We start from the raw sequence: 226,547 nt of genomic DNA, 5'->3' as shown, positions 1-226,547 counted from the left end.
GGTTCCGCTACCGTGGCCTGTCTGACGGCGGTTGGCCTGGTGATGCCGGTTATCGAGCAACTGAACTATAACGGCGCTCAGATGGCGGCTTTGTCGATTTGTATCGCGGGTGGCTCTATCGTGGTGAGCCACGTGAACGACGCGGGCTTCTGGCTGTTCGGTAAGTTTACCGGCGCAACCGAAGCGCAGACGCTGAAGACCTGGACGATGATGGAAACCATCCTCGGCACCACCGGGGCGATTGTCGGGATGATTGCATTCAGCCTGCTGTCTTAATCTCTCGTCTTACCTCCCGCTTAAAACACCCGGCAATGGCCGGGTGTTTTGCTTTCCGGGTTAAGCTTCTCTCTTCCCGTGACGCTATGACTCCCTATTAAACAGGGAGTGTCTGCATGAAAACGTTCCTCTTCTTACTGCTATTGCCGTTACTAACCGGCTGCGCGACGCTGGTGGGTAACAACGATGCCACGGTGTATATCGACAGTACGCCAAAGCGCGCCGCCTTTACGATTTTTGATGACAATGGCGGTGTCGCCGCACAGGGTGTTACGCCGGAGTCCGTGACGCTTAAAAAGACGGACGGCAGCTACTTCGGAAAGAAAAACTACACGTTGACGCTCAAGCATGAAGGGTATTACTCAACGTCGCTGCCGCTGGAAACCCGCTTAAGTCATTGGTATCTCTTCGGCAATATCATCTTCTTCGGCGTGCCGGGGTGGCTGATTGTCGATCCCTTCTTTGGCGGCATGTATACTCTGAAGCAGGAAAACCTTCACCTCTTGCTGCGGGCATGCGAGCCGGGGCCGTATCGGTATATGTGTTCGTGAGGGGAATATGCCAATTTCCGGGATTGCCCCTCACCCCGACCCTCTCCCCGGAGGGGCGAGGGGGAAATAAGAGACCTGGGCAGAACTCAATCGCTCCTCATTCCTCGAGGCTGGGGAAATGTAAGAGGTTAGGAGCAGGACTCGATTCGTCCCCTCTCCCTTTTAGGAAGAGGGTTAGGGAGAGGGTTTGTCTTACCCCCGCATCCAGGCGCGAATTCCATCCAGGAACATCTGGGTGGAAATCATCACCAGCACCAGCCCCATCAGGCGCTCCAGGGCGTTAACCCCTTTCTCACCTAACAGACGCAGGAACAGCGAAGATTGCAGCAGAATCGCCACGGTACCGCCCCAGGCCAGCATTAGTGCGGCGACTAAATGCCCCATCTGATTTGGATACTGGTGCGAAAGCAGCATCAGCGTCGCCAGCAGAGAAGGCCCGGCAACCAGCGGAATCGCCAGCGGCACGATAAACGGTTCTTCACCCGCAGGCAGGCCGGACGAACTGCCTTCCTGGCCTGGGAAAATCATCTTAATGGCAATCAGGAACAGAATGATGCCGCCTGAAATCGACACGGTTTCAGCGCGTAAATTCAGGAAACCAAGAATTTTTTCCCCGGCAAACAGGAAGATAAGCATCAGCAGCAGAGCAATAAGCAGTTCGCGGATCATAATGGCCCGGCGACGCTTTGGCTCCGTGTGTTTTAGAACCGACATAAAGATCGGCAGGTTACCCAGCGGGTCCATAATCAGGATCAGGAGTACCGCGGCGGATATGATTTCAGTCATCTGTTTTCCCCAAAATCTGGCAAGTTGTTTCTGGTAATAAGCTTTGTTTCTGACACGGTGGATATCATTGATTAATTTCACTTGCGACTTTGGCTGCATTTTGTAAGGTGGAGTGATGTTCTGGCCCACGGCCAGCGCTTACACACGCAATCATCTCTGCAGGATTAAGTCGCTATGAAAAATGTTGGTTTTATTGGCTGGCGCGGTATGGTCGGCTCTGTACTCATGCAACGCATGGTGGAAGAGCGCGATTTTGACGCCATTCGTCCGGTTTTCTTCTCCACTTCCCAGCTTGGGCAGGCAGCCCCTACGTTTGCCGGCACCACCGGCGGTACACTGCAGGACGCATTTGATCTGGAAGCGCTGAAGGCGCTGGATATCATCGTGACCTGCCAGGGCGGCGATTATACCAACGAAATCTATCCAAAGCTCCGTGAAAGCGGCTGGCAAGGTTATTGGATCGACGCAGCTTCTTCTCTACGCATGAAAGATGACGCGATTATCATCCTCGACCCGGTAAACCAGCACGTTATTCAGGAAGGCCTGAACAACGGCGTGAAAACCTTTGTCGGCGGTAACTGCACCGTTAGCCTGATGCTGATGTCCCTCGGCGGCCTGTTTGCCAACGACCTGGTTGACTGGGTTTCCGTGGCGACTTATCAGGCGGCATCCGGCGGTGGCGCGCGCCATATGCGCGAGCTGCTGAACCAGATGGGCCAGCTGTACGGCGAAGTTTCTACCGAACTGGCAAATCCAGCTTCCGCTATTCTTGATATCGAACGTAAGGTCACCGAACTTGGCCGCAGCGGCAAACTGCCGGTGGATAACTTCGGCGTGCCGCTCGCCGGGAGCCTGATCCCGTGGATCGACAAGCAGCTCGACAACGGTCAGAGCCGTGAAGAATGGAAGGGCCAGGCGGAAACTAACAAAATTCTTGCGACCTCGTCCGTTATTCCTGTTGATGGCCTGTGCGTGCGCGTAGGCGCGCTGCGCTGCCACAGCCAGGCGTTCACTATTAAGCTGAAGAAAGACGTGTCTATTCCTACCGTGGAAGAGCTGCTGGCCGCGCACAACCCGTGGGCGAAAGTGGTGCCAAACGACCGTGATATCACCATGCGTGAACTGACGCCTGCCGCGGTAACCGGCACGCTGTCGACGCCGGTTGGCCGTCTGCGCAAGCTGAACATGGGGCCGGAGTATCTCTCCGCCTTCACCGTCGGCGACCAGCTGCTGTGGGGCGCCGCCGAACCGCTGCGCAGAATGCTGCGGTCACTCGCATAATTACACTTATTTACCTGAGGGGCTTTGTGGCCCCTCTTTTTTTGCCTGTCATTTAAGGTACAACGAAAGTCATTAATTAATTTCACGAGGAGTTAATAAAGCGTTGGCTATGCTTAAGTCAGCACGCGCAAGCGTTTTGGCGAGTATTGGGCGAACCGGCTTACAGGAGTTAAACGCCGTTCGTCAGGTCAATGATAAGTGTCGTACCCGCACGCAGGCGTAGGGCGGGTCATCGGTGACACATAAAAAAGGAAAATGCCATGTCTGTTCTGCCGGAAAGAGACGTGATTAATGCGCTAATTGCGGGTCATTTTGCCGATCCGTTTTCCCTGCTGGGGATGCACCAAACCGACGCCGGGCTTGAAGTTCGGGCGCTGTTGCCTGACGCCACCGAAGTGTGGGTGATAGAGCCTAAGACCGGGCGTAAAGTCGCCCAGCTCGACAGCCTCGATTCCCGCGGCTTCTTCTGCGGGCTGATTCCTCGCCGTAAAAACGCTTTTCGCTACCAGCTTGCGGTTGTCTGGCACGGCCAGGAAAACCTGATCGACGATCCCTACCGTTTTGGCCCTTTGATTCAGGAGCTGGATAGCTGGCTGCTCTCAGAAGGCACGCATTTACGCCCTTACGAAACGCTGGGCGCGCACGCCGACACAATGGATGGCGTGACCGGAACGCGTTTCTCGCTGTGGGCTCCTAACGCCCGTCGCGTCTCCGTGGTAGGGCAGTTTAACTATTGGGATGGCCGCCGCCATCCGATGCGGCTGCGGCGCGAAAGCGGCATTTGGGAGCTGTTTATCCCCGGGGCGCATAACGGCCAGCTTTATAAATTTGAACTGCTGGATGCCGAAGGGCGGCTGCGTATTAAAGCCGACCCGTATGCTTTTGAAGCGCAAATGCGCCCGGAAACGGCCTCGCTGATTTGCGGCCTGCCGGAGAAAACTACGCTCAGCCCCGAGCGGCAAAAAGCGAACGGCTTTGACCAGCCCATCTCCATCTATGAGGTGCACCTCGGCTCATGGCGTCGCCACACCGACAATAATTTCTGGCTCAGCTACCGCGAACTGGCGGATCAGCTCATTCCCTACGTCAAAGAGATGGGCTTTACCCATCTTGAGCTGCTGCCGGTTAACGAGCATCCATTTGACGGCAGCTGGGGATATCAGCCGCAGGGGCTTTACGCGCCGACGCGCCGTTTCGGCACCCGCGATGATTTTCTTTACCTGATCAGAACCGCCCACGAAGCCGGGCTGAACGTTTTGCTGGACTGGGTACCGGGCCACTTTCCGACGGATGACGCCGGGCTGGCGAAGTTCGACGGCACCGCGCTGTATGAGCACGGCAATCCGCAAGAAGGCTACCACCAGGACTGGAACACGCTGATTTACAACTATGGCCGCCGGGAAGTCAGCAACTATCTGGTGGGCAACGCGCTCTACTGGATTGAGCGGTTTGGCATTGATGGCCTGCGTGTGGATGCCGTAGCGTCGATGATTTATCGTGACTATAGCCGGGAAAGCGGCCAGTGGGTGCCGAATGAGTACGGCGGGCGTGAGAACCTGGAAGCGATTGAGTTTCTGCGTAGCACCAACCGCATCATCGGCGAGCAAACGCCGGGCGCGGTGACGATGGCGGAAGAGTCCACTGATTTTGCCGGTGTCTCTCGTCCACCGAGTATGGGCGGGCTAGGGTTCTGGTTTAAGTGGAATCTCGGCTGGATGCACGACACGCTCGATTACATGAAGCTCGACCCGGTTTACCGCCAGTACCACCACGACAAAATGACCTTCGGCATGCTGTACAACGGCACCGAAAACTTTGTGCTGCCGCTGTCCCACGATGAAGTCGTGCACGGCAAAAAATCGATTCTCGATCGTATGCCGGGGGATGCCTGGCAGAAGTTCGCCAATCTTCGCGCTTACTACGGCTGGATGTGGGCATTTCCGGGCAAAAAGCTGTTGTTTATGGGCAACGAATTTGCCCAGGGGCGAGAGTGGAACCACGACAGCAGCCTGGACTGGCACCTGCTGCAGGGCGGTGACAACTGGCACCACGGCGTGCAGCGCCTCGTGCGCGACCTGAATCATACCTATCGGCGTCACGCGGCCTTGCATCAGCTGGATTTCGACGGCTACGGCTTTGAATGGCTGGTGGTGGAAGATAAGGCCAATTCGGTCTTTATTTTCGTGCGGCGTGATGCCGAGGGCAATGAGGTGATTGTCGCCAGTAACTTTACGCCGGTGCCGCGCTACCACTATCGCTTCGGCATCAACCAGCCTGGGTGCTGGCGTGAAGAGCTGAATACCGACTCCATGCACTATCACGGCAGCAACGCCGGTAACAGCGGCACGGTGCGTAGCGAGGCGGTGCCGAGCCACGGGCGCGACCATTCGCTGTGTATTACGCTGCCGCCGCTGTCCACGCTCTGGTTGATCCGCGAGGGGGACGCATGACGCAGCTTACTCAAGGCAGCCCGGCTCCTTTTGGGGCGTATTTCGACGGCAAAGGCGTTAACTTCACGCTCTATTCCGTGCATGCGGAAAAGGTCGAGCTGTGCCTGTTCGACGAGCACGGACACGAGCGCCGCTACGACATGCCTTCGCGCTCCGGAGATATCTGGCACGGCTATTTGCCGGATGGCAAGCCGGGGCAGCTGTACGGCTACCGGGTTCATGGCCCCTGGGCGCCTGAGCAGGGCCACCGCTTCAATCCGGCGAAGCTGCTGCTCGATCCCTGCGCTCGCGTGGTCGTGGGCGGGGCAGAAGATCACCCGCATTTTCACTGCGGCTACGATGAACCCAACCTCGAAGACAGTGCCCCGCACATGGCGAAGTGCGTGGTGGTCAGAGAGAGATTTGACTGGGAAGACGACCGGCCGCTCCGAACGCCGTGGGGCAACACGGTTATCTATGAAGCCCACGTTCGCGGGCTGACGCTGCTCCACCCCGGCATCCCGGAAGATCTGCGTGGGACATATGCGGCGCTGGGCCATCCGGTGATGATCGACTACTTCAAGCGCCTGGGCATCACGGCGCTTGAGCTGCTGCCCGTGGCGCATTTTGTTACCGAACCTCGCATTTCGCAGCTTGGGCTGAGTAACTATTGGGGCTACAACCCTCGCGCTTTCTATGCCGTTGAAAGCTACTACGCGAGAGATCAAAATCCTCACAACGCCGCGAATGAACTGCGAGGTGCCATCAAAGCGCTGCATCAGGCCGGGATAGAAGTGATCCTCGACATTGTGCTGAACCACAGCGCGGAGTTGGACAAGGACGGCCCAACCCTGTCGCTGAGCGGAATCGACAACCGTAGCTATTATTGGTTAATGGACAACGGCGATTACCAGAACTGGACCGGCTGCGGGAATACCCTGAATCTCAGCACACCGGGCGTGGTTGCCCAGATGATCGACTGCCTGCGCTACTGGGTAGACAGTTTTCACGTGGACGGTTTCCGGTTCGATCTGGCTTCGGTGATGGGGCGCACGCCCGAATTTCGGCAGGACGCCCCGCTGTTTGAGGCGATCAAAAACGATCCTCACCTGTCGCAGGTGAAGCTGATTGCGGAGCCCTGGGATATCGGCCAGGGCGGTTATCAGGTCGGTAATTTCCCTCCGCTGTTTGCCGAATGGAACGATCATTTCAGGGACGGGATGCGCCGCTTCTGGCTCCAGCAGGATCTCTCTTTGGGCGGCTTCGCCTGCCGCTTTGCCGGCTCGAGCGACGTTTATCGCCACGGCGAAAGGCTGCCTTCCACCAGCATTAATTTAATCACCGCTCATGATGGTTTTACGCTGCGGGATTGCGTAAGTTTTAACCAGAAGCATAACGAAGCCAACGGCGAAGATAACCGAGACGGCACCAACAGCAATTTTAGCAACAACTATGGGTTTGAAGGGCTTGAAGCCAGCCTGATTATCAAGGAACGGCGGCGCGACAGCGTGCATGCGCTGCTCACCACGCTGCTGCTCTCGCAGGGCACACCGATGCTGCTGGCCGGGGATGAACACGGCCACAGCCAGCACGGAAACAACAACGCCTACTGCCAGGACAACGTGCTGACCTGGCTTGACTGGGAGCAGGGTAACGACGGGTTAACAGCCTTTACGGCGGCGCTCCTCCAGCTTCGACAGACTATCCCGGCGCTGACCGCCAACCGCTGGTGGGAAGAGGGTGATGGTAACGTCCGCTGGTTGAATAAAGACGCGCAGCCCCTGAACGTCGATGAATGGCAAAACGGCGTACACCGCCTGCAAATCCAGCTGTCCGACCGCTGGCTTATCGCAATTAACGCGACCGAAGAAGTTGCGGACATCGTTCTACCTGAGGGGGAATGGCACGCCGTTCCTCCGTTTGCCGGAGAGGACAACCCGGTCGTGATGGTTGTATGGCATGGTCCCGCGCACGGAGTTTGCGTGTTCCACAAGTCATGAAAAAGGAGTTCGTTATGGTCAGGTTTGAGAAAAACGATCCGCTGATGCTGGCCCGCCAGTTGCCCATCAAATCCGTTGCGTTAATTCTGGCTGGTGGCCGCGGGACTCGACTGAAGGATCTCACGTCGACCCGCGCCAAGCCTGCGGTCCATTTTGGCGGCAAGTTCCGCATTATTGATTTTGCGCTATCCAACTGCATTAACTCCGGTATTCGCCGCATTGGGGTGATCACTCAATATCAATCGCACACCCTGGTGCAGCATATTCAGCGCGGCTGGTCTTTCTTCAGCGAAGAGATGAACGAGTTTGTGGATTTGCTGCCCGCTCAGCAGCGCGTACACGGTGAGAATTGGTATCGGGGCACGGCCGACGCCGTGACCCAGAACCTCGACATTATTCGCCGTTACGACGCCGAGTATGTGGTGATCCTGGCCGGAGACCACATCTACAAGCAGGACTACTCGCGCATGCTGATCGATCACGTCGAGAAGGGCGCGCGCTGCACCGTGGCCTGTATGCCGGTGCCGGTACATGAAGCATCAGCGTTTGGCGTTATGGCGGTGGACGCTGACGAAAAAATTATCGATTTCGTGGAGAAGCCGGAAAATCCGCCGACGATGCCCAACGACAGCAGTAAGTCTCTGGCCAGCATGGGTATTTACGTTTTTGATGCGGATTACCTGTTCAAGCTGCTGGAAGAAGATGACCAGGATGAAAACTCCAGTCACGACTTTGGCAAAGACATTATCCCGAAAATCACTCGCGCGGGAGAAGCCTACGCCCACCCGTTCCCGCTCTCCTGCGTACAGTCCGACCCTAATGCTGAACCTTACTGGCGCGATGTGGGCACGCTGGAAGCCTACTGGAAAGCGAACCTTGACCTGGCCTCGGTGATGCCGGAACTGGATATGTATGACCAGGCCTGGCCGATCCGCACCCATATGGAGCCGCTGCCGCCCGCTAAATTCGTTCAGGATCGCTCCGGTAGCCACGGCATGACGCTGAACTCGCTGGTATCCGGCGGCTGCATTATTTCGGGTTCAGTTGTCGTGCAGTCGGTGCTGTTTCCTCGCGTGCGTATCAACTCGTTCTGCAACATCGATTCATCCGTCCTGCTGCCGGACGTTATTGTCGGACGCTCCTGCCGATTACGCCGCTGCATTATCGACCGCGCCTGCGTGATCCCCGAAGGGATGGTGGTCGGCGAAAATGCCGAAGAGGATGCGCGCCGTTTTTATCGCTCTGAAGAGGGCATTGTACTGGTCACGCGTGAGATGCTGGCGAAGCTGCAGGGCTGAAACGCGTAGAAGATTGGCCTGCGCACGGTGATGCCGTGCGCGGTTATTTTATCGTTCGGCGTTGCCTGATGATTAAGACACAGCGCCGCGACTTTGCATATGGGAGCGATAATGCAGGTCTTACATGTCTGTTCCGAGATGTTTCCTTTGCTGAAAACGGGCGGCCTTGCGGATGTGCTGGGCGCTTTGCCTGCGGCACAAATTGCCGGTGGCGTTGATACGCGCGTCCTGCTGCCCGCCTTTCCTGACGTGCGGCGAGGAATCGAAGATATTCAGGTGGTTACCCACCGACAGACGTTCGCAGGCCCAATGCGCCTGCTCTACGGCCACTACAACGGCGTTGGTATTTACCTGATTGATGCCCCCCATCTTTATGAACGCCCGGGCAGCCCCTATCACGACACGAACCAGTTTGCTTACCAGGACAATGTGCTGCGCTTTGCGCTGCTTGGCTGGGTTGGGGCGGAAATGGCCTGTGGCCTGGATCCTTTCTGGCATCCCGATGTGGTGCATGCCCACGACTGGCACGCCGGGCTGACTCCGGCCTACCTCGAGGTTCGCGGGCGGCCGGCGAAGTCGGTATTCACCGTACACAATCTCGCCTACCAGGGAATGTTCTATGCTCATCACTTAAGTGAAATTGATTTGCCGTGGTGGGTCTACGACATGAACGGGCTGGAATTTCACGGCCAGATTTCGTACCTGAAGGCCGGGCTTTACTATGCCGACCACATTACCGCCGTCAGTCCAACCTATGCGCGGGAGATTACCGACCCGCACTTTGCCTATGGCATGGAAGGGCTGCTGCGCCAGCGCCAGCGTGAAGGGCGTCTGTCGGGCATTTTAAACGGCGTGGACGACAAGATTTGGAACCCGGAAAGCGACCTGCTACTGGCCTCGCGGTATAACCGCGATTCGCTGGAGGAGAAAGCCGAAAACAAACGCCAGCTGCAGGTGGCGATGGGGCTGAAGGTGAACGACAAAGTCCCGCTGTTCGCGGTGGTCAGTCGGTTAACCAATCAAAAAGGGCTGGATCTGGTGCTAGAGGCGCTGCCTGGGTTACTGGAGCAGGGCGGGCAGCTGGCGCTGCTGGGGGCCGGGGATTCCGTGCTGCAGGAAGGATTTCTGGCGGCGGCGGCCGAGCATCCCGGCCAGGTCGGCGTCCAGATTGGCTATCACGAGGCATTTTCCCACCGCATCATGGGCGGTGCCGACGTGATTTTAGTCCCGAGCCGCTTTGAGCCCTGCGGCTTAACGCAGCTCTACGGCCTGAAATATGGCACCTTGCCGCTGGTGCGGCGAACCGGTGGTCTGGCCGACACCGTGTCCGATACTTCTCTTGAGAATCTGGCCGACGGTGTGGCTACCGGTTTTGTGTTTGAAGACAGTAATGCCTGGTCGCTGCTCCGCGCGATCCGGCGTGCTTTCGTGCTGTGGTCCCGCCCGTCGCTGTGGCGTTATGTGCAGCGGCAGGCAATGAATATGGATTTTAGCTGGCAGGTAGCGGCGCAGGCATACCGCGACCTTTATCAACGCTTGATGTAATTACCCATACACCAGGAATCACTGATATGAACGCACCCTTTTCCTATGCATCACCCACGCTGAGCGTCGAAGCGCTTAAACACTCGATTGCCTATAAGCTGATGTTTACGGTGGGGAAAGACCCTGCCATCGCCAATAAACACGAGTGGCTTAACGCGACGCTCTTTGCCGTTCGCGACAGGCTGGTGGAGCGCTGGCTGCGTTCCAACCGCGCTCAGCTTTCCCAGGAAGTCCGCCAGGTGTACTACCTGTCGATGGAGTTTCTGATCGGGCGCACGCTGTCGAACGCGCTGCTGTCCCTCGGCATCTATGAAGATGTGAAAAATGCCCTCGAAGAGATGGGCCTCGACCTCGAAGAGTTGATTGACGAGGAGAACGACCCCGGCCTTGGCAACGGCGGTTTGGGGCGTCTCGCCGCCTGTTTCCTCGATTCGCTGGCGACCCTGGGGCTGCCGGGGCGCGGCTACGGAATTCGCTACGACTACGGGATGTTCAAGCAGAACATCGTCGATGGCCGCCAGAAAGAGTCGCCAGATTATTGGCTTGAGTACGGCAATCCGTGGGAGTTTAAGCGCCACAATACGCGCTACAAGGTACGTTTCGGTGGGCGTATTCAGCAGGAGGGGAAAAAGGCTCGCTGGGTCGAAACCGAAGAGATCCTGGCGGTCGCCTATGACCAGATAATTCCGGGCTACGACACCGACGCGACCAACACGCTGCGGCTGTGGAACGCCCAGGCGAGCAGCGAGATCAACCTCGGTAAGTTTAACCAGGGCGATTATTTCGCGGCGGTGGAAGACAAAAACCACTCAGAAAACGTGTCCCGCGTGCTTTATCCCGATGACTCAACCTATTCGGGGCGCGAGCTGCGTCTGCGGCAGGAATACTTCCTGGTCTCGTCCACCATGCAGGACATCCTGAGCCGCCATTATCAGCTGCATAAAACCTACGCCAACCTTGCGGATAAAATTGCGATTCACCTGAATGACACCCACCCGGTGCTGTCGATTCCAGAGCTGATGCGGCTGCTGATTGACGAGCATAAGTTTGAATGGGAAGAAGCGTTCGAAGTGACCTGCCAGGTCTTCTCGTACACCAACCACACGCTGATGAGCGAGGCGCTGGAAACCTGGCCGGTAGACATGCTCGGCAAGATCCTGCCGCGCCATCTGCAGATAATCTTTGAGATTAACGACTACTTCCTCAAAACCCTGCAGGAGCAGTACCCGAACGACACGGGGCTGCTGGGCAGGGCATCAATTATCGACGAATCCAACGGCAGACGAGTGCGAATGGCCTGGCTCGCGGTGGTGGTCAGCCATAAGGTGAACGGCGTGTCTGAACTGCACTCCAACCTGATGGTGCAGTCCCTGTTTGCCGACTTCGCCAGTATCTTCCCGATGCGCTTTAGCAACAAAACGAACGGCGTAACGCCGCGTCGCTGGCTGGCGCTTGCCAACCCGGCGCTGTCTGAAGTGCTGGATGATAATATCGGGCAGACATGGCGGACGGACTTAAGCCAGCTGAACGACCTGAAGCAGCACATTGACTACCCGACGGTGCATCAGGCGGTGCGTAAGGCCAAACTGGCGAATAAAAAACGGCTGGCGACGTACATTGGGCAGCAGCTCAACGTGGTGGTGAGCCCGGATGCTTTGTTCGACGTGCAGATTAAGCGTATTCATGAATATAAGCGCCAGCTAATGAACGTCCTGCATGTAATCGCCCGCTATAACCGCATCAAGGCCGATCCGGAGGCGGAATGGGTGCCACGCGTGAATATTTTCGCGGGTAAAGCGGCGTCGGCCTATTACATGGCGAAGCATATTATCCATCTTATCAATGATGTAGCTGAGGTGATCAACAATGACCTGCAGGTTAAAGATAAGCTGAAGGTGGTGTTTATCCCGAACTACAGCGTCAGTCTCGCCCAGTTGATTATTCCGGCGGCAGATCTCTCCGAGCAAATTTCGCTGGCGGGAACCGAAGCTTCCGGCACCAGTAACATGAAGTTCGCGCTCAACGGGGCGCTGACCATCGGGACGCTGGATGGCGCCAACGTCGAGATGCTCGACCACGTTGGTAAAGACAACATCTTTATCTTCGGTAATACCGCAGAAGAGGTGGAGGCTCTCCGCAGCAAAGGCTACAACCCTCGGGAATACTACGAGAAGGATGAAGAGCTGCGTCAGGTACTGACGCAAATCGCGACGGGGGCATTCAGCCCCGGAGAGCCGGGACGTTATCGGGATTTAGTCGACTCGCTGATTAACTTTGGCGATCACTATCAGGTGCTGGCGGATTACCGCAGCTATGTGGACTGCCAGGACAAGGTGGATGAGGTCTACCAGCAGCCGGAGGAGTGGACTATCCGCACTATGCACAACATCGCCAATATGGGCTATTTCTCGTCTGACAGGACAATTCAGGAGTACGCCGATGAGATTTGGCATATTAAGCCGGTGAGATTATAGTTTGCCCCTCACCCTAACCCTCTCCCCACGGGGGAGAGGGGATCCGAACGGTAGTATGCATTTCCCCCTCTCCCTTTTAGGGAGAGGGCCGGGGTGAGGGTAAAACTCAGCACAGCTCCAGCTGCACATTATTCTCTTTAATCACCTGCATCACGCCCGCAGGCGGCACCACGTCGGTATACACGGTATCCACCAGGCTAATGCTGCCCAGATTCACCATCGCATTACGGCCAAACTTCGAATGGTCCACGACCAGCAACACGCTGCGAGAGTTTTCGATAATCGCGCGCTTGGTGCGAACCTCGTGGTAATCAAACTCAAGCAGCGAACCGTCGCTATCGATACCGCTGATGCCGAGAATGCCGAAGTCGAGGCGGAACTGGGAAATAAAGTCCAGCGTGGCCTCGCCGATAATACCGCCATCGCGGCTGCGCAGCTCTCCGCCGGCCAGGATGATACGGAAATCCTCTTTTGCCATCAGAGTGTTCGCCACGTTGAGGTTGTTGGTCACAATGCGCAGATTGCTATGATTAAGCAGCGCATGTGCCACGGCTTCAGGCGTGGTGCCGATGTCGATAAACAGCGTGGCGCCGTTAGGAATTTGGCTGGCAACCTTCTGCGCAATCCGCTCTTTTTCTGCGGTTTGCGTTGCTTTTCGGTCGTGCCACGGGGTATTGACCGAGCTGGAAGGCAGAGCTGCCCCGCCGTGATGGCGCAGAATCATATTCTGATCGGCCAGGTCGTTTAAATCCCGGCGGATGGTTTGCGGGCTGACGGCAAACTGTTCCACCAACTCTTCGGTACTGACGTATCCCTGCTGCTTAACCAGCTCAATAATCGCGTCATGACGTTGTGTCTGCTTCACAAGCTACTCCAGCATTGTTATGTTCGTTTTCGCGCATTCAGGGTATCTACCAGCGCCATCGCCAGGCCAACCAGCATGCCGGTCAGGTGCGCTGGAATGACAGCTGACTGAGTAAAGACCTCAATAACCAACCAAATCACCGCAAACGCCAGCAGCCCGCGCTGCATCTGAATGCCGCTGTCGGGATCTCGCTCTCCGCGCAGCCAGACATAACCCATCAGCGCAAACACCGTGCCTGACAGGCCGCCAAACAGCGGGCCGGTAAATTTTGCCTGCATAAAACCGCTCAGCAGGGTGGAAATAAGCGTCAGCGTCAGCAGTTTGCCGGTGCCGAGGCGTTTTTCCAGCGCGCCGCCTAAATACCACCACCATAGTAGGTTAAAGAGGATATGCAGCAAGGAGAAATGCAGTAATCCGTGTGTGAAATAACGCCAAAACTCAAAGCGCTGCTCGGGTACGAGCGGCCAGCCAAGCACGGAGATCACCGGGCCGAAGCCCACGATATTGAGCAGGACAAACAGCGCGATGCACACGCCGATGACGATAAGCGTCAGCGGGCCGGCGCGCTCTTTGATGGTGGCAAAAAAAGGATAGCGTTTATAGCTGAAACCCACGCCGCTGTGGCCGGTGCTCCAGCTGGCCGCCTGGTAGCGCGGGTCGCCAGGGTTCGCGACGAACTTTTCCAGCTCGGCTCGGACATACTGTTCCTGACTTTCATCGGCCAGCCAGACATCGCTTTGCGTATGCTGCTGAATAGTAAGAATAACGCCCTGAGTTGCCATGTAGTCGACAAAAGCCTGCGCCACGCGCGGGTTGGCGAAAGAGGTAATCATGATCATGAAAGTTTAACCAACTTCGTCTATTTACCCGTCATACTTCGAGCCGTAGGGGCATCGCTTCCTACGGCTCAAATTATCCAGGGTAAAGCTTTTATTAAGGCAAGCAGTATACCTGCAGGGAGCGACAAGGGCTGAACTTTACGCGCCGTGAGCGACTTCAGCCGGGAAATGGCGGTGCCAGGCGTCAAAGCCGCCGTCGACGCTGTAGACCTGATCATAGCCTTGCTGCAGCAAATATTGGGCGGCGCCTTTGCTGCTGTTGCCGTGGTAGCACATCACCATGACCGGCGTGTCGAAGTCGTTCTGCTGCATAAAATTCACCAGCGTGTCGTTGGTGAGGTGGTAAGCCCCCGGCGTGTGTCCCATGGCAAAGCTCTGCGGATCGCGGATATCCACCAATACCGCCTGCTGCTGCTGGAGTTTCTGGTGTGCTTCTTCCACACCAATACATTCAAATTGATCCATGGTTTTACTCGTCGAGAAAGAAAGGAAACAAGGGGCATGTTAAGGCATCGCGCCCCGCTGGCGCTGATATTAACGCCAATATGTTATCCATATCACGTAGAAATGTTTTTATTTCGTTACCAAAGCGGGCGAACACTTGCTATCATGAGCGATATCGAACATTTTTGAGCTTTAACGAAAGTGCGTGAGGGCAACATGGAAACCAAAGATCTGATTGTTATTGGCGGTGGAATCAACGGCGCCGGTATTGCGGCGGACGCCGCTGGCCGCGGGTTATCCGTGTTGATGCTGGAGGGACAGGATCTGGCCTGCGCGACCTCTTCCGCCAGCTCTAAGCTGATTCACGGCGGCCTGCGCTACCTGGAACATTACGAGTTTCGTCTGGTGAGTGAGGCGCTGGCGGAGCGTGAAGTACTGTTGAAAATGGCGCCGCACATTGCCTTCCCGATGCGCTTTCGTTTACCGCACCGGCCGCACCTTCGTCCGGCGTGGATGATTCGGACTGGCCTGTTCATGTACGATCATCTGGGGAAACGCACCAGTTTGCCGGCCTCTACCGGCTTGCGTTTTGGCGCAGATTCAGTGCTGAAGCCTGAGATCGTGCGCGGTTTCGAATATTCCGACTGCTGGGTGGATGATGCTCGCCTGGTGCTGGCTAACGCCCAGATGGTGACCCGCAAGGGCGGAGAGGTGAAAACACGCACTCGTGCCACCAAAGCAACCCGCGAAAACGGGCTGTGGGTTGTCGAAGCGCAGGATATTGATACTGGTGAAACCTTTACCTGGCGCGCAAAAGGCCTGGTGAACGCCACCGGCCCGTGGGTGAAAACCTTCTTTGACGAAGGGCTGCATCTGCCGTCGCCTTATGGCATCCGCCTGATCAAAGGCAGTCACATTGTGGTGCCTCGCGTGCATACCCAGAAGCAGGCCTATATCCTGCAAAACGAAGATAAGCGTATTGTGTTCGTGATCCCGTGGATGGACGAGTTCTCCATCATCGGCACCACCGACGTGGAATACCACGGCGATCCGAAAGCGGTGCAGATTGATGACAAAGAAGTGAGCTATCTGCTGAACGTTTACAACACGCATTTCAAAAAGACGCTGACCAAAGACGATATCGTCTGGACCTATTCTGGCGTGCGTCCGTTGTGTGATGACGAGTCTGATTCTCCGCAGGCGGTGACCCGTGATTACACGCTGGATATTCATGACGAAAATGGTCAGGCCCCGCTGCTGTCGGTCTTCGGCGGTAAGCTGACGACCTACCGTAAGCTGGCTGAACATGCGCTGGATAAGCTGGAGCGTTACTACCCGAATATTGGTCCGGCCTGGACCAAAGAGTGCCGCCTGCCTGGCGGTGATATCGGCGGCGATCGTGATGATTATGCGGCCAAACTGCGCCGTCGCTACGGTTTCCTGACCGAAAGCCTCGCCCGCCACCTGGCGCGAACCTATGGCAGCAACAGCGATCTGGTGTTGGGCGATGCTAAAACCCTGGGCGATCTGGGCGAAGATTTTGGCCATGAGTTTTATGAAGCCGAGCTTCGCTATCTGGTTGAGCATGAATGGGTCAGATGCGCGGAAGATGCGCTGTGGCGCCGCACTAAACTGGGCATGTGGCTCAACGAAGAGCAGCAGGCGCGGGTGGCGCAGTGGCTGGTAAAGCAGGCGGCTAAAGCAGGACTGTCGCTGGCGTCTTAACAGGGATATCTCTTCCCTTTCGCTGTTTCCGACAGTTCAACCGCCCCTCTCCCCAAAGGGGCGAGGGGGAAAACAGGCGGGAGGAAACAGTGTTTATTCCCTCTCCCTTCCAGGGAGAGGGTTAGAGTGAGGGTAAAAACTGAAATAAATCAGGACCGGAAGTGAACGGAATCTAAGCCAGCCTCTGCATAGACAATATTTCCAGCTAAACCCCATACCCCATCATCTTCAGTAATTTCTGCGCATGCTGTACCGCGTCCTGGCGGTGCGCCACGCCCAGCTTCTGATACAGATTCCTAATGTGCGTTTTGATGGTCGTCGCCGCAACGTCCAGCTCTCCGGCAATCTGCTCGTTGCTATAGCCGGAATAAATCAGCCCCAAGACCTGCCACTCTCGCTGCGTCAGCGGGCTGGTGCGGATAAGCTCCGGCACTTCCGGGTGATTCAGCAGGCGGTTCACAAAGCTTTCATCAAAGTGAGCAAACTTATGGCGATGGTGCTGGTTTATCTCACGCAGGATGCGTTGAGCGCGGTGCTGATCCAGTTCCGGCAGTGTGTTGAGCTGAATAAGCTGGCGCAACTGCTGCGCCATTGCTTCCCCTTCGATCACGAAGTGGCTGATGAATCCGGTGCGGTTTGCCAGTGCCAGAGCTTCCAGCAGCACGCGCTGGGCATCACTTTTACGCCCTGACTGCCAGTAAAGCTGGTTGAGCAGCAGCAGGTTACGGTTAAGGTCGCTCATCAGGCGCAGGCTGCGGGCGTTTTCGTTAAGTTCTTCCAGCACCATTTCCGCCGGATCGTACTCACCCAGCAGGATTTGTACGCGGGCGATATTCCGCCACTGACTTTGCAGGAAGTGGTTATTGGCAAATTCAGGCTTCGGCGTCTGGCGCAGCCAGTTGGCCGCCGACTTTTTATCGCCAATCATTTGCCAGTAGATCACCCGTACCTTGTCGGCGTTGGAGACCCAGTCACTATGCCAGGGACCGTTCCCAAGCAAATTTTCAAGGCGGTTAAGGTGATTACGAGCATTATCCAGGTCACCGCGCGCCAGCGAGCACTGCACCAGCAGCGCCAGGCACTGGAGCTGTTGCTGCGGCTGGAAGCTGGAAAGCACCTCCATCCCGCTGCGGGCTGCCGCTTCGGCTTCATCCAACCTCGCCCATGCCCAAAGCAGCTGGGCGCGGATACGCTGTAGAAACTCGTGCAGAGGCAATTGTTCGAGGTGCTGCTCGCGGATCAGCACAAAGGCTTTTTCCTGGGTTTCCCAGGCGGCCTGTAAGAACCCCTGAGCCAGCAGGATTTCGCTTTGCTGAATCAGGCTCCACAGCGCGTAGTGCCACACATCGTGGCGGCGGGCCATTTGCTCGGTCTGCTGCATAACGGAAAGCGACTTCGTCAGATCGCCTTTGCAGTGCAGCACTTCGCCGTGAACCGAGGTGGCTACGATACGGCTGTAAAAATTGGCCAGCGGCAGCATTTCCAGCGCGACCATGGCCAGGCGCTCGGCTTCCGCCGGATCGCCCGCGTTGATGGCAACCTGGGCCCTCAGGGCGTTAAATTCACCGTGCAGCGTGTCGTCGATAACCAAGTCCATTTCCTGCTCGGCTCTTGCCAGCAGGGTATTCACTTCGCCGTAGCGGTGCTGGCTTTGCATCAGCCAGGCCTGCAGCAGCACAAGTTTTGGGTTTTCCAGCAGGCTTTCCCACGGCAGCGCCTTCAGTGACTCTTCCAGCAACGTCAGCTCGCTGTGGTTAAACAGCGCCCACGCGTGGCCCAGCAGAATATCGCGCAGCATATTGGCGTCGCCAGCCGCCAGCGCGTGGTGAATGGCTTCGCTTGGGAAGCCTTGCGCCATCCAGCTTTCGGCTGCTGCCCGGTGGATATCCGGCAGCTCTGCGGCCAGCTCCCACTGGCAGCGCTGGCGAAGGAAGCTGCCAAACAGCGGGTGGAAGCAGAACCATTCGCCGGAATCGTCCATGCGCTGCAGGAACAGGCCCTGGCGTTCGACCTCTTCCAGACGCATCTGGCCATTTTCTTCGCCTGTCACCTGGCTTATCAGCGTGTCATTCATTGAGCGCAGGATGGAGCTTCTCAGCAGGAAGTTGCGGGTATCGGCATCCACGTTATTCAGGACTTCATCCACCAGATAATCTGAAAGATGGCTGGCGTTAATGCCCGACAGGCGCCGCGCAGAATGTTGAGCCGGCGTGTTGCTTTGCCGGGCGGACAGGGCAATTAACTGTAGCGCAGTGACCCAGCCCGCCACGTCATCACACAGGCGGCTACTGTCCGCTTGTTCAATCGGCGTTGCCAGGCGGTTGTCGAAAAACTGTTTGGCTTCCTGATGCGTAAAGGCGAGCTGCTGGCTACCAATTTCCAGGAGCTGATCGCGCACGCGGAGGTTGGCAATGCCAAGCTGCGGGAGATTGCGCGAGAGAATCACCAGCGTCAGGTTTTCCGGCTGGTGACGAATGAAAAAGCGCATGGCTTCGTGGATCACCGGGTTGGCAATCAGGTGGTAATCATCAATCACCAGATAGAGCGGTTTATCCCATCCCGCCAGCTCGATAAATAACTGTGAAAAGAGCGAAGACAGGCTGGCATATTGCCGCTTTTGCGCCATGGTTTCGCTGCTGACGCAGTGGCCGCCGGTGGCGTGCTGCACGGCAGCAATCAGGTAACTGGCAAAGCGTTCCTGCTGGTTATCCCCTTCGTCGAGGGAATACCAGCCCAGCTCTTTTCGCCCGGCCGCCCACTGTGAGACCAGGGTAGTTTTACCATAACCGGCAGGGCTGGCGATCAGCGCTAAGCGATAGTTGGCGGCAGTCGAAAGCTTCACCAACAGGCGGTCGCGAACCACAGTGTTTTCCAGCCGAACAGGGCGACTTAATTTGGATGGGATTAACATAGTTGATCACTTCACTGTGTATAAATTTCCCCAACGTATTCAGCGCCGCAAGGCGGTCTTGCCGCGCTGCAGAAGGAATCATGGAGGGAAATGTTCAAGGATGCGATTTTTTTTACGCTTCGTAATTAATGCTTACGGATAAAGTCGGCCAGAATGTCCTTTATTGCAAGGTTGTTGAACTTTCTGTGCTCGGTAAGTTGCACCCTGTCACAGTTCCATTTTTTTCATGAATATGATTGCTCACTCCTTGCGCCAGCGAGACTGAAACCCGTTACATCGCTGTAGCGAGTGGCAGAGATCACATTTTTCGCTCATCCTCGCTACTCCTCCCCGCGTAATCCGCGTCGGGAGGAGGAAGTCCACCAGGCTGCCCGGCACACTAGCGGGTAATGATTTTCGAACATTACAGGACCGATTTTCTATGTCACAGCCGATCTTCAGTAAAGAACAGTTCCAGTCCGCTCTGACGCGCCAGTGGCAGCGTTACGGCCTACATGATGCCAGTGAAATGACCCAACATCAGTGGTGGCACGCGGTTAGCGGCGCGCTTGCCGAGCTTTTAGCGGCTCAGCCTGCAGCCAAGCCTGGAGCCAAACAGCGCCATGTAAACTACATCTCAATGGAGTTTTTGATTGGCCGCCTGACGGGGAATAACCTGCTTAACCTGGGCTGGTTCACTGAGGTGAGTGAGGTACTGAAGGGTTACCAGATTAACCTCACCGATTTACTGGAAGAAGAGACGGATCCGGCCTTAGGCAATGGCGGGTTGGGCAGGCTTGCTGCCTGTTTCCTGGACTCAATGGCCACGGTCGGGCAATCGGCCATCGGCTATGGCCTGAACTATGAGTATGGCCTGTTCCGCCAGTCCTTTAAGGACGGCAAACAGATGGAAGCCCCGGATGACTGGCAGCGCGGGAGCTATCCCTGGTTCCGTCACAACAGCGCGTTGGATGTGCAGGTGGGCATTGGCGGGAAACTCGTGAAGGACGGTAAGCATTCGCGCTGGGAGCCAGCCTTTGTTTTCCAGGGTGAGGCGTGGGACTTACCGGTGCTGGGCTATCGAAATGGCGTGGCACAGCCGCTGCGCCTGTGGCAGGCAAAGCACGCTCATCCGTTTGATCTGACAAAATTTAATGACGGTGAGTTTCTTAAAGCCGAGCAGCAGGGCATTGACGCTGAAAAGCTCACCAAGGTGCTCTACCCGAATGACAATCACCTGAACGGCAAAAAGCTGCGCCTGATACAGCAATATTTCCAGTGCGCCTGTTCGGTGGCTGATATCCTGCGCCGCCATCATCTGGCAGGCCGCAGGCTCGCCGAGCTGCCGGACTACGAAGTAATTCAGCTGAACGATACCCACCCAACGATCGCGATCCCTGAGCTGCTTCGCGTGCTGATTGACGAGCATCAGCTTAGCTGGGACGACGCGTGGGCGATCACCAGTAAGACCTTCGCCTATACCAACCACACCCTGATGCCTGAAGCTCTGGAGTGCTGGGATGAGAAGCTGGTGAAAGCGCTGTTGCCGCGCCACATGCAAATCATCAATGAGATCAACAAGCGCTTTAAGCTGCTGGTCGATAAAACCTGGCCGGGGGATGAAGCCGTCTGTGCGAAGCTTGCCGTGGTGCATAGCAAGCAGGTGCGCATGGCAAATCTGTGCGTGGTCGGAGGCTTTGCGGTGAACGGCGTGGCGGCGCTGCACTCCGAGCTGGTGGTGAAAGATCTGTTCCCGGAATACCACCAGCTGTGGCCGAATAAATTCCATAACGTGACGAACGGCATCACGCCACGCCGCTGGATCAAGCAGTGCAACCCGGCGCTTGCCGCGCTGTTCGACAAGACGTTGAAGAAAGAGTGGGCGAATAACCTCGACGTGCTGGAAGGACTGGAAAAGCGCGCCGATGACGCCAAATTCCGCCAGACCTGGCGCGAAATCAAGCATCAGAACAAAGTAAAACTGGCTGCATTTGTGAAGGCTCGTACCGGCATTGTGATCAACCCGGATGCGTTGTTCGACGTGCAAATCAAACGTCTGCACGAATACAAACGTCAGCACCTGAACCTGTTGCATATCCTGGCGCAGTACAAAGAGATCCGCGAGAACCCGAAGGCAGACCGCGTGCCGCGCGTTTACCTGTTTGGCGCGAAGGCGGCCCCGGGCTATTACCTGGCCAAAAATATTATCTTTGCGATCAACAAGGTGGCCGAGGCGATCAACAACGATCCGCTGGTGGGAGACAAACTGAAGGTTGTCTTCCTGCCGGACTACTGCGTATCTGCGGCGGAGGTAATGATCCCGGCGGCTGATATTTCCGAGCAGATTTCGACTGCGGGTAAAGAGGCATCCGGCACCGGTAACATGAAGCTGGCCCTGAATGGCGCACTGACGGTGGGGACGCTGGACGGCGCCAACGTTGAAATCGCAGAGAAGGTGGGTGAAGAGAATATCTTTATTTTCGGCCACACCGTCGAACAGGTTAAGGCTCTGAAAGCCAAAGGCTATGATCCGGTGAAATGGCGCAAAAAAGATAAAGTGCTGGATGCCGTGCTTAAAGAACTGGAACAGGGCAAATACAGCGCAGGAGATAAACACGCTTTTGATCAGATGCTGCACAGCATCGGCAAAGAGGGCGGCGATCCTTACCTGTTGATGGCGGACTTCACCGCGTATGTCGAAGCACAGAAGCTTGCCGACAAACTTTACCTGGACCAGGAAGCCTGGACGCGCGCGGCCATTTTGAACAGCGCCCGCTGCGGTATGTTCAGCTCCGATCGCTCTATCCGCGATTACCAACAACGTATCTGGCAGGCAAAACGCTAAGGGAGCGCCATGGAGAGCAAACGTCTTGATAGCGCCGCTCTGGCGGCGGGTATCAGCCCGAACTACATCAACGCCCACGGCAAACCGCAGGCTATTCCTGCACAGACAAAACTGCGTCTGCTCGAGGCCATGAACCGCACCGCTGTTGCAAAAAAGTCGACCGATCCTGTGCCAGCGGTTCAGGTTTTCACTGCCGGGCAGCGGATGCAGCTGACGCTGGAAGGTGAGGGTGAATTTAGCTGGGTGCTGACCACTGAAGAAGGCCACACCCACCACGGACAAGTTTCTGGCGGTAAGAAACTAACGCTGCCGACGAAGCTACCCGAGGGCTACCATTCGCTGGTGGTCAGTCGGCAAAAGCAGAGCTGGACGAGCAGAATTATCGTCGCCCCGCCGCGCTGCTATGAGCCGGACGCGTTACTGCAGGGCAAAAAGCTGTGGGGCGCGTGCGTGCAGCTTTACACGCTGCGCTCGGCGGCTAACTGGGGCATCGGCGACTTTGGCGATTTGAAGCAGATGCTGGGGGATGTGGCGAAGCGGGGCGGGGCGTTTATCGGCCTCAACCCGATTCATTCGCTTTACCCGGCTAACCCGGAGAGCGCCAGCCCGTATAGCCCATCGTCACGCCGCTGGTTGAATGTCATCTATATCGACGTCAATGCGGTAGAAGATTTCCAGAACAGCAAAGCGGCGCAGGCGTGGTGGAAAAAATCCGCCGTGCAGAAACAGCTTCAGAATGCGAGAGATGCTGAGTGGGTGGATTATTCCGCCGTTACGGCCCTTAAGGTTGCGGCGCTGCGTTTAGCGTGGCAACAGTTCTCGCTGCGTAAACCCAGCGATGAGCAAGTCATCGCTTTTGGCCGGTTCGTTGCGGAAGGGGGAGAGGGGCTGTTCTACCAGGCCGCCTACGATGCGCTTCACGCCAGCCAGGTTAACGAAGATCCTCTGCGCTGGGGCTGGCCGGTGTGGCCGGAAGGCTATCGCGACGCCCATAGCCCGGAAGTGAAGCAGTTCTGCGAGCAGCATCGTGATGAGGTTAACTTCTGGCTTTGGCTGCAGTATCTCGCCTGGCGTCAGTTTAAGGCCTGCTGGGATGCCAGCCAGCATGACGAGATGCCGATTGGCCTTTATCGCGACCTGGCGGTGGGCGTGGCGGAAGGCGGCTCTGAAACCTGGTGCGACCGTGAGCTGTACTGCCTGAAAGCCTCCGTTGGCGCGCCGCCGGATATCCTCGGCCCCTTAGGGCAAAATTGGGGGCTGCCGCCGATGGATCCCCACGTCATGGCCGCTCGCGGGTATCAGCCGTTTATCGAACTGCTGCGAGCCAATATGACCCACTGCGGCGCGCTGCGCATTGACCACGTTATGTCGATGCTGCGGCTGTGGTGGATCCCCTACGGCGAGACGGCGGATAAAGGTGCCTATGTGCAGTACCCGGTGGACGATTTGCTTTCGATTCTGGCCCTGGAAAGCCAGCGCCATCGCTGTATGGTGATTGGTGAAGATCTGGGTACCGTGCCGGTTGAAATTGTCGGCAAGCTTCGCGACAGCGGCGTTTACTCTTACAAAGTGCTGTACTTCGAGCACGACGGAGAGAAGCAATTCCGGGCTCCGGCCACATGGCCTAAGCAGTCGATGGCGGTTGCCACAACGCACGACTTGCCCACGCTGCGTGGCTACTGGAATAGCGGCGATTTAACGCTAGGCAAAACGCTGGGACTTTATCCTGATGAAGAGGTGCTGGCGGGGCTGTATGAAGACCGCGAAAGGGCTAAACAGGGATTGCTTGACGGGCTACATAAGTACGGCTGCCTGCCGAAGCGGGCGGGGCATAAGGCCGCGTTAATGACGATGACCGACACGCTCAACCGCGGCATGCAGCGTTATATCGCCGACAGCCATAGCGCGCTGCTGGGGCTGCAGCCAGAGGACTGGCTGGATATGGCCGAGCCGGTGAATATTCCTGGCACCAGCGATCAGTATAAGAACTGGCGGCGCAAGCTAACCGTCTCTCTGGAAGCGATGTTTGCCGATGAACGGGTGAATAAGTTGCTGAAGGATTTGGATAAGCGGCGTAAGAAGCAGTGATTTGGTGACTCTCACCCTGGCCCTCTCCCTGGGAGGGAGAGGGAACCGAACGGTGAAACGTGGGATATTTCTTTCCTCCCTCTCCCCTTTGGGGAGAGGGTCGGGGTGAGGGGCTTATCTAATTAATAGTAAGAGTGCTCACCGCGCTGGTGTTCGGTCAGGTCACGCACGCCTTTCAGCTCAGGGAACTCAGCCAGAAGCTGTTTCTCGATCCCTTCTTTCAGCGTCACATCTACCATTGAACAACCGTTACAGCCGCCGCCAAACTGCAGAATGGCGAAGCCTTCGTCGGTAATTTCCATCAGCGTGACGCGACCGCCGTGGCCTGCCAGCTGTGGGTTAACGGTCGCCTGCAGCATATACTCAACGCGCTCCATCAGCGGCGCGTCGTCAGAAACCTTACGCATTTTTGCGTTAGGCGCTTTCAGCGTCAGCTGGGAACCGAGCTGGTCGGTGACGAAGTCGATTTCGGCATCTTCCAGATAAGGTGCGCTCAGCTCATCAACATAAGCCGTTAACTGCTCGAACGGCAGCGCCGTGTCGGTCGCTTCAACCGCATCCGGCGGACAATAAGACACACCACACTCCGCATTCGGGGTGCCAGGATTGATTACGAATACGCGGATTTGCGTCCCTTCTTCCTGATTTGCCAGCAGCTTGGCAAAGTGGGATTGTGCAGCATCGGAAATACGGATCATAACGATTGCTCAATAGTTGACTATTTTAGTCGGTTATAATACGCCCATCGTCGAGGGTCTACAAGGTTCGACACAGGCACCATACCTGGACAGTCGCCGCGCCCTGCCTTTTCAGCAATCGCGCTATCTCCGCAACAGTACTACCCGTCGTCACGACATCATCCACAATCGCCATATGGCGACCCGCGACGGGAATTTCAACCCTAAAGATGCCTTTCAAATTCCTCTTTCTTTCCTTTGCCGTCAACGTATGTTGGGCTGGCGATGAGCGTATGCGTTTGATTGCAGAGGGATAATGCTCCAGACCCAACCAGTGTGAGAGTGGAGTAGCAATAAGTGCGCTTTGGTTATAACCGCGCCGCCACGCTCGGGTATGGTGCAGTGGCACACTCAAAATAGCATCGGGCAATTGAAGGCTGCCCTCTCGCCTGGCTGCCAGAATACGCAGCAGCAAAAGGCGGGCTAAGGCCGGCGCGAGCGAGGGCGTTCCGGTAAATTTCAGGTGATGAATCAGCGTGCTTAACGGCGGCAGGTAGTCTGTCACATAGGCCATTGTGTCCCACTCTGGTGCTCTTTGCAGACAGCGTCCGCAGGGCAAATGCCCGCTCAACGCCGGTAAACCACACTGCAAACAACAGGCCAGGGGCTGAAGCAGCGAAGTGGTGCAGCAGGAGCAAATACCCCATGTCGGACGGGCAAGCGGTAACCGGCATAGCCAACAGCGGCCAGGGATTGTTAGCATAGCGTTCTCCTTGCTGATGAAAATGAGAACGGTAACTGATGAGTGAGCTGTGGTGGCAAACAAAAGGTGAAGGAAAACGCGATCTTGTGCTGCTGCACGGATGGGGACTGAATGCGGAGGTTTGGCACAACATAGAATCCGAACTCGGCTCGCAATTTCGGCTGCATCTGGTCGACTTGCCGGGGTATGGCCGGAGCAAGGGATTTGGTGCCTTAACGCTGGAGGAAATGGCCGACATTGTGCTGGCTAAAGCGCCTGAATGTGCCACATGGCTTGGCTGGAGCCTCGGTGGGCTGGTAGCAAGCCAGGCTGCGCTCGCCAGGCCTGAACGCGTGAGCGCGCTGGTGACGGTGGCTTCCTCACCCTGTTTTACCGCCGCAGAAGACTGGCCGGGCATTAAACCGGACGTGCTGGCCGGGTTCCAGCAGCAGCTAAGCGAAGATTTTCAGCGTACCGTGGAGCGTTTTCTGGCGCTTCAAACCCTGGGCACGGAAACCGCGCGGCAGGATGCTCGCCTGCTGAAAACCGTTGTTCTGGAGCAGCCGATGCCGGACGTGGCCGTGCTTAATGGCGGGCTTGAGATCCTAAGAACCGCCGATCTGCGCCAGGAGTTTTCGCATTCTGCAATACCACATTTACGTCTGTATGGCCGACTGGACGGGCTTGTGCCCCGGAAAGTAGTTCCCCTGCTGGACGTCCTGTGGCCGCAGTCCAGCTCGGTTATCTTCGACAAGGCCGCCCACGCGCCGTTTATCTCTCATCCGGCCGAATTCTGTCAGGCTCTGCTGGCCTGGGGGCAACAACGGCATAGCTGACGGGCAGTAAAAAGGCGGGATAGCTCGCCTTTCATCAGATTAACTTACCGCAGCGCCCAAAGTTCCCGGGCGCACTTTTTCCCTTCCGGACAGCTTTTGCAGCTTCCCGTCAGGCAACTGCTCGGGTCTTCGCTGATGCGCATGGCTTTGCCCATTGCCTCCAGTCGATCGAGCATGGCGGCTACCAACGGCAGAGGCGTGGCAAGCTGCTGGCTTATCTGCTTCGCTTCCAGGCGGCCCTGAAGCGCCAGGGCGTTACGGATATCAATCAGGCTTGCCATCATTGCTCCTTAGTGACAGTCGCCGGTGCTGCTCTGGCAGCAGGACGACGGCGTTTTTCTGGTGGCCAGTAGTGAGACATCAACGCGGCTACGAGCCCGGCGCAGGCCGCCAAGTAACAGCACATTGAACAATATCACCGCCAGGATGCAAACCAGGCTGAACTGAGGATGCTCGCTGAAGGTGACGCTCTGGTAGTAAAGCGTGGAGAGTGAATAGGCAATGTTCAGCCCCCACAGCACGGAAAACGTCATCCAGCCCCGGCTCGATTCACGGGCGATGGCGCCCATCACCGAGATGCACGGAATATAGAGCAGAACGAAAATCAGATAGCTGTAGGCGGCGGCTTCGCTACCAAACTTGCTGCTCATCACGCCCATCGGCCCGGAGGACATTTCGCCGTCGCCTTTGCTGGCTTCAATGGGGTTCGCCAGCACGCTCAGGCTGAAAGTGTTTTTTAGCCCCTGCCAGGTTTCATCGGCGGCAGCGCCCAGCTCATCAAGCAGGTTAAAGCTTGCGGCATCAAACTCATCATTATGGATATCTTCGGCGGTATAGAGGGTATTCAGCGTGCCGACCACCACTTCTTTGGCCATCGCGCCGGTAAACAGCCCGACGGTGGCCTGCCAGTTGTCATCGTGGACACCAATTGGCTTCAGCAGAGGGGTTAACACGCGGCTGACAGAGGCAAGGGCGGAATCGTTGATGCTATCTACCGTCTTGCCGCTAAAGGAGAAGCTGTTCAGGGCGCCGATGAAAATACTGACGATCACGATGACCTTCCCGGCGCGCAGCACAAAGCCTTTCAGGCGCTGCCAGGTTTGTAAAATCAGGCTCTTGAGATGTGGGACGTGGTAAACCGGCAGCTCCATGACGAACGGCGAAGCTTCGCCGCGCATGATGGTGTGCTTCAGCATCAGGCCGGTGAGAATAGCCATCACGATGCCGAGAATATACAGCGAGAACACCACCAGCGCGCCCTGCTGGCCAAAGAATGCGGCGGCAAACACCGCGAAAATCGCCAGGCGCGCACCGCAGGACATAAACGGCGCCATCATGATGGTCATCAGCCTTTCGCGCGGCGCATCAAGCGTGCGGGCGCCCATGACCGAAGGCACGTTGCAGCCGAAGCCGACAATCAGCGGTACGAAGGATTTACCCGGTAACCCAAGCGACTGCATCAGGCGATCCATCACAAAGGCCGCGCGAGCCATATAGCCGGAATCTTCCAGGAAAGACAGGAACAGGTACATCATGCCGATTTGTGGCACCAGCGGCAGCACGGTATTGATCCCGCCGCCGATCCCCTGAGCGAGGAAAATCGTCAGCCATTCAGGGAAGTGCAGCGTATAACCGAGCCACTGGATGCCGTGAATGAATATCGCCACCGAGCCGCCATCAAAAATGGGCTGCAGCGCGCCGCCAATGTTAATCGCCAGCAGGAACATCAGGTACATCACCAGCATGAAGATCGGCAGGCCGAGGTAACGATTGAGGATGATTTTATCCATCGCTACTGTCAGCCGATTGGGTTCGGCGGTCAGGCTATTGCTAACCGCGTCGCAAATGGAGGCGATGCTTTGGTAACGGGCATCTGCGATCAGCAGCGCGGGGTCCTCAACGGTCTCTGCCAGGCGCGCGCGCGCCGCGTCAAGTTTGTCTGTGGCATTGCCCGCATAAGCGAGGCTGTAGATATCCCCTTCCAGCATCTGCAGCGCCAGCCAACGGCGCTGCGTCACCGGCATTTCCTGCGGCATATCCTCGGCCAGTTTTTTTGCCTCTTGCAGCAAAATCTGCGGATAGTGAACCAGCTCGTTTTTCTCGTTGGGCTGCTTGCGGTCAATGGCGAGCTTCAGGCTTTCAATACCGCGCCCGCGAGTAGACACCAGCGGCACGACAGGGCAACCAAGGCGGGCAGCCAGCGCATCGATATCGATGCGGATCGCCTGCTTCTCGGCGATGTCCAGCATGTTCAGAGCCACCACGCACGGGATGCCCAGCTCCAGCAACTGGAGCGTCAGGTAGAGGTTACGCTCAAGGTTAGACGCATCCACTACGTTGATTAACAGATCGGCATCGCCGCTCAGGATGTAGTGACAGGCGATTTGCTCATCAAGCGAAGTTTGCGACGAAATGGTGGTGAGTGAGTAGGTACCGGGTAAATCAACCAGCGTGACCTGGTGCTCAAGGGTGGAAAACTGACCTTCTTTGCGTTCTACGGTGACACCTGCCCAGTTCCCCACGCGCTGACGAGCCCCCGTCAGCTGGTTGAATAACGTGGTTTTACCCGAGTTAGGATTGCCGATTAAACCTATGGTTAAGTTTTTCATTTTATTCGTGAACTTCGTTGAATGTGCAAAAAACGCGAACGTTTCCCCGCCGTTACGCCACGGCTTCGATATTGACCAGCGCGAGGTCTTTTTTGCGTAGCACCAGGCTTACGCGGCGCGTTTCGATATGAATAGGGTCGCCGAGAGGCGCCACGCGGACGACGTTGAATGAGGAGCCCGGCAGCATGCCGAGAGACAATAATTTTTGGCGATAAGCCGGACTGATTTCACTGGCGAAGCCGGTAATTTTCCACGCGCTATTCGGTATGAATTGCATAAGGCCTACTTAGAGCTGGGCTCTGCATTGACGCTGACTGAATGATCGTTTTATTCACGAGCGATGCGTGTAATAAAAACGAATTAAGCTATCGGAAGAAAGAGAAGAAATATCGTTCAATGCAATGATAATGAGAATGGTTACCGTCGACAATATTTATTTTTCTGGGTGAATTTAACCAAAATAGGTATTTTTCTGGCTGGTTTGGTGGGCTCGTTTTTAAAGAGCTAAAGAAGGTGGTTTCTTAATTATATGAAAAATAGAGTAATAACTTCGCTTTGGTGAGCGATGGATGTTATTTCACTATTACCGATGTTACAGGGATGATAATTGCTGGTTTCATGGTGGAGTAAATATTGAAAATTGATTTAGATCAAGGAGACGTTATTTTTCTGCTTTTTGTAGGCGACGGGAGAAATAAGACCTCTCCCCGAAGGGAGAGGTCAGGTAATTAACGCTTCTTGCCCATTGCTGCGGCCAGAGCATCCATCATCGCGCTATTTCCACCGCCGGCGTTTTCGCGCCCGCGCGGTTTTTGCTGCGCTGCTGGTCTGCCTTTTTGCTCGCGAGGCGCGTTGCTACCGCCATTACCGCGACGGCTGCCACCTTCGCCAGGCTGCTCGTCAAGACGCATGGTCAGGGCGATGCGTTTGCGCTGCAGGTCAACTTCCAGCACTTTGACCTTCACGATATCGCCCGCTTTCACCACTTTGTGCGGATCGTCGATGAATTTGTCCGACAGGGATGAGATATGCACCAGGCCGTCCTGATGCACACCGATGTCGACAAATGCGCCGAAGTTGGTGACGTTGGTCACCGCGCCTTCCAGCACCATGCCCGGTGTCAGGTCATTCATGGTTTCAACGCCTTCGGCAAACTGTGCGGTCTTAAACTCAGGGCGCGGGTCGCGGCCCGGTTTTTCCAGCTCTTTGATAATGTCCGTCACGGTAGGGACGCCGAAACGCTCATCGGTAAACTGGCTGGCTTTCAGATCGCGCAGTTCGCTGCTGTTGCCCATCAGGTCCTGCAGCGCCTGCTGAGTGGCGGCCAGAATACGTTCGACCACCGGATAGGCTTCCGGGTGAACGGTGGAGGCATCCAGCGGGTTATCGCCGTGGTTGATACGCAGGAAGCCCGCACACTGCTCAAAAGCTTTTGGCCCCAGGCGGCTGACTTTCAGCAACTGCTGGCGGTTCTGGAAGCGGCCATTTTCGTCGCGCCAGTTGACGATGTTCTGCGCCATCATGCGGGTCAGGCCTGCCACGCGGGTCAGCAGCGGCACGGAGGCCGTGTTGAGATCTACCCCAACGGCGTTCACGCAGTCTTCGACGACCGCATCCAGTTTTTTCGCCAGCTGAGTCTGGCTGACATCGTGCTGGTACTGGCCCACGCCGATAGATTTCGGGTCGATTTTCACCAGCTCGGCAAGTGGATCCTGCAGACGACGGGCAATGGAGACCGCACCGCGAATGGACACGTCCAGATCCGGGAATTCCAGCGCCGCCAGCTCGGAAGCGGAGTAAACGGAAGCGCCTGCCTCGCTGACAATCACCTTCTGGGCGGTGACTTTCGGGAACTGCTTTTGCACATCCAGGAAGAAACGCTCGGTTTCACGGGATGCGGTACCGTTGCCGATGGCGACCAGCTCGACGTTATGTTTCTCACAAAGCGCAGCCACGGCCACGGCGGCTTTTGCAGCCTGACCGGTATGCGGGTAAATAGTATCGGTTGCTACCAGCTTGCCGGTGGCGTCAACCACCGCGACTTTTACCCCGGTACGCAGGCCCGGATCGAGGCCCATGGTGGCGCGCAGGCCAGCCGGGGCCGCCATCAGCAGATCGTGAAGATTGCGGGCGAAAACGTTAATGGCTTCGTCTTCGGCGCGTTCGCGCACGGTGCCCATCAGCTCGGTTTCAAGGTGCATTAATACCTTGATGCGCCAGGTCCAGCTCACCACGGCCTTACGCCAGCTGTCTGCCGGGGCATTGTTCAGGCGCAGATTCAGATGAGAGATGATCAACTGTTCGCAGTAGCTCTCGCGCGGCGGCTCATCAAACTGCGGATCGGCATTCAGCGACAGCTGTAAAATACCTTCGTTACGCCCGCGGAACATCGCCAGCGCACGGTGAGAGGGAACGGTGGCAATGGCTTCGTGGTGGGCGAAGTAGTCGCGGAACTTCGCGCCTTCTTCCTCTTTACCGCTTACCACGGTAGAAACCAGGTGCGCATTTTTCCACAAATAGTCGCGTACTTTTGCCAGTAGCGCGGCATCTTCGGCGAAGCGTTCCATCAGGATGTAGCGCGCCCCGTCCAGCGCGGCTTTGGTGTCGGCGACGCTTTTGTCGGCATCCACAAAGCGAGCGGCTTCCTGCTCCGGGTCGTGTGAAGGTTCGTTCCACAGCAAATCCGCCAGCGGCTCAAGGCCGGCTTCGATGGCGATTTGCCCGCGGGTACGGCGCTTGGGTTTATACGGCAGGTAAAGGTCTTCGAGTTCGGTTTTGCTCAGCGTGCCGTTGATGGCCCCGGCAAGTTCGTCGCTCAGTTTCCCCTGCTCGGAAATAGACTTGAGGATGGCCTGACGGCGCTCTTCCAGCTCGCGCAGGTAGCTAAGACGAGTCTCCAGTTGACGCAGTTGCGTGTCATCCAGACCGCCGGTGACTTCCTTACGATAACGTGCAATAAACGGCACGGTATTCCCTTCATCCAGCAGGCGAACGGCAGCTTCCACCTGTTCGTTTCTGGCCTGAAGCTCACCCGCAATAATGCGGCAAAGCGAATCATTCATCATGGCTTTTCATCTGTGTAGTACGGAAAATTCAGCAAACAGTTATACGGATCGGGGCGCGAAAATGCCAGCCGCCGACCCAGCGATATTGGGTTTCAGACAGTTCTGTGCGCATTACTCGGGTTTAGGGTACTCAATTTCATTGACGTACCACTGCGCCTCTCCCGCTGGCGTTTGTACCACGGCCAAATCGCCAACTTCTTTTTTGAGCAGCGCTCGCGCCATCGGTGAATCAATAGAAATGTAGTCCTTGCGGCCAAAAATCTCGTCGTAGCCGACGATGCGAAAACGCAGCAGGTCGCCGTCATCGTTTTCGATTTCGACCCACGCGCCGAAGAAGACTTTGCCTTCCTGCTGCGGTGAGTAATCGACGATTTTCAGGCGCTCGAGGGATTTGGTGATGTAGCGAACCCGGCGGTCAATTTCACGCAGGCGTTTTTTGTTGTACTGATAGTCGGCATTTTCGCTGCGATCGCCGAGGCTGGCGGCCCAGGTCACTTTTTTGGTCACTTCGGGGCGCTCTTCACGCCACAGATAATCCAGCTCTTTTTTGAGCTTTTCGTAGCCTTCGCGGGTGATTAACGGCGTTTTCATCTTTCTGCCCTGCAGCCTGTAAAATCAGAGTGTGATTTAAACCGATGCTCAATGAAGAATGCAACCGGTGCATTTTGGGAAGCAAGTCACCAAATTTTGATTTAAAACGTTGATAACCGACTGTTTAATATGCTTTGTAACAATTTCGACTAGAATGTATACCAGAATTGACTGGTTGTATTAGCGCAGTTTTTTAAGAATACACACTCAACTGTTCGAGCCTTTGGGAGTACAAACGATGCAAGAGAACTATAAAATTCTGGTGGTCGATGACGACATGCGTCTGCGCGCGCTGTTAGAGCGTTATCTCACCGAGCAGGGCTTCCAGGTTCGCAGCGTCGCCAACGCCGAACAAATGGATCGCCTGCTGACCCGTGAATCCTTCCATCTGATGGTGCTGGATCTCATGCTGCCGGGCGAGGATGGTCTTTCTATCTGCCGCCGTCTGCGCAGCCAGAGTAACCCAATGCCGATCATCATGGTGACCGCGAAGGGCGAAGAAGTTGACCGTATCGTCGGCCTGGAAATCGGCGCGGATGACTATATTCCTAAGCCGTTTAACCCGCGTGAACTGCTGGCCCGTATTCGTGCGGTCCTGCGCCGTCAGGCGAACGAACTGCCGGGTGCGCCTTCTCAGGAAGAGGCGGTTATCGCTTTCGGTAAGTTCAAGCTGAATCTCGGCACTCGTGAAATGTTCCGCGAAGATGAGCCTATGCCGTTGACTAGCGGTGAATTTGCGGTGCTGAAAGCGCTGGTCAGTCACCCGCGCGAGCCGCTTTCCCGCGACAAACTGATGAACCTGGCCCGTGGTCGCGAATACTCCGCGATGGAGCGCTCCATTGACGTGCAAATCTCCCGCCTGCGCCGCATGGTGGAAGAGGACCCGGCGCATCCGCGTTATATCCAGACCGTTTGGGGTCTTGGCTACGTCTTTGTCCCGGACGGCGCTAAGGCATGAGGCGAGTTCGCTTCTCCCCCAGAAGCTCGTTTGCCCGTACGCTGTTGCTGATCGTCACCTTGCTGTTCGTCAGCCTGGTGACGACTTATCTTGTCGTTCTGAACTTCGCGATTTTGCCGAGCCTGCAGCAGTTTAATAAGGTGCTGGCGTACGAAGTCAGAATGCTAATGACCGACAAACTGCAGCTTGAAGACGGCACCCAACTTGTGGTGCCGCCTGCGTTTCGTCGTGAGATTTACCGCGAGCTGGGCATTTCACTTTACTCCAACGAGGCGGCGGAAGACGCTGGCCTGCGCTGGGCGCAGCACTACGAGTTTCTGAGCCAGCAAATGGCGCAGCAGCTTGGCGGCCCGACCGAAGTGCGCGTTGAGGTGAACAAAAGCTCCCCGGTTGTCTGGCTGAAAACCTGGCTGTCGCCGAATATCTGGGTCCGCGTTCCGCTGACTGAAATCCATCAGGGCGATTTCTCCCCGCTGTTCCGCTACACGCTGGCTATCATGCTGTTGGCGATAGGCGGCGCATGGCTGTTTATTCGAATACAGAACCGACCGCTGGTCGACCTGGAGCACGCTGCGCTGCAGGTCGGTAAAGGGATTATTCCTCCTCCTCTGCGCGAATATGGCGCTTCGGAAGTGCGGTCGGTGACGCGGGCGTTTAACCATATGGCCGCGGGCGTTAAACAGCTGGCCGACGACCGCACGCTGCTGATGGCGGGCGTCAGCCATGACCTGCGCACGCCGCTGACGCGTATTCGTCTGGCGACCGAAATGATGGGGCAGGAGGATGGCTATCTGGCCGAGTCGATTAACAAAGATATCGAAGAGTGTAATGCGATTATCGAACAGTTTATCGACTACCTGCGCACCGGGCAGGAGATGCCGCTGGAGATGGCGGATCTCAATAGCGTACTCGGGGAAGTGATTGCGGCAGAGAGCGGCTACGAGCGCGAAATCGATACCGACCTGCAGGCCGGCGAAATCCGCCTGAATATCCATCCGCTCTCTATCAAGCGTGCGGTGGCGAATATGGTGGTAAACGCGGCGCGCTACGGCAATGGCTGGATCAAAGTCAGCAGCGGCAGCGAGTTAAACCGCGCCTGGTTCCAGGTGGAAGATGATGGTCCGGGCATTGAGCCAGACCAGCTTCAGCATCTGTTTCAGCCGTTTGTGCGCGGCGACAGTGCCCGCAGTACCAGCGGCACAGGGCTGGGCTTAGCTATCGTGCAGCGCATCATCGACAACCATAACGGGATGTTGGATCTCGGGAAAAGCGAGCGGGGAGGGCTGCGTATCAGGGCTTATCTCCCATTGCCGATAACCCGAGTGGTAACTCACCGGGAAAGCTAGGCGACCTGTAGCCCAATAAAAAACGAACCCCGAAGGGTTCGTTTTTTTTCGCCTAATGCTTCAGATTTACAGCTTCGGACCGGCTTCGACCAGGGCTGCCCCGGCAGGAGTATCGGTGTATTTCTCGAAGTTTTCGACAAACAGTTTCGCCAGCTGCTCCGCTTTTTCCTGCCACTGTTCCGGGGACGCGTAGGTATTACGCGGGTCCAGAATCTGGGTATCAACGCCCGCGAGAGAGGTTGGAATGGCGAGGTTAAACATCGGCAGCGTAAAGGTTTCTGCGTCGTCCAGCGAGCCGTCGAGAATGGCATCGATGATCGCGCGTGTGTCTTTGATCGAGATGCGTTTGCCGGTGCCGTTCCAGCCGGTATTCACCAGGTATGCCTGCGCGCCGGATGCCTGCATGCGTTTTACCAGCACTTCCGCATACTGCGTTGGGTGCAGCGACAGGAACGCCGCGCCGAAGCAGGCGGAGAAGGTTGGCGTTGGCTCAGTCACGCCGCGCTCGGTGCCCGCCAGTTTGGCGGTAAAACCGGACAGGAAGTGGTACTGAGTCTGGTTCGCGGTGAGGCGGGAAACCGGCGGCAGTACGCCGAAGGCATCCGCAGTCAGGAAGATAACTTTGGTCGCGTGGCCCGCTTTCGACACCGGCTTAACGATGTTGTCGATGTGATAAATCGGGTAAGAAACGCGGGTGTTTTCCGTTTTGGACGCATCGTCGAAGTCGATTGTGCCATCGGCACGGACGGTGACGTTCTCCAGTAGCGCATCGCGGCGGATCGCGTGATAGATATCCGGCTCAGCCTCTTCTGAAAGGCGAATGGTTTTGGCGTAGCAGCCGCCTTCAAAGTTGAATACGCCGTCGTCGTCCCAGCCGTGCTCATCGTCGCCAATCAGGCGGCGTTTCGGGTCGGTAGAAAGCGTTGTTTTACCGGTGCCGGACAGGCCGAAGAACACCGCCACATCCCCTTTTTCACCGACGTTTGCCGAGCAGTGCATGGAAGCGATACCCTTCAGCGGCAGCAGGTAGTTCATGATAGAGAACATCCCTTTCTTCATCTCGCCGCCGTACCAGGTGCCGCCGATAAGCTGCATGCGTTCAGTCAGGTTAAAGGCCACGAAGTTTTCAGAGTTCAGGCCCTGTTCTTTCCAGTTTGGATTGGTACATTTAGCCCCGTTCATCACCACAAAATCAGGCTCAAACGTCTCCAGCTCTTCGTCCGTTGGGCGAATAAACATGTTTTTCACGAAGTGGGCCTGCCAGGCAACCTCAGTGATAAAACGCACTGACAGACGGGTATCGGCGTTGGCCCCGCAGAAAGCGTCAATAATAAACAGGCGCTTGCCTGACAGTTGATGAGTGACGAGCCCTTTGAGCTGGTGCCAGGTTTCTTCGGAAAGCGGTTTGTTATCGTTTTTGCCTTTACCGTTGTCGGCCCACCATAAGGTGTCGCGGGTGGTGTCATCGCGGACGATGTATTTATCTTTTGGAGAGCGGCCGGTGAAGATCCCGGTATCTACGGAGACAGCGCCTAAGTTAGTGACCACACCGCGCTCAAAACCCTGCAGGTTAGGGTCGAGTTCTTCGCGGTAAAGGGTGTCGTAATCGGGGTTATAGACGACTTCGCTGACGTCATGAATGCCATAAGCCTTGAGATCTTGCGGGGTTATGCCTTTAACTCGCATTTCACTGCTCCTTAGCCAATTTATACTGCCGAATATTGTAGGGTTGTTTAGGGGGTGTTAACCGCGACCACTATCATAAATTTACGCGCCTGCTTAAATTTAACAGGGGAAATGCACAGGGGATGCCGCAACGGGGGCAGAGTATGGCAGGAATTCGCTGGCTTTCGGGGAAAATATGGCGGATATGTTAATAATTAGGATAAAAACGGAGAACTTTGTGAATGAACGCGCTCTCATACGCAACGCAATGAAACAAGAGCGTCATTTGCAAGTCGCAGCAAGCCGTTACACTAAGTCCAAAATGAGCTAATAAGGGATGACAACCATGTTCATGTCTGAACCGTTACCTAAGGCGACCCGCTGGGGAATTTTGCTGGTGGGGTTTCTTTTAGGCGTGGTGCTGTATCTCACCGAAGGAGACAGGGTGAGTAGCATCTGGCTGCGAGGGGATAATCAGGCCCTGTACCTGCGCTCCCTGTCCGTAGTGCTGGCGGCGACGCTGGCGCTTATCACTGTGCGTTTCAATGGCCTGCGATTTTGGGGCCTGGCGCTACTCCCCTTGCCGATTGTGGCGTTGATGAGCGGCTGGGTGAACTGGACGACTCAGGGGCTGGAAAGCTGGAACCGGCACGATATTGTGCTGGGGTATCTCTGTTCGCTGGCGGCGATGCTGTTTCTGACCTTGCCCTGGCTACAGGGACGGCTGCATTCGAATCGCGGTTGGGGAAGCTGGCAGGTATTCTACGGCCAGCTCTGGCGGAACGGTATTACTCTGCTGCTGACCGGGCTGCTGGTGCTCTTTTTCTGGGGTGTGCTGGCGCTTTGGGCCGGGTTATTCAAGCTGGTGGATATCACTTTCTTTGATCGCCTGTTTTTCAGTTCGTCGGCGTTTGCCTGGATTGCTACCTGTACGGCAGCGGCGCTGGCGGTAACGCTTTGCCGTGACCAGGTTCGGGCTATTAACGCGGTAAAACATTTCTTCAGCGTTTTTGCGACGGGGCTTTTACCGCTGCTTTCGCTGATTTCTCTGATGTTTTTGGCGACGCTGCCGGTGGTAGGCCTGGGGTCTATTTCACTGCACTTTTCCTGTAATGCACTGCTCAACACGCTGACGCTGATGGTGATGGGCACTGCCGCAGTGGCTTATCACCCGGAAAGAGAAGCTAGACCTTATCCTGCTCTGCTTGATGGCGCGATAAAGCTGACGTTATTGCTGTCGCCGGTTTATGCCTTGCTGGCAAGCTATGCGCTGTGGTTGCGCGTTTCGTCATACGGCTGGACGCCGACAAGGGTATATGCGGCGCTGATAACTTTCACCGTGCTGGTGTGGGCCTTTGGCTATGTTGTCACGCTCGTTCGCCAGCGTCGGGAGCCTGTTCTACAGCCAGGAGTCATTAACCGCGCGGTGCTTTTGCTGGCGCTGGCCTTGCTGGTCGCGGTGAATTCCCCGCTTCTGGACCCTTACCGGATCAGCGTTAATAACCAAATGGCGCGTTACCACAGCGGCATCCTGAAGCCCGAGAAGGTGAGTATGACCATGCTGCAATACGCCGGGCGGCGGGGCTACGATGCGCTCAGCGAGCTGCAAAAAGACCCGGTGTTTACTGCCAGCCCTGATCGCAGAAGACAATTGGCAATGCTGTTGAGCAACGGCAAGACGGGCGGTGTGACGGTGGCGAAGCTGACGGTTGAGTCTCTACGTCAGCGTATCGTGCTGGCGGATAAAAACCGCGTGCCGGAAAACGCGTGGTGGCAGGCCATGGTAAAAGATGAAAGTTACCAGGCTCGCGAGTGTCTGGATGACGAGGATAAGTGTTTGCTGGTTGGGATGGATTTGAACGGCGACGGGCAGGATGAATGGCTGCTGTGCCAGCCGGAAATGAGCTACTGCAAAGTGTACGGCAAGGTCGACGGGAGCTGGAAGGATATCGGCCAGGCCCGGGATCTGGATAAAAATCAGATGATGTCGGCGCTGAAGCAAGCCGCTTCTGAAGGAAAGCTGACGGCGGCACCGAAGGTCTGGCAGGACGTGATGGTGCAGGGGCAGCGGGTTAAAATTGACTATTACCGCTGAAAGAAACGCCTCCGATTGGAGGCGTTTTGCAAACTTAGTGAACCTGCGGATCCGCCGGAGAGGCATTGTTGCGGATCGCGGCGATGTCCATGGAGTCAAACACATAGCGGCTGCCACAGTAATCACAGTTCATGTCGATTTCGCCGTCTTCGGCCAGAATGCTGTCGACTTCTTCGTCCGGCAGCGTGCGCAGCGCGTCAGCACAGCGCTCGCGTGAGCAGGTGCATTTGAACTCTACGTCCTGCGGATCGTACAGCGTGACTTCTTCTTCGTGATACAGGCGCCATAGCACATCGTTCGCCGGCAGCGTCAGCAACTCTTCGGCCTTGATGGTTTCGGTCAGGGTCGCAAGATGGTTGAAGTCGTCGGTTTCCGCGTTTTGCGCCGGCAGAACCTGCAGCAGCATACCGCCCGCCGCCGCTTTGCCGTCTACTTCACCGGTACGAATAAACAGGCGAGTTGGCAACTGCTCGGAACGCATGAAGTAATCTTCCAGGCAGGCGGCCAGCGTATCCCCTTCCAGACCGACCACGCCCTGATAGCGCTCGCCTTCGCTTGGGGAGATGGTGATCACCAGATAACCGTTGCCCACCAGATCTTTTAATGCAGCATCCGCCGGGATATCACCCTGTACGCGAGCCACACCGCGCATTTGCTGTTTGTTATTGCCGTTAATCACGGCCAGCGTCATCGGGCCATCGCCCTGAAGCTGAACGGTGATATCGCCGTCAAACTTCAGCGTGGCGGTCAGCAGGCTGGTGGCGACCAGCAGTTCGCCCAGAATTTTTTTGACCGGCTGCGGGTAATCATGGTTTTCCATGATCTGCTGCCAGGTTTCGGAAACCGTCACCAGCTCGCCACGTACGGCGTGGTTTTCAAACAGATAGCGGTGTAGTTGGTCGTGTTGAGTCATCGTCATCTCTCTTACTGGTCGGCGAATTTACGCTTCGCCACCGTGTTTAAATTTCATCAAATCTCGCCGCTCTTTTTTATCCGGGCGACGATCGGGATGCGGCATGGTCAGCGCGTTCATTTTGCGCGCCAGCGCCACTTTTTCCCGTTTAGCGATGCTTTCCGCCGTCTCTTCATAAAGCTGAGTGGCTTCCGCGGCTGGCCTGCGTTGTTCGGTGATACCCAGTACGGTTACGGTGCGCTCGTCGTTTCCCTGACGTAGCGTGAGAACCGCATGAAGCTCAACCAGTTTACTCGGCTTACTGCGCTGGCCGTTGTAGTGCACTTTCCCGCCTTCAACCATTTCCCGCGCCACCGCACGGGTTTTGTAAAAGCGCGCGGCCCACAGCCATTTATCCAGGCGTACGCCCTCGGCGGTTTTTTCTTTCATTACGCCTCCTTAAGCGGAAAGCGACGGGATCAGGCTACGGTAATCGCTCAGGCCAGGGTGGCGCTCAAACGTTTTTTCCGCTTCACCTGAATCCGGGTTGAGGACGCCAAAGCAGTAGCGAATCCCAAACGTTGCGGCTGCATCAAGAATCGCTTCGCTGTCGTCGATAAAGACGGTTCTGGCCGCATCGAATCCGGTATGCCCGGCCACCGCCTGCCATAAACGCTGATCTTCTTTCGGATAACCAAATGTGTGGGTGGAAAGTAATAAATCAAGGTGCTGGTTCAAACCCGTGTGCTCAAGCTTCACCGCCAGGTTATGCGGGTGCGCGTTGGTGAGCAGAATGCGGCGCTTGCCGCTGGCCTTCGCCGCTTCAAGAAACGGCACGGTATCTTCACGCAGCGCGGCTTTTGGCCCTTGTTCGGTGGTCATGCCACAAATATCCAGCCCGAGGCGTTCGCTCCAGTAATCGAGACAGTACCAGTTTAGCGTATGCTGCACGGCGTGGTACTCGCGGGAAAGCAATTCATAGGCGTCCTGCAGCGGAATACCGCGCTGAAGGCTAAGGGTTTCCGGCACCAGCTTTTTCCAGAAATGGTTGTCGAAGGCCAGGTCCAACAGGGTCCCGTCCATATCCAGCAGCAGGGTGTCCACGTCCTGCCAGGCAATAGCACCAGACATAGCTTTAGTCTCGATTGAGGGAAAATAGCGTACCACGGTAGCACAACCCGGTACGCAAAGTTTACCCGTAGCGGCTACTTCAGCGGCGTGGGCGGAGTCAGTGTGGGGTTGAAGCAGCTATCATAATAGCGCTGAATTTCAGCCAGCCGCGTACTGGCACGGCGATAGCGAGTCACTGCCAGAACGCTGTTTATTGCAGCGCAGGCCAGCATCGCAATCAGCATCAGAGAAATACCGATGTAGCTCCAGAGACTATGAGTGTCTGAGATCCGATGCAGGGTGACGTGCTGGGTACCGTTGGCATCCGTAAAGATGCCGGTAATGATCCCTTCGGCGTGGAACGGAGTGTGCAGCAGCATTTCCGCCAGTCGCTGAAATTCGGTCCATTGCTCCTGAGGCGGGAAGTCATACAGCGACATTGGCGGCAGCGGCTGGTCCACGAAATCACCACCTTCATCGTTGATGATGATGTAGCCACCAGGGGCAGGGCTATTTAGTGACTGTGCGGCTCGCGCCGTTTCACGAATAAAGAAGGGAGCGGTTGAGGTGGTCACCAGGTTATCCAGCGACTCGGCACTAACTGGCCGCAGCAAAACATTCACCCCGGTCAGTTTTCCTGAATCCGCGCGTTTGATCAGGGAATCCCAGTCTTTGGTGTTGCCCAGGTTTACTAGCGCATTCTTCAGACGGACGCACTCTTCTTCTGCGGTACACAGTGCCTGAGTTTTTTTCACAATCCCGGCAAAATCATCCAGCAGAACCATGCCTGATTTCTGAATGGCGTCTGCGAGCTGTGGGTTTACCTTGCTGTCAGCTTCTCCCCCTTGAGGATGGATTTGGCCGCTGACGGCTTTAGTCAGGGCAACCGCCTTGTCCATGATCTCGGACTCCGGCAAGGGCAGAGGGCGGGCGGTATTCCATATAATCTGCGAGCAATCGAATGGCGTGAATGGGAAGTTCTGGCGCGAGTGATAACCGCCTGGGGTTTGAATATTACACATCCCCGTGCCATTCACTCTCAGCGTATCGCCTACCTGCAGCTTGTATTTGGCTAACTCCTCAACGCTGGTGGCTTCGATGGACTGAGCGCCCTTCAACCATGAGGCGCTAAGTTTGATCGGCATTTCCAGCGGCACCCAAATAGTCATCATCAACAGGACTAGCAGCGCACCTGAGGCAATCAGGAGGTTACGCACCCAGTGCTGTAGCGGGAAGTTACGCACTTCATCATGCAGTGAAAGGAATCGTCCCTGACGCACCACATGGCGATCAAGGTAGATATCAATGTCGGTTTTCTGCCCCAGATCCTGAGCCACAAAAGGCTGCCAGTGCGGCGGATACACCAGATCGATAATGCCCAGGGAGATGTTGTTCATCTGTTCCTGATCGGACTCGCCGAACAGCCCCCAGCGTTTTGGGGTGCCGCGCAGGCAGTGGATCTCGCGCAATGCCGTTTTCGCTGGCGGGGCAAACAGGCCCCACAACCCAGCGACAATCAGCAGGACGGCGCCGCCAATCAGCCAGGGCAGGAACACCGACGGCGTCACGAGACTCAGGAACAGCATGATAAAAGCGATGCAAATAAGCGCGGCTTCGCGCACGCCATCGGGGCGGCTCAGGGAATACTCTTCCTGAGTTTCCTGGCGAATGTTTAGCAGCTCGATTTGCTCGCTTTCTTCGCCGCGAATGGAGGCCTGAGTACCTGAGTAGCCTTCCAGGGCGTACTGCTGCACATCCAGCGTATCGTTTTGCAGCGTATTGCCATTGAGCGAAATCACCAGCGGGATGCTGCTCGTCCGAATCAGCTCTACGTCGTTATCGTTGGTGATGAACTGTTCCCAGAGCGGCGGCAGATGAACTTCAACAGAATCAAGATAATAACGCCATTTATTGGCGTCATCGGCAGAGAGGCCGTAGCGAGTGATCGACCGGGTCAGGGAGAAAACCGTGCTGCTTTGCGCGATGAGCGTTAGTCTTGGCGGTGGATTGCTTGCGCCGGAGGGACCAATCAGCTCCTGGGAACGGGAATAACGCTCGAGGTAATTTTCGACGGCAACGCGCTCTTCTGGGGTTAGTTTACGCGTGGTGGCACCGGAGAAGGAACGATCGTGCGAAACCTGGGCACGTAGCTTCAGGCTCCGCCAAATCAGCCATCCGGCTATCAGTGCGCAGGCCAGCATAGCAGCTAACAGAAATAATAAGGTGCTCATGCTTTCCCCATCAAACAATCGTCTTTTTCATCAAACTCGGCAAAAGATCGGCCTTTCAAATGGTTAAGAAGTCAGAAATCATTATCGGCAGGTAAAGCTGCAAACTTGAGCTATTTTTAAGGCGACCGGCCTACAGTAACACAATGTTAGCAAAGCGACTTCGTCCGAAATACAAGTAAATTCCTATTCAATAGTCCCTGCCTTGACAGCGGGTCAGATTACGTGTTTTAGCGCGCCAAACGTTACAAAAATGTAAATAATAGCCAATGCTCGTTGCACGATATGTGCGGCATGCCGCACAATAACTTACCTCTTTCACTGTTGATCCCGGCCACATGAGCAAATCACTAATAAAACCAACGATTTTAAATGTCGAAACCGTGGCGCGTTCACGGCTGTTTAATGTCGAAACGGTGGATCTGGAATTTAGCAATGGCGTTCGCCGCGTCTACGAACGCATGAAACCGTCTTCCCGTGAGGCGGTAATGATAGTGCCTGTTGTTGATGACCACTTGATCTTAATCCGTGAATACGCGGTTGGCACAGAATCCTATGAACTTGGGTTCTCTAAAGGGCTGATCGACCCGGGCGAAACGGTATTTGAGGCCGCAAACCGCGAGCTGAAAGAAGAAGTGGGCTTTGGCGCGAACCAGCTAACGTTTCTGAAAAAGCTGACGATGGCACCGTCCTATTTCTCCAGCAAAATGAACATTGTTATTGCGGAAGATCTGTATCCCGAATCCCTGGAAGGGGATGAGCCGGAAGAACTGCCGCAGGTAAGGTGGCCGCTGGCGAAAATGATGGATTTGCTCAATGAAGATGACTTCAGCGAGGCACGTAACGTCAGCGCGTTGTTCCTTGTCCGGGAATGGTTAAAAGAGCAGGGCAGGCTGTAAATCTGACCGCTAAAGAATGAAAAAGGGCCGCTAAGCGGCCCTTTGCTATTTTGGCTTGGGTTAGAACAGCTCGTGCTCTTCCCCGTTATCGATAAGCGTCGTGCCTACTTCATGCACGGCTTGCTGCGTGGGCTGCGTACCTTCGATGAAATACTCTTCACGACTGTTGCCGCCGTTGGCTAACTGCCCGGTACTGCGGTCAATATTGACGGTGACGATACCCGGTGGTGGCGTCATCGGCTCTTCTGGCACACCCGCCAGCGCGATTTTCATGAAATCATCCCAGGCGGGCTGGGCGCTCTTTGCGCCGCCTTCGTAGCCGGAGATCTGATCTTTAATCGCGCCTGAAGCCGTGGTGCGGCCAAGGTCGCGGCGATGGTCGTCAAAGCCAATCCAGACCGACGTGACCACGCCCGGGCCGTAGCCGGAGAACCAGGCATCTTTCGAACTGTTTGTCGTCCCGGTTTTGCCGCCGATATCCTTACGTTTCAAATCACGGCCTGCTCGCCAGCCGGTTCCTTGCCAGCCTGGTTCACCATAAATGTTGCTGTTAAGCGCACTTTTGATCAGGAACGCTAGCGGCGTGTTGATCACGTGTGGCGCATACTCCTCGCCCTGTGCTTTCGCCACCAGAGCGCTGTTAGCTTGCTCCAGCTGAGGCATCGGTACGCTGCTGTTTTGTGGCGTTTGCGAAACGGCAACGTCTTCTACGTCCTGGTTTTCCAGTACCGTTGATTTTGGCGTATCGCCGTAGATAACAGGAATATCGCAGCTGGCACAGGCGACCTTAGGCTTGGTCTCAAATACGGTATTACCCGTGTCGTCGACGATTTTGGTGATGTAGTAAGGGTCAACCAGGAAGCCGCCGTTTGCCATGACGGAGTAACCGCGAGCAACCTGCATTGGCGTAAAGGAGGCTGAGCCCAGCGCCAGCGATTCGGTATGAACAATGTTCGCTGCCGGGAAGCCAAAACGCTGCAGGTATTCTGCGGCATAATCGACGCCCATAGCCCGCATTGCTCTTACCATTACTACGTTCTTGGATTCACCCAGCCCCTGACGCAAACGGATTGGCCCGGCATATTGAGCAGGAGAGTTCTTCGGCCGCCAGTCGGAACCCGCCCCGGCATCCCAGCGTGAAATAGGCACGTCATTAAGAATACTCGCCAGCGTCAGGCCCTTGTCCATGGCTGCGGTATACAGGAAAGGCTTGATGTTTGAACCGACCTGACGCAGCGCCTGGGTCGCGCGGTTGAACTTACTTTGGTTAAAGTCAAAGCCGCCGACCAGCGCCAGTACGGCCCCATCATGTGGATTGAGCGAAACCAGCGCCGAGTTAACGTCGGGCACCTGGCTAAGCCACCAGGCATCATCCACCTTACGAACCCAAATCTGCTGACCTGCCTGTACTACGTCGGTCACTTTGCGTGGCGTAGCGCCTTGCGCGGTGTCAGAGCGGTACGGACGCGCCCAGCGCATGCCTTCCATACCCAGCGAAACAGAGCTGCCATCGGCCAGCATCGCCGTTGCTTCATCAGGCACGGCGCGGGTGATAACCGCCGGGAAGAGTGGGCCATAAACCGGGAGGCTTTTCAGTGAATCGGTGATTTTTTTCTTATCCCAGGCGCTTTCTCCCACTTTCCACAGCACATTGGACGGGCCGCGGTAGCCATGTCGCATGTCGTAGGCCATGACGTTGTTGCGAACGGCATCCTGGGCACCCTGCTGAATTTTACGGCTCAGCGTGGTGTAAACCTTGTAGCCATCTTCGTAGGCTTTGTCGCCGTAGCGGGCGACCATGTCCTGACGCACCAGCTCTGAAAGGTATGGCGCGGAGAAGGCGATTTCAGGCGTGTGATAGCTGGCGTCAATCGGCTGACTGCGCGCTTCATCGTACTGGCTTTGGCTGATGTAACCTTCGCTCAGCATGCGCGACAACACCACGTTACGGCGTGCCGTTGAACGATCCATAGAGTACAGCGGGTTAAACGTTGACGGCGCTTTAGGCAGCCCGGCAATCACCGCTATCTCGCTCAGGGTTAGCTGATCGACCGTTTTGCCGAAGTAAACCTGAGCGGCAGCGCCGACGCCATAGGCGCGGTAACCGAGGTAGATTTTGTTCAGGTAGAGCTCAAGGATCTCGTCTTTGTTCAGCATTTGTTCAATGCGAACCGCAAGAAACGCTTCCTTAATTTTACGCATCAGGGTGCGTTCCGGACTAAGGAAGAAGTTACGCGCCAGCTGCTGCGTGATAGTACTTGCGCCCTGAGAAGCATGGCCTGAGAACAGCGCCACGCTTGCAGCACGGAAGATGCCCACCGGGTCAACGCCGTGGTGCTCGTAAAAGCGGCTGTCTTCTGTTGCGATAAACGCTTTAACCATCACCGGAGGGATCTGGTTCAGGGTTAGCGGAATACGGCGTTTTTCGCCATACTGAGCGATCAGCTCGCCGTCAGCGCTGTAAACCTGCATTGGAATCTGCAGTCGCACATCTCTCAACGTCGCCACGTCGGGCAGCTGGGGCTCAATGTATTTGTATAAACCGTAAATCGAGCCAGCTCCCAGCAGAACGCAACAGACTGCAAGGATTAATAAATACTTTACGAACTTCACCTTAAATTTCCCATCAGGTTTCAATTGGGCAGTTTCTAAACAACCGCGCGGTAGTATAAAGGCAAGCCAGGAGCTTTGATATACCCGTTACTGTTTCGGGGGCAAGGCTGTTTATCATCCGGATAAGGAGATCGAAACCATGATGTTTCCTGGTTGGCGGATTGGCCTGGATATTCAGGCGGAGGGCATACGTGCCGCAGCCGTACAATGGCACCGGCAAGGGTGGCAGTTGCGCCATTGGTGGTATTTAGCTTTCCCGAAACAAACACTTGCGGACGGCATGTTACCCGAACCTGACACACTGCGCGAGGTACTTGCCGCATGGCGTAAAGAAATCCCCGTACGTCATCATTTGCGGGTTGGTTTTCCAGCACAGAGGGTTTTGCAACGTCAGGTTCCCAGACCTCCACAGCGGTTACAGGAATCGGCCCAAGAGAAGTATATCTCGGGTGCGACGGCTCGCCAGTTGCAAATGCCCTCGGAACAACTCTGCTACGACTACCTGGAGGATGATTCGTCATTTTCCGTGACGGCGGCTAAACAGGCTGATATTGCTGCGCTGCAGGCTATTTTTGCCAGCATGAATCTCTTTCCCCGGACGATAACGCCGGGAGACAAAATTCTGAGCGCCTTGCCCCAGGATTGCTATCCAGCGCATTGTCGTTTTCTGGTTCATGAAGAACCGGGGTACTGGCTGTGGGCATCAGTCAATAACCGCGAACGCTCCGGCTGGCTGGATAAGCGGCAGGCAGTGGATTTCCTTGCCCTTTGTCAGCAGTTGGAGGCCAGCGTCGGCGAAATCGCCTTCAGTCACGCTGATGTTGAGGGTCCCTGGCCTGCCGGAGCAGAAAGGTTAAATGCATGGCAACCCCTTGTCCGCCAGCAGCCGCCATTGCCGCGTCACGGTGGGCTTTATACGCTCGCATTGGGGCTGGCTTTGGGGGCCGAACGTTAATGATGCCGCTGATAAACCTCCTGCCGTGGCGGCCGTTAAGACGCCGTCATCGGCTAAAACGCTGGGGCAGCTTTCTAATATGTGGCGTGTTTTTGATTATGGGACTGATGCTGCTCTGGACTCAGTCTCTCGCCATGAAAGTGCGCTGGCAACAGGCCCAGACAACCCAATATGAGGTGCAGGAATCCGCCCTGAAGGCACTGTTATCACGTCAGCTAACAGAGTTGAAAGATTACCAGCAGCGGTTGGCGATATTGCAGGCGGAAGCGATGCGGAAAGGCAACATTTCCCGTTGGGAAGGCGTGCTGAATATGCTGGCCTCACGGCTGCCCGAAAACAGCTGGTTGCAGAGGGTTAGTTGGCAAAACGAAAGCGCAACCATCTCTGGCGTGGCGGGAGATGCTCGAGAGCTGGAGCGGGTTGAGGCAGCTCTGGTCGATTTACCAGGAGCGTTTAAGGTCAAGCCCGGTGAACTGCGGGATGAAAAACACAAAGGTCTGGTCTTTACCTTCAGCTTAAACCCACAAGGTGGTGAGCATGTTGAATAACCTGGATCGCCTTATTGACGGGCATGTTGCATATCGGGTGTTGAGCCTGCTGGCGTGTCTGTTATTAACCGCTTTAGCCTGCTTATGGCTGCTGGTTTGGCCCCTGCGACAAGAATTGCAGGCAAAGGAACAGCATAACCATCAGCGCTGGCAGCATGTGCTCTCGCAGCAGCGGAAAATTGCAGTTTTGCCGAAACACGAGCCGCTGCCTGATGCAGTGCCTCTGGAGACGTTTTCCGCCATGGCTGCGGTAAAACGGTCTGGAGGGCGGTTGGTGAAGTGGCAGCCCGATCCACGACATTCGATGCTGGAAATCCTGCTGCCCTGGCCCAAAGTGCCGCCTTTTTTTAGGGAATTGGCCGGCTATGCCAACCTGAAGCTGCCGGGTTTTGTCTTGAGTGAAGCCGGGGAACAGGTACGGGCTGTGGTCACTCTGGAGTCTACCGATGAAAGCCGCTAGTTGGATGCTACTGGTCGCGCTCAGTTCGCCTTTGCTGTCGTCGCCGCGTAATCCTTTTCTTTTACCCGTATCACCCTGTGAAGCGCTGCTTAAGCGGCTTGATGGCTGGCAGTTACGCGGCGTGTTTTACCCGATGGGCTCTGCAGAAAGCATTGCCTTAATGCAATTCTCAGGGAAACGCTGGCAAAGGGTAAAAGAAGGTTTATTTCTGGAGCCAGGTGTGCAGGTGACCACGCTTCTTGAGCGGCAAATGAGGGTTACGCTCACCGGCACCTGCGAAGGGCGTTACTACCACTGGAAAATAGAGGGAGGAATCAATGATAAGGCATATCGTGGCAGGCGTACTGATGCTGATGCCCCTGACGGCATGGACGAATAGTCGCGTCACTCTGACGCTAGATGAAACGCCTGTCGTACAGGTTTTGCAGGCGCTGGCCGAGCAGCAAAACTTTAACGTGATGATTGCACCTGAGGTGACGGGGAATCTCTCGCTACGTTTGGCCGATGTGTCGTGGGAGCAGGCTTTCCAGCAGGTACTCAGATTAGCAAATCTGACTTCGTCGAAGACGGGCAATATTCTTCAAATCCAGCTGAAACAGGATCCGGCGCAACGACGTGCTCAGCAGGAGGCCGCCCGTAAGCAAAAAGCGCTCGAGCAGCCGTTGGTACAAGCGGTTTATACGCCGCGCTACGCGGAAGTCGCCGACCTTGCTGCGGGAATAAAAGCGAATGAAGAAAAACTGCTTGGGCCCAGGGGCAGCATTACCGTTGATAAGCGCACAAACCGTTTGGTGGTGCGCGACAGTCAGCAGGCGCAAAAGCGCATTGCGGCCTGGATTAATGATATGGATGTTTCGATGGGGCAGGTCGAGCTGTCCGCACATATTGTCACCATTAACCAGGACAAACTACGGGAGCTCGGCGTGAAGTGGAGCTCCCCGGCAGGTGATACGGAGGCAGGGCTATACCAGACCACAGCAGTCTCAAGTGAGTTAGCGGTGAAAGCGGCAACCACGACAGTGGGGTTTAATATTGGCCGAATCAACGGCCGCATGCTTGAGCTGGAGCTCAGCGCGCTTGAACAGCAACAGCAGTTGGAAATCATCGCCAGCCCACGCCTGCTGGTGGCACACCAACAGTCTGCCAGCATCAAACAGGGCACGGAAATTCCCTATCAAGTCTCTAATGGCAGAAATGAAGCCACGTCGGTGGAGTTTAAGGAGGCGGTGTTGGGTATGGAAGTCATGCCGACGATAAGTCACCACGAAACCATTCGCCTGCAGCTTCGCATCAGCCAAAATATGCCAGGGCGCAGCATCCAGCACGCGGATGGAGAAGCTTTGGCCATTGATAAGCAAGAGATTGAAACGCAGGTTGAGGTGAAGGATGGTGAGACGCTGGCGTTAGGCGGAATCTTCCAGCAACAGAAAAACCACACCCAGGATAGCGTTCCTTTACTAGGAAATATTCCTTTTATCGGTCAATTGTTCCGGCACGACGGGAAAAAGCACCAACGTCGGGAATTAGTCGTGTTCATCACGCCCAGGTTGATTGCGTTGCCTTAGCGCTTTTCCTCTTCTGCCTGCGGGTTTTTCTGCCAATCAGCGCCCAGGTGTTTGACGGCAGAGAGGAATTAGCTTACAAGGTGTACCGTTTCGGGAGGCTGGGTATTAAGAGCCTGCGACCGGTAAAGCTGGCGCACGCTTTTCGTCCCGAGCCGGGCGCCAGGTGATTTATTCGGTTGCCAAACCCCCTTGAGTGTTGAGATAATTTTTAGTCTGATTCTCGAACTCACGCTTATGAGGTTTCAGTTCATGTCCCGCCGCAGCAAGTTGTTACCGGGCGGGTTTATCATCAACGAATTGTCTTAGTAGTACCGAAAAAATGGCAGAGAAACGCAATATCTTTCTGGTTGGGCCTATGGGTGCCGGCAAAAGCACTATTGGGCGTCAGTTAGCTCAGCAACTCAATATGGAATTTTTCGATTCTGATCAAGAGATTGAGAAACGTACCGGAGCTGATGTGGGCTGGGTATTCGACGTTGAAGGCGAAGAAGGCTTCCGCGATCGCGAAGAAAAAATTATCAACGAACTCACTGAAAAACAGGGCATCGTACTGGCTACCGGTGGCGGTTCTGTGAAATCTCGTGAAACCCGCAATCGTCTTTCCGCCCGTGGCGTAGTGGTTTACCTTGAAACCACCATTGAGAAACAGCTTGCACGTACTCAGCGCGATAAAAAACGTCCGCTGCTGCAGGTTGAGACTCCACCTCGTGAAGTGCTTGAGGCACTGGCAGGTGAACGCAATCCTCTGTATGAAGAGATTGCTGATGTAACGATTCGCACCGATGATCAAAGCGCCAAAGTGGTCGCAAACCAGATCATCCATATGCTGGAAAGCAACTGATTCTGGCTTAATCAAGAAACGCCTGCGGGCAAAGCAACAATAAGGTGGGCTCCGCGTAATGGAGAGGCTGACAGTCACTCTCGGGGAACGTAGTTACCCTATTACCATTGCCGCCGGGTTATTCAATGACCCGGCTTCCTTTTGGCCGCTGAAGGCTGGCGACCAGACCATGCTGGTTACCAATGAAACCCTTGCACCGCTCTATCTGGACAAGGTTCGTGCTCTTCTGGAACAGGCAGGCGTTAAAGTGGATACCGTCATTCTTCCGGATGGCGAGCAGTTTAAAAGCCTCGCGGTGCTTGATACCGTCTTTACGGCGCTGTTGGAAAAACCTCACGGTCGCGACACCACCTTGATTGCTTTAGGCGGTGGCGTTGTGGGCGATTTAACCGGTTTTGCCGCAGCGAGCTATCAGCGCGGGGTGCGTTTTATCCAGGTCCCTACCACACTGCTTTCGCAGGTGGACTCCTCCGTTGGCGGCAAAACGGCCGTTAACCATCCCCTCGGTAAAAACATGATTGGTGCGTTTTACCAGCCCGCTTCGGTGGTGGTGGATCTCGACTGTCTGTCGACTTTGCCTGCACGGGAGCTGGCTTCGGGCCTGGCGGAAGTCATTAAATACGGCATCATTCTGGACAGCGAGTTCTTTGACTGGCTGGAAGAAAACATCGATGCATTGTTAAAGCTGGACGGCAAGGCAATGGCGTATTGCATTCGTCGTTGTTGTGAGCTGAAAGCCGAAGTTGTTGCCGCAGACGAGCGAGAAAGCGGCTTACGTGCTTTACTGAATCTGGGTCATACGTTTGGCCATGCCATTGAAGCTGAAATGGGCTATGGCAACTGGCTGCATGGCGAAGCTGTGGCGGCCGGGATGGTGATGGCGGCGCGTACCGCTCAGCGCCTGGGTCAATTCAGTGAGGCAGAAGTTCAGCGCGTGATAGCGCTGCTGGTACGAGCCGGGTTACCGGTTAACGGGCCGCAGGAAATGTCCCCTGACGCGTATATGCCCCACATGATGCGTGATAAAAAAGTATTAGCCGGCGAGCTTCGTTTGATTCTGCCGCTGGCGATAGGGAAGAGTGAAGTGCGCGGTGGAGTACCGCACGATGTCGTTCTATCAGCCATTGCTGATTGCCAGCAGGCTTAAAACTAGAATTTTTATAGTATTTAACTTCGGGCGTGATGCAGAGATGAGCATACGCCTTTGAGTGGGGTGTTAAATGGATGAGTTTAAACCAGAAGACGAGCTGAAACCCGATCCAAGCGATCGTCGTCCTGGGCGTTCCCGCAAACCTGACGAGTTCGACAAAGAACCGCAGATCAACGTTGATGACGTCGATCTTGATGCGGACGATCGTCGTCCTTCACGTTCACGCCGTGAGCGTGAAGAAGAGGTTGAGGAAGAGTACGAAGGTGATGACGGCCTCGCCGCAGAACCTCGTCCGGCGCGTGGGCGTAAAAAGGCAGCAAAACAGAAAGCGCCTGCTTCTCGTCAGCACATCATGATGGGCGTCGGGATTCTGGTACTGTTGCTGCTTATCATCGGTATCGGTTCAGCCCTGAAAGCCCCTTCATCCTCCCCAGATAGTGCCGAGCAAAAACCGGGCGCGGAGAAGAATATCGATCTCTCCGGTTCGAACGGTGCGGCACCTGCCGACCAGGCAAACGCTGCTCAGCCACAGGCAGGGAATACCCCAGTTGCTGGCCAGCAGAATCCGCAGGATGTTTCCCTGCCGCCTATTTCTTCTACGCCAACCCAGGCTCAGACGCAGCCGCAGCCGGAAGGGCAGCAGCGCGTTGAGGTTCCTGGAAACCTGAATAACGCCCTGACTCAGCCTCAGCAGCAGGGGCAGATTGACAACGTGGTGAGCAATTCCACGCTGCCAACTGAACCGGCTACCGTCGCGCCAATCGCTGGCAGCAAAACCGAGCCACGTAAGCTGGCTGGTACCCAGGAGCCAACCCGTACCGTTGAATCACGCCCTGAGCGCAAAAAAACGGTGATTGAGCCTGTGCGTAAAACCGAGCCTAAACCGCAGGTGAAAGCTGAAAGTAAACCAGTGGCCACGGCGAAACGTAGCGAACCTGCGCCGGTGGTTTCTGCTCCAGTCACCGCACCATCAACCAGCGCAGCCACTTCAACTCCGGCACCGAAAGCGACAGCATCTACTGCGCCGAAAGCGGCACCGCAAGCAGCAGCGACGGCAAGCACTGGCGGTACGGTAACGGGTGATGCGAGCGCGATTAAGAGTGCGCCAGGCAGCCACTACACGCTACAGCTGAGCTCTTCTTCAAACTCCGCAAACCTGAATGCGTGGGCGAAAAAAGAGAACCTGCAGCACTATATGGTTTACCAGACTCAGCGTAACGGCCAGCCATGGTTCGTGCTGGTGAGCGGTGTTTATGCCACGAAAGACGATGCAAAACGCGCGGTGACAAGCCTGCCGGCCGACGTTCAGGCTAAGAATCCGTGGGCAAAACCTATTCATCAGGTGCAGTCTGACCTCAAGTGAAAATAAGCGCAGTCGCTGTCGGAGCCTTTCCACAGCTGGATAAGGTGTAAATAGTAAGACAGCATGAAAAAAAATCGCGCTTTTCTGAAATGGGCAGGGGGAAAATTCCCCCTGCTGGACGACATAAAAAAGCATCTGCCGGAAGGCGACTGTCTGATTGAGCCTTTTGTTGGCGCGGGGTCGGTATTTCTTAATACCGACTACTCACGCTACGTCCTCGCCGATATCAATAGCGATCTGATTAACCTCTACGACATTGTCAAAAACCGTGCAGATGAGTACGTGCGGGAGTCTCGTTTGCTCTTTACCAAAGCGCAAAACGAGGAAGCGATTTATTACGCTTGCCGCACTGAGTTTAACCAATGCACCGACAAATTCCGGCGCGCGGTGTTGTTTTTGTACCTTAACCGTCATTGTTACAACGGCCTCTGCCGTTATAATCTGCGCGGTGAATTTAACGTGCCGTTTGGCCGCTACAGCAAACCTTACTTTCCGGAAGAGGAGCTGTACAACTTTGCCGAACGGGCCAAAAATGCCACTTTTGTCTGCCAGTCTTATGATGTCAGCATGGTAAACGTTGCTGCGGGTTCCGTAGTGTATTGCGATCCGCCCTATGCGCCGCTTTCCGCCACCGCCAACTTTACCGCTTATCACACGGACAGCTTCAGCATGGTGCAGCAGCAGCATCTGGCCGAACTGGCTGAAAGGCTGCGGGAGCAGAGTATTCCGGTGCTGATTTCGAATCATGACACCGAGCTGACTCGCCAGTGGTATCAGAACGCCACCGATTTCCATAAGCTGCAGGCTCGCCGCAGCATCAGCCGAAACGGTGGTAAACGTAACAAGGTGGACGAACTTCTGGCCCTTTATAAAGCGAAGGTTGCCTGAGCCGTTTCGCCCGCCGCCGAAAGATGAATGACTCCTGGAGAAGCGGATGAAACAGTATTTGATTGCCCCCTCAATCCTCTCTGCCGACTTCGCCCGACTGGGTGAAGATACGGCTAAAGCACTTGCCGCAGGTGGTGACGTCGTCCATTTTGACGTTATGGACAACCATTACGTCCCTAACCTGACGATGGGGCCGATGGTGCTTAAGGCGCTGCGCGATTACGGTATCACTGCACCTATCGACGTTCACCTGATGGTGAAGCCGGTTGACCGCATCATTCCTGATTTCGCCGCTGCGGGCGCCAGTATTATTACTTTCCATCCTGAAGCCTCCGAACATGTTGACCGTTCTCTGCAGCTGATCAAAGAGCACGGCTGTAAAGCAGGCCTGGTGCTGAACCCGGCGAGCTCGCTTTCCTGGCTGGATCACGTCATGGACAAACTGGATGTGATTTTGCTGATGTCCGTTAACCCTGGGTTTGGCGGCCAGTCGTTTATTCCACACACGCTGGAAAAGCTGCGCCAGGTTCGCGAACGTATTGATGCGTCCGGCTATGATATTCGCCTTGAAGTGGATGGCGGCGTCAAAGCCGACAACATTGCGGAAATCGCCGCTGCGGGCGCGGATATGTTCGTTGCAGGTTCTGCTATTTTCGGCCAGCCTGATTATAAAGCGGTGGTTGACCGCATGCGTTCTGAACTGGCTAAGGTAAGTCATGGAGAAGTTTAAAAAAATTCGGGGCGTTGCCTTCGATCTCGACGGCACGCTCATCGACACGGCGCTTGGCCTGAGTCAGGCCGTTGATCTGGCGCTTTATGCGCTTGAACTGCCAGTGGCAGGTGAAGATCGCGTCGTCACCTGGATCGGCAACGGTGCAGATATCATGATGCAGCGGGCGCTTAAGTGGTCGCTGAAAGATAAAGAACCCGACCTCGCCCAGTTGAATATGGCGCGCAAACTGTTCGACCGCTACTATACGGAAACGGTGGAAGAGGGGAGCTTCTTGTTCCCGGGCGTAGCCGCAACGCTTGCTGCTCTGAAAGAGAAAGGCCTGCCGCTCGCCGTCGTCACCAACAAACCCACGCCTTTTGTCACGCCGCTGCTGGAAGATCTGGGCATTGCCCATTATTTCCAGACCATCATCGGCGGTGACGATGTGAAAGAGAAGAAGCCACACCCGGAAGCGCTGTACAAAGTCATGGAAACCCTGGGGCTGGCTGCGGATGAGCTGCTTTTTGTCGGCGATTCCCGCAATGACATTCAGGCTGCACAGGCGGCTGGCTGCCCGAGCGTCGGCCTGACCTGGGGCTATAACTATGGCGAAGCGATTGGGCTGAGCAACCCGGACGTTGTGTTCGATCGTTTCGAAGACTTATTGCCCGCTTTCGGGCTACCACCTTTAGCAAATCAGGAAGCAGAACATGAGTAAGCCCATCGTATTTAGCGGCGCCCAGCCGTCAGGCGAATTAACTATCGGTAACTACATGGGTGCGCTGCGTCAGTGGGTAAACATGCAGGATGATTACCACTGCATTTACTGCATCGTTGACCAGCATGCGATCACCGTTCGCCAGGACCCAACCGCGTTGCGTAAAGCGACGCTGGACACCCTGGCGCTGTATCTGGCCTGCGGCATTGACCCGAAAAAAAGCACCATCTTCGTTCAGTCCCACGTGCCGGAACACGCACAGCTGGGCTGGGTGCTGAACTGCTACACCTATTTCGGCGAGCTGAGCCGCATGACGCAGTTCAAGGACAAATCTGCCCGCTATGAAGAAAACATCAACGCCGGCCTGTTTGATTACCCGGTGCTGATGGCGGCAGACATTCTGCTGTACCAGACCAATCAGGTCCCGGTGGGCGAAGACCAGAAACAGCATCTGGAGCTGAGCCGCGACGTGGCCAGCCGCTTCAACGCGCTGTACGGCGACATCTTCAAAGTGCCTGAGCCATTTATTCCTAAGTCCGGTGCCCGCGTGATGTCCCTGCTGGAGCCGACCAAGAAGATGTCCAAGTCTGACGATAACCGTAATAACGTCATCGGCCTGCTGGAAGATCCGAAATCCGTGGTGAAGAAGATCAAGCGCGCGGTCACCGACTCCGAAGAGCCGCCTGTCGTTCGCTACGACGTGAAAGAGAAAGCGGGCGTTTCTAACCTGCTGGACATTCTTTCCGGCGTCACCGGCAAAGCGATTCCTGAGCTGGAAGCCAGCTTTGAAGGCAAGATGTATGGTCATCTGAAGGGCGAAGTGGCGGAAGCCGTGTCCGGTATGCTGACCGAGCTTCAGGAGCGCTATCACCGTTACCGTAACGACGAAGCTTTCCTGCAGCAGGTTATGAAAGAGGGCTCTGAAAAAGCCCGTGCTCGTGCCGGTGAGACGCTGAAAAAGGTGTATGAGGCGATCGGTTTCGTCGCCCACCCATAATCTTTCCCTATGAATAACCCGCCGCCTGGCGGGTTATTTCTTTTTTGTGACTGCATTCTCCTTTTGTCATTTTCCCCTTTGCCATCTATATTCAATTTTATGAAGATATATTCATTCAATAAATTGAAGATAACTGATGAGCCGCAGCTTTATTAAAAAAGAGGGCGTTGCCCAATCCAGTCTGGCCCGTTATTTACTGGGTGAGAAATGTGGTAACAGACTGAAAACCATAGATGAATTAGCAGGTGAATGCGGCTTTTCCGTGGGGCTAACTCAGGCGGCTTTAAAGACGCTGGAGAAGGCCGGTGCGGTGAGCGTTGAGCGCCGTGGCCGCAACGGCAGCTACCTGCTGAGCATGGATAACAAAGCCCTATTGGCGTTCGCGGACATCGGCAATGTAGTGTGTGCTATGCCGCTGCCGTACACCCGGCTTTATGAAGGGCTTGCCAGCGGTTTGAAGGCGCAGTTTGACGGGATCCCGTTTTACTACGCCCATATGCGTGGGTCAGATGTTCGCGTGGAATGTTTGCTGAATGGCGTTTATGACCTTGCCGTCGTGTCCAGGCTGGCAGCGGACAGTTACCTCAACAACCCGGATCTTTTTATCGCGCTCTCGCTGGGGCCGCACACTTACGTGGGCGAGCACAAACTGATTTGCCGTGCCGGGCAGCAGGAGAATATTCGCCTCATCGGGATTGATCCCCGTTCGGCGGATCAGCGCATCATGACGGATGTCTATTTCTCCGGGCAGGATGTGGAATTGCTTGATGTGTCCTACCACGAGTGCCTGCACAGAATCGCGAAAGGCAGCGTGGATGCGGTGATTTGGAACGTCAGCAACGAAGCCGATTTGACGGCACTGGGGCTGACTGCCCTCCCGTTAAGCGGGGATAAATGCTTCCTGACGGCATCGGAAGCGGTGGTGCTGACGCGAAGTGAAGATATCCCCATTCAGCAATTGCTGAGAACGGTGGTGGATAAGAATGCCCTGCTGGCGCATCAGCAAAGCGTGCTGAGTGGTGAACAGGAACCAAGCTATTGACAGAGGTAATCAGTATGGAAGACCGGCTCAATCTGCTCTGTGAGGCAGGCGTCATCGACCGGGATATTTGTGATGGCATGAAAGTGGTTGTGACGCAGCTGGAGACCCACTGGGCTATTCCGCTGCAGAACGATCAGGGGGCAATGGCGATCACTCACATGGCTAACGCGCTGATGCGCAGCCGCCGTGGGGAAGAGGTGAACCCATTGGATGAAGAGCTGTTGGCGGAGATTAAAACCGACAGCGTCTTTGGTGATGTTGAGCAGGCCCACCACGCATTGCTGGCGCCGTTCAACGTGCAGCTGCACCCGAACGAAGAAGGGTATCTGCTGGCTAACCTGTTCAGCCTGTGGCTGATTCATAAGAGCTAACGGATTTATTTGCAGCGTTTTTTCTTAACTTAAATATTCAAAAAAATGATTATTTAAGAGGTTTATTTCTCAGGTCGCGAGGCAAGGCATGTTTATTGAGGCACTCAAGGCACAGAACCCGGCGTTGATTGATGCCGCCAGAACCCTTTGGCGGCAGGGCGCGGTACTTCCCGATACCTGGATTATCGATGTCGACCAGGTTCTGGAGAATGGCCGGAAACTGCTCGCGGCTGCGCAGAAGCATGACATCACGCTTTATTTTATGACCAAGCAAATCGGGCGTAACCCCTGGCTTGCCAACAAGCTGGTTGAGCTGGGCTTTAAAGGCGCCGTGGCCGTTGATTTTAAAGAAGCCCGCACTCTGCGCGAAGCCAATGTGCCCGTTTCGCATGTGGGTCATCTGGTGCAGGTGCCGGTGGCCCTGGTCGAAGAGAATGTGAACGGAGAGACGGAAATCATCACGCTTTTCTCGCTGGATAAAGCCCGTGAAGTTTCCGATGCAGCGCTGGCGAATGGGCGTATTCAGGCGGTGATGCTGAAAGTATTCGCCGAGTACGACCGACTTTACCCGGGTCAGGAAGCCGGTTTTCCGCTTGGGGAGCTGGACGACGCTGTACGCGCCATTCGCGCAATGCCGGGCATTCGACTTGCCGGGCTGACGCACTTCCCCTGTCTGCTCTGGAACGAAGAGCAGCAACAGACGCAGCCAACCCGCAATTTAATGACGCTGCTGAAGGCGCGGGACCTGCTGCATGACCAGGGGATTGAGATCGAGCAAATCAACGCGCCGTCGGCCTCAAGCTGCAGCACTTTTTCGATTCTGGCCGAGCACGGAGTAACTCATGCTGAACCGGGCCATGCGCTGACCGGCACCATTCCGGCGAACCAGCATGGTGATCAGCCCGAGGCGATTGCCATGCTCTATTTGACGGAAGTTTCCCATCAGTTTCAGGGCAAAAGCTATTGCTTCGGTGGCGGATATTATCGCCGAGGTCATGCGCAGAATGCGCTGGTGTTCAGCAGTGATACACAGCCCGAGCAGGCGCGATTGCTGCCGCCAGACAACACCAGCATTGATTATCACCTGGCTCTGGAGGGCTGCTATCCCGTTGGCAGCCCGGTAGTGATGTGCTTCCGCACACAGATTTTTGTCACCCGCAGCGATGTGGCGCTGGTGTCCGGCATTCAGAGCGGGAAACCTGTACTCGAAGCGCTGTACGATAGCCTTGGGCATCCTATTCCGGGAGGTCAACATGAGTAAGTTTCTGGTGCTGGTGATAGACAGCTTCGGCGTGGGCGCGATGGATGATGTGGCGGAGGTAAGGCCGCAGGACATCGGGGCGAACACCTGCGGGCATATTCTGCAGCATTTTCCCGATCTGCGTTTGCCCACGCTTGAGAAGCTGGGCCTGATTAACGCGCTGGGCTTTACTGCCAATGTGATGCAGCCGAACGCCGATGCCGTGTATGGCACTGCGGCGCTGCAGCATGAGGGCGGTGACACCTTTATGGGACATCAGGAAATTTTGGGCACGCGGCCACAAACTCCACTCCGTATGCCGTTTTCTGAAGTGATAAACGATGTTGAACGCGAGCTGACCGGCGCAGGCTGGCAGGTTGAACGCAGGGGCGGCGAGCTGCAGTTTCTGTGGGTAAACCAGGCCGTCGCTGTGGGAGATAACCTTGAGGCCGATCTCGGGCAGGTGTTTAACATCAGCGCCAACCTCAGCGTCATACCGTTTGAGCAGGTGCGTGCCATTGGCGAAGTTGTGCGCCGCTGCGTCAAAGTTGGGCGGGTTATTGCCTTCGGTGGCCTGCTTGAGAGCAGCGAGCAGCTGATCAACGCCGCCGAAGAGAAACAGGGCCTTTATATCGGCATTAACGCCCCGCGCTCCGGGGTATACAAAAGTGGGTTCCAGGTGGTGCATATGGGTTACGGCGTGGATGCCAGCGTTCAGGCTCCGCAGCAGCTGCATAATGTCGGCGTTAAAACCGTGCTGGTAGGCAAAGTGGCGGATATTGCGATTAACCCACATGGCATCAGTTACCAGAATCTGGTCGATTCGCAGCACATTCTTGATATCACCCGGGATGAGTTGAATAAGCCGGATAGTGCGTTTATTTGCACCAATATTCAGGAAACGGACCTGGCCGGGCACGCGGAAGACGTTGCGCGTTACGCCGAACGGCTTGAGCTGGTAGACAAAAATCTGGCCTTGCTGATGGGGGATATGCGAGCCGGGGATTGCCTTGTCGTCATGGCGGATCACGGGAACGACCCGACGATTGGCCACAGTAAACACACCCGTGAAAACGTGCCGTTGCTGGTTTGGCAGCCCGGTATAACAGGCACTTATCTGGGCGCACGCGCTACGCTTTCAGATGTGGGCGCCACAGTTTGTGACTTTTTTAGGGCAGCCGCGCCGCAGAACGGAACGTCGTTCCTGCCGCAGCTGAATATCTCTTCAACAGGTGGAGTGAACCATGACGGGGCATAAGCATATCGATCCATCGGGCTATACCTATGCCCACGAGCATCTTCATATCGATCTTTCCAGCTTCAAGGACAACATCGATTGCCGACTGGATCAGTACGAGCTGATTTGCGGTGAGATGAAGTCACTCTACGCGCAGGGCGTGCGCAATATCATTGAAATGACCAACCGCTACATGGGGCGTAACCCACAGTTCCTGCTGGATATCATCCGTGATACCGGGATGAACGTGATGGCCTGCACCGGTTATTACCAGCACGATTTCTTCCCGCCGCATGTAGCCACCACGCCAGTGAAAGTGCTGGCGCAGGAGATGATCGATGAAATTGAAATCGGTATCGACGGCACGGCATTAAAAGCCGGGATCATCGCGGAAATTGGCTCCAGTGTGGACGTTATCACCCCGGTGGAGAAGCGAGTTTTCCAGGCGGCTGCCATTGCGCATCATGAAACCGGCAGGCCGATTTCAACCCATACGTCATTCAGTACCATGGGCCTTGAACAGCTTGCGTTGCTGAAATCATGGTGCGTGGATCTTTCCCGCGTCACCGTCGGGCACTGCGACCTGAAAGACAATCTGGACAACATCCTGCGGATGATCGATCAAGGGGCCTACGTCCAGTTCGATACCATCGGCAAAAACAGCTATTACCCGGACGAAAAACGCATTGCGATGCTGAGCGCGCTAAAAGATCGCGGGCTGCTCGACCACGTCATGCTGTCGATGGACATTACTCGTCGCTCCCATTTGAAAGCGAACGGCGGGCCAGGTTTTGACTATTTGCTTACCACGTTTGTGCCGATGCTGCTGGAGGCCGGTTTCAGCCAGCCAGACATCGATTTGATGTTACGTGACAACCCCTCTGTCTTTTATAAGTAAGGATTTCCCATGAAAAAGATCGGTGTCGCTGGCCTACAGCGCGAACTCATCAAACAAACCATCGAAACTGCCGCGCCGGGCAGCTTCGAAGTGTTTATCTATAACGACATGGACGCCGCGCTGAAGGTGAAATCCGGCCAGCTTGATTACTACATTGGGGCCTGTAATACCGGGGCGGGTGCGGCATTGTCTATCGCCATCGCGGTGATTGGCTACAACCGGAGCTGCACTATCGCCAAGCCCGGTATTAAAGCGAAAGAAGAGCAAATCGCCCGCCTGGTCTCAGAAGGCAAAGTGGCATTTGGTCTCTCCGTTGAGCATATCGAGCACGCCATCCCACTGCTCGTTAACCATTTAAAATAAAGGCATCCGTATGGAATTCTACCTTCACCTTGTTGTTGTTGCCTTGCTGACCGGGATGACGGCTTTACTGGCGCACCGCTCCGCGGCGGTGTTCCACGACGGGATTCGACCGATTCTGCCGCAGCTTATTGAAGGCAATATGAACCGCCGCGAGGCGGGGAGTATCGCTTTCGGCCTGAGCATCGGCTTTGTGGCTTCCGTTGGGATCTCCTTCACCCTGAAAACCGGGCTGCTCAACAGCTGGCTGCTGTTCCTGCCGACCGACATCCTCGGCGTGCTGGCGGCCAACAGCGTGCTGGCGTTTGGACTGGGTGCCGTCTGGGGGATTTTGATTCTTACTTGCCTGGTGCCGGTGAACCACCTGCTGACCGCGCTGCCGGTGGATGTTCTCGGTTCGCTGGGTGAGTTGAGTTCCCCGGTGGTATCTGCCTTTGCATTGTTCCCGCTGGTGGCGATTTTCTACCAGTTTGGCTGGAAGAACAGCCTGTTCGCGGCGGTGGTTGTGCTGCTGACGCGCGTGCTGGTGGTACGTTTCTTCCCGCAGCTGAACCCAGAGTCGATCGAGATCTTTGTGGGTATGATTATGCTGCTGGCGATTGCGATTTTTCAGGATCTGCGCTCCCGCGGTGAACATGAACACGATGCTCACGGGCAGTCGGTGTTTGAAGAGCGGACGTCCAGAATTATCAAGAATTTGCCGTATATTGCCATCGTTGGTGGGTTGATCGCCGCCGTTGCCAGCATGAAGCTGTTTGCGGGCAGCGAGGTGTCCATCTTTACGCTGGAGAAAGCTTACAAGGTTGGGCTGGATCCGACGCAGTCTCAAAGCCTGATTGATCAGGCCGCGCTGGCCGAGTTTATGCGTGGCCTGGGCTTTGTGCCGATGATTGCCACGACGGCGCTGGCGACCGGTGTTTACGCCGTGGCCGGGTTCACCTTTGTCTTTGCCGTGGGCTACCTGATTGCTAATCCGCTAATTGCTTTTGTGGTAGGGGCGCTGGTGATTTCCGCCGAAGTCCTGTTGCTGCGCTCCATCGGGAAATGGCTGGGCCGTTATCCTTCGGTACGCAACGCTTCGGACAACATTCGTAACGCGATGAACATGCTGATGGAGATGGCGCTGCTGATCGGCTCTATCTTTGCCGCCATCAAAATGGCGGGCTATACCGGCTTCACCATTGCGACTGCGCTGTACTTCCTGAACGAATCGCTGGGTCGCCCGGTGCAGAAAATGGCCGCGCCGGTTGTGGCGGTGATGATAACCGGCATTGTGCTGAATATTCTGTTCTTCTGCGGTCTGTTTATCCCGGCCTAAGGGGGTTGTGTGGAAAGCTGGCCATTGCAAAGCCTGAGCCTGGCTCAGGCCCAGCAGAAGCAGTTCGCCCTCGTGGATATCATCTGCCGGCATTTTCCTGGGGCTGATTTTCTGAGCCTGGGGGATGTCGGCCTGGTGCCCGAACTCAATCAGCCTAACACCACACAGCGGGTTGAGGCTGTTCTGGCTGATTTCTTCTCTGCGCCAGCTGCAGCCCTGGTGCAGGGGGCCGGGACAGGAGCAATTCGTAGCGGGCTGGCGGCATTGCTAAACGCTGGCGATAAGCTGCTGATTCATCAGGCTCCGCTGTACCCAACTACGGCAGTTATTGCCGAACAGATGGGGCTGGAGCTGATTCGGGCCGATTTCAATAAGTTAAATGACGTGGAAACGGCTATTACGGCTCATCGTCCGGCTGCAGCCTTGATTCAGCATACCCGCCAGACATTGGATGACGCTTATTCACTCGCTGAGGTAGTGGCTTGCTTTAATCGCCACGCTTTGCCGTCGCTGGCCGACGATAATTATGCGGTGATGAAGGTCGACAACATCGGCTGCGAGTGCGGGACCACGCTGTCGACCTTCTCCTGCTTTAAGCTATTCGGCCCGGTGGGCGTTGGCGTTGTGGTCGGTGATAAGTCGGCCGTTCAGGCGGTACGACAGAGCATGTACTCAGGCGGCAGCCAGGTGCAGGGATTTCAGGCCATGGAGGTGCTGCGCGGTTTAGTCTTCGCCCCGGTGATGCACGCCGTTCAGGCACAGGTGAACGATGCGCTGGTTGAGTTACTGTCGCAGGGCGCTGTGCCTCAGGTTAAAAATGCGTTTATCGCCAACGCGCAATCGAAGGTGCTGCTGGTGGAGTTTCATCGACCGATTGCCGAAAAGGTGCTGGCCGCCGCACAAAAGCTGGGCGCATTGCCTTATCCGGTAGGCGCAGAATCTAAGTATGAGATCCCGCCGCTTTTTTATCGGCTTTCCGGAACGTTCAGGCAGGCCGAGCCGGAGCTTGAAAAGCGGATGATCCGCATCAACCCGAACCGCAGTGGCGCAGAAACCGTATTAAGAATTTTGCGGGAGAGCTGTGCAGAGGCAGAAAAGTAAAAGGGAGGCCTTATGCCTCCCTTGGTATTTAATGGTTTGAGAACCAGTTTAGCCTGTCGCGAAGACCCACCACGCTGCCCACGATAATCAGCGCCGGGCTGCCAACCTGGGTGGCCAGCTCTCCTAATTGGTTCAGCGTACCGTCCACGACGCGCTGATTCACTGCCGTGCCGTTTTCCACCAGTGCCACCGGCATTGTCTCTTCCATCCCGTGGGCGATCAGCTGTTGCTGAATAGCAGAGGCCTGGTTCAGACCCATGTAAAACACCAGCGTTTGTTTCTCTGCCGCCAGATTAGCCCAGTCGAGCTCGCCCCCGGTTTTCAAATGGCCGGTGACCAGACGTACGCTTTGCGCGTAGTCCCGGTGCGTCAGCGGAATACCGGAATAGGCGGAACAGCCGGACGCGGCGGTGATCCCAGGGACGACAGAGAACGGAATTCCGCCGTTGCACAGCGTTTCCAGCTCTTCCCCACCGCGCCCGAAGATAAACGGATCGCCGCCTTTCAGGCGAACCACGCGTTTACCTTTTTGCGCTTCCCGCAGCAGGATTTGGTTAATCTCTTCCTGGGGAACGCAGTGGTAGCCCGCGCGCTTGCCGACGAACACGCGATCGGCATCGCGACGGACCAGATTCATGATGTCGTCCGACACCAGGCGGTCATAAACTACAACGTCGGCCTGCTGAATTTGCTGCAGGCCTTTCAGCGTCAGCAAGCCAGCATCGCCGGGGCCAGCGCCAACCAGCACCACTTCGCCACGGTGATCGAGTGGGGTGGAGAACAGCGATTCCGTCTCTTTTTCAACGGCAAGCTGGTCTTCGTTGGCCAGATACTGCGCCAGACGATCGTTAGTAAAGAACTTCTCCCAGAAGCGGCGACGCTCGCCCATGGTGGCAAAAGTTTGTTTTACACGACCACGCAGAGTGCCAGCAAAGGCGGCAATTTTGCCCAGATGCAACGGCAGGCTGGCTTCCAGCTTTTCGCGCAGCAGTCGGGCCAGAACAGGGGACGTACCGCCGGAAGAGACGGCGACCATCAGCGGGGAGCGGTCGATAATCGACGGCATAATGAAGCTCGCTTGTTTCGGCGCATCCACCACGTTGCAGAAAACCCGGCGGGATTCAGCGGCATCGCTAACCTGCTGATTGACCTCATCATCGTCGGTGGCGGCAATTGCCAGCCAGCTTTCGTCCAGCAGCGTTTCTGAGAACGCCCCTTCGGCCAGCGTCAGCATATTTTGCTCAGCCCACACCTTAAACTGTGGGCTGAATTCGAGGGCGTTAACGGTGATGCGCGCACCTGCCTCCAGCAATAAACGCGCTTTGCGTTCAGCGACATCGCCACCGCCTACCAGCAGGCAGGTGCGGCCACGTAACTGACAAAATATCGGCAGGTGATCCACGGTCAATCCTCAATTAATTACGGGCGGTTTCCGCTGCGCCTGCGGCGGCAGGATGCGGGCGTTCGGCTTTCGGCGTAGCATACCAATAACCCAGACCCATGAATACCACGCCGGAAAGGGTGTTCCCCAGCGTGACCCACAGTAGGTTATGGCCGATGCCGGACAGCGTGTAAGCTTCGCTGTGATGGCCAAACCAGGATAGGGCAAACAGCGTCATGTTGGCGATGGAGTGTTCGTAGCCGGAGGCGATAAACGCCAGCAGGCACCACCAGATTGCGATGAACTTCGCCGCCCCTTCGGTACGAATTGCCATCCAGATTGCCAGGCAAACCAGCCAGTTACACAATGCCCCTTTAAAGAACAGCACCATCGCTGGTGCAGTGGTTTTTGCCAGCGCGACGGTGTGCACAATACTGGTATCTACCGGCAGCAGGCTGCCGCCGCCCCAGCTATACAGCAGTGCAACAAACACTGAACCTACCAGATTGCCAAGCCAGGTCTGCGGCAGAATTGCCCACATCTGGCCGTGGGAGATGGTGCCGGCTTTCACGCCGAAGGTCAGGAACATGGTGTGGCCGGTGAACAGTTCGGAACCGGCGATAATCACCAGCGTCAGGGCGATCCCGAAGGTTGCTCCCATCACCAGTGGACGAATGGCCGGATCGAGCAAATTACCGAGGGTAAAAATCAGGATGATGCCAAGGCCAACGTAGGCCCCAGCCATGGCGGAACTGACCCAGAAGCCCAGAGGGTTTGTCTGCGAGAGACGGTTAATGCGCGTGGCATTCGCGGCACACTTATTGATGGTGTCGGTGAACATTTTTGCTATCCCAATGAAGTTAAAAAATAAAAATTAAAATGAATTACCCTCACCCCGACCCTCTCCCAAAGGGAGAGGGGGAAAACCGTCGTCGCTATTGTTGCTCGATCGATTCCCTCACTCCCTGGGGTGGAATACTGTCGATACCCTCTCCCTCAGGGAGAGGGCAGGGTGAGGGTTGTTTTAAGTATTAAGCTTTTATCTGCACCAGCCCGTCCTGCACGCGAGCTTCATAGTGCGGCACGGAGCGGCTTTCATCTTCCATGCACAGGCCGTCCCGCAGGCGGAAGTGCTGCTTTTTCAGCGGGCTGGCAACCCACAGCTCGGCCTGATGCTCTGCAATCAGTCCGCGAGAAAGCACGCTGGCTTCAAAGAACGGGTCGATATTGCTGATGGCGTAAACCTGCTCGTCTTTACGCGGGCGGAAAATAGCCACCTGTGCCGAACCAACCAGGGCGCAAACGCCGGTTGCAGGCAGGATATCGTCTAGCTGACAAACGGTTGTCCACTGGCTCATGCGTGTTCCTCCACTTCTACCAGAGTGACCGGAATACGCTCATGCGGCGTGGCCGGGCGGTGTTGATCGCGCTCGTTAACAATTTGCACATTCGGGTCGCGCTGTGGGCTGTTGATAAAGTGTTTGAAGCGAACCTGCGCCTGCGGCGTATTCACTGTTTCTGTCCACTCGCAGATTACTTTCTCGCGCAGGCGGTTGAGCTCTGCTTCAAGCTGATCGTTCAGGCCCAGCTTGTCGTCGACAATCACGCTACGCAGGTAATCAATGCCGCCTTCCAGATTCTCCAGCCACACGGAAGTACGGGTGAGTTTATCGGCGGTGCGGATGTAGAACATCATGAAGCGGTCGAGATACTTGATAATGGTGTCGTGGTCGAGGTCCGCCGCCAGCAGGTCTGCATGGCGAGGTTTCATGCCGCCGTTACCGCAAACATACAGGTTCCAACCCTTCTCCGTGGCGATGATGCCCACGTCTTTGCCCTGCGCTTCCGCACATTCGCGGGTACAGCCGGAGACGCCAAACTTCATTTTGTGCGGAGTACGAATGCCTTTGTAGCGATTTTCCAGTTCAACGCCAAAGCCTACGCTGTCGCCCACGCCGTAGCGGCACCAGGTGCTGCCGACGCAGGTTTTCGCCATACGCAACGCTTTGGCATAGGCGTGGCCGGTTTCGAACCCGGCTTCAATCAGCTGGCGCCAGATTTCAGGCAGATCGTCCTTTTGTGCGCCAAACAGACCGATGCGCTGAGAGCCGGTGATTTTGGTATACAGGTTGTATTCGCGGGCGATACGACCCACTTCCATCAGTCCTTCAGGCGTGATTTCGCCGCCTGCTGAACGTGGGATCACCGAGTAGGTGCCGTCTTTCTGGATGTTACCGAGGAAGTTATCGTTGGTGTCCTGCAGCGGTGTTAGCTCCGGCTGCAGCACATAGTCGTTCCAGCAGGAAGCCAGCAGTGAACCTACGGTGGGTTTACACACTTCACAGCCGTAGCCTTTGCCGTATTTTTGCAGCAGCTGGTCGAAGGATTTGATCCCTTCCACGCGGATCAGGTGGTACAGCTCCTGACGCGAGAAGGCGAAGTGTTCACACAGGTTGTTGTTTACTTCGATACCGGCTTTGGCCAGCTCGGCGTTCAGCACCTGAGTCACCAGCGGAATACAGCCGCCGCAGCCGGTTCCGGCTTTGGTTTCGGCCTTCAGCGCCGCGACGGTATGGCAGCCTTTGTTAATGGCTTTGATCAGGTCGCCTTTGGTGACGTCAAAGCAGGAGCAGATTTGCGCGCTTTCCGGCAGCTTATCGACGCCGATAGAAGGTTTGCCGCTGCTGGCGTGTGCCGGCAGGATCAGCGAGTCCGGGTTCTCCGGCAGCTCAATCGCGTTCAGCACCAGCTGCAGCAGGTTGCCGTAGTCGCTGGTGTCGCCGACCAGCACAGCGCCAAGCAGGGTTTTGTTGTCTTCGCTGACCACCAGGCGTTTGTAAACCTCTTTGCTTTCATCGAGGTAAACGTAGCTGCGGGCGTGAGGTGTGCGGGCGTGAGCATCGCCGATACCGCCGACGTCAACGCCGAGCAGTTTCAGCTTGGCGCTCATGTCTGCGCCTTCAAAGGTGTTTTCCGTGCCGAGCAGGTGGTCGGCCGTGACCTGTGCCATTTTGTAGCCGGGTGCGACGAGCCCGAAGACGCGGTTATTCCAGCTGGCACATTCCCCGATGGCATAAATATCCGGATCGGAAGTCTGGCACTTGCCGTTGATGGTGATCCCGCCGCGCTGGGCCGTTTCAAGCCCACATTGCGTAGCCAGCTTGTCCTGCGGACGAATACCGGTGGAGAAGACGATGAAATCCACTTCCAGCTCGCTGCCGTCGGCAAAACGCATAGTTTTACGCGCTTCGGTGCCCTGTTGGACGATTTCCTGGGTGTTTTTGCCGGTATGCACACGCACGCCCATACGCTCGATTTTGCTGCGCAGCTGCTCGCCGCCCATGCGGTCAAGCTGTTCGGCCATCAGCATTGGCGCGAATTCGATAACGTGGGTTTCCACGCCGAGGTTTTTTAGCGCCCCGGCGGCTTCCAGCCCCAGCAGGCCACCCCCGACGACGGCGCCGCGTTTGCTGCGGCGGGCGCAAGATTCGATAGCGTTAAGATCTTCGATGGTGCGGTAAACGAAGCAATCCTGGGTTTCAGAGCCTTTAATCGGCGGGATCCACGGGTAAGAACCCGTCGCCATCACCAGTTTGTCGTAATAAACGGTGCGGCCGGTATTGGAGTGAATCACTTTTTCCTGGCGATTAATGGTGATGGCGCGTTCGCCAACCAGTACTTTTACACCATGTTTTTCGTAGTAGCCGTCGCGGACAAGGGAGAGTTCTTCAGCGGTATGATGGGAGAAATAAGAAGAAAGGTGCACGCGATCGTAGGCTTTACGCGGCTCTTCACAAAATACGGTGATGTCGAACTGGTCCGGCGGGGCTTTATCAAGTAAGTCTTCGATAAAGCGATGGCCCACCATGCCGTTACCGATAACTGCGATTCTGACTTTGCTCATAATTGCCTCAATTTCTTTTCTATTATCGCCTACCTTAACGATTCAGCCGTGGTGATTATTGATGCAAATCAAATGCGCCTTTATATACCCATTAAGAGGTATATCATTGATTTTGATGTGTTTTTGTAAGTTATGGAATCGACTGGTTTTTCGCCAGCAGAAGACGTTGGAGGATATTCAGTTCAGCAAAGGGTTCGCGCGGAGTCGGGCAACAATCAGATCAACAAAAGTGCGTACTTTGGCAGAAACGTGGCGGCCTTCGGTATGCACCACATGTATGGGGAGTGGCTCAAGTTCGTAATCGCTTAGTACGATTTGCAGTGTACCGTCGCGCAGGGCCGGGGCTATCTGATAATCCAGAACCCGCGTCAATCCCCACCCCGTTTTTGCGGTGGCAATTGATGACTCGTTGTTGTTGCACTGGAGCGTGGCATTGATCATGACGCGCTGCTCACCTGCAAAGCGCCACTCTGGTGAGGCCCACGCACTGTCTGAAGAGGCAATACGATGGTTTTTAAGGTCCGCAGGCGTCAACGGTGTGCCGTATTTTTCCAGGTAACCTGGGGAAGCGCAAACGACCCGGCGCACGGTGCCGACTTTGGTTGCCGTCAGCCCTGAATCGGGCAAATGCCCAATGCGTACGGCGACATCGATGCCTTCTTCGATGATGTTCACCTGGCGATCAACGAACAGTGACCGGGCGCGCATGGTTGGCCATGCATCAAGATAATCAGTGATTACCGGCAGGACGAATTTCTGGCCGAACAGCACAGAAGCGGTGACTGACAGGATCCCGGACGGCGTGGCATAGGAGCCTGCCGCTGCCGCCTCGGCTTCCTCTATTCTGGTGAGAATCGTGCGGCAGTCGTTGAGATATCGCAGGCCAGGCTCGGTCAGCTTCACTGTGCGTGTGGTACGGATAAACAGCCGGGTTCCGATGACCTCTTCCAGAGCTGCAATCGCACGCGTGACCACCGGCGCACTGATATGGAGCTGGCGTGCCGCAGCGGCAAAACTCTCGGTTTCTGCGACTTTGACGAAAATTTTCATCGCCTGCCAACGATCCATGCACTACCTCATCACCTGCCTGAAAAGAATTTCAGTATCGGGTATTCGCCGGGTATGGCGCAATCCCGGTATTACAGCTCAAGCTGAATGCGGTTTTCTTCGCCCGCAGGCAGTTGTGCCGGAACTGCGCAGCAAATCAGGACCTCATCATCTGCCGTGCTTGCGGAGGGGATTGTCGGGTAGCTGATTGAGCCTTTGAGGAGCTTAGTCCGACAGGTTCCGCAGTGGCCTTCCCGGCAGCTGAATTCAGGATTTAATCCCCGAGCTTCGGCCAGTTCTAAAAGCGAGCCTGAATCCGGCGTCCAGCGAGCCTCTTTTAGTGAACGCATAAAAGCAACCGGTACGGGGCTGGTGGAAGACGGCAGGGCGTGAGGTTTTGGCGTTTGGCTGGCTGTGGTGCGAACCAACGCTGAGGGGCCAAACGCTTCGGCATGGATTCTGTCATCGCCGATGTTGTATTTCCGCAGTCCGTCATAGAGAGATTGGGTGAACGCCGCCGGACCGCAAAGATAGAAATCGTAGTCGTTAAACGGCAGGTGGCTCGTCAGTAACGGCATATCAATATGGCCATGAACATCATAGTCCACGCCAGGTTGAGCGTTTTCAGGCTGACTGAGGACGCGAATCACCTGCACGGCACCTTTGGCTGCCTTGACCAGCTCGTTAATCTCCTGAGTAAAAGGCAGATCTTCCACCTGTCTTGATGCCTGGAACAGAAACGTCTGTCGAATACGTTGTTTGCGTAACCCTTCATAGACAATGTGCCGCAGCATGGCGAGCATCGGGGTAATGCCCACGCCGCCTGCCAGCAGTACGGCAGGGCGTTGTGTATGGGCGTCAAGAGTGAAAGTACCGGCCGGAGCACGGACGTCAATGATATCGCCAACGGAAACGCTATTGTGCAGGTGGCTGGAGACGCTTCCTTCCCGCTTGATGCTAATGCGATAAAAGCCGTCGGACGGAGCCGATGAAAGCGTGTAAGTCCGGATTGCCGGAACTTCTGCGCCGTGAAGCTTCACGCGAACAGGCAAGTGCTGTCCGGCGAGATGAGGTAACAGGCCCGCACCATCGTCCGGCTGAAGATAGAAGGAGCGGATCGACAGGCTCTCATCGGCTGTTTTTACCACGCGAAAAGGTCGCCAGCGTGCCTCGAGCTCCGCTGCTTTTATCCTGCTTGCGGCTTCCTGCCAGCTACCTGTCATTAATGAATGAGGTGAAAGACCTTCAGCCTCGAACTTCCAGCGCAGCGTAAGCGCGTTGCCGCGGCGAACAATCCGGCGGGCTTTAAACGTCCATAGCCTTTCTGCGCCCTGGAAGGCGGCGATTTCCGGTGAGTCCAGAACCACTTTGGCTTCACCGGTCATTTGCAGCATGTCACCAGTGTTAAAGTCCACGAACAACAGGCCAGCCTGGCCATTCAGCAGGATGTTACCCAGCGTGGCAAAAAAGAGATTGCCGTTGAAGTCAGGAATAGTCAGCGTGCCGTTGTCGCTGACCCGGATGAAGCCTGGTTTGCCACCGCGGTGGGAAACGTCGGCCTGCCTCTTACCCTCTCTTTCTGCCCAGGAGGCGACAAAAAAAGCATCCGCTGTCTGAATCATTTCTCTTGCTTTAGCATCCAGTCCGGGAAGCGTCTCTACCGGGCCACCGGCATGGCTACCGGGCGTGCGGGTAAAAGTAAATTCACGCAGTTGAATATAGCGCGGGCAGTTACCGAAACTTTGTTCGACTTCAACCTGAAGGCCGTCCTCTGTCTGCTGCAGAGTGCCGTTCATCCGGTTGCGCCGCCGGGTATGAAGCTCGATTCCCAGCAGGCCAATGGATGCGTTGTGTCCCATGCCTTCGATGGCCGGATCTTCCCCTGGCAACGACGCTGCAATCGTCAGGCGGGTTGGCGTGGGAGATGTTACGAAGCCGGGTTTTCCTTCCAGAAATGTTGCCCACGCTTCGCCATTCTGGGAGACGGTGCCGATGACGATAAAAGGCAACTGAGCGTAGAAGTCACGATGCTGCTCGGGCATGTAATCGCGTATCACTCGCTGGCCCACTTCAGCCATACGTTCGGTGACGCCGACTTTGTCCTGAAGGAATATTTCACCTTCATGCCAGACGGGCTTCTTCGTCGACTTCTCGCTCATTTTTTTCTCCCCGAAAGCGTGAGATTAGGCAACGGCGTTAAGGCCTGCGGCCGTTTTGACGAAAGGTACAAATCCTGGCAAGGCTTCTATCCGGCGCAGGAAAGTATTCACGGCTGGATAACCAGAGAGGTCTACATTCCCTTCGGGTGCGCTGGAGGTATAGCTGTAAATGGCGACGTCGGCGATGGTTGGGCGGTCGCCGACCAGCCATTGACGGTTGGCGAGATGCTGTTCAAGGCGTCCCAGGAATACGTGAGCACGGGCAATCACCTCATCGTGATTAAATTTGGCACCGAAAACCGTGACCAGGCGTGCTGCGGCTGGACCAAAGGCGAGGTCTCCTGCGGCGACTGAAAGCCAGCGTTGAACGGCTGCTGAGCCCTTTGGGTCTTCCGGCAGCCAGGTACTTTGGCCACTTTTTTTCGCCAGGTAGACAAGAATGGCGTTGGAGTCAGGGATCAGTGTGCCTTCATCGTCCAGCAGAGGAACCTGCCCAAACGGGTTGAGCGCCAGGTATTCCGGCTGCTTGTGCGCGCCGGCCTTCAGGTCCAGCTCAACAAGCTCATGGGGCAGGCCGAGCAGCGAAAGAAACAGGCGAGCGCGGTGAGCATGGCCAGACAGAGGGAAGTCGTAGAGTTTCATAAATCGGTTCCTGATTGGCTGAACGGGAAGAGCCCCGAACGATGCAAACAGGTTGCCACAGGCAATAATGGGCAGGAATAAGCCTTATGGGCAATTCATTATTGTGAAAAGCGTAATAATAGCGAGAAAGTGAAGGAACCCCCTCCCGGTTGGGAGAGGGTAGATCGCAGGGCGATTAGTGCGCAGCAGCCTCTGCACCATGGCGGCGGTGCTTGGTGACGAACCCAAGCAGCAGGCACATGACGAAGACGACAGCGTACAGACCGTTGGCAGTATGCAGAGCAGCCAGAGGGCCGCTGTGCGCCACGATTGGGCCAGTGACGATGAAGGTCAGCATGGTGCCTACGGTGCCGCAGGTCAGGACAAAGTTAACCAGCTTCGGTGAAGATACTTTGGTCTGCTGTGAACCCAGGGTGATGATGGTGGTGTAAATGGCGCTGGAGAAGAAACCAAGCGACAGAATAAACCAGGCCAGATGAGCCGGATCACCGTGGTTAAACAGGTACATCAGCACGGTGGCTGCACCAGCGAGCACGGTCAGAATGCGCTGCAGGTCGAAGAAACGCAGGATGAAGCTGAACGCCCACATGCCGAACATGTAAGACATCCAGAAGTCACTCACCAGCTTGCCGGCATCGTTGATGCTCATGCCGAGCCCTTTGGCGTATTCCGGTACCCAGGAAATAAAGCCCAACTGGCCGAGGATGTAGCACAGCGCCGCGATGGACAGGAACAGTACGCCAACGCCCCATTTTTCTTTGGTGACGGGCTGGTCTTCTTTCTTCGCGTGCTTGCCCAACGCCGGGAACTCACAGCCCAGAGTCAGCAGGAAGATAGCAACATAGACCAGGCCGATACACACGTAGACCCAGTACCAGTTGATGCTGCGAGCCAGCAGGATTGCGGCGACCATCGGGAAAATCATCCCGGCCATGCTAAAGAAGGAGTCGGTAAACAGCAGGCGGGAACCGCGCTGACGCCCTTCATACATGTGGGTGATCAGGAAGGTACCAATCGACATGGTTATCCCGCTCACCAGGCCCAGAACGAACATGGATGCGGAGAAGATAGCCAGATTATGACCGAAGATCAGGCCAGCGACGGCCAGTACCATCAGCAGGAAACCAAAGCGCAGCTGGGTTTTCAGCGGCACGATTTCCATCAGCCAGGCGTTCAGGAAGATAGAGATCAAAATACCGGCATTAAGGAACGTAAAGGTATTACTCATGCTGGACACCGGCAGATTAAAGTACTCTGCGATGTTTCCCATCACCATCCCGGTGACGATCACCAACGCGCCAGTCAGGGCGTAGGAGAAGAAGCTAATCCATAAGAGCTTGGTTCGGTTGCTGTTAGTCATAACGAGCCTGTGCAAGGAAATGTAAAGCGCATTGACAGCGCGGCGGACGGGCAGATTTTAGTCATTTGCGTGATCTATTTAAATGAATTATGAATTTATTGCTGAAATAAACTGAATGAATCATGAAGTGCATCACATATTTCAATCTATTTCAGTCTGTTGGCGCGGCAACTCGTTGATTTGGGTGTAAGTAAAAAACCGTAAATGGCTGGCGTCGGGTGCGGTGCCTCTTTACAATCAAGCCACTTGCTTCACTCACTGCCTTCGTAAGGAATTGTTCATGCTCAAATCGACACTGGCGGCTGTTGCAGCTGTATTCGCCCTCTCTGCGCTTTCACCTGCGGCGCTGGCTGCAAAAGGCGATCCGCACGTCCTGTTGACCACCTCGGCTGGCAATATTGAGCTTGAGTTAAATAGCCAAAAAGCGCCGATTTCGGTCAAAAACTTCGTGGATTACGTTAACAGCGGTTTTTATAACAACACCACTTTTCACCGCGTGATCCCGGGCTTTATGATTCAGGGCGGTGGCTTCACCGAAGATATGAACCAGAAGCAGCCAAACCCGCCAATTAAGAACGAAGCGGACAATGGCCTGCGTAACACCCGCGGCACCATTTCTATGGCGCGTACCGCAGACAAAGACAGCGCAACCAGCCAGTTCTTTATCAACGTAGCCGATAATGCCTTCCTGGATCATGGCCAGCGCGACTTTGGCTATGCCGTATTCGGTAAAGTCGTTAAAGGCCTGGACGTGGCCGATAAAATTTCCCAGGCGCCAAGCCATGACGTTGGCCCGTACCAGAATGTGCCGACTAAACCTATCGTGATCCTTTCCGCGAAGGTCCTGCCTTAAGTATTTCTGCGCGGGCCTCAATCGCCCGCGCTGTTCCTTTCCTGAAGCAGATAATGTCAATAAGTGGTGAGCCAGGCGTTGGAAAGCGACTAGAATAGCGCGTTCTTTTTTTGCCCTGGAGCTGCCATGTTACTGCTTATCGACAACTATGATTCCTTCACCTGGAACCTCTACCAGTATTTTTGCGAACTGGGTGAGGAGGTGTTGGTTAAGCGTAACGATGAAATTGGGCTGGACGATATTGAGCACCTGACCCCGGACAAGCTGGTGATCTCTCCGGGTCCTTGTACCCCGACCGAGGCGGGTATTTCCCTTGCCGTCATTAATCACTTTGCCGGGCAGTTACCGATTCTTGGCGTTTGCCTCGGACATCAGGCCATTGCGCAGGCCTTTGGGGCGACTATCGTACGGGCCGAACAGGTGATGCATGGCAAAACCTCCGCCATCAGCCATAACGGCGGCGGCGTATTCCGTGGGTTGAATAATCCGCTGACCGTGACGCGCTATCATTCGTTGCTCATCGATCCCGATACCCTGCCTGACTGCTTCGAGGTTACGGCGTGGACGGATAAGCAAGAAATTATGGGCATCCGTCACCGTTCGTTGGATCTTGAGGGCGTGCAGTTCCACCCGGAAAGTATTCTCAGCGAGCAGGGGCATGCGCTGCTGGCGAATTTCCTCCAGAGATGAATTGTCACTTGCCTGTGTTTGGTTTTTTATGCATATTTCGTGATTATATTTTCATTAATATCTAACGCATAAAAACGGGTGGGGAATAAATGGCAACTGAACAATCAGCGGTTACGCGGGCAACTTTCGATGAAGTGATTCTGCCGATTTATGCACCAGCAGAATTTATTCCAGTGAAAGGCAAAGGCAGTCGCGTGTGGGACACCGCCGGGAAGGAGTACGTGGACTTTGCCGGGGGGATCGCCGTCACCGCGCTGGGGCATTGCCACCCCGCGCTGGTGGAAGCGCTGAAAACCCAGGGCGAAACCCTGTGGCACACCAGCAACGTCTTTACCAATGAGCCTGCCCTGAAGCTTGCCCGTAAGCTGATTGATGCCACTTTTGCCGAGCGCGTCGTCTTCATGAACTCCGGTACGGAAGCCAACGAAACGGCCTTTAAGCTGGCCCGCTATTATGCTTCGACTCGCCATAGCCCGTACAAAAGCAAAATCATCGCCTTCTACAATGCGTTTCACGGACGTTCGCTGTTCACCGTTTCCGTGGGTGGGCAGGCTAAATACTCCGACGGCTTCGGCCCGAAACCTGCCGATATTATTCATGTGCCGTATAACGACCTCGCGGCGGTGAAAGCGGTAATGGACGATCATACCTGCGCGGTGGTGGTGGAGCCGATTCAGGGCGAGGGCGGGGTGACCGCCGCGACGCCGGAATTCCTGCAGGGGCTGCGCGATTTGTGTGATGAGCACCAGGCGCTGCTGGTCTTCGATGAAGTGCAGTCCGGCATGGGCCGCACGGGCGAGCTTTTCGCTTATATCAACTACGGCGTCACGCCTGATATTTTGACCAGCGCCAAAGCGCTCGGTGGTGGTTTCCCGGTGAGCGCAATGCTGACCACCAATGAAATTGCCTCCGCGTTCCATGTAGGCAGTCACGGCTCTACCTACGGCGGTAACCCGCTGGCGTGTGCGGTGGCCGGGGCTGCTTTCGATATCATCAACACGCCGGAAGTCCTTAAGGGCGTAGCGGCCAAACGTCAGCTTTTCGTTGAGCAACTGCAAAAGATAAACGCACAGTTCGATCTGTTCAGCGACATTCGCGGCATGGGGCTGTTGATTGGTGCAGAGCTTAACGAGAAGTACAAAGGACGCGCCCGCGAGTTTCTTTACGCTGCCGCAGCTGAAGGTGTGATGGTGTTGAACGCCGGGCCGGACGTCATGCGTTTCGCACCTTCGCTTATTGTCGAGGATGCGGATATCCTGGAAGGGATGCAGCGCTTCGCCAGAGCGGTTGCCCACGTGGTGGCGGCTTAAAACTAACTCGAGCGCCGCAGACGGCGGCTCAGCCAGATCCCATGATGAGGCCGCTGGCGCCAGGCTACCGAGGAGATGGTATGCATGGTGTTCAGGTGGCCAATAATCCGCTGTAAATGCTGCTCCATGGTGCTTAACGGCCCCGTGGGCAGCGTGTCCGGTTCCAGAATATTCGCGTCGTTTGACCCGCCAGGCCCGTCATACTCTAGCCTTTGCTGGCAGCGCTGTAATCCAATTTCACAAGACTGCAGGTACTTCTGCGCCAGGTCTGGCGTCAGCATGTTGTGTTCGCGCGCCAGGGTGGTCATGGCGTTGATATGCTCGACGATGAACTGGCTGTGGGTTACCCACAATTTCATGTCGGCCAGGTAGTGGGAGTTAAAGCCTGGCTCCTGCATCGCCTGATTGAGCGAGTTGAAAAGCGCGTTGTGCGCCTGATTGACTCGCATACGTTGCCAGGCCAGCGGCGTGGGCTCCGGATCGTTGCTTAGTATCAGCCTAATAGCATCCTGATCCGCCTCCAGTGCGTCGTGGGCGTTCTGACGCAGCAGGCCGGTTTGCCACTGCGGCCACAGCCAGATCATGCCGCCAAAGGCAATCAGGCAGCCGAGTAGGGTGTCTATGAGCCGGGGAATGATGTAACTTTCGGCGCTGAGAGTGATGAGCTGCAGGGTATATACCGCGGTGACGGTAAAACCAATGGTGGCCCAGCCGTAGCTTTTGCGGATGAACAGGTAGCTAACCAGCGTAATCATTAACATCGCCAGCAGGGTGTAGCTGTCCGGGACGTGGAAGTGCAGGGTGATACCGGCGATACACAACCCTGCCATGGTGCCTGCCGCCCTGTGAACGATGCGCACCCGTGTTGCACCGTAGCCGTTTTGCGTCACGAACATCACCGTCATCAGGATCCAGTAAGGCTTTGGCAGGTGTAAGAAGGAGCCCAGCAGGCTGGCAATGGTCAGCATCACGCCTAAACGCGCGGAGCTGCGCAAAGCAGAGGATTTGAACGAGAGATAGCTTTTCAGGGCCGGGAAAAACGGCAGACGGCGCTCACGGTCTTCCATTAAATCTCTTACGTACAGCGGCCGCTGAGTTTTCAGTACCCGGGCAATGCGGCTGAAGTGGTAATGGCAAAATTGCCCTACCGGATTATCCGGGTTCTGTCGGGCGATTTTTTCCAGCGCGTCGATCTGCTTGTCCATGGTAAAGCGCGTTGGATAGCGGTGATAAAGAATATCGTCTGCCAGCACGCGCAGACGCGCGGCGATGGTTTGGGCATTCCAGCGGATCACAGCTTCCGCATGGCTTTGCTCGACCAGTTTTTGCACCTCTTCAGGCTGGTGCAGGCTTACCGAAATGTGTTCCTGCAGATCCAGCGCAACCTGGAAAGCGCGTAACAGGCGCTTGTAGCCGTTTTGCTGGTTGGCCGACAGCATATGCAGCTGCTGGTAGCAGGTGGTGATCAGGTCGACGGCTTTTTGCTGGCGGGCCAGCAATGGGGGCAGCGCTTTTTCCGGGTCGGTATGCTGGGTTAGCAGGCTGTATTTTGCTTCGCAGTAATCTGCCAGCTGGCGGTAAAGCAGGCTGAGCGACTCCCTGAGCGGCTGTTCACGCCATAGCCGGAACCAGAACCAGTTGAAGGCGCCGTACCAGATGGTGCCGAAGATATAGAGCACCATTGGTTTCCAGATCGGCATATTTCCGGCCATGCTGAGCGTAAAAATAGCGGCGATCAGCGATGCGGGCAGCAGGCGAGCGTGAAGTGAACTGATTTCCGCCGTCACGCCGAGCAGCAGAGCCATGACGATCAATATCGCAGGCAGAGGGATGTGGGTGTAAAGCAGCAGAAGCTGCAGGATAAGGCTGCTGAGGGCGAACAGGCTGCCGCCAATAATCAAACGTTTGAAAAAGCGTTTGTGTGGCGTGTCCAGCCCGGCAATGTTGCAGCAGGCGGGAACTAACGAGAAGAGCAGGCCGTTTTGCAGGCTGCCAAGCAACAGGCCGATAGCCACGGGAAGACACAGCACAAGCGTTTGCCTAAGCGCGTAGTTAACTTCCGGGTGGTAAATTAATCTCTTCCACATAGCCTGAATTGTAGAGACAAAAAAGGCGTGTTACCGAAGCGACACGCCTTTATAAGGGCTAATTAACGGGTGCCGTAAACGACGATCGTTTTACCGTGGGCAGAAATGAGATTCTGATCTTCCAGCATTTTCAGAATACGGCCAACGGTTTCGCGGGAGCAGCCCACGATCTGACCGATTTCCTGGCGGGTGATCTTGATTTGCATCCCGTCCGGGTGGGTCATGGCATCCGGCTGTTTAGCCAGGTTAAGCAGCGTCTGAGCGATACGGCCAGTCACGTCGAGGAACGCGAGGTTGCCGACTTTCTCAGAAGTCACCTGCAGGCGGCGTGCCATCTGGGAAGAAAGACGCATCAGGATGTCCGGGTTGACCTGAATTAGCTGACGGAATTTTTTATAGGAAATTTCAGCTACTTCACAGGCGGTCTTGGCACGAACCCAGGCACTGCGTTCCTGGCCTTCTTCGAATAAACCTAATTCACCAATGAAATCACCCTGATTCAGATAAGAAAGGATCATCTCCTTGCCTTCTTCATCTTTAATCAGAACAGCTACGGAGCCTTTGACGATGTAGTACAGCGTCTCCGCCTTTTCACCCTGGTGAATCAGCGTGCTCTTCGACGGATACTTATGAATGTGGCAATGAGACAAGAACCATTCGAGAGTCGGGTCTGTTTGTGGTTTGCCAAGCACCATGCGCGGTTATCCTCTGTTATAAACTGGCTACCAAAGACAAGACATGGGACCTCTTGTCTGGCGTTGCAATCGTGAAATTTTCCCAAGCCCTGGGAGCTGGCGTGCAGGTTCGCCCTGCTGCCTGTAATTAGTCGTTTCCTCTGCTTACGGCATAAACGTCTCTGTATCGCAGCAGCATCCGGATTGTTTTAGCATAGCTTTTGGTAAGTGTCTTGTATTGTCTCGTTTCAGCATGACTTGGATCGCCTTACGTTGCCAGTTTTCACGTAGACGCGTAATCTGAAAGAAAATTTTATTACGGGAGTAGGTAAAATGCAGGCACGTGTTAAATGGGTAGAGGGCATGACCTTCCTCGGAGAATCCGCTTCTGGCCACCAAATTTTGATGGACGGTAACTCCGGGGATAAAGCGCCAAGCCCGATGGAAATGCTGCTGATGGCCGCGGGCGGTTGTAGCTCAATTGACGTGGTGTCGATTCTGCAAAAAGGCCGCCATGACGTGACGGATTGTGAGGTGAAACTGACTTCTGAACGTCGTGAAGAAGCGCCACGTCTGTTTACCCGCATCCATTTGCATTTTGTTGTAACCGGGAAAGAGCTGAAAGAGAGTGCCGTTGCCCGCGCCGTTGAGCTGACTGCAGAGAAATATTGCTCGGTGACGTTGATGCTCGAGAAAGCCGCAGAGATTAGCCACAGCTACGAAATTATTGAAGCATAAAGTGAAAAGGGCGGTATCGAGACCGCCCTTACGCCATCAGGCAATTTTCCTGCCTTCCGCCAGCCGCTGCACCAGCGGGGCCATGATCAGCTCCATCGCCAGCCCCATTTTTCCGCCCGGCACCACCAATGTATTGATGTGGGAGATAAATGACCCCTGCAACATCGCCAGCAGATAAGGGAAGTCGATGTCATCCAGCCCACGGAAGTGAATGACCACGAAGCTTTCGTCCAGCGACGGAATAGCTCGCGCGGCAAATGGGTTAGAGGTATCCACCGTTGGAACGCGCTGGAAGTTGATATGGGTACGTGAAAACTGCGGCGTAATGAAGTTGATGTAATCGTCCATGGAACGCACCACGGAATCCATCACCGCTTCCCGTGAATGGCCGCGTTCGCTGGTATCGCGCACCAGTTTCTGAATCCATTCCAGGTTAACGATGGGCACCACGCCTACCAGTAAATCGACGCAGTCGGCGACGTTATGCTGAGGGGTGACCACGCCGCCGTGCAGACCTTCGTAAAACAGGACGTCGGTGGGTTCGGGGAGCGGTTGCCACGGGGTAAAAGTGCCCGGCACCTGGTTCCACGGTACGGCTTCATCATAGGTATGCAGGTATTTACGCGATTGCCCTTTTCCGGTCTGGCCGTATTCGATAAAGGTTCGTTCCAGTAACCCGAAGTCGTTGGCGTCCGGCCCAAAGTAGCTAATATGGCGGCCAGCATCGCGTGCTTTGCGGATAGCCATGTCCATTTCCGGGCGGGTATAACGGTGGAAACTGTCGCCTTCAACTTCGGCGGCGCGCAGGTTGAGCTGCTGGAAAATCTTGCGGAAAGCGAGGCTGGTGGTGGTGGTGCCGGCGCCGCTGGAACCTGTGACCGCAATAACCGGGTGTTTGGCTGACATAGGGTGAAAACTCCGTGAGGGATCGGAAAAGAGGTCTGTAACTGCTTGTTATACTTTTCAGCCAGTATAGATCACCCTGCCAGTTAGCGGTCAGCCGCGAAACTGCCCGCGCGGCATAATGTTCACCGTTTCATGGAGTTCAGACCAAACCAGCACGGCCTCGCCGCTTTGTAACTGGCGCTTCACGTCGGCGACTTTTTGCGTCAACGAGCGCTCCTGCTCACCATAATCGGTGCCTTCCCGTAATACAAAAGATTCAATCAAATTGTCGAGCGTTTCAGGGGCGAGATCTTGCCAGGGAATGATCATTTTAGTGGTCCAGGAAGCGGGTTAGCCAGTCGGGAATACGCTGCTCAAGCCACATCTGTGGGCGCAGCAGAGTCCCGCCGACAAAGCCAACGTGGCCGCCGTAAGTCGTGAGCTGGTAATGGATATTGGGCGGCAGCGTTTCGCGATCCGGGATGACGTGGTGATCCATAAAAGGGTCGTCTTTGGCATGGATAATCAGCGTCGGAGCGGCAATTTCCGGCAACAGCGGCATGGCGCTGCACTGGCGATAGTAGTCCAGCGCGTCGGCAAAGCCATGGATCTTCGAGGTAATTAAATCATCGAACTCGCGAATGCGGCGCAGGCTTTTCAGCTTGCGGAGGTCGATAGGCAGCGAGCCAGGGTAGCTCTTCAGCTTACGGGCGGCATTTTTCTTCAGCAGATTCAGCAGGTAATGCTGATAGACGCGCGAGAAGCCCTGCTCCATGTGGTAGCAACACTGCTCCAGCATCAGCGGGGCGGAGACAATCACGCCGGCTTTCAGCGTGCAGGCCGCGCCCTGTTTTGCCATCAGGCAGGCGAGCATGTTCCCGCCCAGCGAGAAGCCAACGGCGGCTGTTGGGACTTCACCGTAGCGCTGATTCAACCATTCGAGGAAGTAGGTGCCGTCTTCCGTTTCCCCGGAGTGGTAAATGCGTTCTTTGCGGTTTGGCACGCCGCTGCAGCCGCGAAAATGCATCACCACGCCCAGCCAACCGCGTTTTTTCGCCGCTTCTATCATGCCGTGGGCGTAGGGGCTGTGGAGGCTGCCTTCCAGTCCGTGAAACACGACTAAGCGTGGTTTGTGCATGGCAGTTTGCGGATCTTCGCTCCACGCAAGATCGACAAAATCCCCGTCCGGCATATCCAGACGCTGCCAGTGGGGTTTGAAATTGATTCGACGACGAATCAAACGTGGGATCATGGTTTGCAGATGCGGGTTACTGAGTCCGCGCATCGGGCGGAAATCGTCACCTTCATCATGATGAATATTCAATTCTAAAGGACTTGTACTGGCCATATCACACTGTTAGTTTCGTTTAGTTCGCTAATTATTCTTCGGGTGTGGAGCACCCAATTCATGGACTTAACGCTTTTTCTTTCGATGCTGGGCTTTCTCTGGGTCGCCGCCATCACACCTGGCCCTAATAATACGCTACTTACCGCGTCCGGGGCGAATTACGGTTTCTTCCGCAGCCTGCCGCTGATGATTGGCATTATGCTCGGGATGCAGTGCATTTTAGTGCTTGTTGCCTTCGGCGTAGGCAGCTTAATCCTGCTTTACCCCGCCCTGCACCTTATCCTGAAGATTGCCGGGAGCGTTTACCTTTTGTGGCTGGCCTGGAAAATTGGCACCGCGAAATACGAGCGCCTGGAAACGGATGCGGCCCCGCCGTCTCCGGTACCTTTCTGGCAGGGCGGCCTGCTGCAGGTGATTAACCCTAAAGCCTGGCTGATGGCGCTGGGCGCGGTAGCCAGTTTTAGCCTTGCGGGCGCAGACTATCTGCATTCCGTGGCGATGATTAGCGTAGGGATTGCGCTGGTCAACATTGTGGCCGGGGTTATCTGGATAGCTTTTGGCAGCCTGATTGGCCTGTTCCTGCGTAGCCGTCGTTCCTGGGCTATTTTCAACGTCAGCATGGGCGTGTTAACCGCCGCCTGCGTACTGCTTATCTGGCGCTGAGGGCAAACCCTCTCCCTGCGAGGAGAGGGAAACATTAGCGTTTAGTCGCCCTGTAGCATCTGTTCAAGCTGTTCCTGAATATCCAGCCATTCCATCTCGCACTCTTCCAGCGCCGACTTCACTTTTACCTGCGTTTGCAAACATTCGTTCATCTCGGCTTTACGGCTCTGGTCGTAGATAGCGCTGTCAGCCAGCTTCTCTTCAACTTCTGCGAGCTGAGCGTTCAGCTTTTCCATCTGCTTTTCGAGCTGGGTAATTTGCTTGCGCAGCGGCTGAGTTTGGGTGCGAAGTTCGGCCTCACGACGTTTCTGGTCCTTGCGAGCCTGGGCGCTGTTGGCGTTATCCTTCGCTGATTCAGCGGGCTGATTTTCCTGTTTTTGCAGGTCGCTCAACCACTGCTGGTAATCCTCGAGGTCGCCATCGAAAGCTTCCACTTTGCCGTCATGCACCAGGTAGAGATCGTCCGTGGTGGAGCGTAGCAGGTGGCGGTCGTGCGAAACCACAACCAGAGCACCCTCAAAGTCGATTAGCGCTTCGGTCAGCGCCTGGCGCATGTCGAGATCGAGGTGGTTCGTCGGTTCATCGAGCAGCAGCAGGTTAGGGCGCTGCCAGACAATCAGCGCCAGCACCAGCCTGGCTTTTTCACCGCCGGAGAAACGAGCCGTTTGCTCCGTAACTTTATCGCCCTGGAAACCAAAGCCGCCTAAATAATCACGTAACTGCTGTTCCAGCTCGCGTGGGGCAATACGAGCCAGATGCTGAAGCGGCGATTCATCGGCGCGCAGATATTCCAGCTGATGCTGGGCGAAGTAGCCGAGCTTGATGCCTTTGGCGAGGCCAATGTCACCCTGCAGCGGCTGTAATTCACCGGCCAGCAGTTTGATTAACGTGGATTTACCCGCCCCGTTTCGGCCCAGCAGACCAATACGAGAACCAGGGACAAGGTTCAGCTTGATGGAGTTGAGGATCACCCGCTCGCCGTAGCCTGCGCTGACCTTTTCCATACGCAGCAGCGGATTGGGCAGGTTTTCTGGCGCACGGAAGCTGAAGTGAAATGGGTTATCGACGTGGGCCGGGGCAATCAGCTCCATGCGCTCCAGCATTTTCACGCGGCTCTGCGCCTGCTTGGCTTTGGACGCTTTAGCTTTAAAGCGATCGATAAAGCTTTGCAGGTGGGCCACTTTTTGCTGCTGGCTTTCGTACATCGACTGCTGTTGAGACAGGCGAGTTGCGCGCTGGATCTCAAACGACGAATAGTTGCCGGTGTACTCGAACATATTTTCCTGTTCGATGTGGATAATTTTATCGACAACAGGATCCAGGAAATCCCGGTCGTGAGAGATAAGAATCAGGGTACCCTGGTAGTTTTTCAGCCAGCGTTCCAGCCAGATGACCGCGTCCAGATCGAGGTGGTTGGTCGGTTCATCGAGCAACAGCAGGTCGGAACGGCAAATCAGCGCCTGGGCAAGGTTAAGGCGCATGCGCCAACCGCCCGAGAAATCGCTTACCGGGCGTTCCAACTGCTCATTACTGAAGCCCAGGCCGTGCAGCAGGCTGGAGGCACGGGAGCGAATGGTCCACGCATCTACCGCATCCAGCTTGCCGTGAACCAGCGCAATGGCGTGGCCGTCGTTGCGTTCGTTGGCGACGTTTAGCTCGGCTTCCAGCTTGCGGAATTCGCGGTCGCCGTCGATCACATACTCTATCGCCGGCATCGCAAGGGCGGGCGTTTCCTGATTCACCCAGGCAAGCTGCCAGTTGCCGGGGAAGCTTGCGCTCCCGCCGTCGGCGCTTATCTCGTTTTTCAGCAACGCCAGCAGCGTGGATTTTCCACAGCCGTTTTTACCCACCAGGCCGACTTTTTGCCCGGGGTTGATGGTGGCGGTGGCGTTATCCAGCAGAACGCGGGTGCCGCGACGAATTTGTAACGAGGAGAAAACAATCATAAAGCGCCGTATGTTCAGAGTATGTTAAATTGTCATTGTAATTCGTTAACATGTCGCCTGGGCAACAGGTCGGGCTGCATGGTAGCCCAAAATAATGACTATGACGACGCCCTGGAGGGTAATGATGTCGCAGCCGCCGAAAGTTTTGCTGCTGTATGCCCATCCGGAATCCCAGGACTCGGTGGCTAACCGGGTTTTGCTTCAGCCGGCTCTGCAGCTTGAAAATGTGACCGTGCACGATCTCTACGCGCACTATCCCGATTTCTTTATCGATATTTACCACGAACAGTCATTGCTGCTGGAGCACGATGTCATTGTTTTTCAACACCCTCTTTATACCTACAGCTGCCCTGCGTTGCTGAAGGAGTGGATGGATCGAGTCTTAAGCCGGGACTTTGCAAGCGGCATCGGGGGCAACGCACTGGCGGGAAAGTACTGGCGCAGCGTGATCACCACTGGCGAGCCGGAAGGAGCCTATCGCTATGACGGCTATAACCGCTTCCCCTTAACCGAAATTTTACGACCGTTTGAGCTCACTGCCGCGATGTGCAAGATGCACTGGCTGATGCCGATTATCGTGTACTGGGCGCGCCGCCAGTCTAAGCCGGAGCTGCAAAGTCACGCGAAAGCCTATGGTGAGTGGCTGGCGAATCCGCTGCCGATGGGAGGGCGCTGATGGAAGGTTCAGATTTACTGCTGGCGGGTGTGCTATTTCTTTTTGCCGCGGTTGTTGCTGTACCGGTTGCCGCACGTTTAGGCATTGGCGCCGTGCTGGGCTATTTGCTGGCAGGTATCGCCATTGGCCCCTGGGGTTTAGGGTTTATCAGCGATGTTGATGAAATCCTGCATTTCTCCGAGCTGGGCGTGGTATTCCTGATGTTTATCATCGGCCTGGAGCTGAATCCGTCGAAGCTATGGCAGCTGAGGCGCTCTATCTTTGGCGTTGGGGCGGCGCAAGTGATTCTTAGTGCGGTAGTGCTCGCGGGCCTGCTGATGCTGACGAATTTCTCCTGGCAGGCGGCAGTGGTGGGGGGTATCGGCCTTGCGATGTCTTCCACAGCGATGGCGCTGCAGCTGATGCGCGATAAAAGCATGAACCGCAGCGAATCCGGTCAGCTAGGCTTTTCGGTTCTTCTGTTCCAGGACCTGGCGGTGATCCCGGCGCTGGCGCTGGTGCCGCTGCTGGCCGGGAACGGCGACGATCATACCGACTGGATTAAAGTCGGCCTGAAGGCGCTGGCGTTTATCGGCATGCTATTGGGCGGACGCTATCTGCTTCGCCCGGTTTTCCGCTTTATTGCCGGGTCTGGAGTGCGTGAAGTCTTTACCGCCGCATCTCTTTTGCTTGTACTTGGTTCGGCGCTGTTTATGGATGCGCTTGGATTTTCTATGGCCCTGGGGACGTTTCTGGCCGGCGTGCTGCTGGCGGAAAGCGAATATCGCCACGAGCTTGAGATTGCTATCGATCCGTTCAAAGGCCTGCTACTGGGGTTGTTCTTTATCTCTGTTGGCATGGCGCTGAACCTGGGCGTTTTGTTCACCCATTTGCTGTGGATTGCAGTGAGCGTGGTTGCGCTGGTGGCGGTGAAAGCCACCATTTTGTATGGCCTGTCGCGCGTGTATGGTTTGCGCAGCTCCGAGCGGCTGCAGTTTGCCGGTGTACTAAGCCAGGGGGGCGAGTTTGCCTTCGTGCTGTTTTCCGCTGCGGCTTCACAGAAGCTGTTCCAGGGCGATCAAATGCCGCTGCTGCTGGTGACGGTGACGCTGTCGATGATGACCACGCCGCTGCTGATGAAAGGCGTGGATGCGATTCTTGCCCGGCGCTTTAATCCTGGAGATGAAACTGAGGAGACGCCTTACGTTGAGGACGATCATCCGCAGGTCATCATCGTCGGATTTGGGCGTTTTGGTCAGGTGATTGGCCGCCTGTTGATGGCTAATAAGATGCGTATCACCGTTCTTGAACGGGATATCAGCGCCGTAAGCCTGATGAGAAAGTACGGCTATAAAGTGTATTACGGCGATGCGACAGAAGTGGAACTGCTGCGTTCAGCGGGAGCGGAAGAAGCCAAATCCATTGTTATTACCTGCAATGAGCCGGAAGATACAATGCGGATTGTCCACCTCTGTCAGCAAAACTTTCCACATCTGGCCATACTGGCGCGTGCTCGCGGCCGCGTTGAGGCTCATGAATTGTTGCAGGCCGGCGTTAAACTGTTCTCGCGTGAAACCTTCTCCAGCGCCCTTGAACTTGGGCGTAAGGCTTTGCTCACGCTGGGTATGCATCCACACCAGGCGCACCGGGCTCAATTACACTTCCGTCGGTTGGATATGCGTATGCTGCGTGAACTGATGCCTATTCACACTGACAGTGCGCAGATTTCCAGGGTGCGGGAAGCCCGGCGCGAGCTGGAAGATATTTTTGAGCGTGAAATGCAGCAAGAGCGTCGGCAGCTGGACGGCTGGGACGAATTTGAATAAGGGTGAAGCCAATGTCAGTGCGTAAGCGTTTTATTGCCGGGGCGGTTTGCCCTAAGTGTCAGGCTAAGGATTCCCTCGCGCTATGGCGTGAGAACAATGTCGATATCGTTGAGTGCGTTAAGTGTGGCCATCAGATGCGCGAGGCCGATAAGCAGGTTCGCGAGCACGTTCGCGAGCAGGAGCAAGTGATAGGGATTTTTCATCCCGACTAGCGAGATGAAGCAGCTTTTTTTAAGCTAGAGGGTACAGCGGCGCAGATTTCCGCTACAATCGGCGCCAGTTTTTTCCTTACGCTCGTTCAGGAGATATCATGAAAGTAGCAAAAGACCTGGTGGTCAGCCTGGCCTATCAGGTACGTACAGAAGACGGTGTGTTGGTCGATGAGTCTCCGGTGAGCGCGCCGCTGGACTACCTGCACGGTCACGGCTCCCTTATCTCTGGCCTGGAAACGGCGCTGGATGGTCACGAAGTTGGCGACAAGTTTGACGTTGAAGTGGGCGCGAACGACGCTTACGGTCAGTACGACGAAAACCTGGTGCAGCGCGTGCCGAAAGACGTCTTCATGGGCGTTGACGAGCTGCAGGTTGGTATGCGCTTTATGGCGGAAACCGATCAGGGTCCAGTTCCGGTCGAAATTACCGAAGTGGAAGACGAGCACGTTGTGGTTGACGGTAACCACATGCTGGCTGGCCAGAACCTGAAATTTAACGTGGAAGTTGTTGCTATCCGCGAAGCGACCGCTGAAGAGCTGGCCCATGGCCACGTTCACGGTGAGCACGACCATCATCACGACCACGATCACGATGGTTGCTGCGGTGGTCACGGCCACGATCACGACCATGGTCACGAGCATGGTAAAGGTGGTTGCGGTAACGGCGGCTGTGGTTGCCACTGATCGCTGTGAAAGAGAAAAGGCCGCATTAGCGGCCTTTTTTGCGTCTGTTATTCAGTAATGGGGCGGTGGCGTCTCTTCGGACTCTGACGCGATCATCGACGGCTGGCTGGCCTTAAGCTTTTCAACCAGCAGGCGGAAATGCTCGCGAAGTTTGACCATCTCAAGCTCGTGCGCCGTCACGGTCTGGTTCAGCTCTTCAATCGTTATCTCCTGAAAGGCGAGACGACTCTCGAGATCTTCCAGCCGTTGTTCGGTGGATTTAGTGTGCATGGCGGTTCCTCTTTTGCCTGCGCGATGGACAATATGCGGTGATTTTACTGAAAATGACCCAGCTTTACAGCGCAGAAGCACGTTGAAGGAAACTTCTTTAAACAAAAAGAATCTCAATTTGACTCGATAACTCGCTGAGAGATTGTGTAGATTTCTTTCACGACGTTATAGTACGTCACTTATCTTATTTGAAACCTTGGGGTGAGAGGCCCCGGCCCTTGGAGAAATGGATGAAATCATTATTTAAAGTAACGCTTCTGGCGACCACAATGGCCGTTGCCCTTAATGCCCCTGCTTTTGCGGCCCCTGCTGCTGCGAAAGATGCACCTGCAGCTCAGGCTGACAGCAAAGCGGCCTTTAAGAACGACGACCAGAAAGCAGCCTATGCACTGGGCGCATCGCTTGGGCGTTACATGGAAAACTCTCTGAAAGAGCAGGAGAAACTGGGGATCACCCTGGACAAAGCTCAGCTGATCGCGGGCGTACAGGATGCATTTGCGGATAAGAGCAAACTGTCTGACCAGGAAATCGAACAAACTCTGCAGGCGTTTGAGACTCGCGTAAAAGCCTCTGCTCAGGAGAAAATGGAAAAAGACGCTAAAGAGAACGCGGACAAAGGCAAAGCCTTCCGTGATGCTTTCGCCAAAGAGAAAGGCGTTAAAACGTCTTCTACCGGCCTGATGTATAAAGTTGAGAAAGACGGTACCGGTGATGCGCCGAAGGATACCGATACCGTTGTGGTTAACTACAAAGGTACGCTGATCGACGGTAAAGAGTTTGATAACTCCTATACCCGCGGTGAGCCACTGTCCTTCCGCCTTGATGGTGTGATCCCTGGCTGGACCGAAGGCCTGAAAAACATCAAGAAAGGCGGCAAGATCAAGCTGGTTATTCCACCAGAGCTGGCTTACGGCAAAACCGGCGTGCCGGGGATCCCTGCCAACTCTACGCTGGTGTTTGAAGTTGAGCTGCTGGACATTAAACAAGCGCCAAAAGCCGACGCTAAGCCAGCCGCTGCTGCAGATGCTAAAGCCGCTGACGCAGCCAAAAGCAAGTAATTAGCAGGTTGTTTGAGCCGCCGCCCACCGGGCGGCGGTTTTGTTTTTGGGACTAGCTTTATTTTCCCCATACGCAATGAGGAGAATAAAGACTGGAAAGCACGTCTTACGTTGTATTACCTTAGCGGGCAGCGTTTCAATCGAGTATGAGTCTGCCCTGACACCATCAAAGCGCGACAGGCTCTCTTTAGAGTAAATTGCTGGCAACGTCTTTTATCCATAACACGCTCAATTTGCAGCAATAAAAATAATGGACGAAGTCTTCTGATTTACCCCAAACGCCCGAGAACCCCGTTGTCCGGACGTTTGTCATCAATCTGAGAGGGTGGTATTTTTTCATGTCCAATTCGCTTTTAACCAACGAAACCAGTGAACTTGATTTACTGGACCAGCGTCCTTTTGAACAAACCGACTTCGAAATATTAAAATCCTATGAAGCGGTAGTGGACGGGTTAGCGATGCTGATTGGCTCCCATTGCGAAATCGTTCTGCACTCCCTGCAGGACCTGAAATGTTCAGCCATTCGTATCGCTAATGGTGAGCATACCGGGCGAAAAATAGGCTCGCCAATCACCGATCTGGCCTTGCGCATGCTGCATGATATGACCGGTGCCGACAGCAGCGTCTCTAAATGCTACTTCACTCGCGCAAAAAGCGGTGTTCTGATGAAGTCGGTGACGATTGCGATTCGCAACCGCGACCAGCGAGTGATTGGTTTGCTTTGCATTAACATGAATCTCGACGTGCCGTTCTCCCAGATCATGTCGACCTTTATTCCACCAGAAACACAGGATCAGGAAGTGCCGTCCTCGGTAAACTTTGCGTCCTCCGTGGAGGACCTGGTGATGCAAACGCTGGAATTCACGATTGAAGAAGTGAATGCCGACCGCAACGTCTCAAATAACGCCAAGAACCGCCAGATAGTGCTCAACCTCTATGAGAAAGGGATCTTCGACATCAAAGATGCCATCAATCAGGTTGCCGATCGGCTGAACATTTCCAAACACACCGTTTATCTCTACATTCGCCAGTTCAAAAACGGCGACTTCCTCGGTCAGGATAAGTAATGCGTTTTGCCTTGATGGTCACTGGCCCGGCTTATGGAACGCAGCAGGCGAGCAGCGCATTGCTGTTTGCTCGGGCGTTGCTTGCCGAAGGGCACGCGCTGGAGAGCGTTTTTTTCTACCGCGAGGGGATTTATAACGCCAATCAGCTGACCGCTCCGGCAAGCGATGAAGTTGACCTTGTCCGTGAGTGGCAGAGCCTGAGCGTGCAGTACGGTGTGGCACTGCATATCTGCGTGGCTGCGGCATTGCGTCGCGGCGTGACTAATGAAGATCAGGCGAAATCTTTGGGGCTCAAGGTGAGTAATCTCCAGCCGGGTTTTACGCTTAGTGGCCTGGGGGCGCTGGCAGAAGCCGCGCTGACCTGCGAAAGAATGGTGCAGTTCTAATGAAACGTGTCGCTTTTGTTTTTCGATCGGCGCCGCACGGCAGCACCGCTGGCCGGGAAGGGCTGGATGCGTTATTGGCGACATCGGCCCTGTCAGAAGATATCGGCGTGTTCTTTGTTGGCGATGGCGTTCTGCAACTGCTGCCGGGGCAACAGCCTGCCAAAGTGCTGGGCAGGGATTACATCGCCACCTTCCGTATTTTGCCGTTGTACGATATTGAGCAGTGTTTCCTTTGCGCTGCCTCAGTAAGGGAAAGGGGGCTGTCGGATAGGCCATCCTGGGTTATTGATGCGGAAGCGCTTGAGCCTGATGCGCTCCGGGAAAAACTGAATCACTACGATGTGGTACTTACCTTCTGAGGCTCTTATGCTGCATACCTTACGTCAGTCGCCCTTCCAGTGTGATATCACCGAGATTCTGCGTTATACCCAGCCAGGCGACGATTTACTGCTGATTGAAGATGGCGTGATTGCCGCACTGAATGGCAGCCGGGCGCTTGAATTACTGCTTTCTGCCCCCATTACTGTTAGCGCTCTGCAAGAAGATGTTGAGGCTCGCGGTCTCTCTGCTCAAATTTCGTCCAAAATTGAGCGTGTCGGCTATACTGATTTCGTCAGATTAACGATAAAACATAGCCAGCAGTTCGCCTGGTGAGGGCGGATCGCTGTATATTTCTTGACACCTTTTCGGCTCAGCCCTAAAATTCTGCGTCCTCATATTATATGAGGCCGTTTTATTACGTGTTTACGAAGCAAAAGCTAAAACCAGGAGCTATTTAATGGCAACAGTTAACCAGCTGGTTCGCAAACCACGCGTACGCAAAGTTGCAAAAAGCAACGTGCCTGCGCTGGAAGCTTGCCCGCAAAAACGTGGTGTATGTACCCGTGTATATACCACCACTCCTAAAAAACCAAACTCCGCACTGCGTAAAGTTTGCCGTGTGCGTTTGACTAACGGTTTTGAAGTCACCTCCTACATCGGCGGTGAAGGTCACAACCTGCAGGAACACTCCGTGATCCTGATCCGTGGTGGTCGTGTTAAAGACCTGCCAGGTGTTCGCTACCACACCGTTCGTGGTGCGCTTGACTGCTCCGGCGTTAAAGACCGTAAGCAATCTCGCTCCAAGTATGGCGTGAAGCGTCCTAAGGCTTAATGGTTCTCCGTTAAGTAAGGCCAAACGTTTTAAATTAATGTCAAAATAAACTCTTTGAGTTTTGGACAATCCTGAATTAACAACGGAGTATTCCTATGCCACGTCGTCGCGTGATTGGTCAGCGTAAAATTCTGCCGGATCCTAAGTTCGGATCAGAGCTGCTGGCTAAATTTGTAAATATCCTGATGGTAGATGGTAAAAAATCTACTGCAGAATCTATCGTTTATACCGCGCTGGAAACCCTGGCTCAGCGTTCTGGTAAAAACGAGCTGGAAGCTTTCGAAGTCGCTCTGGACAACGTCCGTCCGACCGTCGAAGTTAAGTCCCGCCGTGTAGGTGGTTCTACTTATCAGGTTCCAGTTGAAGTTCGTCCGGTTCGCCGTAATGCTCTGGCAATGCGTTGGATCGTTGAAGCTGCTCGTAAACGCGGTGATAAATCCATGGCTCTTCGCCTGGCGAATGAACTGTCTGATGCTGCAGAAAACAAAGGCACTGCAGTTAAGAAACGTGAAGACGTTCACCGTATGGCTGAAGCCAACAAGGCGTTCGCTCACTACCGTTGGTAATAAATCCTTCGTAGTGTTACCCAAGCGGGCGCTTCATGAAGCTGCCCGCTTTGGGTTACTTAACTTGAACGTCCCAGGATATAGAGGAATCAAATGGCTCGTACAACACCCATTGCACGCTACCGTAACATCGGTATCAGTGCACACATCGACGCCGGTAAAACCACTACTACCGAACGTATTCTGTTCTACACCGGTGTAAACCACAAAATCGGTGAAGTTCATGACGGCGCTGCAACCATGGACTGGATGGAGCAGGAGCAGGAGCGTGGTATCACCATTACCTCCGCTGCAACTACTGCATTCTGGTCTGGTATGGCTAAGCAGTATGAACCGCACCGCGTAAACATCATCGACACCCCAGGGCACGTTGACTTCACCATCGAAGTAGAACGTTCCATGCGTGTTCTTGACGGTGCAGTAATGGTTTACTGCGCAGTTGGTGGTGTTCAGCCACAGTCTGAAACCGTATGGCGTCAGGCTAACAAATACAAAGTTCCACGCATCGCGTTCGTTAACAAAATGGACCGTATGGGTGCAAACTTCCTGAAAGTTGTAGGCCAGATCAAATCCCGTCTGGGCGCGAACCCTGTTCCGCTTCAGCTGGCGATTGGTGCTGAAGAAGGTTTCACCGGCGTTATCGACCTGGTGAAAATGAAAGCCATCAACTGGAACGATGCAGATCAGGGCGTTACCTTCGAATACGAAGATATCCCGGCTGACATGCAGGACCTGGCTGACGAATGGCACCAGAACCTGATCGAGTCCGCTGCAGAAGCCTCTGAAGAGCTGATGGAAAAATACCTGGGTGGCGAAGAGCTGTCCGAGGAAGAAATCAAGAAAGCTCTGCGTCAGCGCGTTCTGAACAACGAAATCATCCTGGTTACCTGTGGTTCTGCATTTAAGAACAAAGGTGTTCAGGCGATGCTGGATGCGGTAATCGATTACCTGCCAGCACCAACCGACGTACCGGCAATCAACGGTATTCTGGATGACGGTAAAGACACCCCGGCTGAGCGTCACGCAACTGACGACGAGCCGTTTGCTGCTCTGGCATTCAAAATCGCAACTGACCCGTTCGTTGGTAACCTGACCTTCTTCCGCGTTTACTCCGGCGTTGTTAACTCCGGTGATACCGTGCTGAACTCCGTTAAAGCTGCTCGTGAGCGCTTTGGTCGTATCGTTCAGATGCACGCTAACAAACGTGAAGAGATCAAAGAAGTTCGCGCAGGCGACATCGCGGCTGCTATCGGTCTGAAAGACGTAACTACTGGTGACACCCTGTGTGATCCAGATTCGCCTATCATTCTGGAGCGTATGGAATTCCCAGAGCCGGTAATCTCCATCGCCGTTGAACCAAAAACCAAAGCTGACCAGGAAAAAATGGGTCTGGCTCTGGGCCGTCTGGCTAAAGAAGACCCATCATTCCGCGTATGGACTGATGAAGAATCTAACCAGACCATCATCGCCGGTATGGGTGAGCTGCACCTCGACATCATCGTTGACCGTATGAAGCGTGAATTCAACGTTGAAGCGAACGTCGGTAAACCTCAGGTTGCTTATCGTGAAGCGATTCGCGGTAAAGTTACCGATATCGAAGGTAAACACGCCAAGCAGTCTGGTGGTCGTGGTCAGTACGGTCATGTTGTTATCGACATGTACCCACTGGAGCCGGGCTCTAACCCTAAAGGTTACGAGTTCATCAACGACATTAAAGGTGGCGTAATTCCTGGCGAATACATCCCTGCCGTTGATAAAGGCATCCAGGAGCAGCTGAAATCTGGTCCACTGGCGGGTTACCCGGTTGTAGATCTCGGCGTGCGTCTGCACTTCGGTTCTTACCATGACGTTGACTCCTCCGAACTGGCGTTTAAACTGGCCGCTTCTATTGCCTTCAAAGATGGCTTTAAGAAAGCTAAACCAGTTCTGCTTGAGCCTATCATGAAGGTTGAAGTTGAAACTCCGGAAGAGAACACCGGTGACGTTATCGGTGACCTTAGCCGTCGTCGTGGTCAGCTGAAAGGCCAGGAATCTAACGCTACTGGCGTACAGATTCATGCTGAAGTTCCGTTGTCTGAAATGTTCGGGTACGCAACTCAGCTGCGTTCTCTGACCAAAGGTCGTGCATCTTACTCCATGGAATTCCTGAAGTATGATGACGCACCTAACAACGTTGCTCAGGCCGTAATCGAAGCTCGTGGCAAATAAGCCAACGCTTTTAACACAATGATCCCGTGCTCTCTCCATAAGGGGAGGGCACAATAGTAAGGAATATAGCCGTGTCTAAAGAAAAATTTGAACGTACAAAACCGCACGTTAACGTTGGTACTATCGGCCACGTTGACCACGGTAAAACCACTCTGACCGCTGCAATCACTACCGTTCTGGCTAAAACCTACGGTGGTTCTGCTCGTGCATTCGACCAGATCGATAACGCACCAGAAGAGAAAGCTCGTGGTATCACCATCAACACTTCCCACGTTGAGTACGACACCCCGACTCGTCACTACGCGCACGTTGACTGCCCAGGGCACGCCGACTACGTGAAAAACATGATCACCGGTGCTGCTCAGATGGACGGCGCTATCCTGGTTGTTGCTGCGACTGACGGCCCTATGCCTCAGACCCGTGAGCACATCCTGCTGGGTCGTCAGGTTGGCGTTCCTTACATCATCGTGTTCCTGAACAAATGTGACATGGTTGATGACGAAGAGCTGCTGGAACTGGTTGAAATGGAAGTTCGTGAACTTCTGTCTCAGTACGACTTCCCAGGCGATGACACCCCAATCATCCGTGGTTCTGCTCTGAAAGCGCTGGAAGGCGAAGCAGAGTGGGAAGCTAAGATCGTTGAACTGGCTGGCTTCCTGGATTCTTACATCCCAGAACCAGTACGTGCAATCGACCTGCCGTTCCTGCTGCCAATCGAAGACGTATTCTCCATCTCCGGTCGTGGTACCGTTGTTACCGGTCGTGTAGAGCGCGGTATCGTTAAAGTGGGTGAAGAAGTTGAAATCGTTGGTATCAAAGATACTGCGAAATCTACCTGTACCGGCGTTGAAATGTTCCGCAAACTGCTGGACGAAGGCCGTGCTGGTGAGAACGTAGGTGTTCTGCTGCGTGGTATCAAACGTGAAGAAATCGAACGTGGTCAGGTACTGGCTAAGCCAGGCTCTATCAAGCCACACACCAAGTTCGAATCTGAAGTGTACATCCTGTCCAAAGACGAAGGCGGCCGTCATACTCCGTTCTTCAAAGGCTACCGTCCACAGTTCTACTTCCGTACTACTGACGTGACCGGTACCATCGAACTGCCAGAAGGCGTAGAGATGGTAATGCCAGGCGACAACATCAAAATGGTTGTTACCCTGATCCACCCAATCGCGATGGATGACGGTCTGCGTTTCGCAATCCGTGAAGGCGGCCGTACCGTTGGCGCAGGTGTTGTTGCTAAAGTTCTGAGCTAATCCTCTGATACTTTTAATGCAATAGTGAAAAGGGCATCTTAGGATGCCCTTTTTTATGCCTGAAATTTGCTACTTGAGTGGGAAAGCCTTCTCTTACTGCCGTTCGCGTCGTTTTTTGCATTTGATTACTATTCTCTGCCTTCTGCTCCGCCACATCCCTTGTAAAGCCAATCATTCTCATTTACAATTTGCGCAGTTTTTGAGCGGGAGTGATCATGTACGTTTGCTTGTGTAACGGTGTAAGCGATAAGACAATTCGTCAGGCGGTGCGACAACATCACCCACAGTCTTTTCAGCAACTTAGAAAATTTATCCCGGTGGGAAATCAGTGCGGGAAGTGCGTTCGCCAGGCGCGTGAAATCATGCAAGACGAACTGATGCAGATCCCGGAATTTAAAGAGATCGCTTAAAACACGCTCATTTTTTTGACTTACACCCCGTGACATCTACGCTTCAATAAGTGGAAGCGGAGGATGTCAAAATGAAAGGTGATGTTAAGATAATAAATTATCTCAATAAATTATTGGGAAACGAGCTTGTCGCGATTAACCAGTATTTTCTGCATGCCCGCATGTTCAAAAACTGGGGATTAAAACGTCTCAACGACGTTGAGTATCACGAGTCCATCGATGAAATGAAGCACGCCGATAAGTACATCGAACGTATTCTCTTCCTCGAAGGCATTCCAAATCTGCAGGACCTCGGCAAGCTGGGTATTGGGGAAGACGTCGAAGAGATGCTTCGCTCGGACCTGAAGTTGGAACTGGATGGTGCAAAGGATTTGCGTGAAGCCATCGCCTATGCCGATAAAGTTCATGATTATGTTAGCCGTGACCTGATGATCGAAATTCTGGCTGATGAAGAAGGCCATATCGACTGGCTCGAAACTGAACTGGATTTAATTCAGAAGCTGGGCATTCAGAACTACCTGCAGGCTCAGATACGGGAAGAGTAACCCCGCATAATCAAGACAGAGGGGCTCCCCTCTGTCTTCTTTGATACCTCACCCAAACACCTGCCAGCAAAAATTCGCCCAGCCCGAGATGGCAAGCCAGGGGCCAAAGGGCATTTCAATGATTTCTCGGCGCCTGAGCAGATAAAGTATTCCTGCGTAAACCATGCCCAGAGAAGACGCCAAAGCGACGATAATCGGCAAGTGCTGCCAGTAGCTCCAGGCTCCAATTGCTGCCAGTAATTTGAAATCACCATAACCTAATCCTTCTTTGCCGGTAGCATAACGGAATACCTGAAAGATAACCCACAGGAAGAGGTAGCCGGCTATCGCGCCGAATACGGCGTGATAAACATGGTGGGGGTTAACCAGACTATGAAACAACAATCCCAGCCACAGTAAGGATAGGGTAAGTCTGTCCGGTAGAAGCATAGTTTTGAAATCACTTACGCTTAGCGCCAGCGCCAGGCAAAGATAGAGCAAAGCAGCGACGGGGAGTAGCCATGCGATCTGTATGTCGGTAAGTATCATCTTTTTATCCCGCTGAGGATTAAGTCCTGGGATGCTACGCGGTTGTGCTGGCTAAACCTATCAAGCTTCGAATTTGGCGTGTGATACTGCGTAATGCCTCGAAGATGTGGGAGATACTGAACGTGAAACTCACTAAATGAATGGCATCGGTGAAATTTCAACCCATATGACTTGCAAGCAGCCTTGAAACCCGTATAATGCGCGGGCTGTCTTAATAGACCGCTGGTTCAATATGAACCCTGATAGTAGTCAGTCGAAGAAATTCAGTTGCTATCAAACAATGTCCCCAATTGGGGGACTATGTATGAACGATTACACTCCTCCATCAATCGTAATGGATGTGAGTAGTAATTTTTTTCGTCTATAAAATAATTGGAGCTCTGGTCTCATGCAGAACCAAAGAATCCGTATCCGCCTTAAAGCGTTTGATCATCGTCTGATCGATCAATCAACTGCGGAAATCGTCGAGACTGCTAAGCGCACTGGTGCGCAAGTCCGTGGTCCGATCCCGCTGCCGACCCGCAAAGAGCGCTTTACCGTTCTGATCTCCCCGCACGTCAACAAAGACGCGCGTGATCAGTACGAGATCCGCACTCACAAGCGTCTGGTTGACATCGTTGAGCCAACTGAGAAAACCGTTGATGCTCTGATGCGTCTGGATCTGGCTGCCGGTGTAGACGTGCAGATCAGCCTGGGTTAATCAGGTCATTGACGATTGAGAGGTTGAAACAATGATTGGTTTAGTCGGTAAAAAAGTGGGTATGACCCGTATCTTCACTGAAGACGGCGTTTCTATCCCAGTAACCGTAATCGAAGTAGAAGCAAACCGTGTTACTCAGGTTAAAGACCTGGCTAACGACGGCTACCGTGCTGTTCAGGTGACCACTGGTGCTAAAAAAGCTAACCGTGTAACCAAGCCGGAAGCTGGTCACTTCGCTAAAGCTGGCGTTGAAGCTGGCCGTGGTCTGTGGGAATTCCGTCTTGCTGAAGGCGAAGAGTTCACCGTAGGTCAGGACATTAGCGTTGAACTGTTTGCTGACGTTAAAAAAGTTGACGTAACCGGTACCTCTAAAGGTAAAGGTTTCGCAGGTACCGTTAAGCGCTGGAACTTCCGTACCCAGGACGCTACCCACGGTAACTCCTTGTCTCACCGCGTTCCGGGTTCTATCGGTCAGAACCAGACTCCGGGCAAAGTGTTCAAAGGCAAGAAAATGGCAGGCCAGCTGGGTAACGAACGTGTCACTGTTCAGAGCCTGGACGTAGTACGTGTTGACGCTGAGCGCAACCTGCTGCTGGTGAAAGGTGCGGTCCCGGGTGCAACCGGTAGCGACCTGATCGTTAAACCAGCTGTGAAGGCGTAAGGGGATAGCAATGGAATTAGTACTGAAAGACGCGCAGAGCGCGCTGACTGTTTCCGAAACTACCTTCGGTCGTGATTTCAACGAAGCGCTGGTACACCAGGTTGTTGTTGCTTATGCAGCAGGCGCCCGTCAGGGTACTCGTGCTCAGAAAACCCGTGCTGAAATCACTGGTTCCGGCAAAAAGCCGTGGCGCCAGAAAGGTACCGGCCGTGCGCGTTCTGGTTCTATCAAGAGCCCGATCTGGCGTTCCGGTGGCGTAACCTTCGCTGCTCGCCCGCAGGACCACAGTCAAAAAGTTAACAAAAAGATGTACCGCGGCGCGCTGAAAAGCATCCTGTCCGAACTGGTACGTCAGGATCGTCTGATCGTTGTTGAGCAGTTCTCTGTTGAAGCACCGAAAACCAAGCTGCTTGCTCAGAAACTGAAAGATATGGCTCTGGAAGATGTGCTGATCGTGACCGGTGAACTGGATGAGAATCTGTTCCTGGCTGCTCGCAACCTGCATAAGGTTGACGTGCGCGATGTAGCTGCAATCGACCCAGTTAGCCTGATCGCCTTCGACAAAGTCGTTATGACTGCTGAAGCAGTTAAGCAAGTTGAGGAGATGCTGGCATGATCCGTGAAGAACGTCTGCTGAAAGTACTGCGCGCGCCGCACGTATCTGAAAAAGCGTCTACCGCGATGGAAAAAACCAACACCATCGTACTCAAAGTTGCGACTGACGCGACCAAAGCAGAGATCGTTGCTGCTGTACAGAAGCTGTTCGAAGTTGAAGTTAAAGACGTTAACACCCTGGTAGTTAAAGGGAAAACTAAACGTCACGGACAGCGTGTTGGTCGTCGTAGCGACTGGAAAAAAGCTTACGTCACCCTGAAGGAAGGCCAGAATCTGGACTTCGTCGGCGGCGCTGAGTAAGTCGGAGGAGAAAGACAATGGCAGTTGTTAAATGTAAACCGACATCTCCGGGTCGTCGCCACGTAGTTAAAGTGGTTAACCCTGAGCTGCACAAGGGCAAGCCTTTTGCTCCGTTGCTGGAAAAAAACAGCAAATCCGGTGGCCGTAACAACAATGGTCGTATCACTACCCGTCATATCGGTGGTGGTCACAAGCAGGCTTACCGTATTGTTGACTTTAAACGCAACAAAGATGGTATCCCGGCAGTTGTTGAACGTCTTGAGTACGATCCGAACCGTTCCGCGAACATCGCGCTGGTTCTGTACAAAGATGGCGAACGCCGTTACATCCTGGCCCCTAAAGGCCTGAAAGCTGGCGACCAGATTCAGTCTGGCGTTGATGCTGCAATCAAGGCGGGTAACACCCTGCCGATGCGCAATATCCCGGTTGGTTCTACCGTTCATAACGTAGAAATGAAACCAGGTAAAGGCGGTCAGCTGGCTCGTTCCGCTGGTACCTACGTGCAGATCGTTGCTCGTGATGGTGCTTACGTTACCCTGCGCCTGCGCTCCGGTGAAATGCGTAAAGTCGAAGCTGACTGCCGCGCTACCCTGGGCGAAGTTGGCAACGCTGAGCATATGCTGCGCGTTCTGGGTAAAGCAGGTGCTGCTCGCTGGCGTGGTGTTCGTCCTACCGTTCGCGGTACCGCGATGAACCCAGTCGATCACCCACATGGTGGTGGTGAAGGTCGTAACTTTGGTAAGCACCCGGTATCTCCGTGGGGCGTTCAGACCAAAGGTAAGAAGACCCGCAGCAACAAGCGTACTGATAAATTTATCGTACGTCGCCGTAGCAAATAATTTTAGAGGATAAGCCATGCCACGTTCTCTCAAGAAAGGTCCTTTTATTGACCTGCACTTGCTGAAGAAGGTAGAGAAAGCGGTGGAAAGCGGTGACAAGAAGCCCCTGCGCACTTGGTCCCGTCGTTCAACGATCTTTCCTAACATGATCGGTTTGACCATCGCTGTCCATAATGGTCGTCAGCACGTTCCAGTCTTTGTTTCCGACGAAATGGTCGGTCACAAACTGGGTGAATTCGCACCGACTCGTACTTATCGCGGCCACGCTGCTGATAAAAAAGCGAAGAAGAAATAAGGTAGGAGGAAGAGATGGAAACTTTAGCTCAACATCGCCATGCTCGTTCTTCTGCTCAGAAGGTTCGCCTTGTTGCTGACCTGATTCGCGGTAAGAAAGTGTCGCAGGCTCTGGATATTCTGACCTACACCAATAAGAAAGCGGCTGTATTGGTTAAGAAAGTACTGGAATCTGCCATTGCTAACGCTGAACACAACGATGGCGCTGACATTGACGATCTGAAAGTCGCGAAAATCTTCGTAGACGAAGGCCCTAGCATGAAGCGCATTATGCCTCGTGCAAAAGGTCGTGCAGATCGCATCCTGAAGCGCACCAGCCACATTACTGTGGTTGTGTCCGATCGCTGAGACTCTGGAGACTAGCAATGGGTCAGAAAGTACATCCTAATGGTATTCGCCTGGGTATTGTAAAACCATGGAACTCAACCTGGTTTGCGAACACCAAAGAATTCGCTGACAACCTGGACAGCGATTTTAAAGTACGTCAGTACCTGACTAAGGAACTGGCTAAGGCGTCTGTATCTCGTATCGTTATCGAGCGTCCTGCTAAGAGCATCCGTGTGACCATTCACACCGCTCGCCCAGGTATCGTTATCGGTAAGAAAGGTGAAGACGTAGAAAAACTGCGCAAGGTCGTAGCGGATATCGCTGGCGTTCCTGCACAGATCAATATCGCCGAAGTTCGTAAACCTGAACTGGACGCAAAACTGGTTGCTGACAGCATCACTTCTCAGCTGGAACGTCGTGTTATGTTCCGTCGTGCTATGAAGCGTGCTGTACAGAACGCAATGCGTCTGGGCGCTAAAGGTATCAAAGTTGAAGTTAGCGGCCGTCTGGGCGGCGCCGAGATCGCACGTACCGAATGGTACCGTGAAGGTCGCGTGCCGTTGCACACTCTGCGTGCTGACATCGACTACAACACCTCTGAAGCGCACACCACTTATGGTGTAATCGGCGTTAAGGTATGGATCTTCAAAGGTGAGATCCTGGGTGGTATGGCTGCTGTTGAACAACCGGAACCGGCTGCTCAACCTAAAAAGCAGCAGCGTAAAGGCCGTAAGTAAGGAGAGTCGCTGATGTTACAACCAAAGCGTACAAAATTCCGTAAAGTGCACAAAGGCCGCAACCGTGGTCTGGCGCAGGGTACGGATGTTAGCTTCGGCACTTTCGGTCTGAAAGCTGTTGGCCGTGGTCGTCTGACTGCCCGTCAGATCGAAGCAGCACGTCGTGCAATGACCCGTGCAGTTAAGCGTCAGGGTAAGATCTGGATCCGTGTATTCCCGGACAAACCGATCACCGAAAAGCCGCTTGAAGTGCGTATGGGTAAAGGTAAAGGTAACGTGGAGTATTGGGTTGCCTTGATCCAGCCAGGTAAAGTCCTGTATGAAATGGACGGCGTACCTGAAGAGCTGGCCCGTGAAGCCTTCAAGCTGGCAGCAGCAAAACTGCCTATCAAAACCACCTTTGTAACTAAGACGGTGATGTAATGAAAGCAAAAGAGCTGCGTGAAAAGAGCGTCGAAGAGCTGAACACCGAGCTGCTGAACCTGCTGCGTGAGCAGTTCAATCTGCGCATGCAGGCTGCAAGTGGCCAGCTGCAACAGACTCACCTGCTGAAGCAGGTTCGTCGTGATGTTGCACGTGTTAAGACTTTACTGACTCAGAAGGCGGGTGCGTAATGACCGATAAAATCCGTACTCTGCAAGGTCGCGTTGTCAGCGACAAAATGGAGAAATCCATTGTTGTTGCCATCGAACGTGTTGTGAAGCACCCGATCTACGGGAAATTCATCAAGCGTACGACCAAACTGCACGTACATGACGAGAACAACGAATGCGGTATCGGTGACGTGGTTGAAATCCGCGAATGCCGTCCGCTGTCCAAGACTAAGTCCTGGACGCTGGTTCGCGTTGTAGAGAAAGCGGTTCTGTAATACAGTACCCTTTCTCAAACAAATAAACGGCTCAGCGATGAGCCGTTTATTTTTTCTACCCATATCCTGGAACCGGTGTTATAATGCCGCGCCCTCGTTTATGGGGCTTTTTAACGACCTGAATTCCAGGTCCCGAAGTAGTAGTTGACATTAGCGGAGCACTGAAATGATCCAAGAACAGACTATGCTGACCGTGGCCGACAACTCCGGCGCGCGTCGCGTAATGTGTATCAAGGTTCTGGGTGGCTCGCACCGTCGCTACGCAGGCGTCGGCGACATCATCAAAATTACCATCAAGGAAGCAATTCCTCGCGGTAAGGTGAAGAAAGGCGATGTGCTGAAAGCGGTAGTGGTGCGCACCAAGAAGGGTGTTCGTCGCCCGGACGGTTCTGTCATTCGCTTCGATGGCAATGCATGCGTTATTTTAAACAATAACAGCGAGCAGCCAATCGGCACGCGTATTTTTGGGCCGGTAACTCGTGAACTGCGTAATGAGAAGTTCATGAAAATTATCTCTCTGGCACCAGAAGTACTCTAAGGAGCGAATCATGGCAGCGAAAATCCGTCGTGATGACGAAGTTATCGTGTTAACCGGTAAAGATAAAGGTAAGCGCGGTAAAGTAAAAAATGTCCTGTCTACCGGCAAGGTCATTGTTGAAGGTATCAACCTGGTTAAGAAACATCAGAAGCCGGTTCCGGCCCTGAACCAACCAGGCGGCATCGTTGAAAAAGAAGCTGCAATTCAGGTTTCTAACGTTGCTATCTTCAATGCGGCTACCGGCAAGGCTGACCGTGTAGGCTTTAGATTCGAAGACGGCAAAAAAGTCCGTTTCTTCAAGTCTAACAGCGAAACTATCAAGTAATTTGGAGTAGTACGATGGCGAAACTGCATGATTACTACAAAGACGAAGTAGTTAAGAAACTCATGACTGAGTTTAACTACAATTCTGTCATGCAAGTCCCTCGGGTCGAGAAGATCACCCTGAACATGGGTGTTGGTGAAGCGATCGCTGACAAGAAACTGCTGGATAACGCAGCAGCTGACCTGACAGCAATCTCCGGTCAAAAGCCGTTGATCACCAAAGCACGCAAATCAGTTGCAGGCTTCAAAATCCGTCAGGGCTATCCGATCGGCTGTAAAGTAACTCTGCGTGGCGAACGCATGTGGGAGTTCCTTGAGCGTCTGATCACTATTGCTGTACCTCGTATCCGTGACTTCCGTGGCTTGTCCGCTAAGTCTTTCGACGGTCGTGGTAACTACAGCATGGGTGTCCGTGAGCAGATCATCTTCCCAGAAATCGATTACGACAAAGTCGATCGCGTTCGTGGTTTGGATATTACCATTACCACTACTGCGAAATCTGATGATGAAGGCCGTGCTCTGCTGGCTGCCTTTGACTTCCCGTTCCGCAAGTAAGGTAGGGTTACTTCATGGCTAAGCAATCAATGAAAGCACGCGAAGTAAAGCGCGTTGCTTTGGCTGAAAAATTCTTCGCTAAACGCGCTGAACTGAAAGCTATCATTTCTGATGTGAACGCGACCGACGAAGACCGTTGGAACGCTGTTCTCAAGCTGCAAACTCTGCCGCGTGATTCCAGCCCGTCCCGTCAGCGTAAACGCTGCCGCCAGACTGGTCGTCCACATGGTTATGTGGGCAAGTTCGGGTTGAGCCGTATCAAGTTGCGTGAAGCCGCCATGCGCGGTGAAGTACCTGGCTTGAAAAAGGCTAGCTGGTAATTGTCACCAATTGAATCACGGGAGTAGAGACAGATGAGCATGCAAGATCCGATCGCGGATATGCTGACCCGTATCCGTAACGGTCAGGCCGCGAACAAAGTTGCGGTCACCATGCCTTCCTCCAAGCTGAAAGTGGCAATCGCCAACGTGCTGAAGGAAGAAGGTTATATTGAAGAATTTAAAATTGAAGGCGACATCAAGCCTGAACTGGAACTGACTCTTAAGTATTTCCAGGGCAAGGCTGTGGTAGAGAGCATTCAGCGAGTCAGCCGCCCAGGTCTGCGCATCTATAAGAAAAAAGATGAGCTGCCAAAAGTTATGGCCGGCATGGGTATTGCTGTCGTTTCTACCTCTAAAGGTGTTATGACTGATCGTGCAGCGCGCCAGGCTGGTCTTGGTGGCGAAATTATCTGCTACGTAGCGTAATTGGAGGAATAAAATGTCTCGTGTTGCTAAAGCACCGGTCGTTGTTCCTGCAGGCGTAGAGGTAAAACTCAACGGTCAGGTTATTTCGATCAAAGGTAAAAACGGCGAGCTGACTCGTACTATCAACGATGCTGTTGAAGTTAAACACGCTGATAATGCTCTGACTTTCGCTCCGCGCGAAGGCTTTGCTAACGCGTGGGCCCAAGCGGGTACCACTCGTGCGCTGTTGAACGCAATGGTTGTCGGTGTTACCGAAGGCTTCACTAAGAAGCTGCAGCTGGTTGGTGTAGGTTATCGTGCAGCCGTTAAAGGCGACGTGGTGAATTTAGCCCTGGGCTTCTCTCACCCTGTTGAGCATAAGCTGCCTGCAGGTATTACTGCTGAATGTCCGACTCAAACTGAAATCGTGCTGAAAGGCGCTGATAAGCAGGTGATCGGTCAGGTTGCAGCAGATCTGCGCGCCTACCGTCGTCCTGAGCCTTACAAAGGCAAGGGTGTTCGTTACGCCGACGAAGTCGTGCGTACCAAAGAGGCTAAGAAGAAGTAAGGTAACACTATGGATAAGAAATCTGCTCGTATCCGTCGTGCGACCCGCGCACGTCACAAGCTCAAAGAGCTGGGCGCAACTCGCCTGGTGGTACATCGTACCCCGCGTCACATTTACGCACAGGTAATTGCACCAAATGGTTCTGAAGTTCTGGTAGCTGCATCTACTGTAGAAAAAGCTATCACTGAGCAACTGAAGTACACTGGGAACAAAGACGCCGCTGCAGCTGTAGGTAAAGCTGTTGCTGAGCGCGCACTGGAAAAAGGCATCACCGTTGTTGCTTTTGACCGTGCTGGTTTCCAATATCATGGTCGTGTCCAGGCACTGGCAGATGCTGCCCGTGAAGCTGGCCTTCAGTTCTAAGGTAGAGGTGTAAGATGTCTCACATCGAAAAACAAGCTGGCGAACTGCAGGAAAAGCTGATCGCGGTAAATCGCGTATCTAAAACCGTTAAAGGCGGTCGTATTTTCTCCTTCACTGCTCTGACAGTAGTAGGCGACGGTAACGGTCGTATTGGTTTTGGTTACGGTAAAGCGCGTGAAGTTCCAGCAGCGATCCAGAAAGCGATGGAAAAAGCCCGTCGCAACATGATTAACGTCGCGCTGAACAGCGGCACCCTGCAGCACCCTGTTAAAGGTGTGCACACAGGTTCCCGTGTGTTCATGCAGCCGGCTTCCGAAGGTACCGGTATCATCGCCGGTGGTGCAATGCGCGCCGTTCTGGAAGTCGCTGGTGTTCATAACGTCCTGGCTAAAGCGTATGGTTCTACTAACCCGATTAACGTGGTTCGTGCAACTATCGATGGCCTGGCGAATATGAAGTCTCCAGAAATGGTCGCTGCCAAGCGTGGTAAATCCGTTGAAGAAATTCTGGGGTAATTGACCATGGCAAAGACTATTAAAATCACTCAAACCCGCAGTGCAATCGGTCGTCTGCCGAAACACAAGGCAACGCTGCTTGGCCTGGGTCTGCGTCGTATTGGCCACACCGTAGAGCGCGAGGATACTCCTGCTGTACGTGGTATGGTCAACGCGGTTTCCTACATGGTTAAAGTTGAGGAGTAAGAGATGCGTTTAAATACTCTGTCTCCGGCCGAAGGGTCTAAGCACGCTTCTAAGCGTCTGGGTCGTGGTATCGGTTCTGGCCTCGGTAAAACCGGCGGTCGTGGTCACAAAGGTCAGAACTCTCGTTCTGGTGGTGGCGTACGTCGTGGTTTCGAAGGTGGTCAGATGCCGTTGTACCGTCGTCTGCCGAAATTCGGTTTCACCTCTCGCAAAGCAATGATCACGGCAGAAGTTCGTCTGTCCGATCTGGCGAAAGTTGAAGGCGACGTAGTTGACCTGAACACGCTGAAAGCAGCAAACATTATCGGTATTCAGATCGAGTTCGCGAAAGTGATCCTGTCTGGTGAGGTAACTCGTCCGGTAACTGTTAGCGGCCTGCGTGTGACCAAAGGCGCTCGTGCTGCTATCGAAGCTGCTGGCGGTAAAATCGAGGAATAAGTAGCAGATGGCAAAACAACCGGGATTAGATTTTCAAAGTGCTAAAGGCGGCCTCGGCGAGCTGAAACGCAGACTGATGTTTGTTATCGGTGCGCTGATTGTGTTTCGTATTGGCTCTTTTATTCCGATCCCTGGTATTGATGCCGCTGTACTTGCCAAACTGCTTGAGCAACAGCGAGGCACCATCATTGAGATGTTTAACATGTTCTCTGGTGGTGCTCTCAGCCGTGCTTCTATCTTCGCGCTGGGTATCATGCCGTACATTTCGGCATCGATCATCATTCAGCTGCTGACAGTGGTTCATCCCGCTTTGGCAGAGCTGAAGAAAGAAGGGGAGTCTGGACGTCGTAAGATTAGCCAGTACACCCGTTACGGCACTCTGGTGCTGGCAATATTCCAGTCAATCGGTATTGCTACCGGTTTACCGAATATGCCTGGTATGCAGGGCCTGGTGTTAAACCCAGGCTTTGCATTCTATTTCACCGCTGTTGTAAGTCTTGTCACCGGGACAATGTTCCTGATGTGGCTGGGCGAACAGATTACTGAACGTGGTATCGGTAACGGTATCTCAATCATAATCTTCGCGGGTATCGTTGCGGGACTTCCGCCGGCCATTGGCCATACCATCGAGCAAGCAAGGCAAGGCGACCTGCACTTCCTCCTGTTGCTGTTGGTTGCAGTATTAGTATTTGCAGTGACCTTCTTCGTTGTTTTTGTTGAGCGTGGCCAGCGCCGCATTGTGGTCAACTACGCTAAACGTCAACAGGGTCGTCGTGTCTATGCTGCGCAGAGCACACATTTACCGCTGAAAGTGAACATGGCCGGGGTTATCCCTGCGATCTTCGCCTCCAGTATTATTCTGTTCCCTGCGACCATCGCGTCATGGTTCGGGGGCGGTACCGGTTGGAACTGGCTGACAACAATTTCGCTGTATTTGCAGCCTGGGCAACCGCTTTATGTGTTACTCTATGCGTCTGCAATCATCTTCTTCTGTTTCTTCTACACGGCGTTGGTCTTCAACCCGCGTGAAACAGCAGATAACCTGAAGAAGTCCGGTGCATTTGTACCAGGAATTCGTCCGGGAGAACAAACGGCGAAGTATATCGATAAAGTAATGACCCGCCTGACTCTGGTTGGTGCGTTGTACATTACCTTTATCTGCCTAATCCCGGAGTTCATGCGCGATGCAATGAAAGTGCCGTTCTACTTCGGTGGGACCTCACTGCTGATCGTTGTTGTCGTTATCATGGACTTTATGGCTCAAGTGCAAACTCTGATGATGTCAAGTCAGTACGAGTCTGCATTGAAGAAAGCGAACCTGAAAGGCTACGGCCGTTAATCGTCGCTTGAGAAGTTACGGAGAGTAAAAATGAAAGTTCGTGCTTCCGTCAAGAAATTATGTCGTAACTGCAAAATCGTTAAGCGTGACGGTGTTATTCGCGTGATTTGCAGCGTAGAGCCGAAGCATAAACAGCGTCAAGGCTGATTATCTCGCATATTTTTCTTGCAAAGTTGGGTTGAGCTGGCTAGATTAGCCAGCCAATCTTTTGTATGTCTATGCGTTTCCATTTGAGTATCCTGAAAACGGGCTTTTCGGCATGGGACGCATAATCTAAATAGTAGGAGTGCATAGTGGCCCGTATAGCAGGCATTAACATTCCTGATCAAAAACACGCCGTGATCGCGTTAACCTCGATCTACGGTGTCGGCAAGACTCGCTCCAAGGCCATTTGCGCTGCGGCGGGTATCGCTGAAGATGTTAAGATCAGTGAGCTGTCTGAAGAACAAATCGACACGCTGCGTGACGAAGTTGCCAAATTTGTCGTTGAAGGTGATCTGCGCCGTGAAGTGAGCATGAGCATCAAGCGTCTGATGGACCTTGGTTGCTATCGCGGTTTGCGTCATCGTCGTGGTCTGCCAGTACGCGGTCAGCGTACTAAGACCAACGCACGTACCCGTAAGGGTCCGCGCAAACCGATCAAGAAATAATCGGGGTGATTGAATAATGGCAAAGGCACCAATTCGTGCACGTAAACGTGTAAGAAAAACAGTCTCTGACGGCGTGGCTCATGTCCATGCTTCTTTCAACAACACCATCGTTACTATTACCGATCGTCAGGGTAATGCGTTGGGTTGGGCAACTGCCGGTGGTTCCGGTTTCCGTGGTTCTCGCAAATCCACTCCGTTTGCAGCTCAGGTTGCAGCAGAGCGTTGCGCAGAAGCCGTGAAAGAATACGGTATCAAGAACCTGGAAGTTATGGTTAAGGGTCCTGGCCCAGGCCGCGAATCAACTATTCGTGCTCTGAACGCCGCTGGTTTCCGCATCACTAATATTACTGATGTGACTCCAATCCCTCATAACGGTTGTCGTCCGCCGAAAAAACGTCGCGTATAACGCGTCCGTTTTCTAGGATTGTTGGAGAAAGAAAATGGCAAGATATTTGGGTCCTAAGCTCAAGCTGAGCCGTCGTGAGGGCACCGACTTATTCCTTAAGTCTGGCGTTCGCGCGATCGATACCAAGTGTAAAATTGAACAAGCTCCTGGCCAGCACGGTGCGCGTAAACCGCGTCTGTCTGACTATGGTGTGCAGTTGCGTGAAAAGCAGAAAGTTCGCCGTATCTACGGTGTGCTGGAGCGTCAGTTCCGTAACTATTATAAAGAAGCAGCTCGTCTGAAAGGCAACACCGGTGAAAACCTGTTGGCTCTGCTGGAAGGCCGTCTGGACAACGTTGTTTACCGTATGGGCTTCGGCGCTACTCGTGCAGAAGCACGTCAGCTGGTTAGCCATAAAGCTATCATGGTAAATGGTCGCGTTGTTAACATCGCTTCTTATCAGGTAACTCCGAATGACGTAGTCAGCATCCGTGAGAAAGCCAAAAAGCAATCTCGCGTTAAGGCCGCTCTGGAGCTGGCTGAGCAGCGTGAAAAGCCAACCTGGCTGGAAGTTGATGCTGCCAAGATGGAAGGTGTGTTCAAGCGTAAGCCTGAGCGTACCGATCTGTCTGCGGACATTAACGAACACCTGATCGTCGAGCTTTACTCCAAGTAAAGCTTAGTACCAAAGAGAGGACACAATGCAGGGTTCTGTGACAGAGTTTCTAAAACCACGCCTGGTAGATATCGAGCAAGTGAGTTCGACGCACGCCAAGGTGACCCTTGAGCCGTTAGAGCGTGGCTTTGGCCATACTCTTGGTAATGCACTGCGCCGTATTCTGCTTTCATCGATGCCGGGTTGCGCGGTGACTGAGGTTGAGATTGATGGTGTACTGCACGAGTACAGCACCAAAGAAGGCGTTCAGGAAGATATCCTGGAAATCCTGCTCAACCTGAAAGGGCTGGCGGTAAGAGTTCAAGGTAAAGATGAAGTTATCCTTACCCTGAATAAATCTGGCATTGGCCCTGTGACCGCAGCCGATATCACCCATGATGGTGATGTCGAAATCGTCAAGCCGCAGCATGTGATCTGCCACCTGACCGATGAGAACGCCGCTATTAGCATGCGTATCAAAGTTCAGCGCGGTCGCGGTTATGTGCCGGCTTCTACCCGAATTCATTCGGAAGAAGATGAGCGCCCAATCGGCCGTCTGCTGGTCGACGCCTGCTACAGCCCTGTAGAGCGTATTGCCTACAATGTTGAAGCTGCGCGTGTAGAACAGCGTACCGACCTGGACAAGCTGGTCATCGAAATGGAAACCAACGGCACAATCGATCCTGAAGAGGCGATTCGTCGTGCGGCGACCATTCTGGCAGAACAACTTGAAGCTTTCGTTGACCTACGTGATGTACGTCAGCCGGAAGTTAAAGAAGAGAAACCAGAATTCGATCCGATCTTGCTGCGCCCTGTTGACGATCTGGAATTGACTGTCCGCTCTGCTAACTGCCTCAAGGCAGAAGCTATCCACTATATCGGTGATCTGGTACAGCGTACCGAGGTTGAGCTGCTCAAAACGCCTAACCTGGGTAAAAAATCTCTTACTGAGATTAAAGACGTGCTGGCTTCTCGTGGTTTGTCTCTGGGCATGCGCCTGGAAAACTGGCCACCAGCAAGCATTGCTGACGAGTAACCGGATCACAGGTTAAGGTTTTACTGAGAAGGATAAGGTCATGCGCCATCGTAAGAGTGGTCGTCAACTGAACCGCAACAGCAGCCATCGCCAGGCTATGTTCCGCAACATGGCAGGTTCACTGGTTCGTCATGAGATCATCAAGACGACCCTGCCTAAAGCGAAAGAGCTGCGTCGCGTAGTTGAGCCGCTGATTACTCTTGCCAAGACTGACAGCGTTGCTAATCGTCGTCTGGCATTCGCCCGCACTCGTGATAACGAGATCGTGGCAAAACTGTTTAATGAACTGGGTCCGCGTTTCGCGAGCCGTGCAGGTGGTTACACTCGTATTCTGAAGTGTGGCTTCCGTGCTGGTGACAATGCTCCGATGGCTTACATCGAGCTGGTTGATCGCGCCGAGTCTCAAACAGAAGCTGCTGCAGAGTAATCTGTAGTAACGTAGAAAAACCGGGCTTGCCCGGTTTTTTTATATCCAGAATATCCCATTCTCTCTTTTCCCCGTATTCTTGTGTTACTCCTGACAAATTTGAGGTCGCTATGTGGTTGCTCGATCAATGGGCAGAACGGCACATTCTTGATGCGCAGCGAAACGGAGAGTTCGAGGGGCTTGCCGGCAGCGGTGAACCAATATTGCTCGACGATGATAGCCATGTTCCTCCCGACCTTCGTGCCGGATACCGTCTACTAAAAAATGCAGGTTGTTTGCCGCCAGAAATGCAGCAAAGGAAGGATGCGCTTGAGCTGGTTGATCTGCTGAAAACGGTGCATATTCAGAGTGAGGAATATCAGGCGATTAGCAAAAAGCTTGCACTTCTGGAGTTAAAGCTTCGACAGGCGGGTATAAACACCGACTTTTTACACGGTGAATATGCCGAAAGACTGATGCAGCATATCGATGAGGAAAGATGATGTTTCGTATAGGTGAGCTAGCAAAACTGGCGGATGTGACGCCGGACACTATTCGTTATTACGAAAAGCAAAACATGATGGATCACGAAGTGCGAACTGAAGGTGGTTTTCGCCTGTATAGCGACAGTGATCTTCAGCGTCTTAAATTCATCCGTTACGCTAAGCAACTTGGTTTCACGCTTGAGGCCATTCGGGAGCTATTATCGATCCGTATTGATCCTGAGCATCACACTTGCCAGGAATCGAAAGGGATTGTGCAAAGCCGGTTGAGTGAGGTTGAGTCTAAAATCAAAGAATTGCAGAATATGAGGCGCTCGCTGCAGCGTCTGAATGATGCTTGTTGTGGCAGCGCGCACAGTAGCGTTTACTGTTCTATCCTTGAAGCGCTGGAACAGGGAGCAAGCAGCAAAAAATAGCCGCTTGATCTTTTATAGGCTCAGACATAGACTCGCGGCGATCGTTTCATCCATCTGGAGTAACTATGAGCACCAAATATCGCCATCAAAAAGGTCAAATTAAAGATAACGCCATTGAAGCGCTATTACACGACCCACTGTTCAGGCAAAGAGTTGAGAAGAATAAGAAAGGGAAAGGCAGTTATCAGAGAAATGAGAAACACGGTAAGAGAGGTAACTGGGAGGCCAGTGGCAAACAAGCAATTCGCTTTTTTACCACTGGCCTTCTGCTTTTAATAACCCGTATTAATTCCGTTGGTTCTGTTCTTTCAGCAGGTCACGAATCTCGCTCAGCAGAACTTCCTCTTTAGACGGTGCCGGAGGTGCGGCTGGTTCTTCCGCTTTCTTACGATTCAGTTTATTGATCACTTTGATAGCCATGAAGATAGCAAACGCGACAATCACGAAGTCAAAAATATTCTGAATAAACACGCCGTAGTGCATGACTACCGCAGGTACATCGCCCTGGGCATCGCGTAATGTTAAAGCAAACTGCTTAAAATCAACGCCACCAATCAGCAAACCCAGCGGCGGCATAATAATATCCGCGACCAGTGAAGAAACAATCTTCCCGAATGCTGCACCAATAATCACACCCACTGCCAAATCAACAACGTTTCCGCGCATCGCGAATTCGCGAAACTCTTTTAAAATGCTCATTTATCTCTCCTTGTGCCAGCTGACAGTAATAATTCTAACAAAGGTTGTCTTAATTTCCATTGCTGCTGGAAATAAGAATGCTTTGTTAATTCCATAATTTTAAAATGGTTTTTGGGTGAATAAACAAGGCAGAAATATTTCTGCCCTGCTGAGTTTAGAGGAAGAATGGGCTTGGCTGGAACAGGCGTTCGACATCGCTGACAAATTTCTTATCAGTTAAGAACATAATAACGTGATCGCCCTGTTCTATACGAAGGTTGTCGTTGGCAATCATCACATCATTGCCCCTTACAACTGCGCCAATGATAGTGCCTGGCGGCAGTTTAATCTCATCGATGACTCGCCCCACAACGCGAGAAGTGTTTTCATCTCCATGAGCGACGGCCTCGATGGCTTCGGCAACGCCGCGGCGAAGAGATGAAACGCCCACAATATCGGCTTTACGCACATGCCCGAGTAGAGCAGAAATGGTTGCCTGCTGAGGTGAAATCGCAATATCAATCACGCTCCCCTGCACTAAATCGACATAGGCATTACGCTGAATGAGGACCATGACTTTTTTGGCTCCCATTCGCTTAGCCAGCATGGCCGACATGATGTTAGCTTCATCATCGTTGGTGACCGCAATAAAGAGATCAACCTGATCGATATGTTCCTCTGCTAAAAGTTCCTGATCTGAGGCGTCACCATAAAATACGATGGTGTTTTGCAGCATTTCTGCAAGTTCAGAAGCTCGCTGCTGATCTCGCTCGATCAGTTTTACGCTGTAATCTTTCTCAAGACGATGTGCTAAACCTGCGCCTATGTTACCGCCACCCACCAGCATTATGCGCTTGTAAGGTTTTTCGAGGCGCTGAAGCTCGCTCATTACCGCGCGGATATTTTGCGACGCGGCGATAAAGAAGACCTCATCACCGGCTTCGACAATAGTTGAACCCTGTGGGCGAATAGGACGGTCGTGACGGAAAATTGCTGCGACACGAGTATCGATGTGCGGCATATGTTCGCGCATGGTGGAAAGTGCATTACCCACCAGCGGACCGCCATAGTAGGCTTTTACTACTGCAAGGCTCACTTTCCCTTCGGCAAAATTCACGACCTGAAGCGCACCCGGGTATTCAATCAGGCGGTAAATATTGTCGATAACCAGCTGCTCTGGAGCAATCAGGTGATCGATGGGAACGGCTTCTGCATTGAACAGTTTTTCTGCATCGCGAACATAATCAGGGGCTCGAATACGGGCGATTCTGTTCGGTGTATTAAACAGCGAATAGGCGACCTGACATGCGATCATGTTTGTTTCGTCAGAGCTGGTGACTGCGACCAGCATATCCGCGTCATCGGCCCCTGCTTCACGAAGTACTCGGGGATGAGAGCCGTGACCCTGGACTACGCGTAAATCGAACTTATCCTGCAGGCTGCGCAGACGAGCCTGGTTAGTGTCGACGACGGTAATATCGTTGTTTTCACCGACCAGATTTTCTGCCAGAGTGCCGCCGACCTGGCCCGCACCCAGAATGATTATTTTCATCGTTTATCGCTTCACGAGTGATGAAACTTATGACTCACCCTGTAGGGAGTCAGCTCTTAATTAGCTTAGCGTAATAGAAGCCGTCGCCGTCGTCTGCCGCAGGGAGATTTTGAATGCCCGGCGTTTTCTCGTCACCGGATTCCACCAGTTTGGCATCGGTATGGCGCGCCAGAAACGCACTCACTTGATCTTTATTCTCGTCGGGGAGAATAGAACAAGTGGCATAGACAAGCGTACCGCCGGTTTTAAGGTGAGGCCAGATAGCATCCAGAATCTCTTTTTGCAGAGCAACAAGCTCAGAGATATCTCTGTCACGGCGCAGCCATTTGATATCAGGATGGCGGCGAATGACGCCGGTTGCTGAGCATGGCGCATCAAGGAGAATGCGGTCAAACCTGGTTTCGCCACACCACTGAGCAGGGAAACGGCCATCTCCCTGTTTTACTTCGGCTTTCATGCCAAGGCGTTCAAGATTTTCATGCACGCGTTTCAGGCGCTGAGCGTCAACGTCGACGGCCATAACTTTTGCATTCGGAGCCGCTTCCAGAATATGCGTTGTCTTGCCGCCCGGTGCGGCACAAAGATCCAGAATAGCTTCGCCGTTTTGGGGAGCTAAAAGGTCGACGCTGCCCTGAGCTGAAGCATCCTGCACGGTCACCCAGCCTTGCTCAAAACCAGGCAATGCCTGAACGGGGGCGGGTGAATCAAGGCGAACAGCATCCTGGTATTTGGGATGTATATGGCCTTCCTGGCCGGCCTCAGCCAGCAAAGCCATCCATGCTTCACGCGTATGGTGCTGGCGATTTACGCGCAGCCACATAGGAGGGCGCTGGTTATTAGCCTCGACAATGGATTCCCAGCTGTCCGGGTAAGCTTTTTTCAAACGCTGCAGCAGCCAGATCGGGTGCAGAAAACGGCTTTCATGCTTAGCAGCTTCTGCCATCAGGCTTTCTTGCTGGCGCTGGAACTGACGTAATACGCCATTGATTAAGCCCTTAAAAGCCTGGCGCTTAATCGCGATGGCGCCCTCAACGGTTTCAGCCAGCGCAGCATGCGCAGGAATACGGGTATACAGAAGCTGATAGATGCCGACCATAATTAAGTAATGGATTGTGCGCTGCTTTCCGGTCATCGGGCGTGACATGAGCTTGCCAACCAGCCAGTCCAACTGCGGAAGAGTACGCAGCACGCCGAAGCACAGCTCCTGCAGTAGAGCTTTGTCTTTATCAGACACTTTCTGCTGAACCGCAGGCAGTACATTACTTAATGATTGTCCTTGCTCGACAACTTGTTCAATTGTTTGGGCAGCCAGGCTGCGAAGATTCAGTGTTTTTTTCATTATCGTGCTCTGGTTTTTCCAGCGCTATAAACAAAAATGCCCAGGTTAACCTGGGCGTATAAATGCGGCTTTATCAGGAAAGGACTGTACCGGGTTCAAACCACTCGCGGCGTGAGTTCAGGAGATCCTGCGCCTTCATGGCTTTTTTACCTGCGGGTTGTAGCTCTTCAAGATTCAGAACGCCCTCGGTGGTCGCAACCTGGATGCCTTGTTTGCTGGCGGCCAGAATGGTGCCCGGTGCTGAATTTGTTTGGGTGTTGATCACCGACGCGCGCCACACTTTTAGCGGCTGCCCGTCGATTTCCAGCCAGCTCATTGGCCATGGGTTAAAAGCACGGATACAGCGTTCCAGTTGAACGGCAGAAAGATTCCAGTTGATACGGGCCTCTTCTTTGCTGAGTTTATCCGCATAGGTCACCAGCACTTCGTCCTGAACCTCCGGCGTGGCGGTGCCGTTGGCTAACTGCTCCAGTGTGTCCAGGAGGCCTTTAGGACCCAGTCCTGCGAGCTTATCGTAGAGGGTTCCGCTGGTGTCTTCTGCCTCAATCGGGCAAGAGAGTTTATACAGCATGTCGCCGGTATCGAGACCGATATCCATTTGCATAATGGTGACGCCAGTTTCAGCGTCCCCGGCCCACAAAGAACGTTGGATCGGTGCAGCACCCCGCCAGCGCGGCAGCAGTGAACCATGAACATTTACGCAGCCCAACCGAGGCATATCAAGCACCGGCTGAGGCAAAATCAGGCCATATGCAACCACCACCATAACATCGGCGTTGAGGTCGGCAACCAGCTGCTGATTTTCTGCTTTACGCAGCGTAGCCGGCTGAAAGACAGGAATACCTTTCTCTTCCGCCAGCACTTTTACCGGGCCTGGCATGAGTTTTTTACCGCGGCCTGCCGGACGATCTGGTTGGGTAAATACACCAACGACCTGGTGCTGAGAAGACAACAGCGCGTCAAGGTGACGCGCTGCGAAGTCTGGTGTTCCGGCAAAAATAATACGCAGAGAATCTGACACGTGGTTTGTTGTCCTTAAGCTTTCGCTTTCAAACGGTCGAGTTTTTCAACTTTCTGGCGAATACGTTGCTGTTTCAGCGGCGACAGATAATCGATAAACAGTTTACCGACCAGATGATCCATTTCGTGCTGAATACAAATCGCCAGCAGGCCATCTGCTTCCAGTTCATAGGCTTTACCGTCACGATCCAGCGCACGAATTTTCACTTTTTCTGCACGAGGTACCAGAGCACGCTGTTCAGGGATGGACAGGCAACCTTCTTCAATACCGGTCTCACCGCTTTTTTCCATCAGTTCCGGGTTAATCAGTACCAGCTGTTCGTCACGGTTCTCGGACACATCAATCACGATGATGCGTTGGTGAATATCTACCTGCGTAGCTGCCAGGCCAATGCCTTCTTCGGCGTACATCGTATCGAACATATCATCAACGATACGCTGAATGTCCGCATTCACTTCTTCAACCGGTTTAGCGACTTTGCGAAGGCGCTCGTCGGGAATATGTAATACTTGCAAAACTGCCATAAATTTCCAGAGCTGTGTTCAGTAGTAGAAAGGATTATTCCCTCTATTCTAGACATTTCCCCGGCTGATTGACAGCATCAGTGACCAATCGCAAGGATTGCTTTGATGGCCTGTGGCAGGGGGATTGAGTGCAGATAACTGAGATTTGGCTACGTCTTATGGCTGTTCAGGGGCTGAGCGGTGATAAGTTCCTAAAAATAGTCCACTTCCTTGAACGATGCCCAGTGGTAGAAAGGGAGAGTCTGCTCGCGGCGGGATTAAACGCCCGAGAATGTGCATTATTTACTGCATTCGATGAGCGCCAGCTTGAAGCCAGCCTTCTTTGGCTTGATAGGCCAAATCACCATATGCTGACGGCAGAAGACGTTCTCTATCCTGAGCAGCTCAGAGCCATAAATGATTATCCTGCCGCTCTTTTTGTTGCCGGTGAACCTTCACTACTCAGCCAGAATCAACTTGCGGTTGTTGGTAGTCGCAACCTGTCAGATTACGGCGAGCGCTTTTGCCGGCAGTTCTGTGAAGCGCTTGCCGCGTCTGGGCTGGTGATAACCAGCGGGTTGGCATTGGGCATTGATGGGGTGGCACACCGTGCGGCACTGAGAGTCAAGGGTAAAACCATTGCTGTGCTGGGGAATGGATTAGGCAGCGTTCACCCTAAACGTCATTTGATGCTAGCCCGGCAAATTATTGAGCAAGAAGGCGCCGTGGTTTCTGAGTTTCCTCTTTCCTGTACGCCCTGGCCCTCGAACTTTCCTTGGCGCAACCGTGTTATCAGTGGGTTGAGTAGAGCCGTTTTTGTCGTAGAGGCCGGTGAGCGAAGTGGATCGCTGGTGACTGCCCGCTATGCTGTTGAGCAGGGTAGAGAGGTGTTTGCTCTGCCCGGTATGGTAGGAAGTCCGGGGAGCGATGGCCCACACTGGCTTATTCAGCAAGGGGCAAATTTAGTACGAAGTCCGCAGGATATCCTCGATTATCTCGCCTCTGAACTCCACTGGCTTCCCGCTTCGCACAATGTGTCAATATATTCGCCAAATCAACAGGACGGCGCATTGCCATTTCCCCATCTGTTGGCTAACGTAGGAGATGAGGTTACACCTGTTGACGTCGTCGCTGAACGTGCCGGCCAACCTGTGCCAGAGACGGTAGCTCAGTTACTCGAACTGGAGTTAGCAGGATGGATCGCAGCTGTACCCGGCGGCTATGTCCGATTGAGGAGGGCATGCCATGTTCGACGTACTAATGTACTTATTTGAAACCTACATCCACAGCGAAGCAGAAATGCGCGTTGATCAGGATAAGCTGACGAGCGATCTCACCGACGCTGGTTTTGATCGTGAGGACATTTTTAACGCATTAGTGTGGCTTGAAAAGCTTGCCGACTATCAGGATGGCTTGACCGAACCGATGCAGCTTGCTGCCGATCCTCTTTCTATGCGTATTTTCACCGCAGAAGAGAGCCAGCGGCTTGATGCAGACTGTCGGGGCTTTTTACTGTTCCTTGAACAGATTCAGGTGCTAAATCTCGAAACCCGCGAAATGGTGATTGAGCGCGTGCTGGCGCTGGACACAGCAGAATTCGAACTGGAAGATCTGAAGTGGGTTGTGCTGATGGTGTTGTTCAACATTCCGGGGTGTGAAAACGCCTACCAGCAAATGGAAGAATTACTCTTCGAGGCAAATGAAGGTATGCTGCACTAAATTGAGTAGCAGCATGAGATGTTATGGCCAAGTCAGCACTGTTCTCGGTGCCAAAAAATGAACCCTGCCCCCAATGCGGGGCAGAGTTAGCAATACGTTCCGGTAAACACGGCCCATTTTTGGGGTGTTCTCATTACCCGGAATGCGATTATGTTCGCCCGCTAAAGAGCCAGGCCGATGGGCATATTGTTAAAGTGCTTGATGGCCAGCAATGCCCGGTTTGTCAGTCAACGCTTGTGCTGCGTCAAGGGCGGTTTGGCATGTTTATCGGCTGCAGCAATTACCCTGAATGCGAACATACCGAAATCATTGATAAACCGGATGAGACGGCAATAGCGTGCCCTCAATGCCAAAAAGGGCAACTGGTTCAGCGTCGCTCGCGCTACGGGAAAACGTTCTGGTCTTGTAACAGCTACCCGGACTGTCAGTTTGTCATTAATTTTAAGCCGGTAGCGGGCATCTGCTCTGAATGTCAGTACCCGCTGCTTATTGAAAAGAAAACGGCTCAGGGCGTGAAACGCTTCTGTGCCAATAAACAATGTGGAAAGCCGGCAACGGCGGAACAAGCCAGTGAATAATAACCTGCCTGAAGGCCAGCTCGCGCAGATCGTAGCGGCCCTGAAAGAACAACAAGTCATCGCTTACCCAACCGAAGCCGTTTTTGGCGTTGGTTGCGATCCCGATAGTGAACTCGCGGTTACTCGCCTGCTTGAGCTGAAACAGCGTCCGGTAGAAAAGGGACTTATCCTTATCGCCGCCAATTTTGAGCAGCTGAAACCTTATATAGATGCCGCTGCGCTTAATGAAGCACAGCTTTCGGTGGTGTTTGCAAACTGGCCTGGCCCGGTGACGTTTGTTTTCCCGGCTTTGCCTTCCACCCCAAAATGGCTGACCGGGCGTTTTGATTCTCTGGCGGTGCGTGTGACCAATCATCCGCTAGTGAAAGAGTTATGTCTTGCCTATGGTAAACCTCTGGTGTCTACCAGTGCGAATCTTACGGGCTTGCCTCCGTGCCGCAGCTCGGAAGAAGTTCAGCAACAGTTTGGCCAAAGTTTCCCTGTACTGATGGGGGATACCGGTGGGCGGCTTAATCCTTCAGAAATACGCGATGCCTTAACCGGCGAACTCTTCCGTCAGGGGTAATAATGGAAACTTTCGCCGTCTTTGGTAACCCTATTCAGCACAGCAAATCCCCCCTTATTCATCGCCTTTTCGCGGAACAATTGGGTATTGAACATCCTTATGGACGCGTGCTTGCTCCGTTAGATTCTTTTGTTGGAACACTTGACGACTTCTTCAATAAAGGAGGAAGAGGCGCCAACGTAACCGTACCTTTTAAAGAGCAGGCTTTTGCCCGTGCAGACGAATTAACTGAGCGCGCTGCGCTTGCCGGGGCGGTCAATACGCTCAAGCGCATGGAAGATGGGCGTTTGCTTGGAGACAATACGGACGGTATCGGCTTGTTGAGCGATCTTGAGCGTTTAAAACTGATCAAACCTGGCGACCGTATTCTGCTGGTGGGGGCAGGCGGTGCAGCGCGTGGCGTACTGCTGCCTTTGTTGTCATTGGATTGTGCGGTCACGATAACCAACCGAACGTTTGCCAAAGCGGCAGAGCTTGCTAATTTGTTTAACCATACTGGGAGTGTTAACGCCGTAGCAATGGATCAGCTCGAAGGGCATGAATTCGATTTACTGATCAACGCCACGTCCAGCGGAATTGGCGGTGAGATCCCCGCGCTGCCGGTTTCTCTCCTTTCCCACCACGTAAGCTGCTACGACATGTTTTACCAGAAAGGGCTGACGCCATTCTTGAGCTGGGCTACAAGCTACGGCGTAGTGCATTACGCAGATGGTCTTGGCATGCTGGTGGGCCAGGCTGCTCACGCCTTTATGCTCTGGCATGGCGTTATACCGGATGTTGCGCCAGTCATTGAGACGTTGAAAAGAGAAATGGCGGCGTGAATCAGGCCATTCAGTTCCCGGATCTAGAAACCTGGGATGAAGAGCGACAAGCTATCCGTTTTCCGGCGCTGGTGCAGGGGTTCCAGGTTGAGTGCGCGATAAGCTCGTCGGCCATTGCCAGCCGCTTCGGCGGCAATGGCGCCGAAGAGTGGCTTTCTTTGTTTCGGGAAAATCGTTGGGACCTTGAAGAAGAAGCCGAAGGCCTGATCGAAAGTGAGCAGGAAGGCGATCAAGGTTGGTACTGGCTATCCTGAGCCAGATACTCATCTTTCCAGCGCACATAATTGTTAGCGGAATAGGTTAATCCAGCCAGTTCCGCTTCAGTCAGGCGGCGAATCTGTTTCACCGGGCTGCCTAAATAGAGAAAGCCGCTTTCCAGGTGCTTGTTTTGTGGTACCAGGCTACCGGCTCCAATCATCACATCATCTTCTACTACTACACCGTCCAATAGGATCGATCCCATTCCAACTAAGACGCGATTACCGATCGTGCAGCCGTGAAGCATCACCTTATGGCCCACCGTCACATCTTCACCAATAGTCAGCGGGTTCCCTTCAGGTTTATAAGAGGACTTATGGGTAACATGAAGCACGCTGCCATCCTGGATGTTGGTGCGTGCTCCAATTGTCACGTTGTTTACGTCCCCACGAATAGCCACTAACGGCCAGATGCTGACATCATCCGCCAGCTTTACATCTCCAATGACCACGCTGGTGGGATCAACCATGACTCGTTCACCGAGTTGAGGGAAAGTTTTTTGAAAAGCACGCAGTACCGCAGACATAAACACCTCAGGTAAGTTCATTACAGACATAGACTGTGGTCGCTTTCTTGAGCAATGGCAAGGGAGTAAAGGGCCGGAAAGAGGGCAGATCGAACATGATCTCAGCGAAAAGAGTGAAAACTAAACATTCAGAAAAAAAGATCGAAAAAGTACTTGTGCTAAAAAGTGGGATCCCTATAATGCGCCTCCATCGAGACGGCACAGTGAATCACTTCACAAAATGGCCGGTTCGATAAAGAGAAAAAATCCTGAAAATCGGGGTTGACTCTGAAAGAGGAAAGCGTAATATACGCCACCTCGAGTTAGCAAGCGAAAGCGCCTAACTCACTGCTCTTTAACAATTTATCAGACAATCTGTGTGGGCACTCGCAGGATTGATATCTCAGCATCTTCGGATGCAAAAAAATATCAAGTCTTGAAGAGTGACTACTGATTTTATAAACAGTTTTAATTCTTTGAGCATCAAACACTTTTAAATTGAAGAGTTTGATCATGGCTCAGATTGAACGCTGGCGGCAGGCCTAACACATGCAAGTCGAGCGGTAGCACGGGAGAGCTTGCTCTCTGGGTGACGAGCGGCGGACGGGTGAGTAATGTCTGGGGATCTGCCTGATGGAGGGGGATAACTACTGGAAACGGTAGCTAATACCGCATAACGTCGCAAGACCAAAGAGGGGGACCTTCGGGCCTCTTGCCATCAGATGAACCCAGATGGGATTAGCTAGTAGGTGAGGTAATGGCTCACCTAGGCGACGATCCCTAGCTGGTCTGAGAGGATGACCAGCCACACTGGAACTGAGACACGGTCCAGACTCCTACGGGAGGCAGCAGTGGGGAATATTGCACAATGGGCGCAAGCCTGATGCAGCCATGCCGCGTGTATGAAGAAGGCCTTCGGGTTGTAAAGTACTTTCAGCGAGGAGGAAGGCGTTAAGGTTAATAACCTTAGCGATTGACGTTACTCGCAGAAGAAGCACCGGCTAACTCCGTGCCAGCAGCCGCGGTAATACGGAGGGTGCAAGCGTTAATCGGAATTACTGGGCGTAAAGCGCACGCAGGCGGTTTGTTAAGTCGGATGTGAAATCCCCGGGCTCAACCTGGGAACTGCATTCGAAACTGGCAAGCTTGAGTCTTGTAGAGGGGGGTAGAATTCCAGGTGTAGCGGTGAAATGCGTAGAGATCTGGAGGAATACCGGTGGCGAAGGCGGCCCCCTGGACAAAGACTGACGCTCAGGTGCGAAAGCGTGGGGAGCAAACAGGATTAGATACCCTGGTAGTCCACGCCGTAAACGATGTCGACTTGGAGGTTGTGCCCTTGAGGCGTGGCTTCCGGAGCTAACGCGTTAAGTCGACCGCCTGGGGAGTACGGCCGCAAGGTTAAAACTCAAATGAATTGACGGGGGCCCGCACAAGCGGTGGAGCATGTGGTTTAATTCGATGCAACGCGAAGAACCTTACCTACTCTTGACATCCAGAGAACTTTCCAGAGATGGATTGGTGCCTTCGGGAACTCTGAGACAGGTGCTGCATGGCTGTCGTCAGCTCGTGTTGTGAAATGTTGGGTTAAGTCCCGCAACGAGCGCAACCCTTATCCTTTGTTGCCAGCGGTTCGGCCGGGAACTCAAAGGAGACTGCCAGTGATAAACTGGAGGAAGGTGGGGATGACGTCAAGTCATCATGGCCCTTACGAGTAGGGCTACACACGTGCTACAATGGCGCATACAAAGAGAAGCGACCTCGCGAGAGCAAGCGGACCTCATAAAGTGCGTCGTAGTCCGGATTGGAGTCTGCAACTCGACTCCATGAAGTCGGAATCGCTAGTAATCGTAGATCAGAATGCTACGGTGAATACGTTCCCGGGCCTTGTACACACCGCCCGTCACACCATGGGAGTGGGTTGCAAAAGAAGTAGGTAGCTTAACCTTCGGGAGGGCGCTTACCACTTTGTGATTCATGACTGGGGTGAAGTCGTAACAAGGTAACCGTAGGGGAACCTGCGGTTGGATCACCTCCTTACCTAATAGATACAACCCGCGTAGTGCTCACACAGATTGTCTGATAGAAAACGAGCAGTAAAACCTTATAGGCTTGTAGCTCAGGTGGTTAGAGCGCACCCCTGATAAGGGTGAGGTCGGTGGTTCAAGTCCACTCAGGCCTACCAAATTTTCCGCTATCCTGCGTTACAGCACCACTCACATACAAAAGTATGCTTCGTGGCGCTGCGCCTTGACTAGCAAAGAATTCATGGTAATTCAAAGGTTTTACGAAATCGATGGGGCTATAGCTCAGCTGGGAGAGCGCCTGCCTTGCACGCAGGAGGTCAGCGGTTCGATCCCGCTTAGCTCCACCATCATTTCATGCACCAAAACTTACTTCAGAGTGTACCGGTGACGGTGTACTGCGAAGTATTTGCTCTTTAACAATCCGGAACAAGCTGAAAATTGAAACGACATGTCGTCTCGTTCTTCCGTAATAAAGAATGAGGTTAAGACATGTTCGAGTCTCTCAAATTTTCACAATATCGATTGTGTCTTACGAGACACCTTCGGGTTGTGAGGTTAAGCGACTAAGCGTACACGGTGGATGCCCTGGCAGTCAGAGGCGATGAAGGACGTGCTAATCTGCGATAAGCGTCGGTAAGGTGATATGAACCGTTATAGCCGGCGATTTCCGAATGGGGAAACCCAGTGTGATTCGTCACACTATCATTACGTGAATACATAGCGTAATGAAGCGAACCGGGGGAACTGAAACATCTAAGTACCCCGAGGAAAAGAAATCAACCGAGATTCCCCCAGTAGCGGCGAGCGAACGGGGAGCAGCCCAGAACCTGAATCAGTTTGTGTGTTAGTGGAAGCGTCTGGAAAGTCGCAGGGTACAGGGTGATACTCCCGTACACTAAAATGCACAAATTGTGAGTTCGAAGAGTAGGGCGGGACACGTGGTATCCTGTCTGAATATGGGGGGACCATCCTCCAAGGCTAAATACTCCTGACTGACCGATAGTGAACCAGTACCGTGAGGGAAAGGCGAAAAGAACCCCGGCGAGGGGAGTGAAAAAGAACCTGAAACCGTGTACGTACAAGCAGTGGGAGCCTCATTTATGGGGTGACTGCGTACCTTTTGTATAATGGGTCAGCGACTTATATTCTGTAGCAAGGTTAACCGTATAGGGGAGCCGCAGGGAAACCGAGTCTTAACTGGGCGTTAAGTTGCAGGGTATAGACCCGAAACCCGGTGATCTAGCCATGGGCAGGTTGAAGGTTGGGTAACACTAACTGGAGGACCGAACCGACTAATGTTGAAAAATTAGCGGATGACTTGTGGCTGGGGGTGAAAGGCCAATCAAACCGGGAGATAGCTGGTTCTCCCCGAAAGCTATTTAGGTAGCGCCTCGTGAACTCATCTTCGGGGGTAGAGCACTGTTTCGGCTAGGGGGCCATCCCGGCTTACCAACCCGATGCAAACTACGAATACCGAAGAATGTTATCACGGGAGACACACGGCGGGTGCTAACGTCCGTCGTGAAGAGGGAAACAACCCAGACCGCCAGCTAAGGTCCCAAAGTCATGGTTAAGTGGGAAACGATGTGGGAAGGCACAGACAGCCAGGATGTTGGCTTAGAAGCAGCCATCATTTAAAGAAAGCGTAATAGCTCACTGGTCGAGTCGGCCTGCGCGGAAGATGTAACGGGGCTAAACCATGCACCGAAGCTGCGGCAGCGACACTATGTGTTGTTGGGTAGGGGAGCGTTCTGTAAGCCGTTGAAGGTGAACTGTGAGGTTTGCTGGAGGTATCAGAAGTGCGAATGCTGACATAAGTAACGATAAAGCGGGTGAAAAGCCCGCTCGCCGGAAGACCAAGGGTTCCTGTCCAACGTTAATCGGGGCAGGGTGAGTCGACCCCTAAGGCGAGGCCGAAAGGCGTAGTCGATGGGAAACAGGTTAATATTCCTGTACTCGGTGTTACTGCGAAGGGGGGACGGAGAAGGTTATGTTAGCCGGGCGACGGTTGTCCCGGTTTAAGCATGTAGGCGGGAAGTTTAGGTAAATCCGGACTTCTGTTAACGCTGAGGTGTGATGACGAGGCACTACGGTGCTGAAGTAACAAATGCCCTGCTTCCAGGAAAAGCCTCTAAGCATCAGGTAACATTGAATCGTACCCCAAACCGACACAGGTGGTCAGGTAGAGAATACCAAGGCGCTTGAGAGAACTCGGGTGAAGGAACTAGGCAAAATGGTGCCGTAACTTCGGGAGAAGGCACGCTGTCGGTAGGTGAAACCCCTCGCGGGTGGAGCTGAAGGCAGTCGAAGATACCAGCTGGCTGCAACTGTTTATTAAAAACACAGCACTGTGCAAACACGAAAGTGGACGTATACGGTGTGACGCCTGCCCGGTGCCGGAAGGTTAATTGATGGGGTTATCCGCAAGGAGAAGCTCTTGATCGAAGCCCCGGTAAACGGCGGCCGTAACTATAACGGTCCTAAGGTAGCGAAATTCCTTGTCGGGTAAGTTCCGACCTGCACGAATGGCGTAATGATGGCCAGGCTGTCTCCACCCGAGACTCAGTGAAATTGAAATCGCTGTGAAGATGCAGTGTACCCGCGGCAAGACGGAAAGACCCCGTGAACCTTTACTATAGCTTGACACTGAACATTGAGCCTTGATGTGTAGGATAGGTGGGAGGCTTTGAAGCGTGGACGCCAGTCTGCGTGGAGCCAACCTTGAAATACCACCCTTTAATGTTTGATGTTCTAACGTAGACCCGTGATCCGGGTTGCGGACAGTGTCTGGTGGGTAGTTTGACTGGGGCGGTCTCCTCCTAAAGCGTAACGGAGGAGCACGAAGGTTAGCTAATCACGGTCGGACATCGTGAGGTTAGTGCAAAGGCATAAGCTAGCTTGACTGCGAGAGTGACGGCTCGAGCAGGTGCGAAAGCAGGTCTTAGTGATCCGGTGGTTCTGAATGGAAGGGCCATCGCTCAACGGATAAAAGGTACTCCGGGGATAACAGGCTGATACCGCCCAAGAGTTCATATCGACGGCGGTGTTTGGCACCTCGATGTCGGCTCATCACATCCTGGGGCTGAAGTAGGTCCCAAGGGTATGGCTGTTCGCCATTTAAAGTGGTACGCGAGCTGGGTTTAGAACGTCGTGAGACAGTTCGGTCCCTATCTGCCGTGGGCGCTGGAGAATTGAGGGGGGCTGCTCCTAGTACGAGAGGACCGGAGTGGACGCATCACTGGTGTTCGGGTTGTCATGCCAATGGCATTGCCCGGTAGCTAAATGCGGAAGAGATAAGCGCTGAAAGCATCTAAGCGCGAAACTTGCCCCGAGATGAGTTCTCCCTGACCCTTTAAGGGTCCTGAAGGAACGTTGAAGACTACGACGTTGATAGGCTGGGTGTGTAAGCGTAGCGATACGTTGAGCTAACCAGTACTAATGATCCGTGAGGCTTAACCTTACAACACCGAAGGTGTTTTAGAGAGATTTTCAGCTTAGTTCAGGATTAGATTGATGGTTATGCGCGAGCATAACGGTCAATAACAGAATTTGCCTGGCGGCCGTAGCGCGGTGGTCCCACCTGACCCCATGCCGAACTCAGAAGTGAAACGCCGTAGCGCCGATGGTAGTGTGGGGTCTCCCCATGCGAGAGTAGGGAACTGCCAGGCATCAAATTAGCAGTAATGGTAGTAATACGAGGCAGTTCACTACTCTCAGAGAGTAGGACTGACTCACCAAAAGGTGAGTCTGAACGCTGCGAAGCAGCGGCCCGTAGGGTGAACGAGAGTTCATCAACTGCCAGGCATCAAATTAAGCGTGCTGATATGGCTCAGTTGGTAGAGCGCACCCTTGGTAAGGGTGAGGTCCCCAGTTCGACTCTGGGTATCAGCACCACTTTTTAGGTTAAAGTTCGGCACGTAGAAAAGAATTTGCCTGACGGCCGTAGCGCGGTGGTCCCACCTGACCCCATGCCGAACTCAGAAGTGAAACGCCGTAGCGCCGATGGTAGTGTGGGGTCTCCCCATGCGAGAGTAGGGAACTGTCAGGCATCAAATAAAAGAAAAGGCCCAGTTTTTGACTGGGTCTTTTCTTTTATTTGCTGTTTACCGGTGAGCTACTGCTCCTGAGTAGGACAAATTCGTCGGGAACGGATTTGCACAGCCTTAGGCTGCCTGAAAGGTTGCGGGCAGGACAGCCCGGCATACAACTGTCAGGCATCAAATTAGCAATAACCCCGACCGAAAGACCGGGGTTTTTTGCTTTCTGAGATGTGCAAAACAGCATGAAAAGGCCGCATCAGCGGCCTTTGTCATTTAATGGATAACCTGAGACAAGAAAGCTCGCGTTCTTTCCGATTTCGGATGGGCAAAAAACTCTTCAGGAGGCGCTTGTTCTACGATCTCGCCACGATCCATAAAGATAACCCTGTCAGCAACGGTGCGCGCAAATCCCATTTCGTGAGTCACGCACAGCATCGTCATCCCGGATTCGGCCAGACCAATCATGGTATCCAGCACTTCCTTTACCATTTCCGGGTCAAGCGCAGACGTTGGTTCGTCGAAGAGCATGATTTTAGGCTTCATGCATAGCGAGCGAGCAATGGCCACACGCTGCTGCTGGCCACCGGATATCTGCCCCGGGAATTTATGCGCATGTTCAGCGATTCGTACTCGTTCAAGATAGTGCATCGCCAGCGCCTCGGCTTCTTTCTTGGGCATCTTACGCACCCAAATCGGGGCCAAAGTGCAGTTCTGCAAGACAGTTAAATGCGGGAACAGGTTAAAGTGCTGGAAGACCATGCCGACTTCGGTACGGACTTTCTCTATGTTGCGGAGATCGTCATTCAGCTCTGTACCGTCGACGACAATACGCCCCTGCTGATGCTCTTCAAGATGGTTAATACAGCGAATAGTCGTTGATTTCCCGGAGCCCGATGGCCCACACAGTACGATACGCTCACCCTGCTTTACATTGAGATTAATATCTTTCAAAACATGGAATTGCCCGTACCATTTGTTCACATTTTCCAACGTGATCATCGTGTCGGCAGCCTGCAGTGTCATTTTACTCATCATAATCCTTAGTGCGGCGTGCGGCCGGTGTGGAAGCGCTTCTCCAGGTGCTGGCTGTAGCGCGACATACTGAAACAGAAAATCCAATAGACGATAGCGGCAAAGACATAGCCTTCTGTCGACATCCCCAGCCAGGCCGGATCGACAGTGGCTTGCTGTACGCTACTAAACAGGTCGAACAGGCCGATGATGATCACCAGACTGGTGTCCTTAAACAGCGCAATAATCGTGTTCACCAGGCCCGGGATCACCAACTTCAGGGCCTGAGGTAAAATCACCAGTCCTTGTGTTTTCCAGTAACCGAGTGCCAGTGACTCTGCGGCCTCATATTGCCCTTTGGGCAGAGCCTGTAGCCCGCCACGAACCACCTCAGCCACATAGGCTGACTGGAACAAAATCACCCCGACTAATGCCCGAATCAGTTTATCGATGGTGGTGCCTTCCGGCAGAAACAGCGGCAGCATCACGGAAGACATGAACAGCACCGTGATCAGCGGTACGCCCCGCCAAAATTCGATAAACATTATCGAAAGGATTCTCACTACCGGCATGCGTGAGCGCCTGCCCAGAGCCAGAACGATACCCAGCGGCAGGGCGCCTGCAATGCCGACGGAAGCAATGATCAGCGTGAGGGTTAATCCGCCCCAAAGACGAGTCTCTACGCGGTCCAGTCCCAGTAAACCACCGTACATCAACACCCAAACGAGGAGCGGATAGGCCACGGCCCAGCCAGCGATATAGCGACCGCGGTGAGGCAGAGACTTCCAGAACATTGTGGCCACGGAAAACAGCCCAATGATGAGGGCAAAATTGATGCGCCAGCGCTGATCGTGGGGGTAAAGCCCATACATGAATTGCCCGAAGCGGTCGTGGATAAAGACCCAACATGCTCCGCCTTTTGTGCAGTCGGCTCTTGTCTCACCGACCCAGTTCGCCTGGAAAACCGCCCAGTCGAGAAGCGGAGGGATAAGCGTCCACATCAGCCCAAGACAAAGCAGTGTGAGCAGAGTATTCAGCCAGCTGGAGAAGAGATTTTTACGCATCCAGCGCCAGATTCGCTCCGGGTGGCTGCCTGCCGGGCGGGCGCTGTGCGCCGTTAAAACTTTAGTCATCGACATTCCTTAACGCTCGACCAGGGCAATGCGGCGGTTATAGACGTTCATCAGCAGCGAAATAACCAGGCTGATAAGTAAATAAACGGACATCGTGATAGCGATGGTTTCTATTGCCTGGCCCGTCTGGTTCAGCACGCTGCCGGCAAACAAAGACACCATATCCGGATAACCAATGGCCGCTGCCAGCGAAGAGTTTTTGACGATGTTCAGGTACTGGCTGGTCAACGGCGGAATGATGACTCTCAGCGCCTGAGGCACAATCACCTGGCGAAGCGTCACCTGCTTAGGCAGGCCCAGAGACAAAGCTGCCTCGTGCTGGCCAAAGGGGACGGACTGAATACCTGAACGAATGATTTCCGCGATGAACACCGAGGTGTAAACCGACAACGCCAGCGTTAAAGCCGCCAGCTCAGGAATAAGTACAATCCCGCCACTGAAGTTGAAACCGTGCAGAGCCGGGATATCCCAGTGAAGGGCTGCCCCGAAGATCAAATGTGCCAGCAGCGGTAACGCAACGATCAACGCGATCGTTACAGGCCAGGTGCGACGAATCTGCCCGGTTCTCATTTGGTGCATTTTGTTATAGCGATACAGGCCCGCGGAGACGAGCAACGCGCACAGAATGGCAACCGTAAATGCCAGCAGACCTTCCCCCATAATCGGAGCCGGAAGAGACATGCCACGATTGCTCAGATACATCAGGCCAAAGGCATCCATAGCCTGGCGTGGGCCCGGCAGATTACGAAGTACGGCAAAGTACCAGAAGAAAATTTGCAGCAGTGGGGGGATGTTGCGAAACGTCTCTATATAAAAGGTAGAGAGTTTACGCACCAGCCAGTTATCAGAGAGTCGTGCCAGGCCCACAAAGAAGCCGATAAACGTCGCGAATACAATACAGAGAACAGACACCAGCAGGGTATTCAGCAACCCAACAACAAAGACTTTGCCGTAAGTATCTCCCTGATCGTAATCGATCAGATGCTGGACAATGCCGAACCCGGCGGCGCGATCGAGAAAAGCAAAACCGGAGGTAATACCGCGGCTGTCCAGGTTGGTAATTGTGTTGTGAATCAGATAAACCGCCACGCCAATAACGAAGGCGATAGCGACGATCTGATACAGCCAGGCGCGAACCGAGGGGTTAGAAAAAGATAAGTCGGCCTTCACGGCTGGACGGTGATGACGCATAAGCAAACCTCAGTAACAGGAACATAAATCTGGGGCACCGCAATGGGCAGTGCCCTGTTCTGGTCTTTCGCTTAGCGAACTGGTGGGGCGTACTGGATCCCGCCGTTGTTCCACAGGTTATTCTGGCCGCGTTTGATTTTCAGCGGGCTTTGGGCGCCGACGTTGCTCTCGAAAATTTCAGCGTAGTTACCGACCTGCTTCACGATGTTGTAGGCCCACTTGTTATCCAGCTTCAGGTCTTTGCCGAAATCACCTTCTTTCCCTAACAGGTGTGCCATATCCGGCGTGGTTGGATTGGCGGCCATCTGGTCGACGTTTTTAGAATTAATACCCATCTCTTCGGCATTCAGCATGGCGAACAGCGTCCAGCGCACGATAGAGAACCAGTCATCGTCCCCGCGGCGTACAACAGGCCCCAGGGGTTCTTTCGAGATGACTTCTGGCAGCACGAGCCATTCTGCAGGATTGCTGAGCTTGATGCGCAGGGCGTACAGCTGAGATTGATCCGAGGCCAGAGTATCGCAGCGCCCGGACTCCAGCGCTTTGGCCGACTCGTCTGAACGGTCAAAGGTGACCGGCGTGTACTTCATCTTATTGGCTTTGAAGTAGTCGGCGACGTTCAGCTCGGTGTCGGTCCCCGCCTGAATACAAACTGTGGCACCGTCGAGCTCTTTCGCGCTTTTGAGGCCAGCTTTATTGTGGGTCAGGAAACCGATACCGTCGTAATAAGTGACGCCAGTAAACACCATCCCCATCCCCGCATCGCGGGAGGAAGTCCAGGTGGTGTTACGTGAAAGAATATCCACCTCGCCGGACTGCAGCGCAGTAAAGCGCTCTTTTGCCGTCAGCGGAGTGTATTTGACTTTGGATGCATCGCCGAAGACGGCTGCTGCAACACCGCGGCAAACATCCACGTCGATACCGGTGAACTTGCCGCTGCCGTCAGCGTAAGAAAAGCCCGGCAGACCATCGCTGATCCCACATTGCACGAAGCCTTTCTTTTTGACGGCATCCAGTGTAGTGCCTGCGTGAGCCTGATTAACCATCGCAAACAGCGTGCCGGTAGCGACCAGAGTGGCGATCATCATCTTCTTCATAAATGCATCCTGAGTGGCAAAATTATCGTTATTGGCGAAATGGCATCCGGGAGGCGCCAGATCCGTATTCGTGGCAAATGCCCGCGTCACAGTCTTTAAAGCAAAGTGGATGCCAGGTTTTTATGGCGGCGTCTTATGGAGAAGAAGGCCGGCAGCAATGAGGACAAGGGGAAAAAAATGCGCCGAAATAGTGCAGGCCTGCAACTAACGGCGCATTTCAGAGCAAAATGATTCAGGTGTTGCAGGAAGACGAAACAAAAAAGCGCGAGAAGCTCGCGCTTTGCCAGAAGGGGAGACTTATTTGGTGAGTGCCACGATACCCAGGGCTACCCCTGCCACGGCAGCGGTACCCGCGGCAATCGCGCCAGCGGTTTCCCAGTTATCCTGGGTGGTGCCTTTCATACAGGTATTGGTGTGCACCAGGCGCCCCTGGTCGTCATAGACCGGTACGCAAGGGGAATCGGTCGCACAGCCTGCCAGGAAAGTCGTGAGCAATGCGACGGCGATGAATTTAGTCATTTTGAACCTCGGTTTTACCAAACGCCGGGACAGGGATTGCTCTCGTAGGTGCCCATAAAGGTACGAAGCTTTCACGGATGCTGCACCGGTGTGAATGTGGCTATTTTACCACTGCGACTCAGACCACAGGATCGGGGAATAATTGCAAAGCGTGTGAAGTGTAAACAAAGTGAAGGAAAGGGCGGTACAGGGAGCAATGATGAGGGAAAACGTCAGATTCGGGGGATAGAAAAGAGAAAAGGCGCTTTCCCATGCCGAGTCGCGCCTTTTCACAACACTAACTGATTAGTATCAGTTCATGCCGTATTTTTTCAGTTTCTTACGCAGCGTACCGCGGTTGATGCCCATCATCAGGGCAGCGCGGGTCTGGTTGCCACGGGTGTATTGCATCACCATGTCCAACAATGGCTGTTCTACTTCAGCCAGTACCAGCTCATACAGGTCATTCACATCCTGACCATTCAGTTGAGCAAAATAGTTCTTCAGTGCCTGTTTCACGGAATCACGCAGGGGTTTTTGGGTTACCTGATCCTGAGAGTTAACGGTAGAAACGGTCAGTACGTCAGAATTTACGCGTTGTTCGAACATAGTTCTGTCAGCTCTTTATTTCTGTTTACGCAAAATTTTCGAAGTATGCCTCCAACGCCTCCAGCTGTTCGCTGGCATCCTCAATGGCGTTGAATGTGCGCCGAAACTGGTCATTTGGAGCGTGCTCCTGGAGATACCAGGAGACGTGTTTACGAGCAATTCGGTAACCTTTTACATCGCCATAAAAGCTATGCAGTTCCCGAACGTGCGAGCAAAGTAAGCGCTTCACCTCTGCCAGAGGCAAGGGGGGCAGCAGCTCTCCAGTGTCCAGATAATGCTGGATTTCCCGAAAGATCCAGGGTCTTCCCTGAGCCGCACGGCCTATCATCAGGGCATCAGCCCCCGTATAGTCAAGTACAGCTCTGGCTTTAAGCGGGTCAGTAATGTCACCATTCGCGATAATCGGAATGGAAACTTTCTGCTTAACTGCCCGAATGCTGTCGTATTCAGCATCGCCCTGGAATAAACAGGCGCGTGTGCGTCCATGAATTGTCAGAGCCTGAATCCCACAGTCTTCAGCCAGTTGGGCAATCTCTACACAGTTACGGTGCGCGGGCTCCCAGCCGGTACGAATTTTCAACGTCACAGGAACATCCACTGCCTTCACTACCGTCGTCACGATGTCCTTTACCAGACTCGGGTACTGCAGAAGGGCTGAACCTGCCAGCTTACGATTCACCTTTTTTGCCGGACAACCCATATTGATATCAATAATCTGGGCGCCATTAGCCACGTTAATTCGCGCGGCTTCTGCCATCTCTTCCGGTACGCTGCCGGCAATTTGCACGGTGCGAATACCCGGTTCATCCACATGAACCATGCGTAAACGGGATTTGTCACTCGCCCAAACTTCCGGGTTAGAGGACATCATCTCGGAAACGGTTAACCCGGCTCCCATCTCGTAGCACAGCGTCCTGAATGGTCTGTCAGTGATGCCAGCCATAGGTGCTGCGATCAGGCGATTTCTGAGCTGGTGGTGTCCGATGCGCATGAGTTAAGAAATGACCATACTGTGCCTGCAAGGCGGCGTATATTACGCATTTTTCGCACGAGATGAAAGGCCAAACTTTGAACAATCCTCTGTCACAGATCAATGAAGCGGCAACAAGCGTGGCCAGAATACGTAATTCATTCAACTAATCAGCAAGTTAGGATTTTTCGTTTATTTCATGCTGTTTTAAATTTTCCTGAAAGTTAGCAGAAATATGCTGTCCAACAGGCTATTTTTACCAGATAAACCGCTGTTTTTGTGGCCAGTTTTGGGTTTTTTATGCGAACAAGCTCTCATTTTTACATGCGGCTTACTCACTAAAACTGGCTCAAAACGACACACGGCGCGATGTCCGTATGCCGTTATTTTCATCAGCCGTGCTTGCGGCCGGTGATGCGGCACCACTCTTCTTTTTCCGCAACCGGGTCAAGCGTGAACTTATCGGCATAAGCTTCGCAAACGCCTTCGGCCTGGCTTGCCAGAACGCCAGAGAGGCCAAGCAAACCGCCCTCAACTGGCAGCACGCTGATTAACGGCGCTAACTCACGCAAAGGGCCGGCCAGGATGTTAGCGACCACCACGTCGGCGCTCATGACTTCTGGCTGGTCTTTCGGCAGGTAAAGCTCAAGCCGGTCGGAAACACCGTTACGCTCGGCGTTATCACGGCTCGCCTGAATCGCCTGCGGATCGATATCGATGCCGATAGCTTTTGCGGCCCCCAGTTTGAGGGCGGCAATCGCCAGGATCCCGGAGCCACAGCCGAAGTCGATCACGGTTTTGCCCGCCAGGTCCAGGCCGTCGAGCCATTCGAGGCACAGCGAGGTGGTTGGATGGGTACCGGTGCCAAACGCCAGGCCCGGGTCGAGCATCACGTTCACGGCAGTTTCATCCGGCACATCGCGCCAGCTTGGGCAGATCCACAGGCGGTTGCCGAAGCGCATTGGGTGGAAGTTGTCCATCCATTCGCGCTCCCAGTCTTTATCTTCCAGCTGTTCCACTTTGTGGTGGAATCCCTGGCCGAGCAAAGGGCAGTGCTCAAGGATAGCGACAACTTCTTCCATGTCGGTTTCCGCGTCGTACAGGCCGATAACGTCGGTATCACCCCAAAGGCGAGTTTCACCCGGCAGCGGTTCAAAGACCGGCGTGTCGTGGGTGTCCTGGAAGGTGACGGAAACCGCCCCGCTTTCAATCAGCGCATCGCCTAAGCTTTCAGCGTTGCCGCCGGTGGTGTTAATTTTCAGTTGGATCCATGGCATGGCGAAACTCTTTATTTATCAGTAGTGGAAACAAGAAGGGGTTCCTGAATGGGGCGACCAAAACGGTTACCGATCAGGAACGCCAGCAAGCTGAACAGGAGTGAAGGCACAATCGGGTGGAAGCCCAGGAGCTGCAGGCCGAAACTGGCGAGCACCGCGTAAAGTCCGCCGCCGACAATCATGCCGCTCAGCGCGCCAGCCGCGTTTGCTTTCTCCCAATAGAGACCCAGCACCAGAGGCCACAGAAAAACGGCCTCCAGGCCCCCGAAGGCCAGCAGATTAAGCCAGATAATCATCTCCGGCGGTCGCCAGGCGGCCAGCATCATCAGAATGCCCAACACCAGCGTAGTGGTGGTGGAAATGCGCTTCAGGCGGCGCTCCTGATGAATTTTAGCCGGACTTGCGCTAAGCCACAGGTCTTTCACGATCGTCGCGGATGCCTGCAGCAAGTGGGCGTTCACGTTGGACATAATGGCGGCCATTGGCGCGGCCAGGAATAACCCTGCGGCCCAGGGCGGCAGAACCTTCATCATCAGCGTAGGGATAACCAGATCCGGTACCGTCAGGCCCGGGAGTACCGCTCTGCCCAGCGCGCCAGCAAGGTGCATACCCAGCATCAGTATTGCGACCACAATAGTGCCGATGATGATGCCGCGGTGGACGGCTTTGCTGTCTTTATAAGAGATGCAGCGTACTGCCGTGTGGGGCAGGCCGATCACGCCAAAACAGACCAGTACCCAGAAGGAAGCCATAAACGTTGGCGTCAGAATGTCCCCCGCGCCCTGGGGGCTGACGAGTTTCGGATCGATATGTTCTAGTGTTTGTACCGCGCTGCCCAGCCCGCCTGCGGCATGAACCACGCCGACCAGCAGCACGATGGTGCCTATCAGCATCACCATGCCCTGCATGGTGTCATTGAGCACGCTGGCACGGAAGCCGCCGAAGGATGTATAGAGCGCGATAGTAATCCCGAAAATCAGCAGGCCAGTTTCATACTTTATACCTGCGGCGGTTTCCAGCAGCCGCGCGCCACCGATGAACTGAACGGCAATCGCGCCAACAAACGCGACCAACAGGCTGATACTGGCAATCCAGACGACGGCCCGATTCTGGTAGCGAGCCTGGAGCATGTCATTCAGCGTGATGGCGTTATAGCGGCGCGCCAGGATAGCGAATTTCTTCCCGAGGATCCCCAGAGAAAGCCAGATCGTCGGGATCTGAATCATGGCCAGCAGCACCCAGCCCAGGCCGAACTTATAGGCGGCACCCGGTCCGCCGATAAACGAACTGGCACTGATGTAGGTGGTGGTGAGCGTCATGGCCAGCACAAAGCCGCCCATCGAACGACTGCCGAGGAAATATTCACTCAGAAAGGTGCCGGAAGTGCGCTGGCGCATGGCATAAACGGAAAGGCCAAAGACCGCAATCAGGTAGATAACCAGCACGGCAATCACTTCATTTTGCATGGTCATCCCCCAGAGGAATGTCGCGGAATAAGTATTTCACCATCAGCCAGCAAAGCAGGATAAACAGCAGCGGCACCAGCAGACAGGCCATCTCGAACCAGTGCGGTAATCCGGTGATCCCCTGTGTATTGTCAGGTAAGTAAGCAGCTACTAACCATGCGGCAAGATAGAGCAAGGTCAGCCAGAGCGCCCAGCGCGCTTCTTTATGGGCCTGAACAAAACGGTTGTCCATTTTTGTCCCTTGAGTTTGCAGAAAGCGGGGATTGTAACGCATCCATCCTGTTGGAGGATAAAAAAAGAAAAAGGCCGGAAATCCGGCCTTTTGTCGACATGTTCAACGGAAACTTAGTGCTGAAGACCGAGTTTCTTCTCCAGGTAGTGGATGTTTGTTCCACCGTGCTGGAAGTTTTCGTCGTTCATGATTTTGGTCTGCAGATCGATATTGGTTTTGATGCCATCGATAATCAGTTCTGCCAGTGCGTTTTTCATGCGGGCAATAGCCACTTCACGCGTTTCGCCGTAGCAGATGAGCTTCCCAATCATTGAATCGTAGTACGGCGGTACAGTGTAACCGGCGTAGATATGCGATTCCCAACGCACGCCAAAACCACCAGGCGCGTGGAAGCGCGTGATTTTGCCCGGGCTTGGCAGGAAGGTGTTCGGGTCTTCGGCGTTGATACGGCATTCCACCGCGTGGCCGGTAACGTGAACGTCTTCCTGTTTGATGGACAGCGGCTGACCGGCCGCAATACGCAGCTGCTCTTTGATCAGGTCAACGCCGGTAATCATTTCGGTAACCGGGTGTTCTACCTGAATACGGGTGTTCATTTCGATGAAATAGAACTCGCCGTTTTCGAACAGGAACTCAAAGGTACCTGCGCCGCGATAGTTAATGTCGATGCAGGCTTTGGCGCAGCGGTCGCCGATGAATTTACGTAGCTCAGGCGTGATGCCCGGGGCTGGTGCTTCTTCAACGACTTTCTGGTGGCGGCGCTGCATGGAGCAGTCACGTTCAGCCAGATAGATAGCGTGCCCCTGGCCGTCGGCCAGAACCTGAATCTCGATATGGCGTGGGTTCTCGAGGTATTTCTCCATGTAAACCATGTCGTTGTTGAAAGCCGCTTTGGCTTCCGCACGGGTCATGTTGATGGATTGCTCGAGCTCCGCGTCGCTGCGCACTACGCGCATACCACGACCGCCGCCGCCGCCGGAAGCTTTGATAATAACCGGGTAGCCGATGCGTTTTGCATGGGCACGGTTTTTATCCATGTCGCCGTCCAGTGGGCCGTCAGAACCTGGTACCGTCGGTACGCCTGCTTTCTTCATCGCGGTGATCGCGGAAACTTTGTCGCCCATCAGGCGGATAGTTTCAGCTTTCGGGCCGATGAAGATAAAGCCGGAGCGCTCAACCTGCTCGGCAAAGTTGGCGTTTTCAGACAGGAAGCCGTAACCCGGGTGAATCGCGACCGCGCCGGTAATTTCCGCCGCAGAGATGATTGCCGGGATGTTCAGGTAGCTTTTTACGGAAGGAGCCGGGCCGATACAGACCGTCTCATCCGCCAGTAATACGTGTTTCAGATCGCGGTCCGCGCTTGAGTGCACGGCGACAGTCTTGATGCCCAGTTCTTTACAGGCACGAAGAATACGCAGTGCAATCTCGCCGCGGTTGGCGATGACAATTTTATCCAGCATGTTCGCCTCGTTACTCGATGACGACCAGCGGCTCGTCAAATTCTACCGGCTGACCATTCTCAATCAGAATTGCTTTCACCACACCGGCTTTATCTGATTCGATCTGGTTCATCATTTTCATTGCTTCAACGATGCACAGGGTGTCGCCCACGTTAACTTTCTGGCCCACTTCCACAAACGCTTTGGCGTCCGGGCTAGGGGTACGGTAGAAGGTACCGACCATTGGGGAACGTACGATGTGACCACTGACTTCAGCAGATGCAGGGGCTTCCATTGCTGGGGTTGCTGCTGGTGCAACGGCCTGAGCCAGACCTGGCTGTGGCTGCGGTTGGTACATTGGCGCAGCGTAAGCCTGTTGCATCATTGGGAAACCAGCGTTTGCCGGGGAGCGGCTGATGCGTACAGACTCTTCGCCTTCAGAAATTTCCAGTTCAGCGATGCCTGATTCTTCAACCAGCTCGATCAGTTTTTTAATCTTACGAATATCCATGAGTGGGTTCCGTACTCTTTGTTTAGATGGATTTTGACAGGCGTTTTACCGCCGTCTGTAAAGCATATGAATAGCCGTCAGCGCCTAATCCGCAGATCACGCCGATGGCCTTATCTGATAGATAGGAATGATGGCGGAACGGTTCACGCGCGTGCACATTGCTGAGGTGAATCTCGATAAACGGGATATCCACCGCCAGTAACGCATCGCGCAGCGCAACGCTGGTATGCGTGAACGCGGCCGGATTAATCAGGATAAAGTCCACAGTGTCTTTGGCCTGATGAATTCGGTCAATCAACGCATATTCGGCGTTAGATTGCAGGTGACTGAGCGTCACGCCAAGGCTTGTTGCCTCAGCCTCAAGCGTGTTAACAATTTCTGCTAACGTCTGGTGGCCGTACTTCTCCGGCTCCCGTGTGCCCAGCATGTTCAGATTAGGGCCATTCAAAAGCAAAATGTGAAATTCACCCGACATCGTGCTGCCATCTCCTGCGATTAGTAGGCAATTTACAAAATATACCTAAGTTTTCCGGTTGTCACCTTTTCGAGCCGAAAATGGTCGTCAGAAAAAACCGAAGTCGCACATTATAACGATTTCGTAGCATTTGGCAGCTAAATACTGGTCTTATCAGGGAAGATGATCAACTGATATCCAGTTAAGGATACCGATTGATGTTTATTCTGCGGAGAAGCACACGCTTTGCGGTTAGCGCCACCACTGGCGAAACTTCTTGTAGCGAAGTGCAAGAAGAATGATAGCGCCCAGAGCATAAAGCAAGGGTTGAGGGGTCAAAATCTTAACCGACCAGAGGAAATGAATCGGCGCGAGGATCGCGACCAGATAGACGAAGTTATGCAATTTCTGCCAGCGGGCACCCAAAAAACGCTGGGCTCGCTGGGTCGACGTCACGGCCAGGGCCAGCAGGATAATCCAGCAAATGATACCCAGCGTCAGATAAGGGCGGGACACCAGTTCCTGTCCAAGCAGGCCAAGATTGCTGATCCCCAGCTCCAGCAGGGAATAGCTGGTGAGGTGCAGCGTTGCCCAGACGAAGCACCACACGCCCAACAGGCGGCGGGTACGAATCAAGAGCGGCTGTTTAGCGTAACGCGCGAGTGGCGTGACAAGTAACGTCGCCAGCAGCAGTTTGAGCGCCATTCTGCCGGTAAAATGCTGAATATCTTTTGCCGGATCGGCGCTGAAAAGTCCCTGGCTTGCCGCATAGAACAGCCAGACAAAGGGCAGAAAAGCGGCCAGATGAAGCCCCACTTTCAGCCAGGTAATCTGTTTTACCGTCAGGCGCACTCAGAAGTTCTCCTTCAAATTCAGGCCGCGATACAGCGAGGCAACCTGATCTGCGTAGCCGTTGAACAGCAAAGTAGGCTGACGCTTAACATCCAGCACGCCGCCCGAGCCAATAAAGCGCTCTGAAGCCTGTGACCAGCGAGGATGATCAACGTGCGGGTTTACGTTGGCGTAGAAACCATATTCATTAGGCGCGGCAAGGTTCCATGTCGTAGGCGGCAGTTCGCGCACCAGTTTTATGCTGACGATAGATTTAATGCCTTTAAAGCCATATTTCCACGGCACCGTGAGGCGAATCGGCGCGCCATTTTGCGGGGGTAAAGCTTTACCATAAACGCCCACGGTTAACAGCGTGAGCGGATGCATCGCCTCATCCAGCCGCAATCCTTCTACATAAGGGTATTGCAACCCGCCACCGATGAACCGGTCCTTCTGGCCCGGCATTTGCTCCGGGTCATAAAGCGTTTCAAAGGCAACGTATTTTGCGTTGCTGGTGGGTTCAACCAGGGCGAGCAGCTTGTGAAGCGGGAAGCCAATCCACGGTACGGCCATCGACCATGCCTCGACGCAGCGCATGCGGTAAATGCGTTCTTCCAGCGGGAAGCGCTTATAAAGGTCATCGTGATCGAGCGTCATGGGCTTAGCCACTTCGCCGCTGATTTTAATCTGCCAGGGATCGGTTTTTAGCCCGCCGGCGTTAGCGGCAGGATCGGCCTTATCCAGGCCAAATTCATAGAAGTTGTTGTAGCCCGTGACTTTGTCTTCCGGGGTCAGGGCCAGTTTGGCCTGGTACTCTTCTGGCTTAGTGAACGTCAGCGGTTTGCCGGCAGGTGCCGGTGGGCGATCGTTACCTTTGAACCAGGACAGAATATCGGCGTTGGCTGTCTGAGGGAGTGACAGTGCGGCCGCGCTGATGCCCAGCGCTTTCAGTACCTGGCGACGCTTCATCATAAACACAGATTCTGGCGTAACGTCGGCTTCGGTGAGCCGGGTGACCTTTTTCATGACGTTCTCCTCGTAGCGATAGCCTAAGCATGACCGAGAGAAAGCGTTCCGGCGAATATGTCACGAAAAATTGAAATTTGAGGAGCGACAGGGCGTCGCTCCTCTGGGAGGTTTAACGCACTTTTACCAGGGTTCTGCCCTGAGCGGCATTATTAATGATGTCGCTGGCGTACTTCGCCGCTTCTGACAGGCCGATTTCGGTCGTTGCTTGCTGGTAGAAGGCATCCGGCAAATCTTTCACCAGACGTGCCCAGGCGGCCGTGCGGCGCTCCGGCGGCGTCATAACGGAATCCACACCCTGCAGGCGAACATTACGCAGAATAAACGGCATTACGGTGGTTGGCAGCGCGAAGCCACCGGCTAAGCCACAGGCCGCCACGCAGCCGCCGTAGTTCATCTGCGCCAGAACTTTCGCCAGCACTTTATCGCCGACGGTATCAATGGCGCCGGCCCAGAGCTGTTTTTCAAGCGGACGGGTTTCAGCGAACTCATCGCGGCCAAGAATGCGGTCGGCACCGAGGCTGCGCAGGTAATCATGCGTACTTTCACGGCCGGATACGGCGGCCACTTTATAGCCCAGTTTGTGTAGCAGCGAAATAGCTGTGCTACCCACGCCGCCGCTTGCGCCAGTGACGACGATTTCGCCGCTTTCTGGCGTCACGCCTGCGTCTTCAAGCGCCATCACGCAGAGCATCGCGGTAAAGCCAGCCGTGCCGATAATCATCGCCTTGCGTGCGTCTAAACCTTCGGGCATAGCAACCAGCCAGTCACCTTTCACCCGCGCGGCTTCCGCCAGGCCGCCCCAATGGTTTTCTCCAACGCCCCAGCCGGTGAGCAGCACTGCCTGGCCAGGCTGAAAGCGAGCGTCTTCGCTGGTGAGCACTTTGCCCGCAAAATCGATGCCCGGTACCATCGGGAAATTACGGATGATTTTGCCTTTACCGGTGATGGCCAGCGCATCTTTGTAATTCAGGCTGGAGTAATTAATCTCCACGGTGACGTTGCCTTCTGGCAGCGCGTCGTGGTCGATCGTTTTTACCGCGGCCAGGGTTTGGCCTTCGGACTGTTCCAGGATTAATGCCTGCATGGGCGTTCCTCGGTCGGTAGCAATGGGAAAAAAATCTTAGCAGACTATACTCCGATACTGATGTGAAGAGCCGACCTGACGCAATAAATGCTCAGAAATTCCCGAGGGGTTTCGTTTGCCTGGGCTCGACCTTTGCTATTTAATGCTTCCTCGTTTGGGGCCCATGATGAGTGTGGTTAATTTTCACTAACCGGAGTTAGCACAGGGATGCGATTAACGACGAAACTTTCAGCCTTTATTACCCTCTTAACCGGGCTTGCGATTTTCGTTACGCTCGTTGGGTGCCTGCTAAGTTTCTATAACTCTGTTCACGATAAAACTCAGCAGCGCATTATGGCTGTTGTCACCATCATTGATAACCAGCTTGTCTCACGCTCGCCTCAGGATCTTGTGGATCACTTTAGCGAGCTGATGATACCGGTGGACATCACCGAAATTCGCCTGATGGCGGATAAAACCTACCTCTTCCAGCATGTTTTACCCGAAGGCTATCGTCCTGTAGGGACGCAATATACATACCGCACTATTAACGTCGCGTTGATGAAGCACCCTGGTATGACGCTGCGGCTGACTTATCTCGATCCGATCGCTGTCTACTATCACGCCATGTTTACCACGACGCCGTTGACTGCAGCGGTCGCTTTTATGCTGGTGATACTCTTCCTGGCCGGGCGCTGGCTAAGACGCCAGCTTTCCGGGCAAGAGCTGCTGGAAATCAGAGCCGGAAAAATCATTAGTGGGGAACGAGGGGCAGAAGTCCGTGGTTCGGTGCATGAATGGCCGCCGCTGGTGAGTAGCGCGATGGATACCCTACTTTCCGATCTGCAAAGCGCCAGCGAGCAGCGAAGCCGCGTGGATACCTTGATCCGGGCATTTGCCGCCCAGGACATTAAAACCGGCCTCAATAACCGTTTGTTCTTTGATAACCAACTGGCCACGCTGCTGGAAGGTCAGGAGCAGGTCGGCGCTCACGGCGTGGTGATGATGATTCGCCTGCCTGATTTTGAGCTATTAAAAGAGACCTGGGGCAATGGCCCGGTTGAAGAATACTTATTCACTTTGGTTAACCTGCTTTCTACCTTTGTAATGCGCTATCCTGGCGCTTTATTAGCTCGCTATTTCCGCAGTGATTTCGCAGTATTGCTGCCGCACCGCACGCTGAAAGAAGCGGATGGTATTGCCAGCCAACTGCTGAATTCCGTAGATGCGCTCCCGTCAACTCGCATGGTTGATCGCAGCGATATGCTGCACATCGGCATTTGCGCGTGGCGCAGCGGGCAAACAAAAGAGCAGGTCATGGAGCACGCGGAAATCGCGACCCGCAATGCCGCTTTCCAGGGGGCCAACAGCTGGTCCGTCTACGACGACAAGCTCCCGGAACAGGGCAGGGGCAACGTGAAATGGCGCACTTTGCTTGAGCAGGTACTCAAACAGGGCGGCCCGCGCTTTTATCAGAAACCAGCGGTTGATAAGCATGGGGTGGTTCACCACCGTGAAATCATGTGCCGAATCTTCGACGGCGAGCAAGAGGTTTTGTCGGCAGAATATATGCCGATGGTCAGGCAGTTTGGTTTATCTGAACAATATGACCGGCAGATAGTGTCCCGGCTGTTGCCGCTGCTAAACTTCTGGCCGGAAGAAACCCTTGCCATTCAAATCACCGTCGACTCGCTGATCCGCGCCCCTTTCCAGCGTTGGCTGCGTGATTCACTGATGCAGTGCGAAAAATCGAAGCGAGCACGGATTATTTTTGAACTTGCTGAGGCAGATGTCTGTCAACACATCAGCCGATTACAACATGTTGTAAGGTTAATCACTGCGTTAGGGGCAAGGGTTGTGATTATCCAGGCGGGATTAACGGTCGTCAGCACAACTTATATAAAAGAGCTGGATGTGGAGTTAATTAAGCTGCATCCGGGTCTGGTCAGAAACATCGGCAAGCGTACCGAAAACCAGCTTTTTGTGAAGAGCCTGGTTGAAGCCTGTAACGGGACGCGAATCCATGTTTTTGCCACAGGAGTGAGGACCCGCGGCGAGTGGCAGACGCTGATTGATAACGGGGTTGCGGGGGCGCAGGGCGATTTTATCGCCGCATCTCAGCCGCTTGACAGTAATGTGAAAAAATATTCACAAAGATATTCGGTTTAACCTGCCGTTTGCCATTATTTCACGTAGAATAACGCGCGCTGCATCTCAAGGGGGCTAGTCAGCCTGCCGGCCAGATTGTCGCAGCCGTTATGAACCGGTTTGCTGCTGTTAGCTGTTCGTTTATTCTACCGCGTTTGCCGCATTTCTGAACGCCATGTAGGAAGACGTTTCAAAAGTGTTACAGCCGTAGTGAACTGCACTATTTTTCACCGTTGCAGAACATTTTTGCGCCTTGTCGCTGTAGCGTGTGGTTGGTAAAGTAAGCGGATTTTGTATCCGCCCCAGCTTTCAGGATTATCCCTTAGTATGTTGAAAAAATTTCGTGGCATGTTTTCCAATGACCTGTCCATTGACCTGGGTACTGCGAATACCCTGATTTATGTGAAAGGACAAGGCATCGTACTGAATGAGCCCTCCGTTGTGGCCATTCGCCAGGACCGCGCCGGCTCGCCAAAAAGCGTTGCGGCCGTAGGTCATGATGCTAAACAGATGCTGGGCCGTACCCCGGGCAACATCGCGGCTATCCGTCCGATGAAAGACGGCGTTATCGCTGACTTCTTCGTGACCGAGAAAATGCTGCAGCACTTTATCAAACAGGTTCACAGCAACAGCTTCATGCGCCCAAGCCCGCGCGTGCTGGTTTGTGTACCGGTAGGTGCTACCCAGGTTGAACGCCGTGCGATTCGTGAATCCGCACAGGGTGCAGGCGCTCGCGAAGTGTTCCTGATTGAAGAACCTATGGCTGCGGCAATTGGCGCAGGCCTGCCGGTATCCGAAGCAACCGGCTCTATGGTTGTGGATATCGGTGGCGGTACCACCGAAGTCGCCGTTATCTCCCTGAATGGCGTGGTTTACTCCTCTTCCGTACGTATCGGCGGTGACCGCTTCGATGAAGCTATCATTAACTATGTGCGCCGTAACTACGGTTCACTGATTGGTGAAGCGACCGCAGAACGTATCAAACACGAAATCGGTTCTGCCTACCCGGGCGATGAAGTGCGTGAGATCGAAGTTCGCGGCCGTAACCTGGCTGAAGGTGTGCCGCGTGGCTTCACCCTGAACTCTAACGAAATCCTCGAAGCACTGCAGGAGCCGCTGACCGGTATTGTTAGCGCGGTGATGGTTGCGCTGGAACAGTGCCCGCCAGAGCTGGCATCCGATATCTCCGAGCGCGGTATGGTTCTGACCGGCGGTGGCGCATTGCTGCGTAACCTCGATCGCCTGCTGATGGAAGAGACGGGTATCCCGGTAGTAGTTGCAGAAGATCCACTGACCTGTGTTGCCCGCGGCGGCGGCAAGGCACTGGAAATGATCGACATGCACGGCGGCGACTTGTTTAGCGAAGAGTAACAGCCACAGGCCAGGGGGAGCTTTTGCTGCCCCTGTTTGCTGGTTTGGGAATACGCATAGCCTATGAAGCCAATTTTTAGCCGTGGCCCGTCGCTACAGATTCGCCTTATTCTGGCGGTGCTGGTGGCGCTTGGTGTCATTATCGCCGACAGCCGCCTCGGTATGTTCAGTCAGATTCGAACATACATGGATACAGCCGTCAGTCCTTTCTATTTTGTCTCTAATGGTCCCCGTGAATTACTCGACAGCGTGTCTCAAACGCTGGCTTCGCGCGACCAGCTTGAACTTGAAAATCGGGTTCTGCGTCAGGAGTTAATCCTGAAAAACAGTGAATTGCTGATGCTGGGTCAATACCGGCAGGAGAACGCGCGCCTGCGCGAGCTGCTCGGTTCCCCGCTGCGTCAGGATGAGCAAAAAATGGTGACCCAGGTCATCTCCACCGTTAACGATCCGTACAGCGATCAGGTGGTGATCGACAAGGGCAGCGTGAACGGCGTTTACGAAGGTCAGCCGGTTATCAGCGATAAAGGCGTTGTCGGCCAGGTTGTCGCGGTCGCTAAGCTGACCAGTCGGGTGCTGCTGATTTGCGATGCCACCCACGCGCTGCCGATTCAGGTATTGCGTAACGATATTCGCGTGATCGCCGCCGGTAACGGCTGCACGGACGATCTGCAGCTGGAGCATCTGCCAGCTAATACCGATATTCGTGTCGGCGATGTGCTGGTGACTTCTGGTCTTGGCGGCCGCTTCCCTGAAGGCTATCCGGTTGGCGTGGTGTCATCCGTTAAGCTGGATACTCAGCGCGCCTATACCGTGATTCAGGCTCGTCCTACCGCTGGTCTGCAGCGTCTGCGCTATCTGCTGCTGTTGTGGGGCGCGGACAAAAACGGGTCGTCGCCAATGCCGCCTGAGGAAGTCCACCGCGTGGCCAATGAGCGCCTGATGCAGATGATGCCTCAGGTTCTGCCGCCGCCGGGTTCAATGGGCCCTCCAGCGCCGGTCCCTGCGCCAGCAACCGGTATCACACAGCCTGCTACGGGAGCACAGTAGTGGGAAGTTATCGCAGCCAGGGCCGGTGGGTTATCTGGCTTTCATTTTTGATTGCCCTGCTGCTGCAGGTGATGCCCTGGCCGGATGATCTCAAATTCTATCGGCCGGATTGGGTATTGTTGATTCTGCTTTACTGGATTTTAGCCCTGCCGCACCGCGTGAATGTCGGGACGGGTTTAATCGTAGGCGCCATACTTGATTTGATTAGCGGCTCCACGCTTGGCGTACGCGCTCTATCATTAAGTATTGTGGCTTACCTGGTGGCGCTGAAATACCAGCTGTTCCGTAACCTCGCCCTTTGGCAGCAGGCGCTGGTTGTCATGCTGCTCTCTCTGGTCACAGACATCATTGTTTTCTGGTCAGAATTTTTAGTGATCAACGTCTCTTTCAGACCGGAAGTGTTCTGGAGTAGTGTAGTTAACGGTATCCTGTGGCCCTGGATTTTCCTGTTAATGCGCAAAGTTCGCCAGCAATTCGCTGTGCAATAAAAGGTAAACATGACTACGTTGTATCTGGCATCCGGTTCGCCTCGCCGTCAGGAACTTCTGACCCTGCTGGGCATTTCTTTTGAACGCCTCGTGCCTGGCATTGAAGAACAGCGGCAGCCGCACGAAAGCGCGGAGCAGTATGTTCGCCGTCTGGCGCGTGAAAAAGCGCAGGTCGGGGTGGCGATGGCCGCCGAAGATTTGCCTGTACTGGGTGCGGATACCATCGTTATCTTTAACGGCGAAGTGCTGGAAAAACCACGGGATACTGAGCATGCCGCACAGATGCTGCGTCTGCTCTCAGGCAATCAGCATCAGGTGATGACTGCAGTTGCTGTCGCTGACGCCAGTCAGGTACTGGAAGCGCTGGTGGTGACCGACGTGACGTTCCGCCGCTTATCCGAACAGGATATTGCCGACTATATTGCCAGCGGTGAACCTATGGACAAAGCCGGAGCTTACGGCATTCAGGGGCTTGGTGGCTGTTTCGTTAAAAGGATTAATGGCAGTTATCATGCAGTGGTGGGACTACCGCTGGTGGAAACTGGTGAGTTGCTGAGCAATTTTCACGCGCTGCGTGACGGACGAGGAAAAGATGACGGCTGAACTATTAGTCAACGTTACCCCATCAGAGACGCGGGTGGCCTATATTGACGGTGGCATACTGCAAGAAATTCATATTGAGCGCGAAGCGCGCCGCGGAATAGTAGGGAATATCTACAAAGGTCGCGTTAGCCGGGTGTTGCCTGGAATGCAGGCGGCGTTTGTAGATATTGGCCTGGACAAGGCGGCATTCCTTCATGCTTCTGACATTATGCCGCACACCGAGTGTGTCGCGGGTGAGGAGCAAAAGAACTTTAGCGTGCGTGACATCGCCGAACTGGTTCGCCAGGGGCAGGATTTAATGGTGCAGGTGGTCAAAGATCCGCTGGGCACTAAAGGCGCACGCCTGACCACCGACATCACGTTGCCTTCCCGTTACCTCGTTTTCATGCCTGGCGCTTCGCACGTGGGCGTATCCCAACGTATTGAAAGTGAAGCCGAGCGTGACCGCCTGAAGCGTATCGTGAATGAGTATTGCGATGAGCATGGTGGCTTTATTATTCGTACTGCTGCGGAAGGCGTCTGCGAAGAAGATTTAGCCTCTGATGCAGCTTACCTGAAGCGCGTATGGACCAAGGTCAGCGAGCGTAAAAAACGCAATCAAACCCGCTACCAGATGTACGGTGAGCTGGCGCTGGCCCAGCGCGTATTGCGTGATTTTGCCGACGCGGCGCTGGACAGAATTCGCGTTGATTCCCGCCTGACTTACGAAATGCTGCTGGAATTTACCGCCGAGTACATGCCGGAGATGACCAGTAAAATCGAGCATTACAGTGGCCGACAGCCGATTTTCGATCTCTACGACGTTGAGAATGAAATTCAACGTGCGCTGGAGCGTAAGGTGGAACTGAAGTCCGGCGGCTATCTGGTGATTGATCAGACCGAAGCGATGACCACGGTGGATATTAATACCGGCGCGTTCGTGGGCCATCGCAATCTCGACGACACAATTTTTAATACAAATATCGAAGCGACTCAGGCCATCGCGCGCCAGCTCCGGTTACGTAACCTGGGCGGCATTATCATCATCGATTTTATCGATATGAGTAATGAAGATCACCGCCGCCGCGTGCTGCATTCTCTCGAGCAGGCGCTGAGTAAAGATCGCGTGAAGACCAGCATTAATGGCTTCTCCCAGCTCGGTCTGGTCGAAATGACCCGTAAGCGCACGCGCGAAAGCGTAGAGCATGTGCTGTGCAACGAATGCCCGACCTGCCACGGTCGCGGTACGGTAAAGACGGTAGAAACGGTCTGCTACGAAATTATGCGTGAAATCGTTCGTGTGCATCATGCCTACGATTCCGACCGTTTCCTGGTCTATGCTTCTCCTGCGGTGGGTGAAGCGTTGAAAAGCGAAGAGTCTCACGCGCTGGCTGAAGTAGAAATCTTTGTGGGTAAACAGGTCAAAGTTCAGATTGAACCGCTCTACAATCAGGAGCAGTTCGACGTCGTGATGATGTAAATGCGTGGATGCGCATTACAGACGACTGACAAACCTCTGGTGATAGAAGAAATACCAGACCATTAGGCAAAAAAAACAGGAAAATCAATTCATTGATTTTCGGCTGATAACCACAAAGAGGGAAAAACCACGCTTTTTCCCTCTTTGTCAGCAGCCTCAAATGCGCGGATGCGCATTTTGCCCGTAAGGCTGACAAGGAGAGAAAGGTGAGGCGACTGCCCGGCATTCTGCTGCTCACAGGCGTAACGTTGGTTGTTATCGTCGCGCTACTGGTGAGTGGCCTGCGGCTCGTTTTGCCGCACCTGGATGCCTGGCGGCCTGCGCTGCTGGATAAAATTGAAGCCGCCACCGGCGTGCCGGTGGAAGCCAGTAATTTACAGGCAAGCTGGGAGAATTTTGGCCCCACGCTTGATGTTCGCGATGTTAAGGCCGGCCTCAAAGATGGTGGCACGCTAAGTATCAAACGCGTGACGCTGGCGCTGGATGTCTGGCAAAGCCTGCTGCACGCTCGCTGGCAGTTTCGCGATCTGACCTTCTATCAGCTGCAAATGCGCACCAACACGCCGCTCAGCCAGAACGGCGGTGATGGCACGCTGGAAGCAGACAAAATCAGCGATCTCTTCCTTCGTCAGTTCGATCACTTCGATCTCCGCGACAGTTCCCTTAGCTTCCTGACGCTCTCCGGCCAGCGGGCCGAACTTTCTATTCCTCAGCTTACCTGGCTTAACGGTAAAAACCGCCATCGTGCGGAAGGCCAGGTCAGCCTGTCCAGCTTTAACGGCCAGCACGGCGTGGCCAACGTTCGTATGGATCTGCGGGATGAAAACGGGATTCTGAACAACGGCAAGGTCTGGCTGCAGGCGGATGACGTAGACGTTAAGCCCTGGCTGGGCCGCTGGATGGAAGACAATGTCGACCTGAAAAGTGCCCGTTTTAGCCTCGAAGCCTGGATGGACGTGAAAGAGGGCGATATCAGCGGCGGCAGCATCTGGCTGAAAAAAGGCGGGGCAAGCTGGCCAGGCACTGACAGCGTGACGCACTCGCTTTCGGTCGATAACCTGACGGCGCAGGTCAGCCGGGAGAAATCCAGCTGGCAACTCTCTATCCCTTCCACCAATATCACGCTGGATGATCAGGCCTGGCCGAAAGGTTCTCTCACCGTGGCCTGGATAGCGCCGCAGGACGTGAGTGGAAAACAAAGTCAGCGCAGCGATGAACTGCGCGTGCGCGCCAGCAATATGGAACTGGATCGGTTTAATGGCTTGTTGCCAATTGCTGCCAAAATTTCGCCGCAGCTGGGGGATATCTGGACTTCGCTGCAGCCTCAGGGCCACATTGACGTGCTGGCGCTGGACATTCCGCTCCAGCAAACCGACCTGACTCGTATGCAGGCCCGGTGGAAAGACGTGAGCTGGAAACAGTGGAAGCTGTTGCCTGGCGCGGAGCACTTCTCAGGATCGGTGACCGGTAGCGTCGCAAACGGGCAGCTTAATGCCGAAATGGCCGATGCCAAAATGCCTTATGAAACCGTCTTCCGCGCGCCGCTTGAGATTGAGAAAGGCGTTGCAACGCTCGCCTGGCAGAAAAACGCAGAGGGTTTCCAGTTAGACGGCAAGAACATTGACGTCAAGGCTCGCTCCGTTTGGGCACGCGGCGACTTCCGCTACTTCCAGCCCGCCAGCGGCGATCCGTGGCTGGGGATTCTGGCGGGCATTAGCACCGATAACGGGGCGGACGCCTGGCGCTACTTCCCGGAAAACCTGATGGGTAAAGAGCTGACGGATTATCTCAGCTCGGCGATTCAGGGTGGCCAGGCCGATAACGCCACGCTGGTGTACGGCGGCAACCCGCATCTTTTCCCCTACGAGCACAACGAAGGCCAGTTTGAGGTATACGTCCCGCTTCATAACGCGAAATTTGCTTTCCAGCCGGACTGGCCTGCGCTGGAAAACCTCGATATCACGCTCGATTTCATCAATAACGGGCTGTGGATGAACAGCAAGGCGGTCAAACTGGGTGGCGTCACGGCCAGTAACCTGACGGCGAATATCCCCGATTATGCCAAAGAAAAGCTGCTGATAGACGCCGACATCAATGGCCCAGGCAATGCGGTCGGGCCTTATTTCAAAGATACGCCGCTGGATGATTCCCTGGCCGCCGCGCTGGATGAACTCCAGATTGGCGGCGATGTGAATGCCCGCTTACATCTGAATATTCCGCTAACCGGCGAAATGACGACGGCCAAAGGCGATGTGCGGCTGAACAACAACACGCTGTTGATCAAACCGCTGGGCAGCACGCTGCATAATCTGAGCGGCAAATTCAGCTTTACCAATGGCGACCTGCAAAGTGAAGCGATGAGTGCGAGCTGGTTTAATCAGCCGGTGAACCTGAACTTCAACACCAAAACCGGTGATAAGGACTACCAGATTGGCGTGAACCTGAGTGGCGACTGGCAGCCCAATAAAACCGGTGTTCTACCGAAGCAGGTCAACGATGCGCTTAGCGGAAATATTACGTGGAAAGGCGACGTGGGCATTACGCTGCCTTATCACGGCAGCGCCAACTACAAGGTAAATCTGGCGGGTGATCTGACGAATGTGAGCAGTCACTTACCTGCGCCAGTGGACAAAAAATCCGGGGCAGCGCTGCCGCTGAATATCGCCGTTAAGGGCGATTTAAAGAGCTTCGATCTCACCGGGAATGCGGGTGCGCTCAATCACTTCTCCAGCCGCTGGCTGCTGAATAAGAAACTTACCCTCGACCGGGCTATTTGGGCAACAGACAGTAAAACCGTTCCCCCTCTGCCAGAGCAGCCGGGCGTGGAGCTCGATCTCCCTGCAATGGACGGCGCCCAGTGGCTGGCGCTCTTCAGCGAAGGTGCCGCGGACAGCGTGGGGGGATCTGCCGTCTTCCCATCCGCTGTGACACTGCGGACGCCGGCATTAACGCTGGCGGGTCAGCAATGGCATAACCTGAGCCTGGTTTCTCGCCCGGTGTTGAATGGCACGCAGGTTGAGGCTCAGGGGCGTGAAATTAATGCCTCGCTGAGCATGAAAAACAACGCGCCCTGGCAGGCCAACGTTAAGTATCTGTATTTCAACCCGAACTGGAGTGTTCTCCCTAGTGGTGCAAACGGAACGGAGGCTCTGCAGGTCCCGGAAAGCGGCGATACGATCAATTTCCGTGGCTGGCCAAATGTGCAGTTGCGCTGCGCGGAATGCTGGCTGTGGGGGCAGAAATATGGCCGTATCGATGGGGATGTGACGATCAATGGCGACACGCTGCAGCTGGCTAATGGGTTGATTGATACTGGCTTTGCGCGCCTCACCGCCGACGGTGAATGGGTGAATAAGCCAGGCAGCGAACGTACTTCCCTTAAAGGCAAGCTGAAGGGCGATAAGCTCGACGCGGCCGCGAACTTCTTTGGGGTGAAAACGCCGCTCCAGGGCTCTTCTTTCGATGTTGATTATGATCTGCACTGGCGCGCGGTGCCCTGGAAGCCGGATGAAGCTTCGTTGAACGGCATTCTGCATACCAAGCTAGGGAAAGGGCAAATTACCGACGTCAGCACGGGCCATGCGGGCCAGCTTCTGCGTCTCGTCAGCTTTGACGCGCTGCTTCGTAAACTCCGTTTCGATTTTAGCGATACCTTTGGCAGCGGCTTCTACTACGACTCTATTCGCAGCACCGCCTGGATAAAAGATGGCGTATTGCATACTGACGACACGCTGGTTGACGGGCTGGAGGCGGATATCGCGATGAAAGGTTCGGTGGACTTAGTCCGTCGCGAGCTGAATATGGAAGCGGTCGTTGCCCCTGAAATCTCCGCGACGGTGGGCGTGGCTACTGCTTTTGCGGTTAACCCGATAATCGGTGCCGCGGTGTTTGCCGCCAGTAAAGTGCTTGGCCCGCTGTGGAGCAAAATCTCGGTGCTGCGCTACAGCATTACCGGCCCGGTAGATAAACCGAAAATTGATGAAGTGCTGCGGCAGCCGCGCACCAGCGAAGCTCACTGATTTGACGTTAGCGGTTAATTGCCGCAAGCTCCATAAATAAACCATTCCTCGCCGAACGGGCGATAAGCAATAAGAGTAGCGAAACGATGAGTCTTAACCTGGTAAGTGAGCAGTTGCTGTCTGCGAATGGCTTAACCCATCAAGATCTGTTTTCCATCCTCGGGCAGCTGTCCGAGCGCCGTCTCGACTACGGCGATCTCTATTTTCAGTCCAGCTATCATGAATCCTGGGTGCTGGAAGACCGCATTATTAAAGACGGTTCATGGAATATCGATCAGGGCGTTGGCGTTCGTGCGGTGAGCGGTGAGAAAACCGGGTTTGCCTATGCCGATCAAATTACACTGCAGGCGCTGGAGCAAAGCGCTCATGCGGCTCGCAGCATCGTTCGTGAGCAGGGCGACGGGCGAGCCCGTACGCTGGGTAACGTTCCGCACAGTGCGCTTTATACCAGCGCCGATCCGCTGACCAGTATGACGCGTGAAGAGAAGCTCGACATCCTGAGACGCGTGGACAGCGTTGCGCGTGCGGCAGACGCCCGCGTGCAGGAAGTTAGCGCCAGCCTGACCGGCGTATATGAATTGATCCTGGTTGCGGCCACTGACGGTACGCTGGCGGCAGATGTTCGCCCTCTGGTGCGTCTGTCTGTTAGCGTTCAGGTTGAGGAAGACGGCAAGCGCGAGCGCGGTGCGAGCGGCGGCGGCGGTCGTTTTGGCTATGAGTATTTCCTGGAGAATGTGAACGGCGAAGTGCGGGCTGATGCATGGGCGAAAGAAGCCGTGCGTATGGCGATGGTGAATTTGTCCGCCGTGGCGGCCCCTGCAGGCATGCTGCCTGTTGTATTAGGCGCAGGCTGGCCTGGCGTGCTGCTGCACGAAGCTGTTGGTCACGGTCTGGAAGGTGATTTTAACCGCCGCGGTACTTCGGTCTTTAGCGGCCAGATGGGTCAGCTGGTGGCATCCGAACTTTGTACCGTGGTAGATGATGGCACGATGGCTAACCGTCGTGGTTCCGTCTCTATTGATGATGAAGGCGTGCCGGGTCAGTACAACGTGCTGATCGAAAACGGCATTCTTAAAGGCTATATGCAGGACAAGCTCAATGCTCGCCTGATGGGCGTGGCGCCTACCGGTAACGGTCGCCGCGAGTCCTATGCCCACCTGCCGATGCCGCGTATGACCAATACCTACATGCTGGCTGGGAAATCCACGCCGCAAGAGATTATCGAGTCCGTGGATTACGGTATCTTTGCACCAAACTTCGGCGGTGGTCAGGTAGACATCACCTCCGGCAAGTTTGTGTTCTCCACCTCGGAAGCCTACCTGATTGAAAAAGGGAAGGTGACTAAGGCGGTGAAAGGCGCCACGCTGATTGGGTCCGGCATCGAAACCATGCAGCAAATTTCGATGGTCGGGAACGATCTGGCGCTGGATAATGGCGTCGGCGTCTGCGGTAAAGAAGGCCAAAGCCTGCCGGTTGGCGTCGGCCAGCCAACCCTGAAGGTCGATAACCTGACCGTGGGCGGCACTGCCTGAGTTTATATGAGGCCGGACTAGTTCCGGCCCGTTTGTTTTGCCTTCCCGTTCCTGCCCTGCACGCCCTGATAAAGCTCCGCAACCTTCACAAAATAGTTCGTCAGATAGTTAATACACACCTGCACCTTCAGCGGAAGTTTGTCTTTTTCGGTATACAGCGCGTACACCGGGCGGGGATCGGACTGATAGCGCGGGAACAGGATCTCCAGTTGCCCGCTATTGATCTCGTCGATCACCCACATCAGCGGCGCATAGCCAATACCCGCGCCGGCTTTAAGCCAGCGGCTGAGCGTCATCGGATCGTTGGTCACAAAGCGGCCCTGCGGCAGCAGGCGGGTCGAGATTCCTTCAGGCGCAATCAGCTCAAATTCGTTATCCGGCCGGATGCTGTATTCCAGCCATGAATGGTTAGCCAAATCAGCCGGTTTTTCAGGTGTGCCGTGAATTTGCAGATAGCTTTTGGCGGCACAAACCACCATTGGCATTGACCCAAGTCTGCGGGAAAACAGGCTCGAATCCTGCAAAGCGCCGACGCGAATGACCAAATCAAGCCCATCGGCAATCAGGTCAGGCGCCGGTATGCCGGTGACCAGATTGACGGTCAGGCCGGGATGTTCACGCAGCATTTCGGCGGTCATGTCGGCGAGAACATTCTGTGCCATAGTTGAAGAGCTGCCGATGCGCAGCGTGCCGATAGGCGTGTTGTTAAAGGCGTAAAGCTGCTCGTGGACTTCCTGGGCTTCGTGCAGCATTTTGCGGCAGCCCTGATAATAAATTTTGCCCGCTTCGGTCAGGCCAATGCTGCGGGTGCTGCGGTTGAGCAGCTTAACCTGCAGTTCATCTTCCAGTTTGGACACGATCTGGCTGATGGAAGAGACGCTCATTTGTAGCTGCCTTGCGGCAGCGGTGTAGGAGCCAAGTTCAACGACTTTGGCAAACACCGACATACGTTTCAGTCGTTCCATTGTTCACTCTGAGTGAAAAGTGATTTAGATCACACATTATAGATAACAGGGTAACAGTTACGTTAATATATTATTATTAACATAACTCATACCGCACGCTCGCCCGCCTTTTCTGGCCTCTCCGTCGCGGTTTACCGTCGAGTTATGTATCGCCTGCATTATCTTATCAAGGTTAAAATGAGTCTATTTCCGGTTATCGTAATATTCGGTCTTTCCTTTCCGCCGATATTCTTCGAATTAATTCTGTCGCTCGCCGCGTTCTGGCTGGCGCGTCGGCTGCTGACCCCAACCGGCATCTATGATTTTGTCTGGCACCCTGCATTATTCAATACAGCGCTCTATTGCTGCCTTTTTTATCTGATTTCGCGTTTGTTCGTTTGAGGTTGATGTGAAAATACTAACAAGAAACATAACCCGTACCGCTATCACGCTTTTACTGGTGCTGCTGGCCTTCATCGCTATCTTCCGCGCGTGGGTGTTTTACACCGAATCCCCGTGGACACGAGACGCGCGTTTCACCGCCGACGTTGTTGCCATTGCGCCGGACGTGTCCGGGCTTATCACCAGCGTGAACGTTCAGGACAACCAACTGGTGAAGAAAGACCAGGTGCTGTTCACCATCGACCAGCCGCGCTATCAGAAAGCGCTCGAGCAGGCCGAAGCAGACGTAGCTTATTACCAGGCGCTGTCTTCCGAAAAGCGCCGTGAAGCCGGGCGGCGTAACTCCCTTGGCATTCAGGCCATGTCGCGCGAAGAGATTGATCAGTCCAACAACTCGCTGCAAACCGTTCTTCATCAGTTAGATAAAGCCCAGGCGACGCGCGATCTGGCCAAACTCGATCTGCAGCGCACGGTCATTCGTGCCCCAGCCGACGGCTGGGTAACTAATCTTAACGTGCACACCGGGGAATTTATTAACCGTGGCTCGACGTCCGTAGCGCTGGTGAAACAGAATTCGTTCTACATTCTGGCCTACATGGAAGAGACCAAGCTGGAGGGGATTCGCCCAGGTTATCGCGTACAGATCACGCCGCTCGGCAGTAACCGCATACTGCGCGGCAGCGTCGACAGCATCTCTGCCGGGGTGACGAACGCCAGCAGTACCAGCGATTCAAAAGGCATGGCAACGGTCGACTCCAACCTTGAGTGGGTGCGCCTTGCTCAGCGTGTGCCGGTCAGAATCCGCCTTGATGAACAGATGGGGAACCTGTATCCCGCCGGGACAACGGCCACCGTCGTTGTGACGGGAGAAAAAGACCGCAAAGCGGAGAATGACTCAGCCTTTATTAAGCTGATGCATCGTCTGCGCGAGTTCGGTTAAGCAGGCCGCTATGTATAACATTTCCAGGTTGCACGTCCGCTTTGCGATTAAGCTCGCTTTCGCCATTGTGTTGGCGGTGTTTGTCGGTTTTCACTTTGAGCTGGAAACGCCGCGCTGGGCCGTGCTGACTGCTGCGATTGTGGCCGCCGGCCCCGCCTTTGCCGCTGGAGGAGAGCCCTATTCCGGGGCCATACGCTATCGCGGAATGCTGCGCATTATCGGAACGTTTATCGGCTGTGCAGCCGCGCTGGTAATCATTATCACGCTGATCCGTGCCCCGGTTGTCATGCTGCTGGTGTGCTGTATCTGGGCCGGATTCTGTACCTGGATATCTTCGCTTGTTCGCGTCGAAAACTCCTATGCGTGGGGCCTGGCGGGCTACACTGCGCTGATTATCGTGGTCACTATTCAGGTGGCTCCGCTGACTACGCCGCAGTTTGCCGTTGAACGCTGTAGCGAAATCGTTATCGGGATTGTGTGTGCCATCGTCGCCGACCTGCTATTTTCTCCGCGTTCCATCAAGCAGGAGATTGACCGGGAACTGGATAACCTGCTGGTGGATCAATACCGCCTGATGCAGCTTTGCGTTGCCCACGGCGACAAAGAAGAGGTGGATAAAGCCTGGAGTGGGCTGGTGCGTAAAGTCACTGCGCTGAACGGCATGCGCGCCAACCTGAATATGGAGTCCGCCCGCTGGGCGAAGGCCAACCGCCGCCTGAAAGCGATCAACACACTTTCGCTGACGCTGATCACCCAGGCCTGCGAAACCTTCCTGATTCAAAACACCCGGCCTGAGTACGTCACGCCAGAATTCCGCCAGCTTTTTGCCGCCGACGTAGAAACCGCCGACGATGTTTATAAACGGATGAAAGTGTTGCGCAGGGCGATTTCCGTGATGGGCGAAAAGGCTACGCCGATAACTATCGGCTCCTGGGTTTCCGCTTCGACCCGCTACCTGTTGTTGAAGCGCGGGTTTATTGGTAATAGCCGCGTGAGCGCGGTTGAAGAAGAAGTGCTGAACGGCGAAGCGGTGGTGAAGGTGGAATCCGCCGAGGGCCACCACGCGATGATTAACTTCTGGCGCACGACGATTTCCTGCGTGCTTGGAAGCCTGTTCTGGCTGTGGACCGGCTGGACTTCCGGCAGCGGCGCAATGGTGATGATTGCGGTGGTGACGGCGTTGGCAATGCGCCTGCCGAATCCGCGCATGGTTTCGCTCGACTTCCTGTATGGCATGCTGGTGGCGCTGCCGCTGGGGGCGTTCTATTTCCTTGTGGTGCTGCCGTCCACGCAGCAGAGTATGCTGCTGCTGTGTATTAGCCTTGCCCTGCTGGGCTTCTTTATGGGCATTGAGGTACAGAAGCGGCGGCTGGGTTCTATGGGCGCGCTGGCCGGGACGATAAACATCATCGTGCTGGATAACCCGATGACTTTCCATTTCAGCAGCTTCCTCGACAGCGCGCTGGGGCAGATCGTCGGCTGTTTCCTGGCCATGATGGTGATCCTGCTGATCCGGGACAATTCGAAAGAGCGCACGGGCCGCACGCTGCTTAACCAGTTTGTCTCCGCTGCGGTATCGGCGCTGACGACCAATAATGCTCGCCGGAAAGAGAACCACCTTCCGGCGCTGTATCAGCAGCTGTTTTTACTGCTCAACATGTTCCCAGGCGACATAGATCGTTATCGCCTTGCGCTGACGCTTATCATCGCGCATCAACGCCTGCGCGATGCGCCGATCCCGGTCAATGACGATCTCTCTGCCTTCCACCGGCAACTGCGCAAAACGGCGGATAAGGTGATTTCTGCCAGCAGTGATGATAAGCGAGAACGCTATTACGAAAGACTTTTAGGCGAGCTTGAAATCTATCAAGAGAAGCTTCGCCTGTGGGAAGCGCCGCGGCAGGTCACCGAGCCGGTGAAACGGCTGGCGGACATTTTACACCGCTACCGGCATACGCTGATTAACGCCTGAGCCCAACCTTAGCCGTCTAAAGCCCCTGACGATAGAAGCAATATCAGCTAGCACGTTTAAACAAAAAGGAAAATCAATGCGTTGATTTTCGGCTGATAATTACAAAGAGGGAAAAACCACGCTTTTTCCCTCTTTGTCAGCAACTTTGAGCCGACGCCTGCGTCGGCTTTTTTCTATCTATACTTAACTGCGGTCCATGGGATGAACACTTATGAACAGGAGCTATTATGACGAATCAGACACTCCCGCAAAGTGAGCTCTTTAAAACCGGCTATCTGGTCGCAGGCAAGTGGCATTCGCTCGAAGACACTTTTGATGTGCTGAATCCTGCTACGGGAGAAAGAGTAGCGAAAGTGGCCAGGGCGGGTAAACGAGAAACTGAAGCCGCGATTGAAGCCGCCAGCAATGCTTTCCCCGCCTGGCGGGCGAAAACCGCCAAACAGCGATCTGAAATTCTCTACCGTTGGTTTGAACTGATGCTGGCGAACAAAAGCTGGCTCGCCCATTTAATGACCCTTGAGCAGGGGAAGCCGCTCAAAGAGGCTGAGGGTGAAGTAAATTACGCCGCGAGTTTCATTCAGTGGTTCGCTGAACAGGCCAAACGCGCCAACGGCGAGATCATTCCTCCGGTTAAGCCCGGCTCTCGCATTCTGGCCACGCGTGAACCTGTCGGCGTAGTCGCGGCAATCACGCCGTGGAATTTCCCCATGGCGATGCTGACCCGAAAGCTCGGGCCCGCTTTGGCCGCGGGATGTACTGGAGTGATAAAGCCCGCGAATAACACGCCGCTTTCCGCTTTTGCTTTGCTGGAGCTGGCGAAGCAGGCTGGTATGCCGGACGGAGTATTGAACGCCGTGGCCGGGAAAACCCAGGAAATTAGCGATGCCATTATGGCCAGCCATCAGGTGCGCAAAATATCCTTCACCGGTTCAACGGCGGTGGGTAAAACGCTGATGCGTAACGCCGCAGAAACGATGAAAAAAGTGTCGATGGAGCTGGGTGGTAATGCGCCTTATATCGTGTTCGATGATGCAGATATCGACGCGGCAGTAAAAGGTGCCATTGCTAACAAATTCCGTAATGCCGGCCAGGTCTGCGTCAGCGTTAACCGCTTCTTCATCCAGCAAAATGTGTACGACAGTTTTGTGAATAAGCTTGCTGCAGAGGTCGAAAAGCTGAAGGTAGGCAACGGCCTGGAAGAGGGCGTGATTGTCGGACCGCTGATTGAGCAATCTGCGGTCGATAAAGTGCGCGAGCATGTTGATGACGCGCTGGCGAAAGGCGGGAAAGCGCTTGTCGGCGGCAAGCCCCATGAACTGGGAGGCAATTTCTGGCAGCCCACCGTCATCATTGACGCTAGTGATGATATGAAGCTGGCCGGGGAAGAGACGTTTGGCCCCCTTGCGGCCTGCTTCCGCTTTGAAACGGAAGAAGAGGTCATCGAAAGAGCCAACAATACGCCATTTGGGCTGGCAGCCTATTTCTATACCCAGAATTTACAGCGCGTTTTCCGCGTCTCGCAGGCTCTGGAAAGCGGCATGGTTGGCATCAACGAATGCGCTGTCTCCACGGAACTGGGGCCCTTCGGTGGCGTGAAAGAGTCGGGGCTAGGGCGTGAAGGCTCAGTGCTGGGGCTGGATGAGTTCCTGGAAGTGAAAACGCTACATATCGGCGGGCTTTAGCTCAGCGCCTGCTTAAAAGAGTCAGGACGGCAGCGATGAAAAAATTTACTTTTGATTTTAACCACATCGACGACAACCTGGCTTTCTATCGCCAGTTTGCGGAGCAACTCGCGCTACGCAAAGAGCAGGTTCACGATCTGGATAGCCTGTGGGACGTGGTCACGGCATCAATGTTACCGCTGCCCGTGGAGATCGAGTTTGCGCATTTGCCGGAGAGCAAACGGCGCAGGTTCGGCGCGCTCATTCTGCTTTTTGACGAGGCAGAAGAAGAACTGGAAGGCCAGCTCCGCTTTAACATTCACGGCTAGCGCTTGATCGGCGGCCATAAAAAAGCCCCCGGCGAGCGGGGGCAAAGTCGTAGGACAAGTACGACGAGGGTTTATTTGTACAGCTCTGCGGTTGCGTGCCAGTTATCACCGGTACGGGCTTCAATCACGCGGTAAGCAGAGGCACCTTGTTCTGTGGCTTTCTGGGACAATTCCTGACGCATATCCATTGGCGCACTGCCGACCTGGCTTACAGAAATGGACCCCATGGATTGCAGGCCTTGAGCTTGTTCGCTGTTGATCTGGTGTGCGGCTGCGTTAGCGCCTAAAGAGATAACGGACAGCAGGCTCAGTGCGGCGATAGTTAATTTGGTTTTCATAGTCTTTACTCCTGAAGGTTTAACGTGGCGGCCGGAAGGGCTTAATCGCGATTTTTCTACTTAGGGCCGCCGAGGCTTAACGTTTCTACTCAACTCTATTCAACTGGCTTATGGCTAAGAACGCTTATTTGTACAGTTCTGCCGTTGCGTGCCAGTGTCCACCGGTTCGGGCTTCGATCACGCGATAAGCGGAAGCGCCGTTTTGCTCAGCTTTCTGGTTCAGCATTTCGTGCATATCCATTGGAGAACTGCCGATGTCATCCACGGAAACGGTACCCAGTGACTGGCGATTCTGCGCTTGCTGAGCGTCGATAGAGTCAGCGGCGAAAACGCCGAATGACAGAGCTGAGAGCAGGCTGGCGGTAACTAAAGTGGCTTTCATGTTCATGGTTTTTTCCTCGTCGTATTCTTTTGGTTGGGTCATCGTTCTGTGACCCTCATCACGAAATTAAGTATACACTAGTTACGGAAAAAATTAATACCCTGCTAATTGTTGCCTATGCAACTTTAAATTAACGGAATGATTTTTTATTCCTGATAGTTATTAAAAAGACGTTTTTATCACGCCATTTTTGTTAAATATAAGTAAAATCATAGATATGGGTGAATTTAACTATTTGTGCGGTAACACACAGAACAATGCCCTGTGAAATAGTATTGAAGCAATTCCATACGCTGGATTGAGGTTTATTTACGGAAGATTACCAACTGAGAGGCCCGCCGCGTCATGACGGCGGGCTGAGAAGAGGGGGAGTGATTACAGCTCTTGTTCGAACAGCACCAGGATGGCTTCGTACAGCTCTTTCACCGTGAAGTTGTTGGCCGGCGTGGTGAAAATAGTGTCGTCCCCGGCAATGGTGCCCAGAATACCTTCCGCTTTTCCCAGTGAGTCCAGCAGGCGAGCAATGAGCTGTGCGGCGCCAGGGCTGGTATGGATCACTACGACGGCGTCGTTATAGTCGATATCCAGAACCAGGTTTTTTAGCGGACTGGAGGTCGTCGGGACGCCCAGCTCGGCAGGCAGGCAGTAGACCATTTCCATTTTTGCATTACGCGTTCTTACTGCGCCGAATTTGGTCAGCATGCGGGACACTTTGGATTGGTTGATGTTTTCGAAGCCGTCGTTTTGTAACGCCTGAACTATCTCGCCCTGTGAGCTGAATTTCTCTTCTTTAAGTAATGCTTTGAAAGCCTTTACTAATTCTTCTTGTTTTGAGGAGTTACGCATAAATAACCTATCCTGGGTAAAAGAGATAACATTATTATGCATTTAAATGAATTTTTATGCAAATTGTTCATCTTCCTTCAGGTGCCTGATTATACGGCGCCCTGAATAGAGTGGGAGAATCATCCGGCAAAGAGCAGCCTGAAATAATGTTATGAAAGCGGGCGATTTTATCAAATTTCGTTATCGGCGAACATGCCTGTGTCACGACTCGCAAATAAGCCTCAAAGTAAATTAAATGTTATCAAAATGATGTTGTTTTGGTGTGCGTGGAGGGGTAATGTAACCGCCGTTGATGTAACCACATCAGGTCGTGACCGGGCGCTATGGCGTCGTTCCTCCCGGCGAGTAAATGCAGCAGCAACGCGGTCGGTGATTGCTTTATATCGCAATCTGGCGGCGGGAAGATTGTAATTATCTCCTCTCTGGATTATGGTCGCCACCGCATGGAGTTACGGCACGATTTTGCTAACCATAATAAGGAGTTTAGGATGAAAGTTGCAGTCCTCGGCGCAGCTGGCGGTATCGGCCAGGCGCTTGCCCTTCTACTTAAGACCCAACTGCCTTCAGGCTCAGAACTCTCTCTGTATGACATTGCGCCAGTAACCCCAGGGGTTGCGGTGGATCTGAGTCATATCCCGACTGACGTGAAAATCAAAGGTTTCTCCGGCGAAGATGCTACCCCTGCGCTGGTGGGTGCAGATGTGGTGCTGATCTCCGCAGGTGTTGCACGTAAACCAGGTATGGATCGCTCCGACCTGTTCAACGTGAACGCGGGCATCGTGAAAAACCTGATCGAGCAAGTGGCGAAAACCGCCCCTAAAGCCTGCATCGGTATTATTACCAACCCGGTGAACACCACCGTGGCGATTGCCGCAGAAGTGCTGAAAAAAGCGGGTGTTTACGATAAGAACAAACTGTTCGGCGTCACTACGCTGGATATCATCCGCTCCAACACCTTTGTTGCCGAGCTGAAAGGCAAGCAGCCAACGGATATTGAAGTGCCGGTGATTGGCGGCCACTCTGGCGTGACCATTCTGCCTCTGCTGTCCCAGATCCCTGGCGTGAGCTTCACCGAGCAGGAAGTGGCTGACCTGACCAAACGTATCCAGAACGCGGGTACTGAAGTGGTTGAAGCCAAAGCCGGTGGCGGGTCTGCAACGCTGTCTATGGGCCAGGCTGCCGCTCGTTTTGGTCTGTCTCTGGTTCGCGCGCTGCAGGGCGAAAGCAACGTTGTGGAATGCGCTTACGTTGAAGGTGACGGCGAGCACGCACGTTTCTTCTCTCAGCCGCTGCTGCTGGGTAAAAACGGTATCGTTGAGCGTAAAGCTATCGGCACCCTCAGCGCGTTTGAGAAAAATGCGATGGAAGGCATGCTGGATACCCTGAAGAAAGATATCCAACTGGGCGAAGAATTCGTTAAGTAATCGACGCCTGGATAAAAAAAACCGGAACTCAGGTTCCGGTTTTTTTATGTCTGCCGTTTAGCTTCCGGCGGGATATTCCTGCACGGTGACCTGCAGCGTGAGTTTCTTATCTTCACGCATGACTTCGACCGGAATCACCGAGCCCGGGCGAATTTCTGCCACCTGATCCATGGTTTCCAGCGCCGAGATGGCCGGCTTGTGGTTCACCGAGATAATCACGTCGTTAACCTGAATACCAGCCTGAGCTGCCGGGCCGTCCGGGGATACTGCATTCACGATAATCCCTTGCAGCTGATCGATACCGGTGGATGGGCCGTGCAGCGGGGTGATCTCTCTGCCGCCAATGCCGATATAGCCACGAATAACCCGGCCATCGCGGATAAGCTTATCCATTATCTTGGTCGCAAGCTGGGTCGGTATCGCAAAACCAATCCCTTCCGGCGTTTCGCCGTCATTGCTCTTGTCAAACGACAGGGTGTTGATGCCCATCAGTTCTCCGAGGGAATTGACCAGCGCCCCGCCGGAGTTACCGCGGTTAATCGAGGCGTCAGTTTGCAGGAATGACTGTCGGCCCGAAGGACTCAGGCCGATGCGCCCGGTCGCGCTGATAATGCCCTGTGTGACCGTTTGCCCCAGGTTATAAGGGTTACCGATGGCCATGACCACGTCGCCAATATGCGGCTGGCGCTTGCCGTTAATAGGAATGATCGGCAGGTTGGTGGCGTTGATTTTTAACACCGCAAGGTCGGTCAGGCTATCGGAACCAATAAGCAATGCTTCAAACACTCGCCCGTCCTGGAGCGCCACGATAATCTGCTCGGCATCGTTGATCACGTGCTTGTTGGTGATGATGTAGCCGCGTCCGTCCATGATAACGCCGGAGCCTAGCGTCTTGATTTGAAGCTGGTTTTGGCCGTTATTGCCTACACTGCGGTTGTACACGTTCACCACCGCCGGAGCAGCGCGGCGCACCGCCGGATTAAAGCTCATCGGTGTTTCGTCTGTGCTGTCATATGGCGCAGGCACAAGTGGGCCAACGGCTTTGCGTAACGACGGCATCGCGAGCAGCAGTAGCCCCGCAACAATCAGCCCAATGACTACCGAACGTAAGATCTTTAGAAACATGAGTTTGAGTTAATGAGTGAGAGATCGACCGCAGAATAGCACGAGTTGAACGGACATCGTACAGACGATGTCCGTTTCTCTGCTCCGGTTAACGCAACAGCAGATAGAGGCTCTGATCCCCACGGACCACATGCAGCGCAATGACCGCAGGCTTGGTTTCCAGCACTTTGCGCATTTCGGCGATGGTATGAATCCGCTCACGGTTAATGCCGACGATGATATCGTCTTTGTGCAGACCAACCTGCGCCGCAGGCGTGCCTTTATCCACGTTATCCAGACGAATACCTTTGCCGCCGTCCTTTAGCTGCCCATCGCTTAACGTGGCCCCTTGCAGTGCTGGCAGGATCATCTCAGCGCTGGCGGAAGAGGCAGTGCTCTTGTCCAGCGTCACGCTCACTTCCAGCGGTTTACCGTCGCGCAGTAAGCCCAGTTTCACCACCGTACCCGGCTCGGTTGTGGCGATTTTCGCTCGTAGCTCGGCGAAACTGCTCAGCGGGTTACCGTTCAGGCTGGTGATGATATCCCCGGCTTTAACGCCCGCTTTTGCCGACCCTGATTGAGGCAGAACTTCACTGACAAAGGCACCGCGCTGGGTGGAAAGATTAAATGCTTTGGCGATGTCGGCGTTCATCTCCATGCCTTTGATACCCAACAGGCCACGTTTGATTTCACCAAATTCCATCAGCTGTTTGGCGAGGGTTTGGGCCATATTGCTTGGGATAGCAAAACCAATCCCTACGCTGCCGCCTGCGGGAGCAAGAATCGCTGTGTTGATACCAATCAGCTCGCCGTTCAGGTTGAGCAGCGCGCCGCCGGAGTTACCACGGTTGATTGAGGCATCGGTCTGAATAAAGTTTTCCAGGCCTTCAAGGTTAAGGCCGCTGCGGCCCAGTGCGGAAACGATGCCGGAAGTCGCGGTTTGACCCAGGCCAAAGGGGTTACCCACCGCAACTGCAAAATCACCCACTTTGAGCTTGTCAGAGTCGGCCACTTTGATTTCGGTAAGCCCGGTCGCGTTTTGCAACTGAAGTAGCGCGATGTCGCTCTGATCGTCCCCGCCAATCAGCTTGGCATCAAATTCACGTCCGTCATTCAGCTGCACGCTGATTTTTTGCGCCTGATTGATCACATGGTTGTTGGTCAGGACATAGCCTTTCGCGGCGTTGATGATGACGCCGGAACCTAAGCCTTCAAACTGCTGCGGCGTGTCGGAGGGGGCGTCATCGCCGTAGAATTTTTTGAACTCTTCCGGCACTTTCTGGCTGGAAGCGGAGGCGGTGCCTTCAACCTGAACGCTGACGACCGCCGGTAATACTTTTTCCAGCATCGGCGCCAGGCTTGGCAAAGCCGGCTGGCCTGGAACCTGGGAAGGCAGTGACGCGCTTGCCAGAGGGGATACGCCGAGCGTCAGAGCGACGCTTAACGCTAATGCACTCAACAGCCGTGTTTGTTTCTTCATTGGATGCTGGCTCTCGTCACCTGGAAAAAGGAATGCCCACTCACGCAATGGATGTTATTGAAATATCAATCGACTCACAATCGCGTAATAAGAAAGCACAAGACAATTAAATGATAGCTGGATCAGGAAAGGATGGGGCACCTGAACTGTGCCCCGGAAAAGCTAAAATAGGGATTAATCGCGTTTTGCACCGGCGCGAAGCAGGCCGGAAGCACCGTCTGAATAATCACGCGGCATCTGAACCGGCGCCTGATCGTTCCCGGCTTCAGACTCGGCAAGACGGTTACGGAACGGATTGGCTTCCGCGGTCATCTCCGGCAGCAGGCTGCTGGAGCTTTTAGCCATGTGCTGATAAAGCTGGCGATAATCGTGCGCCATGTTATCCAGCAGCTCGGCGCTGCGGGCAAAATGGCTGACTAACTCTTCGCGGTACTCTTCAAGCTCCGCTTTGTTTTTTTCCAGCTCATACTGCAGAGCTTGCTGTTGGCGCAGCTTACGGTTGCCGAAACGCATGGCTACGGCGCCGATAATAAGGCCCACTACTAACCCAATAAGCGCATATTCCCAAGTCATGAACTTCTCCCGTTATCTTGTGATTCCGTAGGGTAATGTAGCCACTATAACCGTTAACCTAAGAGAAGTGGAATCCTGACGCAGCATCGCTTAGGGTAGAACGGCCTTTTTTTGGACAACCGGTTCGAAAAAGGCAGTGAACGGCTATCCGATTATAAAGGGAAGATAATAATACCATGCAAAATCTCTCTCCTGCATCGCGCTACCAGCAGGCCCTGGCAGAAGGCAGTTTTCAACCTGATGATGTGCAACGCGAAGCGATTATGCGCCTGGACGCTATCTGGCAAGCATTATCCGTTGCACCAACGCCTGCGCCTTCCGGTGGGTTGCTGACTAAGTTCGGCAAGCTGTTCGGTAAAAAAGAGGTTCAGGCCGGGCAGGAGCCCGCCCGGGGTTTGTATATGTGGGGAGGCGTGGGCCGAGGTAAAACCTGGCTGATGGATATGTTTTTTCAGAGTTTGCCGGGAGAGCGCAAACTCAGGCTGCACTTTCACCGCTTTATGCTTCGGGTTCACGAAGAGCTGGCGCAGCAGCAGGGCCACACCGATCCGCTGGAAATTATTGCTGACGGCTTTAAGGCTGAAACGGATGTGCTGTGCTTCGACGAATTTTTTGTCTCTGATATCACCGATGCGATGCTGCTGGGTACATTAATGAAAGCGCTTTTTGCGCGGGGCATCACGCTGGTGGCCACGTCGAACATCCCGCCGGATGATTTGTACCGCAATGGGCTGCAGCGCGCGCGGTTCTTACCCGCCATCGAAGCAATTAAACGCTATTGCGACGTGATGAACGTGGATGCCGGGATTGATTACCGCCTGAGAACGCTGACTCAGGCGCACCTTTGGCTGTCACCGCTGAATGCAGACTCCGCGCTGCAAATGGAAAAGCTTTATGTCGCTCTGGCCGGGGCAAAGCGCGAAGGGGCGCCGGTACTGGAAATCAACCATCGGCCAATGGTGACGATGGGGGCTACGAACCAGACGCTGGCTATCGATTTCAGCACGCTATGCGTGGACGCGCGCAGCCAACATGATTACATCGCGCTTTCGCGCCAGTTCCACACCGTCCTGCTGTTTAATGTAACGGTGATGACAACGTTGATGGAGAGTGAGGCACGCCGTTTTATCGCTATGGTGGACGAATTCTATGAGCGCCATGTCAAGCTGGTTGTGTCCGCTGAGACCGAGCTATTCAATATTTATCAAGGGGAAAGGCTTAAGTTTGAGTTCCAGCGCTGTCTTTCCAGGCTGCAGGAAATGCAAAGTGAAGAGTATTTGCGCCAGCCTCATCTGCCGTGACGATGAATATGTGATATCAACGACAAATTGTGGTCGATCTTTGAGGTCGACTTCTCTATAATCTTGCGACCCCACGTTACAACCAAAGTTTTTTTCCCAAAACTTTTGTCGTGCCGGCATAGGCTATTCGAAGGGGTAGGTTTGCTGGACAATGTCGCGTGAACCTCGACTGATTTTAAACGTTTGGGTGTTCACCAACGTGTAACTATATATTGGGTAAGCTTTTAATGAAAACTTTTACAGCTAAACCAGAAACTGTACAGCGCGACTGGTATGTCGTTGATGCTGAAGGTAAGACCTTAGGTCGTCTGGCTACTGAACTGGCTCGCCGTCTGCGCGGTAAGCACAAAGCGGAATACACTCCGCACGTTGATACTGGTGATTACATCATCGTCCTGAACGCTGACAAAGTTGCTGTAACTGGCAACAAGCGTACTGACAAAGTGTACTACCACCACACCGGCCACATCGGTGGTATCAAACAAGCGACCTTTGAAGAGATGATTGCCCGCCGTCCTGAGCGTGTGATTGAAATCGCGGTTAAAGGCATGCTGCCAAAGGGCCCGCTGGGTCGTGCAATGTTCCGTAAACTGAAAGTTTACGCGGGCACCGAGCACAACCACGCGGCACAGCAACCGCAAGTTCTGGACATTTAATCGGGATTATAGGCAATGGCTGAAAATCAATACTACGGCACTGGTCGCCGCAAAAGTTCCGCAGCTCGCGTGTTTATCAAACCGGGCAACGGCAAAATCGTTATCAACCAACGTTCTCTGGAACAGTACTTCGGTCGTGAAACTGCCCGCATGGTAGTTCGTCAGCCGCTGGAACTGGTCGACATGGTTGAGAAACTGGATCTGTACATCACCGTTAAAGGTGGTGGTATCTCTGGTCAGGCTGGTGCGATCCGTCACGGTATCACCCGCGCTCTGATGGAGTACGATGAGTCCCTGCGTTCCGAGCTGCGTAAAGCTGGCTTCGTTACCCGTGATGCTCGTCAGGTTGAACGTAAGAAAGTCGGTCTGCGTAAAGCACGTCGTCGTCCTCAGTTCTCCAAACGTTAATTGTTCTCTGCCTGTTCAGGCAGCAAGACAGTTGGCAAAAAGCCCGGTCCTGGTACCGGGTTTTTTTATGCCTGTAATTTATATTATTGCGTCTAACATTTTGAAATGATTTGCCTTTCAGGCAAATTCATTATACGACCACCACAAAACCAGTAAAATCTGGTAAACTATCATCCAATTTTCTGCCCAAATGTCGGCATCCGGTTGTTTTCGCCCCTTAAAGAGCGTCAGCGATGTTTTGGCGAAGCATTGGGTAATAAACGGTCAGGTTAGTCGCCGCTTGCGGCTATTAGCAGTAATTTTCTGGATAAACTTGGAGGTTTTCATGGCTGTCGCTGCCAACAAACGTTCGGTGATGACGCTGTTTTCCGGTCCTACTGACATCTACAGTCACCAGGTACGTATCGTCCTGGCTGAGAAAGGTGTTAGCGTTGAAATTGAGCATGTGGAAACGGATAACCTGCCTCAGGATCTGATTGACCTCAACCCCAATCACAGCGTACCGACCCTGGTTGACCGCGAGCTGACGCTGTGGGAATCCCGCATCATCATGGAATACCTTGATGAGCGTTTCCCGCACCCGCCTTTGATGCCGGTTTATCCGGTTGCGCGTGGTGAAAGCCGTCTGTACATGCACCGCATTGAGAAAGACTGGTATTCCCTGATGAACGTGGTGATGAACGGCTCAGCGCAGGAAGCGGAAGCCGCTCGTAAGCAGCTGCGTGAAGAGTTGTTGAGCATCGCCCCAGTCTTTACCCAGAAGCCTTTCTTCCTGAGCGACGAGTTCAGCCTGGTCGACTGCTATCTGGCTCCGCTGCTGTGGCGCTTGCCGCAGATGGGCATTGAGCTGACAGGCGCGGGCTCCAAAGAGATGAAAGGGTACATGACCCGCGTCTTCGAGCGTGACTCCTTCCTGGCCTCTTTGACCGAACCTGAGCGCGAAATGCGTCTGCAGACCCGAGGCTAATTGATGGATATGTCGCAGCTGTCGCCGCGCCGTCCTTATCTGCTGCGGGCCTTTTATGAGTGGCTGCTGGATAACCAGCTCACGCCGCACCTGGTGGTGGATATCACACTGCCGGGCGTACAGGTTCCGATGGAGTATGCGCGTGACGGGCAAATTGTGCTTAACATCGCACCGCGTGCCGTAGGGAATCTGGAGCTGGCCAATGACGAAGTGCGCTTTAACGCGCGTTTCGGCGGCGTGCCTCGCCAGGTTAACGTCCCTATGGCTGCCGTGCTGGCTATTTATGCACGTGAAAATGGCGCGGGCACTATGTTTGAGCCGGAAGTGGGCTATGATGAAGACGCTGAAAGCCACAACGATGACCAGCCAGTCATCGGTGAGGCAGAAACAGTTATGCAGGTTATTGATGGCGATCGCCCGGATCACGGCGATGATGACAATAACCCGGATGACGATCCGCCGCCGCCGCCTCGCGGTGGTCGCCCCGCACTGCGCGTGGTGAAATAACAAAAAGCCAGTCGTAAGACTGGCTTTTTTTATGGAGGATTCGGCGTAACCTGGCAGCCGGAGCCGCCAGATTTTAACGCTTATACTTCGAGGAAGTTCAGGATCCCGTCTGCGGCTTTACGCCCTTCAGCAATAGCCGTTACCACCAGATCGGAACCGCGAACCGCATCGCCACCGGCGAAGATTTTCGGGTTGCTGGTCTGGAAAGCGTTCTCGCTAGCTTCTGGCGCGAGAATGCGCCCCTGGCTGTCCAGCTCAACGCTGTGCTGCTCCAGCCACGTCATGCTGTGAGGGCGGAAACCGAAGGCCATTACCACCGCATCGGCAGGCAGTACGTGCTCGGATCCGGCGACGATTTCCGGGCGACGACGGCCATTAGCATCCGGCGCACCCAGCTCTGTACGAGCCACTTTCACACCGCACACCCGGCCATTCGCGTTAATTTCCACGCCCAGCGGCTGCAGGTTGAACTGGAACTCCACGCCTTCTTCGCGCGCGTTTTTCACTTCGCGTTTAGAGCCCGGCATGTTTTCTTCGTCACGACGGTAGGCACAGGTCACGTGGGTTGCACCCTGGCGCACTGAAGTACGCACACAGTCCATAGCGGTGTCCCCACCGCCCAGCACGACAACACGTTTGCCTTCCATGCTGACATACGGCTCTTCAGCTGTTTCGCTGAAGCCCATGATCTGCTTGGTATTGGCAATGAGGAACGGCAGGGCGTCATACACGCCAGGCGCGTCTTCATTTTCGAGGCCACCGCGCATGGACTGATAGGTGCCGACGCCCAGGAACACGGAATCGTATTCGCTAAGCAGTTCGTCCATCTGCACGTCGCGGCCCACTTCGGTATTGAGTTTGAATTCAATTCCCATCCCGCTGAAGATTTCGCGACGCTTGGTCATTACCTCTTTTTCCAGCTTAAAGGCTGGAATGCCGAAGGTCAGCAGACCGCCGATTTCAGGGTGTCGGTCATAAACCACCGCCTTCACGCCGTTACGCGCCAGAACATCGGCACAGGCAAGCCCGGCAGGGCCTGCGCCGATAATAGCCACGCGCTTACCGGTTTGCTTCACGCCGGTCAGATCCGGCTTCCAGCCCATCTCAATCGCTTTATCGTTGATATAGCGCTCGATATTGCCGATGGTCACCGCCCCGAACTCGTCGTTCAGGGTGCAGGAACCTTCGCAAAGGCGGTCCTGCGGGCAAACGCGGCCACAGACTTCCGGCAGACTGTTGGTCTGGTGAGACAGCTCGGCTGCCTCAATAATGCGTCCCTCATTGGCCAGCTTCAGCCAGTTTGGAATGTAGTTGTGAACCGGGCACTTCCACTCGCAGTACGGGTTGCCGCAGGAGAGGCAGCGGTCGGCCTGCGCCTTGGCCTGCCCCTCAGAGAACGGCTCGTAGATTTCCACAAATTCAATTTTGCGGATCTTCAGCGGCTTCTTCGGCGGATCAACGCGCTGCAAGTCGATAAATTGATAAACGTTTTGACTCATCGTGACCTCTTACTGCGCCTGCACCCGCAGCTCAGCTGCGGAACGACTGCGGTGACCCAACAATGCTTTGACATCACTGGACTTCGGTTTAACCAGGGTAAATTTCGAGGCGAATGCCGGCCAGTTGGCCAGGATCTCTTCGCCGCGCTGGGAGCCGGTCAGCTGAACGTGTTCGGTGATCATGCCGCGCAGGTGCTCTTCATGAATCGCCAGCTCTTCCACATTCAGTAATTCAACCAGTTCCGGGTTCACGCGTTTGCGGAATTCACCGTCTTCGTCCAATACGTAGGCGAAACCGCCCGTCATACCAGCCCCGAAGTTAACCCCCGTTTTGCCCAGAATACAGACGATACCGCCGGTCATGTATTCACAGCCGTTATCGCCGATGCCTTCAACTACGGTAATCGCACCGGAGTTACGCACCGCGAAACGCTCGCCGGCACGGCCTGCGGCATACATCTTCCCGCCGGTGGCGCCGTACAGGCAGGTGTTGCCGATAATGGTCGCTTCGTGGCTGCGGAAGGCTGAGCCTACCGGTGGACGCAGAGAAATCAGCCCGCCCGCCATACCTTTACCGACATAGTCGTTGGCATCGCCGGTCAGGTGCAGCTCAACGCCGCCCGCGTTCCAGACGCCGAAGCTCTGGCCTGCGGTGCCGTTAAAGTGCGCCTTGATTGGGTCAGACGCCAGGCCCTGGTCGCCGTGATGCTGGGCGATGTAGCCTGAGAGCGAAGCCCCAATTGAACGGTCGGTGTTGCGGATATCAAACCAGAACGTTTTGCTCTGCTTGTCATCCACATACGCCTGCGCCTGGTTCAGCAGCTGTGCGTTAAGGTCGCCCTTATCGAACGGTGGGTTATGCTCGGTGCAGTACACCGCTTTGCCCGGCATCGGCTCAGCCGTTTTCAGCAGGGCAGACAAATCCAGCTTCTGCTGCTTGGCGGTAAACCCGTCCAGCTCTTTCAGCAGGTCGGTACGGCCAATCAAATCAACCAGACGTTTCACGCCCAGCAGTGCCATCAGTTCGCGGGTTTCGCGGGCGATAAATTCAAAGTAGTTGGTCACTTTGAACGGCAGGCCGTGGTAATGGTTTTTACGCAGTTTGTCATCCTGAGTTGCCACGCCGGTAGCGCAGTTGTTCAGGTGACAAATTCGCAGATATTTACAGCCCAGCGCCACCATTGGCCCGGTACCAAAGCCGAAGCTTTCTGCCCCAAGAATGGCTGCTTTAATGATGTCGAGGCCGGTTTTCAGGCCGCCGTCCACCTGCAGGCGAATCTTATGGCGCAGGCCGTTAGCCACCAGCGCCTGCTGGGTTTCCACCAGGCCAAGCTCCCACGGGCAGCCAGCGTATTTCACGGACGACAGAGGGCTTGCGCCGGTGCCGCCGTCGTAGCCAGCAATAGTAATCAGGTCGGCATAAGCTTTGGCTACGCCCGTCGCGATGGTGCCGACGCCTGGTTCGGAAACCAGCTTCACGGAAATCATCGCCTTCGGGTTAACCTGCTTCAGGTCGAAAATCAGCTGCGCCAGATCCTCGATAGAGTAAATATCGTGATGAGGCGGAGGTGAAATCAGCGTCACGCCCGGCACGGAGTAGCGCAGCTTAGCGATATAAGGCGTCACTTTATCGCCCGGCAGCTGACCGCCTTCGCCCGGCTTCGCGCCTTGCGCAACTTTAATCTGGATAACGTCGGCGTTGACCAGGTAGGCAGGGGTCACCCCGAAGCGGCCGGAAGCCACCTGCTTGATACGGGACACTTTATTGGTGCCGTAGCGTGCCGGATCTTCGCCGCCTTCGCCGGAGTTAGAGTTCCCGCCGATGCTGTTCATCGCTTCAGCCAGGGATTCGTGTGCTTCCGGGCTCAGGGCGCCGATGGACATAGCCGCGGTATCAAAGCGTTTGAACAGCTCGGTCGCTGGCTCAACGTCTTCAATTTTGACGGACTCGTCCTGCGGATTCAGCGCAAGCATATCGCGCAGCGTGGCGACAGGGCGCTCGTTAACCAGCTTCGCGTATTGCTGATAGTCGCTGTATTCGCCGCTCTGCACCGCTTTTTGCAGTGTCTGCACCACGTCCGGGTTATAGGCGTGGTATTCCCCGCCGTGAACGAATTTCAGCTGGCCGCCCTGATCCAACGGCTTACGTACCAGCCAGGCGCGTTTGGACAGGTTCAGCAGGTCCTGCTGGAAGTCACCAAAGCCTGCGCCACCGATGCGGCTGACCGCGCCCTGGAAGCAAAGCTCGGACACTTCTTTATGCAGACCCACTGCTTCGAAAAGCTTAGAGCAACGGTAAGAGGCGATAGTCGAGATGCCCATTTTGGACATGATCTTGTACAGCCCTTTGTTGATGCCGTTGCGGTAGTTCTGCATCACGGTGCGGTAGTTTTTGTCGATAGCGCCGTTGTCGACCAGCTTCGCCAGGGTTTCATAGGCAAGGTACGGGTAGATAGCGGTCGCACCGAAGCCCAGCAGCACGGCGAAGTGGTGCGGATCGCGGGCGCTGGCGGTTTCAACAATGATGTTGGCATCGCAGCGCAGGCTCTTCTCAACGAGGCGAGTCTGGATGGCGCCCACGGCCATTGGAGCCGGAACCGGCAGGCGGTTTTTGGCAATATTACGGTCGGACAGCACCAGTAAGACGGTGCCATTCCGAACCATGCGTTCCGCTTCGTCGCACAGCGCCATCACGGTCTCATGCAGCGACTTCTCGGTCACGTCATAGGTGATGTCTAGCGTATCGGCGCGATAGTGTTCCTCTTCCAGCGTGGTGAGCTGCTGGAAATCAGACCACAGCAGAATCGGCGATTTGAAGCTCAGGCGGTGCGCCTGGCCTTCTGCTTCACAGAAGACGTTCATTTCGCGACCAATGCTGGTGGCCAGGGACATGACGTGGGCTTCACGCAGCGGATCGATTGGCGGGTTGGTCACCTGCGCAAACTGCTGACGGAAATAGTCGTAAATAATGCGTGGCTGGCTGGAAAGCACGGCAAATGGGGTGTCATCGCCCATTGAACCGACGGCTTCCTGGCCATTCTCACCCAGCACGCGGATCACTGAATCCAGCTCTTCGCTGCTGTAGTTAAACTGTTTCTGGTAGCTGGCAAGCGTATCGTCGTCCAGCTCGCGCGAGCCCACTTTTTCATCCGGCAGGTCTTCAAACGGAACCAGGCGGCGAACGTTGTTTTCCATCCACTCTTTATACGGATGGCGGCTTTTCAGCTCGGCATCGGTTTCAGCGGAATGCAGAATGCGCCCGACACGGGTGTCGATAACCATCAGCTCGCCTGGGCCGACGCGGCCTTTCTCAACCACTTCGTCCGGCTGGTAGTCCCAGATCCCGACTTCAGAGGCGCAGGTGATGAGCTTGTCTTTGGTGATCACGTAGCGCGCCGGACGCAGGCCGTTACGGTCCAGGTTGCAGGCGGCGAAACGCCCGTCGGACATCACGATACCGGCCGGGCCATCCCACGGCTCCATATGCATGGAGTTAAAGTCGAAGAAGGCGCGCAGCTCAGGATCCATGTTCGGGTTGTTCTGCCATGCCGGTGGAACCAGCAAACGCATGGCGCGCACAATATCCATCCCGCCCGCCAGCAGCAGCTCAAGCATGTTATCCATGGAACTGGAGTCGGAGCCGGTTTCGTTCACGAACGGTGCGGCATCGTGCAGATCGGGGATCAGCGGCGTCTGGAATTTATAGGTACGAGCGCGCGCCCACTGACGGTTACCGGTGATGGTGTTGATTTCACCGTTGTGAGCCAGGTAGCGGAACGGCTGAGCCAGCGGCCAGCGTGGCACGGTGTTGGTGGAGAAACGCTGGTGGAACAGGCAAATGGCCGATTCCAGGCGCAGGTCCGCCAGGTCCAGGTAGAAGCGCGGCAGGTCAGCCGGCATACACAGACCTTTATAAATGTTCACCAGATTAGACAGACTACAGATGTAGAAGTCTTTATCTTCCTGGATGCGTTTTTCGATACGGCGACGGGCGATAAACAGGCGGCGTTCCATATCACGAGGGCGCCAGCCCGCCGGGGCGTTAACGAAAATTTGTTCAATACGTGGCAGAGAGGAGAGGGCGATTTCACCGAGCACGTCTTTGTTCACCGGCACTTCACGCCAGCCAACAATAGACAGGGTTTCGTTTTGCAGCTCTTCTTCAACAATGCGGCGGCTGGCGCGAGCAAGCGCGTCATCCTGGTTCAAGAAAATCATGCCAACGGCATAGTTCTTGGCCAAACGCCAGTGGCGTTCTTCTGCAACAATGCGGAAGAAACGATCGGGTTTTTGCAGCAGCAGGCCACAACCGTCGCCGGTTTTACCGTCGGCAAGGATGGCACCACGGTGCTGCATACGGGCTAGCGCGTGAATAGCGGTACGCACTACCTTGTGGCTAGGTTCGCCTTCTATGTGGGCGATCAGGCCGAAACCACAGTTATCCTTCTCAAGGGATTTATCGTACAACATATCAGTGAACCTCCCCAGGCTCTACGTTACTCCCAACCGTTTGCGCGTGGACGCAGCAAGGGCATGGCGACGGGGTTTGCGCATCATACGCTTGCCTCGCGTGTCGCCCTCTTAATGTCCAACGCATCCGGTGTCACAAGTGTTGAGGACTTGCTTTAGAGGGAATCTCAATTACTGCATAAATATGATGGGCACAGAACCCATCCAGAAAGCTTCCAGCGGATTTCCAACTTATCGGGAAAGAGCACACAGGTCAAATGGCATTCTTATTTATACGGAATCGTACTAAGAGTGAGTTAATGCTATGAATATAATGGTTTTTTATGCTTTTTTGACTATGGAGGTACGACGATGAGCGTCGAGTGTTATGTGATCGTCCTCACTATCCGAAAGGCCATGAAACTCCAGACCATGCTGGCATGAATGATATTGCCAGCATGATATGCTACTTAACCCCCATGGAGTGCAGCATGACACTGTTTTTCACCGTTCGTCATATTCTTTAAATAAAGGGCAGCGTCATAAGGAAAAGTAATCAAGCACAATGTGAATAGAGTTGCACTTATTTTGACTTTACATGCAATAGGTAAGGCTGCGCCGAAGCGATTGATCCAGGTCATCGCCGGTGCGAGAAGAAAATGGCAGGCTAGGCCCCTTTTTCGGGACGGCCCATCAGATTATGCAGTTACAGAAATTAGTCAATATGTTTGGCGGCGATCTCTCTCGGCGCTATGGGCAAAAAGTCCATAAACTCACGCTGCATGGTGGTTTCAGCTGCCCCAATCGCGACGGCACCATCGGGAGAGGCGGCTGTACTTTTTGCAATGTGGCCTCTTTCGCTGACGAAGCCCAGCAGCACAATTCCATCGCTGAGCAGCTCGCACACCAGGCCAGTCGGGTGAACCGCGCTCAGCGTTATCTGGCCTATTTCCAGGCCTATACCAGCACCTGGGCTGAAGTGCAGGTGTTGCGGTCGATGTACCAGCAGGCGGTGAGCCAGAGCAGCATAGTGGGGCTGTGCGTTGGTACCCGGCCTGACTGCGTGCCCGACAGCGTGCTGGACTTGCTAAGCGATTATCACGCGCAGGGCTATGAGGTATGGCTGGAGCTGGGGTTACAGACGGCGAATGACAAAACCCTGCACCGCATCAACCGTGGGCACGATTTTGCCTGTTATCAGGAAACAACCCGCCGGGCCCGGGCGAGGGGGTTGAAGGTTTGCAGCCATCTGATTGTCGGTTTACCGGGTGAAGGCCAGCAGCAATGTATGGACACGCTGGAAAAAGTGATTGAAACCGGTGTGGACGGCCTGAAGCTGCACCCTTTGCATATCGTTGACGGTAGCATTATGGCCAAAAGCTGGCGAGCCGGACGCCTTGAGGGGATCGGGCTGGATGAGTATGTCGTCACCGCGGGGGAAATGATTCGCCATACGCCACTTGATGTCGTGTTCCATCGCATTTCTGCTAATGCCCGGCGTCCAACCTTGCTTGCCCCTTTATGGTGTGAGAACCGCTGGGCCGCGATGGTGGATATTGACAAGTATTTGCTGGCGCATGGGGCGCAGGGTTCAGCGCTGGGTACGCCGTGGGATCTCTCAGTTCTTTCGTAAATCCTGAGCCCGGTTCCTTTTTGCGGTATATTTAGCGCATCCAAGACGAAGGAATCGTTCCATGAAGCAAATTCGGTTATTGGCGCAGTATTACGTTGATCTTATGGTGAAGCTGGGGCTGGTGCGTTTCTCCCTGCTGCTGGCCTCAGCGCTGGTCGTGTTGGCGATGGTGGTGCAAATGGCCGTCACCATGCTGCTGAGCGGCCAGGTTGAAAGTATCGACGTTGTCCGCTCTATCTTCTTTGGTTTGTTGATTACGCCCTGGGCGGTTTACTTCCTGTCGGTTGTGGTTGAACAGCTTGAGGAGTCCAGGCAGCGGCTGTCGAAGCTGGTGGAAAAGCTGGAGGAGATGCGCGAGCGCGACCTGATTCTTAACGTGCAGCTTAAGGACAATATCGCCCAGCTTAATCAGGAAATCGCCGACCGTGTAAAAGCGGAAGCCGAGCGCCAGACCATGCTGGAGCAGCTTAAAGTTGAAATGCAGGAGCGTGAAGAGACGCAAATCCGGCTTGAGCAGCAATCCTCTTTCCTGCGGTCTTTTCTTGATGCCTCGCCCGATCTGGTCTTCTACCGTAACGAAGACCGGGAGTTTTCCGGCTGCAACCGGGCGATGGAGCTGCTGACCGGCAAGAGCGAGAAACAGCTTATCCACCTCAAGCCGCAGGATGTTTATTCTGCGGAAGCCGCTGAGAAAGTGCTGGAAACGGACGAAAAAGTGTTTCGTCATAATGTGTCTCTGACCTATGAGCAGTGGCTGGATTACCCGGATGGCCGCAAAGCCTGCTTTGAAATTCGTAAAGTGCCTTATTACGACCGCGTCGGTAAACGTCACGGGTTGATGGGCTTTGGCCGCGATATTACCGAGCGTAAGCGTTATCAGGACGCGCTGGAACGTGCGAGCCGGGACAAAACCACCTTTATCTCCACCATCAGCCACGAGCTGCGTACGCCGCTGAACGGCATTGTCGGCCTGAGCCGTATCCTGCTGGATACCGATCTCACCGCCGAGCAGACCAATTACCTCAAAACGATCCACGTGTCCGCCATTACGCTGGGAAACATTTTCAACGATATCATCGATATGGATAAGCTCGAGCGCCGCAAAGTGCAGCTCGATAACCAGCCGGTGGATTTCACCAGCTTCCTTGCCGATCTGGAAAACCTCTCAGGCCTGCAGGCTCAGCAGAAAGGGCTGTCATTTGTGATGGACCCAACGCTGCCGCTGCCGCACAAGGTGGTGACGGACGGGACGCGTCTGCGCCAGATCCTCTGGAATCTGATCAGCAATGCTGTGAAGTTCACGCCGAAAGGGGGATTAGTCACGGTACGCGTTCGTTACGAAGAAGAGAGCTGCCTGCGTTTTGAGGTCCAGGACTCCGGGATTGGCATTCCGGTAGACGAGCAGGACAAAATCTTTGCTATGTACTATCAGGTTAAAGACAGCCACGGCGGCAAGCCTGCGACCGGAACGGGGATTGGACTGGCGGTTTCTCGCCGTCTGGCGAAGAGCATGGGCGGGGATATTACCGTCACCAGCAAGCCGGGTGAAGGCTCGCTGTTCACGCTGACCGTTCAGGCGCCGAGCGTGGCCGAGGAAGTGGAAGACACGCTGGAAGATGACGATATGCCGTTGCCTGCTCTGCATGTGCTGCTGGTGGAGGATATTGAGCTTAACGTCATCGTGGCGCGTTCTGTGCTCGAGAAGCTTGGCAACAGCGTTGATGTAGCCATGACCGGGAAAGATGCGCTGGAGATGTTTATGCCGGGCGAATATGACCTTGTGCTGCTGGATATCCAGTTGCCGGATATGACCGGGCTGGATATTTCCCGCGAGCTGAATAAACGCTTTAGCAAAGAGGAACTGCCGCCGCTGGTGGCGCTCACGGCCAACGTGCTGAAAAACAAGACTGAGTATCTTGAAGCCGGGATGGATGACGTGCTGAGTAAGCCGCTTGCCGTGCCTGCCTTGATGTCGATGATCCAAAAATTCTGGGATAAACAGATAACGGAGAAGGAGCCAGTGGTGACAAAAGTCGATAGTGAAAAACAGCAAGCGTTACTCGATATTCCGATGCTCGAACAATATATCGAACTGGTGGGGCCAAAACTGATTACCGATGGCCTGGCAATGTTTGAAAAAATGATGCCGGGTTATTTGGAGGTGCTCGATTCCAATATGACCGCGCGGGATAACAAAGGCGTGGTGGAAGAGGGGCATAAAATTAAAGGTGCGGCGGGCTCCGTTGGTTTGCGGCATTTGCAGCAGGTTGCCCAGCAAATTCAGTCCCCGGACTTACCTGCGTGGTCCGATAATGTCGGGGAATGGATCGAAGAGCTGAAACAAGAGTGGCAACATGACGTTAGCGTATTAAAAGCGTGGGTTGCGGACGCTGGAAAAAAATGACCCCGGCCAGGCCGGGGTGCGCGAATACTGCGCCAACACCAGGGAAAACAGGGTTGCGCCTTTTTTAGCGTTGAATTATCGAATGGCACAACCAGCAATTCGCGGGCTGTCAGCCATATAAGATAGCAAACCTTATAATATTTGTTACGTGAATCAGTAAAATATGTGAAGCATAGCGATCAAATTAACGTGGCTGATACTGATTCACCCGGAACGAAAAGGAACTGACGGATGAAAAAAATAGGCGTAGTGCTGAGCGGCTGTGGAGTTTACGACGGCAGTGAGATTCATGAGGCCGTATTAACGCTGTTGGCCATTTCTCGTGCTGGTGCGGAAGCCGTTTGCTTCGCGCCGGATAAACCTCAGTCTGACGTGATCGATCATTTAACCGGTCAACCTGCAGCAGAAACTCGTGACGTGCTGGTGGAAGCTGCGCGTATCACTCGCGGCAATATTCAGCCGTTGCGTGAAGCTTTGCCTGAGAACATTGACGCCTTGATTGTGCCCGGCGGTTTTGGCGCGGCTAAAAATCTAAGCACTTTTGCTTCGCAGGGTGCAGATTGTGAGGTGGATGCAGATTTACGCCGCCTGGCTCGCGAATGCCACGAACAGGGCAAGCCGCTCGGTTTTATGTGCATTGCCCCGGCGATGCTGCCAAAGATTCTGGATATGCCTGTGCGTCTGACCATCGGCACCGACATCGATACCGCAGAGCTACTGGAAACCATGGGAGCAGAGCACGTCCCTTGCCCGGTGGATGATATCGTGGTGGACGAAGAACAGAAGGTTGTCACCACCCCCGCTTACATGCTCGCGCAAAATATCGCAGAGGCCGCTGCCGGGATCGACAAGCTGGTTGCCCGTGTGCTGGAACTTAGTGCATGAGTAAAAGGCGTTTCGCGCCGTGGCAGTGGGTTAAACGCTGGCTGCTGAAAGCTGTTCTGGCGGTTTTGGCTGTCTGGTTCATGGGCATCCTGGTTTTCCGCTTTGTCCCGGTGCCGTTTTCCGCAGTGATGGTGGAGCGGCAGTTCAGCGCGTGGTTCAGCGGCAACTTCGGTTACGTTGCCCATTCTGACTGGGTTTCCATGGATGATATTTCGCCGTGTATGGGGCTGGCGGTGATTGCCTCTGAGGATCAAAAATTTCCTGAACACTGGGGCTTTGATACTGATGCCATAGAAAAAGCTCTGGCGCACAACGAGCGTAACGATAACAGGGTTCGAGGCGCGTCGACGCTTTCCCAGCAGACAGCGAAAAATTTGTTCCTGTGGGATGGACGGAGCTGGTTACGTAAAGGACTGGAAGCCGGCCTCACGGTGGGGCTTGAAACCGCGTGGAGCAAGCGACGTATTCTGACGGTGTATCTGAATATTGCCGAATTTGGCGAAGGTGTTTTCGGCGTGGAAGAAGCCTCTCGTCGTTACTTCAACAAGCCAGCCAGCCGCCTGACGCCCGCCGAAGCAGCGCTGCTCGCCGCTGTCCTGCCTAACCCGATTCGTTTTAAGGCAAATGCGCCTTCAGGCTATATTCGCCAGCGCCAGCAGTGGATTTTGCGACAGATGCGTCAGCTGGGCGGGGAGTCATTCCTCGAGCAACACAATTTAAAATAAGCCGCTGCGGCTTTATCACAGCCGCACCCAGCGCACTCCCGACGCCTCCACGACAAGGTAAACGCTATGATTATCTCCTGCCTGAAAGAAGATACCGCCCGGCAAATTGTCCAGCGCACCATGAACATCATCGATCACTCGGTGAATGTGATGAGCGAACAGGGCGTGATTATTGCCTCTGGCGATCCGCGTCGTCTGCATCAGCGTCATGAAGGTGCCGTCCTGGCGCTGACGGAAAACCGGACCGTGATTATTGATGAGGCTTCTGCCCGGCGGCTGAAAGGGGTTAAACCCGGCATTAATTTGCCTATCGTCTTTCGCCAGAAAATCGTTGGCGTCGTAGGTATTTCTGGTGAACCAGAGAAAGTGCAGGCTTATGCCGAACTGGTGAAAATGGCGGCCGAGCTGATCCTTGAGCAGGCGGAAATGCTTGAGCAAAATCAGTGGGAAAAGCGTTATCGGGAGCAACTCGCCACGCAGATTATTTCCGGGCAGCAAAGCCTGGCAGAACTGCGCCCGATGGCCAGCGGCCTCGGTGTAGATCTTGAATTGCGAAGAGTTGCGCTGATGATTCATTTTCCCTCTCGGGATGTTTTGCGTCAGCGGGAGCTGCTGGAGCGGCTCGGCGGTTATGACAGTCAGGCGTTAGTGGCGCCAATTGGCTTTGAACAAATCGCGATGCTACTACCCCTGGGCGGGGGCCGGATCGAGGAGCGGCATGCATTGCTGAAAAAAACGCTGCGCAAACTTCATTCTCAGCTGCTGACGCATTTTGAAGTCACCCTGTCAGTTGGGGGATGTTTCGACGGCGACGATGCGTTACGACGCTCCTGGCTTAGCGCCGTGGCGCTGCAAGAGATGGCTTCACGGCAAAAAATTAGCCGATCGATTTTGTACTATCAGGATCTTTTATTGCCTGTGCTTCTCAACGGACTTTCCGGCAGCTGGCAGGCCGAGGAAATGGGACGAGCATGGAAAACGCTTTGTGAAGCCGATCCTAAAGGCGTGCTTCGCCGCACGCTGCGCTGCTATTTTGAACAGAATTGTGATCTGTCTCAAACGACAAAATTGCTGCATATTCACGTCAATACACTGCGCTATCGACTGAGCAAAATAGAGTCGATAACGTCTTTAGATATTAATAAGTTAGATTCAATTCTTCAGATGTTTATTGGTATGCAGATCAGCGACTGATTTGTAGCAATCTACAAAAAAGCGTTTCTTTCGCCGCCCATTTTTTGGTGTTTTCTCTCAAGCTATTCGCTGCCCGCTCAGGGTAATGTCCCGCCGTACCTTTCGATCTCCCTAAAAAAATCAAAACAGGAGTGATTCATGACCACGGTTTCGGCTCTGGGCGCCCTGGTGGCGTTGGTTGTTTCTATTGTCCTTATTTTACGCAAGGTTCCTCCGGCCTACGGCATGATTGCCGGTGCTCTGGCTGGCGGGTTAGTTGGCGGTGCTGACTTGGTGCAGACGCTTTCGTTGATGATTACCGGGGCGCAAGGGATCACCAATGCGGTACTGCGCATCCTCGGGGCAGGCATACTGGCGGGTGTACTGATTGAGTCGGGGGCAGCCAACACGATTGCCGAAACCATTGTCCGTAAGGTGGGTGAGAAAAGGGCGCTGTTCGCTTTGGCAGTGGCGACCATGTTGCTGACTGCCGTCGGCGTATTTATTGATGTCGCCGTGATTACCGTGTCACCTATCGCCCTGGCGATTGCTCATCGGGCCGATATTTCGAAAATGGCTATTCTGCTGGCGATGATTGGCGGTGGTAAGGCCGGCAACGTTATGTCCCCCAATCCTAATACGATAGCGGCGGCTGACGCTTTCCACGTACCTCTCACCGACTTAATGATGGCTGGCGTCGTGCCGGGTCTGTTTGGTCTCGTACTCGCCTATTTCCTGGCGAAGCGGTTGCAGCATCGCGGCTCCAAAGTCGCCAGCAGTGAACTGATTGCCGGGGAAAAAGAGAAGGCATTGCCCGCGTTTGGCGCGGCAATAGCGGCACCGCTGGTGGCTATCTGCCTGCTTGCACTTCGCCCGATTGCCGGTATTGCGATTGATCCGCTGGTTGCGTTGCCGATAGGCGGCCTGATTGGAGCTATAGTGATGGGGCAGTGGCGGCAGACAAATCATTTTATGGTGTCGGGACTGGCGCGTATGTCTCCGGTGGCGATTATGCTGCTGGGGACCGGGACGCTGGCTGGGATCATCGCCAACTCCGGGTTGAAGGATGTACTGATCAATGGCTTAACGGCCTCCGGCCTGCCTTCCTACCTTCTGGCACCTTTTTCCGGGGCGCTGATGTCAATGGCTACCGCATCAACAACGGCAGGGACGGCGGTGGCTTCTGCGGTGTTTAGCTCAACGCTTGTCGATATGGGGATTTCTGCACTCGCTGGAGCGGCAATGATCCATGCCGGGGCGACGGTGCTTGACCATATGCCGCACGGCAGCTTTTTCCATGCCACCGGGGGCAGCGTGAATATGCAGGTTCATGAACGCTTAAAACTGCTTCCCTATGAAACAGCCGTTGGTTTGGCCATCGCTTTTGTTTCAACCCTGATGTTTGGTGTGTTTAATTTAGCGGGTTAATGAGGTCGCCATGAAAATTGTTATTGCTCCCGATTCTTTCAAAGAGAGCCTGAGCGCGATGCAAGTTGCCGAGGCCATTGAGCAAGGTTTTCGCGAGATTTACCCGAACGCGGAGTATATCAAGCTGCCGATGGCCGACGGAGGAGAAGGCACCGTTGAATCTATGGTTGCCGCGACACAGGGGCAAATCATCCCTGTAACGGTGACTGGCCCGCTGGGGCTGCCCGTCGAGGCTTTCTTTGGCATAACGGGCGACGGTGAAACAGCCATCATTGAAATGGCTGCCGCATCAGGGCTGCATTTGGTGTTGCCCGAAAAACGTAATCCGCTGCTGACCGGCACTTTTGGCACGGGGGAACTTATTCTGGCGGCGCTGGATCGCGGCGCACGTAAAATCATTATTGGTATCGGCGGCAGCGCGACCAATGACGGCGGGGCCGGGATGATGCAGGCGCTGGGCGTCAGGCTTCGTGATGCGCAGGGTAATGAGATTTGTGCAGGCGGTGCTGCCCTGGCCGGGCTTTCAGAGATAGATGTTAGCCAACTGGATGCCCGCCTGGCGCAGTGCGATATTCTGGTGGCCTGTGATGTTGATAATCCGCTGTGCGGTGAACGCGGTGCGTCGGCGATCTTTGGGCCGCAGAAAGGCGCTACGCCTGAACAGGTTACGCAGCTTGATGCCGCACTCAGGCATTATGGTGAACAGCTGGAGTGCATCAGCGGTAAGGACGTGATTACCGTGGCAGGTGCCGGGGCGGCAGGAGGCATGGGGGCATCTTTGTTTAGTTTACTTCATGCCCGCCTGCAGCCTGGTGTGGAAATTGTCACCGAAGCTTTGCGGCTTGCCGAGGCTGTTCAGGGGGCGGATCTGGTGATCACTGGAGAAGGGCGTATAGACAGCCAGACCATTTATGGCAAAACGCCGATAGGCGTGGCGAGAGTGGCTAAGCGTTTTCAGGTGCCAGTTATCGCGCTGGCTGGAGGTATGACGACTGATTACGGCGTAGTCCACCAGCACGGGCTCGACGCCGTTTTCTCGGTGCTTAATCGGGTTCAGACGCTACCGGAGGCGTTGGAAAAGGCGGGCGAGAATATTTGCGTGACGGCGCGTAACGTTGCCGCAGTATGGAAAATAGGGCGCGGGTAGATCCGCGCGCGCAGCGGTTAGTCTTCGTCAAATCCGGCATTGAACAGAGCAATCACTGCCGCCAGGGCTTGCTCTTCTTCCGGGCCAGTCACCTCGATTTCGATGTGGCCTCCTTTGGCGGAGTCCAGCATCAGCAGGGCAATCACGCTGCTGGCTTCAGCTTCGGTGCCTGCTTCGTTTCTCAGCATCACTTCTGCGTCAAAACTTTGTACCAGCTCAAACAGTTTCATCGCCGGGCGCGCGTGCATGCCCAGCTTGTTGGTGATTTCAACGGTCTGCTTTACGCTCATGTTTTACGTTTTTCCAGAGTGCGGTGACGGGACTGGACGTTCTTCCCGCGTGAACGGAAGTAATCGGCCAGCTGCTCTGCAATATAAACCGAACGGTGTTTACCGCCGGTACAGCCAATCGCCACGGTCAGGTAGCTACGGTTGTTGGTTTCCAGCATCGGTAACCATAACTCAAGATAGCTGCGGGTCTGGTAGATAAAATTGTGTACTTCTGTGTGCCTGTCGAGGAAGGCGGCGACCGGGCGATCGAGGCCGGTCATTGGACGCAGTTTTGGATCCCAGTGTGGGTTTGGAAGAAAACGCACGTCGAACACGTAATCGGCGTCAATCGGTATGCCGTGCTTAAAGCCGAAAGACTCGAACACCATGGTGAGTTCGCGTTCACGTTTGCCCAACAGACGAGTACGCAGCATCTCCGCCAGTTCGTGTACCGACATTTCAGAGGTGTCGATGATCAGGTCCGCGCGGGATTTTAGCGGTTCGAGGAGATCGCTTTCTTCGTCAATCGCACTTTCCAAAGAGAGATTTTTGCTGGAAAGCGGATGAAGGCGACGCGTGTCACTGTAGCGGCGAATCAGCGTATTACGATCGGCATCAAGGAACAGTAACTGCGGAGAAAAAGCGTCCGGCAGGCTGTCCATCGCGTGCTCGAAGATTTCTGGCGACTCTGGCATGTTGCGCACGTCGATGCTGACGGCGGCAGAGATTTGCCGATCGGCAAGCGTTTTTGCCAGCTCTGGCAACAGGACAACCGGCAGGTTATCCACGCAATAGAATCCCATATCTTCCAGTGCGCGCAAGGCTACAGACTTCCCTGAACCTGAGCGGCCGCTGACAATCATCAGCACCATGTAATCATTCTCCCGATTTATCTGTCTGAGACATCAAACGCGCCAACTATTCATTTTCGCTGTCGTTATCGACTTCTGTTTCAGTAATTATCTGGTAAAGCTCTTCGTCGCTGCTGGCTGAGCGCAGCCTGCGACAAATGGTTTTATCCGCCAGACGCTTGGCCACCAGAGAAAGCGTGTGCAGGTGGGTTTTCGTCTGGTCAGCCGGTACCAGCAACGCAAATAACAGGTCAACCGGCTGATTGTCGATGGCATCAAAAGCGATTGGTGTTTCCAGTTGAATAAAGACGCCGACGGCGCGAAGCGTATCTTCCTCCAGCTTGCCGTGGGGAATAGCGATACCGTTGCCAATGCCGGTACTGCCCATACGCTCACGGGTCAGCACGGCTTCGAAAACAACCTGCGGCGGAAGGCCAAGCTGTTTGGCTGCCAGTTCGCTGATGATTTCCAGCGCGCGTTTTTTACTCTGGCAGTGGACGCCACTGCGAGTACATTCCTGGTTAAGGACATTGCTCAGTTGTAGAGCGGAATCGTTGTTCATCATAAGTTCACCTAAGCACTTTTGTGCAAACGGCCCGCTACTTAAGCAGCGGGCCGGCCATATGCACATCGGATGCCCGGATTATCAGTGTTGTTTTAGTTTATCTTTGTGTTTCGTTAACTGTCGGGCCAGTTTATCAATCAGGCCGTCAATCGCCGCATACATGTCCTGGCCTTCGGCACTGGCATGCAGTTCTCCACCGTTCACATGCAGCGTAGCATCCGCTGTATGGGTGACTTTTTCCACCTTTAATACAATATAGACCTGGTTGATTCTTTCGAAGTACTGCTCCAGTTTGGCAAACTTCGAGTTCAGAAATTCACGCAGTGCTTCAGTGATCTCGACGTTTTGTCCCGTAATGTTGAGCTGCATAGTGTCTTCCTTATCGGTGAAGTCACACCAGCTGTTTACGCTGGTTTGACGGTGGAATGGATAAAGACTCTCGGTACTTCGCAACTGTGCGGCGCGCCACCATAATACCTTGATCCGACAGCATTGAGGTTAACTTACTGTCGCTCAGCGGTTTGGCGGGATTTTCCGCAGCTATTAACTTCTTCACCAGCGCCCGAATTGCCGTGGAGGAGGCTTCACCGCCACCTTCGGTATTGACGTGGCTGGAGAAGAAATATTTCAATTCAAAGATGCCGCGTGGGCTATGCAAATATTTCTGAGTGGTCACCCTCGAGATTGTCGACTCGTGCATGTCCACTGCCTGAGCAATATCGGCCAGCACCATCGGTTTCATGTGCTCTTCACCGTGCTCAAAGAAGGCCTGCTGCTGCTCGACAATGCATCGGCTCACGCGTAATAACGTATCATTGCGACTTTCCAGGCTTTTAATCAACCATTTCGCTTCCTGCAGGTTACTGCGTATAAACTGTGAGTCGCTGTCATTGCGCGTGCTGCCGCTCATAGCTGCGTATTGCTGGTTGATTTTGAGGCGTGGGATACTGTCTGCGTTAAGCTCTACAACCCAGCGCGCCAGGTGTTTGCGCACCAGTACATCAGGGATAACGTACTCTGGTTCACCCGTTTGGATCGACTGGCCAGGGCGGGGATCAAGAGACTGAATCAGGCACATGGCCTCTTTAAGCGCGTCCTCTTTGATGCGCGTGACCCGCATCAACGTCCGGAAGTCGTGATTTGCCAGCAGATCTAAATGATCGCTAACGATAAGCCGGGCTTCCGCCAGCCATGGGGTCTCTTTGGCGTACTGAGAAAGCTGAATTAACAGGCAATCGCGTAAGTCCCGTGCTGCCACGCCGACGGGATCAAAACGCTGGATACGTTTGAGGACGGCTTCCACTTCGTCAAGGCTCACATCGTCGTGGCCCAGGCTTTCCAGAATGTCTTCAAGTGGAACGGTGAGATACCCGGTTTCATCCACCGCATCGACAATAGACGTCGCAATAGCGGCATCCGTATCGGAAAATGGCGTCAGATCGACCTGCCACATCAGGTAGTCCTGTAGCGACTGGGTCGTTTCACCCTGGTAGATCGGCAGCTCATCGTCCAGATAGTCCGTTCCTGTCCCTGAAGGAGTACCGGCGGTATAAATTTCATCCCAACTGGCATCCAGCGGCAGCTCATCGGGCATCTCTTTCTGCTCGAGGGCTTCACGGGTGTCCATTGCTTCGCTCTCAGGCATTTCCTGAGTATCGATCTCATCATGTAGGTCGGTTTGCTCAAGCAATGGATTACTGTCCAGTGCCTGCTGGAGTTCTTGCTGAAGCTCTAACGTTGAGAGCTGTAGCAGACGGATAGCCTGCTGCAGCTGGGGCGTCATAGCAAGTTGTTGGCTAAGCCGTAATTGCAAACCTTGCTTCATGTTCAGAACAAACGTCCTCAAATAAGTCGTGTAAGACTTCCCACCCTATCAGAGTCTGAACTCTTCGCCCAGATAGACTCGCTTAACTTGCTCGTCTTCAAGGATTTCTTCCGGTGTACCGTGGGCAATCAGGTGCCCCTGACTAACGATGTAGGCGCGTTCGCAAACGGCCAGCGTTTCGCGGACGTTATGGTCGGTAATCAATACGCCGAGGCCGCTGTCACGCAGGTGCTCGATGATGCGTTTGATATCAATGACGGAAATAGGATCAACCCCGGCAAAGGGTTCATCCAGCAAAATGAATTTCGGGTTGGCCGCCAGCGCGCGGGCGATTTCAACGCGGCGACGTTCACCGCCGGATAGCGACTGCCCAAGGTTGTTGCGCAGGTGCGAGATGTGGAACTCTTCCATCAGCTCGTTAGCGCGATCGTCACGCTGCTCTGACGTCAGGTCATCGCGAATCTGCAGTACCGCCATCAGGTTATCAAACACGCTCAGGCGGCGGAAAATGGACGCTTCCTGTGGCAAATAACCGATACCGCGACGTGCTCGAGCATGCAGCGGCAGCAAGCTGATGTCTTCTTCATCAATAATGATGTTGCCCGCATCACGTGGCACGATACCCACCACCATGTAAAACGTCGTGGTTTTACCGGCGCCGTTTGGCCCGAGTAACCCCACAATTTCGCCCGATTTAACGGTCAGGCTGACGTCTTCGACTACGCGGCGGCCTTTATAGGCTTTGGCCAGATTTTTCGCAATTAAAGTTGCCATAACGAATTAGTTACTCTTTTTCGGTGCCGGTTGCTGGCCGTTTTTGTTTTGCAACTGAGACGGTACCAGTACGGTGGTCACGCGTTTGCCTTTCTCGCTAAACGCCTGCATTTTTTGCTCTTTCACCAGGTAGGTGATTTTGTCGCCGGTAATGTTGCTGTCCAGCTGTTCAAGGTAAGCGTTGCCGGTCAGCACAACGAAGTCATTAGCCAATTCATAATGCATGGTGGACGCGTGGCCTTGTACCGGCTTACCGTTGTCCTGCATTTGATAGAAGGTAGCAGGGTTACCATAGCCATCAATCACCTCTTTGCCTTGTTCACCGCCTGGGCGGGTCACAACGACTTTATCGGCGTTGATTTTGATCGTGCCCTGAGTCACAACGACATTGCCGGTGAAGGTCACGACGTTGCCCTGCATATCGAGAGACTGCTGGTCGGATTCGATATGAATAGGTTGGTCGGTGTCACCTGTCAGTGCCCAGGCTGACAGCGGTACGGCAAAAAGTGAACCAAGCAGAACAAGTTTAAGGCTGAGTTTGTTTATTCTGGATTTCATAGGAGGTTTTAACCTTTTCAATCAGCTGTGCAGTTTGGCTGCGTAAGTTGCCACGCATTTTCAGGCCGCTGGAATTAAATGTGGTGCCGTACAAAGTCACCAGGTCGTCAGAAGCGACATCCTGAGTAATTAAATTCACCTGCGCATTGTCCGTCGTGATTCTGCGTAACTGAGAGTCAGGTGTTAACGCAGTGACGACAACGTTGCCGTATAAATAAAGCATTTTGTCATCGGTAAGTTTGGCGCGATCCGCGTGAATTTCCCATGTGGCGATTTTATTTTCATCGTACTGGGTCATGACGGGCTTGGTGAACCATGAAATACCCGTGTCCGAGAAGTATTCAACGTGTTGAGCAATAAGCTTATAGTTCAGCGCGCCCTGTGGGTTGTATACGACTGTCGTGGAGAATTCGCTTTGATAAGTTGGCGTATCGCTGTTAACGGTTACGCCGGGCTCGTCCTTCTCCGTCAGATTCAGGCCGATAAGCACTAATGCCGCAATGGCAAGCAGGAAAATAATCCAACGTCTGGTCTTGCTCATATGGATTGCCCTTTCGCCTCATCAAGCTTGCCTTGCGCCATCAACAGAAGATCGCAGATTTCCCGTACTGCACCTCGACCACCGCTGATTCTGGTCACGTAATCTGCTTTTGGCATCAATAATGGGTGGGCGTCTGCAACGGCAACGCTTAAACCGACCCGTTCCATGACTGGCCAGTCGATCAGGTCATCGCCAATATAGGCAACCTGATCGGGAGGCAGCGCAACTTTTGACAACAGATCGTGGAACGCCACAAGCTTGTCGGATTGCCCCTGATAAAGGTGGGTAATGCCCAACGTTTCGCAGCGATCTTCCAGCAGTTTTGCTTTCCTGCCTGTAATAATAGCGACTTCAATTCCGGAGGTCAGGGCGCAGCGAATGCCATAGCCATCGCGTACGCTGAAGGCTTTTAGCTCTTCACCGCTGTTGCCCATGTAAATAAGGCCGTCAGACATCACGCCGTCAACGTCCAGAATCAGCAGGCGAATCTCCTTCGCCTTCGCTATGACCTGCGCGCTAACCGGCCCGTAGCAGGTATTAAGCAGCGCATCATGGTTACTCATTAAGGCTAATCCTTTTTTAAACTACGCCTGCGCGTAGCATGTCATGCATATGTACCACACCCAGCAACTGGTCGCCATCTGCGACCAGAACCGAAGTAATATGGCGTGACTGCATCAGATTTAATGCATCAACAGCCAATGTTCCCGGACGTACGCGAATGCCGCCTGTTGTCATGACATCCGCAATACGTAAGGTATGTAAATCGACGCCCATATCGAACACGCGACGTAAATCGCCGTCGGTAAAGATGCCTTCAATTTTCATCAGGTCATTGCAGATGACCGTCATCCCCATATTTTTACGGGTAATTTCTAACAGCGCATCGCGCAAAGAGGCCTCTTTGCTTACGTGCGGGATATCATCACCCGTGTGCATGATATCGTTCACGCGGAGTAACAGCTTACGACCCAGCGCGCCGCCAGGATGAGACAGCGCAAAATCTTCAGCGGTAAAACCACGGGCCTTCAATAACGCTACGGCCAGCGCATCGCCCATAACCAGCGTCGCCGTTGTGCTGGACGTTGGCGCGAGGCCAAGAGGGCAAGCTTCCTGAGGCACTTTGATGCACAGATGGATATCCGCTGCGCGACCCATTGAGCTTTCCGGGCGGGCGGTCATGCAAATCAAAGGCACCTGAAGGCGCTTTAATACCGGGATGAGCGCCAGAATTTCGTTCGACTCGCCGGAATTAGAAATCGCCAGGACGATGTCCTGCGCCGTGACCATGCCTAAATCACCATGGCTGGCTTCTCCAGGGTGCACAAAAAAGGCTGGCGTGCCGGTACTGGCAAAGGTTGCCGCGATCTTTTTCCCAATATGACCCGATTTTCCCATCCCCATGACAACAACTTTACCGGGGCAATAGAATATCTTCTCACAGGCCTGTGAGAAATCGTCGTTAATATACTGGTCGAGTTGAGCCAGGCCTTCACGTTCAATATTGAGCACGTCTTTGCCCGCTTGTTGAAAGTCAAAACCCGGTGCTAAATCTATATGAGACATAATTCCCGTTTCCGCTTTATCCGACGACAGGTGGCGCAACGAACCACAGCACCACGATCCATATGATGAATCCACATGTTAACAGAGCGCCCGCGAGCTTGCCGATTTGGCGAGGTTTGCGCCAGCAGAGCAGGGCAAAAACAGCACTTACCGCTAACATCAACCAATAATCCCGGGCAAAAGCTAACGGGTTGATGTGGCCCGGTGCCACCAACGCAGGAATGCCAAGCACAAACACAACGTTAAAAATGTTCGAACCGATGATATTACCAATCGCAATGTCATCTTCGCCCTTGCGCGCTCCGGCTATGGCGGTTGCTAATTCCGGCAAACTGGTGCCAATCGCAATGATCGTCAAACCGATAACCAGTTCGCTTACGCCAAAATAATGGGCAAGCACCGAGGCATTATCGATGACCATCCGCGTTGCCATCGGCATAATAACCAACGCCACTCCCAGCCATAAAAATGCGACGGACAGGCTGCCTTCTTGAGGGAGTTCGGCCTGTTGCTCCCGCGTCAGGCTATCAACACCCTGCCGTTCCGCAAGGCGGCCTATTCTAATGATAAATAGTAGATATAACACCGCGATTGTCAGCAGCATCACACCTTCCACCTGCGTCAGCTCACCGTCATAGAGAAACAGACCTGCGGCGGCACTCACCGCCAACATTAGAGGCAATTCACGACGTAGAATATCGGAATTAACGGTAAATGGGTGCAGCAGCGCGGCGAGCCCCAGGATCAGCATAATGTTAGTGATATTTGAGCCGATAGCTGTCCCTACGGCCAAATCCAACTGTCCGTGCAGCGCTGACGTACTGGCGATGATAATTTCAGGCAGTGAGGTGCCAATGCTGACCACCGTCATACCGATAATCAGCGGCGGGATCCCGATGCTGCGACAAAGTATCGCTGCGGCGAAAACTAAACGGTCGGCGCCATAGACCACCAGAAGTAAACCAATAATTAATAGCGCCGTAGCTAACAGCATGAAAAATCCTTTATTAGGGTATAATCGCCGATCCTGAGGGGCTGAAGGGTCGGGCAAAACGAAGTGCAGCCTGAGCCTGGCGATAAGTCTTAATTCTGACTTTATGCGGCGAAAAAGTAAAACAAATGCCAGCTTTCGCTAACCTGCACAGGTAATATTCTGTAAAAATGTTGGGTTTTAGCATCCCTTTGAGGCCATGCTTGCCGACAAACATAAAAAAGGAAGGGCGATGAGTCAGACAGAAGCCAATCTGGTTGAGATCCGTGGGATGAGTTTCTCCCGCGGCGAGCGCCAGATCTTCGAGAATATTTCGCTGACGGTACCACGCGGCAAGGTGACGGCGATCATGGGGCCATCGGGGATCGGTAAGACTACGCTACTGAAGCTTATTGGCGGGCAGATCCAGCCAGATAGCGGCGAGATCCTTTTTGATGGTGAGAACGTACCGTCGATGTCGCGCTCGCGGCTTTTTACGGTGCGTAAACGCATGAGTATGCTGTTCCAATCCGGTGCCTTATTTACCGATCTTAACGTGTTTGAAAACGTGGCTTATCCACTGCGTGAACATCTTCAGTTACCAGAGCCTCTATTGCACAGCACGGTGATGATGAAACTGGAAGCAGTGGGGCTTCGCGGGGCGGCTAATCTGATGCCTTCTGAATTATCTGGCGGGATGGCGCGCCGCGCGGCGTTGGCCCGTGCTATAGCGCTTGAGCCAGACCTTATTATGTTTGATGAACCTTTCGTCGGACAGGATCCCATTACCATGGGCGTGCTGGTTAAGCTTATTTCAGAGCTTAACAGCGCTCTTGGCGTCACCTGCATTGTGGTATCACACGATGTGCCAGAAGTATTAAGCATCGCGGATTACGCTTATATTGCTGCCGATCAGCACATTGTTGCTCAAGGTAGCCCGGCGGAACTGCGTGAAAACCACGATCCACGCGTTAGACAGTTCCTTGATGGAATCGCGGATGGCCCTGTGCCGTTCCGTTATCCAGCCAGGGATTATCAACAAGATTTATTACCTGGAACGAGGAGCTAAACTGCTCATGCTGCTAAATGCACTGGCATCTCTCGGGCGACGCGGGATAAAAACCTGCGCTTCGTTTGGGCGTGCCGGACTGATGTTATTCAACGCGCTGGTAGGGAAACCGGAGTTTCGCAAGCATGCGCCGTTGCTGGTTCGTCAGCTTTATAACGTCGGCGTACTGTCGATGCTGATCATTATGGTTTCCGGCCTGTTCATCGGGATGGTGCTTGGCTTACAGGGCTATCTGGTGCTGACGACTTACAGCGCCGAGTCGAGTCTCGGTATGCTGGTGGCGCTTTCACTGCTCCGTGAACTTGGCCCGGTTGTTGCCGCGCTGCTGTTTGCCGGGCGTGCGGGTTCTGCATTAACCGCTGAAATTGGCCTGATGCGTGCGACGGAACAACTGTCCAGCATGGAGATGATGGCGGTCGATCCGCTGCGCCGCGTCGTTTCACCGCGCTTTTGGGCTGGGGTTATCTCGCTGCCGCTTCTGACGCTTATCTTCGTAGCCGTAGGCGTTTGGGGTGGTGCTCTGGTGGGCGTGAACTGGAAAGGTATTGATGCCGGTTTCTTCTGGTCAGCCATGCAAAATGCGGTCTCATGGCGGCTGGATTTGGTTAACTGCGTGATTAAAAGCGTAGTCTTCGCCATTACCGTAACGTGGATTGCGTTATTCAACGGGTACGATGCTATTCCGACCTCTGCCGGGATTAGCCGGGCAACCACGCGCACCGTTGTGCACGCTTCTCTGGCCGTTTTGGGCCTCGATTTTGTGCTGACAGCACTGATGTTTGGGAATTGAGTTCATGCAAACAAAGAAATTTGAAGTTTGGGTTGGTGCTTTTCTGCTGGTCGCGCTGGTCGCTATTATTTTTCTCTGCCTGAAAGTGGCGAATGTGACCTCTCTGCGTAGCGAACCGACTTATCGGGTATACGCCACCTTCGACAACATCGGTGGCCTGAAAATGAGTTCGCCGGTTCGCCTTGGTGGTGTTGTTATTGGTCGAGTTGATGGTATCGCTCTTGATCCGAAAACCTACTTGCCTCGCGTAACGCTGGACATTGAGCAGCGCTACAACCAGATCCCTGACACCAGCTCTCTGGCGATTCGCACGTCTGGCCTGTTGGGTGAGCAATATATTGCGCTTAACCTCGGCTTTGATGACCCGGAACTGGGGTCATCTATGCTGAAAGATGGCAGTACCATTCAGGATACGAAATCTGCTTTGGTTCTTGAGGATCTGATAGGTCAGTTCCTTTACAAGAGCGGCAACGGCGACAATAAGAATTCTGGCGATGCCGAAGCACATCCTGCAGGCCATACTGATGCCGCACCGCAGTCAGGCACTACGAATTAATTTAAGAGGAACGAGTGATGTTTAAGCGTCTTATGATGGTAGCCATGCTGGTAATCGCCCCGTTTGCGATGGCGGCAGACCAGACCAACCCTTACAAATTAATGAACGAGGCGGCGCAGAAGACCTTTGATCGCCTTAAAAACGAGCAGCCTCAGATTCGACAGAACCCGAATTACCTGCGGGATATCGTCGGCCAGGAGCTGCTGCCGTACGTACAAGTAAAATACGCGGGTGCGCTGGTGTTAGGGCGTTACTACAAAGATGCTACGCCTGCTCAGCGTGACGCTTACTTCAAGGCTTTTGAAGAGTATCTGAAGCAGGCCTATGGTCAGGCGCTGGCGCTGTATCACGGTCAGACTTATCAAATTGCCCCTGAGCAACCTCTTGGCAACGCTGATATTGTGGCGATCCGTGTGACGATTATCGATCCAAATGGGCGTCCGCCGGTGCGTCTTGATTTCCAGTGGCGTAAAAATAGCCAAACCGGGAACTGGCAGGCATACGATATGATCGCCGAAGGGATCAGCATGATCACCACCAAACAAAACGAGTGGAGCGACCTGCTTCGTACTAAAGGGATCGATGGTTTGACCGCGCAGCTGCAGTCGATTTCGAAACAGCCAATTACCCTGGACAGTAAAAAGTAATGGCGGAAGAACTAAGCTGGAAACAGGACGGTGCAACGCTGCATTTCTTCGGAGAGCTGGATGGCGGCACCGTTAACTCGCTTTGGCAGCAGCGTGAGAAAGTGGTCGCGGGTATCAATCTCTTTGAGCTAAGTGGCTTAACTCGCGTTGATACAGCCGGGCTGGCGTTGCTTATTCACCTGACAGGCATCGTGACTCACCAGGGAAACAAGATTGAGCTTAGGGGCGCCACTGATAATTTGCGCACGCTGGCTCAACTCTACAATCTGCCAGAGGCGCTGTTGCCACATCTGGCAGGCTAATGATTTCAGCACGTTACTTTCAAAGCCCTCGAACTGTTAAGTTCTGGGGCTTTTTGCTTATTTAAGCGGACGCCACTTTCCTCTAAGATGTGTGGCTTATTTCATCATTTATTAATCGACGAATAGATACCCCATGGAAAATCATGAAATTCAGACAGTGCTGATGAACGCACTGCCCCTCCAGGAAGTCCACGTCTCAGGCGATGGCAGCCACTTTCAGGTGATAGCGGTGGGTGAGTTATTCGCCGAGTTAAGTCGCGTCAAAAAACAGCAAACCGTGTATGCCCCGCTGATGGAATTTATCGCGGATAATCGCATGCATGCTGTGTCTATTAAGACCTATACGCCGGAAGAGTGGGCGCGCGATCGCAAACTGAATGGTTTTTGAATCATCGGCTCAGGCTGGTGATAACGTTTTGAATTTAAAAGAGAGCAGTTTCAATGGATAAATTTCGTGTGCAGGGGCCTACCCGCCTGAGTGGAGAAGTCACAATCTCAGGGGCTAAAAACGCCGCGCTGCCGATCCTCTTCGCCGCACTTCTGGCGGAAGAGCCGGTAGAGATTCAGAACGTTCCAAAACTGAAAGACATTGATACCACGATGAAGCTGCTGAGCCAGCTGGGTACCAAAGTTGAGCGCAACGGTTCCGTCTACATTGACGCCAGCGGCGTAAACATTTTCTGTGCGCCATATGACCTGGTGAAAACCATGCGTGCATCTATTTGGGCGCTAGGGCCACTGGTTGCTCGCTTTGGCCAGGGGCAGGTTTCTCTGCCTGGCGGGTGTGCCATTGGCGCTCGTCCGGTGGATTTGCACATTACTGGTCTGGAGCAGTTGGGCGCGGAGATTAAGCTGGAAGAAGGCTACGTTAAGGCGTCGGTAAATGGCCGCCTTAAAGGCGCTCATATCGTAATGGATAAAGTCAGCGTGGGTGCAACCGTGACCATCATGAGTGCGGCCACACTTGCAGAAGGCAAAACGATCATTGAAAACGCTGCTCGTGAGCCGGAGATCGTCGATACTGCGAACTTCCTTAACACCCTGGGCGCGAAGATCAGCGGTGCGGGCACCGATCGTATTACTATCGAAGGCGTTGCTCGTTTGGGTGGGGGCGTTTATCGCGTGCTGCCTGACCGTATTGAAACCGGGACCTTCCTGGTGGCGGCGGCAATCTCTGGCGGTAAAATTCTTTGCCGTAACGCGCAGCCGGATACTCTGGATGCTGTTCTGGCGAAGCTGCGTGAAGCAGGTGCGGAGGTTGAAACGGGTGAAGACTGGATCAGCCTTGATATGCATGGCCAACGTCCAAAAGGCGTGACGGTGCGTACGGCTCCGCACCCAGGTTTCCCTACCGATATGCAGGCGCAATTCACCCTGCTGAACCTGGTGGCGGAAGGGACGGGCGTTATCACCGAAACTATCTTCGAAAACCGCTTCATGCATGTGCCTGAATTAATCCGTATGGGCGCGCATGCTGAGATCGAAAGCAATACGGTTATCTGCCACGGTGTTGAAAAGCTTTCCGGCGCTCAGGTAATGGCTACCGATCTTCGTGCTTCTGCAAGTCTTGTTCTGGCGGGCTGTATCGCTGAAGGAACAACGATAGTGGATCGTATTTACCACATTGATCGCGGCTATGAGCGCATTGAAGATAAACTTCAGGCGCTGGGGGCTAAGATCGATCGCGTCAAGGGAAGCGAGTAAACATCCTCCCTTAATGACGAATAGCCGGGGCATGCCCCGGCTTTTTTTATAGCTGCCGGATCTTCCGGCTTCGGTCGATAAACTCATGGGTCACCGGGTCGTGGTAGCGTGAAGGCCAGATAACCTGCGGTGTGACACCTAAAGCCTGAGCGATAATCAACTCCCCCTTAGGCCAGGGGCGTGATAGCGCATTGGCGAGCGTTGATGAGCTTAAACCTGACTGGCGCGACAAGGCGGCGAGCGACGTTTTCTTTTTTCGCAGTCCGGCAATGATGTCCGCCGGATGCCAGTCCACAAATTGATTTTCCATAATCTCTCCCTGTGATCTTACTAATCCTGCTCTGAGCTGAGCGATGGTACAGGAAATTTATAACATAAAAATTTCCAAATGATTCCAGTAAGTGCAAGGAATAATAGATTCTGTGTTTTCATCCGCAAATATGATGAAAGCCAGTGAAAATGATTAGAAAAGGAAAAGAAAGTAAAGGCTGGAAGAGTGATTTATTGGAAACTTTAGCGCGCCGTTTGGCGCGCTAAAGTCCAGGCTAACGATCGCGCTGTACGGACATGTGGGCTAAAGAGATCAGTGCTTCCCGATGCGGGCTATCGGGGAGGACAGAGAGAGCATCGATGGCTTTATCTGCTTCCTCTTCGGCGCGTTGGCGAGTCCACTCCAGAGAACCGCAATCTGCCATAGCTTTCAGAACTGGATCCAGCAAATGACGGCCATTTCCCTGTTCGATCGCTTCACGAATCATCTGAGCCTGTTCTGGTGAGCCGTTGCGCATGGCGTGTAACAGCGGCAGCGTCGGTTTGCCTTCGTTGAGATCATCTCCGACGTTTTTACCCAGCGTTTGTCCATCTGAGCTGTAATCCAGCAGGTCATCAATGAGCTGGAACGCAGTACCCAGGTAGCGCCCATAATCCTGCAGCGCTTTTTCCTGAACTTCCGTAGCGCCTGCCAGAATACCTGAGCATTGAGCTGCAGCTTCAAACAGACGGGCCGTTTTGCTGTAAATGACCCGCATATAGCTTTCTTCAGTAATGTCTGGGTCATTACAGTTCATCAGCTGTAGCACTTCGCCTTCAGCGATAACGTTTACGGCCTCTGACATCACCTCCAGCACTTTCAGCGAACCGAGGCTGGTCATCATCTGGAATGCTCGCGTATAGATGAAATCACCCACCAAAACGCTCGCTGCGTTGCCGAAAGCGGCGTTGGCTGTAGCTTTACCCCGACGCATATCTGATTCGTCCACGACGTCATCGTGAAGTAGGGTGGCGGTATGTATAAATTCTATCAGCGCTGCAATTCTGACATGCGATTGCCCGTCGTAAGCAAGCGCCCGCGCGGCAAGCACGGCAATCATTGGGCGGATACGTTTACCGCCACCGCTGACGATGTAGTAGCCCAACTGATTGATCAGTTGAACATCGGAATTCAATTGCTCAAGGATTGTCGCATTGACACCCGCCATATCTTGCGCGGTTAACTCATTAATTTTTTCTAAATTCATCGCAAAAGTCTGGCTTTCGTCCTGTTTATTCCATATCCATATGGCATAACGAGAGGGTTGAGGTTCGATACTGTAGTACAGATTGTACTGAAAAAACGAGGCAGATAAACGGTGTGTGTGCTGTTGCGTTTTTTTTCTACGGTAATTGACGATCGGGCTTGTCAAACCCTCACGATTTGCGTAATATTCGCGCCCTATTGTGAATATTTATAGCGCTACCTGAAACCTATGTAAGGTAAGCGCGGAAAGCGGAGTTTTATATGTACGCGGTTTTCCAAAGTGGTGGTAAACAACACCGAGTAAGCGAAGGTCAGACCGTTCGCCTGGAAAAGCTGGACATCGCAACTGGCGAAACTGTTGAGTTCGCTGAAGTTCTGATGATCGCAAACGGTGAAGAAGTCAAAATCGGCGTTCCTTTTGTCGATGGTGGCGTTATTAAAGCTGAAGTCGTTGCTCACGGTCGTGGCGAGAAAGTTAAAATCGTTAAGTTCCGTCGCCGTAAACACTATCGTAAGCAAGCGGGCCACCGTCAGTGGTTCACTGATGTGAAAATTACTGGCATCAGCGCCTAAGACCTGAGGAGTAGATTAAATGGCACATAAAAAGGCTGGCGGCTCAACTCGTAACGGTCGCGATTCAGAAGCAAAACGCCTGGGTGTAAAACGCTTTGGTGGTGAAACTGTACTGGCTGGTAGCATCATCGTTCGTCAACGTGGCACCAAATTCCACGCTGGCAACAATGTAGGTTGTGGTCGTGACCACACCCTGTTTGCTAAAGCAGACGGTAAAGTGAAATTCGAAGTTAAAGGCCCGAACAATCGTAAATACATCAGCATCGTTGCTGAGTAAGTTTTTCGGTCCGGTAACGGATGAAAGCCCCGCAACGTGTTGCGGGGCTTTTTACATTGTGCGCCTGGTAAATTAAAACAGGGAATGGGTATGGGGCAGCAGGCGGGAATCGGTATTCTTTTAGCGTTAACCACGGCGATGTGCTGGGGGGCGTTACCCATAGCGATGAAGCAGGTGCTTCCGGTGATGGCGCCACCGACCGTGGTCTTTTATCGATTCCTGATGGCCAGTATTGGCCTGGGTATTTTCCTTGCGATTCGGGGGAAATTACCGCCGCTCAGAATGTTCCGCAAGCCCCGGTGGCTAGTGTTGTTAGCGATCGCCACAGGGGGATTATTTGGCAACTTTCTGCTCTTTAGTTCTTCCCTGCAGTATTTAAGTCCTACTGCGTCTCAGGTTATTGGCCAGCTTTCTCCTGTCGGGATGATGGTGGCGAGCGTAGTAGTGCTAAAAGAGAGAATGCGTGGTACGCAGATTATTGGTGCCATTATGCTCTTATGTGGTCTGGTGATGTTCTTCAACACCAGTCTTGTAGAGATTTTTACCCGCCTGACGGACTACACCCTTGGTGTTATCTTCGGCGTGCTGGCGGCAACAGTTTGGGTCAGCTATGGTGTGGCGCAGAAGGTGTTATTACGCCGGTTAGCCTCACAGCAGATCCTCTTTTTGTTGTACACTTTATGTACTATTGCACTTTTGCCGCTGGCAAAACCTGGTGTGATTTTCCAGCTCAGTAGCTGGCAACTGGCATGTCTGGTTTTTTGCGGTCTGAATACGCTGGTAGGATATGGCGCGCTCGCTGAGGCGATGGCGCGCTGGCAGGCCTCCCAGGTTAGCGCCATCATTACGCTAACCCCGTTATTTACGTTGCTGTTCTCAGACCTGCTGTCTCAGGCCTGGCCCGAGTATTTCGCCATACCGATGCTTAACCTTGTGGGTTATATCGGGGCACTCGTGGTTGTGGCTGGTGCGATGTATTCCGCGATTGGCCACCGCCTTTGGGGGCGCTGGCATAAAACCGAAACGGTCACGCCGGTGCAGCGTTCGGGCGAATGATTTACGGAGAAGTAAGATGAAGTTTGTTGATGAAGCAACGATCCTGGTCGTAGCAGGTGATGGCGGTAACGGCTGCGTTAGCTTCCGTCGTGAAAAATATATCCCGAGAGGCGGTCCGGACGGTGGTGATGGTGGTGATGGTGGTGACGTATGGCTTGAAGCCGACGAGAACCTGAATACGCTTATCGATTATCGTTTTGAAAAGGCGTTCCGCGCAGAGCGTGGTCAGAACGGCCAAAGCCGCGATTGTACCGGTAAACGTGGGCATGATGTCACTGTAAAGGTGCCAGTTGGTACCCGAGTGATCGATCAGGGCACCGGTGAAACCATGGGCGATATGACGCAGCACGGTCAAAAGCTGATGGTTGCCAAAGGCGGCTGGCACGGTCTGGGTAATACCCGTTTTAAATCCTCCGTAAACCGTACCCCACGTCAGAAAACGATGGGTACTCCGGGTGAAAAACGCGATCTGCAGCTAGAACTGATGCTGCTGGCCGATGTCGGTATGCTCGGTATGCCAAATGCGGGTAAATCTACCTTTATCCGTGCGGTATCTGCAGCGAAGCCAAAAGTGGCTGATTATCCGTTTACTACGCTAGTGCCAAGCCTGGGCGTTGTTCGTATGGACAATGAAAAGAGCTTCGTTGTCGCGGATATCCCGGGGCTTATTGAGGGCGCTGCTGACGGCGCTGGTCTGGGCATTCGCTTCCTTAAGCACCTTGAGCGCTGCCGCGTATTGCTGCATCTCATTGACATTGAGCCTATCGATGGCTCTGACCCGGTTGAAAACGCCCGTATCATCGTTGGCGAACTGGAGAAATACAGCGAAAGCCTGGCGTCAAAACCTCGCTGGCTCGTGTTCAACAAAATCGACCTGATGGATAAAGCGCAGGCCGAAGAGAAAGCGAAAGCCATTGCCGAAGCGCTTGGTTGGGAAGGTAAATACTACCTGATCTCCGCTGCCAGCCAGATGGGCGTGAAAGATCTCTGCTGGGATGTGATGACCTTTATCATCGAGAACCCTATTACGGCGGCTGAGGTCGCTAAACAGCCAGAGAAAGTCGAGTTTATGTGGGATGATTACCATCGCCAACAGCTTGATGAAATGGAAGCTGAAGCAGAAGAAGACTGGGATGACGACTGGGATGATGAAGACGACGAAGGCGTCGAAATTATCTACCAGAAGTAAGTCTCAATGAAGAAGGCCGGTGCTACCGGCCTTTTTTATTGGATGCTGTTCGGAAGCCAGCAGCCAGCCCGCAGGCCGCCTTCCGTACGATTGCCCAACTCCAGGCGGCCATGGTGAAGCTGAACAATCCGCTGCACAATGTTCAGACCCAGTCCGCTACCGCCATAGCGCTGATCCATACGCCTGAATGGCTCAGTGATTTGTTGAAGATATTCGTCTTTAATGCCCGGGCCGCTGTCGGCCACGCTCAAGATCGTTCCACCCTCTTTTTCCATCAATACCAAATGAATTTCGCCTTTTTCCGGGCTATAACGAGAGGCGTTTTCCAGCAGGTTACGCAGCATTAAACGCAGCAGCACGGCATCACCCTGCACGGTCAGAGCGGATGCTGCAGGCCAGATTAGCTTTTGCGAGCGCTGTGCCGCCAACTCTTCCATTTCCATTTTAAGCGGCGCAATGATGTCGTCAGTCCAGACCAGCGTATTGTAATGCCCGCTGGCCAGAGCTTGCCCGGCGCGGGAAAGCATCAGCAGCTGTTCAATGGTATGCATAAGCTGATCGATACGTGTCAGCAGCATCGGAGCCTGCGCTACCCCATTTTTTACCATCAATTCCAGATGTAACCTGAGCCCAGCAAGCGGTGTTCTCAGTTCGTGGGCCGCATCGGCAGTGAATAAGCGTTCCTGTTGAATCGTATGATCCAGCCGGCCAAGCAGCTGGTTGAGGGAATTGGTTACCGCCACCATTTCGTCCATGTCGGAAAACATAGGCAGGGGAGTGAGGTTGTCGGCTGAGCGGCTAGCCAGGCTTGAACGCAGCTGATTTAGCGGGCGGGTTATCCAGGTAATGGCCCAGAAAGAGAAAAACAGCGTAAAGGCAACCATGACCAGAGAAGGCACCAGCAGGGAAGCAATCGCTTCGCGAATCTCTTTTTCGACCTGCTGGTTTCGGGCTTTTGCGGAGAGCGTTTCACTCACCAAAAAGCCAATCTGCTCACGGCTTTCATGCCACAGCCAGACAACGCTAATTAACTGGAAGAAAAGAAGAATAAGCGCCAGCAGGATCATCAGGCGCCGGCGCATGCTGCTCATGAACGGGTTTCCAGCCGGTAGCCAACGCCGCGCACGGTTTTGATTCTGTCTTTGCCTAATTTTCGGCGTAGGTTGTGAATGTGCACTTCAAGGGTGTTGGAGCCAGGATCGTCCTGCCAGCTGTAAATATCCTGCTGTAGCGTTTCGCGGTGGACCGTCTGGCCGATTCGCATCATCAGGCGTGTCAGAAGTGCGAACTCTTTGGGCGTAATTTCTACGGCCTGATTGGCGAGTAGCACCTGCTGAGTCTGCAAATTGAGAGTTAAATCGTCTTCCTGAAGCAGGTTGTCGCTGTGTCCCTGGTAGCGGCGGATCAGCGCTCTCGCACGCGCCTGCAGCTCTGCCAGTGCAAAAGGCTTAACCAGATAATCATCAGCGCCGGAGTCCAGACCATTCACCCTGTCTTCAAGCGCGTCACGAGCCGTCAGGATAAGCACTGGATTTTTGACTCCGCGCCGACGCCACTGGCTCAACAGCGTGGCACCGTCTTTGTCCGGGAGGCCAAGGTCGAGAATAATCAGGCTGTATTCACCGCTTTGCAGCAGGGCATCAGCCTCCGCAGCCGTTGCGGCGCAGTCCAGCGCGTAGCCTTCCCCACCTAATGCCAGCGCAAGACCTTCCTGCAGCAGTAAATCGTCTTCAACAATAAGCAGTTTCATAGCTAGTTATTCTGGTAAATGTCCTTGTAAAGCCGGCTTTCGAAGCGCACTAACGGGATGCGGCGATTACGCTGGTCCGCTGGTTCAACGGCATAACCGGAAAGATACTGCACAAAGGCCATGCGCTGCCCGCTTGCCGTGGTGATGAAACCAGCCAGATTATATACACCCTGCAACGAACCCGTTTTCGCCGATACTTTGCCATCCACGCCTGCCTGATGTAGGCCAGCACGGTACTGTAGAGAGCCATCGTAGCCCGCGAGCGGCAGCATAGAGATAAAGTTTAGCTGATTATCGTTCTGCGCGATGTATTGCAGCACCTGCATCATTGTGGCCGGTGAAATCAGGTTATGGCGCGAAAGGCCTGAACCATCGACGACAATACTGTTCCCCAAATCTACGCCAGCTTTTTGACGCAATATCTGGCGGACTGCATCAGCACCTGCCCGCCAGGTGCCAGGAACGCCCAGCCGGTTATGTCCGATGGTCCTGAATACGGTATCGGCAATCATGTTATCGGATTTCTTGAGCATGATTTTAAGCAGGTCATGCAGCGGTGCTGACTGTTTGCTGGCTATCACCGTGCCCGGCTCGTTGGGTTGAGTCTGGCGCAGCAGTGTCCCGCTATAGCTGATCCCTGCCTGCTTCAGTTCATCTTTAATGATGGCACCGGCATAGCTTGCACCATCCTGAATAGCAAAGGCTAATGGCAGCGGATCGGCACGCTGTGTAAGGCAGCCGGTAAGCGTATAGCGGTTGAGATCGCCCGGGACAACATCCAGTTCGCAGTATTGGGCGTCAGGAGAGCCTTTGGCCAGCGTTCTGACCTGACTAAACATCACGACCGGATAGTAAGAAGCAATGCGGATATAGGCTAAATCGTCTGCTTTTGGGGCGCTGTATAAGGAAATAGAGAAGCAGTTGCGATCCACGATGGCTGCGGCAGGTGGGGCGCTGAAGCACTGTGTCATGTCGTTCCACGGCCAGCCGGGCGCTTTATCGTGGCTGGCGAAAATAGACGTGTCGACCAGCACGTTGCCCTTAATCTGTTGGACGCCCGCTTTTTTTAATTCGGCAACCATGTTGCGAATATCCTGACGCTTTAGCGTAGGATCGCCGCCGAAACGAGCGATAAGATCGCCGTTAAGTACGCCATTATCGATTTGAGCACGGCTTTCCAGCGTGGTGGTAAAACGAAAATCTGGGCCCAGCTGAAGGAGCGCCGCCAGCGCCGTAATCACTTTTTGAGTACTGGCAGGCAGAGCCATTTGTTGGCTGTGATAATCAATGAACGGGCTTGTCGCACCGACTTTTTGCACCATCAGCGCCAGGTTCGCCCCGTCAGGCAACTGGGAGGTGTACTCTTCAACGTTCGCAGCCTGAACATTGATGGCTACGGCAGCGGTCAACCCAATGACAAATCTCAAAAATCGCATAATCTCGCGGTAACGGCCTGGAAACGTGACCGCCATACTACGGTGCATTATGGTGCAAAGTAAACGATGACCCTCAGGGAACTCCAGGGTAAAATACCGGTCAATTTGAAAACTGTTACTGACCTGGAGTTATCACCCCGGGTCGGTTTTCTTTTATTTGTTGCCGGAGAGACTTGCGTTACCGGCCATGCTCTTAAGCCAGCACGGTGTTTACCCTGCTGCAGAAGACTGATTTTAAGAGGTATAACAAATGCAACCTATTCCGATGACCTTACGTGGCGCTGAACAACTCCGCGAAGAACTGGATTTCCTGAAGTCCGTTCGTCGTCCTGAAATCATTGCTGCGATTGCCGAAGCTCGCGAGCATGGCGATCTGAAAGAAAACGCTGAATATCATGCCGCGCGTGAGCAGCAGGGTTTTTGTGAAGGCCGCATCCAGGATATCGAGGCTAAGCTTTCTAATGCTCAGGTGATCGACGTCACAAGAATGCCAAATAACGGCCGTGTGATTTTTGGTACTACCGTAACTGTACTGAACCTGGACAATGACGAAGAGCTTACTTATCGCATCGTTGGCGACGATGAGGCTGATTTTAAAAAGAATCTTATTTCTGTAAATTCGCCTATTGCTCGCGGTCTTGTGGGCAAGGAATGCGACGATGTTGTCGTAATTCGCACGCCGGGCGGTGATGTCGAATTCGAAATCTTAAAAGTAGAATATTTGTAATTTTTACTACGCTGGCTAAAGGGTTGGCGTATTGTAAAGAAAAGAAAAAGGCCGCATAGCGGCCTTTTATCAACGAACATAGCGTGGCATTTTGCACACCTCTGCTTATTTCGGCAGAGAAATCTTACGCTCTTTAGAAGGGCGATAGAGCACCAGCGTTTTACCGATGACCTGTACGTTACAGGCGCCGGTTTCCCGCACGATGGCATCCACAATTAAGGTTTTGGTTTCGCGATCTTCCGTTGCGATCTTCACCTTGATTAATTCATGGTGCTCAAGCGCTTGTTCAATCTCGGCCAGTACCCCTTCGGTCAAACCATTATTGCCAAGCATAACCACCGGCTTGAGCGGATGGGCCAGACCTTTTAGGTGCTGTTTTTGTTTAGTACTCAGATTCATCGTATTTTTTGCTTACGTTGGGATTGAAAACGGTTCATTCTACCGCCATCTCCAGTGTATCGCCAAATCGGCTGTGCTGATTGTTAGTTAGCCTGCTATTCACGATGAACAAAGTTGGATATTGAGATGACAGGTAAGAAGCGTTCTGCCAGCTCCAGTCGCTGGCTGCAGGAACACTTTAGCGATAAATATGTTCAACAGGCACAGAAAAAGGGGTTGCGGTCCCGTGCCTGGTTTAAACTTGATGAAATACAGCAAAGTGACAAACTTTTTAAGCCAGGAATGACTATTGTTGATCTTGGTGCTGCACCCGGCGGGTGGTCACAATATGTCGTGACGCAAATCGGGAATCAGGGGCGAATCATCGCTTGCGATCTTTTACCAATGGATCCTATCGTTGGTGTGGACTTCCTTCAGGGCGATTTTCGTGATGAATTAGTCGTCAAGGCCCTGCTGGAACGTGTTGGTGACAGTAAAGTGCAGGTTGTCATGTCAGATATGGCGCCAAACATGAGCGGGACACCGGCAGTCGATATTCCCCGCGCTATGTACTTAGTTGAACTGGCACTGGAAATGTGTCGGGACGTGCTGGCGCCGGGCGGTAGTTTTGTAGTGAAAGTGTTTCAGGGCGAAGGTTTCGATGAATACCTGCGAGAAATTCGCTCCCTGTTTACGACGGTTAAAGTTCGTAAACCGGACTCTTCTCGTGCCCGCTCACGTGAAGTGTACATTGTAGCGACCGGGCGCAAACTATAGTACCCTGACGCTGTTTGTTAACACAGTTGTAATATGAGGTTAATCCCTTGAGTGACATGGCGAAAAACCTAATACTCTGGCTGGTCATTGCCGTAGTGCTAATGTCGGTATTCCAGAGCTTTGGGCCCAGCGAGTCAAATGGCCGTAGGGTGGATTACTCCACTTTCCTGTCTGAAGTTAATCAGGACCAGGTTCGCGAAGCGCGCATCAACGGACGTGAAATCAACGTTACCAAGAAAGATAGTAACCGATACACGACTTACATCCCCGTTAATGATCCCAAGCTGCTTGATAATCTGATTACCAAGAACGTGAAAGTTGTGGGCGAACCGCCTGAAGAGCAGAGTCTGCTGGCAACTATCTTCATTTCCTGGTTCCCAATGCTGCTGCTGATTGGGGTCTGGATCTTCTTTATGCGCCAAATGCAGGGCGGCGGTGGCAAAGGTGCCATGTCGTTCGGTAAGAGCAAGGCGCGCATGCTAACGGAAGACCAAATCAAAACCACCTTTGCTGACGTCGCTGGCTGTGATGAAGCGAAAGAAGAGGTGGGTGAGCTGGTTGAATACCTCCGTGAGCCGAGCCGCTTCCAGAAACTGGGCGGTAAAATCCCGAAAGGCGTCCTGATGGTCGGCCCTCCGGGTACGGGTAAAACGCTGCTGGCAAAAGCGATTGCTGGTGAAGCGAAAGTACCGTTCTTCACAATTTCCGGTTCTGACTTTGTTGAAATGTTTGTTGGTGTTGGTGCATCCCGTGTGCGTGACATGTTCGAACAGGCCAAAAAAGCGGCGCCTTGCATTATCTTTATCGATGAAATCGATGCCGTAGGTCGTCAGCGTGGCGCTGGCCTGGGTGGCGGTCACGACGAACGTGAGCAAACCCTGAACCAGATGCTGGTTGAAATGGATGGCTTTGAAGGTAACGAAGGGATCATCGTTATTGCGGCAACTAACCGCCCTGACGTACTTGACCCTGCGCTGCTGCGTCCTGGTCGTTTCGACCGTCAGGTTGTCGTCGGTCTGCCAGATGTTCGTGGCCGTGAGCAAATCTTGAAAGTGCATATGCGTCGAGTACCGCTTGCACCGGATATCGATGCTGCAATTATTGCTCGTGGTACACCTGGCTTCTCCGGTGCCGATTTAGCTAACCTGGTAAACGAAGCTGCGCTGTTTGCTGCTCGCGGTAACAAGCGTGTGGTGTCGATGGTTGAATTCGAGAAAGCGAAAGACAAAATCATGATGGGGGCAGAACGCCGCTCCATGGTAATGACGGAAGCGCAGAAAGAATCGACCGCTTATCACGAAGCAGGCCATGCGATTATCGGTCGCCTGGTACCGGAGCACGATCCGGTCCATAAGGTGACGATTATCCCTCGTGGCCGCGCGCTGGGTGTGACCTTCTTCCTGCCTGAAGGCGACGCAATCAGCGCCAGCCGTCAGAAACTGGAAAGTCAGATCTCCACCCTGTATGGCGGCCGTCTGGCTGAAGAGATTATCTACGGGCCAGAACATGTTTCTACCGGTGCGTCGAACGACATTAAAGTGGCGACTAACCTGGCTCGTAACATGGTGACCCAGTGGGGCTTCTCCGACAAACTTGGCCCGCTGCTGTATGCGGAAGAAGATGGTGAAGTATTCCTGGGCCGTTCAGTGGCAAAAGCGAAGCATATGTCTGATGAGACTGCGCGTATCATCGATCAGGAAGTTAAATCACTGATTGAACGCAACTATGCTCGTGCTCGCCAGTTGCTGAATGAGAACATGGATATTCTGCACACCATGAAAGACGCATTGATGAAGTATGAAACCATCGATGCTCCGCAGATTGACGACCTGATGGCGCGCCGTGAAGTGCGTCCGCCAGCGGGTTGGGAAGATGCGAGCAAAAACAGCAATAACTCTGACAACAACGGTACCCCGAATGCGCCACGCCCGGTTGATGAACCGCGTACGCCAAATCCGGGCAACACGATGTCTGAGCAGTTGGGCGACAAATAAGACGCTCACGACAGATGTTTTTGCAGTAATCTATAAACCCCGGGCCTGTCCCGGGGTTTTTGTTTTTGTACAGCCCAAGACGAACGCAAAGGAAGAAGAATGAAACTCACCGCGCAAGGCTCCACGCTGGATCTTTCCCATCCTCACGTTATGGGAATTTTAAACGTCACGCCGGACTCTTTTTCCGACGGTGGTCAGCACAATTCCCTGGTTGAGGCCCTCAAGCATGCAAATGCGATGATCAATGCCGGGGCGACAATCATTGACGTTGGCGGAGAGTCAACCCGGCCTGGGGCTGCAGAGGTGAGCACAGAAGAAGAACTTGAGCGCGTTATTCCGGTGGTCGAGGCGATCGCTCAACGTTTTGAAGTCTGGGTCTCGGTGGATACATCAAAAGCCGAAGTTATTCGCGAATCTGCACGAGTGGGGGCGCATCTTATCAATGATATTCGTTCCTTACAGGAGCCCGGTGCGTTAGCCGCCGCCTCGGAAACGGGGCTTCCCGTTTGTCTGATGCACATGCAGGGCGAACCGAAAACGATGCAGCAGGCACCGCAGTATGAGGATGTGTTTGCCGATGTGAATCGCTTTTTTGTGGAGCACATTGCCCGCTGTGAGGCCGCAGGAATCTCAAAAGATAAATTGCTGCTCGACCCGGGCTTTGGTTTCGGTAAGAATCTCACCCACAATTATCAGCTATTGGCTCGCCTTTCGGAATTTCATCGCTATGGTATGCCGTTACTGGTAGGAATGTCCCGTAAATCAATGATTGGGCAACTGCTGAATGTGGGCCCGGATCAACGCCTGAGCGGTAGTTTGGCCTGTGCGGTGATTGCTGCGATGCAGGGGGCTCAAATTCTTCGCGTCCATGACGTAAAAGAGACTGTTGAAGCTATGCGCGTGGTCGAAGCTACGCTTTCAGTGAAGGAAAACAAATACTATGAGTAACCGTAAATACTTTGGCACCGATGGCATCCGTGGTCGCGTGGGCGATGCACCCATTACCCCTGATTTTGTTCTGAAGCTGGGCTGGGCTGCGGGTAAAGTCCTTGCGCGTCACGGTTCGCGTAAAATCATTATCGGTAAGGACACGCGTATTTCCGGCTACATGCTGGAGTCTGCTCTGGAAGCGGGTCTCGCGGCTGCTGGTTTGTCCGCGTCTTTCACCGGGCCAATGCCTACACCTGCGGTTGCCTACTTAACTCGTACATTCCGCGCGGAAGCTGGCATTGTTATCTCCGCATCGCACAATCCATTCTATGACAATGGCATCAAATTCTTCTCCATCGACGGGACTAAACTGCCGGATGAAGTTGAGGAAGCTATTGAAGCGGAGATGGAAAAAGAGATCACCTGCGTAGACTCGGCGGAGTTGGGTAAAGCCAGCCGCATTGTGGATGCTGCGGGGCGTTATATTGAATTCTGTAAGGGTACGTTCCCGAACGAACTAAGCCTGAATGGTCTTAAAATCGTCGTAGACTGCGCTAACGGCGCGACTTATCACATTGCACCTAATGTACTGCGTGAGCTAGGCGCAAAAGTCATTGCCATCGGCTGTGAGCCGGATGGAGTGAATATCAATGAAAAATGCGGTGCGACGGATGTGCGTATGCTGCAAGAACGCGTGCTGGCGGAAAAAGCCGACCTGGGCATTGCGTTTGATGGTGACGGTGACCGGGTGATCATGGTGGATAACCTGGGGCATAAAGTCGATGGCGATCAGATCCTTTATATTATTGCCCGGGAAGGATTACGTCAGGGGCAACTACGCGGCGGTGCCGTGGGGACGCTAATGAGCAATATGGGGCTTGAAGTGGCGCTGAAGCAGTTGGGCATTCCATTTGCTCGTGCCAAAGTCGGTGACCGCTATGTGCTGGAAAAACTGCAGGAAAAAGGCTGGCGAATTGGGGCTGAAAACTCCGGTCACGTCATTCTTCTGGACCAAACCACCACAGGTGACGGGATAGTTGCGGGCTTGCAAGTGCTTACCGCAATGGTTCGTAACCATATGAGCCTGCACGATCTGTGCAGCGGAATGAAATTGTTCCCGCAGATTCTGGTTAACGTTCGCTTTACCGCAGGCAGCGGCGATCCGCTTGAAAACGAAGAGGTCAAACGCGTTACGGCTGAAGTGGAAGCTGCATTGGGCAACCGTGGCCGGGTGCTGCTGCGTAAATCCGGAACTGAGCCACTCATTCGCGTGATGGTCGAGGGTGAAGATGAAGCTCAGGTGACCGCGTTTGCTCACCAAATCGCAGACGCAGTGAAGGCTGTTTAATATTTTTTCGTCGCAAACTGATTGAAAAGGCGGCAGTTGCCGCCTGTTTCTTTGGGGTAAATGGCTTGTTTGCTGTTTTTTTCCGCAGTCAGTGCATTGTTAATAAATTGCCCTTGCGCACCAGTCTGGCTTTGGTTAGTATTCTCACCCGCTTCAGTGGGTAATGACAAACGTATCCGCTTAACTGGTTTGAAGCAATTGGCGTGCGGTAATGCCGCAAGGAACAGGTTAATTATGTACGAAGCTCTTTTGGTTGTTTTCCTTATTGTAGCGTTAGGCCTTGTAGGTCTTATCATGCTGCAGCAAGGTAAAGGCGCTGATATGGGAGCCTCCTTCGGAGCAGGCGCTTCCGCTACGTTATTCGGTTCAAGTGGTTCTGGTAACTTCATGACCCGCATGACCGGTGTGCTCGCAACGTTGTTCTTCATTCTGAGCCTGGTTCTGGGTAACCTCAGCACCAACAAAACCAGTAAAGGAAGCGAGTGGGAAAATTTAAGTCAGCCAGCACAAACTGAGCAGACTGCGCCAGCGGCACCTACCAAGCCGAGCAGCGATATCCCACAGTAAGTTTGTCAGCTTCAATGCGGTAACATGAAGGTTGCCGTGTTCAAAGAGTGCCGAGGTGGTGGAATTGGTAGACACGCTACCTTGAGGTGGTAGTGCCCGATTGGGCTTACGGGTTCAAGTCCCGTCCTCGGTACCAAATCCTAGCAATTCTTGCATTTAATGCAATTCTGGCGTAGTATTTGCCACGTTTTCGGACGCGGGGTGGAGCAGCCTGGTAGCTCGTCGGGCTCATAACCCGAAGGTCGTCGGTTCAAATCCGGCCCCCGCAACCACTTTCCCTGAGAGTTCTTTTTCAAATATACTGTGAACACCAGTTTCGGTGCCTTCGCGAAGAATTTAGAAAAAAATTCTCCTGGACGGTGTCCGGGCCGCAGTTGCGGCATACAGGGTTCAGTTATATAAAGCCCCGATTTATCGGGGTTTTTTGTTATCTGACTTTAGAATAACTGGGCTATATGCCCTTTTTTTATGTCTTGGGGGTGGGCTTGTCCACATTAGAGCAAAAATTAACAGAGATGATTTCAGCACCGGTCGAAGCACTGGGCTATGAACTTGTAGGCATCGAATTCGTTCGGGGCCGCACGTCTACGCTGCGCATCTATATTGATAGTGAAGATGGCATCAATGTTGATGATTGTGCTGATGTCAGTCACCAGGTCAGTGCCGTACTGGATGTCGAAGATCCCATCACCGTGGCCTATAACCTGGAAGTGTCCTCACCTGGCCTCGATCGCCCAATGTTCACCGCAGAACACTACGTTCGTTTTACCGGCGAAGAAGTGAGCATTGTATTGCGTATGGCTGTGCAAAACCGCCGCAAATGGCAGGGTATTATTAAAGCCGTAGACGGTGAGATGATCACGGTAACGGTCGAAGGAAAAGACGAAGTGTTCGCGCTGAGCAACATCCAGAAAGCGAACCTGGTACCCCACTTTTAATAGTTTGGATTGAGGTGAAAACCCAGGATGAACAAAGAAATTTTGGCTGTTGTTGAAGCAGTTTCCAACGAAAAAGCGCTGCCGCGTGAGAAGATTTTCGAAGCGCTGGAAAGTGCGCTGGCAACGGCGACCAAGAAAAAATACGAGCAAGAAATTGACGTTCGCGTTGAGATCGACCGCAAAAGCGGTGATTTCGATACCTTCCGCCGTTGGGTTATTGTTGAAGAAGTCACTCAACCTACGCGTGAAATCACTCTCGAAGCGGCTCAGTTTGAAGATCCGGCTCTCGGCCTCGGCGATTACGTCGAAGACGAAATTGAGTCCGTCACCTTTGACCGTATCACCACTCAAACCGCGAAGCAGGTCATCGTGCAGAAGGTTCGCGAAGCCGAACGTGCGATGGTAGTAGATCAGTTCCGCGATCAGGAAGGTGAGATTGTTACCGGTGTTGTGAAAAAAGTTAACCGCGACAATATCTCCCTTGAACTGAAATCGGAAGGCATGTCCGGCAACGCTGAAGCTGTGATTCTGCGTGAAGATATGCTGCCACGTGAAAACTTCCGTCCGGGTGACCGTATTCGCGGCGTTCTGTACGCAGTGCGTCCTGAAGCTCGCGGTGCGCAGCTATTCGTTAGCCGCTCCAAACCTGAAATGCTGATCGAACTGTTCCGCATTGAAGTGCCGGAAATCGGTGAAGAAGTTATCGAAATTAAAGCCGCTGCACGCGATCCTGGCTCTCGCGCCAAAATCGCCGTGAAAACAAACGACAAACGTATCGACCCGGTCGGTGCTTGCGTTGGTATGCGCGGTGCGCGCGTTCAGGCGGTTTCTACTGAGTTAGGCGGTGAGCGTATTGATATCGTGCTGTGGGACGACAACCCGGCGCAATTTGTTATCAACGCAATGGCACCGGCCGACGTAGCATCCATTGTTGTCGACGAAGACAAACATACGATGGATATCGCGGTAGAGGCAGGCAACCTGGCCCAGGCCATTGGCCGTAACGGTCAGAACGTTCGCCTGGCATCACAGCTGAGCGGCTGGGAACTCAACGTTATGACCGTTGATGACCTGCAGGCTAAACATCAGGCCGAAGCGCATGCGGCTATTGATACCTTTACCAAATACCTCGACATTGACGAGGATTTCGCCACCGTGTTGGTCGAAGAAGGTTTCTCCACGCTTGAAGAACTGGCCTACGTGCCAATGAAAGAGCTGCTGGAAATCGACGGCCTTGATGAAGACACCGTGGAAGCATTACGCGATCGCGCTAAAAACGCGCTCACCACACTGGCTCTGGCGCAAGAAGAGAGTCTTGGCGATAAGAAACCTACCGAGGATCTGCTGAACCTCGAAGGGATGGATCGCCCGCTGGCCTTTAAACTGGCTGCTCGTGGTGTTAGCTCGCTGGAAGACCTTGCCGAGCAAGGTGTTGACGACCTGTCTGATATCGAAGGCTTAACGGATGAGAAAGCCGGCGAGTTGATCATGGCAGCGCGTAACATTTGCTGGTTTGGCGGCGAAGCGTAATAAACTGTAGCAGGAAGGAACAGCATGACAGATGTAACCGTAAAAGCGCTGGCCGCAGAGATTCAGACCTCCGTGGACCGCCTGGTACAGCAATTTGCTGATGCAGGGATCCCGAAGTCTGCTGATGACTCCGTTTCGGCGCAAGAGAAACAAACGCTGCTGGCCCACCTTAACCACGAACATGGTTCAGGCCCAGACAAGTTGACTTTACAGCGCAAAACGCGCAGTACTTTAAACATTCCAGGTACCGGTGGGAAAAGTAAATCGGTACAAATCGAAGTCCGCAAGAAGCGCACCTTTGTGAAACGTGATCCGCAAGAGACAGAACGCCTTGCAGCGGAAGAACAGGCGCAGCGTGAAGCGGAAGAGCAAGCCCAGCGTGAGGCAGAGGAAGCTGCCAAACGTGCGGCACAAGAAAAAGCTAAGCGTGAAGCTGAAGAACAAGCTAAGCGCGAAGCCGCTGATAAAGCGAAACGTGAAGCTGCGGAAAAAGACAAAGTGAGCAATCAACAAACTGATGAAATGACGAAAGCCGCCCACGCCGAGAAGGCTCGCCGTGAAGCGGAAGCTGCTGAGCTGAAGCGTAAAGCTGAAGAAGAAGCCCGTCGCAAACTTGAAGAAGACGCCCGCCGTGTGGCGGAAGAAGCCCGTAAAATGGCTGAAGCTAATGCTGGCGTTTGGGAAGAGCAGGAGAAGGTGGAAGACGATAAGTCTGACTATCACGTCACCACTTCCCAGCACGCTCGTCAGGCAGAAGACGAAAACGATCGTGAAGTTGAAGGCGGTCGTGGTCGTGGTCGTACTGCAGCTAAAGCTCCGCGTCAGAAAAAAGCTGGCGGTAAGCACGGCGAGTCTAAGGCTGACCGTGAAGAAGCTCGTGCAGCCGTTCGCGGTGGCAAAGGTAAGCGTAAGCCAAGCAGCCTGCAGCAGGGCTTTACCAAGCCAGCACAGGCCGTTAACCGTGACGTTGTGATTGGCGAAACCATCAGCGTTGCTGAACTGGCTAACAAAATGGCGGTTAAAGGCTCTCAGGTCATCAAAGCGATGATGAAGCTGGGCGCAATGGCGACCATCAACCAGGTTATCGATCAAGAAACCGCTCAGCTGGTAGCTGAGGAGATGGGCCACAAAGTTATCCTGCGTCGTGAGAACGAGCTGGAAGAAGCGGTAATGAGCGACCGTGACACTGGCGCTGCGGCAGAAACCCGTGCACCGGTTGTGACCATCATGGGTCACGTTGACCACGGTAAAACGTCTCTGCTGGACTACATTCGTTCTACTAAAGTTGCCTCCGGCGAAGCGGGTGGTATTACCCAGCACATCGGTGCTTACCACGTAGAAACTGACAACGGCATGGTCACCTTCCTGGATACCCCAGGTCACGCAGCGTTTACCTCTATGCGTGCTCGTGGTGCTCAGGCAACGGATATCGTTGTTCTGGTTGTTGCCGCTGACGATGGCGTGATGCCACAGACTATCGAAGCTATCCAGCACGCAAAAGCGGCGCAGGTACCGGTAGTTGTCGCGGTGAACAAAATCGATAAGCCAGAAGCCGATCCAGATCGCGTTAAAAATGAACTGTCCCAGTATGGCATCATGCCGGAAGAGTGGGGCGGCGAAAGCCAGTTCATCCACGTTTCTGCGAAAGCCGGTACCGGTATCGACGACCTGCTGGATGCCATCCTGCTGCAGGCCGAAGTTCTGGAGCTAAAAGCTGTCCGTAAAGGTATGGCAAGCGGCGTGGTCATTGAATCCTTCCTGGATAAAGGTCGTGGTCCGGTTGCTACCGTTCTGGTACGTGAAGGTACCCTGAACAAAGGCGATATCGTTCTGTGTGGCTTCGAATATGGCCGCGTGCGTGCGATGCGTGACGAAATGGGCCGTGAAGTGACCGAAGCGGGTCCTTCTATTCCAGTTGAGATCCTCGGCCTGTCCGGCGTGCCTGCCGCGGGTGACGAAGTTACCGTTGTTCGTGACGAGAAGAAAGCCCGTGAAGTTGCTCTGTATCGTCAGGGTAAATTCCGTGAAGTGAAACTGGCTCGTCAACAGAAATCCAAACTGGAAAACATGTTCGCCAACATGACTGAAGGCGAAGTGTCCGAAGTGAACATCGTGCTGAAAGCCGACGTTCAGGGTTCTGTGGAAGCGATCAGCGACTCCCTGCTGAAACTGTCTACCGATGAAGTTAAAGTTAAAATCATCGGCTCCGGCGTGGGTGGGATCACCGAAACTGACGCAACGCTGGCAGCAGCATCCAACGCCATCCTGGTTGGCTTCAACGTTCGTGCTGATGCATCTGCACGCCGCGTAATTGAAGCGGAAAGCCTGGATCTGCGTTACTACTCCGTCATCTATAACCTGATCGACGAAGTGAAAGCGGCGATGAGCGGTATGCTGTCTCCAGAGCTGAAACAGCAGATCATCGGCCTGGCTGAAGTTCGTGATGTCTTCAAATCACCGAAGTTTGGCGCGATTGCTGGCTGTATGGTTACCGAAGGTGTGGTGAAACGTCACAACCCAATCCGCGTACTGCGCGACAACGTGGTTATCTATGAAGGTGAGCTGGAATCCCTGCGCCGCTTCAAAGATGACGCAAGCGAAGTCCGTAACGGTATGGAATGTGGTATCGGCGTTAAGAACTACAACGACGTGCGCGTGGGCGATATGATCGAAGTCTTCGAAATTATCGAGATCAAGCGTACCATCTCCTGATAGCCGTACCGCATCAACTATCTTAGGGGGGCCGTGTGCCCCCCGTTTTGTCTGGAGAAATTATTATGGCGAAAGAATTTGGTCGCCCGCAGCGCGTTTCTCAGGAATTGCAGAAAGAAATTGCCATTATCCTGCAGCGCGAAATTAAAGACCCGCGTCTGGGCATGATGACCACTGTTTCTGGGGTCGAAGTCTCCCGTGACCTGGCGTATGCCAAAGTATTTGTGACCTTCCTGAACGACAAAGACGAAGATGCCATCAAAGAAGGCATCAAAGTTCTGCAGGACGCGTCGGGCTATATCCGTACCCTGGTAGGTAAGGCAATGCGCCTGCGCATCGTGCCTGAGCTGACCTTCTTCTACGATAACTCGCTGGTTGAAGGGATGCGCATGTCTAACCTGGTTTCCAATGTCATCCGTCATGATGACGAACGTCGCGTGAATACGGACGACAGCAAGGAGGATTGATGAGTCGTCCTCGTCGTCGCGGTCGTGATATTCATGGCGTACTGTTGCTCGATAAGCCTCAGGGGCTTTCGTCCAACGACGCACTGCAAAAAGTAAAACGTCTTTATAACGCGAACCGCGCGGGTCATACCGGGGCGCTGGATCCTCTGGCGACCGGTATGCTGCCGATTTGTCTTGGTGAAGCGACGAAGTTCTCCCAGTACCTGCTGGACTCCGACAAACGTTATCGCGTGATTGCCAAACTTGGGCAGCGGACTGACACGTCAGATGCCGATGGCATTGTGGTCCAGGAGCGCCCAATTAGCTTTAGCGCCGAGCAGCTTGCTGCCGCATTGGAGAGCTTCCGCGGGGATACCGAGCAGGTTCCATCGATGTACTCTGCGCTTAAACATCAGGGTAAGCCCCTGTACGAATATGCGCGTGCGGGTATTGAAGTTGAACGCGAAGCTCGCCCAATTACGGTGTATGAGCTGTTGTTTATTCGCCATGAAGGGGATGAACTGGAGCTGGAAGTCCATTGCTCTAAGGGGACGTACATTCGTACGATCGTTGACGATCTCGGTGAAAAACTTGGCTGCGGAGCACATGTTATTTTCCTGCGTCGTCTGGCGGTAAGTAAATATCCGATTGAGCGCATGGTCACCCTGGAGCAGCTCAATGATCTGGTCGAACAGGCACATCGGCAGGAGCGTGAACCTGCTGACCTGTTGGATCCGCTACTGATGCCGATGGATAGCCCGGCTTCAGATTTTCCGCTGGTGAATTTGCTGCCTGAAGTTGCCGTCTACTTTAAAAACGGTAATCCAGTTCGGGTGGCAGGCGTTCAGGCCGAAGGGTTGGTGCGAGTCACCGAAGGCGAAGAGAAGAAATTCATCGGTATGGGTGAAATAGATGGCGAGGGCCGGGTTGCTCCGCGTCGTCTGGTCGTCGAATATCCCGTCTGACTTTTGCCGCTACCTTGCGGTAAAAGGGCGCTACAGGTAAAATAGCGCGGCTTAACGGCTGGCCGATTGTTTAACAAACGGTTCAGGCGTGCACTGGGGTTGCTGAATTAGAGATCGGCACCCTGTTTATTTATCTATAATGTTGGAGTTGAAAATGTCTCTAAGCGTTGAAGCTAAAGCTAAAATCGTTTCCGAGTTTGGTCGTGGTACTAACGACAGCGGTTCTACCGAAGTTCAGGTTGCACTGCTGACTGCTCAGATTAACCACCTGCAGGGTCACTTTGCAGAGCACAAAAAAGATCACCACAGCCGTCGTGGTCTGCTGCGTATGGTTTCTCAGCGTCGTAAACTGCTCGACTACCTGAAACGTAAAGATGTAGCACGTTACACTGGCCTGATCGAGCGCCTGGGTCTGCGTCGCTAGTTCTTGCGAGTTTCAGAAAAAGGGGCCTGTAAGGGCCCCTTTTTTCAACCAGACGGCAGCAATTCTATGGAAACTAATGTATTGTTGCTGAGTGTGATCTTTATTGCAGAGGTTCGCGCGGCTAATGAGAGGCTTTACCCGTCAAAGCGGGTTAGGATTGTCATTAGTCGCGAGGATGCGATGAAGGTCGGGTACCAACGGCGGCGCGTGAAGCCACGTGCTGCCCGTCATTTTAAAGGATCTTATTTTGCTGAATCCGATCGTTCGTAAATTCCAGTATGGCCAGCATACGGTCACGCTTGAAACCGGCATGATGGCTCGCCAGGCTACCGCTGCAGTAATGGTAAGCATGGATGACACCGCGGTATTCGTTACCGTTGTTGGCCAGAAAAAAGCCAAACCAGGGCAGGACTTCTTCCCGCTGACCGTTAACTATCAGGAGCGTACCTACGCTGCTGGTCGTATCCCAGGTAGCTTCTTCCGTCGTGAAGGCCGTCCAAGCGAAGGTGAAACCCTGATTGCGCGTCTGATTGACCGCCCGGTTCGCCCGCTGTTCCCTGAAGGTTTCGTCAACGAAGTGCAGGTTATCGCTACCGTTGTTTCCGTAAACCCACAGGTTCACCCTGATATCGTTGCCATGATCGGTGCTTCTGCTGCACTGAGCCTGTCCGGTATTCCGTTTAACGGTCCAATCGGTGCCGCTCGTGTTGGTTACATCAATGACCAGTACGTGCTGAACCCGACCGCTGAAGAGCTGAAAACCAGCAAGCTGGATCTGGTTGTTGCCGGTACCGAAAGCGCAGTGCTGATGGTTGAATCCGAAGCTGAACTGCTGAGCGAAGACCAGATGCTGGGTGCCGTTGTCTTCGGTCACGATCAGCAGCAGGTTGTTATCAAAGAAATCAACGCGCTGGTTGCCGAAGCAGGTAAACCACGTTGGGACTGGCAGCCTGAAGCGGTAAACGAAGCGCTGAATGCACGCGTTGCTGCACTGGCTGAATCCCGTCTGAGCGATGCTTACCGCATTACTGAGAAGCAAGAGCGTTATGCACAGGTTGACGTCATCAAAGCTGACGTTATCGCGACGCTGACCGCAGAAGACGAATCTCTGGACGCTGGCGAACTGTCTGACATTCTGCACGCTATCGAGAAAAACGTTGTTCGTAGCCGTATCCTGGCAGGCGAGCTGCGCATCGATGGCCGCGAAAAAGACATGATTCGTGGTCTGGACGTTCGCACTGGCGTTCTGCCGCGTACTCACGGTTCTGCACTGTTCACCCGTGGTGAAACTCAGGCGCTGGTCACCGCAACGCTGGGTACTGCACGTGACGCACAGACGCTGGACGAGCTGATGGGTGAGCGCACTGACAGCTTCCTGTTCCACTACAACTTCCCTCCGTACTCCGTAGGCGAGACCGGGATGGTTGGTTCGCCTAAGCGTCGTGAAATTGGTCACGGCCGTCTGGCGAAGCGTGGCGTGCTGGCCGTTATGCCAGAAGCGGATAAATTCCCGTACACCGTTCGTGTGGTTTCTGAAATCACCGAATCTAACGGTTCTTCTTCCATGGCCTCCGTGTGTGGTGCTTCTCTGGCACTGATGGACGCTGGTGTGCCAATCAAAGCCGCCGTTGCGGGTATCGCAATGGGCCTGGTGAAAGAAGGCGACAACTTCGTGGTTCTGTCCGACATTCTGGGTGACGAAGATCACCTGGGCGACATGGACTTCAAAGTAGCCGGTAGCCGTGAAGGTATCTCTGCGCTGCAGATGGATATCAAAATCGAAGGTATCACCCGCGAAATCATGCAGGTGGCTCTGAACCAGGCTAAGGGTGCGCGTCTGCACATTCTGGGCGTGATGGAACAGGCTATCGACGCACCTCGTGGCGATATCTCTGAGTTCGCACCACGTATTCACACCATCAAAATCAACCCAGACAAGATCAAAGACGTGATCGGTAAGGGCGGAGCTGTGATTCGTGCGCTGACCGAAGAAACCGGCACCACCATCGAAATCGAAGATGACGGTACAGTTAAAATCGCAGCGACCGACGGTGATAAAGCGAAACACGCTATCCGTCGTATCGAAGAGATCACCGCTGAAATCGAAGTGGGCCGTATCTACAACGGTAAAGTCACTCGTATCGTTGATTTCGGTGCGTTTGTTGCTATCGGCGGCGGTAAAGAAGGTCTGGTTCACATCTCTCAAATCGCTGACAAGCGCGTAGAGAAAGTGACTGACTATCTGCAGATGGGTCAGGAAGTTCCGGTGAAAGTACTGGAAGTTGACCGTCAGGGCCGCGTCCGTTTAAGCATTAAAGAAGCAACCGAGCAGTCTCCGGCAGAAGGTGCAGCACCAGCCGCGCCAGAAGCTGAGTAAGGTTTGCCAATTAAGCTCTCCATGGTGACATGGAGAGCTGTTTGTTACGGGACAGGATGTCTCGTTTGCAGCCGGGGGACAGGACGTTCATCCATTTGTTGTCTTCGGGAGTAGGAAATGAAGCCTTTTTTGCGCTGGTGTTTCGTTGCGACAGCTATCACGCTGGCCGGATGCAGCAACTCTGCCTGGCGTAAGAACGAAGTATTAGCGGTGCCATTGCAGCCTACGCTGCAGCAGGAAGTGATTCTGGCACGCATGGAACAAATACTTGCCAGTCGGGCTTTAACCGATGACGAACGCGCACAGCTTTTATATGAGCGCGGAGTGTTGTATGATAGCCTCGGTCTGAGGGCTCTGGCGCGGAATGATTTTTCACAAGCGCTGGCCATCCGTCCCGATATGCCTGAAGTATTCAATTACTTAGGCATTTATTTAACGCAGGCAGGCAATTTTGATGCTGCCTATGAAGCGTTTGATTCTGTACTTGAGCTTGATCCAACTTACAACTACGCGCACTTAAATCGCGGTATCGCCCTCTATTACGGTGGTCGTTATCGTTTAGCGCAAGATGATCTGCTGGCGTTTTATCAAGACGATCCCAACGATCCTTTCCGTAGCCTGTGGCTCTATATTGCTGAACGCAATTTGGACGAAAAACAGGCCAAAGTGGCGCTACAACAGCGTCTCGAGAAATCGGATAGAGAGCAATGGGGATGGAATATTGTCGAGTTCTACCTGGGCAACATTAGCGAAAAAGAGCTAATGGAACGCCTCAAGGCGGACGCAACGGATAACACCTCGCTCGCTGAGCATCTCAGTGAAACCAACTTCTATTTAGGTAAGTACTACCTAAGTCTGGGGGATAAGGACAGCGCCAAGGCACTGTTCAAGTTAGCGGTTGCTAACAACGTACACAACTACGTTGAGCATCGTTATGCATTGTTGGAATTAGCGCTCTTGGGCCAGGAGCAAGACGACCTGGCAGAATCGGACCAGCAATAGCTGACGAACAACGATCGTCCCATAAACTTTTTAACTAAAGTCATCACCTTCACGGGTGAGGGCGTTTTTGTTCGTTAATCAATCAAATTTGAGCCGGTTCACACTTTT

General features: G+C 53.9%; 227 protein-coding genes, 5 tRNA genes and 4 rRNA genes (1 of these 236 only partly in view). 153 read left to right on the top strand and 83 right to left on the bottom strand.

Features of this window, described 5'->3' with window-relative positions; all coding sequences use genetic code 11:
* Together gntU and LH86_RS03850 are read left to right on the top strand one after the other, a co-directional pair.
* Positions 1-276: the end of a gluconate transporter gene (gntU, locus tag LH86_RS03855; RefSeq protein ID WP_008457911.1), read on the top strand. Its footprint begins 1,065 nt before the window's first position; the window shows 276 of its 1,341 coding nt (coding positions 1,066-1,341); its start codon lies beyond the left edge, outside the window; the stop codon is at positions 274-276.
* Between the two features lie 116 nt (positions 277-392).
* Positions 393-827: a hypothetical protein gene (locus tag LH86_RS03850; RefSeq protein WP_039298478.1), complete on the top strand. Its 435-nt coding sequence runs from the start codon at positions 393-395 to the stop codon at positions 825-827.
* Positions 828-1,019: 192 nt separating this feature from the next.
* On the opposite strand, the gene LH86_RS03845 is transcribed toward LH86_RS03850, so the two are convergent.
* Complete coding sequence (locus LH86_RS03845) at positions 1,020-1,613, bottom strand: YhgN family NAAT transporter (RefSeq protein ID WP_008457909.1); 594 nt, start codon at positions 1,611-1,613, stop codon at positions 1,020-1,022.
* A gap of 174 nt (positions 1,614-1,787) precedes the next feature.
* Here LH86_RS03845 and asd point away from each other — a divergent pair, with 174 nt between their 5' ends.
* The 6 genes from asd to glgP all read left to right on the top strand — a co-directional run bounded on the left by asd (position 1,788) and on the right by glgP (position 12,640).
* Positions 1,788-2,894 (top strand): aspartate-semialdehyde dehydrogenase, encoded by a 1,107-nt coding sequence (gene asd / locus LH86_RS03840; RefSeq protein ID WP_039298475.1) that lies wholly within the window; start codon positions 1,788-1,790, stop codon positions 2,892-2,894.
* A 260-nt stretch (positions 2,895-3,154) separates the two neighbouring features.
* Positions 3,155-5,344: a 1,4-alpha-glucan branching enzyme gene (gene glgB / locus LH86_RS03835; protein WP_039298472.1), complete on the top strand. Its 2,190-nt coding sequence runs from the start codon at positions 3,155-3,157 to the stop codon at positions 5,342-5,344.
* Positions 5,341-7,323: a glycogen debranching protein GlgX gene (gene glgX / locus LH86_RS03830; RefSeq protein WP_039298469.1), complete on the top strand. Its 1,983-nt coding sequence runs from the start codon at positions 5,341-5,343 to the stop codon at positions 7,321-7,323. Before glgB ends, glgX begins: the two co-directional genes overlap by 4 nt.
* A 14-nt stretch (positions 7,324-7,337) precedes the next feature.
* Positions 7,338-8,621, top strand: coding sequence for a glucose-1-phosphate adenylyltransferase (gene glgC / locus LH86_RS03825; RefSeq protein ID WP_039305897.1), 1,284 nt, complete (start codon positions 7,338-7,340; stop codon positions 8,619-8,621).
* A gap of 111 nt (positions 8,622-8,732) precedes the next feature.
* Positions 8,733-10,166 carry a glycogen synthase GlgA gene (gene glgA, locus LH86_RS03820; RefSeq protein ID WP_039298467.1) on the top strand — a complete coding sequence of 478 codons (1,434 nt, stop codon included), beginning with the start codon at positions 8,733-8,735 and terminating at the stop codon, positions 10,164-10,166.
* A gap of 26 nt (positions 10,167-10,192) precedes the next feature.
* Positions 10,193-12,640, top strand: a complete 2,448-nt coding sequence (glgP, locus tag LH86_RS03815) for a glycogen phosphorylase (protein ID WP_039298464.1) — start codon at positions 10,193-10,195, stop codon at positions 12,638-12,640.
* 106 nt (positions 12,641-12,746) lie between these two features.
* On the opposite strand, the gene LH86_RS03810 is transcribed toward glgP, so the two are convergent.
* From LH86_RS03810 to glpE, 3 genes are all read right to left on the bottom strand, one after another.
* Positions 12,747-13,505: a DeoR/GlpR family transcriptional regulator gene (locus LH86_RS03810; protein ID WP_008457897.1), complete on the bottom strand. Its 759-nt coding sequence runs from the start codon at positions 13,503-13,505 to the stop codon at positions 12,747-12,749.
* A gap of 17 nt (positions 13,506-13,522) precedes the next feature.
* Complete coding sequence (glpG, locus tag LH86_RS03805) at positions 13,523-14,344, bottom strand: rhomboid family intramembrane serine protease GlpG (protein ID WP_039298461.1); 822 nt, start codon at positions 14,342-14,344, stop codon at positions 13,523-13,525.
* 138 nt (positions 14,345-14,482) lie between these two features.
* Positions 14,483-14,809 carry a thiosulfate sulfurtransferase GlpE gene (glpE, locus tag LH86_RS03800; protein WP_039298458.1) on the bottom strand — a complete coding sequence of 109 codons (327 nt, stop codon included), beginning with the start codon at positions 14,807-14,809 and terminating at the stop codon, positions 14,483-14,485.
* A gap of 195 nt (positions 14,810-15,004) precedes the next feature.
* On the opposite strand from glpE, the gene glpD reads away from it, so the two are divergent.
* Positions 15,005-16,513 carry a glycerol-3-phosphate dehydrogenase gene (gene glpD / locus LH86_RS03795; RefSeq protein WP_039298455.1) on the top strand — a complete coding sequence of 503 codons (1,509 nt, stop codon included), beginning with the start codon at positions 15,005-15,007 and terminating at the stop codon, positions 16,511-16,513.
* A gap of 205 nt (positions 16,514-16,718) precedes the next feature.
* Here the strand turns inward: glpD and malT are convergent, their stop codons facing one another.
* A complete protein-coding gene (gene malT, locus LH86_RS03790; RefSeq protein WP_039298448.1) occupies positions 16,719-19,424 on the bottom strand; it encodes an HTH-type transcriptional regulator MalT in 2,706 nt (901 codons plus the stop codon).
* A 421-nt stretch (positions 19,425-19,845) separates the two neighbouring features.
* On the opposite strand from malT, the gene malP reads away from it, so the two are divergent.
* Together malP and malQ are read left to right on the top strand one after the other, a co-directional pair.
* Entirely contained in the window at positions 19,846-22,248 is a 2,403-nt protein-coding gene (gene malP / locus LH86_RS03785; RefSeq protein ID WP_039298445.1) for a maltodextrin phosphorylase, read from the top strand.
* A gap of 9 nt (positions 22,249-22,257) precedes the next feature.
* Entirely contained in the window at positions 22,258-24,336 is a 2,079-nt protein-coding gene (gene malQ / locus LH86_RS03780; protein ID WP_039298442.1) for a 4-alpha-glucanotransferase, read from the top strand.
* 122 nt (positions 24,337-24,458) lie between these two features.
* On the opposite strand, the gene nfuA is transcribed toward malQ, so the two are convergent.
* Both nfuA and gntX read right to left on the bottom strand, forming a co-directional pair.
* Positions 24,459-25,034, bottom strand: coding sequence for a Fe-S biogenesis protein NfuA (gene nfuA / locus LH86_RS03775; protein ID WP_039298438.1), 576 nt, complete (start codon positions 25,032-25,034; stop codon positions 24,459-24,461).
* Positions 25,035-25,092: 58 nt separating this feature from the next.
* The gene (gntX, locus tag LH86_RS03770) at positions 25,093-25,776 is read right to left on the bottom strand and encodes a DNA utilization protein GntX (RefSeq protein ID WP_039298433.1); all 684 of its coding nucleotides are present in this window, start codon (positions 25,774-25,776) and stop codon (positions 25,093-25,095) included.
* Positions 25,777-25,814: 38 nt separating this feature from the next.
* On the opposite strand from gntX, the gene bioH reads away from it, so the two are divergent.
* The gene (gene bioH, locus LH86_RS03765; RefSeq protein WP_039298431.1) at positions 25,815-26,591 is read left to right on the top strand and encodes a pimeloyl-ACP methyl ester esterase BioH; all 777 of its coding nucleotides are present in this window, start codon (positions 25,815-25,817) and stop codon (positions 26,589-26,591) included.
* 44 nt (positions 26,592-26,635) lie between these two features.
* On the opposite strand, the gene feoC is transcribed toward bioH, so the two are convergent.
* From feoC to greB, 5 genes are all read right to left on the bottom strand, one after another.
* The gene (gene feoC, locus LH86_RS03760; RefSeq protein ID WP_038478024.1) at positions 26,636-26,872 is read right to left on the bottom strand and encodes a [Fe-S]-dependent transcriptional repressor FeoC; all 237 of its coding nucleotides are present in this window, start codon (positions 26,870-26,872) and stop codon (positions 26,636-26,638) included.
* Between the two features lie 9 nt (positions 26,873-26,881).
* Positions 26,882-29,200, bottom strand: coding sequence for a Fe(2+) transporter permease subunit FeoB (gene feoB / locus LH86_RS03755; RefSeq protein WP_039298427.1), 2,319 nt, complete (start codon positions 29,198-29,200; stop codon positions 26,882-26,884).
* Between the two features lie 52 nt (positions 29,201-29,252).
* Positions 29,253-29,477, bottom strand: coding sequence for a ferrous iron transporter A (gene feoA, locus LH86_RS03750; protein WP_008457875.1), 225 nt, complete (start codon positions 29,475-29,477; stop codon positions 29,253-29,255).
* A gap of 451 nt (positions 29,478-29,928) precedes the next feature.
* Positions 29,929-32,265, bottom strand: coding sequence for a Tex family protein (locus tag LH86_RS03745; protein WP_039298424.1), 2,337 nt, complete (start codon positions 32,263-32,265; stop codon positions 29,929-29,931).
* 111 nt (positions 32,266-32,376) lie between these two features.
* On the bottom strand, positions 32,377-32,856 hold the full coding sequence (gene greB / locus LH86_RS03740) for a transcription elongation factor GreB (RefSeq protein ID WP_038478036.1): 480 nt from the start codon (positions 32,854-32,856) through the stop codon (positions 32,377-32,379).
* 238 nt (positions 32,857-33,094) lie between these two features.
* Here greB and ompR point away from each other — a divergent pair, with 238 nt between their 5' ends.
* The gene (ompR, locus tag LH86_RS03735; RefSeq protein WP_006177890.1) at positions 33,095-33,814 is read left to right on the top strand and encodes a two-component system response regulator OmpR; all 720 of its coding nucleotides are present in this window, start codon (positions 33,095-33,097) and stop codon (positions 33,812-33,814) included.
* Complete coding sequence (gene envZ, locus LH86_RS03730) at positions 33,811-35,160, top strand: two-component system sensor histidine kinase EnvZ (protein WP_039288465.1); 1,350 nt, start codon at positions 33,811-33,813, stop codon at positions 35,158-35,160. The genes ompR and envZ overlap by 4 nt, the downstream gene beginning before the upstream one ends.
* Before the next feature lie 66 nt (positions 35,161-35,226).
* Here envZ and pckA read toward each other — a convergent pair whose 3' ends face one another.
* On the bottom strand, positions 35,227-36,846 hold the full coding sequence (gene pckA / locus LH86_RS03725) for a phosphoenolpyruvate carboxykinase (ATP) (protein WP_039298421.1): 1,620 nt from the start codon (positions 36,844-36,846) through the stop codon (positions 35,227-35,229).
* A gap of 325 nt (positions 36,847-37,171) precedes the next feature.
* Here pckA and LH86_RS03720 point away from each other — a divergent pair, with 325 nt between their 5' ends.
* On the top strand, positions 37,172-38,920 hold the full coding sequence (locus LH86_RS03720; protein ID WP_052045543.1) for a DUF4153 domain-containing protein: 1,749 nt from the start codon (positions 37,172-37,174) through the stop codon (positions 38,918-38,920).
* 34 nt (positions 38,921-38,954) lie between these two features.
* On the opposite strand, the gene hslO is transcribed toward LH86_RS03720, so the two are convergent.
* The 4 genes from hslO to LH86_RS03700 all read right to left on the bottom strand — a co-directional run bounded on the left by hslO (position 38,955) and on the right by LH86_RS03700 (position 43,153).
* Entirely contained in the window at positions 38,955-39,833 is an 879-nt protein-coding gene (gene hslO, locus LH86_RS03715; protein WP_039298416.1) for an Hsp33 family molecular chaperone HslO, read from the bottom strand.
* 27 nt (positions 39,834-39,860) lie between these two features.
* Positions 39,861-40,262, bottom strand: a complete 402-nt coding sequence (hslR, locus tag LH86_RS03710; protein ID WP_039298413.1) for a ribosome-associated heat shock protein Hsp15 — start codon at positions 40,260-40,262, stop codon at positions 39,861-39,863.
* Positions 40,263-40,271: 9 nt separating this feature from the next.
* Complete coding sequence (gene yrfG / locus LH86_RS03705; protein ID WP_039298411.1) at positions 40,272-40,943, bottom strand: GMP/IMP nucleotidase; 672 nt, start codon at positions 40,941-40,943, stop codon at positions 40,272-40,274.
* Between the two features lie 74 nt (positions 40,944-41,017).
* Complete coding sequence (locus tag LH86_RS03700) at positions 41,018-43,153, bottom strand: intracellular growth attenuator family protein (protein ID WP_039298408.1); 2,136 nt, start codon at positions 43,151-43,153, stop codon at positions 41,018-41,020.
* A 335-nt stretch (positions 43,154-43,488) separates the two neighbouring features.
* Here LH86_RS03700 and nudE point away from each other — a divergent pair, with 335 nt between their 5' ends.
* Positions 43,489-44,049, top strand: a complete 561-nt coding sequence (gene nudE / locus LH86_RS03695) for an ADP compounds hydrolase NudE (RefSeq protein ID WP_039298405.1) — start codon at positions 43,489-43,491, stop codon at positions 44,047-44,049.
* 60 nt (positions 44,050-44,109) lie between these two features.
* On the opposite strand, the gene mrcA is transcribed toward nudE, so the two are convergent.
* The gene (gene mrcA / locus LH86_RS03690; protein ID WP_039298402.1) at positions 44,110-46,662 is read right to left on the bottom strand and encodes a peptidoglycan glycosyltransferase/peptidoglycan DD-transpeptidase MrcA; all 2,553 of its coding nucleotides are present in this window, start codon (positions 46,660-46,662) and stop codon (positions 44,110-44,112) included.
* Positions 46,663-46,801: 139 nt separating this feature from the next.
* Here mrcA and LH86_RS03685 point away from each other — a divergent pair, with 139 nt between their 5' ends.
* The 20 genes from LH86_RS03685 (at position 46,802) to LH86_RS03590 (ending at position 64,426) form a co-directional block, all read left to right on the top strand.
* Positions 46,802-47,617: a hypothetical protein gene (locus LH86_RS03685; RefSeq protein ID WP_039298398.1), complete on the top strand. Its 816-nt coding sequence runs from the start codon at positions 46,802-46,804 to the stop codon at positions 47,615-47,617.
* Positions 47,617-48,165, top strand: a complete 549-nt coding sequence (locus LH86_RS03680) for a PilN domain-containing protein (protein ID WP_156107006.1) — start codon at positions 47,617-47,619, stop codon at positions 48,163-48,165. Before LH86_RS03685 ends, LH86_RS03680 begins: the two co-directional genes overlap by 1 nt.
* Positions 48,155-48,625 (top strand): hypothetical protein, encoded by a 471-nt coding sequence (locus tag LH86_RS03675; RefSeq protein WP_039298393.1) that lies wholly within the window; start codon positions 48,155-48,157, stop codon positions 48,623-48,625. The genes LH86_RS03680 and LH86_RS03675 overlap by 11 nt, the downstream gene beginning before the upstream one ends.
* Positions 48,612-49,004: a HofP DNA utilization family protein gene (locus LH86_RS03670; RefSeq protein ID WP_039298390.1), complete on the top strand. Its 393-nt coding sequence runs from the start codon at positions 48,612-48,614 to the stop codon at positions 49,002-49,004. The genes LH86_RS03675 and LH86_RS03670 overlap by 14 nt, the downstream gene beginning before the upstream one ends.
* Complete coding sequence (gene pilQ, locus LH86_RS03665; protein WP_071842809.1) at positions 48,943-50,190, top strand: type IV pilus secretin PilQ; 1,248 nt, start codon at positions 48,943-48,945, stop codon at positions 50,188-50,190. Before LH86_RS03670 ends, pilQ begins: the two co-directional genes overlap by 62 nt.
* Positions 50,191-50,509: 319 nt before the next feature.
* Positions 50,510-51,031, top strand: coding sequence for a shikimate kinase AroK (aroK, locus tag LH86_RS03660; RefSeq protein ID WP_008457837.1), 522 nt, complete (start codon positions 50,510-50,512; stop codon positions 51,029-51,031).
* Positions 51,032-51,089: 58 nt separating this feature from the next.
* Entirely contained in the window at positions 51,090-52,178 is a 1,089-nt protein-coding gene (gene aroB / locus LH86_RS03655; protein WP_039298387.1) for a 3-dehydroquinate synthase, read from the top strand.
* 73 nt (positions 52,179-52,251) lie between these two features.
* A complete protein-coding gene (damX, locus tag LH86_RS03650) occupies positions 52,252-53,544 on the top strand; it encodes a cell division protein DamX (RefSeq protein WP_039298384.1) in 1,293 nt (430 codons plus the stop codon).
* A 63-nt stretch (positions 53,545-53,607) separates the two neighbouring features.
* Positions 53,608-54,432, top strand: coding sequence for an adenine-specific DNA-methyltransferase (dam, locus tag LH86_RS03645; RefSeq protein ID WP_039298381.1), 825 nt, complete (start codon positions 53,608-53,610; stop codon positions 54,430-54,432).
* 46 nt (positions 54,433-54,478) lie between these two features.
* On the top strand, positions 54,479-55,162 hold the full coding sequence (rpe, locus tag LH86_RS03640) for a ribulose-phosphate 3-epimerase (protein WP_039298378.1): 684 nt from the start codon (positions 54,479-54,481) through the stop codon (positions 55,160-55,162).
* Positions 55,149-55,862: a phosphoglycolate phosphatase gene (locus LH86_RS03635; protein ID WP_039298376.1), complete on the top strand. Its 714-nt coding sequence runs from the start codon at positions 55,149-55,151 to the stop codon at positions 55,860-55,862. Before rpe ends, LH86_RS03635 begins: the two co-directional genes overlap by 14 nt.
* The gene (gene trpS, locus LH86_RS03630) at positions 55,855-56,859 is read left to right on the top strand and encodes a tryptophan--tRNA ligase (RefSeq protein ID WP_039288414.1); all 1,005 of its coding nucleotides are present in this window, start codon (positions 55,855-55,857) and stop codon (positions 56,857-56,859) included. Before LH86_RS03635 ends, trpS begins: the two co-directional genes overlap by 8 nt.
* A gap of 136 nt (positions 56,860-56,995) precedes the next feature.
* Entirely contained in the window at positions 56,996-57,901 is a 906-nt protein-coding gene (gene yhfZ, locus LH86_RS03625; protein WP_039298373.1) for a GntR family transcriptional regulator YhfZ, read from the top strand.
* A 14-nt stretch (positions 57,902-57,915) separates the two neighbouring features.
* A complete protein-coding gene (locus LH86_RS03620) occupies positions 57,916-58,272 on the top strand; it encodes a hypothetical protein (RefSeq protein WP_039298371.1) in 357 nt (118 codons plus the stop codon).
* 88 nt (positions 58,273-58,360) lie between these two features.
* Positions 58,361-59,533 carry a YhfX family PLP-dependent enzyme gene (locus tag LH86_RS03615; protein WP_039298368.1) on the top strand — a complete coding sequence of 391 codons (1,173 nt, stop codon included), beginning with the start codon at positions 58,361-58,363 and terminating at the stop codon, positions 59,531-59,533.
* Entirely contained in the window at positions 59,526-60,770 is a 1,245-nt protein-coding gene (locus LH86_RS03610; RefSeq protein WP_039298365.1) for a phosphopentomutase, read from the top strand. Before LH86_RS03615 ends, LH86_RS03610 begins: the two co-directional genes overlap by 8 nt.
* Entirely contained in the window at positions 60,757-61,647 is an 891-nt protein-coding gene (locus LH86_RS03605; RefSeq protein WP_039298362.1) for a phosphotriesterase-related protein, read from the top strand. Before LH86_RS03610 ends, LH86_RS03605 begins: the two co-directional genes overlap by 14 nt.
* 9 nt (positions 61,648-61,656) lie before the next feature.
* Entirely contained in the window at positions 61,657-62,010 is a 354-nt protein-coding gene (locus LH86_RS03600) for a DUF2620 domain-containing protein (RefSeq protein WP_038478118.1), read from the top strand.
* A gap of 10 nt (positions 62,011-62,020) precedes the next feature.
* Complete coding sequence (locus LH86_RS03595; RefSeq protein WP_039288396.1) at positions 62,021-63,325, top strand: YhfT family protein; 1,305 nt, start codon at positions 62,021-62,023, stop codon at positions 63,323-63,325.
* A gap of 9 nt (positions 63,326-63,334) precedes the next feature.
* Positions 63,335-64,426, top strand: a complete 1,092-nt coding sequence (locus tag LH86_RS03590; protein ID WP_039298359.1) for a PLP-dependent transferase — start codon at positions 63,335-63,337, stop codon at positions 64,424-64,426.
* Between the two features lie 28 nt (positions 64,427-64,454).
* Here LH86_RS03590 and cysG read toward each other — a convergent pair whose 3' ends face one another.
* From cysG to tsgA, 8 genes are all read right to left on the bottom strand, one after another.
* Positions 64,455-65,828, bottom strand: a complete 1,374-nt coding sequence (gene cysG, locus LH86_RS03585) for a siroheme synthase CysG (RefSeq protein ID WP_039298356.1) — start codon at positions 65,826-65,828, stop codon at positions 64,455-64,457.
* A 13-nt stretch (positions 65,829-65,841) separates the two neighbouring features.
* Positions 65,842-66,648: a nitrite transporter NirC gene (nirC, locus tag LH86_RS03580; RefSeq protein ID WP_039298354.1), complete on the bottom strand. Its 807-nt coding sequence runs from the start codon at positions 66,646-66,648 to the stop codon at positions 65,842-65,844.
* A 190-nt stretch (positions 66,649-66,838) separates the two neighbouring features.
* Positions 66,839-67,165 carry a nitrite reductase small subunit NirD gene (gene nirD / locus LH86_RS03575; protein ID WP_039288385.1) on the bottom strand — a complete coding sequence of 109 codons (327 nt, stop codon included), beginning with the start codon at positions 67,163-67,165 and terminating at the stop codon, positions 66,839-66,841.
* The gene (gene nirB, locus LH86_RS03570) at positions 67,162-69,711 is read right to left on the bottom strand and encodes a nitrite reductase large subunit NirB (RefSeq protein WP_039298351.1); all 2,550 of its coding nucleotides are present in this window, start codon (positions 69,709-69,711) and stop codon (positions 67,162-67,164) included. The genes nirD and nirB overlap by 4 nt, the downstream gene beginning before the upstream one ends.
* A 177-nt stretch (positions 69,712-69,888) precedes the next feature.
* Positions 69,889-70,779, bottom strand: a complete 891-nt coding sequence (locus LH86_RS03565) for a LysR family transcriptional regulator (RefSeq protein ID WP_039298349.1) — start codon at positions 70,777-70,779, stop codon at positions 69,889-69,891.
* Positions 70,780-70,850: 71 nt separating this feature from the next.
* Complete coding sequence (locus LH86_RS03560) at positions 70,851-72,917, bottom strand: pyridoxamine 5'-phosphate oxidase family protein (RefSeq protein WP_039298346.1); 2,067 nt, start codon at positions 72,915-72,917, stop codon at positions 70,851-70,853.
* Positions 72,918-72,941: 24 nt separating this feature from the next.
* The gene (locus LH86_RS03555; RefSeq protein ID WP_039298343.1) at positions 72,942-73,559 is read right to left on the bottom strand and encodes a glutathione S-transferase family protein; all 618 of its coding nucleotides are present in this window, start codon (positions 73,557-73,559) and stop codon (positions 72,942-72,944) included.
* A gap of 175 nt (positions 73,560-73,734) precedes the next feature.
* On the bottom strand, positions 73,735-74,919 hold the full coding sequence (tsgA, locus tag LH86_RS03550) for an MFS transporter TsgA (protein ID WP_039298340.1): 1,185 nt from the start codon (positions 74,917-74,919) through the stop codon (positions 73,735-73,737).
* 280 nt (positions 74,920-75,199) lie between these two features.
* On the opposite strand from tsgA, the gene ppiA reads away from it, so the two are divergent.
* The 3 genes from ppiA (at position 75,200) to argD (ending at position 77,772) form a co-directional block, all read left to right on the top strand.
* A complete protein-coding gene (ppiA, locus tag LH86_RS03545; RefSeq protein WP_039298337.1) occupies positions 75,200-75,772 on the top strand; it encodes a peptidylprolyl isomerase A in 573 nt (190 codons plus the stop codon).
* 126 nt (positions 75,773-75,898) lie between these two features.
* On the top strand, positions 75,899-76,462 hold the full coding sequence (gene pabA, locus LH86_RS03540; RefSeq protein ID WP_039298334.1) for an aminodeoxychorismate synthase component 2: 564 nt from the start codon (positions 75,899-75,901) through the stop codon (positions 76,460-76,462).
* A gap of 89 nt (positions 76,463-76,551) precedes the next feature.
* On the top strand, positions 76,552-77,772 hold the full coding sequence (gene argD, locus LH86_RS03535; RefSeq protein ID WP_039298331.1) for a bifunctional acetylornithine/succinyldiaminopimelate transaminase: 1,221 nt from the start codon (positions 76,552-76,554) through the stop codon (positions 77,770-77,772).
* Between the two features lie 2 nt (positions 77,773-77,774).
* Here the strand turns inward: argD and LH86_RS03530 are convergent, their stop codons facing one another.
* Positions 77,775-79,859, bottom strand: a complete 2,085-nt coding sequence (locus tag LH86_RS03530; protein WP_039298326.1) for a YccS/YhfK family putative transporter — start codon at positions 79,857-79,859, stop codon at positions 77,775-77,777.
* Positions 79,860-79,921: 62 nt separating this feature from the next.
* Positions 79,922-80,554, bottom strand: a complete 633-nt coding sequence (crp, locus tag LH86_RS03525; protein ID WP_000242758.1) for a cAMP-activated global transcriptional regulator CRP — start codon at positions 80,552-80,554, stop codon at positions 79,922-79,924.
* 312 nt (positions 80,555-80,866) lie between these two features.
* Here crp and LH86_RS03520 point away from each other — a divergent pair, with 312 nt between their 5' ends.
* Positions 80,867-81,271, top strand: coding sequence for an OsmC family protein (locus LH86_RS03520; RefSeq protein ID WP_008457076.1), 405 nt, complete (start codon positions 80,867-80,869; stop codon positions 81,269-81,271).
* Positions 81,272-81,307: 36 nt separating this feature from the next.
* Here the strand turns inward: LH86_RS03520 and LH86_RS03515 are convergent, their stop codons facing one another.
* The 3 genes from LH86_RS03515 to LH86_RS03505 form a co-directional block, all read right to left on the bottom strand.
* Positions 81,308-82,177 carry a phosphoribulokinase gene (locus LH86_RS03515; protein WP_039298322.1) on the bottom strand — a complete coding sequence of 290 codons (870 nt, stop codon included), beginning with the start codon at positions 82,175-82,177 and terminating at the stop codon, positions 81,308-81,310.
* Positions 82,178-82,267: 90 nt separating this feature from the next.
* Complete coding sequence (locus tag LH86_RS03510; protein ID WP_039298320.1) at positions 82,268-82,486, bottom strand: YheU family protein; 219 nt, start codon at positions 82,484-82,486, stop codon at positions 82,268-82,270.
* Position 82,487: 1 nt separating this feature from the next.
* Positions 82,488-83,504, bottom strand: coding sequence for a hydrolase (locus LH86_RS03505; protein WP_008457087.1), 1,017 nt, complete (start codon positions 83,502-83,504; stop codon positions 82,488-82,490).
* 60 nt (positions 83,505-83,564) lie between these two features.
* Here LH86_RS03505 and LH86_RS03500 point away from each other — a divergent pair, with 60 nt between their 5' ends.
* Positions 83,565-84,167 carry a LysE family translocator gene (locus LH86_RS03500; RefSeq protein WP_038478167.1) on the top strand — a complete coding sequence of 201 codons (603 nt, stop codon included), beginning with the start codon at positions 83,565-83,567 and terminating at the stop codon, positions 84,165-84,167.
* A gap of 41 nt (positions 84,168-84,208) precedes the next feature.
* Here the strand turns inward: LH86_RS03500 and LH86_RS03495 are convergent, their stop codons facing one another.
* Positions 84,209-86,113, bottom strand: coding sequence for an ABC transporter ATP-binding protein (locus LH86_RS03495; protein ID WP_039298318.1), 1,905 nt, complete (start codon positions 86,111-86,113; stop codon positions 84,209-84,211).
* A gap of 124 nt (positions 86,114-86,237) precedes the next feature.
* On the opposite strand from LH86_RS03495, the gene kefG reads away from it, so the two are divergent.
* From kefG to slyD, 4 genes are all read left to right on the top strand, one after another.
* Positions 86,238-86,789, top strand: coding sequence for a glutathione-regulated potassium-efflux system ancillary protein KefG (kefG, locus tag LH86_RS03490; RefSeq protein WP_008457093.1), 552 nt, complete (start codon positions 86,238-86,240; stop codon positions 86,787-86,789).
* Positions 86,789-88,594, top strand: a complete 1,806-nt coding sequence (gene kefB / locus LH86_RS03485) for a glutathione-regulated potassium-efflux system protein KefB (RefSeq protein ID WP_039298315.1) — start codon at positions 86,789-86,791, stop codon at positions 88,592-88,594. The genes kefG and kefB overlap by 1 nt, the downstream gene beginning before the upstream one ends.
* Positions 88,595-88,605: 11 nt before the next feature.
* Complete coding sequence (locus LH86_RS03480; protein WP_016538480.1) at positions 88,606-88,806, top strand: YheV family putative zinc ribbon protein; 201 nt, start codon at positions 88,606-88,608, stop codon at positions 88,804-88,806.
* 98 nt (positions 88,807-88,904) lie between these two features.
* Positions 88,905-89,489, top strand: coding sequence for a peptidylprolyl isomerase (gene slyD / locus LH86_RS03475; RefSeq protein WP_039288330.1), 585 nt, complete (start codon positions 88,905-88,907; stop codon positions 89,487-89,489).
* A 51-nt stretch (positions 89,490-89,540) separates the two neighbouring features.
* Here slyD and LH86_RS03470 read toward each other — a convergent pair whose 3' ends face one another.
* Positions 89,541-89,759: a protein SlyX gene (locus LH86_RS03470; protein WP_008457099.1), complete on the bottom strand. Its 219-nt coding sequence runs from the start codon at positions 89,757-89,759 to the stop codon at positions 89,541-89,543.
* 230 nt (positions 89,760-89,989) lie between these two features.
* Here LH86_RS03470 and fkpA point away from each other — a divergent pair, with 230 nt between their 5' ends.
* The 11 genes from fkpA (at position 89,990) to bfr (ending at position 98,408) form a co-directional block, all read left to right on the top strand.
* Positions 89,990-90,817, top strand: coding sequence for an FKBP-type peptidyl-prolyl cis-trans isomerase (fkpA, locus tag LH86_RS03465; RefSeq protein WP_008457100.1), 828 nt, complete (start codon positions 89,990-89,992; stop codon positions 90,815-90,817).
* 338 nt (positions 90,818-91,155) lie between these two features.
* Entirely contained in the window at positions 91,156-91,884 is a 729-nt protein-coding gene (locus tag LH86_RS03460) for a helix-turn-helix transcriptional regulator (RefSeq protein ID WP_008457101.1), read from the top strand.
* The gene (gene tusD / locus LH86_RS03455; RefSeq protein ID WP_039298312.1) at positions 91,884-92,270 is read left to right on the top strand and encodes a sulfurtransferase complex subunit TusD; all 387 of its coding nucleotides are present in this window, start codon (positions 91,884-91,886) and stop codon (positions 92,268-92,270) included. The genes LH86_RS03460 and tusD overlap by 1 nt, the downstream gene beginning before the upstream one ends.
* Positions 92,270-92,629, top strand: a complete 360-nt coding sequence (gene tusC / locus LH86_RS03450) for a sulfurtransferase complex subunit TusC (RefSeq protein WP_039298309.1) — start codon at positions 92,270-92,272, stop codon at positions 92,627-92,629. The genes tusD and tusC overlap by 1 nt, the downstream gene beginning before the upstream one ends.
* Before the next feature lie 7 nt (positions 92,630-92,636).
* Positions 92,637-92,924 (top strand): sulfurtransferase complex subunit TusB, encoded by a 288-nt coding sequence (gene tusB, locus LH86_RS03445; protein ID WP_039298306.1) that lies wholly within the window; start codon positions 92,637-92,639, stop codon positions 92,922-92,924.
* A gap of 124 nt (positions 92,925-93,048) precedes the next feature.
* Positions 93,049-93,423 carry a 30S ribosomal protein S12 gene (gene rpsL / locus LH86_RS03440; protein ID WP_008457105.1) on the top strand — a complete coding sequence of 125 codons (375 nt, stop codon included), beginning with the start codon at positions 93,049-93,051 and terminating at the stop codon, positions 93,421-93,423.
* A 95-nt stretch (positions 93,424-93,518) separates the two neighbouring features.
* Positions 93,519-93,989, top strand: a complete 471-nt coding sequence (gene rpsG / locus LH86_RS03435; protein WP_008457106.1) for a 30S ribosomal protein S7 — start codon at positions 93,519-93,521, stop codon at positions 93,987-93,989.
* A 93-nt stretch (positions 93,990-94,082) separates the two neighbouring features.
* Positions 94,083-96,197, top strand: a complete 2,115-nt coding sequence (gene fusA / locus LH86_RS03430; RefSeq protein ID WP_039298302.1) for an elongation factor G — start codon at positions 94,083-94,085, stop codon at positions 96,195-96,197.
* Between the two features lie 71 nt (positions 96,198-96,268).
* Positions 96,269-97,453: an elongation factor Tu gene (tuf, locus tag LH86_RS03425; protein ID WP_038478205.1), complete on the top strand. Its 1,185-nt coding sequence runs from the start codon at positions 96,269-96,271 to the stop codon at positions 97,451-97,453.
* 215 nt (positions 97,454-97,668) lie between these two features.
* Entirely contained in the window at positions 97,669-97,863 is a 195-nt protein-coding gene (bfd, locus tag LH86_RS03420) for a bacterioferritin-associated ferredoxin (protein WP_008457135.1), read from the top strand.
* Between the two features lie 71 nt (positions 97,864-97,934).
* The gene (gene bfr, locus LH86_RS03415; protein WP_039288312.1) at positions 97,935-98,408 is read left to right on the top strand and encodes a bacterioferritin; all 474 of its coding nucleotides are present in this window, start codon (positions 97,935-97,937) and stop codon (positions 98,406-98,408) included.
* A gap of 48 nt (positions 98,409-98,456) precedes the next feature.
* On the opposite strand, the gene LH86_RS03410 is transcribed toward bfr, so the two are convergent.
* Positions 98,457-98,936 carry a prepilin peptidase gene (locus tag LH86_RS03410; RefSeq protein WP_052045542.1) on the bottom strand — a complete coding sequence of 160 codons (480 nt, stop codon included), beginning with the start codon at positions 98,934-98,936 and terminating at the stop codon, positions 98,457-98,459.
* 388 nt (positions 98,937-99,324) lie between these two features.
* On the opposite strand from LH86_RS03410, the gene rpsJ reads away from it, so the two are divergent.
* From rpsJ to LH86_RS21860, 31 genes are all read left to right on the top strand, one after another.
* Positions 99,325-99,636, top strand: coding sequence for a 30S ribosomal protein S10 (gene rpsJ / locus LH86_RS03405; RefSeq protein ID WP_001181005.1), 312 nt, complete (start codon positions 99,325-99,327; stop codon positions 99,634-99,636).
* A gap of 31 nt (positions 99,637-99,667) precedes the next feature.
* A complete protein-coding gene (gene rplC, locus LH86_RS03400; RefSeq protein WP_006178923.1) occupies positions 99,668-100,297 on the top strand; it encodes a 50S ribosomal protein L3 in 630 nt (209 codons plus the stop codon).
* Positions 100,298-100,307: 10 nt separating this feature from the next.
* Positions 100,308-100,913 (top strand): 50S ribosomal protein L4, encoded by a 606-nt coding sequence (gene rplD, locus LH86_RS03395; RefSeq protein ID WP_039298301.1) that lies wholly within the window; start codon positions 100,308-100,310, stop codon positions 100,911-100,913.
* Complete coding sequence (rplW, locus tag LH86_RS03390; RefSeq protein ID WP_008457148.1) at positions 100,910-101,212, top strand: 50S ribosomal protein L23; 303 nt, start codon at positions 100,910-100,912, stop codon at positions 101,210-101,212. The genes rplD and rplW overlap by 4 nt, the downstream gene beginning before the upstream one ends.
* 17 nt (positions 101,213-101,229) lie before the next feature.
* Positions 101,230-102,051 carry a 50S ribosomal protein L2 gene (rplB, locus tag LH86_RS03385; protein ID WP_008457150.1) on the top strand — a complete coding sequence of 274 codons (822 nt, stop codon included), beginning with the start codon at positions 101,230-101,232 and terminating at the stop codon, positions 102,049-102,051.
* Positions 102,052-102,067: 16 nt separating this feature from the next.
* The gene (rpsS, locus tag LH86_RS03380; protein ID WP_001138115.1) at positions 102,068-102,346 is read left to right on the top strand and encodes a 30S ribosomal protein S19; all 279 of its coding nucleotides are present in this window, start codon (positions 102,068-102,070) and stop codon (positions 102,344-102,346) included.
* 14 nt (positions 102,347-102,360) lie between these two features.
* Entirely contained in the window at positions 102,361-102,693 is a 333-nt protein-coding gene (gene rplV, locus LH86_RS03375) for a 50S ribosomal protein L22 (protein WP_002919773.1), read from the top strand.
* Positions 102,694-102,710: 17 nt separating this feature from the next.
* Positions 102,711-103,409: a 30S ribosomal protein S3 gene (gene rpsC, locus LH86_RS03370; RefSeq protein WP_006817277.1), complete on the top strand. Its 699-nt coding sequence runs from the start codon at positions 102,711-102,713 to the stop codon at positions 103,407-103,409.
* Between the two features lie 12 nt (positions 103,410-103,421).
* The gene (rplP, locus tag LH86_RS03365; RefSeq protein WP_002438716.1) at positions 103,422-103,832 is read left to right on the top strand and encodes a 50S ribosomal protein L16; all 411 of its coding nucleotides are present in this window, start codon (positions 103,422-103,424) and stop codon (positions 103,830-103,832) included.
* Entirely contained in the window at positions 103,832-104,023 is a 192-nt protein-coding gene (gene rpmC / locus LH86_RS03360) for a 50S ribosomal protein L29 (protein ID WP_008457158.1), read from the top strand. Before rplP ends, rpmC begins: the two co-directional genes overlap by 1 nt.
* Positions 104,023-104,277, top strand: coding sequence for a 30S ribosomal protein S17 (rpsQ, locus tag LH86_RS03355; protein ID WP_008457160.1), 255 nt, complete (start codon positions 104,023-104,025; stop codon positions 104,275-104,277). Before rpmC ends, rpsQ begins: the two co-directional genes overlap by 1 nt.
* A 166-nt stretch (positions 104,278-104,443) precedes the next feature.
* Entirely contained in the window at positions 104,444-104,815 is a 372-nt protein-coding gene (gene rplN, locus LH86_RS03350; protein ID WP_008457164.1) for a 50S ribosomal protein L14, read from the top strand.
* A gap of 10 nt (positions 104,816-104,825) precedes the next feature.
* A complete protein-coding gene (gene rplX, locus LH86_RS03345; protein WP_039288293.1) occupies positions 104,826-105,140 on the top strand; it encodes a 50S ribosomal protein L24 in 315 nt (104 codons plus the stop codon).
* A gap of 14 nt (positions 105,141-105,154) precedes the next feature.
* Positions 105,155-105,694, top strand: coding sequence for a 50S ribosomal protein L5 (rplE, locus tag LH86_RS03340; protein WP_008457169.1), 540 nt, complete (start codon positions 105,155-105,157; stop codon positions 105,692-105,694).
* 14 nt (positions 105,695-105,708) lie between these two features.
* Positions 105,709-106,014: a 30S ribosomal protein S14 gene (gene rpsN / locus LH86_RS03335; protein ID WP_008457171.1), complete on the top strand. Its 306-nt coding sequence runs from the start codon at positions 105,709-105,711 to the stop codon at positions 106,012-106,014.
* Between the two features lie 33 nt (positions 106,015-106,047).
* Positions 106,048-106,440, top strand: a complete 393-nt coding sequence (gene rpsH / locus LH86_RS03330; protein WP_008457173.1) for a 30S ribosomal protein S8 — start codon at positions 106,048-106,050, stop codon at positions 106,438-106,440.
* A 13-nt stretch (positions 106,441-106,453) separates the two neighbouring features.
* Positions 106,454-106,987: a 50S ribosomal protein L6 gene (gene rplF / locus LH86_RS03325; RefSeq protein ID WP_039298296.1), complete on the top strand. Its 534-nt coding sequence runs from the start codon at positions 106,454-106,456 to the stop codon at positions 106,985-106,987.
* 9 nt (positions 106,988-106,996) lie between these two features.
* Entirely contained in the window at positions 106,997-107,350 is a 354-nt protein-coding gene (gene rplR / locus LH86_RS03320) for a 50S ribosomal protein L18 (protein WP_008457177.1), read from the top strand.
* 14 nt (positions 107,351-107,364) lie between these two features.
* Entirely contained in the window at positions 107,365-107,865 is a 501-nt protein-coding gene (gene rpsE, locus LH86_RS03315) for a 30S ribosomal protein S5 (protein WP_008457179.1), read from the top strand.
* A 6-nt stretch (positions 107,866-107,871) separates the two neighbouring features.
* On the top strand, positions 107,872-108,051 hold the full coding sequence (gene rpmD / locus LH86_RS03310) for a 50S ribosomal protein L30 (protein ID WP_004846568.1): 180 nt from the start codon (positions 107,872-107,874) through the stop codon (positions 108,049-108,051).
* Between the two features lie 3 nt (positions 108,052-108,054).
* Positions 108,055-108,489 carry a 50S ribosomal protein L15 gene (rplO, locus tag LH86_RS03305; protein ID WP_008457184.1) on the top strand — a complete coding sequence of 145 codons (435 nt, stop codon included), beginning with the start codon at positions 108,055-108,057 and terminating at the stop codon, positions 108,487-108,489.
* A 7-nt stretch (positions 108,490-108,496) separates the two neighbouring features.
* Positions 108,497-109,828, top strand: coding sequence for a preprotein translocase subunit SecY (gene secY, locus LH86_RS03300; protein WP_008457186.1), 1,332 nt, complete (start codon positions 108,497-108,499; stop codon positions 109,826-109,828).
* 30 nt (positions 109,829-109,858) lie between these two features.
* On the top strand, positions 109,859-109,975 hold the full coding sequence (rpmJ, locus tag LH86_RS03295; protein WP_008457187.1) for a 50S ribosomal protein L36: 117 nt from the start codon (positions 109,859-109,861) through the stop codon (positions 109,973-109,975).
* 146 nt (positions 109,976-110,121) lie between these two features.
* Complete coding sequence (gene rpsM, locus LH86_RS03290) at positions 110,122-110,478, top strand: 30S ribosomal protein S13 (protein WP_008457189.1); 357 nt, start codon at positions 110,122-110,124, stop codon at positions 110,476-110,478.
* Positions 110,479-110,494: 16 nt separating this feature from the next.
* Positions 110,495-110,884, top strand: a complete 390-nt coding sequence (gene rpsK, locus LH86_RS03285) for a 30S ribosomal protein S11 (protein ID WP_008457192.1) — start codon at positions 110,495-110,497, stop codon at positions 110,882-110,884.
* A 34-nt stretch (positions 110,885-110,918) separates the two neighbouring features.
* Positions 110,919-111,539, top strand: a complete 621-nt coding sequence (gene rpsD / locus LH86_RS03280) for a 30S ribosomal protein S4 (RefSeq protein ID WP_008457194.1) — start codon at positions 110,919-110,921, stop codon at positions 111,537-111,539.
* Positions 111,540-111,564: 25 nt separating this feature from the next.
* Positions 111,565-112,554: a DNA-directed RNA polymerase subunit alpha gene (locus LH86_RS03275; protein ID WP_008457196.1), complete on the top strand. Its 990-nt coding sequence runs from the start codon at positions 111,565-111,567 to the stop codon at positions 112,552-112,554.
* A 40-nt stretch (positions 112,555-112,594) separates the two neighbouring features.
* Complete coding sequence (rplQ, locus tag LH86_RS03270) at positions 112,595-112,981, top strand: 50S ribosomal protein L17 (protein WP_008457198.1); 387 nt, start codon at positions 112,595-112,597, stop codon at positions 112,979-112,981.
* A gap of 110 nt (positions 112,982-113,091) precedes the next feature.
* Positions 113,092-113,463, top strand: a complete 372-nt coding sequence (locus LH86_RS03265) for a DUF1992 domain-containing protein (RefSeq protein ID WP_039298291.1) — start codon at positions 113,092-113,094, stop codon at positions 113,461-113,463.
* The gene (gene zntR / locus LH86_RS03260; RefSeq protein WP_008457203.1) at positions 113,463-113,879 is read left to right on the top strand and encodes a Zn(2+)-responsive transcriptional regulator; all 417 of its coding nucleotides are present in this window, start codon (positions 113,463-113,465) and stop codon (positions 113,877-113,879) included. The genes LH86_RS03265 and zntR overlap by 1 nt, the downstream gene beginning before the upstream one ends.
* Before the next feature lie 65 nt (positions 113,880-113,944).
* The gene (locus LH86_RS21860; protein ID WP_071842808.1) at positions 113,945-114,229 is read left to right on the top strand and encodes an alternative ribosome-rescue factor A; all 285 of its coding nucleotides are present in this window, start codon (positions 113,945-113,947) and stop codon (positions 114,227-114,229) included.
* Here LH86_RS21860 and mscL read toward each other — a convergent pair.
* The 5 genes from mscL to def all read right to left on the bottom strand — a co-directional run bounded on the left by mscL (position 114,165) and on the right by def (position 118,993).
* Complete coding sequence (gene mscL / locus LH86_RS03255) at positions 114,165-114,578, bottom strand: large-conductance mechanosensitive channel protein MscL (protein ID WP_008457207.1); 414 nt, start codon at positions 114,576-114,578, stop codon at positions 114,165-114,167. The two genes, LH86_RS21860 and mscL, sit on opposite strands and share 65 nt — an antisense overlap.
* Positions 114,579-114,732: 154 nt before the next feature.
* The gene (trkA, locus tag LH86_RS03250; protein ID WP_039298288.1) at positions 114,733-116,109 is read right to left on the bottom strand and encodes a Trk system potassium transporter TrkA; all 1,377 of its coding nucleotides are present in this window, start codon (positions 116,107-116,109) and stop codon (positions 114,733-114,735) included.
* A gap of 49 nt (positions 116,110-116,158) precedes the next feature.
* Positions 116,159-117,448 carry a 16S rRNA (cytosine(967)-C(5))-methyltransferase RsmB gene (rsmB, locus tag LH86_RS03245; protein ID WP_039298285.1) on the bottom strand — a complete coding sequence of 430 codons (1,290 nt, stop codon included), beginning with the start codon at positions 117,446-117,448 and terminating at the stop codon, positions 116,159-116,161.
* A 73-nt stretch (positions 117,449-117,521) separates the two neighbouring features.
* Complete coding sequence (gene fmt, locus LH86_RS03240; protein WP_039298282.1) at positions 117,522-118,469, bottom strand: methionyl-tRNA formyltransferase; 948 nt, start codon at positions 118,467-118,469, stop codon at positions 117,522-117,524.
* Positions 118,470-118,483: 14 nt separating this feature from the next.
* Positions 118,484-118,993 (bottom strand): peptide deformylase, encoded by a 510-nt coding sequence (def, locus tag LH86_RS03235; protein ID WP_039298279.1) that lies wholly within the window; start codon positions 118,991-118,993, stop codon positions 118,484-118,486.
* Between the two features lie 158 nt (positions 118,994-119,151).
* Between def and dprA the strand changes: the two genes are divergently transcribed.
* The 6 genes from dprA to LH86_RS03205 are packed head-to-tail and all read left to right on the top strand — an operon-like array spanning position 119,152 to position 122,909.
* Positions 119,152-120,246 carry a DNA-protecting protein DprA gene (gene dprA / locus LH86_RS03230; RefSeq protein WP_039305885.1) on the top strand — a complete coding sequence of 365 codons (1,095 nt, stop codon included), beginning with the start codon at positions 119,152-119,154 and terminating at the stop codon, positions 120,244-120,246.
* Positions 120,218-120,691: a DUF494 family protein Smg gene (gene smg, locus LH86_RS03225; protein WP_008457217.1), complete on the top strand. Its 474-nt coding sequence runs from the start codon at positions 120,218-120,220 to the stop codon at positions 120,689-120,691. Before dprA ends, smg begins: the two co-directional genes overlap by 29 nt.
* A gap of 23 nt (positions 120,692-120,714) precedes the next feature.
* The gene (locus tag LH86_RS03220; protein ID WP_039298276.1) at positions 120,715-121,269 is read left to right on the top strand and encodes a type I DNA topoisomerase; all 555 of its coding nucleotides are present in this window, start codon (positions 120,715-120,717) and stop codon (positions 121,267-121,269) included.
* Positions 121,262-121,834 carry an L-threonylcarbamoyladenylate synthase type 1 TsaC gene (gene tsaC / locus LH86_RS03215; RefSeq protein ID WP_039298274.1) on the top strand — a complete coding sequence of 191 codons (573 nt, stop codon included), beginning with the start codon at positions 121,262-121,264 and terminating at the stop codon, positions 121,832-121,834. Before LH86_RS03220 ends, tsaC begins: the two co-directional genes overlap by 8 nt.
* Positions 121,835-121,836: 2 nt before the next feature.
* Positions 121,837-122,655 (top strand): shikimate dehydrogenase, encoded by an 819-nt coding sequence (gene aroE / locus LH86_RS03210; protein WP_039298270.1) that lies wholly within the window; start codon positions 121,837-121,839, stop codon positions 122,653-122,655.
* Complete coding sequence (locus LH86_RS03205; RefSeq protein WP_039298266.1) at positions 122,652-122,909, top strand: DUF1488 domain-containing protein; 258 nt, start codon at positions 122,652-122,654, stop codon at positions 122,907-122,909. The genes aroE and LH86_RS03205 overlap by 4 nt, the downstream gene beginning before the upstream one ends.
* Here the strand turns inward: LH86_RS03205 and LH86_RS03200 are convergent.
* Positions 122,885-123,439 (bottom strand): gamma carbonic anhydrase family protein, encoded by a 555-nt coding sequence (locus tag LH86_RS03200; protein ID WP_039305882.1) that lies wholly within the window; start codon positions 123,437-123,439, stop codon positions 122,885-122,887. The genes LH86_RS03205 and LH86_RS03200 overlap by 25 nt on opposite strands.
* A 474-nt stretch (positions 123,440-123,913) precedes the next feature.
* Here LH86_RS03200 and LH86_RS03195 point away from each other — a divergent pair.
* The 7 genes from LH86_RS03195 to rrf (LH86_RS03165) all read left to right on the top strand — a co-directional run bounded on the left by LH86_RS03195 (position 123,914) and on the right by rrf (LH86_RS03165) (position 129,490).
* Positions 123,914-125,455, top strand: a 16S ribosomal RNA gene (locus LH86_RS03195).
* Positions 125,456-125,523: 68 nt separating this feature from the next.
* A tRNA-Ile gene (locus tag LH86_RS03190) sits at positions 125,524-125,600 on the top strand.
* 113 nt (positions 125,601-125,713) lie between these two features.
* Positions 125,714-125,789: transfer RNA gene (locus LH86_RS03185), tRNA-Ala, on the top strand.
* A 206-nt stretch (positions 125,790-125,995) separates the two neighbouring features.
* Positions 125,996-128,902 (top strand): 23S ribosomal RNA (locus tag LH86_RS03180).
* A 92-nt stretch (positions 128,903-128,994) separates the two neighbouring features.
* Positions 128,995-129,110, top strand: a 5S ribosomal RNA gene (gene rrf / locus LH86_RS03175).
* 150 nt (positions 129,111-129,260) lie between these two features.
* Positions 129,261-129,336 (top strand) — tRNA-Thr (locus LH86_RS03170).
* 38 nt (positions 129,337-129,374) lie between these two features.
* Positions 129,375-129,490, top strand: a 5S ribosomal RNA gene (rrf, locus tag LH86_RS03165).
* Together the 16S, 23S and 5S rRNA genes with 3 tRNA genes alongside form the textbook arrangement of a ribosomal RNA operon.
* A gap of 265 nt (positions 129,491-129,755) precedes the next feature.
* Here the strand turns inward: rrf (LH86_RS03165) and LH86_RS03160 are convergent.
* The 16 genes from LH86_RS03160 to LH86_RS03085 all read right to left on the bottom strand — a co-directional run bounded on the left by LH86_RS03160 (position 129,756) and on the right by LH86_RS03085 (position 144,314).
* Positions 129,756-130,514, bottom strand: coding sequence for an amino acid ABC transporter ATP-binding protein (locus tag LH86_RS03160; RefSeq protein WP_039298264.1), 759 nt, complete (start codon positions 130,512-130,514; stop codon positions 129,756-129,758).
* A gap of 8 nt (positions 130,515-130,522) precedes the next feature.
* Positions 130,523-131,626 carry an amino acid ABC transporter permease gene (locus LH86_RS03155; RefSeq protein ID WP_039298261.1) on the bottom strand — a complete coding sequence of 368 codons (1,104 nt, stop codon included), beginning with the start codon at positions 131,624-131,626 and terminating at the stop codon, positions 130,523-130,525.
* 9 nt (positions 131,627-131,635) lie between these two features.
* The gene (locus tag LH86_RS03150) at positions 131,636-132,817 is read right to left on the bottom strand and encodes an amino acid ABC transporter permease (protein ID WP_039298258.1); all 1,182 of its coding nucleotides are present in this window, start codon (positions 132,815-132,817) and stop codon (positions 131,636-131,638) included.
* Positions 132,818-132,888: 71 nt separating this feature from the next.
* The gene (locus tag LH86_RS03145) at positions 132,889-133,914 is read right to left on the bottom strand and encodes an amino acid ABC transporter substrate-binding protein (RefSeq protein WP_039288246.1); all 1,026 of its coding nucleotides are present in this window, start codon (positions 133,912-133,914) and stop codon (positions 132,889-132,891) included.
* Between the two features lie 297 nt (positions 133,915-134,211).
* On the bottom strand, positions 134,212-134,433 hold the full coding sequence (locus LH86_RS03140; RefSeq protein WP_039288243.1) for a hypothetical protein: 222 nt from the start codon (positions 134,431-134,433) through the stop codon (positions 134,212-134,214).
* 291 nt (positions 134,434-134,724) lie between these two features.
* Positions 134,725-135,021 carry a DNA-binding transcriptional regulator Fis gene (gene fis / locus LH86_RS03135; protein WP_000462905.1) on the bottom strand — a complete coding sequence of 99 codons (297 nt, stop codon included), beginning with the start codon at positions 135,019-135,021 and terminating at the stop codon, positions 134,725-134,727.
* Positions 135,022-135,046: 25 nt separating this feature from the next.
* Positions 135,047-136,012, bottom strand: coding sequence for a tRNA dihydrouridine synthase DusB (gene dusB / locus LH86_RS03130; protein ID WP_039298255.1), 966 nt, complete (start codon positions 136,010-136,012; stop codon positions 135,047-135,049).
* A gap of 371 nt (positions 136,013-136,383) precedes the next feature.
* On the bottom strand, positions 136,384-137,268 hold the full coding sequence (prmA, locus tag LH86_RS03125; protein ID WP_039298252.1) for a 50S ribosomal protein L11 methyltransferase: 885 nt from the start codon (positions 137,266-137,268) through the stop codon (positions 136,384-136,386).
* An 11-nt stretch (positions 137,269-137,279) separates the two neighbouring features.
* Positions 137,280-138,734: a sodium/pantothenate symporter gene (gene panF / locus LH86_RS03120; protein WP_039298249.1), complete on the bottom strand. Its 1,455-nt coding sequence runs from the start codon at positions 138,732-138,734 to the stop codon at positions 137,280-137,282.
* A complete protein-coding gene (locus LH86_RS03115; protein WP_008454917.1) occupies positions 138,724-138,966 on the bottom strand; it encodes a YhdT family protein in 243 nt (80 codons plus the stop codon). Before LH86_RS03115 ends, panF begins: the two co-directional genes overlap by 11 nt.
* 113 nt (positions 138,967-139,079) lie before the next feature.
* Positions 139,080-140,426 (bottom strand): acetyl-CoA carboxylase biotin carboxylase subunit, encoded by a 1,347-nt coding sequence (accC, locus tag LH86_RS03110; protein ID WP_008454915.1) that lies wholly within the window; start codon positions 140,424-140,426, stop codon positions 139,080-139,082.
* 10 nt (positions 140,427-140,436) lie between these two features.
* Complete coding sequence (gene accB / locus LH86_RS03105; RefSeq protein WP_039298246.1) at positions 140,437-140,916, bottom strand: acetyl-CoA carboxylase biotin carboxyl carrier protein; 480 nt, start codon at positions 140,914-140,916, stop codon at positions 140,437-140,439.
* Positions 140,917-140,938: 22 nt separating this feature from the next.
* Complete coding sequence (aroQ, locus tag LH86_RS03100) at positions 140,939-141,391, bottom strand: type II 3-dehydroquinate dehydratase (RefSeq protein ID WP_008454912.1); 453 nt, start codon at positions 141,389-141,391, stop codon at positions 140,939-140,941.
* 231 nt (positions 141,392-141,622) lie between these two features.
* Entirely contained in the window at positions 141,623-142,222 is a 600-nt protein-coding gene (msrQ, locus tag LH86_RS03095) for a protein-methionine-sulfoxide reductase heme-binding subunit MsrQ (protein WP_039298244.1), read from the bottom strand.
* Complete coding sequence (msrP, locus tag LH86_RS03090) at positions 142,223-143,227, bottom strand: protein-methionine-sulfoxide reductase catalytic subunit MsrP (RefSeq protein WP_039298243.1); 1,005 nt, start codon at positions 143,225-143,227, stop codon at positions 142,223-142,225. It lies immediately after the preceding gene.
* A 112-nt stretch (positions 143,228-143,339) separates the two neighbouring features.
* On the bottom strand, positions 143,340-144,314 hold the full coding sequence (locus LH86_RS03085) for an MDR family oxidoreductase (RefSeq protein ID WP_039298240.1): 975 nt from the start codon (positions 144,312-144,314) through the stop codon (positions 143,340-143,342).
* A 207-nt stretch (positions 144,315-144,521) separates the two neighbouring features.
* Between LH86_RS03085 and csrD the strand changes: the two genes are divergently transcribed.
* From csrD to tldD, 8 genes are all read left to right on the top strand, one after another.
* Positions 144,522-146,462, top strand: coding sequence for an RNase E specificity factor CsrD (gene csrD, locus LH86_RS03080; protein WP_039298237.1), 1,941 nt, complete (start codon positions 144,522-144,524; stop codon positions 146,460-146,462).
* A gap of 306 nt (positions 146,463-146,768) precedes the next feature.
* The gene (gene mreB / locus LH86_RS03075; RefSeq protein WP_000913396.1) at positions 146,769-147,812 is read left to right on the top strand and encodes a rod shape-determining protein MreB; all 1,044 of its coding nucleotides are present in this window, start codon (positions 146,769-146,771) and stop codon (positions 147,810-147,812) included.
* 63 nt (positions 147,813-147,875) lie between these two features.
* Positions 147,876-148,862: a rod shape-determining protein MreC gene (gene mreC, locus LH86_RS03070; protein ID WP_008454901.1), complete on the top strand. Its 987-nt coding sequence runs from the start codon at positions 147,876-147,878 to the stop codon at positions 148,860-148,862.
* Positions 148,862-149,350 carry a rod shape-determining protein MreD gene (gene mreD / locus LH86_RS03065; protein ID WP_039288215.1) on the top strand — a complete coding sequence of 163 codons (489 nt, stop codon included), beginning with the start codon at positions 148,862-148,864 and terminating at the stop codon, positions 149,348-149,350. The genes mreC and mreD overlap by 1 nt, the downstream gene beginning before the upstream one ends.
* Before the next feature lie 9 nt (positions 149,351-149,359).
* Complete coding sequence (locus LH86_RS03060) at positions 149,360-149,953, top strand: Maf family protein (protein ID WP_039298235.1); 594 nt, start codon at positions 149,360-149,362, stop codon at positions 149,951-149,953.
* On the top strand, positions 149,943-151,412 hold the full coding sequence (gene rng, locus LH86_RS03055; protein ID WP_039288211.1) for a ribonuclease G: 1,470 nt from the start codon (positions 149,943-149,945) through the stop codon (positions 151,410-151,412). Before LH86_RS03060 ends, rng begins: the two co-directional genes overlap by 11 nt.
* 206 nt (positions 151,413-151,618) lie before the next feature.
* Positions 151,619-155,431 (top strand): AsmA2 domain-containing protein YhdP, encoded by a 3,813-nt coding sequence (gene yhdP, locus LH86_RS03050; protein WP_039298233.1) that lies wholly within the window; start codon positions 151,619-151,621, stop codon positions 155,429-155,431.
* Positions 155,432-155,517: 86 nt separating this feature from the next.
* Entirely contained in the window at positions 155,518-156,963 is a 1,446-nt protein-coding gene (gene tldD / locus LH86_RS03045; protein ID WP_039298231.1) for a metalloprotease TldD, read from the top strand.
* 17 nt (positions 156,964-156,980) lie between these two features.
* Here the strand turns inward: tldD and aaeR are convergent, their stop codons facing one another.
* Complete coding sequence (aaeR, locus tag LH86_RS03040; protein WP_039298229.1) at positions 156,981-157,928, bottom strand: HTH-type transcriptional activator AaeR; 948 nt, start codon at positions 157,926-157,928, stop codon at positions 156,981-156,983.
* 177 nt (positions 157,929-158,105) lie between these two features.
* Here aaeR and aaeX point away from each other — a divergent pair, with 177 nt between their 5' ends.
* From aaeX to LH86_RS03015, 5 genes are all read left to right on the top strand, one after another.
* Positions 158,106-158,309 carry a p-hydroxybenzoic acid efflux pump operon protein AaeX gene (aaeX, locus tag LH86_RS03035; protein ID WP_008454892.1) on the top strand — a complete coding sequence of 68 codons (204 nt, stop codon included), beginning with the start codon at positions 158,106-158,108 and terminating at the stop codon, positions 158,307-158,309.
* Positions 158,310-158,316: 7 nt separating this feature from the next.
* Positions 158,317-159,249 carry a p-hydroxybenzoic acid efflux pump subunit AaeA gene (aaeA, locus tag LH86_RS03030; RefSeq protein WP_039298227.1) on the top strand — a complete coding sequence of 311 codons (933 nt, stop codon included), beginning with the start codon at positions 158,317-158,319 and terminating at the stop codon, positions 159,247-159,249.
* A 10-nt stretch (positions 159,250-159,259) separates the two neighbouring features.
* The gene (gene aaeB, locus LH86_RS03025) at positions 159,260-161,221 is read left to right on the top strand and encodes a p-hydroxybenzoic acid efflux pump subunit AaeB (protein ID WP_039298224.1); all 1,962 of its coding nucleotides are present in this window, start codon (positions 159,260-159,262) and stop codon (positions 161,219-161,221) included.
* 227 nt (positions 161,222-161,448) lie between these two features.
* Positions 161,449-162,903, top strand: a complete 1,455-nt coding sequence (locus LH86_RS03020) for an NAD-dependent succinate-semialdehyde dehydrogenase (protein ID WP_039298222.1) — start codon at positions 161,449-161,451, stop codon at positions 162,901-162,903.
* A gap of 35 nt (positions 162,904-162,938) precedes the next feature.
* Positions 162,939-163,211, top strand: coding sequence for a barstar family protein (locus tag LH86_RS03015; RefSeq protein WP_039288194.1), 273 nt, complete (start codon positions 162,939-162,941; stop codon positions 163,209-163,211).
* A 71-nt stretch (positions 163,212-163,282) separates the two neighbouring features.
* On the opposite strand, the gene yhcN (LH86_RS03010) is transcribed toward LH86_RS03015, so the two are convergent.
* The 3 genes from yhcN (LH86_RS03010) to argR form a co-directional block, all read right to left on the bottom strand.
* Complete coding sequence (yhcN, locus tag LH86_RS03010; RefSeq protein WP_039298220.1) at positions 163,283-163,549, bottom strand: peroxide/acid stress response protein YhcN; 267 nt, start codon at positions 163,547-163,549, stop codon at positions 163,283-163,285.
* Between the two features lie 124 nt (positions 163,550-163,673).
* Entirely contained in the window at positions 163,674-163,937 is a 264-nt protein-coding gene (yhcN, locus tag LH86_RS03005; protein ID WP_008454886.1) for a peroxide/acid stress response protein YhcN, read from the bottom strand.
* A gap of 369 nt (positions 163,938-164,306) precedes the next feature.
* Entirely contained in the window at positions 164,307-164,777 is a 471-nt protein-coding gene (gene argR, locus LH86_RS03000) for a transcriptional regulator ArgR (RefSeq protein WP_008454885.1), read from the bottom strand.
* A gap of 488 nt (positions 164,778-165,265) precedes the next feature.
* On the opposite strand from argR, the gene mdh reads away from it, so the two are divergent.
* Positions 165,266-166,201, top strand: a complete 936-nt coding sequence (gene mdh, locus LH86_RS02995; protein WP_039298218.1) for a malate dehydrogenase — start codon at positions 165,266-165,268, stop codon at positions 166,199-166,201.
* 57 nt (positions 166,202-166,258) lie between these two features.
* On the opposite strand, the gene degS is transcribed toward mdh, so the two are convergent.
* The 3 genes from degS to zapG form a co-directional block, all read right to left on the bottom strand.
* On the bottom strand, positions 166,259-167,326 hold the full coding sequence (gene degS / locus LH86_RS02990) for an outer membrane-stress sensor serine endopeptidase DegS (RefSeq protein ID WP_039298217.1): 1,068 nt from the start codon (positions 167,324-167,326) through the stop codon (positions 166,259-166,261).
* A gap of 88 nt (positions 167,327-167,414) precedes the next feature.
* Complete coding sequence (degQ, locus tag LH86_RS02985) at positions 167,415-168,785, bottom strand: serine endoprotease DegQ (RefSeq protein ID WP_039298215.1); 1,371 nt, start codon at positions 168,783-168,785, stop codon at positions 167,415-167,417.
* Between the two features lie 174 nt (positions 168,786-168,959).
* Positions 168,960-169,358, bottom strand: a complete 399-nt coding sequence (zapG, locus tag LH86_RS02980) for a Z-ring associated protein ZapG (RefSeq protein ID WP_008454880.1) — start codon at positions 169,356-169,358, stop codon at positions 168,960-168,962.
* Positions 169,359-169,534: 176 nt separating this feature from the next.
* Here zapG and zapE point away from each other — a divergent pair, with 176 nt between their 5' ends.
* From zapE to sspB, 5 genes are all read left to right on the top strand, one after another.
* Positions 169,535-170,659: a cell division protein ZapE gene (zapE, locus tag LH86_RS02975; RefSeq protein WP_039298213.1), complete on the top strand. Its 1,125-nt coding sequence runs from the start codon at positions 169,535-169,537 to the stop codon at positions 170,657-170,659.
* A gap of 227 nt (positions 170,660-170,886) precedes the next feature.
* On the top strand, positions 170,887-171,315 hold the full coding sequence (rplM, locus tag LH86_RS02970; RefSeq protein WP_008454874.1) for a 50S ribosomal protein L13: 429 nt from the start codon (positions 170,887-170,889) through the stop codon (positions 171,313-171,315).
* 15 nt (positions 171,316-171,330) lie between these two features.
* Positions 171,331-171,723 (top strand): 30S ribosomal protein S9, encoded by a 393-nt coding sequence (rpsI, locus tag LH86_RS02965; RefSeq protein ID WP_000829818.1) that lies wholly within the window; start codon positions 171,331-171,333, stop codon positions 171,721-171,723.
* 325 nt (positions 171,724-172,048) lie between these two features.
* Entirely contained in the window at positions 172,049-172,690 is a 642-nt protein-coding gene (sspA, locus tag LH86_RS02960) for a stringent starvation protein SspA (RefSeq protein ID WP_008454872.1), read from the top strand.
* A 3-nt stretch (positions 172,691-172,693) separates the two neighbouring features.
* Positions 172,694-173,197 carry a ClpXP protease specificity-enhancing factor gene (gene sspB, locus LH86_RS02955; RefSeq protein ID WP_039298211.1) on the top strand — a complete coding sequence of 168 codons (504 nt, stop codon included), beginning with the start codon at positions 172,694-172,696 and terminating at the stop codon, positions 173,195-173,197.
* An 80-nt stretch (positions 173,198-173,277) separates the two neighbouring features.
* On the opposite strand, the gene LH86_RS02950 is transcribed toward sspB, so the two are convergent.
* Positions 173,278-174,696 (bottom strand): glutamate synthase small subunit, encoded by a 1,419-nt coding sequence (locus tag LH86_RS02950; RefSeq protein WP_039298208.1) that lies wholly within the window; start codon positions 174,694-174,696, stop codon positions 173,278-173,280.
* 9 nt (positions 174,697-174,705) lie between these two features.
* Positions 174,706-179,166, bottom strand: a complete 4,461-nt coding sequence (gene gltB, locus LH86_RS02945; RefSeq protein WP_156107005.1) for a glutamate synthase large subunit — start codon at positions 179,164-179,166, stop codon at positions 174,706-174,708.
* Positions 179,167-179,845: 679 nt separating this feature from the next.
* Here gltB and LH86_RS02940 point away from each other — a divergent pair.
* The 7 genes from LH86_RS02940 (at position 179,846) to LH86_RS02910 (ending at position 188,540) form a co-directional block, all read left to right on the top strand.
* A complete protein-coding gene (locus tag LH86_RS02940) occupies positions 179,846-180,778 on the top strand; it encodes a TIGR01212 family radical SAM protein (RefSeq protein WP_039298206.1) in 933 nt (310 codons plus the stop codon).
* A gap of 61 nt (positions 180,779-180,839) precedes the next feature.
* The gene (arcB, locus tag LH86_RS02935) at positions 180,840-183,182 is read left to right on the top strand and encodes an aerobic respiration two-component sensor histidine kinase ArcB (protein ID WP_039298203.1); all 2,343 of its coding nucleotides are present in this window, start codon (positions 180,840-180,842) and stop codon (positions 183,180-183,182) included.
* Between the two features lie 231 nt (positions 183,183-183,413).
* On the top strand, positions 183,414-184,067 hold the full coding sequence (elbB, locus tag LH86_RS02930; RefSeq protein WP_039298200.1) for an isoprenoid biosynthesis glyoxalase ElbB: 654 nt from the start codon (positions 183,414-183,416) through the stop codon (positions 184,065-184,067).
* Positions 184,064-184,792, top strand: coding sequence for a monofunctional biosynthetic peptidoglycan transglycosylase (gene mtgA, locus LH86_RS02925; RefSeq protein ID WP_039298197.1), 729 nt, complete (start codon positions 184,064-184,066; stop codon positions 184,790-184,792). Before elbB ends, mtgA begins: the two co-directional genes overlap by 4 nt.
* 66 nt (positions 184,793-184,858) lie before the next feature.
* Positions 184,859-185,986, top strand: a complete 1,128-nt coding sequence (locus tag LH86_RS02920; protein WP_039298196.1) for a sugar diacid recognition domain-containing protein — start codon at positions 184,859-184,861, stop codon at positions 185,984-185,986.
* Positions 185,987-186,124: 138 nt separating this feature from the next.
* Complete coding sequence (locus LH86_RS02915) at positions 186,125-187,393, top strand: GntP family permease (protein ID WP_039298195.1); 1,269 nt, start codon at positions 186,125-186,127, stop codon at positions 187,391-187,393.
* A 10-nt stretch (positions 187,394-187,403) separates the two neighbouring features.
* Positions 187,404-188,540, top strand: coding sequence for a glycerate kinase (locus LH86_RS02910; protein ID WP_039298194.1), 1,137 nt, complete (start codon positions 187,404-187,406; stop codon positions 188,538-188,540).
* Positions 188,541-188,557: 17 nt separating this feature from the next.
* Here the strand turns inward: LH86_RS02910 and npr are convergent, their stop codons facing one another.
* From npr to LH86_RS02855, 11 genes are all read right to left on the bottom strand, one after another.
* Positions 188,558-188,830, bottom strand: a complete 273-nt coding sequence (npr, locus tag LH86_RS02905) for a PTS phosphocarrier protein NPr (RefSeq protein ID WP_008454837.1) — start codon at positions 188,828-188,830, stop codon at positions 188,558-188,560.
* Complete coding sequence (gene rapZ / locus LH86_RS02900; RefSeq protein ID WP_008454836.1) at positions 188,827-189,681, bottom strand: RNase adapter RapZ; 855 nt, start codon at positions 189,679-189,681, stop codon at positions 188,827-188,829. The genes npr and rapZ overlap by 4 nt, the downstream gene beginning before the upstream one ends.
* A gap of 46 nt (positions 189,682-189,727) precedes the next feature.
* Positions 189,728-190,225: a PTS IIA-like nitrogen regulatory protein PtsN gene (ptsN, locus tag LH86_RS02895; protein ID WP_039298192.1), complete on the bottom strand. Its 498-nt coding sequence runs from the start codon at positions 190,223-190,225 to the stop codon at positions 189,728-189,730.
* Positions 190,226-190,306: 81 nt separating this feature from the next.
* Positions 190,307-190,594, bottom strand: coding sequence for a ribosome hibernation promoting factor (gene hpf, locus LH86_RS02890; protein WP_008454833.1), 288 nt, complete (start codon positions 190,592-190,594; stop codon positions 190,307-190,309).
* Positions 190,595-190,616: 22 nt separating this feature from the next.
* On the bottom strand, positions 190,617-192,050 hold the full coding sequence (gene rpoN, locus LH86_RS02885) for an RNA polymerase factor sigma-54 (RefSeq protein WP_039298191.1): 1,434 nt from the start codon (positions 192,048-192,050) through the stop codon (positions 190,617-190,619).
* Between the two features lie 48 nt (positions 192,051-192,098).
* Positions 192,099-192,824, bottom strand: coding sequence for an LPS export ABC transporter ATP-binding protein (gene lptB / locus LH86_RS02880; RefSeq protein ID WP_008454830.1), 726 nt, complete (start codon positions 192,822-192,824; stop codon positions 192,099-192,101).
* A gap of 6 nt (positions 192,825-192,830) precedes the next feature.
* Positions 192,831-193,382, bottom strand: coding sequence for a lipopolysaccharide ABC transporter substrate-binding protein LptA (lptA, locus tag LH86_RS02875; protein ID WP_039298187.1), 552 nt, complete (start codon positions 193,380-193,382; stop codon positions 192,831-192,833).
* On the bottom strand, positions 193,351-193,923 hold the full coding sequence (gene lptC, locus LH86_RS02870) for an LPS export ABC transporter periplasmic protein LptC (RefSeq protein ID WP_039298185.1): 573 nt from the start codon (positions 193,921-193,923) through the stop codon (positions 193,351-193,353). Before lptC ends, lptA begins: the two co-directional genes overlap by 32 nt.
* On the bottom strand, positions 193,920-194,486 hold the full coding sequence (gene kdsC, locus LH86_RS02865; RefSeq protein WP_039298182.1) for a 3-deoxy-manno-octulosonate-8-phosphatase KdsC: 567 nt from the start codon (positions 194,484-194,486) through the stop codon (positions 193,920-193,922). Before kdsC ends, lptC begins: the two co-directional genes overlap by 4 nt.
* A gap of 16 nt (positions 194,487-194,502) precedes the next feature.
* Positions 194,503-195,489 (bottom strand): arabinose-5-phosphate isomerase KdsD, encoded by a 987-nt coding sequence (kdsD, locus tag LH86_RS02860; RefSeq protein ID WP_039298180.1) that lies wholly within the window; start codon positions 195,487-195,489, stop codon positions 194,503-194,505.
* 16 nt (positions 195,490-195,505) lie between these two features.
* Entirely contained in the window at positions 195,506-196,483 is a 978-nt protein-coding gene (locus LH86_RS02855; RefSeq protein WP_039298178.1) for a calcium/sodium antiporter, read from the bottom strand.
* Positions 196,484-196,712: 229 nt separating this feature from the next.
* Here LH86_RS02855 and mlaF point away from each other — a divergent pair, with 229 nt between their 5' ends.
* From mlaF to murA, 7 genes are all read left to right on the top strand, one after another.
* Entirely contained in the window at positions 196,713-197,528 is an 816-nt protein-coding gene (gene mlaF / locus LH86_RS02850; RefSeq protein WP_039298176.1) for a phospholipid ABC transporter ATP-binding protein MlaF, read from the top strand.
* A 7-nt stretch (positions 197,529-197,535) separates the two neighbouring features.
* On the top strand, positions 197,536-198,318 hold the full coding sequence (gene mlaE / locus LH86_RS02845; RefSeq protein WP_008454823.1) for a lipid asymmetry maintenance ABC transporter permease subunit MlaE: 783 nt from the start codon (positions 197,536-197,538) through the stop codon (positions 198,316-198,318).
* A gap of 4 nt (positions 198,319-198,322) precedes the next feature.
* Complete coding sequence (gene mlaD / locus LH86_RS02840; protein WP_039305875.1) at positions 198,323-198,874, top strand: outer membrane lipid asymmetry maintenance protein MlaD; 552 nt, start codon at positions 198,323-198,325, stop codon at positions 198,872-198,874.
* A 17-nt stretch (positions 198,875-198,891) separates the two neighbouring features.
* Positions 198,892-199,521 (top strand): phospholipid-binding protein MlaC, encoded by a 630-nt coding sequence (gene mlaC, locus LH86_RS02835; RefSeq protein ID WP_008454821.1) that lies wholly within the window; start codon positions 198,892-198,894, stop codon positions 199,519-199,521.
* Complete coding sequence (gene mlaB / locus LH86_RS02830; RefSeq protein ID WP_039298173.1) at positions 199,521-199,823, top strand: lipid asymmetry maintenance protein MlaB; 303 nt, start codon at positions 199,521-199,523, stop codon at positions 199,821-199,823. Before mlaC ends, mlaB begins: the two co-directional genes overlap by 1 nt.
* Before the next feature lie 133 nt (positions 199,824-199,956).
* A complete protein-coding gene (ibaG, locus tag LH86_RS02825) occupies positions 199,957-200,211 on the top strand; it encodes a BolA family iron metabolism protein IbaG (RefSeq protein ID WP_008454819.1) in 255 nt (84 codons plus the stop codon).
* 53 nt (positions 200,212-200,264) lie between these two features.
* Positions 200,265-201,527 carry a UDP-N-acetylglucosamine 1-carboxyvinyltransferase gene (murA, locus tag LH86_RS02820; RefSeq protein WP_039298171.1) on the top strand — a complete coding sequence of 421 codons (1,263 nt, stop codon included), beginning with the start codon at positions 200,265-200,267 and terminating at the stop codon, positions 201,525-201,527.
* 46 nt (positions 201,528-201,573) lie between these two features.
* On the opposite strand, the gene sfsB is transcribed toward murA, so the two are convergent.
* Positions 201,574-201,837: a DNA-binding transcriptional regulator SfsB gene (sfsB, locus tag LH86_RS02815; protein ID WP_039298169.1), complete on the bottom strand. Its 264-nt coding sequence runs from the start codon at positions 201,835-201,837 to the stop codon at positions 201,574-201,576.
* A 235-nt stretch (positions 201,838-202,072) separates the two neighbouring features.
* Positions 202,073-203,044, bottom strand: a complete 972-nt coding sequence (ispB, locus tag LH86_RS02810; protein WP_039298167.1) for an octaprenyl diphosphate synthase — start codon at positions 203,042-203,044, stop codon at positions 202,073-202,075.
* A gap of 260 nt (positions 203,045-203,304) precedes the next feature.
* Between ispB and rplU the strand changes: the two genes are divergently transcribed.
* The 4 genes from rplU (at position 203,305) to cgtA (ending at position 206,138) form a co-directional block, all read left to right on the top strand.
* Positions 203,305-203,616 carry a 50S ribosomal protein L21 gene (rplU, locus tag LH86_RS02805; protein ID WP_008454812.1) on the top strand — a complete coding sequence of 104 codons (312 nt, stop codon included), beginning with the start codon at positions 203,305-203,307 and terminating at the stop codon, positions 203,614-203,616.
* Positions 203,617-203,635: 19 nt separating this feature from the next.
* Positions 203,636-203,893 (top strand): 50S ribosomal protein L27, encoded by a 258-nt coding sequence (rpmA, locus tag LH86_RS02800; protein WP_007673187.1) that lies wholly within the window; start codon positions 203,636-203,638, stop codon positions 203,891-203,893.
* Positions 203,894-203,983: 90 nt separating this feature from the next.
* Positions 203,984-204,949, top strand: coding sequence for a DMT family transporter (locus LH86_RS02795; protein WP_039298165.1), 966 nt, complete (start codon positions 203,984-203,986; stop codon positions 204,947-204,949).
* Between the two features lie 16 nt (positions 204,950-204,965).
* Positions 204,966-206,138, top strand: coding sequence for an Obg family GTPase CgtA (cgtA, locus tag LH86_RS02790; RefSeq protein WP_039298163.1), 1,173 nt, complete (start codon positions 204,966-204,968; stop codon positions 206,136-206,138).
* Positions 206,139-206,173: 35 nt separating this feature from the next.
* Here cgtA and pmrB read toward each other — a convergent pair whose 3' ends face one another.
* The 3 genes from pmrB to dacB are packed head-to-tail and all read right to left on the bottom strand — an operon-like array spanning position 206,174 to position 209,324.
* Positions 206,174-207,229 carry a two-component system sensor histidine kinase PmrB gene (gene pmrB, locus LH86_RS02785; RefSeq protein ID WP_039298160.1) on the bottom strand — a complete coding sequence of 352 codons (1,056 nt, stop codon included), beginning with the start codon at positions 207,227-207,229 and terminating at the stop codon, positions 206,174-206,176.
* Positions 207,226-207,888, bottom strand: a complete 663-nt coding sequence (gene pmrA, locus LH86_RS02780; protein ID WP_039298158.1) for a two-component system response regulator PmrA — start codon at positions 207,886-207,888, stop codon at positions 207,226-207,228. Before pmrA ends, pmrB begins: the two co-directional genes overlap by 4 nt.
* A 2-nt stretch (positions 207,889-207,890) precedes the next feature.
* Positions 207,891-209,324 (bottom strand): serine-type D-Ala-D-Ala carboxypeptidase, encoded by a 1,434-nt coding sequence (gene dacB, locus LH86_RS02775; RefSeq protein ID WP_039305873.1) that lies wholly within the window; start codon positions 209,322-209,324, stop codon positions 207,891-207,893.
* Between the two features lie 250 nt (positions 209,325-209,574).
* On the opposite strand from dacB, the gene greA reads away from it, so the two are divergent.
* Positions 209,575-210,051, top strand: a complete 477-nt coding sequence (greA, locus tag LH86_RS02770) for a transcription elongation factor GreA (protein WP_039288100.1) — start codon at positions 209,575-209,577, stop codon at positions 210,049-210,051.
* Positions 210,052-210,156: 105 nt separating this feature from the next.
* On the opposite strand, the gene yhbY is transcribed toward greA, so the two are convergent.
* Complete coding sequence (gene yhbY, locus LH86_RS02765; RefSeq protein ID WP_008454796.1) at positions 210,157-210,450, bottom strand: ribosome assembly RNA-binding protein YhbY; 294 nt, start codon at positions 210,448-210,450, stop codon at positions 210,157-210,159.
* A 126-nt stretch (positions 210,451-210,576) separates the two neighbouring features.
* Between yhbY and rlmE the strand changes: the two genes are divergently transcribed.
* The 4 genes from rlmE (at position 210,577) to glmM (ending at position 215,478) form a co-directional block, all read left to right on the top strand.
* Entirely contained in the window at positions 210,577-211,206 is a 630-nt protein-coding gene (gene rlmE / locus LH86_RS02760; protein ID WP_008454794.1) for a 23S rRNA (uridine(2552)-2'-O)-methyltransferase RlmE, read from the top strand.
* A 56-nt stretch (positions 211,207-211,262) separates the two neighbouring features.
* Complete coding sequence (ftsH, locus tag LH86_RS02755) at positions 211,263-213,200, top strand: ATP-dependent zinc metalloprotease FtsH (RefSeq protein WP_039288095.1); 1,938 nt, start codon at positions 211,263-211,265, stop codon at positions 213,198-213,200.
* A 99-nt stretch (positions 213,201-213,299) separates the two neighbouring features.
* Positions 213,300-214,148, top strand: coding sequence for a dihydropteroate synthase (folP, locus tag LH86_RS02750; RefSeq protein WP_039298156.1), 849 nt, complete (start codon positions 213,300-213,302; stop codon positions 214,146-214,148).
* A complete protein-coding gene (gene glmM / locus LH86_RS02745) occupies positions 214,141-215,478 on the top strand; it encodes a phosphoglucosamine mutase (RefSeq protein WP_039298154.1) in 1,338 nt (445 codons plus the stop codon). The genes folP and glmM overlap by 8 nt, the downstream gene beginning before the upstream one ends.
* On the opposite strand, the gene LH86_RS22535 is transcribed toward glmM, so the two are convergent.
* A complete protein-coding gene (locus LH86_RS22535; protein WP_156107004.1) occupies positions 215,475-215,648 on the bottom strand; it encodes a hypothetical protein in 174 nt (57 codons plus the stop codon). The genes glmM and LH86_RS22535 overlap by 4 nt on opposite strands.
* A 64-nt stretch (positions 215,649-215,712) precedes the next feature.
* On the opposite strand from LH86_RS22535, the gene secG reads away from it, so the two are divergent.
* From secG to nlpI, 11 genes are all read left to right on the top strand, one after another.
* Complete coding sequence (gene secG / locus LH86_RS02740; RefSeq protein ID WP_038478508.1) at positions 215,713-216,045, top strand: preprotein translocase subunit SecG; 333 nt, start codon at positions 215,713-215,715, stop codon at positions 216,043-216,045.
* Between the two features lie 49 nt (positions 216,046-216,094).
* Positions 216,095-216,181, top strand: a tRNA-Leu gene (locus LH86_RS02735).
* Positions 216,182-216,240: 59 nt separating this feature from the next.
* Positions 216,241-216,317 (top strand) — tRNA-Met (locus LH86_RS02730).
* A gap of 213 nt (positions 216,318-216,530) precedes the next feature.
* Positions 216,531-216,983, top strand: a complete 453-nt coding sequence (gene rimP / locus LH86_RS02725) for a ribosome maturation factor RimP (protein ID WP_008454786.1) — start codon at positions 216,531-216,533, stop codon at positions 216,981-216,983.
* Positions 216,984-217,010: 27 nt separating this feature from the next.
* A complete protein-coding gene (gene nusA, locus LH86_RS02720; RefSeq protein WP_008454785.1) occupies positions 217,011-218,513 on the top strand; it encodes a transcription termination factor NusA in 1,503 nt (500 codons plus the stop codon).
* A gap of 24 nt (positions 218,514-218,537) precedes the next feature.
* Entirely contained in the window at positions 218,538-221,225 is a 2,688-nt protein-coding gene (gene infB / locus LH86_RS02715; RefSeq protein WP_039298152.1) for a translation initiation factor IF-2, read from the top strand.
* 65 nt (positions 221,226-221,290) lie between these two features.
* A complete protein-coding gene (rbfA, locus tag LH86_RS02710) occupies positions 221,291-221,692 on the top strand; it encodes a 30S ribosome-binding factor RbfA (RefSeq protein WP_008454782.1) in 402 nt (133 codons plus the stop codon).
* Positions 221,692-222,636 carry a tRNA pseudouridine(55) synthase TruB gene (gene truB / locus LH86_RS02705; protein ID WP_039298150.1) on the top strand — a complete coding sequence of 315 codons (945 nt, stop codon included), beginning with the start codon at positions 221,692-221,694 and terminating at the stop codon, positions 222,634-222,636. Before rbfA ends, truB begins: the two co-directional genes overlap by 1 nt.
* Positions 222,637-222,790: 154 nt before the next feature.
* The gene (gene rpsO / locus LH86_RS02700; RefSeq protein WP_008454776.1) at positions 222,791-223,060 is read left to right on the top strand and encodes a 30S ribosomal protein S15; all 270 of its coding nucleotides are present in this window, start codon (positions 222,791-222,793) and stop codon (positions 223,058-223,060) included.
* A 247-nt stretch (positions 223,061-223,307) separates the two neighbouring features.
* Positions 223,308-225,437, top strand: coding sequence for a polyribonucleotide nucleotidyltransferase (gene pnp / locus LH86_RS02695; protein WP_039298148.1), 2,130 nt, complete (start codon positions 223,308-223,310; stop codon positions 225,435-225,437).
* A gap of 117 nt (positions 225,438-225,554) precedes the next feature.
* Positions 225,555-226,439 (top strand): lipoprotein NlpI, encoded by an 885-nt coding sequence (nlpI, locus tag LH86_RS02690; RefSeq protein ID WP_008454770.1) that lies wholly within the window; start codon positions 225,555-225,557, stop codon positions 226,437-226,439.
* Positions 226,440-226,547: the final 108 nt, after the last annotated feature.

The sequence above is a fragment of the Cedecea neteri genome (assembly GCF_000758325.1).
GTDB lineage: Bacteria > Pseudomonadota > Gammaproteobacteria > Enterobacterales > Enterobacteriaceae > Cedecea > Cedecea neteri_B.
This window is presented reverse-complemented; position numbering and strand designations above follow the sequence as displayed.

What these genes read in the sequence shown, in the direction of transcription:
- LH86_RS03850 (WP_039298478.1), top strand. Translation starts at nt 393, where the DNA reads ATGAAAACGTTCCTCTTCTTACTGCTATTGCCGTTACTAACCGGCTGC.
- LH86_RS03845 (WP_008457909.1), bottom strand. Translation starts at nt 1,613, where the DNA reads ATGACTGAAATCATATCCGCCGCGGTACTCCTGATCCTGATTATGGAC.
- asd (WP_039298475.1), top strand. Translation starts at nt 1,788, where the DNA reads ATGAAAAATGTTGGTTTTATTGGCTGGCGCGGTATGGTCGGCTCTGTA.
- glgB (WP_039298472.1), top strand. Translation starts at nt 3,155, where the DNA reads ATGTCTGTTCTGCCGGAAAGAGACGTGATTAATGCGCTAATTGCGGGT.
- glgX (WP_039298469.1), top strand. Translation starts at nt 5,341, where the DNA reads ATGACGCAGCTTACTCAAGGCAGCCCGGCTCCTTTTGGGGCGTATTTC.
- glgC (WP_039305897.1), top strand. Translation starts at nt 7,338, where the DNA reads ATGGTCAGGTTTGAGAAAAACGATCCGCTGATGCTGGCCCGCCAGTTG.
- glgA (WP_039298467.1), top strand. Translation starts at nt 8,733, where the DNA reads ATGCAGGTCTTACATGTCTGTTCCGAGATGTTTCCTTTGCTGAAAACG.
- glgP (WP_039298464.1), top strand. Translation starts at nt 10,193, where the DNA reads ATGAACGCACCCTTTTCCTATGCATCACCCACGCTGAGCGTCGAAGCG.
- glpG (WP_039298461.1), bottom strand. Translation starts at nt 14,344, where the DNA reads ATGATCATGATTACCTCTTTCGCCAACCCGCGCGTGGCGCAGGCTTTT.
- glpE (WP_039298458.1), bottom strand. Translation starts at nt 14,809, where the DNA reads ATGGATCAATTTGAATGTATTGGTGTGGAAGAAGCACACCAGAAACTC.
- glpD (WP_039298455.1), top strand. Translation starts at nt 15,005, where the DNA reads ATGGAAACCAAAGATCTGATTGTTATTGGCGGTGGAATCAACGGCGCC.
- malT (WP_039298448.1), bottom strand. Translation starts at nt 19,424, where the DNA reads ATGTTAATCCCATCCAAATTAAGTCGCCCTGTTCGGCTGGAAAACACT.
- malP (WP_039298445.1), top strand. Translation starts at nt 19,846, where the DNA reads ATGTCACAGCCGATCTTCAGTAAAGAACAGTTCCAGTCCGCTCTGACG.
- malQ (WP_039298442.1), top strand. Translation starts at nt 22,258, where the DNA reads ATGGAGAGCAAACGTCTTGATAGCGCCGCTCTGGCGGCGGGTATCAGC.
- nfuA (WP_039298438.1), bottom strand. Translation starts at nt 25,034, where the DNA reads ATGATCCGTATTTCCGATGCTGCACAATCCCACTTTGCCAAGCTGCTG.
- gntX (WP_039298433.1), bottom strand. Translation starts at nt 25,776, where the DNA reads ATGCTAACAATCCCTGGCCGCTGTTGGCTATGCCGGTTACCGCTTGCC.
- bioH (WP_039298431.1), top strand. Translation starts at nt 25,815, where the DNA reads ATGAGTGAGCTGTGGTGGCAAACAAAAGGTGAAGGAAAACGCGATCTT.
- feoC (WP_038478024.1), bottom strand. Translation starts at nt 26,872, where the DNA reads ATGGCAAGCCTGATTGATATCCGTAACGCCCTGGCGCTTCAGGGCCGC.
- feoB (WP_039298427.1), bottom strand. Translation starts at nt 29,200, where the DNA reads ATGAAAAACTTAACCATAGGTTTAATCGGCAATCCTAACTCGGGTAAA.
- feoA (WP_008457875.1), bottom strand. Translation starts at nt 29,477, where the DNA reads ATGCAATTCATACCGAATAGCGCGTGGAAAATTACCGGCTTCGCCAGT.
- LH86_RS03745 (WP_039298424.1), bottom strand. Translation starts at nt 32,265, where the DNA reads ATGATGAATGATTCGCTTTGCCGCATTATTGCGGGTGAGCTTCAGGCC.
- greB (WP_038478036.1), bottom strand. Translation starts at nt 32,856, where the DNA reads ATGAAAACGCCGTTAATCACCCGCGAAGGCTACGAAAAGCTCAAAAAA.
- ompR (WP_006177890.1), top strand. Translation starts at nt 33,095, where the DNA reads ATGCAAGAGAACTATAAAATTCTGGTGGTCGATGACGACATGCGTCTG.
- envZ (WP_039288465.1), top strand. Translation starts at nt 33,811, where the DNA reads ATGAGGCGAGTTCGCTTCTCCCCCAGAAGCTCGTTTGCCCGTACGCTG.
- pckA (WP_039298421.1), bottom strand. Translation starts at nt 36,846, where the DNA reads ATGCGAGTTAAAGGCATAACCCCGCAAGATCTCAAGGCTTATGGCATT.
- LH86_RS03720 (WP_052045543.1), top strand. Translation starts at nt 37,172, where the DNA reads ATGTTCATGTCTGAACCGTTACCTAAGGCGACCCGCTGGGGAATTTTG.
- hslO (WP_039298416.1), bottom strand. Translation starts at nt 39,833, where the DNA reads ATGACTCAACACGACCAACTACACCGCTATCTGTTTGAAAACCACGCC.
- hslR (WP_039298413.1), bottom strand. Translation starts at nt 40,262, where the DNA reads ATGAAAGAAAAAACCGCCGAGGGCGTACGCCTGGATAAATGGCTGTGG.
- yrfG (WP_039298411.1), bottom strand. Translation starts at nt 40,943, where the DNA reads ATGTCTGGTGCTATTGCCTGGCAGGACGTGGACACCCTGCTGCTGGAT.
- LH86_RS03700 (WP_039298408.1), bottom strand. Translation starts at nt 43,153, where the DNA reads ATGAGCACCTTATTATTTCTGTTAGCTGCTATGCTGGCCTGCGCACTG.
- nudE (WP_039298405.1), top strand. Translation starts at nt 43,489, where the DNA reads ATGAGCAAATCACTAATAAAACCAACGATTTTAAATGTCGAAACCGTG.
- LH86_RS03685 (WP_039298398.1), top strand. Translation starts at nt 46,802, where the DNA reads ATGATGTTTCCTGGTTGGCGGATTGGCCTGGATATTCAGGCGGAGGGC.
- LH86_RS03680 (WP_156107006.1), top strand. Translation starts at nt 47,617, where the DNA reads ATGATGCCGCTGATAAACCTCCTGCCGTGGCGGCCGTTAAGACGCCGT.
- LH86_RS03675 (WP_039298393.1), top strand. Translation starts at nt 48,155, where the DNA reads ATGTTGAATAACCTGGATCGCCTTATTGACGGGCATGTTGCATATCGG.
- LH86_RS03670 (WP_039298390.1), top strand. Translation starts at nt 48,612, where the DNA reads ATGAAAGCCGCTAGTTGGATGCTACTGGTCGCGCTCAGTTCGCCTTTG.
- pilQ (WP_071842809.1), top strand. Translation starts at nt 48,943, where the DNA reads ATGATAAGGCATATCGTGGCAGGCGTACTGATGCTGATGCCCCTGACG.
- aroK (WP_008457837.1), top strand. Translation starts at nt 50,510, where the DNA reads ATGGCAGAGAAACGCAATATCTTTCTGGTTGGGCCTATGGGTGCCGGC.
- aroB (WP_039298387.1), top strand. Translation starts at nt 51,090, where the DNA reads ATGGAGAGGCTGACAGTCACTCTCGGGGAACGTAGTTACCCTATTACC.
- damX (WP_039298384.1), top strand. Translation starts at nt 52,252, where the DNA reads ATGGATGAGTTTAAACCAGAAGACGAGCTGAAACCCGATCCAAGCGAT.
- dam (WP_039298381.1), top strand. Translation starts at nt 53,608, where the DNA reads ATGAAAAAAAATCGCGCTTTTCTGAAATGGGCAGGGGGAAAATTCCCC.
- rpe (WP_039298378.1), top strand. Translation starts at nt 54,479, where the DNA reads ATGAAACAGTATTTGATTGCCCCCTCAATCCTCTCTGCCGACTTCGCC.
- LH86_RS03635 (WP_039298376.1), top strand. Translation starts at nt 55,149, where the DNA reads ATGGAGAAGTTTAAAAAAATTCGGGGCGTTGCCTTCGATCTCGACGGC.
- trpS (WP_039288414.1), top strand. Translation starts at nt 55,855, where the DNA reads ATGAGTAAGCCCATCGTATTTAGCGGCGCCCAGCCGTCAGGCGAATTA.
- yhfZ (WP_039298373.1), top strand. Translation starts at nt 56,996, where the DNA reads ATGAGCCGCAGCTTTATTAAAAAAGAGGGCGTTGCCCAATCCAGTCTG.
- LH86_RS03620 (WP_039298371.1), top strand. Translation starts at nt 57,916, where the DNA reads ATGGAAGACCGGCTCAATCTGCTCTGTGAGGCAGGCGTCATCGACCGG.
- LH86_RS03615 (WP_039298368.1), top strand. Translation starts at nt 58,361, where the DNA reads ATGTTTATTGAGGCACTCAAGGCACAGAACCCGGCGTTGATTGATGCC.
- LH86_RS03610 (WP_039298365.1), top strand. Translation starts at nt 59,526, where the DNA reads ATGAGTAAGTTTCTGGTGCTGGTGATAGACAGCTTCGGCGTGGGCGCG.
- LH86_RS03605 (WP_039298362.1), top strand. Translation starts at nt 60,757, where the DNA reads ATGACGGGGCATAAGCATATCGATCCATCGGGCTATACCTATGCCCAC.
- LH86_RS03600 (WP_038478118.1), top strand. Translation starts at nt 61,657, where the DNA reads ATGAAAAAGATCGGTGTCGCTGGCCTACAGCGCGAACTCATCAAACAA.
- LH86_RS03595 (WP_039288396.1), top strand. Translation starts at nt 62,021, where the DNA reads ATGGAATTCTACCTTCACCTTGTTGTTGTTGCCTTGCTGACCGGGATG.
- nirC (WP_039298354.1), bottom strand. Translation starts at nt 66,648, where the DNA reads ATGTTCACCGACACCATCAATAAGTGTGCCGCGAATGCCACGCGCATT.
- nirD (WP_039288385.1), bottom strand. Translation starts at nt 67,165, where the DNA reads ATGAGCCAGTGGACAACCGTTTGTCAGCTAGACGATATCCTGCCTGCA.
- nirB (WP_039298351.1), bottom strand. Translation starts at nt 69,711, where the DNA reads ATGAGCAAAGTCAGAATCGCAGTTATCGGTAACGGCATGGTGGGCCAT.
- LH86_RS03565 (WP_039298349.1), bottom strand. Translation starts at nt 70,779, where the DNA reads ATGGATCGTTGGCAGGCGATGAAAATTTTCGTCAAAGTCGCAGAAACC.
- LH86_RS03560 (WP_039298346.1), bottom strand. Translation starts at nt 72,917, where the DNA reads ATGAGCGAGAAGTCGACGAAGAAGCCCGTCTGGCATGAAGGTGAAATA.
- LH86_RS03555 (WP_039298343.1), bottom strand. Translation starts at nt 73,559, where the DNA reads ATGAAACTCTACGACTTCCCTCTGTCTGGCCATGCTCACCGCGCTCGC.
- tsgA (WP_039298340.1), bottom strand. Translation starts at nt 74,919, where the DNA reads ATGACTAACAGCAACCGAACCAAGCTCTTATGGATTAGCTTCTTCTCC.
- ppiA (WP_039298337.1), top strand. Translation starts at nt 75,200, where the DNA reads ATGCTCAAATCGACACTGGCGGCTGTTGCAGCTGTATTCGCCCTCTCT.
- pabA (WP_039298334.1), top strand. Translation starts at nt 75,899, where the DNA reads ATGTTACTGCTTATCGACAACTATGATTCCTTCACCTGGAACCTCTAC.
- argD (WP_039298331.1), top strand. Translation starts at nt 76,552, where the DNA reads ATGGCAACTGAACAATCAGCGGTTACGCGGGCAACTTTCGATGAAGTG.
- LH86_RS03530 (WP_039298326.1), bottom strand. Translation starts at nt 79,859, where the DNA reads ATGTGGAAGAGATTAATTTACCACCCGGAAGTTAACTACGCGCTTAGG.
- crp (WP_000242758.1), bottom strand. Translation starts at nt 80,554, where the DNA reads ATGGTGCTTGGCAAACCACAAACAGACCCGACTCTCGAATGGTTCTTG.
- LH86_RS03520 (WP_008457076.1), top strand. Translation starts at nt 80,867, where the DNA reads ATGCAGGCACGTGTTAAATGGGTAGAGGGCATGACCTTCCTCGGAGAA.
- LH86_RS03515 (WP_039298322.1), bottom strand. Translation starts at nt 82,177, where the DNA reads ATGTCAGCCAAACACCCGGTTATTGCGGTCACAGGTTCCAGCGGCGCC.
- LH86_RS03510 (WP_039298320.1), bottom strand. Translation starts at nt 82,486, where the DNA reads ATGATCATTCCCTGGCAAGATCTCGCCCCTGAAACGCTCGACAATTTG.
- LH86_RS03505 (WP_008457087.1), bottom strand. Translation starts at nt 83,504, where the DNA reads ATGGCCAGTACAAGTCCTTTAGAATTGAATATTCATCATGATGAAGGT.
- LH86_RS03500 (WP_038478167.1), top strand. Translation starts at nt 83,565, where the DNA reads ATGGACTTAACGCTTTTTCTTTCGATGCTGGGCTTTCTCTGGGTCGCC.
- LH86_RS03495 (WP_039298318.1), bottom strand. Translation starts at nt 86,113, where the DNA reads ATGATTGTTTTCTCCTCGTTACAAATTCGTCGCGGCACCCGCGTTCTG.
- kefG (WP_008457093.1), top strand. Translation starts at nt 86,238, where the DNA reads ATGTCGCAGCCGCCGAAAGTTTTGCTGCTGTATGCCCATCCGGAATCC.
- kefB (WP_039298315.1), top strand. Translation starts at nt 86,789, where the DNA reads ATGGAAGGTTCAGATTTACTGCTGGCGGGTGTGCTATTTCTTTTTGCC.
- LH86_RS03480 (WP_016538480.1), top strand. Translation starts at nt 88,606, where the DNA reads ATGTCAGTGCGTAAGCGTTTTATTGCCGGGGCGGTTTGCCCTAAGTGT.
- slyD (WP_039288330.1), top strand. Translation starts at nt 88,905, where the DNA reads ATGAAAGTAGCAAAAGACCTGGTGGTCAGCCTGGCCTATCAGGTACGT.
- LH86_RS03470 (WP_008457099.1), bottom strand. Translation starts at nt 89,759, where the DNA reads ATGCACACTAAATCCACCGAACAACGGCTGGAAGATCTCGAGAGTCGT.
- fkpA (WP_008457100.1), top strand. Translation starts at nt 89,990, where the DNA reads ATGAAATCATTATTTAAAGTAACGCTTCTGGCGACCACAATGGCCGTT.
- LH86_RS03460 (WP_008457101.1), top strand. Translation starts at nt 91,156, where the DNA reads ATGTCCAATTCGCTTTTAACCAACGAAACCAGTGAACTTGATTTACTG.
- tusD (WP_039298312.1), top strand. Translation starts at nt 91,884, where the DNA reads ATGCGTTTTGCCTTGATGGTCACTGGCCCGGCTTATGGAACGCAGCAG.
- tusC (WP_039298309.1), top strand. Translation starts at nt 92,270, where the DNA reads ATGAAACGTGTCGCTTTTGTTTTTCGATCGGCGCCGCACGGCAGCACC.
- tusB (WP_039298306.1), top strand. Translation starts at nt 92,637, where the DNA reads ATGCTGCATACCTTACGTCAGTCGCCCTTCCAGTGTGATATCACCGAG.
- rpsL (WP_008457105.1), top strand. Translation starts at nt 93,049, where the DNA reads ATGGCAACAGTTAACCAGCTGGTTCGCAAACCACGCGTACGCAAAGTT.
- rpsG (WP_008457106.1), top strand. Translation starts at nt 93,519, where the DNA reads ATGCCACGTCGTCGCGTGATTGGTCAGCGTAAAATTCTGCCGGATCCT.
- fusA (WP_039298302.1), top strand. Translation starts at nt 94,083, where the DNA reads ATGGCTCGTACAACACCCATTGCACGCTACCGTAACATCGGTATCAGT.
- bfd (WP_008457135.1), top strand. Translation starts at nt 97,669, where the DNA reads ATGTACGTTTGCTTGTGTAACGGTGTAAGCGATAAGACAATTCGTCAG.
- bfr (WP_039288312.1), top strand. Translation starts at nt 97,935, where the DNA reads ATGAAAGGTGATGTTAAGATAATAAATTATCTCAATAAATTATTGGGA.
- LH86_RS03410 (WP_052045542.1), bottom strand. Translation starts at nt 98,936, where the DNA reads ATGATACTTACCGACATACAGATCGCATGGCTACTCCCCGTCGCTGCT.
- rpsJ (WP_001181005.1), top strand. Translation starts at nt 99,325, where the DNA reads ATGCAGAACCAAAGAATCCGTATCCGCCTTAAAGCGTTTGATCATCGT.
- rplC (WP_006178923.1), top strand. Translation starts at nt 99,668, where the DNA reads ATGATTGGTTTAGTCGGTAAAAAAGTGGGTATGACCCGTATCTTCACT.
- rplD (WP_039298301.1), top strand. Translation starts at nt 100,308, where the DNA reads ATGGAATTAGTACTGAAAGACGCGCAGAGCGCGCTGACTGTTTCCGAA.
- rplW (WP_008457148.1), top strand. Translation starts at nt 100,910, where the DNA reads ATGATCCGTGAAGAACGTCTGCTGAAAGTACTGCGCGCGCCGCACGTA.
- rplB (WP_008457150.1), top strand. Translation starts at nt 101,230, where the DNA reads ATGGCAGTTGTTAAATGTAAACCGACATCTCCGGGTCGTCGCCACGTA.
- rpsS (WP_001138115.1), top strand. Translation starts at nt 102,068, where the DNA reads ATGCCACGTTCTCTCAAGAAAGGTCCTTTTATTGACCTGCACTTGCTG.
- rplV (WP_002919773.1), top strand. Translation starts at nt 102,361, where the DNA reads ATGGAAACTTTAGCTCAACATCGCCATGCTCGTTCTTCTGCTCAGAAG.
- rpsC (WP_006817277.1), top strand. Translation starts at nt 102,711, where the DNA reads ATGGGTCAGAAAGTACATCCTAATGGTATTCGCCTGGGTATTGTAAAA.
- rplP (WP_002438716.1), top strand. Translation starts at nt 103,422, where the DNA reads ATGTTACAACCAAAGCGTACAAAATTCCGTAAAGTGCACAAAGGCCGC.
- rpmC (WP_008457158.1), top strand. Translation starts at nt 103,832, where the DNA reads ATGAAAGCAAAAGAGCTGCGTGAAAAGAGCGTCGAAGAGCTGAACACC.
- rpsQ (WP_008457160.1), top strand. Translation starts at nt 104,023, where the DNA reads ATGACCGATAAAATCCGTACTCTGCAAGGTCGCGTTGTCAGCGACAAA.
- rplN (WP_008457164.1), top strand. Translation starts at nt 104,444, where the DNA reads ATGATCCAAGAACAGACTATGCTGACCGTGGCCGACAACTCCGGCGCG.
- rplX (WP_039288293.1), top strand. Translation starts at nt 104,826, where the DNA reads ATGGCAGCGAAAATCCGTCGTGATGACGAAGTTATCGTGTTAACCGGT.
- rplE (WP_008457169.1), top strand. Translation starts at nt 105,155, where the DNA reads ATGGCGAAACTGCATGATTACTACAAAGACGAAGTAGTTAAGAAACTC.
- rpsN (WP_008457171.1), top strand. Translation starts at nt 105,709, where the DNA reads ATGGCTAAGCAATCAATGAAAGCACGCGAAGTAAAGCGCGTTGCTTTG.
- rpsH (WP_008457173.1), top strand. Translation starts at nt 106,048, where the DNA reads ATGAGCATGCAAGATCCGATCGCGGATATGCTGACCCGTATCCGTAAC.
- rplF (WP_039298296.1), top strand. Translation starts at nt 106,454, where the DNA reads ATGTCTCGTGTTGCTAAAGCACCGGTCGTTGTTCCTGCAGGCGTAGAG.
- rplR (WP_008457177.1), top strand. Translation starts at nt 106,997, where the DNA reads ATGGATAAGAAATCTGCTCGTATCCGTCGTGCGACCCGCGCACGTCAC.
- rpsE (WP_008457179.1), top strand. Translation starts at nt 107,365, where the DNA reads ATGTCTCACATCGAAAAACAAGCTGGCGAACTGCAGGAAAAGCTGATC.
- rpmD (WP_004846568.1), top strand. Translation starts at nt 107,872, where the DNA reads ATGGCAAAGACTATTAAAATCACTCAAACCCGCAGTGCAATCGGTCGT.
- rplO (WP_008457184.1), top strand. Translation starts at nt 108,055, where the DNA reads ATGCGTTTAAATACTCTGTCTCCGGCCGAAGGGTCTAAGCACGCTTCT.
- secY (WP_008457186.1), top strand. Translation starts at nt 108,497, where the DNA reads ATGGCAAAACAACCGGGATTAGATTTTCAAAGTGCTAAAGGCGGCCTC.
- rpmJ (WP_008457187.1), top strand. Translation starts at nt 109,859, where the DNA reads ATGAAAGTTCGTGCTTCCGTCAAGAAATTATGTCGTAACTGCAAAATC.
- rpsK (WP_008457192.1), top strand. Translation starts at nt 110,495, where the DNA reads ATGGCAAAGGCACCAATTCGTGCACGTAAACGTGTAAGAAAAACAGTC.
- rpsD (WP_008457194.1), top strand. Translation starts at nt 110,919, where the DNA reads ATGGCAAGATATTTGGGTCCTAAGCTCAAGCTGAGCCGTCGTGAGGGC.
- LH86_RS03275 (WP_008457196.1), top strand. Translation starts at nt 111,565, where the DNA reads ATGCAGGGTTCTGTGACAGAGTTTCTAAAACCACGCCTGGTAGATATC.
- rplQ (WP_008457198.1), top strand. Translation starts at nt 112,595, where the DNA reads ATGCGCCATCGTAAGAGTGGTCGTCAACTGAACCGCAACAGCAGCCAT.
- LH86_RS03265 (WP_039298291.1), top strand. Translation starts at nt 113,092, where the DNA reads ATGTGGTTGCTCGATCAATGGGCAGAACGGCACATTCTTGATGCGCAG.
- zntR (WP_008457203.1), top strand. Translation starts at nt 113,463, where the DNA reads ATGTTTCGTATAGGTGAGCTAGCAAAACTGGCGGATGTGACGCCGGAC.
- LH86_RS21860 (WP_071842808.1), top strand. Translation starts at nt 113,945, where the DNA reads ATGAGCACCAAATATCGCCATCAAAAAGGTCAAATTAAAGATAACGCC.
- mscL (WP_008457207.1), bottom strand. Translation starts at nt 114,578, where the DNA reads ATGAGCATTTTAAAAGAGTTTCGCGAATTCGCGATGCGCGGAAACGTT.
- trkA (WP_039298288.1), bottom strand. Translation starts at nt 116,109, where the DNA reads ATGAAAATAATCATTCTGGGTGCGGGCCAGGTCGGCGGCACTCTGGCA.
- rsmB (WP_039298285.1), bottom strand. Translation starts at nt 117,448, where the DNA reads ATGAAAAAAACACTGAATCTTCGCAGCCTGGCTGCCCAAACAATTGAA.
- def (WP_039298279.1), bottom strand. Translation starts at nt 118,993, where the DNA reads ATGGCAGTTTTGCAAGTATTACATATTCCCGACGAGCGCCTTCGCAAA.
- dprA (WP_039305885.1), top strand. Translation starts at nt 119,152, where the DNA reads ATGGCTGTTCAGGGGCTGAGCGGTGATAAGTTCCTAAAAATAGTCCAC.
- smg (WP_008457217.1), top strand. Translation starts at nt 120,218, where the DNA reads ATGTTCGACGTACTAATGTACTTATTTGAAACCTACATCCACAGCGAA.
- LH86_RS03220 (WP_039298276.1), top strand. Translation starts at nt 120,715, where the DNA reads ATGGCCAAGTCAGCACTGTTCTCGGTGCCAAAAAATGAACCCTGCCCC.
- aroE (WP_039298270.1), top strand. Translation starts at nt 121,837, where the DNA reads ATGGAAACTTTCGCCGTCTTTGGTAACCCTATTCAGCACAGCAAATCC.
- LH86_RS03200 (WP_039305882.1), bottom strand. Translation starts at nt 123,439, where the DNA reads ATGTCTGCGGTACTGCGTGCTTTTCAAAAAACTTTCCCTCAACTCGGT.
- LH86_RS03160 (WP_039298264.1), bottom strand. Translation starts at nt 130,514, where the DNA reads ATGAGTAAAATGACACTGCAGGCTGCCGACACGATGATCACGTTGGAA.
- LH86_RS03155 (WP_039298261.1), bottom strand. Translation starts at nt 131,626, where the DNA reads ATGACTAAAGTTTTAACGGCGCACAGCGCCCGCCCGGCAGGCAGCCAC.
- LH86_RS03150 (WP_039298258.1), bottom strand. Translation starts at nt 132,817, where the DNA reads ATGCGTCATCACCGTCCAGCCGTGAAGGCCGACTTATCTTTTTCTAAC.
- LH86_RS03145 (WP_039288246.1), bottom strand. Translation starts at nt 133,914, where the DNA reads ATGAAGAAGATGATGATCGCCACTCTGGTCGCTACCGGCACGCTGTTT.
- LH86_RS03140 (WP_039288243.1), bottom strand. Translation starts at nt 134,433, where the DNA reads ATGACTAAATTCATCGCCGTCGCATTGCTCACGACTTTCCTGGCAGGC.
- fis (WP_000462905.1), bottom strand. Translation starts at nt 135,021, where the DNA reads ATGTTCGAACAACGCGTAAATTCTGACGTACTGACCGTTTCTACCGTT.
- dusB (WP_039298255.1), bottom strand. Translation starts at nt 136,012, where the DNA reads ATGCGCATCGGACACCACCAGCTCAGAAATCGCCTGATCGCAGCACCT.
- prmA (WP_039298252.1), bottom strand. Translation starts at nt 137,268, where the DNA reads ATGCCATGGATCCAACTGAAAATTAACACCACCGGCGGCAACGCTGAA.
- panF (WP_039298249.1), bottom strand. Translation starts at nt 138,734, where the DNA reads ATGCAAAATGAAGTGATTGCCGTGCTGGTTATCTACCTGATTGCGGTC.
- LH86_RS03115 (WP_008454917.1), bottom strand. Translation starts at nt 138,966, where the DNA reads ATGGACAACCGTTTTGTTCAGGCCCATAAAGAAGCGCGCTGGGCGCTC.
- accC (WP_008454915.1), bottom strand. Translation starts at nt 140,426, where the DNA reads ATGCTGGATAAAATTGTCATCGCCAACCGCGGCGAGATTGCACTGCGT.
- accB (WP_039298246.1), bottom strand. Translation starts at nt 140,916, where the DNA reads ATGGATATTCGTAAGATTAAAAAACTGATCGAGCTGGTTGAAGAATCA.
- aroQ (WP_008454912.1), bottom strand. Translation starts at nt 141,391, where the DNA reads ATGTCGGGTGAATTTCACATTTTGCTTTTGAATGGCCCTAATCTGAAC.
- msrP (WP_039298243.1), bottom strand. Translation starts at nt 143,227, where the DNA reads ATGAAAAAGGTCACCCGGCTCACCGAAGCCGACGTTACGCCAGAATCT.
- LH86_RS03085 (WP_039298240.1), bottom strand. Translation starts at nt 144,314, where the DNA reads ATGCAGGCATTAATCCTGGAACAGTCCGAAGGCCAAACCCTGGCCGCG.
- csrD (WP_039298237.1), top strand. Translation starts at nt 144,522, where the DNA reads ATGCGATTAACGACGAAACTTTCAGCCTTTATTACCCTCTTAACCGGG.
- mreB (WP_000913396.1), top strand. Translation starts at nt 146,769, where the DNA reads ATGTTGAAAAAATTTCGTGGCATGTTTTCCAATGACCTGTCCATTGAC.
- mreC (WP_008454901.1), top strand. Translation starts at nt 147,876, where the DNA reads ATGAAGCCAATTTTTAGCCGTGGCCCGTCGCTACAGATTCGCCTTATT.
- LH86_RS03060 (WP_039298235.1), top strand. Translation starts at nt 149,360, where the DNA reads ATGACTACGTTGTATCTGGCATCCGGTTCGCCTCGCCGTCAGGAACTT.
- rng (WP_039288211.1), top strand. Translation starts at nt 149,943, where the DNA reads ATGACGGCTGAACTATTAGTCAACGTTACCCCATCAGAGACGCGGGTG.
- tldD (WP_039298231.1), top strand. Translation starts at nt 155,518, where the DNA reads ATGAGTCTTAACCTGGTAAGTGAGCAGTTGCTGTCTGCGAATGGCTTA.
- aaeR (WP_039298229.1), bottom strand. Translation starts at nt 157,928, where the DNA reads ATGGAACGACTGAAACGTATGTCGGTGTTTGCCAAAGTCGTTGAACTT.
- aaeX (WP_008454892.1), top strand. Translation starts at nt 158,106, where the DNA reads ATGAGTCTATTTCCGGTTATCGTAATATTCGGTCTTTCCTTTCCGCCG.
- aaeB (WP_039298224.1), top strand. Translation starts at nt 159,260, where the DNA reads ATGTATAACATTTCCAGGTTGCACGTCCGCTTTGCGATTAAGCTCGCT.
- LH86_RS03020 (WP_039298222.1), top strand. Translation starts at nt 161,449, where the DNA reads ATGACGAATCAGACACTCCCGCAAAGTGAGCTCTTTAAAACCGGCTAT.
- LH86_RS03015 (WP_039288194.1), top strand. Translation starts at nt 162,939, where the DNA reads ATGAAAAAATTTACTTTTGATTTTAACCACATCGACGACAACCTGGCT.
- yhcN (WP_039298220.1), bottom strand. Translation starts at nt 163,549, where the DNA reads ATGAAAACCAAATTAACTATCGCCGCACTGAGCCTGCTGTCCGTTATC.
- yhcN (WP_008454886.1), bottom strand. Translation starts at nt 163,937, where the DNA reads ATGAACATGAAAGCCACTTTAGTTACCGCCAGCCTGCTCTCAGCTCTG.
- argR (WP_008454885.1), bottom strand. Translation starts at nt 164,777, where the DNA reads ATGCGTAACTCCTCAAAACAAGAAGAATTAGTAAAGGCTTTCAAAGCA.
- mdh (WP_039298218.1), top strand. Translation starts at nt 165,266, where the DNA reads ATGAAAGTTGCAGTCCTCGGCGCAGCTGGCGGTATCGGCCAGGCGCTT.
- degS (WP_039298217.1), bottom strand. Translation starts at nt 167,326, where the DNA reads ATGTTTCTAAAGATCTTACGTTCGGTAGTCATTGGGCTGATTGTTGCG.
- degQ (WP_039298215.1), bottom strand. Translation starts at nt 168,785, where the DNA reads ATGAAGAAACAAACACGGCTGTTGAGTGCATTAGCGTTAAGCGTCGCT.
- zapG (WP_008454880.1), bottom strand. Translation starts at nt 169,358, where the DNA reads ATGACTTGGGAATATGCGCTTATTGGGTTAGTAGTGGGCCTTATTATC.
- zapE (WP_039298213.1), top strand. Translation starts at nt 169,535, where the DNA reads ATGCAAAATCTCTCTCCTGCATCGCGCTACCAGCAGGCCCTGGCAGAA.
- rplM (WP_008454874.1), top strand. Translation starts at nt 170,887, where the DNA reads ATGAAAACTTTTACAGCTAAACCAGAAACTGTACAGCGCGACTGGTAT.
- rpsI (WP_000829818.1), top strand. Translation starts at nt 171,331, where the DNA reads ATGGCTGAAAATCAATACTACGGCACTGGTCGCCGCAAAAGTTCCGCA.
- sspA (WP_008454872.1), top strand. Translation starts at nt 172,049, where the DNA reads ATGGCTGTCGCTGCCAACAAACGTTCGGTGATGACGCTGTTTTCCGGT.
- sspB (WP_039298211.1), top strand. Translation starts at nt 172,694, where the DNA reads ATGGATATGTCGCAGCTGTCGCCGCGCCGTCCTTATCTGCTGCGGGCC.
- LH86_RS02950 (WP_039298208.1), bottom strand. Translation starts at nt 174,696, where the DNA reads ATGAGTCAAAACGTTTATCAATTTATCGACTTGCAGCGCGTTGATCCG.
- gltB (WP_156107005.1), bottom strand. Translation starts at nt 179,166, where the DNA reads ATGTTGTACGATAAATCCCTTGAGAAGGATAACTGTGGTTTCGGCCTG.
- LH86_RS02940 (WP_039298206.1), top strand. Translation starts at nt 179,846, where the DNA reads ATGCAGTTACAGAAATTAGTCAATATGTTTGGCGGCGATCTCTCTCGG.
- arcB (WP_039298203.1), top strand. Translation starts at nt 180,840, where the DNA reads ATGAAGCAAATTCGGTTATTGGCGCAGTATTACGTTGATCTTATGGTG.
- elbB (WP_039298200.1), top strand. Translation starts at nt 183,414, where the DNA reads ATGAAAAAAATAGGCGTAGTGCTGAGCGGCTGTGGAGTTTACGACGGC.
- mtgA (WP_039298197.1), top strand. Translation starts at nt 184,064, where the DNA reads ATGAGTAAAAGGCGTTTCGCGCCGTGGCAGTGGGTTAAACGCTGGCTG.
- LH86_RS02920 (WP_039298196.1), top strand. Translation starts at nt 184,859, where the DNA reads ATGATTATCTCCTGCCTGAAAGAAGATACCGCCCGGCAAATTGTCCAG.
- LH86_RS02915 (WP_039298195.1), top strand. Translation starts at nt 186,125, where the DNA reads ATGACCACGGTTTCGGCTCTGGGCGCCCTGGTGGCGTTGGTTGTTTCT.
- LH86_RS02910 (WP_039298194.1), top strand. Translation starts at nt 187,404, where the DNA reads ATGAAAATTGTTATTGCTCCCGATTCTTTCAAAGAGAGCCTGAGCGCG.
- npr (WP_008454837.1), bottom strand. Translation starts at nt 188,830, where the DNA reads ATGAGCGTAAAGCAGACCGTTGAAATCACCAACAAGCTGGGCATGCAC.
- rapZ (WP_008454836.1), bottom strand. Translation starts at nt 189,681, where the DNA reads ATGGTGCTGATGATTGTCAGCGGCCGCTCAGGTTCAGGGAAGTCTGTA.
- ptsN (WP_039298192.1), bottom strand. Translation starts at nt 190,225, where the DNA reads ATGATGAACAACGATTCCGCTCTACAACTGAGCAATGTCCTTAACCAG.
- hpf (WP_008454833.1), bottom strand. Translation starts at nt 190,594, where the DNA reads ATGCAGCTCAACATTACGGGACAAAACGTCGAGATCACTGAAGCACTG.
- rpoN (WP_039298191.1), bottom strand. Translation starts at nt 192,050, where the DNA reads ATGAAGCAAGGTTTGCAATTACGGCTTAGCCAACAACTTGCTATGACG.
- lptB (WP_008454830.1), bottom strand. Translation starts at nt 192,824, where the DNA reads ATGGCAACTTTAATTGCGAAAAATCTGGCCAAAGCCTATAAAGGCCGC.
- lptA (WP_039298187.1), bottom strand. Translation starts at nt 193,382, where the DNA reads ATGAAATCCAGAATAAACAAACTCAGCCTTAAACTTGTTCTGCTTGGT.
- lptC (WP_039298185.1), bottom strand. Translation starts at nt 193,923, where the DNA reads ATGAGCAAGACCAGACGTTGGATTATTTTCCTGCTTGCCATTGCGGCA.
- kdsC (WP_039298182.1), bottom strand. Translation starts at nt 194,486, where the DNA reads ATGAGTAACCATGATGCGCTGCTTAATACCTGCTACGGGCCGGTTAGC.
- kdsD (WP_039298180.1), bottom strand. Translation starts at nt 195,489, where the DNA reads ATGTCTCATATAGATTTAGCACCGGGTTTTGACTTTCAACAAGCGGGC.
- LH86_RS02855 (WP_039298178.1), bottom strand. Translation starts at nt 196,483, where the DNA reads ATGCTGTTAGCTACGGCGCTATTAATTATTGGTTTACTTCTGGTGGTC.
- mlaF (WP_039298176.1), top strand. Translation starts at nt 196,713, where the DNA reads ATGAGTCAGACAGAAGCCAATCTGGTTGAGATCCGTGGGATGAGTTTC.
- mlaE (WP_008454823.1), top strand. Translation starts at nt 197,536, where the DNA reads ATGCTGCTAAATGCACTGGCATCTCTCGGGCGACGCGGGATAAAAACC.
- mlaD (WP_039305875.1), top strand. Translation starts at nt 198,323, where the DNA reads ATGCAAACAAAGAAATTTGAAGTTTGGGTTGGTGCTTTTCTGCTGGTC.
- mlaC (WP_008454821.1), top strand. Translation starts at nt 198,892, where the DNA reads ATGTTTAAGCGTCTTATGATGGTAGCCATGCTGGTAATCGCCCCGTTT.
- mlaB (WP_039298173.1), top strand. Translation starts at nt 199,521, where the DNA reads ATGGCGGAAGAACTAAGCTGGAAACAGGACGGTGCAACGCTGCATTTC.
- ibaG (WP_008454819.1), top strand. Translation starts at nt 199,957, where the DNA reads ATGGAAAATCATGAAATTCAGACAGTGCTGATGAACGCACTGCCCCTC.
- murA (WP_039298171.1), top strand. Translation starts at nt 200,265, where the DNA reads ATGGATAAATTTCGTGTGCAGGGGCCTACCCGCCTGAGTGGAGAAGTC.
- sfsB (WP_039298169.1), bottom strand. Translation starts at nt 201,837, where the DNA reads ATGGAAAATCAATTTGTGGACTGGCATCCGGCGGACATCATTGCCGGA.
- ispB (WP_039298167.1), bottom strand. Translation starts at nt 203,044, where the DNA reads ATGAATTTAGAAAAAATTAATGAGTTAACCGCGCAAGATATGGCGGGT.
- rplU (WP_008454812.1), top strand. Translation starts at nt 203,305, where the DNA reads ATGTACGCGGTTTTCCAAAGTGGTGGTAAACAACACCGAGTAAGCGAA.
- rpmA (WP_007673187.1), top strand. Translation starts at nt 203,636, where the DNA reads ATGGCACATAAAAAGGCTGGCGGCTCAACTCGTAACGGTCGCGATTCA.
- LH86_RS02795 (WP_039298165.1), top strand. Translation starts at nt 203,984, where the DNA reads ATGGGGCAGCAGGCGGGAATCGGTATTCTTTTAGCGTTAACCACGGCG.
- cgtA (WP_039298163.1), top strand. Translation starts at nt 204,966, where the DNA reads ATGAAGTTTGTTGATGAAGCAACGATCCTGGTCGTAGCAGGTGATGGC.
- pmrB (WP_039298160.1), bottom strand. Translation starts at nt 207,229, where the DNA reads ATGAGCAGCATGCGCCGGCGCCTGATGATCCTGCTGGCGCTTATTCTT.
- pmrA (WP_039298158.1), bottom strand. Translation starts at nt 207,888, where the DNA reads ATGAAACTGCTTATTGTTGAAGACGATTTACTGCTGCAGGAAGGTCTT.
- dacB (WP_039305873.1), bottom strand. Translation starts at nt 209,324, where the DNA reads ATGCGATTTTTGAGATTTGTCATTGGGTTGACCGCTGCCGTAGCCATC.
- greA (WP_039288100.1), top strand. Translation starts at nt 209,575, where the DNA reads ATGCAACCTATTCCGATGACCTTACGTGGCGCTGAACAACTCCGCGAA.
- yhbY (WP_008454796.1), bottom strand. Translation starts at nt 210,450, where the DNA reads ATGAATCTGAGTACTAAACAAAAACAGCACCTAAAAGGTCTGGCCCAT.
- rlmE (WP_008454794.1), top strand. Translation starts at nt 210,577, where the DNA reads ATGACAGGTAAGAAGCGTTCTGCCAGCTCCAGTCGCTGGCTGCAGGAA.
- ftsH (WP_039288095.1), top strand. Translation starts at nt 211,263, where the DNA reads ATGGCGAAAAACCTAATACTCTGGCTGGTCATTGCCGTAGTGCTAATG.
- folP (WP_039298156.1), top strand. Translation starts at nt 213,300, where the DNA reads ATGAAACTCACCGCGCAAGGCTCCACGCTGGATCTTTCCCATCCTCAC.
- glmM (WP_039298154.1), top strand. Translation starts at nt 214,141, where the DNA reads ATGAGTAACCGTAAATACTTTGGCACCGATGGCATCCGTGGTCGCGTG.
- secG (WP_038478508.1), top strand. Translation starts at nt 215,713, where the DNA reads ATGTACGAAGCTCTTTTGGTTGTTTTCCTTATTGTAGCGTTAGGCCTT.
- nusA (WP_008454785.1), top strand. Translation starts at nt 217,011, where the DNA reads ATGAACAAAGAAATTTTGGCTGTTGTTGAAGCAGTTTCCAACGAAAAA.
- infB (WP_039298152.1), top strand. Translation starts at nt 218,538, where the DNA reads ATGACAGATGTAACCGTAAAAGCGCTGGCCGCAGAGATTCAGACCTCC.
- rbfA (WP_008454782.1), top strand. Translation starts at nt 221,291, where the DNA reads ATGGCGAAAGAATTTGGTCGCCCGCAGCGCGTTTCTCAGGAATTGCAG.
- truB (WP_039298150.1), top strand. Translation starts at nt 221,692, where the DNA reads ATGAGTCGTCCTCGTCGTCGCGGTCGTGATATTCATGGCGTACTGTTG.
- rpsO (WP_008454776.1), top strand. Translation starts at nt 222,791, where the DNA reads ATGTCTCTAAGCGTTGAAGCTAAAGCTAAAATCGTTTCCGAGTTTGGT.
- nlpI (WP_008454770.1), top strand. Translation starts at nt 225,555, where the DNA reads ATGAAGCCTTTTTTGCGCTGGTGTTTCGTTGCGACAGCTATCACGCTG.